The sequence below is a fragment of the Micromonospora sp. WMMD1155 genome (genome assembly GCF_029581275.1).
GTDB lineage: Bacteria > Actinomycetota > Actinomycetes > Mycobacteriales > Micromonosporaceae > Micromonospora.
In genome coordinates this window covers 5,761,895-5,992,580 of the sequence record NZ_CP120742.1, presented here as the reverse complement: position 1 = coordinate 5,992,580, position 230,686 = coordinate 5,761,895, and the positions used below count along the sequence as shown (strand labels likewise).

187 protein-coding genes and 2 pseudogenes (2 of these 189 cut by a window edge) are annotated in these 230,686 nt (G+C 71.1%); 72 read left to right on the top strand and 117 right to left on the bottom strand.

Annotation, left to right across the window (positions count from 1 at the left end):
- On the top strand, positions 1 to 1,093 hold the 3' portion of the coding sequence (locus O7617_RS27315) for a penicillin acylase family protein (RefSeq protein WP_282259067.1). The gene continues 962 nt to the left of window position 1, outside the view; 1,093 of the gene's 2,055 nt are visible here — the last part of the coding sequence; its start codon lies beyond the left edge, outside the window; the stop codon is at positions 1,091 to 1,093.
- A 79-nt stretch (positions 1,094 to 1,172) separates the two neighbouring features.
- On the opposite strand, the gene O7617_RS27310 is transcribed toward O7617_RS27315, so the two are convergent.
- The 4 genes from O7617_RS27310 to O7617_RS27295 form a co-directional block, all read right to left on the bottom strand.
- A complete protein-coding gene (locus tag O7617_RS27310) occupies positions 1,173 to 4,886 on the bottom strand; it encodes a S8 family serine peptidase (RefSeq protein WP_282259066.1) in 3,714 nt (1,237 codons plus the stop codon).
- 228 nt (positions 4,887 to 5,114) lie between these two features.
- The gene (locus O7617_RS27305) at positions 5,115 to 5,729 is read right to left on the bottom strand and encodes a bifunctional 4-hydroxy-2-oxoglutarate aldolase/2-dehydro-3-deoxy-phosphogluconate aldolase (RefSeq protein WP_282259065.1); all 615 of its coding nucleotides are present in this window, start codon (positions 5,727 to 5,729) and stop codon (positions 5,115 to 5,117) included.
- 61 nt (positions 5,730 to 5,790) lie between these two features.
- Positions 5,791 to 6,816 carry a sugar kinase gene (locus O7617_RS27300; RefSeq protein WP_282259064.1) on the bottom strand — a complete coding sequence of 342 codons (1,026 nt, stop codon included), beginning with the start codon at positions 6,814 to 6,816 and terminating at the stop codon, positions 5,791 to 5,793.
- Positions 6,817 to 6,900: 84 nt separating this feature from the next.
- On the bottom strand, positions 6,901 to 7,755 hold the full coding sequence (locus O7617_RS27295) for a S1 family peptidase (protein ID WP_282259063.1): 855 nt from the start codon (positions 7,753 to 7,755) through the stop codon (positions 6,901 to 6,903).
- A gap of 171 nt (positions 7,756 to 7,926) precedes the next feature.
- Here O7617_RS27295 and O7617_RS27290 point away from each other — a divergent pair, with 171 nt between their 5' ends.
- Positions 7,927 to 9,105: a low temperature requirement protein A gene (locus O7617_RS27290; RefSeq protein WP_282259062.1), complete on the top strand. Its 1,179-nt coding sequence runs from the start codon at positions 7,927 to 7,929 to the stop codon at positions 9,103 to 9,105.
- 3 nt (positions 9,106 to 9,108) lie between these two features.
- Here the strand turns inward: O7617_RS27290 and O7617_RS27285 are convergent, their stop codons facing one another.
- Together O7617_RS27285 and O7617_RS27280 are read right to left on the bottom strand one after the other, a co-directional pair.
- On the bottom strand, positions 9,109 to 9,681 hold the full coding sequence (locus O7617_RS27285; protein WP_282259061.1) for a nucleosidase: 573 nt from the start codon (positions 9,679 to 9,681) through the stop codon (positions 9,109 to 9,111).
- 54 nt (positions 9,682 to 9,735) lie between these two features.
- A complete protein-coding gene (locus tag O7617_RS27280) occupies positions 9,736 to 10,200 on the bottom strand; it encodes a GNAT family N-acetyltransferase (RefSeq protein ID WP_282259060.1) in 465 nt (154 codons plus the stop codon).
- Between the two features lie 252 nt (positions 10,201 to 10,452).
- Between O7617_RS27280 and O7617_RS27275 the strand changes: the two genes are divergently transcribed.
- The gene (locus O7617_RS27275; RefSeq protein WP_282259059.1) at positions 10,453 to 10,647 is read left to right on the top strand and encodes a BBE domain-containing protein; all 195 of its coding nucleotides are present in this window, start codon (positions 10,453 to 10,455) and stop codon (positions 10,645 to 10,647) included.
- Between the two features lie 596 nt (positions 10,648 to 11,243).
- On the opposite strand, the gene O7617_RS27270 is transcribed toward O7617_RS27275, so the two are convergent.
- The 7 genes from O7617_RS27270 to O7617_RS27240 form a co-directional block, all read right to left on the bottom strand.
- Positions 11,244 to 11,960 (bottom strand): dihydrofolate reductase family protein, encoded by a 717-nt coding sequence (locus O7617_RS27270; protein ID WP_282259058.1) that lies wholly within the window; start codon positions 11,958 to 11,960, stop codon positions 11,244 to 11,246.
- Positions 11,957 to 12,640, bottom strand: a complete 684-nt coding sequence (gene ribA / locus O7617_RS27265; protein WP_282259057.1) for a GTP cyclohydrolase II — start codon at positions 12,638 to 12,640, stop codon at positions 11,957 to 11,959. Before ribA ends, O7617_RS27270 begins: the two co-directional genes overlap by 4 nt.
- A gap of 57 nt (positions 12,641 to 12,697) precedes the next feature.
- Positions 12,698 to 13,636, bottom strand: coding sequence for a lysylphosphatidylglycerol synthase transmembrane domain-containing protein (locus tag O7617_RS27260; protein WP_282259056.1), 939 nt, complete (start codon positions 13,634 to 13,636; stop codon positions 12,698 to 12,700).
- Between the two features lie 66 nt (positions 13,637 to 13,702).
- Positions 13,703 to 14,521, bottom strand: a complete 819-nt coding sequence (locus O7617_RS27255) for a class I SAM-dependent methyltransferase (protein WP_282259055.1) — start codon at positions 14,519 to 14,521, stop codon at positions 13,703 to 13,705.
- Positions 14,518 to 15,600 carry a glycosyltransferase family 4 protein gene (locus O7617_RS27250; RefSeq protein ID WP_282259054.1) on the bottom strand — a complete coding sequence of 361 codons (1,083 nt, stop codon included), beginning with the start codon at positions 15,598 to 15,600 and terminating at the stop codon, positions 14,518 to 14,520. The genes O7617_RS27255 and O7617_RS27250 overlap by 4 nt, the downstream gene beginning before the upstream one ends.
- Positions 15,597 to 15,995 carry a 6-carboxytetrahydropterin synthase gene (locus O7617_RS27245; RefSeq protein WP_282259053.1) on the bottom strand — a complete coding sequence of 133 codons (399 nt, stop codon included), beginning with the start codon at positions 15,993 to 15,995 and terminating at the stop codon, positions 15,597 to 15,599. The genes O7617_RS27250 and O7617_RS27245 overlap by 4 nt, the downstream gene beginning before the upstream one ends.
- A gap of 2 nt (positions 15,996 to 15,997) precedes the next feature.
- Positions 15,998 to 16,981: a dehydrogenase gene (locus O7617_RS27240; RefSeq protein WP_282264880.1), complete on the bottom strand. Its 984-nt coding sequence runs from the start codon at positions 16,979 to 16,981 to the stop codon at positions 15,998 to 16,000.
- 339 nt (positions 16,982 to 17,320) lie between these two features.
- Here O7617_RS27240 and O7617_RS27235 point away from each other — a divergent pair.
- Positions 17,321 to 18,289, top strand: a pseudogene (locus O7617_RS27235) (choice-of-anchor A family protein); the annotation flags it as partial.
- Positions 18,290 to 19,015: 726 nt separating this feature from the next.
- Complete coding sequence (locus tag O7617_RS27230; protein WP_282264879.1) at positions 19,016 to 22,003, top strand: hypothetical protein; 2,988 nt, start codon at positions 19,016 to 19,018, stop codon at positions 22,001 to 22,003.
- A gap of 98 nt (positions 22,004 to 22,101) precedes the next feature.
- Here O7617_RS27230 and O7617_RS27225 read toward each other — a convergent pair whose 3' ends face one another.
- From O7617_RS27225 to O7617_RS27210, 4 genes are all read right to left on the bottom strand, one after another.
- Positions 22,102 to 22,380, bottom strand: a complete 279-nt coding sequence (locus tag O7617_RS27225) for a hypothetical protein (RefSeq protein WP_282259052.1) — start codon at positions 22,378 to 22,380, stop codon at positions 22,102 to 22,104.
- Positions 22,381 to 23,152: 772 nt separating this feature from the next.
- On the bottom strand, positions 23,153 to 24,349 hold the full coding sequence (locus O7617_RS27220) for a helix-turn-helix transcriptional regulator (RefSeq protein WP_282259051.1): 1,197 nt from the start codon (positions 24,347 to 24,349) through the stop codon (positions 23,153 to 23,155).
- 297 nt (positions 24,350 to 24,646) lie between these two features.
- Positions 24,647 to 25,486, bottom strand: a complete 840-nt coding sequence (locus O7617_RS27215; protein ID WP_282259050.1) for an alpha/beta hydrolase — start codon at positions 25,484 to 25,486, stop codon at positions 24,647 to 24,649.
- A 104-nt stretch (positions 25,487 to 25,590) separates the two neighbouring features.
- Positions 25,591 to 26,187, bottom strand: a complete 597-nt coding sequence (locus O7617_RS27210) for an XRE family transcriptional regulator (RefSeq protein WP_282259049.1) — start codon at positions 26,185 to 26,187, stop codon at positions 25,591 to 25,593.
- Between the two features lie 74 nt (positions 26,188 to 26,261).
- Between O7617_RS27210 and O7617_RS27205 the strand changes: the two genes are divergently transcribed.
- From O7617_RS27205 to O7617_RS27195, 3 genes are all read left to right on the top strand, one after another.
- Positions 26,262 to 27,836, top strand: a complete 1,575-nt coding sequence (locus O7617_RS27205; RefSeq protein WP_282259048.1) for a bifunctional NAD(P)/FAD-dependent oxidoreductase/class I SAM-dependent methyltransferase — start codon at positions 26,262 to 26,264, stop codon at positions 27,834 to 27,836.
- A gap of 241 nt (positions 27,837 to 28,077) precedes the next feature.
- A complete protein-coding gene (locus O7617_RS27200; protein ID WP_282259046.1) occupies positions 28,078 to 29,742 on the top strand; it encodes a DivIVA domain-containing protein in 1,665 nt (554 codons plus the stop codon).
- Between the two features lie 245 nt (positions 29,743 to 29,987).
- Positions 29,988 to 31,382 (top strand): FAD-dependent oxidoreductase, encoded by a 1,395-nt coding sequence (locus O7617_RS27195; RefSeq protein WP_282259045.1) that lies wholly within the window; start codon positions 29,988 to 29,990, stop codon positions 31,380 to 31,382.
- Here the strand turns inward: O7617_RS27195 and O7617_RS27190 are convergent.
- Positions 31,339 to 32,169 (bottom strand): nucleotidyltransferase domain-containing protein, encoded by an 831-nt coding sequence (locus tag O7617_RS27190; protein WP_282259044.1) that lies wholly within the window; start codon positions 32,167 to 32,169, stop codon positions 31,339 to 31,341. The two genes, O7617_RS27195 and O7617_RS27190, sit on opposite strands and share 44 nt — an antisense overlap.
- 302 nt (positions 32,170 to 32,471) lie before the next feature.
- On the opposite strand from O7617_RS27190, the gene O7617_RS27185 reads away from it, so the two are divergent.
- Positions 32,472 to 35,303, top strand: coding sequence for a ricin-type beta-trefoil lectin domain protein (locus O7617_RS27185; RefSeq protein ID WP_282259042.1), 2,832 nt, complete (start codon positions 32,472 to 32,474; stop codon positions 35,301 to 35,303).
- A 46-nt stretch (positions 35,304 to 35,349) separates the two neighbouring features.
- On the opposite strand, the gene O7617_RS27180 is transcribed toward O7617_RS27185, so the two are convergent.
- A complete protein-coding gene (locus tag O7617_RS27180) occupies positions 35,350 to 35,736 on the bottom strand; it encodes a DUF2267 domain-containing protein (protein WP_282259041.1) in 387 nt (128 codons plus the stop codon).
- Between the two features lie 161 nt (positions 35,737 to 35,897).
- Here O7617_RS27180 and O7617_RS27175 point away from each other — a divergent pair, with 161 nt between their 5' ends.
- Genes O7617_RS27175 through O7617_RS27165 form a run of 3 tightly spaced genes read left to right on the top strand, consistent with a single transcriptional unit; the run spans position 35,898 to position 37,667 of the window.
- Positions 35,898 to 36,248, top strand: a complete 351-nt coding sequence (locus O7617_RS27175; protein ID WP_282259040.1) for a nuclear transport factor 2 family protein — start codon at positions 35,898 to 35,900, stop codon at positions 36,246 to 36,248.
- A gap of 31 nt (positions 36,249 to 36,279) precedes the next feature.
- Entirely contained in the window at positions 36,280 to 37,116 is an 837-nt protein-coding gene (locus tag O7617_RS27170; RefSeq protein WP_282259039.1) for an oxidoreductase, read from the top strand.
- Positions 37,117 to 37,133: 17 nt separating this feature from the next.
- Positions 37,134 to 37,667 (top strand): nuclear transport factor 2 family protein, encoded by a 534-nt coding sequence (locus O7617_RS27165; protein ID WP_282259038.1) that lies wholly within the window; start codon positions 37,134 to 37,136, stop codon positions 37,665 to 37,667.
- Between the two features lie 42 nt (positions 37,668 to 37,709).
- Here O7617_RS27165 and O7617_RS27160 read toward each other — a convergent pair whose 3' ends face one another.
- The 7 genes from O7617_RS27160 to O7617_RS27130 all read right to left on the bottom strand — a co-directional run bounded on the left by O7617_RS27160 (position 37,710) and on the right by O7617_RS27130 (position 44,831).
- Positions 37,710 to 38,192 (bottom strand): molybdenum cofactor biosysynthesis protein, encoded by a 483-nt coding sequence (locus O7617_RS27160; RefSeq protein ID WP_282259037.1) that lies wholly within the window; start codon positions 38,190 to 38,192, stop codon positions 37,710 to 37,712.
- 283 nt (positions 38,193 to 38,475) lie between these two features.
- The gene (gene urtE / locus O7617_RS27155; RefSeq protein ID WP_282259036.1) at positions 38,476 to 39,168 is read right to left on the bottom strand and encodes an urea ABC transporter ATP-binding subunit UrtE; all 693 of its coding nucleotides are present in this window, start codon (positions 39,166 to 39,168) and stop codon (positions 38,476 to 38,478) included.
- The gene (urtD, locus tag O7617_RS27150) at positions 39,168 to 39,944 is read right to left on the bottom strand and encodes an urea ABC transporter ATP-binding protein UrtD (protein WP_282259034.1); all 777 of its coding nucleotides are present in this window, start codon (positions 39,942 to 39,944) and stop codon (positions 39,168 to 39,170) included. Before urtD ends, urtE begins: the two co-directional genes overlap by 1 nt.
- Positions 39,941 to 41,125 carry an urea ABC transporter permease subunit UrtC gene (urtC, locus tag O7617_RS27145; protein WP_282259033.1) on the bottom strand — a complete coding sequence of 395 codons (1,185 nt, stop codon included), beginning with the start codon at positions 41,123 to 41,125 and terminating at the stop codon, positions 39,941 to 39,943. The genes urtD and urtC overlap by 4 nt, the downstream gene beginning before the upstream one ends.
- Positions 41,122 to 42,009: an urea ABC transporter permease subunit UrtB gene (gene urtB, locus O7617_RS27140; RefSeq protein WP_282259032.1), complete on the bottom strand. Its 888-nt coding sequence runs from the start codon at positions 42,007 to 42,009 to the stop codon at positions 41,122 to 41,124. The genes urtC and urtB overlap by 4 nt, the downstream gene beginning before the upstream one ends.
- A 75-nt stretch (positions 42,010 to 42,084) precedes the next feature.
- Complete coding sequence (gene urtA / locus O7617_RS27135; protein ID WP_282259031.1) at positions 42,085 to 43,329, bottom strand: urea ABC transporter substrate-binding protein; 1,245 nt, start codon at positions 43,327 to 43,329, stop codon at positions 42,085 to 42,087.
- Positions 43,330 to 43,748: 419 nt separating this feature from the next.
- The gene (locus O7617_RS27130; RefSeq protein WP_282259030.1) at positions 43,749 to 44,831 is read right to left on the bottom strand and encodes a substrate-binding domain-containing protein; all 1,083 of its coding nucleotides are present in this window, start codon (positions 44,829 to 44,831) and stop codon (positions 43,749 to 43,751) included.
- Between the two features lie 96 nt (positions 44,832 to 44,927).
- On the opposite strand from O7617_RS27130, the gene O7617_RS27125 reads away from it, so the two are divergent.
- Positions 44,928 to 45,392, top strand: coding sequence for a MarR family transcriptional regulator (locus O7617_RS27125; protein ID WP_282259029.1), 465 nt, complete (start codon positions 44,928 to 44,930; stop codon positions 45,390 to 45,392).
- Positions 45,393 to 45,403: 11 nt separating this feature from the next.
- On the opposite strand, the gene O7617_RS27120 is transcribed toward O7617_RS27125, so the two are convergent.
- The 8 genes from O7617_RS27120 to O7617_RS27085 all read right to left on the bottom strand — a co-directional run bounded on the left by O7617_RS27120 (position 45,404) and on the right by O7617_RS27085 (position 50,664).
- Positions 45,404 to 45,778 carry a cupin domain-containing protein gene (locus O7617_RS27120; RefSeq protein WP_282259027.1) on the bottom strand — a complete coding sequence of 125 codons (375 nt, stop codon included), beginning with the start codon at positions 45,776 to 45,778 and terminating at the stop codon, positions 45,404 to 45,406.
- A gap of 117 nt (positions 45,779 to 45,895) precedes the next feature.
- The gene (locus O7617_RS27115; protein ID WP_282259026.1) at positions 45,896 to 46,612 is read right to left on the bottom strand and encodes an urease accessory protein UreD; all 717 of its coding nucleotides are present in this window, start codon (positions 46,610 to 46,612) and stop codon (positions 45,896 to 45,898) included.
- A complete protein-coding gene (ureG, locus tag O7617_RS27110; RefSeq protein ID WP_282264878.1) occupies positions 46,612 to 47,283 on the bottom strand; it encodes an urease accessory protein UreG in 672 nt (223 codons plus the stop codon). The genes O7617_RS27115 and ureG overlap by 1 nt, the downstream gene beginning before the upstream one ends.
- 91 nt (positions 47,284 to 47,374) lie before the next feature.
- Positions 47,375 to 48,070 carry an urease accessory UreF family protein gene (locus O7617_RS27105; RefSeq protein ID WP_282259025.1) on the bottom strand — a complete coding sequence of 232 codons (696 nt, stop codon included), beginning with the start codon at positions 48,068 to 48,070 and terminating at the stop codon, positions 47,375 to 47,377.
- On the bottom strand, positions 48,070 to 49,773 hold the full coding sequence (locus O7617_RS27100) for an urease subunit alpha (protein WP_282259023.1): 1,704 nt from the start codon (positions 49,771 to 49,773) through the stop codon (positions 48,070 to 48,072). Before O7617_RS27100 ends, O7617_RS27105 begins: the two co-directional genes overlap by 1 nt.
- A complete protein-coding gene (locus O7617_RS27095; protein WP_282259021.1) occupies positions 49,770 to 50,105 on the bottom strand; it encodes an urease subunit beta in 336 nt (111 codons plus the stop codon). The genes O7617_RS27100 and O7617_RS27095 overlap by 4 nt, the downstream gene beginning before the upstream one ends.
- Complete coding sequence (locus O7617_RS27090; RefSeq protein WP_278139873.1) at positions 50,102 to 50,404, bottom strand: urease subunit gamma; 303 nt, start codon at positions 50,402 to 50,404, stop codon at positions 50,102 to 50,104. Before O7617_RS27090 ends, O7617_RS27095 begins: the two co-directional genes overlap by 4 nt.
- A 92-nt stretch (positions 50,405 to 50,496) precedes the next feature.
- Complete coding sequence (locus O7617_RS27085) at positions 50,497 to 50,664, bottom strand: hypothetical protein (protein WP_282259018.1); 168 nt, start codon at positions 50,662 to 50,664, stop codon at positions 50,497 to 50,499.
- A gap of 60 nt (positions 50,665 to 50,724) precedes the next feature.
- Here O7617_RS27085 and O7617_RS27080 point away from each other — a divergent pair, with 60 nt between their 5' ends.
- A complete protein-coding gene (locus tag O7617_RS27080) occupies positions 50,725 to 51,126 on the top strand; it encodes a hypothetical protein (RefSeq protein WP_282259016.1) in 402 nt (133 codons plus the stop codon).
- A 79-nt stretch (positions 51,127 to 51,205) separates the two neighbouring features.
- Positions 51,206 to 52,222 (top strand): methyltransferase, encoded by a 1,017-nt coding sequence (locus O7617_RS27075; protein ID WP_282259013.1) that lies wholly within the window; start codon positions 51,206 to 51,208, stop codon positions 52,220 to 52,222.
- A gap of 89 nt (positions 52,223 to 52,311) precedes the next feature.
- Here O7617_RS27075 and O7617_RS27070 read toward each other — a convergent pair whose 3' ends face one another.
- The 4 genes from O7617_RS27070 to O7617_RS27055 form a co-directional block, all read right to left on the bottom strand.
- On the bottom strand, positions 52,312 to 53,163 hold the full coding sequence (locus O7617_RS27070; protein ID WP_282259011.1) for an alpha/beta hydrolase: 852 nt from the start codon (positions 53,161 to 53,163) through the stop codon (positions 52,312 to 52,314).
- Between the two features lie 97 nt (positions 53,164 to 53,260).
- Complete coding sequence (locus O7617_RS27065; RefSeq protein WP_282259010.1) at positions 53,261 to 54,457, bottom strand: epoxide hydrolase family protein; 1,197 nt, start codon at positions 54,455 to 54,457, stop codon at positions 53,261 to 53,263.
- Between the two features lie 174 nt (positions 54,458 to 54,631).
- Positions 54,632 to 54,793, bottom strand: a complete 162-nt coding sequence (locus tag O7617_RS27060; protein WP_282259009.1) for a hypothetical protein — start codon at positions 54,791 to 54,793, stop codon at positions 54,632 to 54,634.
- A gap of 679 nt (positions 54,794 to 55,472) precedes the next feature.
- Complete coding sequence (locus O7617_RS27055) at positions 55,473 to 57,860, bottom strand: discoidin domain-containing protein (protein WP_282259007.1); 2,388 nt, start codon at positions 57,858 to 57,860, stop codon at positions 55,473 to 55,475.
- A gap of 181 nt (positions 57,861 to 58,041) precedes the next feature.
- Between O7617_RS27055 and rfbD the strand changes: the two genes are divergently transcribed.
- Positions 58,042 to 58,974, top strand: a complete 933-nt coding sequence (gene rfbD, locus O7617_RS27050; protein ID WP_282259006.1) for a dTDP-4-dehydrorhamnose reductase — start codon at positions 58,042 to 58,044, stop codon at positions 58,972 to 58,974.
- Between the two features lie 27 nt (positions 58,975 to 59,001).
- Here rfbD and O7617_RS27045 read toward each other — a convergent pair whose 3' ends face one another.
- Complete coding sequence (locus O7617_RS27045; protein WP_282259004.1) at positions 59,002 to 60,054, bottom strand: NAD-dependent epimerase/dehydratase family protein; 1,053 nt, start codon at positions 60,052 to 60,054, stop codon at positions 59,002 to 59,004.
- Positions 60,055 to 60,478: 424 nt separating this feature from the next.
- On the opposite strand from O7617_RS27045, the gene O7617_RS27040 reads away from it, so the two are divergent.
- The 12 genes from O7617_RS27040 to O7617_RS26985 all read left to right on the top strand — a co-directional run bounded on the left by O7617_RS27040 (position 60,479) and on the right by O7617_RS26985 (position 75,200).
- Positions 60,479 to 61,360 carry a sugar transferase gene (locus O7617_RS27040; RefSeq protein ID WP_282259003.1) on the top strand — a complete coding sequence of 294 codons (882 nt, stop codon included), beginning with the start codon at positions 60,479 to 60,481 and terminating at the stop codon, positions 61,358 to 61,360.
- Positions 61,353 to 62,918, top strand: a complete 1,566-nt coding sequence (locus O7617_RS27035) for an oligosaccharide flippase family protein (RefSeq protein ID WP_282259001.1) — start codon at positions 61,353 to 61,355, stop codon at positions 62,916 to 62,918. The genes O7617_RS27040 and O7617_RS27035 overlap by 8 nt, the downstream gene beginning before the upstream one ends.
- A complete protein-coding gene (locus O7617_RS27030; RefSeq protein WP_282259000.1) occupies positions 62,915 to 63,766 on the top strand; it encodes a class I SAM-dependent methyltransferase in 852 nt (283 codons plus the stop codon). Before O7617_RS27035 ends, O7617_RS27030 begins: the two co-directional genes overlap by 4 nt.
- Complete coding sequence (locus O7617_RS27025) at positions 63,763 to 64,614, top strand: class I SAM-dependent methyltransferase (protein ID WP_282258999.1); 852 nt, start codon at positions 63,763 to 63,765, stop codon at positions 64,612 to 64,614. The genes O7617_RS27030 and O7617_RS27025 overlap by 4 nt, the downstream gene beginning before the upstream one ends.
- A complete protein-coding gene (locus tag O7617_RS27020; RefSeq protein WP_282258996.1) occupies positions 64,614 to 65,921 on the top strand; it encodes a glycosyltransferase family 2 protein in 1,308 nt (435 codons plus the stop codon). Before O7617_RS27025 ends, O7617_RS27020 begins: the two co-directional genes overlap by 1 nt.
- Positions 65,914 to 67,074: a glycosyltransferase gene (locus O7617_RS27015; protein ID WP_282258994.1), complete on the top strand. Its 1,161-nt coding sequence runs from the start codon at positions 65,914 to 65,916 to the stop codon at positions 67,072 to 67,074. The genes O7617_RS27020 and O7617_RS27015 overlap by 8 nt, the downstream gene beginning before the upstream one ends.
- On the top strand, positions 67,071 to 68,387 hold the full coding sequence (locus O7617_RS27010) for an O-antigen ligase family protein (protein WP_282258992.1): 1,317 nt from the start codon (positions 67,071 to 67,073) through the stop codon (positions 68,385 to 68,387). Before O7617_RS27015 ends, O7617_RS27010 begins: the two co-directional genes overlap by 4 nt.
- Entirely contained in the window at positions 68,384 to 69,331 is a 948-nt protein-coding gene (locus O7617_RS27005) for a glycosyltransferase family 2 protein (RefSeq protein WP_282258991.1), read from the top strand. Before O7617_RS27010 ends, O7617_RS27005 begins: the two co-directional genes overlap by 4 nt.
- The gene (locus O7617_RS27000) at positions 69,331 to 70,530 is read left to right on the top strand and encodes a glycosyltransferase (RefSeq protein WP_282258990.1); all 1,200 of its coding nucleotides are present in this window, start codon (positions 69,331 to 69,333) and stop codon (positions 70,528 to 70,530) included. Before O7617_RS27005 ends, O7617_RS27000 begins: the two co-directional genes overlap by 1 nt.
- Entirely contained in the window at positions 70,530 to 72,554 is a 2,025-nt protein-coding gene (locus O7617_RS26995) for a hypothetical protein (RefSeq protein WP_282258989.1), read from the top strand. Before O7617_RS27000 ends, O7617_RS26995 begins: the two co-directional genes overlap by 1 nt.
- 79 nt (positions 72,555 to 72,633) lie before the next feature.
- A complete protein-coding gene (locus O7617_RS26990; RefSeq protein WP_282258988.1) occupies positions 72,634 to 73,497 on the top strand; it encodes a TylF/MycF family methyltransferase in 864 nt (287 codons plus the stop codon).
- Between the two features lie 461 nt (positions 73,498 to 73,958).
- Positions 73,959 to 75,200 (top strand): IS701 family transposase, encoded by a 1,242-nt coding sequence (locus tag O7617_RS26985; RefSeq protein WP_282258987.1) that lies wholly within the window; start codon positions 73,959 to 73,961, stop codon positions 75,198 to 75,200.
- A 126-nt stretch (positions 75,201 to 75,326) separates the two neighbouring features.
- On the opposite strand, the gene O7617_RS26980 is transcribed toward O7617_RS26985, so the two are convergent.
- Positions 75,327 to 76,379, bottom strand: a complete 1,053-nt coding sequence (locus O7617_RS26980) for an LCP family protein (RefSeq protein WP_282258986.1) — start codon at positions 76,377 to 76,379, stop codon at positions 75,327 to 75,329.
- 194 nt (positions 76,380 to 76,573) lie between these two features.
- Here O7617_RS26980 and O7617_RS26975 point away from each other — a divergent pair, with 194 nt between their 5' ends.
- The 6 genes from O7617_RS26975 (at position 76,574) to O7617_RS26950 (ending at position 82,414) form a co-directional block, all read left to right on the top strand.
- Positions 76,574 to 76,723 (top strand): hypothetical protein, encoded by a 150-nt coding sequence (locus O7617_RS26975; protein ID WP_282258985.1) that lies wholly within the window; start codon positions 76,574 to 76,576, stop codon positions 76,721 to 76,723.
- Positions 76,720 to 77,265, top strand: coding sequence for a hypothetical protein (locus O7617_RS26970; protein WP_282258984.1), 546 nt, complete (start codon positions 76,720 to 76,722; stop codon positions 77,263 to 77,265). Before O7617_RS26975 ends, O7617_RS26970 begins: the two co-directional genes overlap by 4 nt.
- Positions 77,255 to 78,775 carry a glycosyltransferase family 2 protein gene (locus O7617_RS26965; RefSeq protein ID WP_282258983.1) on the top strand — a complete coding sequence of 507 codons (1,521 nt, stop codon included), beginning with the start codon at positions 77,255 to 77,257 and terminating at the stop codon, positions 78,773 to 78,775. Before O7617_RS26970 ends, O7617_RS26965 begins: the two co-directional genes overlap by 11 nt.
- A gap of 6 nt (positions 78,776 to 78,781) precedes the next feature.
- Positions 78,782 to 79,645 (top strand): choice-of-anchor P family protein, encoded by an 864-nt coding sequence (locus O7617_RS26960; protein WP_282258982.1) that lies wholly within the window; start codon positions 78,782 to 78,784, stop codon positions 79,643 to 79,645.
- A gap of 6 nt (positions 79,646 to 79,651) precedes the next feature.
- Positions 79,652 to 80,812 (top strand): UDP-N-acetylglucosamine 2-epimerase (non-hydrolyzing), encoded by a 1,161-nt coding sequence (gene wecB, locus O7617_RS26955; protein ID WP_282258981.1) that lies wholly within the window; start codon positions 79,652 to 79,654, stop codon positions 80,810 to 80,812.
- Between the two features lie 129 nt (positions 80,813 to 80,941).
- The gene (locus tag O7617_RS26950; RefSeq protein ID WP_282258980.1) at positions 80,942 to 82,414 is read left to right on the top strand and encodes an acyltransferase; all 1,473 of its coding nucleotides are present in this window, start codon (positions 80,942 to 80,944) and stop codon (positions 82,412 to 82,414) included.
- A 96-nt stretch (positions 82,415 to 82,510) separates the two neighbouring features.
- On the opposite strand, the gene O7617_RS26945 is transcribed toward O7617_RS26950, so the two are convergent.
- On the bottom strand, positions 82,511 to 84,364 hold the full coding sequence (locus tag O7617_RS26945) for an adenylyl cyclase (protein WP_282258979.1): 1,854 nt from the start codon (positions 84,362 to 84,364) through the stop codon (positions 82,511 to 82,513).
- A 165-nt stretch (positions 84,365 to 84,529) separates the two neighbouring features.
- Here O7617_RS26945 and O7617_RS26940 point away from each other — a divergent pair, with 165 nt between their 5' ends.
- Complete coding sequence (locus O7617_RS26940; RefSeq protein WP_282258978.1) at positions 84,530 to 84,988, top strand: hypothetical protein; 459 nt, start codon at positions 84,530 to 84,532, stop codon at positions 84,986 to 84,988.
- A 24-nt stretch (positions 84,989 to 85,012) separates the two neighbouring features.
- Here O7617_RS26940 and O7617_RS26935 read toward each other — a convergent pair whose 3' ends face one another.
- Positions 85,013 to 85,606 (bottom strand): DJ-1/PfpI family protein, encoded by a 594-nt coding sequence (locus O7617_RS26935; protein ID WP_282258977.1) that lies wholly within the window; start codon positions 85,604 to 85,606, stop codon positions 85,013 to 85,015.
- Between the two features lie 53 nt (positions 85,607 to 85,659).
- On the opposite strand from O7617_RS26935, the gene O7617_RS26930 reads away from it, so the two are divergent.
- Together O7617_RS26930 and O7617_RS26925 are read left to right on the top strand one after the other, a co-directional pair.
- Positions 85,660 to 86,604, top strand: a complete 945-nt coding sequence (locus O7617_RS26930; protein WP_282258976.1) for a helix-turn-helix domain-containing protein — start codon at positions 85,660 to 85,662, stop codon at positions 86,602 to 86,604.
- Between the two features lie 70 nt (positions 86,605 to 86,674).
- The gene (locus O7617_RS26925) at positions 86,675 to 89,710 is read left to right on the top strand and encodes a BTAD domain-containing putative transcriptional regulator (protein ID WP_282258975.1); all 3,036 of its coding nucleotides are present in this window, start codon (positions 86,675 to 86,677) and stop codon (positions 89,708 to 89,710) included.
- 7 nt (positions 89,711 to 89,717) lie between these two features.
- On the opposite strand, the gene O7617_RS26920 is transcribed toward O7617_RS26925, so the two are convergent.
- The 7 genes from O7617_RS26920 to O7617_RS26890 all read right to left on the bottom strand — a co-directional run bounded on the left by O7617_RS26920 (position 89,718) and on the right by O7617_RS26890 (position 98,714).
- Entirely contained in the window at positions 89,718 to 90,272 is a 555-nt protein-coding gene (locus tag O7617_RS26920) for a dihydrofolate reductase family protein (protein WP_282258973.1), read from the bottom strand.
- Between the two features lie 73 nt (positions 90,273 to 90,345).
- Positions 90,346 to 90,900, bottom strand: coding sequence for a hypothetical protein (locus O7617_RS26915; RefSeq protein ID WP_282258971.1), 555 nt, complete (start codon positions 90,898 to 90,900; stop codon positions 90,346 to 90,348).
- A gap of 17 nt (positions 90,901 to 90,917) precedes the next feature.
- Complete coding sequence (locus O7617_RS26910; protein ID WP_282258970.1) at positions 90,918 to 92,759, bottom strand: prolyl oligopeptidase family serine peptidase; 1,842 nt, start codon at positions 92,757 to 92,759, stop codon at positions 90,918 to 90,920.
- Positions 92,760 to 94,538: an N-acetylglutaminylglutamine amidotransferase gene (locus O7617_RS26905; RefSeq protein ID WP_282258969.1), complete on the bottom strand. Its 1,779-nt coding sequence runs from the start codon at positions 94,536 to 94,538 to the stop codon at positions 92,760 to 92,762.
- Positions 94,539 to 94,627: 89 nt separating this feature from the next.
- A complete protein-coding gene (locus O7617_RS26900) occupies positions 94,628 to 97,297 on the bottom strand; it encodes a carboxylate--amine ligase/circularly permuted type 2 ATP-grasp protein (RefSeq protein WP_282258967.1) in 2,670 nt (889 codons plus the stop codon).
- 303 nt (positions 97,298 to 97,600) lie between these two features.
- Positions 97,601 to 98,179: a glycoside hydrolase family 5 protein gene (locus tag O7617_RS26895; RefSeq protein WP_282258965.1), complete on the bottom strand. Its 579-nt coding sequence runs from the start codon at positions 98,177 to 98,179 to the stop codon at positions 97,601 to 97,603.
- An 88-nt stretch (positions 98,180 to 98,267) separates the two neighbouring features.
- On the bottom strand, positions 98,268 to 98,714 hold the full coding sequence (locus O7617_RS26890; protein ID WP_282258963.1) for a GNAT family N-acetyltransferase: 447 nt from the start codon (positions 98,712 to 98,714) through the stop codon (positions 98,268 to 98,270).
- A gap of 93 nt (positions 98,715 to 98,807) precedes the next feature.
- Between O7617_RS26890 and O7617_RS26885 the strand changes: the two genes are divergently transcribed.
- The 4 genes from O7617_RS26885 (at position 98,808) to O7617_RS26870 (ending at position 102,620) form a co-directional block, all read left to right on the top strand.
- The gene (locus O7617_RS26885) at positions 98,808 to 99,779 is read left to right on the top strand and encodes an aldo/keto reductase (protein ID WP_282258961.1); all 972 of its coding nucleotides are present in this window, start codon (positions 98,808 to 98,810) and stop codon (positions 99,777 to 99,779) included.
- A 331-nt stretch (positions 99,780 to 100,110) separates the two neighbouring features.
- Positions 100,111 to 101,055 carry a sigma-70 family RNA polymerase sigma factor gene (locus tag O7617_RS26880; protein WP_282258959.1) on the top strand — a complete coding sequence of 315 codons (945 nt, stop codon included), beginning with the start codon at positions 100,111 to 100,113 and terminating at the stop codon, positions 101,053 to 101,055.
- Positions 101,056 to 101,168: 113 nt separating this feature from the next.
- On the top strand, positions 101,169 to 102,053 hold the full coding sequence (locus O7617_RS26875) for an alpha/beta hydrolase (RefSeq protein ID WP_282258957.1): 885 nt from the start codon (positions 101,169 to 101,171) through the stop codon (positions 102,051 to 102,053).
- Between the two features lie 114 nt (positions 102,054 to 102,167).
- Entirely contained in the window at positions 102,168 to 102,620 is a 453-nt protein-coding gene (locus O7617_RS26870) for a DUF5709 domain-containing protein (protein ID WP_145780891.1), read from the top strand.
- Positions 102,621 to 102,680: 60 nt separating this feature from the next.
- Here O7617_RS26870 and O7617_RS26865 read toward each other — a convergent pair whose 3' ends face one another.
- Positions 102,681 to 104,264 (bottom strand): DHA2 family efflux MFS transporter permease subunit, encoded by a 1,584-nt coding sequence (locus O7617_RS26865; RefSeq protein WP_282258955.1) that lies wholly within the window; start codon positions 104,262 to 104,264, stop codon positions 102,681 to 102,683.
- Between the two features lie 272 nt (positions 104,265 to 104,536).
- Here O7617_RS26865 and O7617_RS26860 point away from each other — a divergent pair, with 272 nt between their 5' ends.
- Positions 104,537 to 105,961 (top strand): aldehyde dehydrogenase family protein, encoded by a 1,425-nt coding sequence (locus O7617_RS26860; RefSeq protein WP_282258953.1) that lies wholly within the window; start codon positions 104,537 to 104,539, stop codon positions 105,959 to 105,961.
- Positions 105,962 to 106,061: 100 nt separating this feature from the next.
- Entirely contained in the window at positions 106,062 to 106,895 is an 834-nt protein-coding gene (locus O7617_RS26855; RefSeq protein ID WP_282258951.1) for a helix-turn-helix transcriptional regulator, read from the top strand.
- Between the two features lie 6 nt (positions 106,896 to 106,901).
- Here O7617_RS26855 and O7617_RS26850 read toward each other — a convergent pair whose 3' ends face one another.
- Positions 106,902 to 107,735, bottom strand: a complete 834-nt coding sequence (locus O7617_RS26850) for an AraC family transcriptional regulator (protein ID WP_282258949.1) — start codon at positions 107,733 to 107,735, stop codon at positions 106,902 to 106,904.
- A gap of 49 nt (positions 107,736 to 107,784) precedes the next feature.
- Here O7617_RS26850 and O7617_RS26845 point away from each other — a divergent pair, with 49 nt between their 5' ends.
- The 5 genes from O7617_RS26845 (at position 107,785) to sthA (ending at position 114,908) form a co-directional block, all read left to right on the top strand.
- Positions 107,785 to 108,207, top strand: coding sequence for a DUF2000 domain-containing protein (locus O7617_RS26845; protein ID WP_282258947.1), 423 nt, complete (start codon positions 107,785 to 107,787; stop codon positions 108,205 to 108,207).
- Positions 108,208 to 108,334: 127 nt separating this feature from the next.
- Positions 108,335 to 110,593, top strand: a complete 2,259-nt coding sequence (locus O7617_RS26840) for an esterase-like activity of phytase family protein (protein WP_282258946.1) — start codon at positions 108,335 to 108,337, stop codon at positions 110,591 to 110,593.
- Positions 110,594 to 110,717: 124 nt separating this feature from the next.
- Complete coding sequence (locus O7617_RS26835) at positions 110,718 to 112,346, top strand: ricin-type beta-trefoil lectin domain protein (RefSeq protein WP_282258945.1); 1,629 nt, start codon at positions 110,718 to 110,720, stop codon at positions 112,344 to 112,346.
- 88 nt (positions 112,347 to 112,434) lie between these two features.
- On the top strand, positions 112,435 to 113,451 hold the full coding sequence (locus tag O7617_RS26830; protein WP_282258944.1) for a cellulose binding domain-containing protein: 1,017 nt from the start codon (positions 112,435 to 112,437) through the stop codon (positions 113,449 to 113,451).
- Positions 113,452 to 113,504: 53 nt separating this feature from the next.
- On the top strand, positions 113,505 to 114,908 hold the full coding sequence (sthA, locus tag O7617_RS26825; RefSeq protein WP_282258942.1) for a Si-specific NAD(P)(+) transhydrogenase: 1,404 nt from the start codon (positions 113,505 to 113,507) through the stop codon (positions 114,906 to 114,908).
- A 153-nt stretch (positions 114,909 to 115,061) separates the two neighbouring features.
- Here the strand turns inward: sthA and O7617_RS26820 are convergent, their stop codons facing one another.
- The 9 genes from O7617_RS26820 to O7617_RS26780 form a co-directional block, all read right to left on the bottom strand.
- Positions 115,062 to 116,444 carry an endo-1,4-beta-xylanase gene (locus tag O7617_RS26820; RefSeq protein WP_282258940.1) on the bottom strand — a complete coding sequence of 461 codons (1,383 nt, stop codon included), beginning with the start codon at positions 116,442 to 116,444 and terminating at the stop codon, positions 115,062 to 115,064.
- Positions 116,445 to 116,483: 39 nt separating this feature from the next.
- Positions 116,484 to 117,809, bottom strand: coding sequence for a PHB depolymerase family esterase (locus O7617_RS26815; RefSeq protein WP_282258939.1), 1,326 nt, complete (start codon positions 117,807 to 117,809; stop codon positions 116,484 to 116,486).
- Positions 117,810 to 118,071: 262 nt separating this feature from the next.
- Entirely contained in the window at positions 118,072 to 120,210 is a 2,139-nt protein-coding gene (locus tag O7617_RS26810) for an alpha-glucuronidase (protein WP_282258938.1), read from the bottom strand.
- A complete protein-coding gene (locus O7617_RS26805) occupies positions 120,207 to 122,240 on the bottom strand; it encodes a beta-galactosidase (RefSeq protein WP_282258937.1) in 2,034 nt (677 codons plus the stop codon). Before O7617_RS26805 ends, O7617_RS26810 begins: the two co-directional genes overlap by 4 nt.
- Positions 122,237 to 122,926, bottom strand: a complete 690-nt coding sequence (locus O7617_RS26800) for a DUF624 domain-containing protein (RefSeq protein WP_282258935.1) — start codon at positions 122,924 to 122,926, stop codon at positions 122,237 to 122,239. Before O7617_RS26800 ends, O7617_RS26805 begins: the two co-directional genes overlap by 4 nt.
- Before the next feature lie 118 nt (positions 122,927 to 123,044).
- Positions 123,045 to 124,682 carry an extracellular solute-binding protein gene (locus O7617_RS26795; RefSeq protein WP_282258934.1) on the bottom strand — a complete coding sequence of 546 codons (1,638 nt, stop codon included), beginning with the start codon at positions 124,680 to 124,682 and terminating at the stop codon, positions 123,045 to 123,047.
- Between the two features lie 52 nt (positions 124,683 to 124,734).
- Positions 124,735 to 125,643 (bottom strand): carbohydrate ABC transporter permease, encoded by a 909-nt coding sequence (locus tag O7617_RS26790; RefSeq protein WP_282258933.1) that lies wholly within the window; start codon positions 125,641 to 125,643, stop codon positions 124,735 to 124,737.
- Entirely contained in the window at positions 125,640 to 126,632 is a 993-nt protein-coding gene (locus tag O7617_RS26785) for an ABC transporter permease subunit (protein WP_282258932.1), read from the bottom strand. Before O7617_RS26785 ends, O7617_RS26790 begins: the two co-directional genes overlap by 4 nt.
- A 10-nt stretch (positions 126,633 to 126,642) precedes the next feature.
- Positions 126,643 to 129,006, bottom strand: coding sequence for a glycoside hydrolase family 3 N-terminal domain-containing protein (locus O7617_RS26780; RefSeq protein ID WP_282258930.1), 2,364 nt, complete (start codon positions 129,004 to 129,006; stop codon positions 126,643 to 126,645).
- Between the two features lie 313 nt (positions 129,007 to 129,319).
- Here O7617_RS26780 and O7617_RS26775 point away from each other — a divergent pair, with 313 nt between their 5' ends.
- From O7617_RS26775 to O7617_RS26760, 4 genes are all read left to right on the top strand, one after another.
- Positions 129,320 to 130,357: a LacI family DNA-binding transcriptional regulator gene (locus O7617_RS26775; protein WP_282258928.1), complete on the top strand. Its 1,038-nt coding sequence runs from the start codon at positions 129,320 to 129,322 to the stop codon at positions 130,355 to 130,357.
- A 21-nt stretch (positions 130,358 to 130,378) separates the two neighbouring features.
- Positions 130,379 to 131,386 (top strand): acetylxylan esterase, encoded by a 1,008-nt coding sequence (locus O7617_RS26770; RefSeq protein WP_282258927.1) that lies wholly within the window; start codon positions 130,379 to 130,381, stop codon positions 131,384 to 131,386.
- A gap of 109 nt (positions 131,387 to 131,495) precedes the next feature.
- A complete protein-coding gene (locus O7617_RS26765) occupies positions 131,496 to 132,791 on the top strand; it encodes a vanadium-dependent haloperoxidase (RefSeq protein ID WP_282258926.1) in 1,296 nt (431 codons plus the stop codon).
- Positions 132,792 to 133,072: 281 nt separating this feature from the next.
- Entirely contained in the window at positions 133,073 to 134,200 is a 1,128-nt protein-coding gene (locus tag O7617_RS26760) for a cellulose binding domain-containing protein (RefSeq protein ID WP_282258924.1), read from the top strand.
- Between the two features lie 103 nt (positions 134,201 to 134,303).
- Here the strand turns inward: O7617_RS26760 and O7617_RS26755 are convergent, their stop codons facing one another.
- The 12 genes from O7617_RS26755 to O7617_RS26700 form a co-directional block, all read right to left on the bottom strand.
- On the bottom strand, positions 134,304 to 137,948 hold the full coding sequence (locus O7617_RS26755; protein ID WP_282258923.1) for a hypothetical protein: 3,645 nt from the start codon (positions 137,946 to 137,948) through the stop codon (positions 134,304 to 134,306).
- 564 nt (positions 137,949 to 138,512) lie between these two features.
- Positions 138,513 to 138,977 (bottom strand): MaoC family dehydratase, encoded by a 465-nt coding sequence (locus tag O7617_RS26750; RefSeq protein WP_282258922.1) that lies wholly within the window; start codon positions 138,975 to 138,977, stop codon positions 138,513 to 138,515.
- Positions 138,978 to 138,994: 17 nt separating this feature from the next.
- Positions 138,995 to 140,143, bottom strand: coding sequence for an acyl-CoA dehydrogenase family protein (locus O7617_RS26745; RefSeq protein WP_282258921.1), 1,149 nt, complete (start codon positions 140,141 to 140,143; stop codon positions 138,995 to 138,997).
- A 47-nt stretch (positions 140,144 to 140,190) separates the two neighbouring features.
- Complete coding sequence (locus O7617_RS26740) at positions 140,191 to 142,983, bottom strand: LuxR family transcriptional regulator (RefSeq protein ID WP_282258920.1); 2,793 nt, start codon at positions 142,981 to 142,983, stop codon at positions 140,191 to 140,193.
- An 82-nt stretch (positions 142,984 to 143,065) separates the two neighbouring features.
- Entirely contained in the window at positions 143,066 to 143,677 is a 612-nt protein-coding gene (locus O7617_RS26735; RefSeq protein ID WP_282258919.1) for a TetR/AcrR family transcriptional regulator, read from the bottom strand.
- Between the two features lie 94 nt (positions 143,678 to 143,771).
- On the bottom strand, positions 143,772 to 143,903 hold the full coding sequence (locus tag O7617_RS26730; protein WP_282258918.1) for a hypothetical protein: 132 nt from the start codon (positions 143,901 to 143,903) through the stop codon (positions 143,772 to 143,774).
- A gap of 133 nt (positions 143,904 to 144,036) precedes the next feature.
- Positions 144,037 to 145,323 (bottom strand): ABC transporter substrate-binding protein, encoded by a 1,287-nt coding sequence (locus tag O7617_RS26725; protein WP_282258917.1) that lies wholly within the window; start codon positions 145,321 to 145,323, stop codon positions 144,037 to 144,039.
- Positions 145,324 to 145,435: 112 nt separating this feature from the next.
- Positions 145,436 to 146,536 carry a branched-chain amino acid ABC transporter permease gene (locus O7617_RS26720; RefSeq protein WP_282258915.1) on the bottom strand — a complete coding sequence of 367 codons (1,101 nt, stop codon included), beginning with the start codon at positions 146,534 to 146,536 and terminating at the stop codon, positions 145,436 to 145,438.
- A complete protein-coding gene (locus tag O7617_RS26715; protein WP_282258913.1) occupies positions 146,533 to 147,411 on the bottom strand; it encodes a branched-chain amino acid ABC transporter permease in 879 nt (292 codons plus the stop codon). Before O7617_RS26715 ends, O7617_RS26720 begins: the two co-directional genes overlap by 4 nt.
- Before the next feature lie 30 nt (positions 147,412 to 147,441).
- Positions 147,442 to 148,164, bottom strand: a complete 723-nt coding sequence (locus O7617_RS26710; protein WP_282258912.1) for an ABC transporter ATP-binding protein — start codon at positions 148,162 to 148,164, stop codon at positions 147,442 to 147,444.
- Positions 148,165 to 148,222: 58 nt separating this feature from the next.
- Positions 148,223 to 149,008 (bottom strand): ATP-binding cassette domain-containing protein, encoded by a 786-nt coding sequence (locus O7617_RS26705; RefSeq protein WP_282258911.1) that lies wholly within the window; start codon positions 149,006 to 149,008, stop codon positions 148,223 to 148,225.
- Positions 149,009 to 149,141: 133 nt separating this feature from the next.
- Positions 149,142 to 150,032 carry an alpha/beta hydrolase gene (locus O7617_RS26700; protein ID WP_282258910.1) on the bottom strand — a complete coding sequence of 297 codons (891 nt, stop codon included), beginning with the start codon at positions 150,030 to 150,032 and terminating at the stop codon, positions 149,142 to 149,144.
- A 184-nt stretch (positions 150,033 to 150,216) separates the two neighbouring features.
- On the opposite strand from O7617_RS26700, the gene O7617_RS26695 reads away from it, so the two are divergent.
- From O7617_RS26695 to O7617_RS26680, 4 genes are all read left to right on the top strand, one after another.
- On the top strand, positions 150,217 to 152,478 hold the full coding sequence (locus O7617_RS26695) for a catalase (protein WP_282258909.1): 2,262 nt from the start codon (positions 150,217 to 150,219) through the stop codon (positions 152,476 to 152,478).
- 233 nt (positions 152,479 to 152,711) lie between these two features.
- A complete protein-coding gene (locus O7617_RS26690; RefSeq protein ID WP_282258908.1) occupies positions 152,712 to 153,854 on the top strand; it encodes an acyltransferase in 1,143 nt (380 codons plus the stop codon).
- Entirely contained in the window at positions 153,851 to 154,993 is a 1,143-nt protein-coding gene (gene alr / locus O7617_RS26685; RefSeq protein WP_282258906.1) for an alanine racemase, read from the top strand. The genes O7617_RS26690 and alr overlap by 4 nt, the downstream gene beginning before the upstream one ends.
- Entirely contained in the window at positions 154,990 to 156,012 is a 1,023-nt protein-coding gene (locus O7617_RS26680; protein WP_282258904.1) for a D-alanine--D-alanine ligase family protein, read from the top strand. Before alr ends, O7617_RS26680 begins: the two co-directional genes overlap by 4 nt.
- Before the next feature lie 18 nt (positions 156,013 to 156,030).
- On the opposite strand, the gene O7617_RS26675 is transcribed toward O7617_RS26680, so the two are convergent.
- The 4 genes from O7617_RS26675 to O7617_RS26660 are packed head-to-tail and all read right to left on the bottom strand — an operon-like array spanning position 156,031 to position 159,731.
- Entirely contained in the window at positions 156,031 to 156,588 is a 558-nt protein-coding gene (locus tag O7617_RS26675; RefSeq protein WP_282258903.1) for a hypothetical protein, read from the bottom strand.
- Positions 156,585 to 158,042, bottom strand: a complete 1,458-nt coding sequence (locus O7617_RS26670) for a HAMP domain-containing sensor histidine kinase (protein WP_282258902.1) — start codon at positions 158,040 to 158,042, stop codon at positions 156,585 to 156,587. The genes O7617_RS26675 and O7617_RS26670 overlap by 4 nt, the downstream gene beginning before the upstream one ends.
- Complete coding sequence (locus O7617_RS26665; RefSeq protein ID WP_282258901.1) at positions 158,039 to 158,734, bottom strand: response regulator transcription factor; 696 nt, start codon at positions 158,732 to 158,734, stop codon at positions 158,039 to 158,041. Before O7617_RS26665 ends, O7617_RS26670 begins: the two co-directional genes overlap by 4 nt.
- Positions 158,735 to 158,750: 16 nt before the next feature.
- Entirely contained in the window at positions 158,751 to 159,731 is a 981-nt protein-coding gene (locus O7617_RS26660) for a phosphatase PAP2 family protein (protein WP_282258899.1), read from the bottom strand.
- Between the two features lie 269 nt (positions 159,732 to 160,000).
- On the opposite strand from O7617_RS26660, the gene O7617_RS26655 reads away from it, so the two are divergent.
- A complete protein-coding gene (locus O7617_RS26655) occupies positions 160,001 to 160,627 on the top strand; it encodes a winged helix-turn-helix domain-containing protein (protein ID WP_282258898.1) in 627 nt (208 codons plus the stop codon).
- A 131-nt stretch (positions 160,628 to 160,758) separates the two neighbouring features.
- Here O7617_RS26655 and O7617_RS26650 read toward each other — a convergent pair whose 3' ends face one another.
- Positions 160,759 to 165,141 carry a S8 family serine peptidase gene (locus O7617_RS26650; RefSeq protein ID WP_282258897.1) on the bottom strand — a complete coding sequence of 1,461 codons (4,383 nt, stop codon included), beginning with the start codon at positions 165,139 to 165,141 and terminating at the stop codon, positions 160,759 to 160,761.
- A gap of 238 nt (positions 165,142 to 165,379) precedes the next feature.
- Here O7617_RS26650 and O7617_RS26645 point away from each other — a divergent pair, with 238 nt between their 5' ends.
- Entirely contained in the window at positions 165,380 to 165,949 is a 570-nt protein-coding gene (locus O7617_RS26645; protein ID WP_282258896.1) for a winged helix-turn-helix domain-containing protein, read from the top strand.
- Between the two features lie 267 nt (positions 165,950 to 166,216).
- Entirely contained in the window at positions 166,217 to 167,776 is a 1,560-nt protein-coding gene (locus O7617_RS26640; protein ID WP_282264877.1) for an OFA family MFS transporter, read from the top strand.
- A gap of 58 nt (positions 167,777 to 167,834) precedes the next feature.
- Here O7617_RS26640 and nrfD read toward each other — a convergent pair whose 3' ends face one another.
- The 5 genes from nrfD to O7617_RS26615 form a co-directional block, all read right to left on the bottom strand.
- Entirely contained in the window at positions 167,835 to 168,800 is a 966-nt protein-coding gene (nrfD, locus tag O7617_RS26635) for an NrfD/PsrC family molybdoenzyme membrane anchor subunit (RefSeq protein ID WP_282258895.1), read from the bottom strand.
- On the bottom strand, positions 168,797 to 169,840 hold the full coding sequence (locus O7617_RS26630) for a 4Fe-4S dicluster domain-containing protein (protein ID WP_282258894.1): 1,044 nt from the start codon (positions 169,838 to 169,840) through the stop codon (positions 168,797 to 168,799). Before O7617_RS26630 ends, nrfD begins: the two co-directional genes overlap by 4 nt.
- A gap of 3 nt (positions 169,841 to 169,843) precedes the next feature.
- Complete coding sequence (gene fdh, locus O7617_RS26625; protein ID WP_282258893.1) at positions 169,844 to 173,119, bottom strand: formate dehydrogenase; 3,276 nt, start codon at positions 173,117 to 173,119, stop codon at positions 169,844 to 169,846.
- A 143-nt stretch (positions 173,120 to 173,262) separates the two neighbouring features.
- Positions 173,263 to 174,060: a PrsW family intramembrane metalloprotease gene (locus O7617_RS26620; protein WP_282258892.1), complete on the bottom strand. Its 798-nt coding sequence runs from the start codon at positions 174,058 to 174,060 to the stop codon at positions 173,263 to 173,265.
- Between the two features lie 93 nt (positions 174,061 to 174,153).
- Positions 174,154 to 174,339, bottom strand: coding sequence for a hypothetical protein (locus O7617_RS26615; RefSeq protein ID WP_282258891.1), 186 nt, complete (start codon positions 174,337 to 174,339; stop codon positions 174,154 to 174,156).
- 244 nt (positions 174,340 to 174,583) lie between these two features.
- Here O7617_RS26615 and O7617_RS26610 point away from each other — a divergent pair, with 244 nt between their 5' ends.
- Positions 174,584 to 174,817 (top strand): winged helix-turn-helix domain-containing protein, encoded by a 234-nt coding sequence (locus tag O7617_RS26610; protein ID WP_282258890.1) that lies wholly within the window; start codon positions 174,584 to 174,586, stop codon positions 174,815 to 174,817.
- 129 nt (positions 174,818 to 174,946) lie between these two features.
- Here O7617_RS26610 and O7617_RS26605 read toward each other — a convergent pair whose 3' ends face one another.
- From O7617_RS26605 to map, 5 genes and pseudogenes are all read right to left on the bottom strand, one after another.
- Positions 174,947 to 175,366 carry an ASCH domain-containing protein gene (locus tag O7617_RS26605; RefSeq protein WP_282258889.1) on the bottom strand — a complete coding sequence of 140 codons (420 nt, stop codon included), beginning with the start codon at positions 175,364 to 175,366 and terminating at the stop codon, positions 174,947 to 174,949.
- 26 nt (positions 175,367 to 175,392) lie between these two features.
- On the bottom strand, positions 175,393 to 176,193 hold the full coding sequence (locus O7617_RS26600) for an FkbM family methyltransferase (RefSeq protein WP_282258884.1): 801 nt from the start codon (positions 176,191 to 176,193) through the stop codon (positions 175,393 to 175,395).
- Positions 176,194 to 176,224: 31 nt separating this feature from the next.
- A complete protein-coding gene (locus O7617_RS26595; protein WP_282258882.1) occupies positions 176,225 to 177,883 on the bottom strand; it encodes a sulfatase-like hydrolase/transferase in 1,659 nt (552 codons plus the stop codon).
- Positions 177,884 to 178,125: 242 nt separating this feature from the next.
- Positions 178,126 to 178,800 (bottom strand): annotated as a pseudogene (locus O7617_RS26590) (CDP-alcohol phosphatidyltransferase family protein); the annotation flags it as partial.
- A 160-nt stretch (positions 178,801 to 178,960) separates the two neighbouring features.
- Positions 178,961 to 179,734 (bottom strand): type I methionyl aminopeptidase, encoded by a 774-nt coding sequence (gene map / locus O7617_RS26585; protein WP_282258880.1) that lies wholly within the window; start codon positions 179,732 to 179,734, stop codon positions 178,961 to 178,963.
- Positions 179,735 to 179,796: 62 nt separating this feature from the next.
- Between map and O7617_RS26580 the strand changes: the two genes are divergently transcribed.
- On the top strand, positions 179,797 to 180,099 hold the full coding sequence (locus tag O7617_RS26580; protein ID WP_282258876.1) for a helix-turn-helix transcriptional regulator: 303 nt from the start codon (positions 179,797 to 179,799) through the stop codon (positions 180,097 to 180,099).
- 75 nt (positions 180,100 to 180,174) lie between these two features.
- Here the strand turns inward: O7617_RS26580 and O7617_RS26575 are convergent, their stop codons facing one another.
- Both O7617_RS26575 and O7617_RS26570 read right to left on the bottom strand, forming a co-directional pair.
- Positions 180,175 to 181,347 carry a beta-propeller fold lactonase family protein gene (locus tag O7617_RS26575; protein WP_282258875.1) on the bottom strand — a complete coding sequence of 391 codons (1,173 nt, stop codon included), beginning with the start codon at positions 181,345 to 181,347 and terminating at the stop codon, positions 180,175 to 180,177.
- A 185-nt stretch (positions 181,348 to 181,532) separates the two neighbouring features.
- On the bottom strand, positions 181,533 to 182,285 hold the full coding sequence (locus O7617_RS26570; protein WP_282258873.1) for a glyoxalase: 753 nt from the start codon (positions 182,283 to 182,285) through the stop codon (positions 181,533 to 181,535).
- Between the two features lie 163 nt (positions 182,286 to 182,448).
- On the opposite strand from O7617_RS26570, the gene O7617_RS26565 reads away from it, so the two are divergent.
- The 4 genes from O7617_RS26565 to O7617_RS26550 are packed head-to-tail and all read left to right on the top strand — an operon-like array spanning position 182,449 to position 185,801.
- Positions 182,449 to 183,375: a hypothetical protein gene (locus O7617_RS26565; RefSeq protein ID WP_282258871.1), complete on the top strand. Its 927-nt coding sequence runs from the start codon at positions 182,449 to 182,451 to the stop codon at positions 183,373 to 183,375.
- Positions 183,372 to 183,818 carry an ABA4-like family protein gene (locus tag O7617_RS26560; RefSeq protein ID WP_282258869.1) on the top strand — a complete coding sequence of 149 codons (447 nt, stop codon included), beginning with the start codon at positions 183,372 to 183,374 and terminating at the stop codon, positions 183,816 to 183,818. Before O7617_RS26565 ends, O7617_RS26560 begins: the two co-directional genes overlap by 4 nt.
- 10 nt (positions 183,819 to 183,828) lie before the next feature.
- Positions 183,829 to 185,178 carry a histidine kinase gene (locus tag O7617_RS26555; protein WP_282258868.1) on the top strand — a complete coding sequence of 450 codons (1,350 nt, stop codon included), beginning with the start codon at positions 183,829 to 183,831 and terminating at the stop codon, positions 185,176 to 185,178.
- A complete protein-coding gene (locus tag O7617_RS26550) occupies positions 185,175 to 185,801 on the top strand; it encodes a response regulator transcription factor (protein ID WP_282258867.1) in 627 nt (208 codons plus the stop codon). Before O7617_RS26555 ends, O7617_RS26550 begins: the two co-directional genes overlap by 4 nt.
- Positions 185,802 to 185,834: 33 nt before the next feature.
- On the opposite strand, the gene O7617_RS26545 is transcribed toward O7617_RS26550, so the two are convergent.
- Positions 185,835 to 186,530, bottom strand: coding sequence for a YoaK family protein (locus O7617_RS26545; protein ID WP_282258866.1), 696 nt, complete (start codon positions 186,528 to 186,530; stop codon positions 185,835 to 185,837).
- A 91-nt stretch (positions 186,531 to 186,621) separates the two neighbouring features.
- Here O7617_RS26545 and O7617_RS26540 point away from each other — a divergent pair, with 91 nt between their 5' ends.
- Complete coding sequence (locus O7617_RS26540) at positions 186,622 to 187,302, top strand: GntR family transcriptional regulator (RefSeq protein ID WP_282258865.1); 681 nt, start codon at positions 186,622 to 186,624, stop codon at positions 187,300 to 187,302.
- On the opposite strand, the gene O7617_RS26535 is transcribed toward O7617_RS26540, so the two are convergent.
- The 12 genes from O7617_RS26535 to O7617_RS26480 all read right to left on the bottom strand — a co-directional run bounded on the left by O7617_RS26535 (position 187,299) and on the right by O7617_RS26480 (position 205,570).
- The gene (locus O7617_RS26535) at positions 187,299 to 189,089 is read right to left on the bottom strand and encodes a gamma-glutamyltransferase family protein (RefSeq protein ID WP_282258863.1); all 1,791 of its coding nucleotides are present in this window, start codon (positions 189,087 to 189,089) and stop codon (positions 187,299 to 187,301) included. The two genes, O7617_RS26540 and O7617_RS26535, sit on opposite strands and share 4 nt — an antisense overlap.
- The gene (locus O7617_RS26530; protein WP_282258861.1) at positions 189,086 to 190,087 is read right to left on the bottom strand and encodes an oligopeptide/dipeptide ABC transporter ATP-binding protein; all 1,002 of its coding nucleotides are present in this window, start codon (positions 190,085 to 190,087) and stop codon (positions 189,086 to 189,088) included. Before O7617_RS26530 ends, O7617_RS26535 begins: the two co-directional genes overlap by 4 nt.
- A complete protein-coding gene (locus O7617_RS26525) occupies positions 190,084 to 191,085 on the bottom strand; it encodes an ABC transporter ATP-binding protein (protein WP_282258859.1) in 1,002 nt (333 codons plus the stop codon). The genes O7617_RS26530 and O7617_RS26525 overlap by 4 nt, the downstream gene beginning before the upstream one ends.
- Entirely contained in the window at positions 191,082 to 191,966 is an 885-nt protein-coding gene (locus O7617_RS26520; RefSeq protein ID WP_282258857.1) for an ABC transporter permease, read from the bottom strand. Before O7617_RS26520 ends, O7617_RS26525 begins: the two co-directional genes overlap by 4 nt.
- The gene (locus O7617_RS26515; RefSeq protein ID WP_145780691.1) at positions 191,963 to 192,919 is read right to left on the bottom strand and encodes an ABC transporter permease; all 957 of its coding nucleotides are present in this window, start codon (positions 192,917 to 192,919) and stop codon (positions 191,963 to 191,965) included. The genes O7617_RS26520 and O7617_RS26515 overlap by 4 nt, the downstream gene beginning before the upstream one ends.
- Positions 192,920 to 192,925: 6 nt before the next feature.
- Positions 192,926 to 194,590 (bottom strand): ABC transporter substrate-binding protein, encoded by a 1,665-nt coding sequence (locus O7617_RS26510; protein ID WP_282258855.1) that lies wholly within the window; start codon positions 194,588 to 194,590, stop codon positions 192,926 to 192,928.
- 116 nt (positions 194,591 to 194,706) lie between these two features.
- Positions 194,707 to 195,894, bottom strand: coding sequence for an MFS transporter (locus tag O7617_RS26505; protein ID WP_282258854.1), 1,188 nt, complete (start codon positions 195,892 to 195,894; stop codon positions 194,707 to 194,709).
- A gap of 125 nt (positions 195,895 to 196,019) precedes the next feature.
- Positions 196,020 to 200,057, bottom strand: coding sequence for a discoidin domain-containing protein (locus O7617_RS26500; protein WP_282258852.1), 4,038 nt, complete (start codon positions 200,055 to 200,057; stop codon positions 196,020 to 196,022).
- Positions 200,058 to 200,542: 485 nt separating this feature from the next.
- Entirely contained in the window at positions 200,543 to 202,453 is a 1,911-nt protein-coding gene (nhaA, locus tag O7617_RS26495) for a Na+/H+ antiporter NhaA (RefSeq protein ID WP_282264876.1), read from the bottom strand.
- A 105-nt stretch (positions 202,454 to 202,558) separates the two neighbouring features.
- Positions 202,559 to 204,064, bottom strand: coding sequence for a tripartite tricarboxylate transporter permease (locus O7617_RS26490; RefSeq protein ID WP_282258851.1), 1,506 nt, complete (start codon positions 204,062 to 204,064; stop codon positions 202,559 to 202,561).
- A gap of 20 nt (positions 204,065 to 204,084) precedes the next feature.
- The gene (locus O7617_RS26485) at positions 204,085 to 204,546 is read right to left on the bottom strand and encodes a tripartite tricarboxylate transporter TctB family protein (protein ID WP_282258850.1); all 462 of its coding nucleotides are present in this window, start codon (positions 204,544 to 204,546) and stop codon (positions 204,085 to 204,087) included.
- Between the two features lies 1 nt (position 204,547).
- On the bottom strand, positions 204,548 to 205,570 hold the full coding sequence (locus tag O7617_RS26480) for a tripartite tricarboxylate transporter substrate-binding protein (RefSeq protein ID WP_282258848.1): 1,023 nt from the start codon (positions 205,568 to 205,570) through the stop codon (positions 204,548 to 204,550).
- Positions 205,571 to 205,716: 146 nt separating this feature from the next.
- Here O7617_RS26480 and O7617_RS26475 point away from each other — a divergent pair, with 146 nt between their 5' ends.
- Together O7617_RS26475 and O7617_RS26470 are read left to right on the top strand one after the other, a co-directional pair.
- A complete protein-coding gene (locus tag O7617_RS26475; protein ID WP_282258846.1) occupies positions 205,717 to 206,400 on the top strand; it encodes a response regulator transcription factor in 684 nt (227 codons plus the stop codon).
- Between the two features lie 6 nt (positions 206,401 to 206,406).
- Entirely contained in the window at positions 206,407 to 207,870 is a 1,464-nt protein-coding gene (locus tag O7617_RS26470; RefSeq protein WP_282258845.1) for a HAMP domain-containing sensor histidine kinase, read from the top strand.
- Positions 207,871 to 207,878: 8 nt separating this feature from the next.
- Here O7617_RS26470 and O7617_RS26465 read toward each other — a convergent pair whose 3' ends face one another.
- Positions 207,879 to 208,838, bottom strand: coding sequence for a TAXI family TRAP transporter solute-binding subunit (locus O7617_RS26465; protein WP_282258843.1), 960 nt, complete (start codon positions 208,836 to 208,838; stop codon positions 207,879 to 207,881).
- Positions 208,839 to 208,932: 94 nt separating this feature from the next.
- On the opposite strand from O7617_RS26465, the gene O7617_RS26460 reads away from it, so the two are divergent.
- Complete coding sequence (locus tag O7617_RS26460; RefSeq protein ID WP_282258842.1) at positions 208,933 to 209,541, top strand: TetR/AcrR family transcriptional regulator; 609 nt, start codon at positions 208,933 to 208,935, stop codon at positions 209,539 to 209,541.
- A gap of 230 nt (positions 209,542 to 209,771) precedes the next feature.
- Here the strand turns inward: O7617_RS26460 and O7617_RS26455 are convergent, their stop codons facing one another.
- Positions 209,772 to 211,007, bottom strand: a complete 1,236-nt coding sequence (locus O7617_RS26455; protein ID WP_282258840.1) for a low temperature requirement protein A — start codon at positions 211,005 to 211,007, stop codon at positions 209,772 to 209,774.
- A 266-nt stretch (positions 211,008 to 211,273) separates the two neighbouring features.
- Between O7617_RS26455 and O7617_RS26450 the strand changes: the two genes are divergently transcribed.
- Positions 211,274 to 212,470: a hypothetical protein gene (locus tag O7617_RS26450; RefSeq protein ID WP_282258838.1), complete on the top strand. Its 1,197-nt coding sequence runs from the start codon at positions 211,274 to 211,276 to the stop codon at positions 212,468 to 212,470.
- 61 nt (positions 212,471 to 212,531) lie between these two features.
- On the opposite strand, the gene O7617_RS26445 is transcribed toward O7617_RS26450, so the two are convergent.
- The 8 genes from O7617_RS26445 to O7617_RS26410 all read right to left on the bottom strand — a co-directional run bounded on the left by O7617_RS26445 (position 212,532) and on the right by O7617_RS26410 (position 215,871).
- Complete coding sequence (locus O7617_RS26445; RefSeq protein WP_282258836.1) at positions 212,532 to 213,293, bottom strand: hypothetical protein; 762 nt, start codon at positions 213,291 to 213,293, stop codon at positions 212,532 to 212,534.
- A complete protein-coding gene (locus tag O7617_RS26440) occupies positions 213,280 to 213,792 on the bottom strand; it encodes a sigma-70 family RNA polymerase sigma factor (protein WP_282258834.1) in 513 nt (170 codons plus the stop codon). The genes O7617_RS26445 and O7617_RS26440 overlap by 14 nt, the downstream gene beginning before the upstream one ends.
- Positions 213,793 to 213,912: 120 nt before the next feature.
- Positions 213,913 to 214,044 (bottom strand): hypothetical protein, encoded by a 132-nt coding sequence (locus tag O7617_RS26435; protein WP_282258833.1) that lies wholly within the window; start codon positions 214,042 to 214,044, stop codon positions 213,913 to 213,915.
- Between the two features lie 17 nt (positions 214,045 to 214,061).
- Positions 214,062 to 214,478 (bottom strand): DUF2267 domain-containing protein, encoded by a 417-nt coding sequence (locus O7617_RS26430; protein ID WP_282258832.1) that lies wholly within the window; start codon positions 214,476 to 214,478, stop codon positions 214,062 to 214,064.
- Positions 214,479 to 214,700: 222 nt separating this feature from the next.
- The gene (locus O7617_RS26425) at positions 214,701 to 215,171 is read right to left on the bottom strand and encodes a hypothetical protein (RefSeq protein ID WP_282258831.1); all 471 of its coding nucleotides are present in this window, start codon (positions 215,169 to 215,171) and stop codon (positions 214,701 to 214,703) included.
- Positions 215,172 to 215,324, bottom strand: coding sequence for a hypothetical protein (locus O7617_RS26420; protein WP_282258830.1), 153 nt, complete (start codon positions 215,322 to 215,324; stop codon positions 215,172 to 215,174).
- Positions 215,321 to 215,572 carry a hypothetical protein gene (locus tag O7617_RS26415; RefSeq protein WP_282258829.1) on the bottom strand — a complete coding sequence of 84 codons (252 nt, stop codon included), beginning with the start codon at positions 215,570 to 215,572 and terminating at the stop codon, positions 215,321 to 215,323. Before O7617_RS26415 ends, O7617_RS26420 begins: the two co-directional genes overlap by 4 nt.
- Complete coding sequence (locus tag O7617_RS26410) at positions 215,569 to 215,871, bottom strand: DivIVA domain-containing protein (protein ID WP_282258828.1); 303 nt, start codon at positions 215,869 to 215,871, stop codon at positions 215,569 to 215,571. Before O7617_RS26410 ends, O7617_RS26415 begins: the two co-directional genes overlap by 4 nt.
- 225 nt (positions 215,872 to 216,096) lie before the next feature.
- Here O7617_RS26410 and O7617_RS26405 point away from each other — a divergent pair, with 225 nt between their 5' ends.
- Both O7617_RS26405 and O7617_RS26400 read left to right on the top strand, forming a co-directional pair.
- Positions 216,097 to 216,984 carry a helix-turn-helix transcriptional regulator gene (locus O7617_RS26405; RefSeq protein WP_282258827.1) on the top strand — a complete coding sequence of 296 codons (888 nt, stop codon included), beginning with the start codon at positions 216,097 to 216,099 and terminating at the stop codon, positions 216,982 to 216,984.
- Positions 216,977 to 217,168, top strand: a complete 192-nt coding sequence (locus tag O7617_RS26400; protein WP_282258826.1) for a DUF397 domain-containing protein — start codon at positions 216,977 to 216,979, stop codon at positions 217,166 to 217,168. Before O7617_RS26405 ends, O7617_RS26400 begins: the two co-directional genes overlap by 8 nt.
- Before the next feature lie 91 nt (positions 217,169 to 217,259).
- Here the strand turns inward: O7617_RS26400 and O7617_RS26395 are convergent, their stop codons facing one another.
- The 5 genes from O7617_RS26395 to O7617_RS26375 form a co-directional block, all read right to left on the bottom strand.
- Positions 217,260 to 222,755 carry a DUF3320 domain-containing protein gene (locus tag O7617_RS26395; RefSeq protein ID WP_282258825.1) on the bottom strand — a complete coding sequence of 1,832 codons (5,496 nt, stop codon included), beginning with the start codon at positions 222,753 to 222,755 and terminating at the stop codon, positions 217,260 to 217,262.
- Positions 222,756 to 223,025: 270 nt separating this feature from the next.
- Positions 223,026 to 223,220, bottom strand: coding sequence for a hypothetical protein (locus tag O7617_RS26390; protein WP_282258824.1), 195 nt, complete (start codon positions 223,218 to 223,220; stop codon positions 223,026 to 223,028).
- A 381-nt stretch (positions 223,221 to 223,601) separates the two neighbouring features.
- On the bottom strand, positions 223,602 to 224,876 hold the full coding sequence (locus O7617_RS26385) for a serine/threonine-protein kinase (RefSeq protein ID WP_282258823.1): 1,275 nt from the start codon (positions 224,874 to 224,876) through the stop codon (positions 223,602 to 223,604).
- A gap of 51 nt (positions 224,877 to 224,927) precedes the next feature.
- The gene (locus O7617_RS26380) at positions 224,928 to 227,111 is read right to left on the bottom strand and encodes a UvrD-helicase domain-containing protein (protein ID WP_282258822.1); all 2,184 of its coding nucleotides are present in this window, start codon (positions 227,109 to 227,111) and stop codon (positions 224,928 to 224,930) included.
- Positions 227,108 to 230,686: the 3' portion of a DEAD/DEAH box helicase gene (locus O7617_RS26375; RefSeq protein WP_282258821.1), read on the bottom strand. 2,850 nt of this gene lie beyond the right edge of the window; 3,579 of the gene's 6,429 nt are visible here — the last part of the coding sequence; its start codon lies beyond the right edge, outside the window; the stop codon is at positions 227,108 to 227,110. The genes O7617_RS26380 and O7617_RS26375 overlap by 4 nt, the downstream gene beginning before the upstream one ends.

Here is a 230,686-nt window from a genome sequence, read left to right as displayed (position 1 = left end):
GTTCGCGGCGCTGCCGGAGCTGCTGCGCGCCCGCACCGTGACCGATGTGGACCACGCGCTGCGGCACTGGGTGGAGCCGGTCAACGTGGTGCAGGCGGCGGACACCGCCGGTGGGCTGCTGCACCGGGTCGCCGGGGTGGTGCCGGTACGGCATCCGGACAACGGGCGTCGGGTCGTGCCCGGCTGGGACGACACGTACACCTGGCAGGGGTGGTACGCGCCGATGCCCCGCGCCGAGGTGGTCGGTCGGGCGGTGATGGCCAACGAGCGCGGCCTGGCGACGCCGCTCGGGGTGGAGTTCGCCGCGCCGCACCGGGCGCACCGCATCGCCGAGTTGCTCGACGCCGGTCGGGGCTGGACGGCCGACGACATGGCCACCGTGCACACCGACACGTACCTCGGCTCGGCCGGGCCGCTGCTGGCGGTGCTGGCCGAGGCGAGCGGGCTCAGCCCGAAGGCCGCCGCCCTGCGCGACCGGCTGCTGCGCTGGGACCGACTGATGACAACCGACAGCGTCGACGCGGCTGCCTTCGCCACCGTGCGGGCGGCCGTCGTACGGCGGATCGCCGCCCATCCGGCGCTGGCCGCGCTAGCCGAGCCGCCGGCGTACCCCGAGGTGTTCGCGCCCTGGTTGGCGGTGACGCCGCGCGTCGGCTACGCGCTGGAGCACCTGCTCGGCGGCAGCCCGCTGCCCGGTGTGGATCCGGCGGCGGTGGTGCGGGCGGCGGTCGAGGAGGTCGCCGACGCGGCGGCCGGGCCGGCGCGCTGGGGGGACCTGCACCGGCTGGCGGCCTGGCGGGCGCTGCCCGACCCGGACGCCGGCCCCGGCCCCCGACTCGACGGCGACCACGACTGTGTGCTGTCCACCTCCAGCGTCCCCGGGGTCACCCACCGGTGCTTCCGCGGGCCGGCGGCGCGTTTCGTCTGGGACCTGGCGCGGCGCACGGACAGCCGTTGGGTGGTGCCGCTGGGCGCGTGTGGAGTGCCCGGCGACAGGCACCACGACGACCAGGGCCCGGCCTGGTCGGCGGGCGAGCTGCTACCGATCGTCACCGACTGGGACCGACTCGTCGAGGAGCCGGACGAGCACTGATCGACACCGCAGCCTGGTGCGGAACAGCCGCCGGTCGGGCTGCGCGAGGCAGTCCGACCGGCGGCCGGTGACCGCGGCGTCAGCGCAGGCCGAACGCCCGCGTGATGCGCTGGCTCACGGTGTTGCCGGCGGCGTCGCGCGCGGTGGTCCGCAGGCTGACGAAGTCGGCCTTCGCCGGTGCGGCCAGGTTGACCCGCCATCCGTCGCCGTGCCGGGTCAGGCGCGGCTTCTGCCAGGTCGCACCGTCGTCGTAGGACACCTCGACGGTGACCGGGCCGACCGTGCCCGCGACGCCGGGCAGGTGCGAGGCGAGCACGGTCAGCGGCGCCCGCCGGGACGCCTTCCCGTCCCGGTCGATGTCCACCTGGTAGTCGAGCTGGATCATCGGCAGCACCTCCGCCGACTCCGCCCCGGTGACCGCCGAGCTGAAGCCCCACTCGGTGCGGGTCTGCCGGGAGTACGGGTTGGTCCAGGCCGCCCGGTCGTTCTCCACCACCAGCCGGTACGGCAGTCGTTGCTCAGCCAGGCCGCCGACCTGCAGGTACTCGGCGTTGCCCCAGTCCAGCTCCTTGTCCCCCTGGTAGAGGGTGGTCCGGTTGACCATGTCGAAGTTGGCGTACGCCTCACCGATGTGGCCGCCCCCGTCACCCCAGCCGGGCGCGGGCAGGTAGACGGTGTCCAGGTACCGCACGGGCGTGTAGCTTCCGCCCATCCGGGGGCGTTGGATCGGCCCGAACCAGGTGACGCTGTTCGGCTTGCCGGCCGAGTACGTCGTCACCGCCGGGAGGTGCTGTCCGGTCTCACCGGCGATGTACGCGTCGTCGACCCACCGCTGGTCGGTGCTCACCCAGTCGGTGCGCCGACCCTGCGCCGGCGCTTCCTCCTGGTTGCTCGACGCCCAGCCCCGCCAGATGTCGGTGCGGAACTCCAGCGCCTTGCCCGGCCGGTAGTTGCGGAACTCCACGTCCACCCGGGCCAGCTCCCGCTTCGTCGGCCGGTAGGTGACGTCGCCCGGCACCGCGCCGGTCCAGTGGTGCGCCACGTCGTACAGGTAGCTGGTCTCCGGGTGCGACTCGACGGTCAGCCGCACCGGGCCGCGCTCCAGTGCGGCGACGAGCTGGTCGCCCTCGTCGGCGCCGAGCGTCGCGACGGTCACCGGGGCCGGGCTCTCCGGGCTCCACGCGAACTCGTCCCACGGCTGGAGCCGCCCGACGCCGTCGTTGACCACCAGCAGCAGCTTGGCCCCGGCCGCCGCGGCGGCCTGCGCCTGGGCGGCGATGTCCACGGTGTCGCTGCGGCGGACCACCACCGCCCGGTCGCGGACCGGCCGCTTGGCCAGCCCGGCCGCCGACGCGTCGGCGACGTAGACCGCGTCCAGCTGGCGACGACCGGCCGGCAACGCCGGGGTCGCCCGCTTCACCAGCAGATCGTCGTACGCGCGACTACCGGCCGAGACGGTCAGCGCCGGCTCCTCCAGCCGCCACCGGGCACCGAACTCGAACTCGCCGTCGGTGACCGCACGGCTCGTCGGCAACGCCCACATGCTGTCGTACGAGTCGTCGGGCAGCACCTGGCTCTCGGTGAGGCTGGTCGTGGTGGACCGGTGGATGTCCATCCGCAGCGAGGTGGCGGTGGCGTCCTGCGGCACGACGGCCCGCACCTGCCGGGCGGCCCGCGCGTCGAGGGTGACGGTGCGGTCCCGGTCCAGGTTGACGTCGGTGAAGCTGAGCATCGCCATGCCCTTGGAACGCGGCCCGTTGACACCGCGTACGTCGGCGGAGATCCAGCCGGTCCAGCTCGCCACCGGCAGCCGCAGCGTCGCGGTGCCACTCTCGGGTAGGTCCACGGCGGTGAAGAGACCCTCGGTGGTGAGGATGACCTTGCCGGCGAGAGGCTTGCCGTCCCGGTCCTTCGCGATCAGCGTCAGGTTCTGCCGCTGGCCCTCCTTGCCCGCGCCGATCAGGGTGCGGCCACGGACGGTTCCGGCGTCGTCGGTGGCGACGATCATGCCACTGACCTGCTTCTCCACCGGGAGCTTGTCGTACGCCGCGGTCACCGTCAGGGAGGCGGTGCCACCGGCGGGCACGGTGACCGTGTCGGCGGAGAGGGCGAAGAGGCCGGCGGGTGCGGTGGCCGCGTCGACGGTCAGCTTCAGGGCGACCGGTGCGCCGCCGACGTTGGTGTAGGTGACCGTCCGGTCGACGGTCGATCCCGGCTGCTGCGGCCAGCCCTGGAAGCCGGAGTAGGCGCTCGGGGTGGCGAAGACGGTGGCGTGCGCGGCGGCGACCGCGTCCACCCGACCGGCACCCGCCTGGTACGGGGTGTACTCGGGGGTGGCCTTGACCGTGCTGACCAGCGCCTCCTTGATGCGCTGACCGGTCCAGTCGGGATGCGCGGCGGCGACCAGCGCGGCCGTGCCCGCCACGTGCGGGGTGGCCATCGACGTGCCGCTCATCAGCGTGTAGTCCCCGGAACCGCCCCGCACCAGGTGGGAGCGGGCCGCCAGGATGTCCACACCGGGTGCGGTGATCTCGGGCTTGAGCCCGCCGTCACCGGCACGCGGACCCTGGCTGGAGAAGTCGGCCAGCTGGTCGTTGGCGTCGACGGCGCCCACGGTGAGCGCGGCGTCGGCGGCACCCGGGCTGCCGATGGTGGCCGGGCCGCTGTTGCCGGCGGCGATCACGAAGAGGGCGCCGGTCTCGGCGCTGAGCCGGTCGACCGCCTGGCTCATCGGGTCGCTGCCGTCGGTGGACCCACCGCCCAGGCTCATGCTGACGATGCGGGCCTTCTGCTCGCGGGCCGCCCACTCCATGCCGGCGATGATCCACGAGTCCTGCCCGCTGCCCTCGCTGTTGAGCACCTTGCCGATGTGCAGCCGGGCACCGGGGGCCACGCCCTTCTCGGCACCACCGGACGCGGCGCCGGTGCCGGCGATCGTCGAGGCGACGTGGGTGCCGTGGCCCTTGTAGTCGAGGATGTCGGGCTCCGACGGCACGAAGCTGCTGGACTCGGCGATCTGACCGGCGAGATCCGGATGCTCGGCGTCCGCACCCGAATCGAGCACCGCCACGTCGACACCGGCCGCGGTGTTGCCCTCCGCCCACAGCTTCGGCGCGCCGATCTGCGCGGTGGACTCGGCCAGGTCGGCGTGCACCCGGCCGTCCAACCACACCTTGGCGATGCCGTTGGCCAGGGCGGGGGCGTCGCCCGTACGGCGGGCGGAGCCGGCGGTCAGCGCGGCCCAGAACCGGCCGGCGGTGGAACGCTCGCGGGTCAGCGCCGCACCCTGCACGCTGTCCAACTGCCGGACCAGTTTGGCACCGTCCACACCGGGTCGGGTGCGGGCCTTCACCGCCGCGTCGGTCATGGTGACGATCAGCGGCAACTGGTCGGTGTGCGCGTCGTCGTACCCGTCGGCGATGAGTTCGGTGACGTTGAACAACTGCCGGTCCAGCACGCCGCTCGTGACGTACGACAGCGCGCTGTCGGGGTAGACGTAGGTGTCGCCGTCGAGCACGGTGCGGTGGAAGCTCGGCGTGCTGCCGTCCGGCCGGCGCACGGTCGAGACGGTGCTGCCGTCCGCCGCCGTGGTGACGGTGACCGTGTCACCGGTGATCAGGGTGACAGTCGACGTGCGTCCGGCGGCGGCGGGAGGAATCCCGGCCGGGCGCTCGGGGCTGGTGGGCGGGGCGGCGGACGCCCCCGCGGCGGGTGGGGTGAGCCCGGCCGCCAGGGTGAGGGCGGCGCCGAGGGCGATCAGCCCGGATCGGCGACGCCGGTGAGACAGAGCCAAGATGACCTCTTTGTGTCGAGAAGTGGTACGCAGCACAGCATCGACGCCACGCCCACCTCTCGTCCCCCACCCGACCGCGGCGCGTTTGAGCCATGGCACAAACGTGCCACCCCACCCCCAACCCCGTCGATCATGGAATGGTGGTGCCCGACGTCAGGTGGAATTCACCCACCACAAGTCCATGATCGACACTGGGCGGCTGACCGCGCGGAGGGGTGGGGGTGTGGGTTAGGGGGTGGGGGGTTTCAGGGCCAGCTCGGCGAGGCGGTCGAGCTGGCTCGGGTCGGACAGGGCCGAGCCGACCGCCACCACCCGTACGCCCGCCTGCAGGAACGGGGCGGCGTTGCCCGCGTCGAGGCCGCCGGTCGCGACGAAGCGCAACTGGGGCAGCGGGCCGGCGAGGGCCTTGAACCAGGCCGGGCCCAGGGTGATCGCGGGGAACGCCTTGAGCCAGGTGAGGCCGTGCCGCAACGCCTGCTGGGCCTCGGTGGGGGTGGCCACACCGGGCAGGTGCGGCAGGCCCCGCGCGGCGGCGGCGTCGGCGATCGTCAGGTCCAGCCCGGGCGCGACGGTGAACGCGGCTCCCGCGTCGGCCGAGGCGGCGACCTGCTCGACGTCGAGCACGGTGCCCGCGCCGACGATGCGGCCCCGCTCGACGCCCGCCTCGACGGCGGCGCGCAGCGCCGGTACCGCGTCGGCGGTGGCGACCGGGACCTCCACCACGTCGATGCCGAGGTCCCAGGCGCGCTCGGCGAGCCGGACGGTCTCGGCGACCGGCAGGCCGCGCAGGATGGCCATCACCCGGGCGCCGCCGAAGATGTGGTCGAAATCCGGTGTGGTCATGATGCACTCCATCCGATCGCGGTGAAACGGTTGCCTGGTGGTCCGGCCGGAACCCGACGACTCAGACCGGCGTCGGCGCGCCGGTCAGGTCGAGCGGCGACCACGCCTCGACGGGGGCGGCGAGCAGATCCTCGAACCAGGCCCACGGCGGGACCGGGGCGTTGTCGCCGCTGCTGGTCAACGCCTGCGCCGCCATCAGGTGGCCGAGGCGCAACCGCCGCACGGGGTCGAGGTCGCGCAGCAACCCGGCCAGGTAGCCGGCGGCGAACGCGTCTCCCGCACCGACCGGCTCGACCACGGTCACCCGGGGCGCGGGTACGAAGACCGGCTCGGCGTCGCGGCGCAACGCGGTGGCGCCCACCGCGCCGTCCTTGACCACCACCGTCTCCGGGGTGGGCAACAACCGGCGTACGGCCGTCGGGTCCGCGGTGCCCCACAGCGTCTGCGCCTCGTCCTGACCGACGAAGACCAGGTCGCACTGGTCGGCGAGGTCACGCAGCACCGGTGCGGCCTGCTCGGCGGACCACAGCCGGGCCCGGTGGTTCACGTCGAAGCTGACCAGTGCGCCCGTCAGCGGGCGGGCGGTCACCGCGTGCTCGACGAGCGCCAGGCAGGAGGCGGAGAGCGCCGGGGTGATCCCGGACAGGTGCAGCACCCGGGCACCGGCCAGCCCCGGATCGGCCAGCGTGCCCGGGTCCATCCGGGAGGCCGCCGACCCGGCCCGGTAGTAGTGCACCGCGGTCCCCTCCGGGCCCGGGTCCTTCAGGTACATGCCGGTGGGGGCGGCGGGGTCCACGACCACCTGGTCCACCCGGACGCCGGCGGCGGCGACGTGCCGGACCACCGCCCGGCCGAAGGGGTCGTCGCCGACGCGGCTCACCCAGGCCACCCGGTGCCCCAGCCGGGCCAGGTAACCGGCCACGTTGGACTCCGCGCCGCCCACCGAGACGGCGACCCGTTCGGCGTGCTCCAACGGCTCACCGGGCGCGGGGCAGAGCACCACCATCGTCTCCCCCACCGCGGCGACCTCGACCGGCGTACGGCCGGCCGGGGTGGTCGAGCGAACCTGTCGGGGGTCGGTCGGCATCGGGCACACGTCCTCGCGGCGGGGTCCTGGGCGTCGCCGAGCCTAGGTGTCGCGCCCGAGACGGGCAACCCGTCGCGTCACCGGTCAGGGCAACGTCAGCCCGTACGCGGCCAGCACCTCGGCGATCGGCTGGTAGTAGGTGGTGCCGCCGGCGGTGCAGTTGCCGGTGCCGCCGGAGAGGATGCCGAGGATGGTGCCGGTGGACGCCACGTAGAGCGGTCCGCCGCTGTCCCCCGGTTCGGCGCAGATGTTGGTGCGGATGAGGCCGTAGATCACGCCGGTGGAGTAGTTGACCGTCTGGTTGAGCCCGGTGACGGTGCCGCAGCGCACCCCGGTGGTGACACCGCTGCGACACACCGCCTGCCCGATGTACGCGTTGCCGGAACCGTAGACGGTCAGCAGCCCGGGATAGGTGTAGACGGCGCTCGGGTGGGCGATCCGACCGGTGTAGCGGATCAGGCCGTAGTCGTTGGTCGGGTAGCTGGTGGCGGTGCGCGCGCCGAGCACCGTGGTCTGGGCGCTGTCGGCGTACCAGGTGGCGGCGGCAGCGGTGCAGTGCCCGGCGGTCACCACGTAGTAGGTGCTGCCGCTGCGCACGTTCGCGCCGAGCGAGCAGCGCGCCCCGCCGCCGTAGATGCCCTGCCCGGCCGCGATCAGGGGGCGCAGCGTTCCCGGCTCGCGGCGCAGCACCGCGCCGGCCCGGTCGGCCGCGGCCCGGAGCGCCGTCAGCTCGGCGGGGGCCACTGTGTCGTCGACGGTGACGGTCATCCGGCCGCTGGCCGGGTCGAACCCCCAGGAGGTGCCCACGGTGCGCACCTGGGCCAGCACGGCCGCCGGGTCGGCGGGGGTGGCCCGGTCGGGCACGGCGGCCTGCGCCGCGCCGGGCGCGACGAGCAGGAGAACGCTCAGGACGAGGGCGGCGAGCGGGGAGCGGCGCATCCGAACCTCCGAATAGATCGGGATTGATGGATGCGGTCAAGCATCGTCCGGCGTCCGACGCCGTGGCAACCTCCGGTTGCCGTCTTCCCCGACCCGCGGGAATCGCCGATCCGGGGACGGCCCGCGTCGCCGCCGCCGATAATCCTCGGAGGCGGCGGCGGGAGGCCGGGCATGACCACCGCAGGAACCGCGGCGCTGGTACGCCGGCCGGACGGGTCGACCCGGGCCACGCTGCTGGAGTTGCTCTTCGACGTGGTCTTCGTGGCCGCCCTCGCACTGACCTCGACGCTGCTCACCGAGAACCTGTCCTGGTCCGGCGGCGCGAAGGTGCTGCTGATGCTGACGGCCATCTGGTGGACCTGGTCGGTCACCTCCACCACCACCGAGTTCTACGATCCGCAGCAACGACCGATCCAGGTCATCCTGATGATCGCCATGGTCGGGTCGGTGGGGATGGCGGCGTCACTGCCCATGGTCACCGAGGGGCACGCGTTGATCTTCGCGGTCTCGTACGTCGGCACGCACGTGCTCCGCGGCATCATCCTGATCACGTCGCTGTACCGGCAGCGCCACCGGGCGGCCACCATCCGGGCCAGCCGGTTCCTGTTCTGGTTCGTCACGTCCGGCGTCTTCTGGATCACCGGCGCGGCGGACGGCTACGTGAACTGGACGCTCTGGACCATCGCCATCCTGATCGACCTGCTGTCCGCGGCGGCCCGCTATCCGACGCCTTGGCTGGGTCGGGTGCCCATCGACCAGTACGAACACACGACCGGGCACCTGGGCGAGCGGTACCAGCAGTTCGTCATCCTGGCCCTCGGCGACATCATCCTGGTGCCCACCATGCGGGTCAGCCGTACCGATCTCGACGGCGTCCGGGTCGTCTCGCTGTTCTGCGCGTTCGCCGTCATGCTGCTGCTCTGGCAGGTGTACGTCTTCCGGGCCGGCGAGTTGCTGGAGGCCGGGGCCCGGGGCGGGCGACCGGCACGGGTGGCCCCGTACACCCATCTGGTGATGTTGGCCGGTGTGGTCGCCACGGCGGCCTCGTTCGACCTGGTCGTCTCCCGGCCGACCGGGACGACGCCGGTCCGGTGGCTCGTGCTGCTCGTGGGCGGCCCGGCGCTGTTCGTGGTCGGCCGCGCGTTGTTCACCCTGCTGGTGTCCACGAGCGTGCCCTGGTGGCGGGTGGCCTGTCTGATCGTGCCGCTGCTGCTGCTGCCCTGGGCCGGTGGCTGGCCGCCGGTGCTGGTCGTCGTGGCCGTCGCGCTGGGGCTGGCGGGGCACGTGCTGATCCCCGGGGCGGTCCGGGAGACCACCCCGGGCGTACGGGTGCGGCGGCCCGGGGATTGAGCCTCAGCCGAGGTGTCGACCGGCCCACTCGGCGAGGTCGCGGGCGCACGCGTCCACCGACTCCCGCCAGGTCCGGGCCGCGCCCTCCCCCGCCTCGTCGCTGACCTGCTTGACCAGTCGGCACGGCACACCGGCCTGCGCGGCGGCCCACGCCACCGCGTACCCCTCCATGTCGACCAGGTCGGCGCGCTGCGCCAACCGGTCCCGCGCCGCGTCGTCGGCCACGAACGTGTCACCGGTGGCCAGCACCGCACCCTCGGTGGCCAGCGACAGCGGCGCCCCGTAGGTCTCGCCGGTGAGCGACCGCAGCAGCTCGGTGTCCAGGTCGTGCTGGAGCACGGTGGCCACCTCGTGGATGCCGGCCCACCCGGGCCGCAACGCCCCGGCCGTACCCAGGTTGAGCAGCAGGGAGGGGCGCGGCCCGGCGGCCAGCACCGCGGCCACGGCACTGGCGGCGTTCACCTTGCCCATGCCGGTGAGCAGGACCGGCAGGTCGGGCGGCAGGTAGCGGGCCTCCTCACCGACAGCGAGCACCACCAACGGACGATCGGCGCGGACCGTACCCCGAAGATTCACCGGAGCATCGTACGGGCCGGCTCCTCGGCCGCCGACGTCAGCGGTGACCGCCGCTCAGTGGACGGACCGGGCGGCAACGACCTGACCTCCGCTGGTCTCCCCGGTCGGGCGGAACCCGAGCTTGAGGTAGAACCCCTCCGGGCCGTCCTCCCCCGACTCCCAGGTCGTGTAGACCCGGTCGTGCCCTCGTCGGCGGGCCTCCGCACGGACGGCGTCCACCGCGTAGCGGCCGTAGCCCCGGCCCTGCTGCCCGGCGGCGATGTTGAGCCGCCAGAGGCCCGAGCGTTTGTCGTCCGGTCGGTCCCATTCGATGTCGAAGAAGCCCATCAGGAAGCCGACGATCTCGTCACCCTCGACGATCAGACGTGGCCAGGCGATCTCCGGCTGCGCGTACGCCTCGGCGAGCGACCAGGCGACCGGCGACACGTACCTCTCCTGGTCGGGTCGCACGTTCAGCCGGCACGCGGCTTCCACGTTGTGTTCAGTGATCCTCACCAGTTCGGGCACGCCCGCCACCATATCGAGCGGGATTCGTCAGCGGGCCGTCGAGCAGCGCGCGCAGACCGCCGCCACGACGCGGTCGACCATGGCGAGGACGGCCGGGCCGGTCGGTGGGCGGGCGGGTCTCCGGCGGCTCGTCGGCAACTTCGGCCGCTGGTGCGCCCGCCACAGCGCACCCGACTCCCGGGGAGGTCCCTCTACGCCGAGCTGGTCCTCTCCCGCCCGCAGGCGGGCGGCCACACTCGGCGACGCGGCCGACGACGGCAAGGGATGGCGGCTGAAGGCCAAGCCCGCCTACCATCGCGCGCCGCTGACCGAGCGCCAGTCGCACGTCGCACCGCCGCCCGCCCCTGGCCGGACCTCTACCACGGCGCCAACTACCCACAGTTGCAACAGGTCAAGGCCCGCTGGGACCCCCGCGACTTCTTCCACCACGACCTGTCGGTACGACCACCCGGCCGATGAACGGCGCGGCACCGCCGTGACGGCCGCTGCGGCAATCCGTATCCAGCGTGCGTTCGGCCGCCGGCTAGGTCGACCTACCGAGCAGCGATATACCTCAGAGTCATAAATGTACCTCTGAGGTATATCGGTCATGACCACACCCGCCCCGGGAGCGAACGACCCGAACACCACCACGCGACGAAAAGCCACCCGCGCCCATCAGAGCCCCCGGGGCATCTGGTGATCAGATGGGCTGCGTTCTGCCATGGGAACGTGGCGACGCTGTCGAGGTCTGCCTCGGTGAGACTGTCGAGAACACCCAACACTCGGTACGCGTCCCCCGCAGCCACACGACGGTCCCGTGGCGGTCGGCCCCGAAGATGATCGATGGTGACCGTCCACCACCAGCCCATGTGCCAGGTCAGCCAGCCGATCGTCGGCACCGGAATCGGGTCGGGCTCGGTGTCGGCCCAGTCCGGGGTCCAGCTGCCGTCAGCGCCACGCCGCAGGGACCAACAGGTCGAACTGCCAGCGCAGGAGGGCAAGGGACGGTACGGACATCCGGGAGACCGGCATGCCTGTCGACACGATAATCGCGCCGAGCCAGGCGCGAACGATCAGGTGGCGTCGTCGGCGGGGCAGCGGTCGGAGAGGGCGTAGCGGAGCAGGACCACGTCGCCGATCTGACGGGCTTCGGCGAGCCGGGCACGACGGCCGGGGTGCCAGGGGAAACGACCGTCGCCGACGAACCGGGGCGCCCGCCCGTCGCCGACGAAGAACGGGGCGACCACCAGGTGCAGTTCGTCGGCGAGACCGGCGGCGAGGAACTGGGCGTGCACCGTCCCGCCGCCCTCCACCATCAGCCGCCGTACGCCCCGTGCGGCCAGGTCGGTCAGCATCCACCCGGGGTCGACCGGGTCTCCCGCGTCGATCACGGTGGCCAGGCGGCCGAGGCGCTCCCGGGCCTTCTCCAACGCGCCCGTGGCGCAGTAGACGAGTCGGGCCGACTCACCGGCGGTGAAGAAGCGGGCGGTCGGGTCCAGGTCACCCTGGGCGGTCACCGTGACCTTGGCGGGCGACGCGGGTCGGCCGTCCGCCACCCGTTCGGCGCGCCGGTCCGTCGAGCGCACCAGCAGCCGAGGGTCGTCGCGGCGGACCGTGCCGGCGCCGACCAGGATCGCGTCGCAGCTGGCCCGGACCGCGTCGACCCGGTCCAGGTCGTCCTCGTTGGAGAGCAACAGCCGTTGGTCGGAGGCGTCGTCGATGTACCCGTCGATCGACGCGGCGCAACTGAGCAGCACGTACGGCCGCGTGGACTCCGACCGGCCGTTCATCGGGAGACGGGCCGGTCGGCGGTGCGAGTCGTCCGCGCTTCCGCCGCCTCGGTCTCCGCCGCCTTGGCCGCCTTCGCGGCCAGGTAGCCGGCATTGGCCGGGGAGAGGAACACGCTGGTGGGCACCCGTTCGGCGACGTCCACGCCCAATCGCGTCAACTGCTCGGCCTTGTCGGGATTGCTGCTGAGCAGTCGGATCCGCGGCACGCCCAGCGTGGCCAGCATCTGCGCGGCGGCCGTGTAGTCCCGCTCGTCCTCACCGCGCCCCAGCGCGACGTTGGCCTGGTAGGTGTCGAGACCGGCGTCCTGCAACGCGTACGCGTCGAGTTTGGCGTACAGGCCGATGCCCCGACCCTCCTGCCGCAGGTAGAGCAGGAAACCGCCGGTCTCCGCGATGCGCTGCACCGCCTCGTGCAACTGCGGCCCACAGTCGCAGCGTTGGCTGCCGAACACGTCGCCGGTCAGGCACTCACTGTGCGGGCGGACCAGCGGGGGGTCTCCCCCGGCGGCGAGCCGGTCCAGTGCGCCCGCCCAGTCGCCCAGGCCGAAGGCCAGGTGCTCCCGACCGTCCACCAGGCCCTTGAACGTGAACACCCGGACGGTCGTGGCGTAGCCGTCGGGGAACGTCAACGGCACCGTGACCTGCGTACGGATCGTGGCGACCGGCAATGCTTCGGGCATGGGACTCCTCTGTCCGGCGTCACCGACACACGGCGACGCGTACGTCTCACCACCCACTCAACACCCGCCGACGGAGGCGGCTTCCCGGGCGGGGGCCGGGGTCCGGGTCTTCCAGGCGAGCAGCACGGCGGCTCCGGGCAGGCTGGCGACCAACACGAGTGCTCCGTAGACAGTGGCGGTCGCGACACCCTCGGCCGCGCTGAGCCCGGCCGCGCCGAACACCCACGCCGCCACCCCCTCGCGTGGCCCGAAGCCGGCGACGTTCAGCGGCAGGCCCATGGCGAGCAGGGCCAGCAGCGTCAACGGCAGCAACCGCGACAGTGGGGCGTCCGACCCGGCGGTCCGTGCCGCCACCAGGAAGGTGGCCAGGTGACCGGCGACCATCACCGCGGAGGCGATCAGCACGCCGAGCCAGGTGCGCCGGGCCAGCAGGCCGGAGCGTACGTCCGCGACGGCGGTGCGCAGCGCCCGCGCCCAGCGGGAGGGGCCGGCGTTCGGCACGGCCCGGGCCACCAGCACGGCGACCAGCCCGCCTCCGAGAAGCAACGCGGCGGCGAGCGGCAGGTACGGGCGCACCGGCGACGGGAAGGCCGCGAGCACCACCAGCGCGACGCCGACCAGGACCACCTGCCCGGCGGTACGTTCCCAGACCACCGCGCGGATGCCCCGGCTCACGTCACCGGCGTCACGGCCGTGGCGGACCGCCCGGTGCACGTCGCCGAGCATCCCGCCCGGCAGGGTGGCGTTGAGGAACACCGCCCGGTAGCAGTGCGCCACCGCGGTCGCCAGCGGCAGCCGTACGCCGAGGCCGCCGGCGACCAGGCTCCACCGCCAGGCCGCGCAGACCGTGGTGAGCACCCCGATGGCCAGCGCCGCGCCCAACGCGGGCGCGTCGATCAGCCGCACCCCGGCGAGGAACGGGCCGCTGCCCACCTGCCACAACAGGACGGCGAGCAGACCCACCCCACCGACCACTCGTGCCCAGGCCCAGAACATCGGCGTCGGCCCTCCCCTTGAAGATCGTCCACTTGCCCTAGTCCACGTACCCCGGGCGTGAACGGTTCATCCACCGGCGAGGAGGTCACTGTGCTCGACCAGCACGGTGAGCTGTCCGGCCGCCGCCTCGTCCAGCCGACGACGGGCGTACGCCCGGGCGGGACCGGCCAGGTCGGGGCGCTGCTCGCACGCCGCGCCCAGCCAACCCCGCAGCCACTCGGCGGCGAGGTCGGCCTGCTCCGGGCCGAGCCGCCACGGGCTGGGCCGCTCCCGTACGTCGACACCGTGCCGGGCGAACGCGGCGGCGGTGGCGGCGACCGCGTCCGGCCCGAGCAGTCGGCGACCGTCGACGGTGCGCCGCTGGTGCTCGTTGAACGCGGCCTCGACCACCTCGTCCAGCGGGTCGGCCGGGGTGAGCCGGACCCGCCCGGTCACCGAGACGGCGAAGATGGTGGGGCGGCCGACACAGGCGGCCACCACCCGGTCGACCTCCTCGGCGGTGAGCATGTCCAGCAGCGCCGACGCGGTGACCAGGGAGGCATCGGCCAGGTCGGCGGCGTCGAGCCGGGTGAGGTCACCGCAGCGGGTGCTGACGGTCACCGGGGCGCCGTCGGCCGCCACCACCCCGGTCATGCCCTCGGCGACCCGGGCCAGCAGATCCCCGTCCCGGTCGTGCAGCACCCAGTGCTGCGGGCCGGGTAGGCGCGCGGCCACCCACCGGCTCATCGAGCCGGTGCCGCTTCCCAGGTCGTGGATGACGGTCGGGGTCGCGCCGGCCAGCCGGGGGCGGACGGCGTCCAGCAGGTCCTCGGCACGCGCCGCCGCGTCGGCCGGCTCGCGCAGCCGCAGCCAGTCGGCGAACGACAGGGTCTCCTCGACGGTCATCCCGCCACCTCCTTCAGCGCGGCGGCCAGCAGCGCGGTCGTCACCGGCCAGTCGGTCAGGGTGTCGCGGCGGGCCAGGGCGGCATGCCGCAACCGGGCCCGCAACGCGTCGTCGGTCAGCCAACGGACCAGCGCCCCGGCCAGCGCGGCCGGGTCGTGCGGCGCGACCAGCAGGCCCGGCCGGTCCCCGTCGGGCGCGTACCCGAGGGCCTCCGGGAGCCCACCGACCTCGGTGGTCAGCACCGGCAGGCCACGGGCCAGCGCCTCGGTGACGACCATGCCGAACGTCTCGCCCCGGGACGGCAGCACCAGCAGGTCGGCCTCGGCGTACGCGGCGTCCAGCGCCGCACCGGTCAGCGGACCCGCGAATCGCACCCGCTCGGTGAGACCCGCGCCGGTGAGCCGCTCGCGCAGCCGTCGCACGAGATCCGGCTCCCGGTCCAGGGTGCCCGCGCACACCATCGTCCAGGGCAGCCCGACCACCGTGGACAACGCGTCGACGAGTACGTCGTACCCCTTGTGGTGGGTGACCGCCGCGACGCAGAGCAGCCGTCCGCCGGCGGCCGAGCCGGGTGCCGGCGGCGCCGGTCGCACCCCGGGCGGCGCGGCCCGGACCCGGTCGGCGAGGGTCCGGTGGCGGGCCACCAGGTGGCGGCGGGTCCACTCGCTGGTGGTCACGACGGCCCGCGCGGTCGCCAGCGCGCGGGCCTCGGCCTCGTCGTCGAACGGCAGGTGGACGAGGACGACCAGACGCAGCCGCCGGGCGTGCGGGGCGAGGAGGTCGGGCACGGTCGAGGCGATCAGGCCGTCGAGCAGCACCACGGCGTCGTCGGGCAGGGCGGCGAGGACCTCGGCCAGCCTCGCCCGGTCGACCGGGTCGGGGTCCGGCCACGCACCGGGCACCGGGTGCTCACGCACCGACCAGCCGTGCTCGCCGAGCCCGGAACAGATCCGCCGGTCGTACGTGTTGCCACCGCTCGGGGTGGCCGGGTCGTCGATGTCGCCGGGCAGGACGACGTGCACCGGGCGGCCGGTCGTGGCCGACCCGTCGGCGGGCGCCGCCCGCCCGGCATCGATCACAGCGACCGCTCGTAGCCGGCCCAGGCGATGTGCGACTCGTGCAGGGTGACCGCGATGCCGGTCAGGTCCCGCGCCCCGGCGCCCAGGTCGCCCGCGTGCACCCGCTCGGCCAGCCGGTCCGCGATCGTGCGGGCCAGCACCTCGGTGGTGGTGTTCACCCCGGCGAAGGCCGGCTCGTCGTCCAGGTTGCGGTAGGTCAGGTCGGCCAGCACCGCCCGCAACTGCTCGGTGGCCAGGCCGATGTCGACCACGATCCCGTCGGCGTCCAGGTCGGGCCGGCGGAACGTCGCGTCCACGACGAACGTCGCCCCGTGCAGACGTTGCGCCGGACCGAACACCTCGCCCCGGAAACTGTGGGCGATCATGATGTGATCCCGAACGGTCACGCTGAACACTGTCACTCCCCGTCGTCGTAGGTGATGAGGTGGCAGAGCGCGGGCAGGTCGCCGCTGCTCAGTCGGGCAAGCACGTCGGGCAGCTCCGTGAACCGGGACGCGCCGGTGATCAGGGCGTCGAAGGCCGGGTCGTCGAGCAGGTCCAGGGCGAGCGCCAGCCGGTCGGTGTAGCTGCGCCGCCCCCGGCGGGCGGGCGCGACCATGCCGACCTGACTGCTGCGCACGGTCAGCCGCCCGGAGTGGAACGCTCCACCCAGCGACACCTGCACCGGGCGGTCGCCGTACCAGCTCAGCTCGACGACGGTGCCCTCCGACGCGAGCAGGTCCAGCGACAGTTGCAGTCCGTCGCCGGTGGCGCTGGCGTGCACGACGAGGTCCCGGTCGCCGGTCGCGTCGGCCGGTTGGGCGAACTCGACGCCGAGCGCGCCGGCCACCCCGGCCCTCCGGGCGTCGGTGTCGACCAACTCGACCTGCACGCCGGGGAACCGGGCGAGCAGCGCGGCGACACAGCAGCCCACCATGCCCGCGCCCACGACGGTGACCCGGTCGCCGAGCAGCGGCGCGGCGTCCCACAGCGCGTTGACGGCGGTCTCCACGGTGCCGGCGAGCACCGCCCGGGCCGGAGGCACCCCGTCCGGTACGGGCACCACGGCGGTGGCCGGCACGACGTACGCGCTCTGGTGCGGGTGCAGGCAGAACACCGTCCGCCCGAGCAGGTCCGCGGGGCCCTGCTCGACCACGCCGACGCTGAGGTAGCCGTACTTCACCGGGCCGGGGAAGTCACCGTCCTGAAAGGGGGCGCGCATCGCGGCGTACTGGTCGGGGGGCACCCGGCCGGCGAAGACGAGCGTCTCGGTGCCCCGGCTGACGCCGGAGTAGCGGGCTCGGACCAGCACCTCGTCGGGCCCGGGTGCGGGCAGCGTCACCGGACGGATCTCGGCCGCACCGGGCTCGCGCACCCAGCAGGCGTACGCCTCGCTGCTCACGTCGCGCACCTCGTCTCCTGCTCCGGCCAGACCCGACGGTCCGGCTTCCGTGCCCCGGTCGGGGTCGTCGATCATAAACACGGCGCTACGGTGTGCACGGTTCGAAGCCGACTCCGGTGATCTCCAATCCGGACAAAATGGTCATAGCCCTGCTTATTCCCCTATACGCTCCCCTGGCACATCAGAACCAACGGGGGCGTGATGAGAATTTCCTGGTGGAGTGGCCGCAGGTCACGGGTGGCAGCGATGATCGCCGCCGGTGGCGTCCTGGCGCTCAACGGTCTGCTGGTGCCGGGACCCGCCCGGCTCAACCCCGTGCTGGCGGCGGTCGACGAGGCCGTCGGGCCGGTCGACCCGGTCGGCGCGGCCCTGAGCTTCGGCGTGATGACCGAGGGCGACGCCCGGGTGATCAACGACGAGAACGAGGGCACCCTCGCCGTCGGCGGCGACCTCACCTTCGGCAACTACCAGCTGGCCGGGGCGACCGCCGGATCGTTCGTGGTGCCCGGCGACGCCAACCCGAGCGCCCTGGTGGTGGGTGGACGGGTGAACTTCGCCGGCAGCGTCGGCGGCAGCCGCCTCCAGGTGCTCTCCAACGGCTACGCCAAGGTCAACAACCTGACCGGTACCTTCGTCCGCGACACCGACAACAACGGCGCCCAGGTCAACACCCGGATCCTGCCCGCGAACGACTACGACGCCTCGCCCCGGGTCGAACTGGTCACCCGGCAGCCGGTCGCCAGCGTCGGGCCGACCTCACCGATCAACTTCGGCGCCGCCTTCGCCACCTTCCGCGACACCACCGCCAGCCTGGCCACCTGTGACAACACGGTGGTGCTCCGGACGCCGAACGGTGACGTGCTGCCCCGACCGATCCCGCCGGGCAGCAACGCCGTGATCACGCTGACCCCGGGCGTGACGAACGTGCTCAACCTGAGCGCCACGGACCTGGCCAACATCCAGATCCTGACCTTCGCCAACCAGCCCACCGCCGACACCCCGCTGCTGGTCAACGTGGACACCAGCGGCGTCGGCAACACCTTCGCCTGGACCGCCCCGAACTTCGCCGGGATCGGCGGGCCGCAGGCGCGCTACGTCCTGTTCAACTTCCCCACCGCCACCGCGCTCACCCTCACCGAGAACGCCGCAACCGTCGAAGGCACCATCTACGCTCCCAACGCCAGCCTCACCGACCTCTCGGCGAGCAACACCGAGGGCAGCGTCATCACCCGTACGCTGGACCACCGCGGCGGCGAGATCCACTACTTCCCGTTCAGCACCACACTCGCCTGTGAAGGAGCCACACCCGCCGACATCTCGGTGGTCAAGTCGTCGACCACCGCGTTGATCAGCAGCGTCGGCCAGCAGGTGCCGTACTCGTTCCACGTGGTCAACACCGGCGGCGTGCCCCTGACCGACATCTCCGTCACCGACGTGCAGACGCCGCCGTCGTCCAACGCCAACCTCGGCCCGATCACCTGCGCCGCCACCACCCTCGCGCCCGGCGCGAGCACCGCGTGCACGGCCACCTACACCGTCACCCAGGCCGACCTCGTCAACGACGGCGTCACCAACGTCGCCACCGCCCGGGGCACCCCACCCACCGGCCCGCCGGTCGTCTCCGACCCGGATACCCTGACCATCCCGGCGGAAGAGCTCACCGCCGCCGTCACGGTGGTGAAATCCTCCACCACCACGTCCATCACCTCGGTCGGGCAGCAGGTTCCCTACCGGTTCCTGGTTGCCAACACCGGCGGACTGACCCTGACCAACGTGACCGTCACCGACGTGCAGACACCGCCGTCGTCGAACGCCAACCTCGGCCCGATCACCTGCCCGGTCACCACCCTCGCTCCCGGCGCCAGCACCACCTGCACCGCCACCTACACCGTCACCCAGGCCGACCTCGACAACAACGGGGTCACCAACGTCGCCACCGCCCAGGGCACCCCACCCGGCGGCGGCACTCCGGTCACCTCCTCACCCTCGACGCTGACGATCCCCGAGGCCGGTCTGATCGCCGCGATCGCCATCATGAAGACCTCGACCACCACCTCGATCACCACGGTCGGGCAACAGGTGCCGTACCAGTTCCACGTGTTGAACACCGGCGGGTTCACCCTGACCAACGTGAACGTGACCGACGTGCAGACACCGCCATCGTCGAATGCCAACCTCGGCCCGATCACCTGCGCCGCGACCATCCTCGCGCCCGGCGCGCAGACGCTCTGCACGGCCGCGTACACCGTCACCCAGGCCGACCTCGACAACGACGGCGTCACCAACGTCGCCACCGCACACGGCACACCACCCGGCGGCACACCTGTCGACTCGACGCCCGCGACGCTGACCATCCCGGAGAGCGGCCTGGTCGCCTCCATCGCGATCCTGAAGACGTCCACCACCACGTCGATCACCACGGTCGGGCAGCAGGTCCCGTACGAGTTCCACGTCGTCAACACCGGCGGGTTCACCCTCACCGGCGTGACCGTCACCGACGTGCAGACACCACCGTCGTCCAACGCCGACCTCGGCCCGATCACCTGCCCGGTCACCACCCTCGCGCCGGGCGCGACCACCACCTGCACCGCCACGTACACCGTCACCCAGGCCGACCTGGACTTCGGCTCGGTCCGGGACAGCGCGACCGCGCAGGGCACGCCACCCGGCGGTGGCACGCCCGTGCAGTCACCACCGGCGACCCTGACCATCCCGGCCGACGTCGTCACCCCCGGCATCTCGCTGGTGAAGTCCTCGACCACCACGGCGATCACCACGGTCGGGCAGCAGGTGCCGTACCGGTTCCTGGTGGCCAACACCGGTGGCGTGACGCTCAACGGGGTGAACGTCACCGACGTGCAGACACCCCCGTCATCGAACGCCAACCTCGGCCCGATCACCTGCCCGGTCACCACCCTCGCCCCTGGCGCGAACACCACCTGCACCGCCACCTACACCGTCACCCAGGCCGACCTCGACAACGACCAGGTCGCCGACGTCGCCACCGCCCACGGCACACCGGCTGGCGGTGACAACCCGATCGACTCGACGCCCTCGACGCTCGTCATTCCGGCGGCCGACCTGATGCCGTCGATCTCACTGGTCAAGTCCTCCACCACCGTCTCGATCAGCACCGTCGGGCAACAGGTGCCCTACCGGTTCCTGGTGGCGAACACCGGCAACGTGACGTTGTCCTCGGTGAACGTCACCGACGTGCAGACACCACCGTCGTCCAACACCAACCTCGGCCCGATCACCTGCGCCGACGCGACGCTCACCCCCGGCGCGAACACCACCTGCACCGCCACCTACACCGTCACCCAGGCCGACCTCGACAACGACGGGGTCACCGACGTCGCCACCGCCCACGGCACACCACCGGGCAGTGAGACACCCATCGACTCGGCCCCGGCGACGCTGACCATCCCGGACGCAGGGATCGTCGCCGGCATCCAGGTCGTGAAGACCTCCACGACCGTGGCGATCGACATGGTCGGGCAACAGGTCCCGTACCGCTTCCTGGTGGTGAACACCGGCGGGTACACGCTCACCGACGTGAACGTGACCGACGTGCAGACGCCCCCCTCGTCCAACGCCGACCTCGGCCCGATCACCTGCCCGGTCACCACCCTCGCCCCTGGGGCGAGCACCACCTGCACCGCCACCTACACCGTCACCCAGGCCGACCTCGACAACGACGGGGTCACCGACGTGGCGACCGCACACGGCACACCGCCGGGCGGAGGTACGCCGGTCGACTCGCCGCCGTCGACGCTGACGATCCCGGAGTCGGGGGTCGTGGCGGCCATCGAGGTGGTCAAGTCGTCCACCACCGTGGCGATCACCGCACCGGGTCAGCAGGTGCCCTACACGTTCCTGGTCGTCAACAGCGGTGGCTTCACGCTCACCGGGGTGACAATCAACGACACGGTGCTGCCGCCGTCCGAACGCGGCGTGCTCGGGCCGATCACCTGCGGTCCGCAGAACATCCCGAACGGGGAGGTGACCCTGTCGCCGGGTGCCTCCATCGAGTGCCGGACGACGTACACGGTGACGGCTGAGGACTTCACCGGCTCGGCGTTGCGCAACGTCGCCACGGCCACCGGCACACCGCCGCTCGGACCGCCGCCGGTGTCGCCACCGTCTCCGTTCGACATTCCGATCCCGCACCCCGCGATCGCCATCACCAAGTCGGTGACGCCCAGCGTGGTGTCGGCGGCCGGTGACGTGGTCACGTACCAGTTCGTGGTGCGCAACACCGGCAACACCCCGCTCAGCGCGGTGACCGTCGACGAGACGGAGTTCTCCGGCACCGGCACGCCCGGCGCGGTCACCTGCGGCACTGTCACTCTGGCCGCCGGCGAGAGCACCACCTGCACGTCGACCTACGCGGTCACCGCGGCGGACATCGAGGCCGGTCGGATCACCAACACGGCAGTCGCCGTCGGTACGCCGCCGACCATTCCCGGACAGGAGCCACCCGCACCGGTACGCTCCACACCCGCCACCGCCGAGGTCACCGCCACCCGCGGTGCGGCCATCACCGTCGTGAAGTCGAGCAGCACCGACCGGATCCACCGGCCGGGCCAGCACGTGCCCTTCCAGTTCGTGGTCACCAACACCGGGCAGGTGACGCTGACCGGCGTGACGATCACCGACACCCTGACCGCGCCGGCCTCGGCGACCGACCTCGGCCCGATCACCTGTGGTCCGGAACGGACACCGAACGGCTCCGTCACCCTCGCCGCCGGTGCCGCCGTCACCTGCACGGCGACGTACACGGTCAGCAAGGCCGACTACCACCACGGTTCGGTACGCAACACCGCGACGGCGACCGGCACCCCGCCGGAGGGCCCGGCACCGGTCTCACCCGAGTCCACGATCACCATTCCGGTGAAGGGCAAGCTCCCGGTGACCGGTGATTCGTTCCCGATCGGCGGATGGATGGGCGCGGGCGTGCTGGCGGTGCTCCTCGGCGCCACTCTGCTGCTGATCGTCCGGCAGCGCAGGACCCGCGCCTAGCGCGGAGCGTTCGCGAGGGTCGGACCGGAGGGGAACCGGTCCGGCCCTCGCGGCACGTCATCTGACGACCACGACACAGCAGGCAATCCGCTTCAGCGTCAGAGCAACGAGTTGGACTGGGACCTGCGCGTGACACTTCGCTGTTGTACTTCCGGCGGCTGCCTGGTCCAGCCGACGAAGCGGCGGTGCAGGGTGCCGACGGGTACCCAGGCCATGTCCTCGGAGGCTTGGATGAGGTAGGCACCGAGGTAGAGAGCCAGCGACACCGGCGCGTCTGCGTACTCCGCGCGCAGTTCACGCCGCCGCGTCGGACACGGCCACGGCAGGTCGCAGCCGCCGCAGCTCCAGATCGGCATGACCGGGCCGTGGCTGGTCATCGCACACCGCCTACAAACCGAACGACGAGCGCGCTAACCTGCCGTCTGGTCGCCCACTCCACCTGCCAACACGGGTACGGAGCCAACCGCGCCCACCACACACGGCAATCGACACACCCTCCGTCCAGCCCCGACCGTGCACCGCGAGGATCGCCCCTTCGAATGCACCGCTCACTGCTCACCTGCCTGCGGCCAGTGCCCGCGATTGATCGGTATCCGGTGCCGGGCACGGCAAGGCAGGTCGACCCCGCATCGACAGGTTCGCCGCTGGAGCTGTGAGGACCACACCGGCCGATGCCGCCGCGCCAAGGTCAACGCGGTGGCCGAGATGTACTCGTCATACGACACGCGCCGGTTGCTCACCGTTGACCGGCCGGACGAACTGGCCACGCGTCGAGTCACCGGAGGCCCTCCGGTCGGCGTGCTCTGAGCTGGTCCACCGATTCATGATGGCCGTCCTGGCACCGCCGCAGTCGCCTCGCGTGGTCGAGTAGGCGCTGCTGCGCCGCCGACTGCTCAACATCCTGGTACCGCTGCCCGGTCCCGGGCGGTGGCGGCGGCTGAGGCCGCCGAAGCAGCCACCGTATCAACGCGCACAGCTCAGACCAGATCGACACAGACCCGCCCCCTTCGATCGAGCAACAGGGGACGGCGACGAGCATCTGTCCGGCTCTTTCGAGTGTCAAGCAGGCACACGCTCGCCGCCGCCAGTGACCGGGACGCTACGAGTGGTCACCGGCTGCGGCAGGGAGACTTTGTACCTCAGGGAGGGTTACCCGATCATGCCGATGGCGAGAGCCAACTCTCGGGCGTCCTCACCGACCGTTCCTGGCCGGTTCGACAGTTCCAGCGCAACAGTACGGGCGTACGGGTTATATCGCACCGTGTCAACGCTCTCCCGCAGTGCCCGACCGAGCAGGTGCACCGCCGCGACCTCCCCACGGTCCAGCATGTGCGCCCGGGCAGCATCGATCAGCGCGGCAGCCCGGCGGGTCTGCGAGGGCAACCCCCGATAGTCGGTGGTGTCGGCCCGCCGCACCGCCTCACCCGTGCGGCACAGGTCCGTCTCGATGGAAACCGCGTACGCCGCACAGGCCGCCGATCCGAACATCAGCCACGGATGGACGTACCCGTCACCGAGCCGGCTCGCGGCCGAGTCAGCGGCATCCCACGCCCGCCACGCCCGACCGGCCCGGCCAGCCTTGCTGTGGCCCAAGGCGATCCCGAGCTGCACCTGACCCCATCGCGCCAACTGCTCACCACCCGCGGCCGGGTCAACCAGACCCCCGGCCTCGACCAGTACCTGCTCGGCGGCATCCGCCTGATTCGCGCCCCGAAAGACGTGCGCGTAGTACCAGGCCGCCACCGCCATCGCCGCCGGGTCGTCGGCGTCCTGGGCCGCCGACAGCGCCCGGTCGGCAGCAAGCCACACCAACTCCGGCAACGGCTGGTGCGCAAGGTACAACTGCACCAGGTGGTACACCCGCGCCAACTCCACCAACGCTGGCCGACGGTCCCCGCCGTCAAGCATCCGGGCACTCCGCTGCGCATCCGTCAGCAACCCGGGAAGCACCACCGCCACCGCCGTACGCTCGGTCGTCGACCGATGCCACAAGGCCCATGCCTGATCCACCAGATGACGCAACACGACGACCGGCGTCACCGCGCCAACCGGCACCGAGGCCCGCTGCATCACCGCAGCGACCTTGCCGATCTCAGAATGCCCCGCCCTGGTCACCGAAGCCACCGGCAACGACTGATCACCGGTCAGATCCGCTAGATCCGGAATGTCGAGCACCTCGGCCAGCCGCAACAGCATGGGCAGGCGTGGCGGCAGTAGACGGCCGTTCTCCAACGCCTTGACCCACTCCGCGCTACGCCCGACCAGCCCGCCGAGAACGGGCCGGGTCTTCCCCGCACGCTCGCGATACGTCCGCAGACGCGCACCAAAGGCCGCAGGATCGCTCATCATCGTCTCCCAGGTAGCGGTCCGGGCAGCGGACTCCCAGCCACTACACGGCAGACCACTACAGTCGACGGTACTCCCGACACCGCACCGACGCGCCCCACCACGACGGCTAATACCGTAGCCGCCGGGCGAGCGTCTCCGATCCTCGGCAAACCCAGGCCCGGGGCAGGCACGTCGATCCTCGCTGGTGAGATCTGGGCGCTCCGACGCGTGACGTACTCCCGGCGGTCTTGGAGTCGTTGCGGCCCCGCCGGAGGCACGGAAACCGCACCCCACCGGCAAATGCCAGCTCACGCCTTAAGCGGTCAGGACCCGGATGAAGAACGCCAGGGTGTCGCGGACCAGCGGCTCCAGCGGCGCTCCGCCGAAGCAGTGATCGGCCCCTTGCACCACCGACAACTCGACCTCGGCGCCGGCCGCCGTCAGTGCCGCGGCTAGCTCCTCGCTCTGCCCCACCGGTACGACCACGTCCTGGTCGCCGTGGACCAGCAGCATGGGTGGGGCCTGGTCGGTCACGTAGGTGATCGGACTGGCCGCCCGGCCCACCTCCGGGTTGTCGGCCAACGGGGCGCCGATCAGAAGAGACTCGGGCGAGTCGGCCGCGTCATGGTCGATCGTGCCGGACGGGTGCGCCTGCGACTGCATGGTCAGCAGGTTCGACGGCGCGTACCAGCAGACTGCCGCCCGGACGCCGCTGTCGTCCTGTTCGTCCCCGGTCAGCGCGACCATCGCGGCCAGGTGCCCACCGGCCGACTCGCCCCACACCCCGATCCGCTCGCGGTCCACGCGCACCGTGTCGCCGTGTCGGCGCAGCCAGCGCACCGCCGCCTTGACGTCGTCGAGTTGGGCGGGAAAGGGCGCCTCGCCGCTCAGTCGGTACTGAGCGGAGGCGACGGCGAACCCGGCCCGGATGGCGGCGGTGAACGGATCCGCCTCCATGAGCCAGTCCGGCGGGCGCTTCGGCGAGCCGAACAGCCATGCTCCGCCGTGGATCCACACCAGGACCGGGACCGGTCGGGGTGCCGCCACCGGCACGACAAGGTCCAACGTCAGCGGGCGGAAGCCCGGTACCTCGTTGACGACGATGTCACGGTGCTCGATCCGGTCGGGCCAACGCCGGGATGCCGCATCGGTCATCGGCCCATCCTCGCACCAGTCCGGTGCGGTTGATCGACACGAGATCGTGGAAGTCGGGGTGTCGACGTGGCCCGGATACCCCGACATCGGTGAACCTGAGTTGATCAAAGATTCTCGTCGGGCGCGGACGGGCGGGCGCGGACGTGCAGCCGCTCCCCCTGTGGCCCGAAGAGGATCAGGGCCTCCGCGGTGCCGGGGCCGGGGTTGAGGACGCGGTGCGGGACCCGGGTGTCGAACTCGGCCACCTCGCCCGACGTCAGGATCAGATCGTTCTCGCCGAGCAGGAGACGCAGCCGGCCGGAGAGCACGTAGAGCCACTCGTACCCCTCGTGGGTCTGCTGGCTCCGGTCGCCGCTGGGTGCCTCCGGCGGGAAGATCAGCTTGAACGCCTGCAGACCCCCGGGTCGGCGGGTCAGCGGCAGGTACGTGATGCCGTGCCTGACGATCGGTTTGGGGCGTACCCGAGGGTCGCCGGTGTCCGGTGCGTCGACCAGCTCGTCGAGCGCCACCTGGTACGCGCGGGCCAGCGGGAGCAGCAGCTCCAGGGTGGGCCGGCGGCTGCCGGATTCCAGCCGGGACAGGGTGCTCACCGAGATGCCGGTGAGGTCGCCGAGCTGGGTCAGCGTGATCCCGCGTTTGGTGCGCAGGGCGCGCAGCCGGGGGCCGACCCCGGCCAGCGCGACGGCGTCGTCTTTTGCCATAACGGCAAGGATAGTTGCCACCCGGCTGGTGGCGACGGATGGTGGTCCCAGACGACAAGCAAGAGGAGAGGCCAGTGGACGAGACATACGACGTGGTGGTGGTGGGCGGCGGCGCCGCGGGGCTCAGCGGTGCCCTGGCGCTGAGCCGGGCCCGACGGTCGGTGCTGGTGGTCGACTCCGGTGAGCCGCGCAACGCGCCCGCCGACCGGATTCACAACTACCTGGGCCGGGAGGGGACGCCGCCGGGCGAGTTGCTCGCGACCGGGCGGGCCGAGGTGGCCGGGTACGGCGGGCAGTTCCGCACCGGTCGGGTGGAGGCCGCGACCCGGGACGACGACGGGTTCCGGCTGACCCTCGACGGCGGGGATTCGGTGCGGGCCCGGCGGTTGCTGGTGACCACCGGCCTGACCGACGAACTGCCCGACGTGCCCGGCCTGGCGCAGCGGTGGGGGCGCGACGTGCTGCACTGCCCGTACTGCCACGGTTGGGAGGTCCGGGACCGGCGCATCGGCGTCCTGGCGACCGGGCCGCTGGCCGTGCACCAGGCGGAGATGTGGCGACAGTGGAGCCCCGACGTGCTGCTCCTGCTGCACGACTCCCCCGCACCGGACGCGGAGGTCGCCGAGCGGCTCGCCGCCCGGGGCATCGCGGTGGTGCCGGGTCCGGTCGCCGAGGTGGAGGTGACCGACGACGCGTTGACCGGCGTACGGCTCGCCGACGGCCGGGTGGTGGCGCTCGACGCCGTTGTGGTGGCGACGCGGCTGACCCCTCGCGCCGGGCTGCTGGTGGGGCTGGGTCTGGCCCCGGAGGAGGTGACGATGGGTGAGCACGTGATCGGTGCCCAGATCCCGGCCGACGCCACCGGCGCGACGAGCGTCCCGGGCGTCTGGGTGGCGGGCAACGTGGCCGACCTGCGCGCTCAGGTGATCACGTCCGCCGCGGCCGGTCTCAACGCCGGAGCCGCGATCAACGCGGATCTGATCGCCGAGGACACCCGTGTCGCGGTCGCCGCGTACCGGGAGTTGGTGGCCACCGCGTTCGAGGAGCCGGCGTGGGAGGAGCGCTACCAGTCCCGACCGGCGGTGTGGAGTGGTCGACCGAACCCACAGTTGGTCGCCGAGGTCGCGGACCTGCCGCCGGGGCGTGCGCTGGACGTGGGCAGCGGGGAGGGCGCCGACGCGGTGTGGCTGGCGGAGCGCGGCTGGCAGGTCACTGCGGTGGACATCTCCGCCACCGCGCTGACCCGGGCCGCCGCCAACGCCGACACCGTGGGCGTCGGCGACCGGATCGAGTTCACGCACGCCGACCTGCGCGACAAGCCGCCGGCCGAGGAGGCGTACGACCTGGTGTCCGCGCAGTTCATGCACCTGCCGCCGGTGCAGCGGCAGGAGCTGTTCGCCCGGTTGGCGGCGGCGGTGGCTCCCGGCGGTGTTCTGCTGATCGTCGGGCACCACCCGTCGGATCTGTGGACGACGGTCCGGCGGATGCACATGCCGGACATGATGTACACGGCGGAGGGCGTGGCCGCCGACCTGGACCCGTCGCACTGGGAGGTGCTGACGGCCGAGGCACGCCCCCGCCCGGCCACCGACCCGGACGGCAACGAGGTCATCCTCCACGACGCGGTCCTCCTCGCACGCCGCCGCTAACGGGCGACCTGCGTCGATCATGGAGCCGTGTCGGGTGGCAAAGGTGGTGAATCCCCAGCTTTCCGGCACCACCAGTCCATGATCGACGCAGGAGAGAGCGGGCTGCGGGGCGACAACGTGAGAGGTGGTGGGGCGGGACTTCGCATCAGCTCGGCTCGGCGGTAGCGTTGCGCCACACTGACGGCCCACGGGGCAGGCGACCACCGACCCTGACGCCCCCGAATCGTACGGAGGATGGTGCATGTCCATCGGCGCTGAGCCGCGCGCAGGACGCGACGATGCGGCCTCGCGGCCGACCTTCGAGCTCGCCCTGCGCGGCTACGACAAACGCCAGGTGGACCGACACCTGGAGCAGCTCGACGGCCAGATCGCGATGCTCAGTGGGGAGCACGGGCGCTCCGCCGTCCGGGTCCGTGAGTTGACCGCCGAGGTGCAGCGCCTGCGAACCGAACTAGCCGACCTTCAGGAGAAACCGGTGCAGGTGGACCGCGCGACGATCCACGACCTGGGCCCGATGGTCGCCGAGATCATGGCTCTCGCCGACAAGCAGGCCACCATGATCACCGAGTCGGCCACCGACCGCGCGAACGAGCTGCGCAGCGAGGCGGAGCAGATCCTCGCCGACACCCGGGAACGCGCGGCGCAGGCACGCCAGGATCTGGCCGAGGAGTTGACGACCCGGCGGGCCGAGCAGGAGCAGGCGCACGAGGAGCGGCGCACGCTGGCCGAGGCCGAGTTGACGGCGATCCGTGAGCACGCGGAGCAGTTGCGCGCCGACGGTGAGGCGGCGCACGAGCGCGCCCAGCACGAGGCGAAGCGGATCACCGAGCAGAGCGCCCAGCAGCTCAACCAGACCCGGGTGGCCGCCGACGCGCTGATGAAGTCGGCGCGTACGCAGATCCAGCAGGAACTCCAGTCGGCCCGCGCGAAGAACCAGCAGGAGATGGCCCAGTGGCAGGCCAGCGTGGAGCGGGAGGTCAACGAACGGCGGGCCGCCGCCGAGCGGGACATCGCCGAGCAGCAGGCCGCCGCCGAGCGCGAGCTCGCCGAGCAGAGCAGCGCGACGGAGCAGCAGATCGCCGCCCTGCTGGCCGAGGCGCAGCAGCACGTGACCGAGCTGCGTAACCGCGCCGACGAGCAGGCGGCCATCCACCAGGAGAAGCTCACCGCGCTTCAACAGGAGATCGAGGAGCGCCAGCAGGAAGCCACCGAGCTGAACGCCGAGCTGGACACCGCCCGTCAGCAGCTCGCCGAGATCCGCCAGGAGGGCGAGACGCTGGAGGACGAGCTGTCGAGGATGCAGCAGCGGCTCGGCGAGGTCCGCCGGGACCTCACCGCCGAGAGCGCCCGGCTGGAGGAGGCCCGACGGGCCGGGGACTCCGCCGAGCGACACGCCAAAGAGGTCCGTGCCCGGGTGCAACGGGAGGCGAAGCGGGTGGCCGACCTCGCCGCCGCCGCGGTCATGGCCGCGGCCGCCGGCGGGACGGAGACCGCCGAGTACCCGATGGTCGGCCCCCGTTCCGACACGGACCGGCCCACTGCCGAGCGGGCGGGGGTCGAGCGGCTCACCGTCGACCGCACCGGAGTGCCACCGGTCCTCGCGGAGCGGCCCGCCGACGAGGACGCGGGCACTGACCCGGCTCCGGCCGACCAGGCACCGGCGTACTCGGTCCACCAGGTGGCGGACCACTCACCCGACGAGGTCGCGGCCGAGCCCGCCGAGCGGACCGGCGACCCTGTCGATACGCCGGAGTCGACCGACGAACCGGCCGCCGAGCGTCCGGCGACGCAGGAGGTACGCCCCGAGCCGACCTTCCCTCGGCACATCGGCACTGACGCGCCGACGCCCGTACCGTTCCTCGCCTTCGGGCAGCCGGTCAGCGAGAACGGCTCCGCCCGCCACTGACCTTCGCGGCGGTGGGACCGGGCCCCGGACACCCCGGTCACCAGCGGTGATCAAGTGATGAGAAGTAGCTCGGAAAGGGCCGGAAGACCTCCTTTTCATCACTTGATCAAGGGACGGGTGGCGGCTAGGGCGGATTCTGCGGAGAACCCGGTCGCCACGCACGTCGGAGCTGTCAGGCTGGGCTGGCCGTCGCGTACCAGCCAGCGGCGTGCGCCAGCCTGCCCGCCCGCCGAGAGGAGCAGCCGGTGACCGACCGACCGGAGGAGTTCGACCTGCTCGTCGTGGGCGGCGGCAAGGCCGGCAAGACGTTGAGCATGGACGTCGCCCGGTCCGGGCAGCGGGTCGCCATGGTCGAACGCGGCATGATCGGCGGCAGCTGCATCAACGTGGCGTGCATCCCGACGAAGGCACTGGTGACCAGCGCAAGGGCGGCCCGCCAGCTGCGCGACGCGGGCGCGCTCGGCCTGGTGGTGCAGGGCGGCCAGGTCGACGTCGATCTGCTGCGGGCGCACAAGCAGGATGTGGTCGAGGGGATGGTGGCCGCCAACCGGCAGCAGTTCCTCGACTCCGGCCTGCACCTGGTGATCGGCGAGGCCCGGTTCGTCGGTCCACGGACGGTGCGGGTGTCGCTCGCCGACGGCGGCGAGCGGGTGCTGCGCGGCGCGGACGTGGTGATCAACACGGGTACGCGTCCGCACCTGCCCTCGGTGCCCGGGATGGCCGAGGCCGGGGTGTTGACCAGCGACACGCTGCTGCGCCTGGACCGGGTTCCGGCCCGGTTGGTGGTGCTCGGCGGCGGCACCGTCGGGGTGGAGTTCGCGCAGATGTTCGCGTCGTTCGGCAGCGCGGTGACGCTGGTCGAGGGCGGGCCGCGGCTGCTCACCCGCGAGGATCCCGACATCAGTGACGCGGTGATGCGGGTCTTCGTCGACGACGGCATCGACGTACGGGTGGGTGTCGCGGTGGCGCGGGTCGACCGGGACGCCGACGGCACGCTGCGGGTGACGCTCGACGACGGCAGCGCGGTGATCGGGGACGACGTGCTGGTGGCCGCCGGCCGGGAACCGGTCACCGACTCCCTCGACCTGGACGCGGCCGGCGTACGCCTCAGCGAGCGGGGCTTCGTGGAGGTCGACGAGCACCTGCGCACCAGCGCCGAGCGCACCTGGGCGGCCGGAGACGTCGCCGGCAGCCCGCAGTTCACCCACGTCTCGCTGGACGACTACCGGATCATCCGGGCGAACCTCGCGGGTGGACAGCGCAGCACCGCCGACCGGCTCGTCCCGTACACCGTCTTCACCACCCCGGAGCTGGCCCGGGTCGGGCTCACCGAGACCGAGGCGCGTCGCGCCGGGTACGACGTCCAGGTGGCCCGCCTACCGGTCGCCGCGATCCCCCGGGCACGCACCCTGCGGCAGACCCAGGGCATGTGGAAGGCGGTCGTCGACGCGGGCACCGACCGGATCCTCGGTGCGGCGCTGCTCGGCCCCGAGGCCGGCGAGGTGATCACGTCGGTGCAGTTGGCCATGCTCGCCGGGATGCCGTGGACCGCTCTGCGCGACGCGGTCATCACCCACCCGACCATGACCGAGGGTCTCAACCTGCTCTTCGCCTCGTTACAGTCCCGCCCGGTCCGCTGACCTCGGGCTCGACGGGCTCCTGGCCGGCGATGTCGTCGCGTACCCGCTGTTGGAAGGCGCGGGCCTGCGCGCCGGTCGGTGGCGGGCCGCCGTGGCGGGCGGCGACCGCGCGGTGGATCACCTCGGTCCGGTCACCGGTGTCGACCAACCGCTGACCGGCCGCGACCTTGGCGAGCCAGACGCCGTCTCGGTGCCGCACCAGTGACCGGCAGGCGCCGAGCACCGCGTCCTCCGTACCGGGCGCGGGCTGGTCGTCCGGTGGTGTCGGCAGGGCGAGCCACCAGGTCAGCGCCTCGACGAGCAGCCGACGCAGGTCGGCCGCCGTGAGGTCGGCGAAGACCTCCCCGGCCGGCGGTCCGAGCAGCGGCAGACCGCTCTGGTGCAGGATGCTGCGGTCCAGCCCGTACCAGAAGCGCCCGTCGGCGGCCGGCCGGTCGGCCGGGTCGAGTGTGCGCCGGAACGGCATGGCCGCGCCCGTGTTGAGTTCGACCTCGAAGCCGGGCTCGGGTGTGCCGGAGGCGGCCACCGCCCGGTCGTAGACCACCAGCTCCAGTCCTCGTGCCGGGCAGGGCAGCGCCTCGTGCCGCAGCCGCGCCACCAGCTCCCTTTTGGCCGCCGCAGGGAGCGGCCCGGCGCTGACCAGCGCCACGTCCACGTCACTGCGGCCGGGTTGGTAGGCGCCCAGCCCCACCGAGCCGGCGGCGTACGCGCCGACCAGGTCGGCCCCGAGCACGTCCCGGGCGGCGGCGACCAGGTTGTCGAGGTAGTGCGCGAGTACGGAGTCCACGCGCTCATGGTGGCGTGCGGACGACGACGGCCCGACGTCGGGGCCGTGGGAGGTAGGGACCGCCGCACCGGGCATTCCGTGTCAACTACCGCGAACTTTCGCACGAGCATCGGCAACTTTTGATGAATCGGGGTGAAGACATGGACACCCAGATCGAAACCCCTTAATGTCTCGACCCATCCACCCGGTGTTTCCGCAATGTCACTCGTCGGCGTCGAGGGCGTTACGGCACCGGGCCGACGGCCTCCCTCACCGCTGCTCCTCGCCCGGCCGTCGGACACTCCACCGCCTCTGGAGGAACGATGGGCACACGCCTGCTACGCCGACTCCGCAAACCCGCCCTCGGTACGCTCGCACTCATCCTCACCGCCGGCCTCTGGGCCGCTCCGGCCACCGCCGCCCCCGCCCAGGAACCGGGTGTCACGCTGCGCGTCTTCGACGTGCAGGTGCCGCTGTCCGAGATCTGCACCCTCAAGCCGGCGCAGACCCCCAACGTGGACAAGCTGATGCCCACGATCAACTGGACCTCGGCGGCCGACTTCGGCTTCGAGGACGACTTCGTCTCGCAGGTGCTCGGCAACATCACCACCACCCAGGCCGGCAGCTACACGTTCCGGCTCAGCAGCGACGACGGGTCCAAACTGGCCATCGACAACACCGTGGTGATCAACCACGACGGGTTGCACGGCGCGACCCCACCCAAGGAGGGCACCGTCACCCTCACCGCCGGGCTGCACCCGCTACGCATCGACCACTTCGAGCGAGGAGGTGGGCAGCAGATCACCCTGGAGTGGAAGACGCCCGGCTCGTCGTCCTTCGTGGTCGTACCGAACTCGGCGCTCAGCACCGACGCCGGCGTGGTGCGGGTGACCGCGCCGGGCCGCAAGGAGTGCGAGGGCATCGCCGACACTCCCGGCGACGGTCTGCCGCTGACCGGGGTGCACCCCGGGTACACGCTGACCAACCTGCGGCCCAGCGGGTTCCAGCCGAAGGTCACCGGCATGGACTGGCTGGCCGACGGCCGACTGGTCGTGTCCACCTGGGGCGGCAGCGACCAGTCCGGCACCTCCCAGGACGGTGAGGTCTGGATCCTCGGCAACACCGGCGGCGCGACCACTCCGGGCGCGGTGACCACCAAGAAGATCGCCGGTGGACTGAAGGAGCCGATGGGGCTGAAGGTCGTCGACGGAGTGGTCTACGTCTCGGAGAAGCAGCGGCTCACCCGGCTGGTGAACACCGGCGGCGACGAGGTGGCCGAGCGGCTGGAGACGGTCGCCACCTGGCCGTACGGGGGCAACTTCCACGAGTTCGCCTTCGGCCTGCTCTACGCCGACGGGTTCTTCTACCTGAACCTCTCGGTGTCGATCAACTCCGGCGGCGCCACCACCAACCCGCAGCCCGCCACCAACCGGGGCACCACCCTCAAGGTCAACAAGGACACCGGCGCGGTCAGCTACGTCGCCGGGGGCCTGCGCACCCCGCACGGCATCGGGTGGGGCCCGGAGGGCGGCATCTTCGTCACCGACAACCAGGGCGGTTGGCTGCCCTCGTCGAAGCTCCTGCACGTCAAGCAGGGCCGCTTCTTCAACCACTTCACGAACCCGGCCGGCCCGTTCGACACCAACCCGGTCACCCCTCCGGTGCTGTGGATGCCGCAGAACGAGATCGCCAACTCGCCCAGCACCCCGCTGTACCTGACCAGCGGCCGATACGCGGGCCAGTTCGTCATCGGCGACGTGACGTACGGCGGTCTCCAGCGCGCGAACGTGGAGAAGGTCAACGGCGAGTACCAGGGCGCCCTGTTCCGGCTCACCCAGGGCCTGGAGGCGGGTGTCTCCGAGGTCAACGTCGGTCCGGACGGCGCGATCTACGTCGGCGGGCTCGGCGCGGGCGGCAACTGGGGCCAGACCGGCAAACTGGCGTACGGCCTGCAGAAGCTCACCCCGAACAGCACCACGACCTTCGAGATGCTCGCCATACGCGCCACCACCGCCGGCTTCGAGGTGGAGTACACCCAGCCCGTGTCGGCGGAGACCGCCGCCGACCTGGCCGCGCGTTACAAGATCAAGCAATGGAGGTACGTGGCGACGTCGAACTACGGCGGTCCGAAGATCGACGAGGAGACGCTCACCGTCACCTCGGCCACCCTCTCGTCGGACGGCAGGAAGGTCAACCTGGCGGTGGCCGGTCGCAAGGCGGGCCACGTGGTCCACCTGCGCTCGCCACGACCGTTCAGCTCCACCAGCGGTCAGTCACTGTGGAGCACCGAGGCGTGGTACACGCTCAACGCCATCCCGGGCGTCACCCCACCGCCCGGTGACGGGACCAACCTGGCGCTCAACAAGCCGGCCGTCGCGGACAGCTCCTGCTCGACGAGCGAGGGCCCGGCCAAGGCCGTCAACGGCAGTGTGACCGGCGGCAACAGTGACAAGTGGTGCTCGAAGGGCACCACCAGGTACCTCCAGGTCGACCTGGGCGCGAGCCACACGGTGAACCGGGTGGTGGTCAAGCACGCCGGGGCCGGCGGTGAGGACCCGGCCTGGAACACCCGGGACTTCACGATCGCGTCCAGCGCTGACGGCACGACCTGGACCACCCGCGCCACGGTCACCGGCAACACCGCGAGCACCACCACCCACAACCTGGTCGCGCCGGGCACCCGCCACGTTCGGTTGGCGATCACCGCACCGACCAGCACGACCGACACGGCCGCGCGGATCTACGAGCTGGAGGTGTACGCGAGCGCGGGCGCGCCGGGCAGTATCACCGGCGTCGGCGGCAAGTGCCTGGACGTGGACAACGCGGGCACCGCCGACGGCACGAAGGTGCAGCTGTGGACCTGCAACAACACCGCAGCGCAGTTGTGGAGCCGCGTCGGTGACACGTACCGTGCGCTGGGCAAGTGCCTGGACGTGGACAACGCCGGCACCGCCGACGGCACGAAGGTGCAGCTGTGGACCTGCAACGGCACGGGTTCGCAGGTGTGGCAGCCGCAGTCCGACGGGTCGCTGCGCAACCCGCAGTCGGGCAAGGTCCTCCAGGCCGCCGGCGGTGGCACCGCCGACGGGACGCAGATCCAGATCGGCACCAACACCGGTGCCGCCCACCAGAAGTGGGTGGTCAACGCCACCTGACGACGGAGGGGCCGGACCGAATCACCGGTCCGGCCCCGCGCCCGCGTCAGGGGCCGTGCGGCAGCGGCTGCGCCAGCGCCCGCAGATCCGCCGGGAGCTGGGCCAGCGCGTCCTCGAACTCGCGGTGCCCGACCACCCGGTGCATCGTCTGGAGAACCGCCCGGGTGCCCCGCTCGGCGGCCGCGCGGTCGATACCGGCCCGGTCGGCGACCCGGCGCAGGAACTCGTCGAAGCCGAACGCCTCCGGCGGTTCGGCGGCCTTGACCAGCAGTGGGCTCAGCTCGTCGGCCAGGTGCGGGGCCAACGCGCCCGCCTCACCGCCGCTGAGCCGCTCGGTGAGGGTCCGCAGAACGGCCTCGGTCAGTGGGCGTGCCTGCTCCGGCGGGACCCCCGCCCGTGCCGCGACCTTGTCGACGAACCCCAGCTCGGCCATGCCCCCGCCCTTCGTCCCGGAGACGCGTGGCTACCCGGGGCCCCCGACGGCAAACCCCGGCAGCCGCGGCGGGATCGTTCTGGTGGTTGCTCCGCGCGGCACCGTCCCCGTCTCGTACCGTGAGGTCGGACCGGGAATCCGACGGCTGCCGACGGTGGCCCGTGCCGCAGGAGGAGCAGATGGCCGTCGACCTACCCGACGTGATCGACAGGTACTTCCGGGCCGTCAACGACCGGGACCTGGACGCCTTCGTCGCCTGCTTCGCGGACAACGCGACCGTCGCCGACGAGGAGCGGCTGTACGACGGGCGGGCCTCGATCCGCGCGTGGCGGCAGAAGACGATGGACGCCTACGCGTACACCGCCGAGCCGGTCCGGGTGACCTCGCAGGCGGGCGACTCGTACTTGGCCCTCACCCGGGTCACCGGCGACTTCCCCGGCAGCCCCGTCGAGCTGCGATACCGGTTCACCCTGCGCGACGGCCTGATCGGCGCCCTGGACATCCGCCCGTAGCCGCTGGAGACCGCCTGACGGGAGAAGCGACGTGCCGCGAGTATGGCTCATCACCGGTTGTACCCGAGGTCTCGGCCGAGCCCTCGCCGAAGCCGTGCTGGCCGACGGCGACCAACTGGTCGCCACCGCACGGAACCCGGCACAGCTCGAAGCCCTCCGCGACCGGTACGGCGACCAGGTCCAGCCGATAGCCCTCGACGTCACCGACCCGGCCGCCGCCCGCGACGCGGTCCGCACCGCCGTGGACGGGTTCGGTCGCCTGGACGTCCTGGTGAACAACGCCGGGTACGCCGACGTCGCCGCGATCGAGGACATCACGGAGGACGACTTCCGCGCGCAGATCGACGCGAACTTCTACGGGGTGGTCAACCTGTCCCGCGCCGCGTTGCCGACGATGCGAGAGCAGGGGCGGGGGCACATCGTGCAGATCTCCAGCGTCGGCAGCCGGGTCGCCAGCATCGGCCTGGGGGCGTACCAGGCCGCCAAGTGGGCGGTCAGCGGCTTCTCCGGTGTGCTCGCCAGGGAGGTCGCGGCGTTCGGGATCCGGATCACCAGCATCGAGCCGGGCGGGCTGCGCACCGACTGGGCCGGCTCGTCGATGAGTGAGTTGCCGATCAGCGAACCGTACCGCCCGGTCATCGACCCGGCCGTGCAGCGGCTGCGTCAGGGCAGCGGTAACCAGCCCGGGGATCCGGTCCGCGCCGCACAGGCGATCATCCGGATCACCCAGGTCGACGACCCGCCGCTGCGGTTGCTGCTCGGCGCCGACGCGGTGGCGGCCGCCTCGGCGGCCGCCGAGGCGCTCGCGGCGTCCGACGCGCGGTGGCGGGAGCTGAGCGAGTCCATCGCCTTCGACGCGGCACCCTGATCTGCGACGAGGTCACCGTGCTCACCAGCGCCGGGGAGACCGTCGTACGGATTCGCCTGGCCCTGTGCGTGGCCACGGCGATCCACTCCCTTCCCGGCCAGGTGAGCTGCCACAATGCGGACAGACCGGCCCGACTGTGGAACCGGGTCGACCCTGACCGGGAGGACCGCACGATGCCGGACAGCGCACGCGAGGCAGAGCTGCTCGACGCCGAACGCACCCTCCAGGCCGCCCAGCGGGCCGGTGACGTCGACGCCCTCGACCAACTGCTCGTCGACCAACTGATCTGCGTCGGCCCGGACGGTCGCACGTACACCAAGCAGGACGACCTGTCGGAACACCGGGAGCGCCGCTCGGTGGTCCGGGAGCTGGTCGAGGAGGAGCTGGACCTGCTCGTCGTCGGGTCGACCGGGGTGACGTTCTTCCTGGGCCGGGTCGCCGGGACCTTCGACGGGTCGCCGTTCTCGGCTCGCCTGCGCTACACCCGCACCTGGATCCACGACGACCCGCACGGCTGGCGGGTCCTCGCCGCGCACATCAGCCCGGTCTGACCCGGGTCGGGGTCGTCTCCTCGGTCGCGTCGACGGCCGACCTCACGTGGACGCCCGCTCGATGCTGACCTCGATCGGCCCGACGCGCAGGGTGCCGTCGGTGAGTGGGGTGCAGCGGATGCCACCGGTGGTGCGCAAGGCCTTCCAGGCACCCGGTCCGACGGTGACGTCCATCCAGGCGCACGGCCGGGCCGCCCGATTGACCCGGAGGCTGACCGGGCCGTCTCCGGAGTCCAGCACCAGCACTCTGCCGATCAACTCGTCCACGGCGATGCCGGTGGTGAGGATGTTGCGCCGGACCTCGGCCAGACCGATGTCGACCGGCAGCGACTCCTGGGCGATGACGGTGACGCTGGCGTCGCGGTGTGCCTGCTGGCCGAAGTACCGGTCGCCGACGATGCCGAGGCCGGCCCGGATCCGGACCGCGTCGACCAACTCACCGGGGGGCGCCGGTGCCGGGCCGTCGGCGGGCCGGCCCAGGAAACGGTGCACGGGCGAGGCCAGCAACTCGACGATTTCCGGCATGGCAGGAATTGTACGAAGCGGACATGGCCTCGCGGAGCAGGTCGACGGACGACCGGGCCGTCGCCGGGCTGTCGCTTCACTAGGGGAGCGGTCTGGACGTGCAAGCCCTCGGGCTGTGGGTGCTGCGGGCAGTGACCGTCGGTCACCTCAGCGGGGGCAGATGCGGGAGGGAGCGGTATACCTCAGAGTCATAACTATGACTCTGAGGTATACCGCTCGACACCATGCCAACCTCGCGGGCTGGCCGAAGTGGATCGCGAGCGCGTCGTGAACGGTCGGCGACTCACACGGCCAGGGCCGCGCGAACCTCCCGTTCCGCCGTGACACCCCCGTCGCCGTGCGAGGTGACCCGGCCGGATTCCAGCACCTGGTAACGGTCCGCCACCCGCAGCGCGAACCCGAGGTGCTGCTCCACGAGGAGCACGCTGAACCCGGACTGCCGGGTCAGCTCGACGATCCGCTCCTGGATCTCCGCGACCACCGACGGCTGGATGCCCTCGGTCGGCTCGTCCAGCATCAGCAGCCTCGGCCGGGTGATCAGAGCGCGGGCGATGGCCAACTGCTGACGCTGACCTCCGGAGAGCAGCCCGGCGCGACGCCGCAGCAGCGACCGCAACGCGGGGAACAGGTCCAGCACCTCGGCGGTGGCCACCGCGCCGTCGCGCCGACCGTCGGCGACCAGTCGCAGGTTCTCCGCGGCGGTCAGGTGCGGAAAGCACTGTTGACCCTGCGGGACGTACGCCATCCCCCGCGCCACCCGCTCGTGCGGGCCGAGGCGGGTGACGTCCTCGCCGTCCAACTCGATCGTGCCGGCGCTCGGGCGCAGCAGCCCGGCGGCGACCCGCAGCAGGGTGCTCTTACCGGCACCGTTGTGCCCGAGCACCGCGGCGACTCCGTCGGGCGGGACGGCCAGGTCGACACCGTGCAGCACCCGGCTGCGGCCGTACCCCGCGTGCACCCCTCGCAACGTCAGCATCACGCCTCCTGGCCGGTACGGGCCGACCCGGCATCGACCGGGTGGCCGAGGTAGACCTCCTGCACGCGCGGGTCCGCCTGCACCTGCGCCACGGTGCCCTCGCTGAGCACCCGACCGGCGTGCAGCACGGTGACGCTGCGCGCGAACCGGCGGAGGAAGTCCATGTCGTGCTCGATCACGACGACGGTGCGGTCCCGGCTCACCGTCTCCAGCAGCGTCCCGGTCGCGTCGCGTTCCTCGTGGCTCATGCCGGCGACCGGCTCGTCGAGCAGCAGCAGCCGCGCGTCCTGCACCAGCAACATGCCGATCTCCAACCACTGTTTCTGGCCGTGCGCGAGCGTCCCGGCGAGGTGGTCGGCCCGGTCGGCCAGGCCGATGGTGTCCAACGCGGCGGCCACCTCGTCGGGAACGCCCCGACGGCGGCGCGCCAGGGTCACCCAGCCGCGCCGGGCGCCCGCCGCGATGTCGAGGTTCTGCAACACCGACAGCTCCTCGAAGACCGTCGAGGTCTGGAAGGTGCGGCCGATGCCCATCCGGCTGATCCGGTGCACCGGGCGGCCCAACAGCTCGTCGTCGCCGAACCGGACCGAGCCGGTGGCTCGGACCAGGCCCGTGATCGCATCGACCAGGGTGGTCTTGCCGGCCCCGTTCGGCCCGATCAGGAAACGGATGTCACCGGCGGGCACCTCCAGGGACACGCCGTCGACGGCGGTGAAGCCGTCGAAGCTGACCCGCACGTCGCGGACGGAGAGCCCGTCCAACCGGTCGTCGCTCATGCCGCCGGCACCTCCCGCTCGGCGCGTCGCAGGCGCGGTGGGGACCACCACCGCCGCCCTGGTGTGTCGCTGCCGTCACGGCGGCGGGCCAGCGCCCACAGCGACGCCAGGCCGCCGGGTAGGAACGCCACCACGACCACGAAGAGCAACCCTTGGAGGTACGTCCAGGTGCCCGGGAACCGCTCCGAGAGGGCGGTACGCGCCCAGGCCACCGCCACCGCGCCGAGCACCGGGCCGAGCAGGGTGGCCCGGCCGCCGACCGCGACGCCGATGACGAACTCGATCGACGGGACGATACCGATCAGCGCGGGCGAGATGATGCCGACCGCGGGAACGAACAGCGCTCCGGCCAGGCCGGCCATCCCGGCCGCGACCACGTACGCGACCAACTTCACCGACGCCGGGTCGTAGCCGAGGAAGCGCACCCGTTCCTCGCCGTCGCGGACCGCCACCAGCAGCTCCCCGTAGCGGCTCTGGATGAGCTGACGGGCCAGCGCGAGCAGTGCCAACAGGGTGCCGGCGATGATGAAGTAGACCATCCGTTGGTTGACCGGGTCGTCCAGGTCGTAGCCGAAGAACCCCTTGATGTCGGTGAGCCCGTTGGTGCCGCCGGTGGTGCCCTGCTGGCCGATCAGCAGGATCACCATCGCGGCGGCGAGCGCCTGGCTGAGGATGGCGAAGTACGCGCCCCGGACGCGGCGGCGGAACACCAGCGAGCCCAGACCGAAGGCCACCGCCATCGGCAGCAGGACCGTCGCCGGCAGCGCGAACCAGGGGCTGGCGAACGGCCGCCACCACAGGGGCAGTTCGTCGAGTTGCCCGTACAGCTGCATGAAGTCGGGCATCCCACCGGGACCCGCGTCGGCGAGCTTGAGGTGCATGGCCATCGCGTAGCCGCCGAGGCCGAAGAAGACGCCCTGGCCGAGGGTGAGCATGCCGCCCCGGCCCCAGGCGATCCCGATGCCGACCGCGACCATGGCGACGCAGAGGTATTTGGCGAGCAGGGACAGCCGGAAGTCCGACAACACCAGGGGCGCGACGGCGAACAGCAGCGCCGCGCCGAACGCGAAGCCGGCCGCCGTGCGCAGCCGGGATCGGCGCGCGGGCGGGCCCGGTGGCGTGGCCCCGGCGGGTGCGGGGCGGACGGCGGTGCTGGGCGGCGCGGGGGTGACGGCGGTCATGCGAGGCTCCTGGTCCGCAGGGTGAACAGGCCCTGTGGCCGCCACTGGAGGAACGCGACGATCGCCACGAAGACGATCACCTTGGCGACGCTGAGGGTGGTGAGGTACTCCCCGGTGGCCTGGAGGACGCCGAGGGCGAAGGCGACGATCACGCTGCCCTTGAGCTGGCCGATCCCGCCGACCACGACGACCAGGAAGGCATCGATGATCAGGTTGGTGCCCATGGTCGGGCCGATCGGGCCGAGCAGGGTGAGCGCCACACCGGCGAGCCCGGCCAACCCGGACCCGACGAAGAAGGTCGTCCGGTCGACCCGGGAGGTGGCGATGCCGGACACCGCGGCGAGGTCGCGGTTCTGCACCACCGCGCGGATGCGACGCCCGAGGGGGGTGAGCCGCAGCGCCAGGGTGAGCGCCGCGACGGCGGCCAGGGCGAGGGCCAGGATGAACAGCCGGTTGTTGGCTACGGTCAGCCCGCCGGGAAGCGCCACGTTGCCGGTCAGCAGCTCCGGCGCGCGGGTCTGCACGTTCGGGCTGCCGAAGACGTCCCGGGCCAGCTGTTGCAGCATCAGGGACACGCCCCAGGTGACCAGCAGGGTGTCCAACGGTCGGGCGTACAGCCGGCGGATGAGCAGCAGCTCCAGCAGTGCGCCCATGGTGCCGGCGACGACGAACGCCACGGGTAGCGCGATCACCAGTGACCAGCCGGCCCCGGTGATGCTCTGCTGGAGGACATAGGTGGTGTACGCGCCGGCCATGATGAACTCACCGTGCGCCATGTTGATCACGTTCATCTGGCCGAAGGTCAACGCGAGGCCGAGCGCGATGAGCAGCAGCACCGCGCCGATGCTGATGCCGGTGAAGAGTTGACCGAAGAGGACTGTCACGGTGGGGTCTCCGAACTGCTGGTCGGGTGGCCCGGGTGGGGTGTGCGGCGACACGCCCCGCCCGGGCCGGCGTCGTCAGCTCAGGCCGCTCGCCCACGGGTAGGTCTTGAGGTACGGATCCGGTGCGACCGGCTTCCCGGAGTTCCAGACCTCGGTGATCAGACCGTCCGCGCCGATCTTGCCGATCCGCGCGGTCTTGGCGATGTGCTGGGTCTTCCCGTCCACCGTGACCATGCCCTCCGGCGCGTCGAAGGTGATCCCGTCCGACGCGGAGCGGACCTTCTCGACGTCGAAGACGCCGGCCTTCTCGACCATCGCCTTCCACAGGTACACGGCGACGTACGCGGCTTCCATCGGGTCGCTGGTCGGCTTGTCCGCCCCGTACTTCGCCTTGTACGCGGCCACGAACTTCGTGTTCGCCGCCCCCGGGGTGGTCTGGTAGTAGTTCCAGGCGGTCAGCTGCCCCTCCAGGTACTGGGTGCCGATGCCCTTGACCTCCTCCTCGGCGATCGACACCGACACCACCGGCATGGCGGCGGCGGTCAGACCGGCGGACTTGTACTCCTTGAAGAAGGCCACGTTGCTGTCGCCGTTGAGCGTGTTGAAGACGGCCGCGGCCCCGGACGACTTGACCTTGTTGACGATGGTGCCGAACTCGGTGGATCCGAGCGGCGCGTAGTCCTCACCGGAGACCGTCATGCCGTTCGCGGCCGCGTACGCCTTGATGATTTTGTTGGCGGTGCGGGGGAAGACGTAGTCGCTGCCGACCAGATAGACCGACTTGACGCCCTGCGACTTGAGGTAGTCGAGCCCGGGAACGATCTGCTGGTTGGTGGTCGCGCCGGTGTAGAAGATGTAGGGCGACTGTTCGAGCCCCTCGTACTGCACCGGGTAGAACAGCAGCGCCTTGTTCTTCTCGAACACCGGTTTGACGGCCTTGCGGCTGGCCGAGGTCCAGCAGCCGAAGACGGCGGCGACGCGGTCCTCGGAGATGAGTTTCTCCGCCTTCTCGGCGAACGTGGGCCAGTCGGAGGCGCCGTCCTCACCGACCGGCTGGATCTTCTTTCCGAGGACGCCGCCGGCCGCGTTGATCTCCTCGATGGCGAGCATGATGGAGTCGCGGACGGTGACCTCGCTGATGGCCATCGTGCCGGAGAGCGAGTTGAGCAGGCCCACCTTGACGGTGTCGCCGGAGACGTCGGCGGTGACGCCGGACGAGTTGCCCGCGTCGTTGGTCTTGCTGCCGCACGCGGTCATCGCGGCCGCGGCGACCAGGGTCATGGCACCCGCCAGGATGCGGCGGCCGGGGAACAGTGACATCTACTCTCCCTGCGGTGCACTCAGGTGGCAAAAGGACGGTCGGTGCGGTCCGGTGGAGCTGACGTGGGCGACGCCGGGGCCGACGGGTGGACGTCGAACCGGGTATCGACTCGGATATGGGCACCGAAAGCGTCGACCGGCATCATTGCGCGAGTGTTTCCCGGTCCTTAATTGACTGTTTCCGCGCAGCCGACCACGCGCCCACGAAAAAACGGCCGGCACCGTCGGAGAAACGGTTACGGCCGCTCAGAGAGGCTGAGAAAAGGCGCCACCACAATGGTCGGAGACGATTTCACCGACCGGGGACGCGAATTGGCGGAATCCGACCCCGAGGGCAGATCCTTCACACAGGAAGCATCTTAGGTCCGGATCGGGTACGACTGTCAAGGGTCCGGTCGACCCGTTCCGGCGGACCGGACTCAGAGTTGGGCGAGCACCGTGAAGTCGAGCCCGTCGGCCTCGGCCAGATAGATGCGCTGACGTACGTGCCGACGGCGCAACCGCAACCGCCCGCGTGGCCCGTGGTACGCCACCGTGTCCGCCGCCGTCTCGATGGCCCGGACGTCCAGCGTGCGGGCCTGACCGATCAGCGCGGCGAGGAGCATCACGCCCTCGTAGCAGGACTCCCCCAGGCTGCCCAGCGGCGGCGCCTCCACCCCGAAGCGACTGGCGAACTCGCCGTGGAAGTCGAGGTTCTCCTGGGTCACCAGCCCGGCGAAGAAACCCGCCGTGCTGTACAACCGCCGCGTCGCGCCGGCGCCGCTGGCCAGCAGCATGTTCTCGTCCATCAACGTGCTCAGACGCAGGCAGCGCTGGTCCAGCCCGGAACGGGCGAACGCCCTGTTGAACCGCACCGCGTCCGCCCCGACCAGCAGCATCAGCACCGCGTCCGCGTCGCTGTGCTCGATGCGCCGCAGCACCTCGCCGAAGTCGTGCGCGTCCAACGGCAGGAAGTGCCGACCCACCACCTGCCCGCCTTCGCGCACCGCGTACCGCATCGCCGCCCGGGCCGTCCGGCGGGGCCAGACGTAGTCGTTGCCGACCACGAACCAGCGACGCACCCGGTTCTCCCTGGACAGCAGTCGCATCGCGGGCCACAGTTGGGCGTCCGGCGTCTCGCTGGTCAGGAAGACCCCCTCGGTCCGTTCACCGCCCTCGTAGAGTGCGGTGTAGACGTACGGCACCCGGTGCGCGACGCGGGGTGCCAGCGCCTGGCGCACCGACGAGATGTGCCACCCGGTCACCCCCTGCACGGCCCCCACCGACACCAACGCCTCGACCTCGGCGGCCACCTCGGCCGGAGGCGCGCCGCCGTCGACCGGCACCAGCCGCAGCTCGCGACCCAGCACACCGCCAGACCTGTTGACCTCCTCCACCGCGAGCTGCGCGCACAGCTCGCAGGTGGGGCCGAACATCCCGCCCGGCCCGCGCATCGGGTAGACCAGCGCGATGCTGACCACGGCACGGTCGACGGTCAGCCACGGCGGTGCCGGAGCGGACATGAGCACATGATTGCCCGACGCACGACCGAAGGCCAGAGCTCACCACGGACCGGGACGGCTCGGTACCATGGCGGGGCCACCGGACCAGGGAGTCGCATGTCAGACGTGCCCGGGGCGCCAGCCGACCTGCTGCGCTCGCTCACCCGCGCCGAACGGCTGCTCTCCCGCCGGTTGGGCGCCGTGCTGGCCGACGACGCGCTCACCATCGAGGCGTGGCGGGTGCTCTGCCTCCTCGCCGACGGCCAGGGTCACCCGATGAGCGAGGTGTCCGCCGAGGCGTCGTTGCCTCCGGGCACCCTCACCAAACTGGTCGACCACCTCGTCGACCGTAATCTCGTCTTCCGGCGGATCGACCCGATGGACCGTCGGCGCATCCGCGCCTACCTGACGGCCCGTGGCCGACGCGAGCACGAACGCCTCGAGCAGCGGGTCCGGGCCAGCCTCGCCGAGTTGGGCGTTGCGACCGACACCGGCCTGGTCGAGCGGCTCGACGACCTGGTCGACCGCCTCGACCCGACGCGCCGTGGCGACCGCGCCGACGCGACCGGCGTACGCCGCTGACCCGCGCCGATTCACTCGACCTTGGTGAGCAGCGGTTTGCCCTTCTCCACGACGTACGTGGCCAGTTCGACGGCGACCCCGCCGCCGACGTTCCTCGCCTGGTGGTGAACGCCGTACGGCACGGTGAGGGCGTCACCGACGTTGCACACCACCGGTGACTGACCCTCGAGCGTGTATTCCAGGGACCCCTGGAGCACGCAGATGATCTCCTCGCCGGGGTGGAAGTGCTTGAACGGCGGCGAGTCCGGCGTGAACTCCACCCGACTCTGGACGACCTCGCGTCCGGGAATGCTGAGGTCGTGCCTCTGCAGGTCGACGCGCCACAGGCCCGGCGCCCCCTCCACCGCCGTCGGGCTGATGCCCTCGGGTCGATCGTCTCCACTCATCACGGCCTCCTGCGCACCGTCGGACGCGACCGGCAGTCGCGGGTGCTTTCGACCATATGGGCGGCGGACCCGTCCCGGGCGAGGACGCCGAACACGAGGGCCCGGAACCACACCTCCTCACGGAGTGAGCTGGGCACGCAGGGTGTGCGCGTCCGGGGCGGTGGCGGTCCACAGTGTCGCCGGGCCGCCGGCCAGGGGCAGTCGGGCGACCGTCCCGTCGACAGTCGCGGGCTCGACGGGCCGCGAGTCGTCGACCAGCAGCAAGGAACCGGTGGCCGAGGCGCCACCGAGCACCGCGGGTCCGGCCCAGCCGGGCGCGTGCGGTCCCACCGCCAGGGACTGGCGCAGCAGCGGCCGATCCGCGTAGTCGACGTGCGTGTGCACGACCGCCCCGCCGGGCGCCTCACCGTACCGGCCGCAGATCAGCTCGTCGCGCCAGGCCAGGACCGCCCCGGGGGCCAGTTCGATCCGGGATTCGGCGAGGTGCGCGCAGCCGGCCGCCGCCACCAACTGCTCGGGAAGCCAGTGCAGGGTGGCTCCGCCGTGCACCACCGCCCGTACCGTCATCCGGGACACCGCGCCCGATCGGCCCGGCAGGGCGATCGAGGCGGCGACGGTGTGCACCCGCACCGCCGCGCCCGGGCCCACCTCGATCTCCAGCCGCAGGTCGTCACCGGCGAGCGGGCCGGCCGCCCCGCCGACGAGGTGCACCGTGGCGACACCACCGTCGGCGGGGGTCTGGCGCAGCAGCAGCGGCGTCTCGCCGCGCAGCTCGACCAGTGTCGTGCCGCCCCGGCCGTCGGCTCGGGCGACCAGCCGGGCGCGCGCACGCATCAGACCGGCTCCACCGGCACGGCGAGGGGGTGCAGGGCGGCGTGGTGGGCCAGCTCGTGCCGGATCCAGTCGGCGACACGGCTCGCCGTCGGGTCACCGACGATGGACAGGAAGACGGTCGGCAGGTCGCCTCGTCGAGCCCGCGCGTCCCGGTCCATCACGGCCAGGTCGGCGCCCACCAGCGGCGCCAGATCGGTCTTGTTGATGACGAGGAGGTCGGCGGCGGTGACCCCTGGCCCGCCCTTGCGGGGCACCTTGTCGCCCCCCGCCACGTCCACCACGAAGATCTGCCGGTCCACGAGCCCCCGACTGAAGGTCGCGGTCAGGTTGTCGCCACCGCTCTCCACCAGGACCAGGTCCAACGGGCCGACCGCCTCGGCCAGCTCGTCGACGGCGTCCAGGTTCGCGCCGATGTCGTCCCGGATCGCCGTGTGCGGGCAGCAGCCGGTCTCCACCGCACGGATCCGGGCCGGGTCCAGCACTCCGGCCCGCCGCAGGAAGTCGGCGTCCTCGGTGGTGTAGATGTCGTTGGTCACCACCCCCAACCGCAGCTCGTCGGCGAAGGCCCGGCAGAGCGCGGCCACCAGGGCCGTCTTGCCGGACCCGACCGGGCCGCCGATGCCGACCCGCAGGGCACGGCCCGGACGTGGCAGCGGCGGGTGCGGATCCACCCCCGGCTCGGGATGGGTGTGTGGAACGGTCTCGTCGTGCGGCACGGCGGTCGACAGCAGCGTGGACGACTCGGCAGTGGGCGCAGCGGTGTCAGGACGCAAAGAGACGCACCTCCCAGGTGGCATGGATCTCGGCATGGATGTCGGCGAGCGGAGCGGCGGCGGCCGGCAGCCGCTCCGGTGGACCGTCGGCGGCCCGCGCCGCGTCGGCAGCGGTGCCGTCGCAGGCGTCGGCGAGACCGATCAGCAGGGCCTGGACCCGGTACGGGTCGAGGCCGAGCAGACGTACGCCGGCGCTGGCCGCCCCGGTGACCGTCCCGTACGCGGCGACGGTGGCGGTGTCGAGGCGGGACAGCCCGGCAGCGGCGCAGAGCAGCCCGAGCACCAACGGTTGGTGCACGCCGCACGGCGTCGCGGGCAGGTCCCCGAACGGGGTATCCGGCCAGATGGCCCGGCCGGCACGCAGCAGCGCCCGGCCCTGCCGGCGGGAGACCTCCCGCAGTGTCGGTGCGGCGGTACGCGCGTCCAGCTCCGCGTCGAGCCGGGCCAGCGTGCTCGACCGGGCCGCCTCGTCAGCCCCGGAGGTGGCGGCCCGGTGTGCGGCAGCCGCGAACGCCGCACCGACCAGACCGGCGGTGGCCAACCGTCCGGCCACGAACTGCTCCAACGTCGCCAGGTCGGTGACCCGACCGGCGGCCACGGCCGCCTCCAGACCGCCGGAGTGCGCGTGCGCCCCGGCCGGAAAGCGCCCGTCGGCCACCAGCAACAGCAGGCTCGGCGTCGCCATCAGAACAGGAAGTACCGCTGGGCCATCGGCAGCCGGGTCACCGGGTCCGGCTCCACCACCACCCCGTCGATCCGCACGGTGAAGGTGTCCGGCTCCACCTCGATGCGCGGCATGGCGTTGTTCTCCGGCAGGTCGGCCTTGCCCCGCGAGCGCACGTCGCTGACCGGCACGACCCGCCGTCGTACGTCCAGGCGCAGCCCGGCGTCGAGCGCCGCCGGCGCCACGAACGCCAGGCTGGTGGCCGCCGCCGCGGCACCGTACGCCCCGAACATCGGCCGGGGCAGCATCGGCTGCGGCGTGGGGATCGAGGCGTTCGCGTCACCCATCTGGGCGTACGCGATCATGCCGCCCTTGAGCACCAGGTGCGGTCGTACGCCGAAGAACGCCGGATCCCAGAGCACCAGGTCGGCGAGTTTGCCGGGCTCGACCGAGCCGATCTCCCGTTCCAGCCCGTTCGCCATGGCCGCGCAGATGGTGTACTTCGCCACGTACCTGCGGGCCCGGTGGTTGTCGGCGGCCCCGTCGCCGGGCAGCGCGCCCACCCGGTCCTTCATCACGTGCGCGCTCTGCCAGGTCCGCAGGATCACCTCGCCGACCCGCCCCATCGCCTGCGCGTCCGAGCCGATGATGGAGATCGCGCCGAGGTCGTGCAGCAGGTCCTCGGCGGCCATCGTGGACGGTCGGATCCGGCTCTCCGCGAAGGCCAGGTCCTCCGGCACGGACGGGTTGAGGTGGTGGCAGACCATCAACATGTCCAGGTGCTCGGCGAGGGTGTTGGCGGTGTACGGCCGGGTCGGGTTGGTCGACGACGGCAGCACGTTCGGTTCGCCGGCCACCGTGATGATGTCCGGTGCGTGCCCGCCTCCGGCGCCCTCGGTGTGGTACGAGTGGATCGCCCGCCCGCCGATCGCGCGCAGGGTGTCGGCGACGAAACCGGCCTCGTTGAGGGTGTCGGTGTGGATCGACACCTGGACCCCGGACGCGTCCGCGACCCGCAGGCAGGCGTCGATCGCCGCCGGGGTGGTGCCCCAGTCCTCGTGCAGCTTGAAACCGCCCGCACCGGCCCGCAACTGCTCCCAGAGCGCCTCCTCCGAGACGGTGTTGCCCTTGCCGAGCAACAGCACGTTGACCGGCATCGTGTCCAGCGCCTCGTGCATCCGGGCCAGGTGCCAGCCGTTCGGGGTGACGGTCGTGGCCCGGGTCCCCTCGGCGGGCCCGGTGCCGCCGCCGACGAGCGTGGTGATGCCACTGGCCAGGGCCTCGGTGACGATCTGCGGGCAGATGAAGTGCACGTGGGTGTCGACCGCGCCGGCGGTGAGGATCCGCCCGTTACCGGCGATCACCTCGGTCGACGGGCCGATCACCAGGTCGGGGTGGACACCGGGCATGGTGTCCGGGTTGCCGGCGCGGCCCAGCGCCACGATCCGTCCGTCGCGCAGGCCCACGTCGGCCTTGACCACACCCCAGTGGTCGAGCACCACCGCACCGGTGACGACGGTGTCCAGGGCACCCTCGGCGCGGGTCGCCCGGGACTGGCCCATCGACTCGCGGATCACCTTCCCGCCACCGAAGACCGCCTCGTCGCCACCCACGCAGTGATCGGTCTCCACCTCGATCAGCAGGTTGGTGTCGGCCAGCCGGATCCGGTCCCCGGTCGTCGGCCCGTACAGGTCGATGTAGCGGTCCCGCCGCACGGCGCTCATCGCGGCGACCCGTCGGACGGCGACCGGTCCAGCGGTCCGGCGCATTCGCCGCGCAGCCCCGGCACGACGCGCGCACCGCCGAGCGGGACGAGGTCGACGCTGCGGCTGATGCCCGGTTCGAACCGGACCGAGGTGCCCGCCGGTACGGCGAGCCGCTGCCCCCAGGCGGCGTCCCGGTCGAACGCCAGCGCCGGGTTGGCCTCGGCGAAGTGGTAGTGCGAGCCGACCTGCACCGGCCGGTCGGCGGTGTTGACGACGAGCACCGTGGTCACCGGGCGACCCGCGTTGATCTCGACCGGGTCGGCCGCCGGCAGGATCTCACCCGGGATCACGGGATCGGGTGGTGCACCGTCACCAGCTTGGTGCCGTCCGGGAACGTCGCCTCCACCTGCACCTCCCTCAGCAGCTCGGGGATGCCGTCCTGGACGTCGTCGCGGCCGAGCACGGTCCGACCGGCGGACATCAGGTCGACCACGGACCGGCCGTCACGGGCCCCTTCGAGCAGGAACGCGGTGATGATCGCGACGGCTTCGGGGTAGTTGAGGCGCAGGCCGCGCTCGCGGCGGGCGCGGGCGACATCGGCCGCCACGTGGACGAGCAGGCGGTCCTGCTCGTGCGGGCTGAGGAACACGGGGCTTCTCCCGGTGGGATCGGCGTGCCCGGCTCGCCGACGGCTCCGCGGGGAGCCGCGCCGGGCGGCAACACCCGGGGTACGAGCTGGAGTCACACGACCGCCGAGTCTCCCGCCGCCGGGGCGACCCGGGACTCCACCATCCCGGCCCGCGCGACGGGCAACCGGCGGTGTCCGGTCGGATGCGGACCGCACCGCCCACCGCTGAGCCGACCGTAGAGGATCACCACCGGCCGGGGCAACAGTCCGACCGGAATCACGGCCGCGGCTGGGTACCGGTGCTCATTCCACTTCCCCGCCGGGCCGGGCATGATCGTCCGATGACGGCGACGAGGGGTACGCACGCACTGCTCGGTGTTCTGTTCCTGGCGGCGGCGACGGTCGGGACCTGGCTGCTCTGGCTGGGCTGGGACGACGAGTACACGGTCGACGCGGAGACCGGCGCGACAAGCGGTCCGTACGCGCCGTGGCAGGTGATCGGTTGTGTGCTGACGCTCGTCCTGCTGGCCGCTCTCGCCGCCAGGCGATTGAGCCCATGGCTGGTGGTGCCGGTGATGACCGTCGCCTTCACGGCGGCGTGGACGTGGCGGGCGGCGTCGGCCGACGACAGCGGCCTGTGGGCCGTCGGGGCGGTGCTGGTGCTGGTCGGGACGGCGGCCGGCAGCACGGCGGTGAGTCTCGCCGCGCGACGGCTCGGCCGACGGTCCGCCGGCCGGCCCTAGCCCCGACCGTCGGGCTGGTCACCCTGCCCCGGCGTGATCGACCATCGTGGACGGAGGCGGATCGTGATCTGATGACCGCATGATCTCTCCGACTCCTCTCATGCGCCTGGTGGCCGGTGTGTGGGGCTTCAAGACACTCGCGGTCGGCGTCGAGCTGGGCCTGTTCACGCGGTTGGCGGGCGGGCGGACGATGACCGTCGAGGAAGCCACCGCCGAGTTCGGGCTGCCCGACCGGCCCGCCGACCTGTTGCTGGCCGCCAGCGCGTCGCTGGGCCTATTGGAGAAGGTCGGCGACGGCTACCGCAACTCCGAGTTGGCCGAGCAGTTCCTGGTCGAGGGCCGCCCGTACTACTTCGGGGCGCAGGTCCGCTACTCGGATCTGCGCACCTACCTGCCCTGGCACCGCATCGGCGAGGCGCTGCGCACGGATCGGCCGTTGACCTGGGACCCGGAGGCCCAGCAGTCGATGTTCGACACCGCCGACCCGGAGATGCTGGCGCAGTTCTGGGACGCGATGTTCTCCACGTCGAGCTTCACCGCCGCCGCGTTGGCCGACGCGTACGACTTCTCCGCCCACCGCCGCCTGCTCGACGTCGGCGGTGGGGCTGGGGCGTTCCCGATCGAGTTCTGCCGCCGGCTGCCCCAGCTGCGGGCGACGGTGCTGGACCTGCCGCACGTGTGCGTACGGGCGCGGGAGCGGATCGCGGAGGCCGGTCTGACCGGGCGGATCGACGCGGTGGCGGGTGACTTCCTCGCCGACCCGGCGCTGCCGAAGGGGCACGACGTCATCCTGCTCAGCATGATCCTGCACGACTGGGACGAGCCGACGAACCGGGCTCTGCTGGCGCGGTGTCACGCGGCGTTGCCGCCCGGCGGGGCGATCGTCGTCTGCGAGCTGCTGCTCAACGACGAGCGCACCGGGCCACCGGAGGCGGCCCTGATGGGGATGAACATGCTGGTCGAGACCGAGGGTGGTCGGAACTACTCCGGCGCCGAGTACGCCGCCTGGCTCACCGACGCCGGCTTCGTCGACGTGCGGACGGTGCCCTTCGACGCCCCGGGCGCCAACGGTGCGGTGGTCGCCCGGCGGGCCTGACCGGCGACGACACCCGGCCCCGGTGCGAACCGTGGGCCGGGTGTCGTAGCGCCTCACGGCGCTGGTGTCCGATCGGCTACCGGGACGGGTCAGGCGCGAGCCTTGGCCGGCTGCTTCATGAAGTCCATGATGGCCTTGTTGATGTCGTCGGCGTTGGTCCACGGCAGACCGTGCGGCGCGCCCTTGAGCGTGACGAGCTGGGCGGTCGGCATCATCGGCCCGAGTCGCTGGCCGGTCACCGGGTAGGGCAGCACGTTGTCCTTGTCGCCCTGCACGATCAGCACCGGAATGTTGATCTTCGGCAGGTCGGGGCGGAAGTCCTCCTGCCAGGCGTCCACGCTGTCGTAGGTGCCCTTCGCCGACGCCATCGCACCGATCTGCCAGTGCGCCCGGTACGCCTCCTCGCTGACCAGCTTGCCCTTGTTCTCGCTGTAGTTGAAGAACGCGTCGCAGAACTGGGTCAGGTAGGCGAACCGGTCCTTCATGATGGCCTGCTGGAAGCCCTTGAACAGGCTCGTGTCGACGCCCTCCGGGTTGTCCTTCGCCTTGGCCAGCATCGGTTGCAGCGGGCTGAGCACCACGGCACGGCTCACTCGCTGCGAGCCGTAGTTGCCCAGGTAGCGGATGACCTCGCCGGTGCCCATCGAGTGGCCGACGAGGGTCGCGTCGTTGAGGTCCAGCTCGGTCATCAGCACGTCCAGGTCCGCGGCGAACGTGTTGTAGTCGTACCCGAACGTCGGCTGGGCGGAGTTACCGAAACCGCGCCGATCGTAGGTGATCGTCCGGTATCCGGCGTTGAGCAACGCGGTGGTCGTCTTCTCCCAGGTCGCCCCGTTGAACGGGAAGCCGTGGATCAGCACGACCGGCTTACCGGAACCGTGATCCTCGTAGTACAGGTCGATGGGCGCGGAGTTCTCCGTCCCCACGGTGATGAAAGGCATGTTCGTCTCCTGCTCCGGTCTCGGGCTGTCGGACGCCCCGCGCTTTCCCGTCGGATCGGCGGATATGCGGGCCACCGGAGGCCCTCGGGTGAGGGGGTCAGGATTTCCGCAGCGGCCGGAACGCGGCCCGTACCTCGGCGGAGAAGAGTTCCGGCTCCTCCCAGGCCGCGAAGTGCCCGCCGCGGTCAGCCTCGTTGAAGTACGCGATGCCGGGGTAGACCGTCTCGGCCCAGCTACGCGGAGCGGCCCAGATCTCTTCGGGGAACGTGGTGAAGCCGACCGGAACCGTGACCGGTGGCGGAGTCTGGCCGGCCGCCTGAGCCGCGGCGAGGAACCGCCCGAACTCCCAGTACCACCGGGCGGACGACGCGCCGGTACCGGTCAACCAGTACAGCGTGATGTTGTCCAGGATGCTGTCCCGGGTGAGACCGCCGGCCGGCGCACCGTCGAGGAACGCGCGGGAGATCTTGTAGTAGCTGTCCGTGTCGTGGTCGAGCATCCAGGCCGCCAACCCGACAGGTGAGTCCAGCAGCGAGTAGCCGATCGTCTGCGGCCGGGTCGACTGCTCCAGGAAGTAGCCGAAGCCGTCCATCGTGAACAGGTCGAGCGCGGCGCGCGCCGCGCGTTCCTGCTCGGATTCTGCCGGCAGCTGGTCCTTGATGCCGATCGCCCCGGCGAGCAGGTTCACGTGGATGCCGAGCAGCCCAGCAGGGGCCTGACGCCCCATGGCGTCCGTGACGGCGGCGCCGACGTCGCCACCCTGCGCGACGTAGCGCGCGTACCCGAGGCGGTCCATGAGTTTCGCCCACGCCTGTGCCATTCGCGCCGAGTCCCAGCCAAGCTCGGTCGGCTCGCCGGAGAAGCCGTAGCCGGGCAACGACGGCAGCACCAGGTGGAACGCGTCCTCGGGCGTGCCGCCGTGCGCTGTCGGGTCGGTCAGCGGGCCGACGATCCCGAGCAGCTCGACGACGGAGCCCGGCCAGCCGTGCGTCATGATCAGCGGCAGGGCGTTCTCGTGCCGCGACCGTACGTGGACGAAGTGGATCTCGACGCCGTCGATGGTCGTCGTGAACTGCGGCAGCGAGTTCAGCCTCGTCTCGCACGCACGCCAGTCGTAATCGGTCAGCCAGTAGCGGGCCAGCTCCTGGATCGTCGCCAGCTGCACCCCCTGCGAGCGATCGGTGACCAACTCGCGGGTGGGCCAGCGAGTGGCCGCGATCCGGCGACGCAGGTCGGCGATCGAGTCCTCCGACGTGTCGAGCCGGAAGGGACGGATTTCGTTGTCGTTGGACACCTTCCCCACCTCGCCAGGTCGAGTCGGACAGCGCCGATGCACCGGCAGTGCCGGCACTCGCCCATTCTCACAGCGGGCCGACGCGACCGGGGCCCAAACGCGAATCGCCGACGCACCTCCGCGCCCGGCCCGTGGAATGATCACCGGCCATCAGTACGCCCTTGCGCTCGTCCGTCAGCGGGTGAGGCCGACCAGCGTCGCCAGTCGCGCCACACCGGCCGGCGCCGGCTGCGCGCGGGCGACATCGGCGATGACGGTACGCGCCAACGGCCGCCACCGGACCTCAGCGGGCGCGACACTGTCCGCGTCCACCAGGGCGCGTGCCGCCCCGCGCACCTCACCCACCTGGAGGTAGGCCCGCGCGACGTCGACCAGGTACGCACCCCGAAACTCGGCCGGTAACCGCCGCCACCCCTCCCGCCGTACGACGCTTGAGTGCCTTCGTAACGCTTCAGCGGCGTCACCCCGTGCGCTGTGGTGAGAACCCGGACCAGCTCCACGGCGACGGCTGCGGCCGCAAACGCACCCCCGCTCCAGCCCCCGCCGCGTTGATCATGAGGTTGACGGGCGATTTGATCTTCACCAGACCCGCCAACCTCATGATCAACGGGCAGGGACCGCTCAGTCGGCGATACGACCTGCCCGACGAGGCGGTCAGCCGGAACGGCCGGCAACAGGTCAGCCCCACCTCAGGGGGCTCGCCCTGCCGGGACAGGAGTTGGAGGACGCCGCCTTCTTCTCGCCCCACGAAGCCGAGCAACGTCTTCCCGACAACGCCGCTAGGCGAGTTCCTGCGGCGACGAGCGCTCGTGACTTACACGCTCCGCTGTACCTCGCTGGCGGCTCGATCGCCCCACGGTCCTCCATTGTCGAAGAAGAACGTGGAGCAGGGCCCCGGTCGTGGACAGCGTGATCACAACCCGATGTGCTGATCGGTTCGTCCGGTAGCGCCCACCCGCCTGCACTCGCAGGAGACGGGCGGCCGCCGCTCCCCCGGCGGCCGCCCGAGCATCGGTCAACTCGCGTAGACCTCCAGGGTCGACAGTTGACCGGCGGGCCAGCCGGTGTTGCCGGTGACGGTGATCCGCACGTAACGGGTCTGCGCGGCGGTGAAGGTGAGACTCACCTGGTTACCGCTGGCCGGGTTGAACACCCGCCCCGCCGACCCGACGAGCGTGCCGAAGCTCGACCCGTCGGTGCTGCCCTGCACGGAGAGGGTCTGCGTCCGGGCACCCCAGGCCGACGACGGTGGCAGCTTCAGCACCACCCGGCCGACCGTGCGCGCCGCACCGAGGTCGACCTGCACCCATTGCGGGAACGCGTTGTTGGCGCTCTCCCAGTAGCTGTTCGCGTCACCGTCCACCACGTTGCCCGACCCGTAGCTCTGGACGTGGCTGCTCTCCGACGTGGGTCGGCCCCGGGCGAGGTCCGCGTTGGCCGCCGCGTCCGTGGTCACGGTGACCGCCGAGGACGCGCCGGAGGTGTTCCCGGCGGCGTCGCGCGCCACCACCGTGAACGTGTACGCGGTGGACGGGTTGAGCCCGCTCACCGTCGCCGTGGTGCCGGTGACGGTGGCGACCACGGTGCCACCCTGGCGCACCTGGTAGCCGGTCACCCCGGTGTCGTCGGTGGAGGCCGTCCACGACAGCGACACGCTCGTCGACGTCCTGCCGGTCACCGTGAGGCCGCTCGGCGCGGTCGGAGGGTTGTCCGGGGTGGTCGTTGCGGCGTACACCTCGACCTGGGCGAGTTGGGCGGCCGCCCAGCCGGTGTTGCCGCTGATGCTGAGGCGGACGTGCCGGGCCGTGGTGGTCGGCAGCGTGCGGGTGACGGTGTTGCCGGTGGCCGGGTCGAAGGTGAACGCGGAGGCCCCGGCGATGGTGCTGAAGGAGCCGCCGTCGACGCTGCCCTGCACGGTGATGGTCTGGGTACGCGCGCCCCAGCCGGTGGGCAGGCGCAGCACGAGTTTGTCGACCTGGTGGCTGGCGCCGAGGTCGACCTGCCACCACTGCGGGAACGCGCCGTTGGCGCTCTCCCAGTAGCTGCCGACGGTGGAGTCCACCGCGTTGGACGCCGGGAACCCGCCACCCTGGCTGCTCGCCGACGTCGACTTGCCGGCGGCCAGGTTCCCGCCGGTCGGGGGTGGGGTGCCGACCGTCGGTGGGGTGGGGCGGGTCGCGGTTAGCACGAGCTGACCCTTGAGCATCCGACCACCGTCGGCCGTGATGCGCAGGTAGTAGTCGGAGGAGCAGGCGACGCCGTCCTCGTCGAGGGCCCGGATGTTCGCGCCGGCCGGGGTGGTGGCCTGGGTCTCGGACGTCTTGGCGATCTGGTTGCCCTCGTTGTACTCGTCGAACATGGACACGTACAGGCCCTGGGAGCCGAGCCGGACCATGTTGTAGATGTGCCGCCAGTAGAAGTCGCCGTGGCGGCGGTGGCCTCCGGCCAGGTCACCGGGCATGACGCAGGGCAGGTAGTCGATGCCCCGTGCCGCGCAGTCGGCCATGTCGCCGATGTTGACGTTCTGGTAGTACGAGTCGAGCCCCTCCAGGGTGTTGGTCCGGTAGACCATCCACGGCGAGATCGCGTGGAACGCGTGGTAGACGTCGAGGAAGCCGGGGCGGGAGTCCTCGATGCCCTGCCGCCACCAGGTGGGCACCCCACCGATGACGTAGCAGCCCTGCGCCTTGAACCAGTTGACGACCTCCAGGCACGGGCCCGGGGTGAAGGGGCGGCTGGGCTCGCTGAAGCCGAAGCCCCAGATGCAGACGACCGGCTTGCCGTTCTGCCTGGCGTACGCGCTGGACGCGGTGTGCGCGGACATCTTCGTCGTCCAGTCGGTCTTGATGTCCGCCTGGAACGTCAACCAGTCGGTGACGTCGTACATGATGTAGAACTTGCGGTTGTAGCGTTCGGCGGCGGAACGCACCTTCTGCGTCATCGCGTCGCGGGTCGGGCCCTCGTCGCCCATCGGGTTGAACCGTTGCAGGGCCGCGGTGTCACAGCCGTACTCCTGCATCCACCGGAAGTGGGTGTCCACCGTCTGCTGGTCGTAGGAGGAGAAGAGGGTGGCCGGCTGGCCGTTGCCGAGGTTGGGGTACGCGGTGGGGTAGGTCCGGGTGTACTCCCGCATGTCCGGCCAGGACACGATCGTGGTGTTGGCGGGCGATGGCGGCTGGAACCGGTCGCGGCTCCAGTGCCACCAGCCGCCGATCGGCGCGGAGTCGCCGGGGGCGCTGAACCAGCCCTGGTAGCCGACGGTCACCTTGCCGACCACGTCCCCGGGAGGACTGGCGGCGTGTGCGGGGCTGGCCAGGCTGGTGAGCAGCTCGGTGCTGGAGGCGGCGGCGAGGGCGGACCCCGCCATCACGGACGTGACGAACCTGCGGCGGGAGACCGCCATGACGACCACTCCTTCGGGACGGAAGGCATTGACGGCCATCGTGGCAGCAGTGAATGCCACCCCGCAAGAGTGCGACTGATCAATGGAAGAAATCGTCAGGTCTTGGGAAGCCGCACGCACCTGCCATGTTTCATGCACTGAAGGTCCTACTTAGGTGTTATGTACTGCTTATCCTGATTCGATGGAGACAGCAGCTCGTTGGTTGGTGACCGGAGCGCACGGCATGCTGGGTCGCGACATGGTCGACACGCTCGCCCGCCACCCCGGCGCGTCCGTGACCAGCGCTGACCATGCCATGCTCGACGTCACCGATCCGGCGGCGGTCGCGCGCCTCGTACCCGGCCACGACATCGTGGTCAACGCCGCCGGCTTGACCAATGTGGACGCCGCGGAGGACGCCGAGGACGACGCGACCGCCGTCAACGGCACGGCCGTGGCACACCTGGCCCGAGCCTGCGCGGACTCCGGCGCCTGCCTGCTGCACATCTCGACCGACTACGTCTTCGGCGGGACCGCCCGCAGCCCTTACCGGGAGCACGACCGCCCCGGCCCGGTGAACGCGTACGGCCGGAGCAAACTCGCCGGCGAACACGCGCTGCTGCGGCTCCTGCCCGAGCAGGGCTACATCGTCCGTACCGCGTGGCTGTACGGGGAGCACGGGCGCAACTTCGTCGCCACCATGCTCGCCCAGGCCGCGAAATCCCGCGTGGTGTGGGCGGTCGCGGACCACACCGGTCAGCCGACCTGGAGCCGGGCGCTGGCCCGGCAGTTGGTGCAGCTGGGCCAGGCAGCCCATGCCGGGGTGGCGCCGCCGGGGATCTATCACGGCACCAGCGCGGGTCACGCGACCTGGTACGACCTGACCCGGGCGCTGTTCGACCTGGCCGGACTGGACCCGGAGCGGGTACGGCCGGCGCCGCACACGATGTTCCCCCGCCCCGCGCAGCGTCCCGCCTACGGGGTGCTGGGGCACGGGCGGTGGCGGGTGGCGGGGGTGAGCCCGCAGGCGCCGTGGCGGGAGCAGCTCGGGGAGGCGTTGCGCACACCGGCGTTCGCCGCTCTCGCCGAGACCGCCCGCGCCCGCTCACCGCACCTCGAGACATCGGGGCGGTGACCGCAGGACGCGGGCGTCCCGACGCCGTTACCGGGTCATCGCCACCGGGTCGAGGTCGCGCGCCTGGCTGAGGACCTGGCCACCATGGCGGCGGCGGGCGTCACGCACCGTCATCCGCACGCCCTCGGTGAGGCCGACCTTCGGGTACCACCCGAGCAGCTCACGTGCCTTGCGGATGTCGAGCGCCATGGTGCGCACCTCCCCCGGCCAGGGGAGCGGCTCGTAGCGGGCCGCGGCCTCGACCCCGCACGCGTCCCGGACGGCGGCGTACACCTCGTTGATGCTCGTCTGCCGGCCCGAGGCGATGTTGACCATCCCCGCCCCCGGCTGGTGGGAGGCGACCGCCACCGCCTCGGCCACGTCACTGACGTGGATGAAGTCCCGGGTCTGCGCGCCGTCGTCGTAGATCACCACCTGCCGACCACGGACGAGGGCATCGGCCATGAGGGACACCACGCCGCAGTCGGCGCCCGCCTGCCGGGGGCCGTAGACATTGCCGAAGACCATCGAGGTGTACGCCAGGCCGTGCTGCCGCCCGTACCAGTCGAGGTAGTGCACACCGGCAGCCTTGCTGATTCCGTACGGGCTGACCGGCGCGATCGCGTGGTCTTCTCGGATCGGCAACTCGCTGGCGGGAACCCGGCCGAAGATGGCGCTACTGGCCGCGTTGATCACCAGCCGTACGCCGTTGCGGACGCAGGCGTCGAGCACGTTGACCGTGCCGAACACGTTCACGTCGGCGTCGTACAGGGGTGAGCGGCGGGCCGCCGGAACGCTGGGCTGCGCGGCCAGGTGCACCACCACCTCAGGCTGCCACTGGTGCACGATCTCCAGCCCTTCCGGAGTGCGGATGTCGCCGGTCACCACGTCGGCCTCGGTCAGCCCGCCGTACGCGGCGTCGGCGAGGTTCTCCAGCCGCCCGGTGGAGAAGTTGTCGAGGACGCGAACCTCGCTACCCATCAGCATCAACCGGGCGACCACGTGGCTGCCGATGAAGCCGGCGCCGCCGATCACCAGTACGCGCCGGGGCACCGGGATTGCCGCCGGCTCGGGACTGACGGCGATGTCGGGCAGGACCATCTGGACCTCCTCGGTACGACGGGTCGTCGGTCGGTGCCGACAACCTGGGCTTGGGTCACCGACCCTGGAACACCCATAGGGAACTCTTCCCCCCCCCAGGTTGCCGCCATATAGCCTCACTCGTCCTAAGAATCCTTTTTTTACCGTTTTGACCCTGCTGGGTCTTTTGTCCTTGAAACTGGCTCCCGGGGTGCTGGCCGGCATGCCCTGTCAGTCCCTGACCGAGGAGGTCGACGCGTTGAGGAAGACCCGGGGTCCCATCACTGCGGGCCACTCTCCGGCGTCACTCGACCACGCCGACGCCCCGGTCAGTATCGGTGCGGGGCCGAGGTCACCGGCGGGCGTCCATCAGGTGTCCGTGAATCGCGCCGAGCGGCGCGAGCGCACCCCGGGGCCGGATCAGGGCAACCGACGGGTACCCGTAATGGTCATCGAGCCGGACGACGTCCCCCCGGTTCCCGACCGGCTCGACGAGGAGTTCGACGTCGCCGCCCGGCTGCCGATGCCGTCGCGCGCCGAGGACGTCACGGCGGTCCTCACCCGTGTCCGGCCCCGACTCCTGCTGCTCAAGCACTCGCTGGAGAGCGTCGACGAGCGACTCATGACCAGTTGCCTGAGCGCCGGAGTCGAGATCCTGGTGCTGGCCCGACCGGTCTACGGGTTGCTGCGGGCGCCGGCGATGGCCCGCTTCGGCGGGCTGCCGTGGATCCGCCTCGGCTTCGGCGCGCGCCGGCCCCGACACGAACGACTCAAGCGGGCCTTCGACCTGGCCGTGATCCTGCTCAGCGCCGTCGTCGTGATCCCGCTGATCGCGCTGATCGCCGCCGTGATCTCGTTCACCGGTCCACCGTTCTACCTGCAGGAGCGCGTCGGCGCGGGCGGCCGGCCGTTCCGGCTGGTCAAGTTCCGGACCATGCGCGTCGGCGCGGAACAGGCCACCGGCCCCGTCCTCGCCCAACCCGACGACGCCCGGGTCACCCGGGTCGGACGCTGGCTCCGGCGCGCCCGCCTCGACGAACTCCCTCAACTGTGGAACGTCGTACGCGGCGAGATGAGCCTCGTCGGCCCACGCCCCGAGCGCCCCGAGTTCATCGCCGGCTTCGACCGCCTGCCGCACTACGACCTGCGGCACCTGATCCGCCCGGGCCTGACCGGCATCGCGCAACTCACCGGCGGCTACGCGGCGACCGTGGAGGACAAGCTCCGCTGCGACCTGCTCTACCTCAACTGCCGGTCGATGCGGGTCGACCTGGCCCTGCTGCTGCTGACCGTCGTCGAACTGTTCCGGGGGTTCCCCCGTGGGTAGTGCCACCGACGCGGTCGACACCCGGGTCACCCGCAACACGGCCAGCATGCTTGGCGCGCGGGTGGTCATGGCGGTGTCCGGCCTGGTCTCGGTGCCGGTCGTCTACCAGCACCTCGGGCCCCGGGAGTTCGGCGTCTGGATCGTGCTGGCCGGCCTGCTGACCATGGCCGCACTGATCGATCTCGGACTCGGCTCGGCGCTGGTGCGCGAGGTGGCCAGGGCCGGCGGCGCGGTCGACCGCGACCTGGTGCGCCGGCTGCTCGGGCTGGCGCTGGGCTGGGCCGTGCTGCTCGGTCTGCTCACCGTGGGAGCGCTCGGCGTCTGCTGGCCGTGGCTCACCGGGCTGTTGCGGTTGGGCGACCTCGCCGACGAGGCGTGGCACGCGACGCTCTGGCTGGTCCTCGGCCTGGTGGCCGGTGCCGTCGAGCTGCCCTGGCGTGCCGTGCTCGAAGGCGGCCAGCGGTATGGGGCACTCGCGGCGATCAGCGCCGGCACCGCCGTGCTCAGCGCGGCACTGGCCATTCTCGTGGTACGGCTCGGCGGGGGGCTGGCGGCTTTGGCCGCCTCCGCCGCCGCCACCGGTGTGATCCGCACTCTCCTGCTCGCCGGGGCCGCCCGCCGACAGCGCCCGGACTTGTCACCGCGCTGGGGACGGCTGCGCCTGCGCGACGTACGCCGGATCGGCGGGTACGGCATGCAGGTGCAGGTGTCCGCCGGCGCCGGCATGGTCAACGTGGAACTCGACCGCCTCGTCCTCGGCGGCGTCTTCGGTCCCGCCGTCGCCGGTGACTTCGACCTGGGCACCCGCCTGCTCAATCTGTTGCGCCTGCCGCCGGGCCTCGCCCTGGTCGTGCTGTTCCCCGCGGCGGTCGCCCGCTCGGTCACCCGCGGCGCCGACTGGCTGGACCGGATCCACCTGGCGGCCACCCGCTACCTGGCCCTGTTTCTCGCGCCGGCCGCCGCGGCCCTGATGGTCAGCGCCGACCCGCTGGTCCGGCTGTGGCTGGGACACCAGGTCCCCTGGGCCACGGTGAACATCCTCGTGCTCACTCCCGCCTACGCCCTCAACCTGATCAGCGGGGCGACGACGGTGGTGGCCCGCGCCGAGGGCCGCCCCGGGCTGGAGACGCGGTACGTGCTGCTCTCCGTCGTGCTCAACCTGGCGCTCACAGTGCCGCTGATCTGGCTCTGCGGGCCGCTGGGCGTACCCCTGTCCACCGCCCTGGCCGTGGTGCTCAGCACCGCGTACTTCCTGTTCTACTTCCACGCCGCGACGGCCCGGCGGCTGATGCCGCTGGCACGGGCGATCTGGCCGCCGATCGCCGTGTCGGTCGCGGCCGGACTGGTCGCCAACGCGGCGAGCCGGTACCTGCCGGACGGCCCGGGACGCCTCGACGCCGCCCTCGCGGTCTCCAGCCGCGCGGGTCTGACCCTGCTCGTGGCCGCCGTGTTGCTGGTGGTCGGCGGGCACGTCAGCGCGAGCGACCGGATGCGGCTGCACCGGCTGCTGCGCGCTCCCGCAGCCATCCTGTCGCCGGGCACGGGCGGTCCACGATGAGCGTGGAGAGCCGTACCGCCCGGTGCCTCGTGTGCGGACCGCGGCAGGACCACCGGCCGGAACTGGGTGGGCTGCTGCGCCGCTGCGGGGCCTGCGGGTTCGCCTGGACCGCGCAGGAGCAGGCCGAGGCGGACGGCCGCTACGACGAGGACTACTTCGCCGACGGCGGCTACGACGACTACTTCCGGGCCGGGCCGCGCCGGTTCGAGGCGGGCCGGCGGCTGCGCTGGCTGCTCTCTGCCACCCGCCCCACCGCGCTGCTCGAAGCCGGCTGCGCCGGCGGCTACTTCCTCGAAGCCGCCCACCACGCCGGCATCAACGCCACCGGCATCGAAGTCAGCCACGCCGCCGCCACCTACGCCCGCGACCACCTCCACATGCCCGTACGCCAGGGCTACTTCGAAACCATCGCACCCACCCTCACCGCCGACACCATCTGCGCCTTCCACGTCCTCGAACACGTCCAAGACCCCCGAACCTTCCTGCACGCCGCACACACCGCCCTCACCCCCGGCGGCTGGCTCGCCCTCGAAGTCCCCAACATCGCCTCCGCCGCCGCCCGACGACTCGGCACCCACTGGCCGGGTCTGCAACCGCGCTATCACCGCTGGCACTTCACCCCCGCGACGCTGGTCCGGCTCGTGACCGACGCCGGCTTCGAGGTGGTCCAGCAAGACACCACGGTCTTCCGCTACTACATGCCGCTGCGGTACCGGTTGCGGCACGCACGGCACCTCCTGCCCGCCGACCTGATCGGGCTCCGCTCACCGCGGCTGACCCATCCGCACCTCGGCGACCTGCTCCGGGTGATCGCCCGGACGCCACAAAACCGACGGAGTACCCGATGAAACTGGATGGGATCGAGCTGGTCCGCTGCCGGCTCTGCGGCCGTGCCGGCGGGCACTCGCCGACGCTCGGCGACCTGCTCTGGAGCTGCGCCGACTGCGGGTTCGTCTGGACGGCCGGCGACGCGCCGGACCCGGAGGAGCTGTACGACGAGGCGTACTACACCACCGACGGATACCAGGAGTACTTCGCCTCGGCCGGCCAGCGCCGGTTCGAGGCGGCCCGCCGGCTGCGCTGGCTGCTCTCTGCCACCCGCCCCACCGCGCTGCTCGAAGCCGGCTGCGCCGGCGGCTACTTCCTCGAAGCCGCCCACCACGCCGGCATCAACGCCACCGGCATCGAAGTCAGCCACGCCGCCGCCACCTACGCCCGCGACCACCTCCACATGCCCGTACGCCAGGGCTACTTCGAAACCATCGCACCCACCCTCACCGCCGACACCATCTGCGCCTTCCACGTCCTCGAACACGTCCAAGACCCCCGAACCTTCCTGCACGCCGCACACACCGCCCTCACCCCCGGCGGCTGGCTCGCCCTCGAAGTCCCCAACATCGCCTCCGCCGCCGCCCGACGACTCGGCACCCACTGGCCCGCCATCGCTCCGGCGTACCACCGGTGGCACTTCGCCCCGGACACGCTCAGCAGGATGCTGGTGGAGACCGGCTTCCGGGTCATCTCCCACGACACCGTCTTCTCGCGGTTCTACTGGCGACCGGCGGCCCGGTGGCGCAACGCGCGGAACCTCCTGGTCGCCGACGTCGCCGCCAGCGGTTCGCCCCGGGTGACACACCCGCGGCAGGGTGACCTGCTGCGGATCTTCGCCCGCCGGGACGACCGGAGGATGTCGTGATGGCCGCCCCGCTGCTGTCGGTCCTGCTGATCAGTTGGAACACGCGCGAGCAGACCCGGCAGTGCCTGGAGTCGCTGGCCGCGACCGCCCCCGCCGACCTGAACTACGAGGTCGTGGCCGTCGACAACGCCTCCTCCGACGGCTCCGCCGACATGCTCGCCGACCAACCCCGGGTCCGCCTGATCCGCAACAGCCACAACACCGGCTTCGCCGCCGCCGTGAACCAGGCGTATCGCCGCTCGACCGGGCAGTTGGTGCTGCTACTCAACAGCGACGTCCGGTTCCACCCGGGCGCGCTGTCCCGGATGATCGACCATCTGCGGGAGCGGCCGGACGTGGCCGGAGTCAGCCCGCTCTACCTCAACCCGGACGGCACGTTCCAGCAGCACTACGTCCAGCAGCCCAGCTTCGCGGCCACCATCGCGCTCGTCACCGCGCTGCGTCGACTACCCGGGTTCCGCCAGGCGCTACACCGGTTCCAGATGCGCGGCGAGGACTTCAGCCGCCCCCGGCAACTCGCCTCCGGCAGCTGCATGCTGCTGCGCCGTACGGTGCTCGGACGGCAGACCATCTTCGACGAGGCGTTCCCGATCTACTGGAACGACGCCATCCTCGCCCGGCAACTCGAGCAGGCCGGACACCAGCTGTGGATGATCCCGGACGCGGTGGTGACGCACACCCGGGGCGCGTCCTGCCGGCTGCTCGGACCGTCCATCCGCTTCCGACACCTGCTGGGCAGCATGGTCACCTACCTGCGAACCACCCAGCCCCGGCACCGGATGGCGGTGTTCCAGGTCGCCCTGGTCCTCGACCACCTCGTCAAGCGGCTCCTCGGCCGCCCCGTACAGCTCGGAATGGTCGACCTGCTCGCCGCGCTGCGCGGCGACGTCGGCCCGCTACCCGACGGCGACACCCGCGACTGGGTGGTGTTGTTCAGCCGCCACCGGTGGTCGGTCGAACGGCACCAGGCGGTGGCGGGCCAGTTGGCGCCCGGGCAACGGTTGCTCTTCGTCGACCCGCCGGGCCGTCGTCCCCGCTGGCGCTCCGAGACGATCCCGATCGGCTCGGCAGCCTGGCGCGCGATCGCGCCGACCGCGCTGCCGCTGGGTGACGCGCTGCCGCCGATCAACTGGATCAACCGGCGGATCGCGGCCGGTGTGCTGCGTGGCTGGCTGGACCGGCAGGCCGGCGCCCGCCTGCTGCGGCTCGACGACGAGCGGGCCCGCCCGGTGCTGGGCCGACTCGGTGAGGACGAGGTGCTGTCGCCGGCAGCACCCCGGCCGATGGAACGGTCGGGTCATGGCTGAGCGGACCGCCCGCCGATCGGCGGCACCGATCGGCGACCCGGTCACCGACGACCGGGACTGGGTGGTCGTCTTCAGCGGCACACCGTGGGCGAACGGCGCGCACCGGCAGCACGCCTTGGCGCGCGAGCTGACCGTCGACCACCGGGTGCTCTTCGTCGATCCCGGCGGGCACCTGCCGCAGTGGCGGCTGCGCGTACGCCAGGTGGCCGACGGCCTGTGGCAGTGCGTCGGGCCGGCGCTGCTGCCGCTCGGCCGGCACCTACCTGCGGTCAACCGGGTCAACCGGTGGTTCGCCGCACTCCTGCTCCGCCGGTGGTTCCGCCGGCACGCCGACTCGGTACGTCTGCTGTGGCTGGACGAGGACCTGGCCGCGCCGGTCGCCGCCCGGCTGGCCGCGTCCGCCGTGGTGTACGACGCCACCGACCTGGACTGGACGTTCACGCGGCCATGGAACCGCGGACACCTCCGCCGGGCGCTGAAGTCCGCCGTCGGCGCGGCCGACCTCGTGCTCGCCTCGTCCAGCGCGTTGCCGGAACGGATGCCCGCCGTCGATCCCGCGCCCGTGGTGCTGGCCAACGGATGCGATCCGGAGCACTTCTCGCCGCACGGCCCGGTCGCGCCGTGGTCGGCCGGGCTGCGTCGACCACTGATCGGTTACAGCGGGGCGATCGACACCCGTGCCTTCGACGCGGACCTGGTCGCCGAGGTCGCCCGGGCCCACCCGGAGTGGACCTTCCTGCTGATCGGCCCGTCGACCCGTGCCGGTCGGGCACCGTTACTGCGGCTGTCCAACGTGCGGATGGTGGAGGCCGTCGGTTTCGCCGAGGTGCCGAACGTCCTGCGGGCCTGCGACGTCACCGTCATCCCGTACCGGGTCGGCAGCCTCGTCGACTACGTGCACCCGAAGAAGTGCTACGAGTACCTCGCCCTCGGCAAGCCCGTCGTCGCCACGCCGCTGCCCGCGCTGCGGGCGTTCGCCGACGTCATCGCCCTCGCCGACGACGCGGCGGGCTTCGCCGCCGCCATCGCCGCGGCGCTGGACGGCGCTGACGCACCGGAGCAGGTGGCCCGCCGCCGGGCGGTCGCCGCCCGCAACAGTTGGTCGGCGCGGGGTGTGCGGCTGCGCGCACTGCTGGCGGGACTGCCGCGATGAGAGTGCCGATCGTCGCACCAACCGTGCTGCTCGGCGGGGCCGGGCTCGGGGCCCTGGTCACAGTGGCCACCCTGCTGCCCGGCCCGGTCGGCCTGGCCGCCGCCGCCGGGGTGCTCAGTTGGGGCGTCTTCCTGCTCTGGCCCTGGGCGGTGCTGCCGGTCGGCATCATCGGCGGTGCCGTGATCGGAGCCGTGCTCAGCGGCGGTGACGTCCGTGGGTTCATCGCGGTGAAGGTGCTGCTGCTGGCCGCCGGCGGTGCCGCGCTGGCCGTACGCCACTGGCTGCGGGTGGAGAGACCGGCCCGGCGTACCCCGGCGGACATCGGCATGGTGAGCCTGATCGGGTTGACCGTCGTGGCCGCCACCTACGGTCTGGCGGTCGGCAACGGTCCCGAGGAGGTGCTGGTCGCCGCGTACCAGATGGCCACCATCCCGGTCTACTTCTTCGTCGCGACCCACACCCTCACCACCGCCCGCCGGATCCTGGCGGCCGGGATCCTGTACGTGGTGCTGGCGGCCACCTTCACCGCCCTGTCGGTCACCACCCCGGGCCGGCACGGCGGGCTCATCACCCTCCTGGCGATCCCGCCGCTGATCTGGGCCGCCGGTCGACTGCGGGGCGGGCGTCGCAACGGCGTCCTCCTGCTCGCCGGGTTCTTCGCCGTCGACGTGCTCCTGGCGTCGTACCGGGGAATCTGGCTCGCCGCCGCGCTCACCCTGCTGATCATGCTGGTCCGCGGTGGCCGGGCCGTTCGTACCGGGCTGGCCGCGACCGCCGCCGCCGCGGTCGCGGTGGCGGCGGTCCTCGCCCTGCAACCGGGGGTACGGGACCGGGCCGGCGAGATCGCCAAGGGGCTTGCGCAATCGGCCGGTTACCGGGGTGCGGAGTCGTCGGTGGGCCTCGGCGTCTTCGCCGACCAGCCGCTGGTCGGGGCCGGCCTGGGACAGAGCACGCCCGACGTCTACCTGTCCGGCTTCACCCTCACCGACGTCGGGCCGGTCTACCACGCCTTCTACGTGACGGTGCTGGCGAACCTCGGGCTGGTCGGCCTCCTGTTCGTCCTCTGGCCGATCCTGCGCAGCATCCGCGTCGGCCTGCACGCACGGGAGGGGATCACCCTGCCGTTCGCGGCCCTGTCCTGCGGCTTCCTGGCCGCCGCCGTCTTCGCGGCGCCGACCGACGGGCACTGGGAACTGGGCCTGTTGCCGGCGCTGACCCTGCTCACCGCAGAACAACAAGGTGCGCCGCTCCGACGATTCGCAGGGGTCCCGCTCCTGCGCCGTCCGGTGCACCGGACCGGAGTCACGGCATGAGAAAAGCCGACGCCACGGCCGTCGTGGTGACCCACAACTCGGAGCGGCAGATCGTCGCCGCCCTGACCGCGCTGCGGCAGGAGGGACTGCCGATGCGGTTGGTGGACAACGCCTCCACCGACAGCACTGTCGCGCTCGTCCGGCGCCGTTTCCCGGAGGTGAAGGTCCTCGCCAGCACGACCAACACCGGCTTCGCCAGCGCGGTGAACCGGGGCGCGGCCGGGATCGACACCGACGTCGTCCTGCTGGTCAACCCGGATTGCGTGGTCACCCCCGGCATGGTCGCGGAGCTGGTCCGGGTCATCAGGAGTCGACCGTCGGTGGGCGTCGCGGGACCGCGGCTCGTCGACGCGCACGGCCGGATCGCGATCAGCGCGCACCGGTTCGAGTCCCTGGGCACGGTGCTGGCCAGCCGCTTCGGTGGGTCGCTGGCACCGGTCGCGCTGCGCCGGCTGCTCAGCGGCCGACAGCGTAGGGCCGCCTACGACGCCTGCGTACGGGGATCGCAGCCGGTGGCGGTGGACTGGGTGTCCGGAGCCTGCCTGGCGGTACGCACGGACCTGTTCGAGGCGGTCGGCGGGCTCGACGAGGGCTACTTCCTGTACTACGAGGACGAGGAACTGTGCCTCCAGGCCGCCCGGCGCGGCGCCGAGGTGCTCTACGTGCCGTCGGTGACCGCCCGGCACACCGGCGGCGCGAGCAGCTCCGACCCCGCCTGGATCTGGCCCCACCTGTACCGCAGCATGCTGCGGTACTTCGCCCGGCACCGAACCGGCACCCTGCGCGCCGTACGCGGTGCCGTGCTGCTGCGCGCCCTGATCGGTATCGGTCTGGCCGGTGTGCGGATGCCCCTGCAACCCCGAGCCGGGACGGCTCGGCTGCGGGCCTGGACCCGTATCGGCCGCATCGCGATCACCCGAGGAGAGACGAGAGGAGGAGCGTGATGCACGTCCTGATCACGGTCGTCGGCAAGCGCACCGAACACTGGACGGACCTGTTCGACGTGCTGTGTGAACAGCCCGACGTCACGCTGACCGTACTCGCCGCGGACGTGTCCCCGGTGACACGGCGCGAGCTGGCCCGGCTCACCGGGCGACACCGCCGCCTGCGGTATCACGTCGTGCCGCACCTGCTCGGCGAGTCGCTGACCGGGCACATGGCCTCGGTGCTGTTCCGACTCCCCGGCCACCACGACGTGACCAACGCCCGCCCCGACATCCTGCACGTCATCGGCGAGGCGGCCTACCTCACCACCTGGCAGGCCCTGCGGCTGCGTCAACGCTGCTGGGCCGGGGTGCCCACCACCCTGTATGCCGCGCAGAACGTGGTGACCCGATTCCCGGTGCCCTTTCCCCGGATCGAGCGGCAGTCCTACCTGTCCGTCGACCACGCCTTCCCGATCACGCCTGAGGCGCTCAAGGTGTTGCGGGTCAAGGGGTACCGAGGTCCGGCGACGATCGTGCCGCTCGGCGTGGACACCCGGGTCTTCCGCCCGCTGACCACCGATGCGGCGATGCGCCCGTTCACTGTCGGATTCGTCGGGCGGTTCGAACCGCACAAGGGCGTGGCCGACCTGCTGCGCGCCGCCGAACTGATCGACTGCGACGTGTCACTGGTCGGGGACGGCAGCCTGAACGGCGAGATCGAACGGGCGGCCGCGCGACGGCCGGGCCGGGTGCACCGGCACGGCTGGGCCGGGCACGCCGAGCTGCCCTTGCTGCTGAACCGGATGGACGTGTTGGCGATGCCGTCGGTCGAGGTGGTGCAGCGCAACACCCTGCCGTGGATCGGCATCCCCCTGCGTGAGCAGTTCGGCCGGGTGCTGGTCGAGGCCATGGCGTGCGGCGTACCGGTGGTCGGCAGCGACGTCGGCGAGATCCCCCACGTGGTGGGCGACGCGGGCCTGGTCTTTCCCGCCGGTGACGTACCCGCACTGGCGGCCCGCCTCGCCCGACTGCGCGACGATCCCTCACTCGCCGGCCGCCTGGCAAACCAGGGGCTGCGCCGAGCGGACGCCGAGTTCGACTGGCGCCGCATCGCCGGCACGCTCTGCGCCACCTGGCGCGGGCTGCAGTCCCCCACTCGCCCCTTTCGCACACCGCCCGCCGAGGCCGGGCATTCAACAAGAGAGGCGATCTCCTGATGAGCGCGTCGATAGATGTCAAGGGTCTGCTCGGTGCCTCCTGGCGCCGCGTGGGCGTACCGCTGATCGGCCTGTGCGCGGGCCTGGCCGCCGCCCAGGGGGTCACCGCACTCCTACCGGCCCGCTACGAGGCCGAGGCGTCCGTCCTGGTCAGCGCCGAACAGGCCGACGGGAGCCAGCCCACGGATCTGACTCTCGCGCAGAACCTCACACCCACCATCGCCCGGCTCGTCGGCTCTCGGGAGGTCGCGATCGAGACGGCGCGCACGCTGCGGCTGCCCGAGCACGCGGTGCTCGGCCACGTCAGCGGTGAGTACGAACTCGGTCTACAGATCATCACCGTGCACGCGAGCGCCGGCTCGGGGGCCCAGGCCGCCGCGATCGCGAACGTGGCCTCCCGTGCCGCCAGCGAACGCCTGAGCCGACTGGAGATGGGTGGCTCGACCAGCATCAGCGCCCGGGTGCTCGACACCGCGAGCGCGCCTACCACCCCCGCCTTCCCGAAACCGCTGTTGAACGGCGTGCTCGGGGCTCTGGCCGGACTGCTGGCCGGCTGGGGCGCAACGCTCCTGCGCGACCGGTTCGACAGCCGACTGCGCGATGTCGGGCAGGTCGAGACGCGCCTGGGGCTGCCGGTCCTCGGCGTGCTGCCGAAGCTGCCACGCCGGTTCTCCCGTCACCACGCGAACGCGCTCTACGCGCGCGCCGACGTCACCGACGCCGTACGCGCCACGATCTCGACGCTCAGTGTGCTCACCGCCCCGTTGCCGCGCCGGAGGCTGCTGGTCACCAGCGCCCACGACGACGACGGCAAGGCGCTGGTGACCGCGCTGCTCGGGCTCGGTCTGTCCGACGAGCACTGCCGGGCCACCCTGGTGGACGGGGCGGTACGGGATCCGGTGTTGTCCGGCCACTTCCCGGAGGCGCCACACACCTGGCAACAGGTCCTCACCCAGAAGTGCTCTCCGGTGCGCCTGGTCGACTTCCCCACCCTGACCGTGCTGCCGGCCGAACCCCGCGAGGGCGCCGACACGCAGGCCCTGCACGAACTCGGCGGACTTCTCAACGCGTTGGGCGAGGACGAGGACTGCGTGCTCGTACACGCGCCGCCGATCCTGGCCGGACGGGAGATCTCCGCCTTCGCCCAGCACGCCGACGGTGTGCTGCTGGTCATCCGGGCCGGACGGACGAACGTCGACGACGGTACGCGGGCAGCCCGGCTCGTGCAGCGGCTCGGGCTCCCCCTGGCCGGTGTCGTGGTGATCGGCGCGGAGGCGCGTACGGACAACCGGTCGGCCGGTCAGCAACCGACTCCGACGCCGGACGTGGTGCACGACACCGTGTCGGTGCCGTCGGCGAGGTCGGGCGCGGTCATCCGGGAGCTGGTCAGCGCGCTCGTCGAGGACTCCCCGGGCAGCACTGGCGGGCGGCATCGCCGGCAGCCCGGAGACTCGGGCGGATCGGTCCGCCCGTCCGCAAGGACGGTCGCAGGCACCGCCGCCGATCGGCCGACGCCGGTCGAGCGGGCAAAGCCGGTCGAGCGGACGAAGCCGGTCGAGCGGACGAAGCCGGTCGAGCGGACGAAGCCGGTCGAGCGGCCGGCCCCGGTGGAGCTGCCGGCCCCGGTGGAGCAGAGTGCGGGTGACGCGAATGACCGCCTCCCTCAGATGCCGGTCAGGCCGACCCGCATCGAGGACGCCATCACCGAGCCCAACCCGGTGGTGACCGACGTGCCAGGCGCTACCGAGCACGTGAAAGGCTCGCCGGCCCGGGGCGGCGCTGCCGGGGTGAGCGTGCTCGGACGGCCACTGGCCCTGCCCGAGGCGACCTGGCGGTCGGCGACGGCCGAGCCCGTGACGCCACCGTCGTCCCCGCAGACGCCCATCCCGGACCCGGCGGGCCGGTGGTCGACCTACGGGCGGGAGCTCCTGCCCGCTGGACGACCGGCTACGGAACGACTCCCTTCCACGTCCATCGTGCTGCGCCGCGCGGTCGCCGTCGGCGAAGCCGAACGTTGGGGCTGACGAACGAGGGACGGCTGGCCGCACGCCCCGAGGCGGGCCGCCAGTCGCCGAGCAGAGACACCGAACAAGGAGATTGCCGATGAGTGAGATGTTGGCGCCGACCCAGTCGTCCGAGCCGATGCTGGACGATCCCCGCGCGCTCTACTGCGACCTGCTCAAGAAGGCGTTGACCAGGTACGTCTTCCGCGAGACGTGGATGCCCTACCAGCCGCGAAGGGGTTCCCTGCACGGCAGGCTCTACCAACGCGGCCGGTACCTGCTGCAGCGCAGGGGGCTGGAGCTGGTGCTCCAGTTCCCGTTCGACGCGGAGGCCCGGGCCAACGGCCGGGACTGGCCGCCGGAGGCCGACACGATGATCGGTCTGCGCCGGCTGGACAACCTGGAGCAGTGCATCGCGGACGTGCTGGACCGGGGCGTGCCCGGCGACCTGATCGAGACCGGGGTGTGGCGGGGCGGCGCGACCATCTTCATGCGTGGGATGCTGCGCGCCTACGGTGACCGGGACCGCACGGTGTGGGTCGCGGACTCGTTCCGCGGTCTACCCAAGCCGGACCCCAGACGGGTCGAGGACGTCGAGGACGCGCTGTGGCAGGTGCCCTTCCTGGCCGTGTCACAGGAGCAGGTGCAGAAGAACTTCGAACGGTACGGGCTCCTCGACGACCAGGTCCGCTTCCTCAAGGGTTGGTTCTCGGACACCCTGCCCACCGCGCCGGTGGAACGCCTGGCGGTGATGCGTCTCGACGGGGACCTCTACGACTCGACGATGGTGGCGCTGCGCTCGCTCTACCCGAAGCTGTCGGTCGGTGGGTACGTGATCATCGACGACTACCACGCCGTACGCGGGTGCAAGCAGGCCGTCGACGACTTCCGTGCCGAACAAGGCATCGAGGACGAGCTGCACCAGGTCGACTGGACGTGCCGCTACTGGCAGCGGACGCGCTGAACGAGGGCGCCGGCCATCCGCTCTGGCTGCCCGCCGTGTCGATGTGCCGGTGAGCGGTATACCTCAGAGTCATATCTATGCCTCTGCGGTATGCCGCTCACGACCGCGTCCGCCGCACGCACCGGGAACTGTCCGCCCTGCTGCGACGCGCCGCCCGGACGTGATCGGGGCGGCGCGTCTCGTCGTACCCCGTTGGTTTTGTCGTGCCGCGCGGCGGGCGGCGCGGCTTAGGGCGTGTGTCAAAGTCCTCGGTCGAGCCGAGGCGGAGTCCAGGCGGCGATCCGGCGAGGCGGAGATGGGCTCGGATACCGGTGTTGTATCCGGGCCCATCTCCAACGCAGCCGGGCGTCGTCTGGGCCCGCCGCAGGCCGGCCAGGGGCTTTGACACACGCCCTAGTAGTGCTTTGTTAGGTCGGCGTGTCGTGGGGTCATCGGGGCGGTCTGAGTAGTTCGATGTTGCGGTGACTCCTGACGAGCTTTTGGTTGTGCGGCAACGGCTTGAGGCGTTCGCCGTGGATGTGTTCACCCCTTTGGTGCGCTCGGATCAGCGGGCCAAGGGTGAGACGTATCTGCGAGGGCTGTTGCTGGACGGGCGGCGTAAGTCGATGCAGCCGATGGCGGATCGGCTTGGGGTGGATCATCAGGGGCTGCAACAGTTCGTGACGACCTCGACGTGGGACACCGAGGCGGTGCGGATGCGGTTGGCCCGTCGGGCGGTCGAGGTGGTCGCTCCGGTGGTGTGGGTGGTCGACGACACCGGTTTCCCGAAAGACGGCAAGGGCTCGCCGGGCGTGGCCAGGCAGTACTCCGGCACGTTGGGCAAGGTCGCGAACTGCCAGATCGGGGTGAGTGTCCACGCCGTCACTGACGCCGCGTCGTGTCCGCTGGATTGGCGGTTGTTCTTGCCGACGTCGTGGGACGACCAGGCTGTTGACGAGGCTGACCGCCCTGAGGTGATCGCTCGCCGGTCCCGGTGCGGGATACCTGCCGATGAGCATCACCGGCCGAAGTGGTCGATGGTCGTGGAGATGCTCGATGAGCTGGCCGAGCAAAATTTACGCCCGCCGTTGCTGGCAGCCGACGCCGGCTACGGCGATAACAGCCAGTTCCGCGGCGCTTTGGACGAGCGGTCCGTCGACTACATCATGCAGGTCAAAGGCGATGCCCTCGCCCACACATCAGACGTGCAGCCGGTGACGCGGGTGTGGTCCGGGCGGGGTCGCCCACCGACGCGCACCGACCCGCGCTACCCGAAGACTGCGGTCAGCCTGGTCGAGCACATTCGCGCCGCTGGACGAGCGGCCACGGAAACGATCACCTGGCGGGAAGGCTCGAAAGGCACGATGAGCTCCCAGTTCATCTTCCTACGAGTCCGCCCGGCCGGACACCGCGTCGCCCGTGACCCCAACGGGCTCCTGCCGCAGCGGTGGCTGATCGCCCAGTGGCCCGACGACCAGGCCGAACCGGTGAAGTACTGGCTGTCCAGCCTCCCTGCCACCACCAGCCACACCGACCTGATCCGCTACGGCAAGATCCGCTGGCGCATCGAACATGACTACCGCGAACTCAAGACCGGCCTCGGCCTGGACCACTTCGAAGGCCGCTCCTGGATCGGCTGGCACCGCCACGTCACCCTGGCCACCGCCGCGCACCTGTTCATCACCGAACTGCGCCTCGACCCAAAAGCGGATGCGCCGGCCTGACCCTTTATGCGGTCATCCGCGAGCTGCAACGACTCCTCGCGACCTGGACCGGCGCCTGCCTCACCTGCCACCAACCCGTGAAACCCTTACACCGCAACAAACGCCACAGAACCTAACAAAGCACTACTAGTTGGCCGGCGCCGTCTGCGGGTTGGCCGCGAGCCACTGCGCGACGCGGTCCTCGCGTACGGCCGCGAAGAGCGCCGGGGCCTTCACCTCGTCCAGCCGTACCGCGGACCCAGCCGGGGTCTGGAGGTTGGCGTCGCTGACGGGGGCGGTGACGAACTGAACGGTCTCGGGCTTGACGCGGCGTACCGCGAGGGCGAGGTCGGCCAGGTCGAGGTCACGGTCGACGACCAGCGACTCGGCCGCCGTGGTGAGCACCCGGTCGAGTCGCGTCGGGTTGGTGAGCAGACTCGTCGCGCTGATACGTTCGGCGAGGGCACGGACCACCAAATGCTGGTCGTAGATGCGCCCGAAGTCGCCGCCGGGCACCCCGTGCCGCTGCCGCATCAGGTCGTCGGCCGCCCTGCCGTCCAGGTCGTGACAGCCGGCGGTCCAGGTGACCTTCGTGTCCGAGGAGGTGACCGGGTACGGCAGGCAGACGTTGATGGTGCCCACCGCGTCCACGAGCTTGCGGACGGCGGCGAAGTTGGCCACCAGTACCCCGTCCAGGGGGACGCCGGTGAGCTTGGCGACCGTCTCGGCGGCCAGTGCGGCGCCGCCGAAGGCGAACGCCGCATTGATCTTGTTGAGTCCGCCGGACCACTCCTCCCCGGCCGCCGGAATGTCGACGTAACTGTCCCGGGGAATCGAGACGACGGTGGCCGCGTCCCGGGCGGCGTTGACGTGCACCAGCATGATGGTGTCCGAGCGCTGCCCCGGGTAGAGCGCCTGGTCCGGCTCACCGTCGCGGGAATCAGACCCGAGCAGCAGCAGGTTGAGGGGCCCCGACTTCCAGCGGCGCTCGTCGTGGGGACCGGTGCCCCGACCGAGGATGTCCTCGCGCTGCACCCGGCTCTCGTACCGGTGCTTCAGACCGAAGCCGACCGTGACGACGCCAGCGCAGAGCACCGCGAAGACCAGGGCAAGCGCGGCCATGGCCTTCTGCCAGCCCGCCATGGCCCGCCATCGGGACGGTGCCGGCGGGCTCGTCCTGCGGGGGTAACCGGTCACCATCTTGACCACCTCTGCACCACCTGTCGGGACATCGGATCTGTTGCGGGGCAAGGGATGCCGGCGAGCCCAACGGCGTCGCCCTTACCCACCCAAGGGGATATTTAATCACCCTTTAGGGTTTCTATAGCTTTTTATCCTGTTTGCCCGATTCAGGCGATGCCATCCTGACCTCCGAGTTCACGAGGGGGTTGGCCATGTACGGAGTACCTACCAAGGGTCCACACATCGGCGGAGGGCTGGCGGCCACCGGGGTCGCCATCCAGTCGTGGCTGCTGGTCGGCATCGGGCTGGTCGTGCTCGGCCTGGCGTTGTGGTTCGTCGCCCTGCTGGGGCGCGAGCGATGACACGCTCCTCCACCTGGGGAGCATGGCTGCGCGCAGCGACCGGCATCCTGTTCGGTGTCGCCGTCGCCGCCGCGACCCTGTGGCGCTGGCACGACATCGCCAGCGGCGAGGCGTGGCTCAACGCCCGCCTGGTCGACGCCGTCGGCCTGGCGGACAGCAAGTCGATCGGCGCGGCCGTCATCTTCCCGCTCGACGAGCGCTGGGTCGGCTTCATGGTCTCCAGTGGATGTTCGGTCGCCATGTTGCTGATCCCGCCGATCGTGCTGGCGTCCACACTCGTCGGATTCCGGCGCATCTCGATGACCCGTGGACTCAACGCCCTGACAATCGCCACTTTGCTGCTGGTCACGGTGAACCAGTTGCGGCTTGCCGCGGTGGTGGTCGCGATGCAGACCTGGGGCTTCCGGCTCGGCTACGAACGCAGCCACGTGCTGATCGGCTCAGTGATCACCACGGCCGGCCTGATCGCCGTGGCAATCCTGTTCGTCGTCCTGGTCAGCCGGACCAAGCGCATGCGGGGGGCGGTCGCCGGTGTCCGCTGAGACCCAGACGCTCGCGTTGCTCAACACGGCGGCGTTCCTGCTGTGCGTCAGCTTCTGCGCGTACGTGCTGAGCATCCTGGTCTTCCACCTGAAGACCCGACGTAGCCGGGGCGGCAGCCCGGACGGCTTCGACTGGCACATCATCGTGCCGTGCCGCAACGAGGCGTCCGTCATCGGCGACACGCTGCGACAGCTGCTCGGCGACTTCCCCCAGGTGACCGTCTGGTGCGTCGACGACGCCTCCGACGACGGAACGCTCGCCGAACTGGCCGCGTTCACCGACGAGCCCCGGGTGCACGTCGTCCGGCGTCAGCTACCGCACGCGCGGCAGGGCAAGGGCGCCGCGCTGAACGCCGCCTGGCGGTGTATCGAGCAGTCGCTGCCGGCCGATGTCGACCGGAGCCGAGTGATCGTCGGCGTCCTGGACGCCGACAGCCGGCTCGACCCGCAGGGACCCGTCGCCCTGTCCGGCCGGCAGTACTTCGGCGCGACGGAGGTCGGCGCGGTACAGGTGGAGGTGCGCATGCTCCAGTGTGCACGGCGTCGGTACGCCCCGGCGAGCGAGGTCAGCCGTTGGGGGCGGCTGCTGATCCGGCTGCAGGACATGGAGTTCCGCGCTCCGATCGCCGCCATGCAGTCCCTGCGTCGGCAGACCGGCAGCGTGGCGATGGGCGGCAACGGCCAGTTCACCCGGCTGTCGTTGCTCAACGACATCGCCGCCGAGCACGGCACCCCATGGCACGGCGCCCTGCTGGAGGACTTCGAGCTGGGCCTGCACATCCTGCTGGCCGGTGGCCGCACGGAGTACTGCGCGGAGAGCTGGGTGGCCCAGGAGGCGCTGACCCGGATCAGACCGTTGGTGCGGCAGCGGACCCGCTGGGCTCAGGGCTCGATGCAGTGTGGGCGCTATCTCGGCAGAGTGCTGCGCTCCCCCCGGATCAGGAACTCCGCGACCCTGGAGATCACCCACTTCCTGGCTGCGCCATGGACTCAGCTCCTCGGCACGCCGATCTATGTCGCCTGCCTGGCGGTGATGGTCTACTACGTCGACCAGACCGTCGGCGGATTACGCGGCTGGTGGGACGGCGGCGGGTGGGGCGTACCACCGCTGGTGCTCGTCTTCGGCATCGGGCCGTTCGCACTGTGGGGGATCGTCTACCGGGCTCGCTGCGAGCCGCAGCTGTCGGTGGGTAAGGCCCTGCTGCTCGGCGTCTGCCACTGGCTCTACAGCTACGCCCAGTCGCTCGCGGTGTGGCTGGCCTTCGCCCGCATGGTCACCGCACGCACCGACTGGCAGAAGACCGCCCGCGCCGCCGACCCGAAAGCACAACCGCCTCCGGTCCGAGCCGTCGGTCGGGTGGCCGTCCCGACCCAGCCCCGGCGGGCGCATCCGGCGCGCGGTTCGAGCCGGGTCGCCGGACCTCGCTCGATCAGGCCGCCACGGCACCTGGTTCACCTCACCACCACCCCCACCACAGACCGCCCCACAATCGCCCACGTCAGAAAGTAGACATCTATGCCACGAGTCAGATCCGGCCTCGCCCGTACCGCCGCGGTGTTGGCCGGCGGCCTCGCCATGGCGGTCCTGGCGGCCTCTCCGGCCATGGCCGACACCTCACAGTCCTCGGCCGCCGCGCTGCAGATCAGCCTGCTCGGTGGAGGTATCGCGAGTTCCGGCACCGCGTCGGCGACGAACGACGGCACCACCGAGTCGATCTCCGGCAACCAGAGCCCGCCGTTGGCCGTGCTCGGCGGACAGACCGTCATCACCGCGGGGGTGCTGGCGCAGAACGTCCGCGCCTTCAACGACGGCACCTCGGCGGCCTGCGCCGGTGTGCTCGGCGTGGGCGGCACCGTGACCATCGGTCCCGGCGGGTCGTGCCTCGTCACGCCCGGTGCCGCCGTGACGTTGAACCTCGGCACCAACGGGCTCGCCACGATCGCGCTGGTGGCCGACGCCATCTACTCGTCGTGCACCGCCACCAGCAGCCCGTCGGCGACCGGCACGGCGACCCTGGTGAACGCCCGCATCACCTCCACCGTGCTGGGCGTCGAGACGACGCTGCTCAACCTGCCCGCCAACCCGGCACCGAACACCGGGTTGAGCGTGCCGGGTCTGATCGACCTCACGCTCAACGGCCAAACCAGCTCGGGGGTCGGTCAGCTCAGCGTCACCGCGCTGAACCTCACGGCGCTCGGTGGGGCGCTGGCGGGCGTCACCATCGGCACGTCGAGTTGCGGGGCCAACGCGGTGGCGCCGCCCATTCCGGTGATCCCGCTCGCCGGGGCACCGCTCGCACTCGGTATCGGCGCACTCGTGGCCGGCACCACCGGCGGGTTCTCGCTCTATCGGCGTCGCCGCGCGGCCGCCAGGAGCTGACCCGTCATGTGTGCGAGCAGGTCGACGACACGAGAGGTCCTGATTCTCGCCGGCACCAGGCCGGAGGGTGTGAAGACCGCGCCTCTGATCCGCCGTCTCCTCGACGATCCGAGGTTCACGGTGCGGGTGGTGGACACCGGCCAACAGCCGGGGCGCGTCACCGAGGCACTCGCCCCGTTCGGCCTCCGCCCCGAGGTGAGCCTGCGGCCACAACGGCGCAGCGGCTCGCTTGCGGAGTTGGCGACGGCCCTCATCACCGGGGTCGACGAGTTGCTCGCACACCACCGTCCAGCGGCGGTCGTGGTGCAGGGGGACACCACGACCGCCCTGGCCGGCGGGACGGCCGCATTCTGGCAACGCGTCCCGGTCGTCCACCTGGAAGCCGGTCTACGGACCAACGACCTGGACCGGCCGTTCCCGGAGGAGGCGAACCGGGCGATGCTCGCCCGGATCGCCGCGCTGCACCTCGCGCCCACTGAGGCCGCCAGGACGAACCTCCTGGACGAGGGCATCGCCGCCGGGGCGATCACGGTGACCGGCAACACCGTGGTGGACGCGCTTGAGGACCTGGTCGAGCGCGGCGTGGCCCGGCCACCGGCGTGGGTCGAGCCGACCCGAAAGCTGGTCGTGGCGACCGCGCACCGCCGGGAGAACTGGGGCCAGGGAGTGGCGGCCACACTGGACGGGCTGCGCCGCCTGGCGCGGCAACGCTCCGACGTCCAGGTCGTCATGGTCGCCCACCCGAACCCGCGCCTCAGCGCCGAGGTCAGCGCGGGCCTGGCGGGCATCGCCAACGCACGGGTCACCCCGCCGCTTCCCTACCCGCAGATGGTCGGGCTGCTGCGGATGGCCGACCTGGTCGTCACGGACTCCGGCGGCCTGCAGGAGGAGGCGGCCACCCTGGGGGTGCCGCTGCTGGTCACCAGGGACACCACCGAACGTCCGGAGGCCCTGGCAGCGGGTCGGGGCGAGTTGGTCGGCACCGATCCGGAGTTGCTGCTGTCGGCCGGCCTCCGGCACCTCGCCACGGAGCGCGCGTCGATAGCCGGCTCACCGTTCGGCGACGGACGGGCCGCCGGACGGTGCGTCGCCGCGATGGCGCGGCTCCTGGACGTGTCGGCTCGGCGCGTCATCCAGGTCCGCCGGACGGTCGGCGTAGCGACCTGAGACTCCAACAATTCGGACAATCGTCAGAATATTGGGACAAACCTCTTGGGCCATCTGATAATTGACCCATCGATCGGCAGCGTTCCGGGCCGACGTTCTCACGTGGTCAGTGATCGAAGGAGTCGTCAGGTGCAGACGTTGGTCAACGGGCAGCAGTCCCCGACTCTGCAAAGTAGGTTCTCCGCCCAGCACAACGCATTCGGCGTGCTTCGCCTGGCGATGGCCTGTGGTGTGATCATCGCGCACGCCGGGCCGTTGGGCTTCAGCGGGGCGAACATCGGCGCGGCGGCGTTCGGCTGGCAGAGCGATCTCGGCACCATGTGCCTGTACGGGTTCTTCCTGATCTCCGGCTTCCTCATCACCGACAGCGCCCTGCGCTCCACCCTGCGCCAGTACGTCCGCGCGCGGGCGCTGCGGATCTTTCCCGGCTTGTGGGTCTGCCTGCTGGTCACAGCGTTCGTGTTCGCCCCGCTGGCGGCGCTCTACGAGAACGGCAACCTCGACGGGTTCTGGGGGCACCCGGACGGCCCGTTCGACTACGTCATGACCAACATCCTCGCCTCGATGGAGCAGTTTCCCATCTCCGGGCTGCTGGCCGACACTCCGTACGGGCAGCTCGTCGGCGGACCGAGCGCGTTCAATGGTGCACTGTGGACACTTCGGTACGACTTGGCGCTCTACGCCGTCATCGGTGTCCTCATGGTGACCTCGGTGCTGCAACGCGCCCCTCGCGCGGTGCTCCTACTGACCGGCGGTTGCTACGCCCTGATCCTGGCGGACTTCTTCGCCGCGCCGAATTGGAGTTCCCGGCCGCCCCAGCACGGCGCGGTCGGACCGTTCCCACTGATCGGGGCGTTCGCCGCCGACTGGACGCTGATGCTCGGCTTCCTGTTCCTGCTGGGCGCCGCCGCACGCCTGTACGCTCACCGGGTCCCCATGAACGCCCCGCTGGCCGTGCTGGCCGCCGTCACGCTGGTCGGCTCGCTGTGGCTGGGCGGATTCTTCGCGGTCGGTCTTCCGGCGTTCGCCTACCTGATGCTGTTCGCGGCGGTCGCGTTGCCCAGGAGGTGGTCCCGCGTCAGCCGCCGGAACGACTACACGTACGGCATCTACATCTACGGCTTCCCGGTCCAGCAGATGATCGCTCTGTTCGGCGGCACCCGGTTCGGGATCGTGGGCTACATCGTGCTGAGCCTGCTCGGCAGCGTCCTGTGCGCCGCCCTCTCCTGGCACCTGGTGGAGCGTCCCGCGCTCGGGTTCAAGACCGGCAGCGGACGCGCCCGGCACCGGGTCGCCAAGCAGGCCGCCCGTCGACGTCCGCAGCGCGCCGCCGGCCCGGTGGGCGCCCAGCGGGCCGAGGCACGCCCGTCAACCGGCCGGCACCAGGCCGGCGCGCGGCACAGCCGGTCGACGCAGCCGATCCCGAAGGCGGGGGCCGCGCCGCGCCGCGCCAACCGGTCCCGTAGGCCGGACCTGACGTTCCTGGTCTCACCGGGCCGGGCCACGACGGCAACCGCGCCGGAGAGCGTGATACCGGGCATCCCGGCCGTGACCACGCCTCCTGAGCGCGCGCAGACCACCGCCACCACGTCGTCCGAGTGACACCGTCGGGGCCGGAGCCAGTGGCGCCGGCCCCGGCCCGCCACGGGGGCCGGAGCCGTACGCCGACTCCGACCCCCGTTGGTCCGCTCGTAAGTGCTACGGGGCCGGGTACTGCGCAAGGTAGACCGGCGCGCCGACCTTGGTCATGTCGGCCGCGTCGCCGACGCCGTTGACGACGTGGTCGATCGTCCCGGCGCTGAGGTTCACGGTCATGATGTGGTGCAGCTTCACGCCCGGCCGGTTCGGCACCTCGAAACCGTTCTCGGTGTGGATCGACGGGTTGTTCTGGTTGAAGACGTACACCCCGCCGCCGTGCAGCGTGTGGTGCCGCACCCGGTCACCGACCTTGTAGCCGGCCCAGCCCTCGACCGGGCCGTTCATCCAGTCGGCCTGCGTCGGCGGGTCGTACGGCAGCTCGTTCTGGTAAAGGATCGTGGTGCCGTGCTCGCCGTTCCAGACCGTGTTGTAGCGCTGGAAGTGCTCGACGAACAGGCCGGTGGCGGTCACGTGATCGCCGTTGATGACCGCGCCGTAGCGACCGGTGTTGGTCCGCCAGCGGTCGGTGTCGCCGTTGACGCCCTCGGTGAAGCCCTCGACGCCGTGGTCACCACGCCAGACCCAGGTGTGGTCGATGAGCACGTTGTCGCTGTGGACCTCCAGCGCCGTGTCCGTCCGGCCGATGTGCGGGCCACCGACGCGGAAGTACACGTCGGACAGCGTGGTCGGGTTGTGCCGGCTGCTGGCGTTGTGACCGTGCTCTCGACCCACCCGCAGCAGGACCGGCGACTCCACGGTGCCGGCGTCGATGGTGACACCGGCGACGATCACGCCGGGTACACCGGCGACGTCCAGCGGCACGGCGCCCCTGACGGCGGTGAGGGTGGCGTGCCCGATGCCGAGCACGACGGTGTCGGCGCGCCGGATCTCGATGCTGCGCGCGACGTCGTACACCCCGGGGGTGAGCAGCAGGTGCTTTCCGCGGGCGAGTTGCGCGTTGATGACGCGTACCGGGTCGGTGGGCTTCGCGACGAAGAAGTCGCCGATCGGGATGGTCCGGCCCGGCGTCACGCCGTCCGCCCAGGAGACACCTCGGCTGTCCCGCTGCGCGGCGGGCACCCGCACCTGGTAGCGGCCCTTCCCGTCGACGAAGAGGTACGGCTTCTCCCGGCTGAGCGGGGTGGTGTCCAGGGTGGTGTACGGCGGGTCGGGGAACGTGGCGTCGTCGGGCGCGCCCTCGACGCCCGCGAAGACCTGGTTCCACACCGCGTTGGACCAGCCGCCGACCTCGCTGTTGCGGGTCAGCCACTGCTGCTGTGAGCCGTTGGTGGTGGCCGGCAGCCGGGAGTCGGCGATGAAGCCGCCACTGGCGTACTGCGGACCGGCCGTGCAGTAGTCCATCAGCGACAGACCGCCGCCGCCGATGTTCAGCCGACGCATCGACACCGCCTGCGAGACCGCCCAGAAGTTCGCCGACGACCGGCAGCCGTCCTGACCGGCGGCGTTGATGGTGAGCGACAGGTTGGACAGGGTGCGCCAGAAGTTCACCAGGGCCAGGCAGTTGCCGGTGCCGCCGTCGGCCAGGCAGCGGTTGTAGACCTCCAGCTTGCCGTTGACCGTGACGTCGGTGGGCGAGGCGCCCAGGCCGGACACCTCGGTGTAGTAGCCGACCTTGGCCTGCAACGGCTGCTCGGCGGTGCCGTAGGTGCCCGGTTTGAACAGGTAGGCGTGCCGCTCGGTGCCCATCTCGTTGTCGACCTGCCGGGTGTGGGCCGCGTCGAGGGTCTGCTGGATCTCACCGACCGGCATGGACGGGTCGAAGATCGTCACGTTCGGGCCGAAGTCGGGTGCGCCGTGCGTGGGGCGGCCGGCGGAGGCCGCCGTGCCGCTCACGGTGACGGCGGTGGCCACCATCAGGGCGAGGATGAGGGTACGACGGGACGGGGTTGACATGCGGTTCGTCCTCTCCGCTGCCCGGAGCGGGGTCCGGCGCAGTCTAGGGCGGTGAGAGCGCTCTCTCGCCCCTGTTTCTACCTGGCGAACCGGCCCCACGCCATTGCCGGGATCGGCGAACTTCGGTCGGTCGGTGAGAATGGACCGCAGAACGGGGAGGCGCCCATGCGAACCGACGCACTGCCGCACGTGGACGAACACGTCACCGTCATCACAGCCGAGCCCGACGAAGCCTGGCCGCACCTCGTGCACGTCGTCGAAACCACGTTCGACGGCCCCGGCATGCGCGCGTACGCCCGCCTGGTCGGCACCGCCGACCCCGTCGCGTCCGGGCCCCGACCGCTCGCCGAGGGCTCGACGATCCCCGGGTTCCGGGTGGCCACCGCGATCCCCGGGAGGGAGCTGACGTTACGGGGCAGCCACCGGTTCTCGACGTACGCGCTGGTCTTCCGGCTCGAACGGGCCGGGCCGGGCCGATCCCGCCTCCGGGCCGAAACCCGGGCGGTCTTCCCCGGTCTGACCGGTGGCCTCTACCGGCAACTGCTCCTCAGGTCGGGCGGTCACATGCTCGGCGTACGGCGGATGCTCGCGGCGGTCCGCCGCAGCGCGGAACGACGACCCTGACCGTCCCCACCGCTCAGCCGACTGTCACCCTCCACCCTCAGCGCGCCGGTCGGATCCGGCGGCGCACCGGTACTCGATCGTCGCGGCGACTGTTTCGGCGGCCGCCGCGCCGACTTCGCGTTCCGTGATCCACAGGCCCAGGTCCAGCCCGGCGGAGAGCGCACCCGCGGTGATGAGGTCACCGTCGTCGACCACCCGCTCGTCGAGGACGGTGACCCCGTACGCCCGCAGCTCCTCGTACGCGTTGCGGTTGGTCGTCGCACGACGGCCGGTCAACAGCCCGGCGGCGGCGAGCAGGAGACTGCCGGTGCACACCGAGGCCAGCCACCGCGTCGACGGTGCCAGCTCGGCCAGTCGGGCAGGCAGCACCCCGTGCTGCGCCTGCGCCCACGTCCCCGCCGCGGCCCGGTTCAGCCAGCCCCCGCCCGGTACGACGACACCGTCGGCCTGTCCGAGTACCGCCGGCACGTGCAGCTGGACGCCGCGCATGCTGCGTACCGGCCCCGGCCGCTCGACCGCGACCAGCTCGACGGCGAAGCCCGCCATCGCCAACACCTCGAAGGGTCCGAACACGTCCAACTCGTCGAAGCCGTCGAAAACCACGATCTCTATTCGCACCCGGTCAGGATCTCGCCCGGTCAACGGGCATCACGAGTGGCATTCTTGCCACTGTGCACAAGCAATCCGCCACGCACCAGGTCGCCGTCCTCGCCCTGCCACCTGTCGTAGCCTTCGACCTGACCATCGCGACGCACGTCTTCGGTCACGAGGGCCAGGGCCGGTACGCAACGACCGTCTGCTCCCCCGACGGCGGCCCCGCTCCGACCACCACCCCCGGACTCGGCATGACCGTCGACGCCACCCTCGACGCCGTGAGCCGCGCCGACACCGTGATCGTGCCCGGCTTCGCCCGTGGACCCGCGCCGGTCCGAGCGCTCGACGCCCTGGTCGACGCGTACCGCCGGGGCGCGCGTGTCGCGTCGATCTGCACCGGCGCGTTCGCGCTCGCCCAGGCCGGGCTGCTCGACGGCCGACGGGCCACCACCCATTGGATCCACGCCGAGGCGCTGGCCCGCGAACACCCCCAGGTCACCGTCGACGCGAACGCGCTGTACATCGATGAGGGACGGGTGCTGACCAGCGCCGGACTGGCCGCGGGCCTCGACCTGTGCCTCTACCTGATCGGCCGGGACCACGGTCAGACCGCAGCCATCGAACGCGCGCGCGTCATGGTCACCCCACTGCACCGCGCCGGGGGCCAGGCCCAGTTCATCCCCGTCCAGGGGGTCACCGACGACGCCGACCTGGCCGCTGTCACCGGGTGGGCGGTCGCTCGCCTGCACCTGCCGATCACGGTCGCGGACCTCGCCCGGCAGGGCCTGCAATCCACCCGTACGCTGCACCGCAACTTCCGGCACCAGTTCGGGATGAGCCCGCAGGCATGGCTGACCCAGCAACGACTCCGTGCCGCGTGCACCCTGCTCGAGGACGACGCCGTCACCATCGACGAGATCGCCCGGCGAACCGGACTGGGCACCGCCACCAATCTGCGAGCCCACTTCCGCCGCGCCTTCGCCACCACCCCGACCGCCTACCGCAGGGCGTTCAACCCCTGACCGCGTCGCTCGCGCGGCGCCACGTTCACGGTCGGCGTCCGGTCGCCTGACCGGCGATAGGATGTCCGCCGTGCAGTTCGGGGTGCTCGGGCCGCTCGCCGTGACCACCGACGCCGGCGAGCCGGTGGTGGTGCCCGGCACCAAGGTCCGTGTGTTGCTGGCGGACCTGCTGACCAACCGCAACCAGGTGGTCTCGGCGGACCGCCTCATCGACGACCTGTGGGGTGACGATTCCCCCGCCAATCCCGCCGGCGCCCTGCAGGTACGTGTGTCCCAGTTGCGCAAGGCGCTCAACGACGCCGAGCCGGGCGCACGGGACCTGGTGGAGTCGAGGCCGCCCGGTTACCTGCTGCGGGCCGATGCCGTCGACGCGGACCGGTTCGCCGAGCTGGCCTGCGGCACCGACGTCGACCGGCTCAACGAAGCCCTGGCGTTGTGGCGCGGCGAGGCGTACGCCGACGTGGCCGACGCCGAGTTCGTCCGGGCCGAGGCGACCCGCCTGACCGAGCAGCGCCTCGCGGTGCACGAGCGGTTGGCCGAGGCCCGGCTGGCCCGGGGTGAACACGACCTGGTCGCCGCCGACCTGGCCGAATTGGTCGCCCGGCACCCGCTGCGGGAAGGGCTGCGGGCCGTGCAGTTGCGCGCGCTGTACGCGGCGGGCCGCCAGTCCGAGGCGTTGGACAGCTACGCGGATCTGCGCGACCGGCTCGCCGACGAGTTGGGTCTCGACCCCGGCCCGGAGTTGGTCGCGCTGCACCGCCGGATCCTCGAACAGGACGCGAGCCTGAGCCCGCCGCCGAGGGCCACGATCCTCCGCAGCAGCGGCCTACCGGCACAGCTGGACGAGTTGGTCGGGCGGAACGAGGCGTTGGCCGAGTTGGGTGCGCTGCTGCCCCGGCAGCGACTGGTCACGCTCGTCGGCCCGGGTGGCGTCGGGAAGACCCGACTGGCCGTCGAGACGGCCCGCGAGCTGTCCGTTCCCGACGGCGTCCAACTGGTCGAGCTGGCCCCGCTGCCGGCTGGCGACACCCTCGTCGCCGAGCAGGTGCTCGCCGCCCTGGGCGCCCACGAGACCGTCGGCGCGAGCCTGTCCCCCACCGACCGGGTGGTCGCGGCCCTGCGGCACCGCCGACTCCTGCTCGTGCTGGACAACTGCGAGCATGTCGTCGAGCCGGTGGCCGCGCTGGTCGCCCGACTGCTGCGCGACGTACCCGGGCTGCGGGTGCTGGCCACCAGCCGCGAGCCACTCGGTCTGACCGGGGAACTGCTCTGGGAGGTACCCCCGCTGCCGGTGCCCGAGGACGGTGACCTGGACGCGGTCCGGCACTCGGCGGCGGCCCGGTTGTTCGCGGCCCGCGCGAGCGCCCAGCAGCGCGGTTTCCGCCTCGACGAGCGGACGGCGTCGGCGGTCGCGCAGCTCTGCCGTCGCCTCGACGGCCTTCCGCTGGCGTTGGAGTTGGCCGCGACCCGGGTGCGCGCGCTGGGCGTGCAGGGTGTGGTGGACCGGCTCGACGACCGGTTCCGGCTGCTCAGCACCGCACAGCGGGACGTACCGCTGCGGCAGCGGACGCTCACCGCGGTGATCGGCTGGAGCTGGGACCTCCTCGACGAGAGCGACCGGGCGGTGCTGGCCCGGCTGGCGGTGTTCCGGGACGGCTGCAGCCCGGAGGCCGCCGAACGCGTCTGCGATACCGATCTGGACACCCTGGCCCGACTGGTGGACCGGTCGCTGGTGGTGCTCGACGACTCCGGCGCGGACCCCCGCTACCGGCTGCTCGAATCGGTCGCCGCGTTCTGCCTGGACCGCCTGACCGACCCCGACGAGGTACGCGCACGGCACGCGGCCTACTACACCGAGCTGGCCGAGCGCGCCGACCCGGAACTGCGCGGGGCAGACCAACAACGGTGGCTGGCGCTGCTGGACGCCGAGACGGCGAACCTGCGGTCGGCCCTCGGTCACGGTGGTGGGTTGCGCCTGACGGTCGCGCTGAGCTGGTACTGGCACCTGCGCGGCCGGCTCACCGAGGCGCGGCGGGCGCTGACCGTGCCCGGCGACCCGGAACAGGAGGCCCGCGCGGCCCCGTGGCGCGTCGGTTTCGCCCTGTCGCTGGGCGAGGCGGTCGCGCCCGACGACGTACGCGCAGCGGTGGCCGTCGACCCGGACGGCCACGCCGCCTGGTTCGCGGCCAACGCGGTGATCGAGCACGGTGACCTGGCACTGGCGGCGGAGCTGCTGCCCACCGCCGCGGTCGACAGGTGGACCGAGGCCGCGGTGCTCACCTCCCTGGCCCACCTCGCGCACGCGAACGGTGACCAGGCCACCCTGGAACGCACCGCGACGCGCAGCGCAGCGCTGTTCGCCGACCTCGGCGACCGGTGGGGCCGTCTCCGGGCGACCGAGTGGGTGGGCGGGCTGGCCGACATGCGCGGCGAGCACGAGCGCGCCGCCGCGCTGCACCGGGAAGGGCTGCGCTGGGCCGAGGAACTGGCGCTCTGGCCGCAGGTCTGCGCCGAGCTGTCCTGGTTGGCCTGGCTCGCGGTGCAGACCCGCGACTACACCCAGGGCCGGGAGCTGGCCGAACGGGCGTACGGCCTGGCGGTGGAGCAGGGCTCGCCCGGTGCGCTGGTCTTCGCGGAGATGAGCCTCGGGCTGGCCGCCCGCCGCGACGGGAAACTCGACCTGGCCGTCACCCACCTCAGCCACCTCGTCGAGCTGGGCCGCGGCGAGAGCCAGCCGGCGCTGTACCTGCCGATGGTCCTGGTCGAGCTGGGCTACGCGATCGAGCAGGGCGGTGACCCGGACGCCGCGCTGGCCCTGCACATCGAGGCGTTCGACGCCGCCGAGGCGATGGCGACGATGCGCGACGCGGTCGGGCCGCTGGAGGGGATGGCCGCGGCGGTGCGCTCCCCCGAGGTCGCCGCCCGGCTGCTGGGCGCCGCAGCCGCCGCCCGGCTCGCCACGCGGTCCCCCGCCGCGCCCGCCGAACGCGACGACGTCGACCGGGTGACCGAGCGCCTGCGGGCCGAACTCGGGCCGGAGCGGTTGGACGCGTTGCTCGCCGAGGGCGCGAAGCTGAGCCCGGGCGAGGCCCGAGCCCAGCTCTGAGTGTCGGTCAGGCCGTCGTCTTCGGCCGGTACGAGGCGACGATCACGCCGCTCTTGTGCACCCGGGTGTCGACCAGGTCGAACGACGCCTTGAAGTCGGTCAGCGGCACCGTCAGGCTGGCGCCGCCCTCCAGCACGGGGTGGATCCAGAACCGGACCTCGTCCACCAGACCCGCGCGGATCAGCTGCGCGGTGACCGAGCCGAACCCGTACTGGATGATGTTCCGCCCCTCCTGGGCCTTGAGCGCGCGGACCGCCTCGACCAGGTCTCCCTGGAGCACCTCGGTGTTCTTCCAGGTGGGGTTGGTCAGGGTGGTCGAGGCGACGTACTTCTTGACGTTGTTGAAGTACGCGGCGCCGGTGTTCGGGTCGCTCTCGTCCATGTTCGGCCAGGCGACGGACATGCCGTCGTAGGTGGCCCGGCCCATGAGCATCGCGTCCGCCTCGTCGGTCTGCTCGCCGGCGAGGCTCATCGCCTCTTCGTCGAAGTACGGCGAGGTCCACATCGGGTTCTCGATGACGCCGTCGAGGGTGACGTAGGTCGAGTTGATGAGCTTGCGCATCGGATTCTCCTGGCTGTCGGTCGTGTTCTCCGGTGACACCCAGAACTCTGCCGGTCCCCGCTTACGATTCGCTTCAGGTGCCCGAGCCCGGGTCCGAAAGTGGGTCGGCCAGCGGGATCGGCAACACCTGCGCGGCAGCCGTGCCCCCTCCGGTCGAGTGCGCCGGAGCGGGGCGGTCGCCGGTGCGGCTGTGCAGCCGCCCCTGCCCGGCCGACCCGGCACGCCGCATCACCTCGACGGTCACCATCCGCACCGGCGGTGGCGGCGCGGTGAAACGCCCGACCCCCCAGCGCACCCAGATCGGGATCCGCCCGGCGTCCGCCTCCGCGAGCAGCTTCTGCACCGTCCGGGAGCGGTCGGTGTGGTCGACCTCCACGACCACGGGCGGACCGTCCGGGCGGGCGCACGCCACGTCGAGGACCGAGTATCGCTGCTGAAGCGGCGGTGGCAACGGCAGGACGCTCGGCGCGCGCCGGTAGACCCGCCAACCCTGGGCGTCGGCCCACCGCACCACCGAGTCGATCACCAGTGCGGTGACGTCGTCGGTGTCCAGGTCGACGAAGATCAGGTCGGTCAACCAGCGGCCCAGGTCGGCGGCCAACCGCTCGCCCTGCGCCGTGACGTCCACCGGCGCAGGATAGCGCCTCAGCCGACCGTGGTCGCCGTCACGGCGAGGTGCCGGGTGAGCCAGGCGGTGGTCGCCGTACGCGCCGCCTCGGCGTTGTCGCGGGCCAGGAAGTCGTGCCCCTCACCGGTCAGGACGAGATGGGCGTACGGCGCGTCGCGGGCGGCGAGCGCCTGCGCTACCTGCGCCGACTCGCCCGCCGGCACGTTCGTGTCGTTGGCGCCGTGGATGAGCAGGAGCGGCACGTCGAGCCGGTCGAGGTGGGTCATCGGCGACAGGTCCCGTAGCAGGTCGGCGTCGCGCACCGGGTGGCCGTACTTGCTGACGGCGGCGGCGGCGATCCACGGCTCGGTGCCGGCGAAGAAGGTGTGGAAGTCGGAGATCCCGCACTCGGCGACCCCGGTGGCGAACAGTCCGGGGAAGTTCACCAGCACGGCGAGGACCAGGTAACCACCGTAGGAGCGGCCGAGGCAGCCGAGCTGCCCCGGGCGGGCCACCCCGATGTCGACGAGGTGGTCGGCGCACGCCGCGACGTCGGCGATGGCACCGTAGCGGCCGGCGAGGTTGTCGGCGGCCACGAAGGTCCGGCCGAAACCCGACGAACCGCGCACGTTCGGCGCGAACACCGCGACTCCCTGCGCCACGAGAGCCTGGAACAGCGGGTTGTAGCGGGGACGCTCCTGCGCCTCCGGGCCACCGTGCAGGCTGATGGCGGTGGGCCACGGCCCCGGCCCGGCCGGACGGTAGAGCCAACCGGACAGCGGCAGCCCGTCGCGGGCACGCAGGTCGACCAGTTGTGGCGCGACACCGGCGGCATCGGTACGCGCGACGTCGGCGTCCGGCCGGAGCGGACGTGGCACCCCGGTCGTCGGGTCTACCAGCCAGACCTCCCGGGGCCGCACCGACCCCTGCGCGGTGAGGCAGAGCAGACCACCCTCGGCGGCGAAGACGGCGTCGTCGAGCACCTCACCAGGGGCGGCGACGGCCCGCTGCACCCCAGTGGCGAGGTCGAGCAGGCTCAGCTCGCTGCGGCCACCGTAGGTGTTCCACAGCAGGGCCGCCCGGCGTCCGTCGGCGGTCAGGGCCACCTGCTCCAGTTCGGCGTCCGGCCGCCAGGCGAGCCGGGTCGGCGTCGACTCCGGGCGGCTCGGGTCGATCCGCACCAGCCCGGCCAGCTCCGAGTACGCGTCGGTGCGGGCCAACACACCCGTCCCGTCCGGGGCGAACCAGCCCTGGTCGGTGCTGCCCCGGCCGGTGTCCGGCGACAGCCGCCGTCGTTCGCCGGTCACCACGTCGAGCAGTTCCAACCAACGGGCGTTGCGGGGACCACGGCGCAGCAGGGCGCTGCGGGCGTCCGGGCTGACGTCCAGCAGGGTGAGCAGGTCACCTTCGGCGAGCACCCGCCGGTGCCCGGTGCCCGCGTCGACCAGGACGGCGGCACCCCGCTCGGCGGTCTCGGTGACCATCAGGACCGCGCCGGCCGCCAGCCAACCGGCCGGCGTCGCGCTGCGCTGTCCGAAACCGGCGACCTGGTGGCGCCCGCTGCCGTCCGGCCGGAGCAGCCACACCTCGGTACGGGGCGCGCCGCCGGGAGCGACGACGCAGGCCAGCCACTGCCCGTCCGGGGACCAGCTCACCGCCAGCACCGGATCGTCACCGGTCGGCAGCGCGACGGCGTCATCCGCGCCGACCGCACGGACCCAGACGGCGGGCGTACCGGCCCGGTCGGAGAGGTACGCGACCCGGCCGCCGTCCGGGGACGGCGCGGGCGCGAAGTCCTCGACGACGGGCGTCGGCGTCGGCCGACGACCGGCGAGCCGGGTCCGCCGGGTGGTCCGCGGCGCCTCGATCCGTACGCTCATCTAAACCCCGATCCGCTGCAACCAGAGCTCCAGCAGCCCGAGCTGCCAGAGCGCGTTGGAGCCCAGCGTGGTCCGCCGGGCGTTCGGCGCGTCCAGCAACTCCTCCAGGTAATCCTTGCGGAACAGGCCCCGGTCGCGGGCCGACTGGGCGGTCAACGCGTCGCGGACGTCGTCGAGCAGCGGCCCGGAGAGGTGCCGGATGGCGGGCACCGGGAAGTAGCCCTTCGGCCTGTCGATCACCTCGTCGGGCACGATGCCGCGGCTCGCGGCCTTCAGCACGCCCTTGCCGCCGTGCGCCAGCTTCAACGCGGGTGGGCACGCGGCGGCCAGCTCGACGACCTCGTGGTCGAGGAACGGCACCCGGGCCTCCAACCCCCACGCCATGGTCATGTTGTCGACCCGCTTGACCGGGTCGTCGACGAGCATCACCTGACTGTCCTGGCGTAGGGCCGCGTCCAGGGCGGTGTCCGCGCCGGGCGCGCCGAAGTGCGCCGCCACGAACTCCAGGCTGGCGTCGTGGTCGAGCATCCACTCGGGTGCCAGGTGCCCGGCGAGCGCGTCGTGCCGACGGTCGAAGAACACCCGGGCGTACGCCTCGACGGCGTCGGCGCGGGCGACGTTCGCCATCGGCGGGTACCAGTCGTAGCCGGCGAAGATCTCGTCGGCGCCCTGCCCGGACTGGACGACCGTGATCCGCTTCGAGACCTCCTCGGAGAGCAGGTGGAAGGCGACGCAGTCGTGGCTGACCATCGGCTCGCTCATCGCCGCGACGGCCTCGTGCACGGCGGGCACGAAGCGGGTCGCGCCGATCCGGATCTGCTGGTGGTCGGTGTCGAACTCACGGGCCACCAGGTCGGAGTAGTGGAACTCGTCACCGGTCTCCCCGGCCGCCGCCTCGAAGCCGATGCTGAACGTCGCCAGGCCGGTCTGGCCCTGCTCGGCGAGCAGGGCGACGATCAGGCTGGAGTCGAGGCCGCCGGAGAGCAGCACGCCGACCGGCACGTCGGAGACCATGCGGCGGCGTACGGCGGTGCGTAACGCCGTCATGATGCGTTCCTGCCACTCCTCGGCGGACATCGGCGCGGCGGCGGCGCGGGTGAACTCCGGGCGCCAGTACACGGTTTCGGTGCTCCGCCCGTCCCCGGTGATCACCCGGATGGTGGCGGGTGGGAGCTTGCGGATGCCGGCGAGGATGGTGCGCGGCGGCGGCACCACCGAGTGGAACGTCATGTAGTGGTGCAGCGCCACCGGGTCGAGGTCGGTGTCGACGTCACCGGCGGCCAGCAGCGCCGGTAGCGTCGAGGCGAAACGGACCCGGCCGGGCCCCTCGGCGAGGTAGAGCGGTTTGATGCCGAGCCGGTCGCGGGCCAGCACCAGGGTGCGCGTGGCCAGTTCGACGAGCGCGAACGCGAACATGCCGTAGAACCGTTCGACGCAGGCCGTCCCCCACCTGTGGTACGCCTTGAGGATCACCTCGGTGTCCGAGGTGGACCGGAAGGAGTAGCCGAGGGCGGTCAGCTCGTCGCGCAACTCCCGGTAGTTGTAGATGCACCCGTTGAAGACCAGCGCCAACCCCAGCTCGGGGTCGACCATCGGCTGGGCGCCCGCGTCGGACAGGTCGATGATGCGCAGTCGCCGGTGCACCAGCGCCACCGAGCCGTGCTGCCACCGACCCTCGCCGTCCGGGCCTCGGGACGCCAGGGCGGGCAGCATCCGCCCGACGGCCGTCATGTCGGCCGGCGCCCCGTCGATGCGAAACTCACCTCCGATACCGCACATGGCATCCACCTCTCATCGACTCCGGTCGCTGACCGGTCCAGGCTTGGCGGACCGGGTTGCGCCCCGATGACGCCGGGGTCAAGCGTGGGTTACGCCGACGGCTCATCGGCTCCACCGAGCAGCCAGGTGTCCTTCGACCCGCCGCCCCGGGACGAGTTGACGATCATGCTGCCGGCCGGCGCGACGCGGGTCAGGGCCACCGGCGCCACCTCGGCGGTCTCCCCCAGGAACACGAAGGCCCGCAGGTCGACGTGGCGGGGCGCGAGTGCCGTCCCGTCGAAGACCGGGTGGGTGGTGAGCGCGATCGTCTCCTGGGCGATCCACCGGTGCGGGGCGGCGAGGATCTGCTCGCGGACGGCGTCCAACTCCTCCGCCTCCGCCCGTGGGCCGATCACCACCCGGTCGCCGCCGTACCCGTCGACCGGCTTGAGCACCAACTGATCGAGCCGGCCCAGCACGTCGGCGCGCTGCTCGGGCAGTCCGCACAAATACGTCGGCACGTCCGGAAGCAGCGCCTTCTCCCCCAGGTAGTACTCGATGAGCCGGGGCACGTACGCGTACAGCGCCTTGTCGTCACCGACGCCGTTGCCCAGCGCGTTGGCGAGGGTCAGCCGCCCGGCGTGCACCGCCGCGAGCAGCGGCCAGCCCAACGGCACGCCGTCGGCCCCGGGTGCGTGCAGCAACGCGTCCTCGTCCATCCGCAGGTAGATCACGTCCACCTGGCTGCGGCGACCCTCCCGGATGAGCTGGACGCGGCCCTCCTCCACGAGCAGGTCGCCGCTGCCGGCCAGCGGTACGCCCATCTCGTCGGCGAGCAGCCGGTGCTCGAACCAGGCGGGGTCACCCGGACCGCTGCTGAGCACCACCACGGCGGGCTCGGCGGCGGCGGCGGGCCCGGCGGCCACCAGCGCCCGGTGCAGCATCGCCGGTGTCTCGTCGGCGGGCAGCAGATCGTCGGGGAACGGCAGCTCGGGCAGCACCGCCCGGGTCAGCCGACGGTTCTGCACGGCGTAGCCGATGCCCGAGGGCACCCGCAGGTTGTCCTCCAGCACGTACCAGCCGCCGCCGGGGTCGCGGACGAGGTCGGTGCCGGACACCTGGGCGCGGGTGCCCCGCCGGCCCATCAACGCCCCGGTCGGGCGCAGTCCGGGTGAGGACTCCACCACCCACGCCGGGACCACTCCGTCGGCGACCACGGCCCGGTCCCCGTAGACGTCGCACAGGAAGGCGTCGAGCGCGCGGGCGCGCTGCACCAGGCCCACGCGCAGGCTCCGCCAGTCGTCGGCGGGCACCACGCGGGGCACCAGGTCGACCGGGAAGAGTCGGGTGCTCGCCTCGCCGGCCACGCTGAAGGTCACGCCCCGGGCGCGCTGCTCCTCGTCCCGGTCGTGCTCACGGTGGCGCAGCCCGTCGGCGCCGAGACCCCGCAGGGCGGCCAGCAACGGCCGGTACGCGGGCTGCGGTCCCGCCGGACCGAAGACCTCGTCATCGGTGTGGGAGTAGACGGGCAGGGCCGGTGCGGTCGGCGCGCCGGGCAGTGGCCCCCGTACGCGTCCCCGGGTCTCGTCGAGCAGCAGGTCGACCACATCCGCCAACCGACCGCGCCGCTCGTACGCCCGCCGCTGCCGCGCGGCGGAGCTGCCGCGGTCCAGCGCGTACCGGGTCAGCTCGCTGACCTGTTCCCAGTCCCCGGTCGCCGTCAACTGCGGTCGCAGGTCGGTCACCAGTCGGCGGACCGCCTCGGCGGCGGGCACCGGTCGGGCCGAGCGGGGCAGGTCGAGCAGGTCGCCTTCGAGGCCGGAGCGGGCGGCCCGCCAGACGGCGGCGCGGAGCACCGGTGGGCGCACGGCGGTGCGCTCCACCCCGGCGCGCAGGGCGGCGACCTCCCGCCGGACGAGCGCCCGGAAGAGGCCGGTGAGCAGGACGATGGTCTCCACGTCGGCGTTGGCGTCGGTGATCCGCAGTTCCACGGTGGGCACGTGCGCCGAGGGTCGGACATCGAAGTAGATCATGGCGGGATCGGTGATGGTCTCCGACGAGATCAACTCGGCGACCAGCGCCTCGTGGTCCGCCGCGCTGCTCACCTCGCCCGGGTCACCGGCGGTGGGCCAGCGCTGCCAGACCAGCGAGCGGACGCTGGCGTAGCCGCTGTCCTGCCCCATCCAGTACGGCGAACTGGTGGAGAGGGCCAGGAGCACCGGCAGCCACGGTTGGACGCGGCGGGTGACCGCGACGGCCAGATCCCGGTCGGACACCCCGACGTGCACCTGTGCACCGCAGATCAGCTGCTCCCGGGCGAGCATCTGGTATTCGTCGAGCATCCGCCGGTAACGGGAGGTGGGGGTGACGCTGGGGTCGCCGTCGGCGCGCAGGGGCACCGTCCCCGCCGCCACGATGCCCAGTCCGGCCCGGTCGGCGACCTGCACGGCCGCCTGGCGCAGCCGGGTCAGCTCGACGCGGATCTCGTCCAGGGTGCGGCAGACCGCCGTGTTGGTCTCCACCACGCTGCGGTGCAGCTCGGCGGTGAACGAGGTGGCGGGCAACCGGTCGAGCAACTCACCGGCCCGGGGGACCAACTCCCGGGTGTGCAGGTCGACGACGTGGAACTCTTCCTCCACCCCGATGGTGGCCAGGTCCGCCGGGTCACCGTCGTCCGGCGGCAGGAGCGGTTCGGGTCGGGGCCTGGGCGGGGTCCGGCCGTTGCCGGATCGCCCCAGGGGCTCGTCGAACGTGGGCGCGTTCGTGGTGTTGTCGGCCATGGTCACCCCGGTTCGCGTGTCGGCGGTCTCGACTGTCCGACGAGCGTTCCCAGGGTTGGTACCGGCTGCGTTTCCGGCGCGTTAAGGTGACGCGCTGTTCTGCCCAACCGGGCATCGGACGGACCGAACGGCCGCACCAAACGCTGATCGACACGGTATCGCCGATGTCGGGGTATCCCGGTGGTGCGGATACCCCGACATCGGCGAACTGGAGATGATCAAGACCAGGGAACGGTCAGGGTCACCTCATGTTGGCGACCACGAACGGCGCGTGGCCGTGCAGGTAGTTGTTCCATCCGCCGGTCACCGGCGCGCCGGGGCTGAGCAGGTTGGTGGTGTCGGTAGGCAGGCCCGGCCGTCGAGGCCGCCGCCGGCGTTGCTGGCACCCCACTCGGTGACGAAGAGAGCCAGCCCGGCGCGGATCGCCGCGTCGCCCTCGGCACGCAGCGACGAGCCGTGCGTGCAGGAGTAGAAGTGCAGCGTGTACATCAGGTTGGTGCCGGCGACCGGGCTGGCCGCCGCCACGTCCACGTCCTGCGACCAGGTCGGGGTGCCGAGCACCACGATGTTGTCCGGGTCCGCGGCGCGGATCGCGGAGACCACCGCCTGGTGGTACGGCTTGATGACGGTGGTCCAGCTCACCTGCAGCGGCTCGTTGTAGGGCTCCCAGATGACGTTGGGCAGGTGACCGTAGCGGCGGGCCAGGTCGCCGAAGAACGCCACCGCCTGCGACTGGTTGTTCTGCGCCTCGTGGGCGTGCCAGTCGACAATCACGTACACCCCGGCGGTGACCGCGTTGTTGATGATGGTCTCCACCTGCGTACGCGCCTTGTTCGGGTCACTGAGGTACGCGCCCGCCGGCGACGGCCAGAGTCGTGACAAGTCTCAGTGCGCGCATGCTGAACCCGCTTCGGATCGACGGTGGTGGTCTGAGGCGGGGCGGCGCCTCCGCCACCATATCGATCAACAACTATGGGAGCATGGTGTCGGACGCGGCGGCCGACGGCCGTGTGACGCCCAGCGGCTTGGTGCAGAGCACGTCCGGCTGCGGCAGGTAACCCAGCGCCCGCCAGAACCGCAGCGCGCCCGTGTCCTGCGGTAGCACCAGCAGGTTCACCCGGGGGCAGCCCAGCGCCGCCAACCGCTCCTCCAACGCGGCGACCAGCAGGCGGGCGAGACCTCGCCGCCGGTACGCCGGATCGACGGCCAGCCGCAGGATCATCCCGCGCCGGCCGTCGTACGTGCCGAGCACGACACCGACGAGCGTCCGGTCGACCTCGGCGACCAGGAACAACTGCGGATCCCGCGTCAGCTTGGCGGTCAACTCGGCCCGGGTCAGCACGTCCCGTCCGGCAGCGGTCCACAGTGCCGCGACGCGGTCGTAGTCCGGCCAGACGAACTCGCGGATGTGTGGCACGGCGGCTCCCCCGTCAGTCGGCGGCATCGGTCTGCCGGTGGTGACGCTACGTGCCCTCCGATGACGCGTTCCGTCCGGCGTAGCGTGGGGCGCATGCGAACCACCACGCTGGGCAGCGCAGGTCCCGAGGTCGGCGTCATCGGCCTCGGGTGCATGGGCATGAGCCACGCCTACGACATCACCGGTCCCCGCGACGACGACACCTCGATCTCGGTCATCCGCCAGGCCCTCGATCTGGGTACGACGCTGATCGACACGTCGGACGTGTACGGGCCGTACACCAACGAGGAGCTGGTCGGGCGGGCGCTGGCCGGCGGCCACCGGGAGCGGGCCGTGCTGGCGACGAAGGTCGGCCTGGTCGCGACCTCCCCCACCGACGGCAACCTGCCGAAGATCGGCAAGAACGGCCGCCCGGAGCACATCCGCGCGGCGATCGACGAGAGCCTGCGCCGGCTCGGCACCGACCACGTCGACCTCTACCAGTTGCACCGGGTCGACCCGGAGGTGCCGGTCGAGGAGTCCTGGGGCGCGATGGCGGAGGTCGTGGCCGCGGGTAAGGCACGGCAGATCGGGATGTCCGAGGTGACGGTGGCCCAGATCAAGCGGGCCCAGGCGGTGCACCCGGTGGCGTCGGTGCAGTCCGAGCTGTCGCTGTGGACCCGAGACCCGCTGGCCGAGGTCCTGCCGTACTGCGTCGAGCAGGGCATCGCCTTCCTGCCGTTCTCCCCGCTCGGTCGCGGTTTCCTCGCCGGACGGTTCACCTCGTTCGACGACCTGCCCGCCGACGATTTCCGACGCGGCCTACCCCGCTTTCAGCAGGACGCGCTGCGGGCCAACCTCGCCATCGTCGCCCGGGTCCGGGAGATCGCCGACCGGGTCGGCGTCACCCCCGCGCAGGTGGCGCTCGCATGGGTGGTCGCCCTGGGTGACCAGGTCATTCCGATCCCCGGCACCAAGACCCCGAAGTACCTGGCGGACAACTGCGCCGCCGGCGACGTACAGCTCGGCGCCGAGGACCTGGCCGACCTGGACGCGCTGCCCGCACCCGAGGGTGGCCGCTACTGAGGCTCCGGCGGTCCGGTGCCACGCGCGCCGGGCCGCCACCGGCGGACCGAACCGGACCCCGACCCCGGGCAGGGCGGCGCGCCGTCGGGGTGCGGAGCCGGTGTCGGCCGAACCGCCGAGGCCATCGCTGAGCCGAATTGCCGACTGTGTCGATGTCTCCGGTGTCAGGGCCGTGTCCTGACCCCGAGGTGCGGCATGCCTCGCCCGCCCGCCTGCCGCCCGGGCGGGCCGCGCCCGTCACCCGCCGTAGGCTTGTCGTGGGAGGCGGCGTCGATTTTTGCCCCGAAACGCCTCAAAAAGGATGCTCTAGGGGTTACGGGAGGACGGTCGCGTGACGGACGGTGACGCAGAGCTGGTGGCGCTGGCGCAGGCGGGAGACGCGGCGGCGCTCGGCGCGCTGCTGGCCCGCCACGAGGCCGGGATGCGGGCCGTCGCGGTGAGCATCCTCGGTTACGGACCGGACGCCGAGGACGCGGTGCAGGACGCCATGCTGATGGCGTTGCGGCGCATCGGTGAGCTGCGCGACCCGTCCGCCGTCGGCCCGTGGTTGCGTGCCATCGTCCGCAACAACAGCCGGATGACGTTACGTCGCCCCAGAGCCGTCCCGGTGGCCGAGCCGGAGTGGTTCGCCCGCCCCGCCGACACCCCCACCCCCGAGGAGGCGCTGGACCGGGGCGCGATGCGCGACTGGGTGTGGCACGCCATCGGGCAGTTGTCCGAACCCGACCGGTTGGTCACCCTGCTGCGGTACTTCAGCGACGCCTCGTCGTACGAGCAGATCGCGGCCGTCTGCGGCATCCCGGTCGGCACCGTCCGCAGCCGGCTCAGCCACGCCCGTCGCGCTCTCTCCGACGGCCTGCGCACGGCGGCGAGCGCGGCACACACCGACGTCAGCGCGTCGAACGAGTCACGGTTGCGGGAGGGTCGCGACGTCATCGCCACCGCCATGCGCGGCGACTTCGACCGGGTGGTCCGCGACAGCTGGTGGCCGGACGCCGAGATGATCGTGCCGGGCGGCCTGCGCGGCGGTCGTGACCTGGCCGTCGAGGGCATGAACCGCGACCTGACAGCCGGGGTACGCCAGCGGCTGCGCAACGTCGTGGCCAGCGGCGACGTGCTGATCTGGGAGACCGACCTGATCAGCCCACCGGACGACCCGGAGCACTGCCCGCCCTCCGCGCTGTGGTTGCAGGTGCTGCGCGAGGGGCGGGTGCGCCGGTTCACCCTCTTCCACCCCGTCCCGGCGCGGGAGATCCGCCAGCCGGTGCCGGTCTGAGAAAACTTTCCCGATCGAGCGAACTTTCCCGTCGAACCACGCATCTGGTGGTGCGTCCTACCTCAGGACCGTGCCGGCAGACGCCGCACGAATCTCGAATCGGGAGACAGCTCATGGGTTCCACCAGCCACGACGTCGGCGCCCTCGTTCCGGGTGCCCACTCGTTCACCGTCGACGGTGTCCGGCAGGTCTACCACGTCGCCGGCACCGGCCCGGTCTGCGTGGCGCACTCCGGCGGCCCCGGCATCGAATGGTCCTACCTGCGGGCGCCGGGCCTCGAGGAACACTTCACGATGGTGTACGTCGAGCCGGTCGGCACCGGCGCGTCGGGACGACTCGACAGTGCCGACGACTACCGGATGGCGACTTATGTCCGTTTCCTGGACGCCGTCGTCACCCACCTCGGCGAGCCCCGGGTGTACCTGCTCGGGCACTCGTACGGCGGTTTCGTCATCCAGCAGTACGCCCTGGAGCACCCGGACCGGGTCGCCGGGCTCGCCCTGTACGACACCTCACCGCTCACCGGCGCCGACTTCTGGGCCGAGGCGATGACCAACCTCGCCGCCTACCCGCAGCGGCACCCGGACCGGCCGGAGGCGGCGGAGGTCCCCGCCGCTCTCCAACGGGCCCTCACCGCCGGCGACGACGAGACGCTGAGCGCCGGCCTGAGCGCCGCGCTACCGGTGTACTTCGCGGACTTCTGGGCCCGACAGGCCGAGTTCGCCCCGTTGCAGGCGGGTCTGCGGGCCTGGGTGGCGCCGGCCGGCGCACCGGACCCGGTGCCCTTCGACGTACGCGACCGGCTCGGTGAGATCACCGTGCCGGCCGTGGTGATCGTCGGGGCACACGACTTCATCTGCGGCCCCCGCTTCGCCGAGGAAATGCACGCGGGACTGAAGGACTCGCGGCTGGTGCTGCTGGAGCAGAGCGGGCACTTCGGGCACATCGAGCAGCCGGTGGAGTTCACCGAGGCCGTGGTGGAGCTGCTGAAGCGGTGACGTCCGCGCCGCCCCCGACGCCGGTTCGTCACAGCGGGCAGACCTCGAGGGCTGCCGGTGTTGCACGGTCATAGGCTTGGCACTTCGCTGCGCCGTGACGAAGGAGAGACCGCCGTGAGCCAGACGGATTCCGTGGACGAGTGGAACGTTGCCGAGGACGACGGTGTCCTGGACGCCTCCGACACGCTTGACGACGACCGGGTCGGCGACCCTCTCGACACCGGCATCGTCGCCGAGGACCACTGGACGGCGGCGAACCGGTTCGGCACCACGCCGGCCGAGGAGCGGGCGGGCGAGTCCCTGGAGCAGCACCTCGCCCAGGAGGTGCCGGACGTCGACCCGTACGCCGAGGACGGCGACGACGAGGACGAGCTGACCCGCCGGGGGTACGAGGCCGAGGCGCGCGCCGGCCGTCTCGTCGCGTACGACGAGGGCGTCCGGGAGGACGACGAGGCCGAGTCGGTGGCGTGGGACGCCGGGATCGACGCGGGTGCCGCCAGCGCCGAGGAAGCCGCGATCCACGTGATCGAGGACCCGGACGGGCCCGGCGACGGCCCGCTGCGCTGACGCGCGTACGACACCGCCGCGCTCACCATCGGTGGATGGTGAGCGCGGCGGGCGTGCCGATCAGTGGATGACGACCGGCGTCTTGACGAGGTCGCCCTGCGGGTCGTCGAGCTGCGCCGGCTGGCGTCGGCGCGGCAGCAGCGCGGCCGGCACGAACGTGAGCAGGACCAGCGCGAACGCGACCCAGAAGGTGGCCGCGAACGACTTGGCGGCGAAGTCGAGCCCACTCTGGATGATCGACGGGTCCACCGGCATCTGCTCGAGCAGCTCCGGCCGTTGCTGGGAGGCGATGGCCAGCCCGGCCTCGGTGACCGGCTTGCCCGTGCTCGGGTCCACCAGGCCGGGGATCGGCCGGGAGCCGTTCAGCTCGTTGGTGAGGATCACCGACATGACGGCGGCGCCGACCGACCCGCCGATCTGTTGGAGGATGTTGACCAGCGTGGAGCCGCGGGCGACCTCCTGCGCCTGCAACGTCCGCAACGCCGACGTCATGATCGGCATCATGGTGCCGCCCATGCCCAGGCCCATCACGAACAGCGAGCCGCCGAGCAGCCAGTACGAGGTCTGCGGGTCGACCTGGGTGAAGCTGAAGAACCCGGCGACGATGAGCGCCAGCGCGAACGGCACGGTGCGCCCGATCGGCACCCGGTCGGCCAGTGTGCCGGCGATCGGCATGGTGATCATCGCGCCGATGCCCTGCGGGGCCATCAGCAGACCGGCGGCCAGCGTCGACTCGCCGCGCACCTGCAGGAAGTAGCTCGGGAACAGCAGGCCGGCGCCCATGAACGCGATGATGAACACGAACAGCGTCACCGAGGCGACGGTCAGGCTGCGGTTGCGGAACAGCCGCAGGTCGAGCAGCGGATGCCGGGGCTTGAACGAGTAGAGCACGAACGCCACCACCAGCGCGCCGCCGACCAGCATCGGGGCCCACACCTTGGCCTCGGCGAACGTGCCCACCTCCGGCAGGGACGAGACGCCGTAGAGGAAGAGGGCCAGACCCGGCGACAGCATGATCATGCCGACGAAGTCGAACGACTCGGACGGCTCGGGGGCGTCCTTCGGCAGCGCCATCTGCGCGTACACCAGCGCGATGACGCCGATCGGGATGTTGATCAGGAAGATCCAGTGCCAGCTCGCGGTGTCGATCAGCCAGCCGCCGAGGATCGGGCCGCCGATCGGGCCGAGCAGCATCGGGATGCCGAGGACGGCCATCAGCCGGCCGATCCGGTGCGGGCCCGCGGCGCGGGTCATGATGGTCATGCCCAGCGGCATGAGCATGCCGCCACCGAGGCCCTGCAGCACGCGGTAGCCGATCAGCTCGCCGATCGTGTCGGCCGTGGCACAGAGCCCCGACCCGATCGTGAACAGAGCCAGCGCCACCATGTAGAGACGCTTGGTGCCGAACCGGTCCGCCGCCCACCCGCTGAGCGGGATCACGGTGGCCAAGGCGAGGGTGTACGCGGTCATGGTCCACGCCACCCGGGCGTAGGACGCGTCGAACTCGGTCTGGAATGTGGGCAGCGCCACGCTGACCACCGTCACGTCGAGGATCGACATGATCGCGCCAAGGACGACGACGCCCGCCACCTTGAGCACCGCGGCGTCGAGTTTGTCCGATGTCGCGACGGATTGCTGTGTCACAAACTCTCCTGAAGTCGAATGAGCCGGCCAGTGGTGGGCGGTGGCGGCGATGCCGCGCCGACCAGGCGCGGGGCGCGTCGTACCAGGACGACGACGCGCGCAGGAAGAGTATCGGTCGGATGCGACAGTCCGCCGCCGGTTTACCGCCCCACGGGGTGTCGCAGCCGAACGGCCGTCCGATTGGAGCCGGACGGCCGGGCCCAGCCAGGGATCACGAATCCCTGGACAAAGCGCACCTGGTTGGGGTTCCGCGCCGGTGCGACGGTCGGTTCATGACACCTTCCACGTACACCGTCACCGGCCACTGGATCGGTGGCGAGACCGTCGCCGGCACGGCCGGCACCATTCCCGTCGTGAACCCGGCGACCGGCGAGGTCGTCGCCGAGACCCCGGCCGGCACCGCCGCCGACGTCGACCGGGCCGTCGCCGCGGCCCGGGCGGCCTTTCCCGCCTGGGCGGCGACCGCGCCGCAGCACCGGGCGGGCGTGCTGCGGCGCCTCGGCGCCGGCCTCGCCGCCCGGCAGGAGGAGATCGCCCAGGCGATCACCGCCGAGATGGGCTCGCCGATCGGCATGTCCCGCACCGCCCAGGTCGCCTTCCCAGCCGCCGTGGTCGAGTCCGTCGCCGGTCTGGCCGACGACTTCGCCTGGACCGAGGAGGTCGGCAACTCGCTGATCGTCCGTGAACCGATCGGCGTCGTCGGCGCGATCACCCCGTGGAACTTCCCGTTGCAGCAGATCGTCTCGAAGCTGGCGCCGGCACTGCTCGCGGGCAACACGATGGTCTTCAAGCCCTCCGAGAACGCCCCGCTGACCGCGCGGATCCTCGCCGAGGTCGCCGCCGACGCGGGCGTGCCGGCGGGCGTGCTCAACGTGGTGTACGGCACCGGGGCGGTCGTCGGCGAGGCCATCTCCGCGCACCCGGACATCGACATGATCTCCTTCACCGGCTCCACCCGGGCCGGCAGGCGCATCGGCGCGGTGGCCGCCGAGACCGTCAAGCGGGTCGCGCTGGAGCTGGGCGGCAAGGGCGCGAACATCATCCTGGACGACGCCGACCTGCCCGAGGCGGTCAACCGGGGGCTGATGATGGCGTTCTCGAACGGCGGTCAGGTGTGCGGCGCGTGGCCGCGGATGCTGGTGCCCGCCACCCGCCAGGACGAGGTCGTCGCGCTGGCCGTCGAGGCGGCCAAGCAGTACACCGTGGGCGACCCGACCGACGAGGCAACCCGGATCGGCCCGATGGCGTCCGAGGCCCACCGGGAGAAGGTCGTCGGGTACATCGAGCGGGGTGTCACCGACGGCGCCCGGCTCGTGTTCGGCGGCCCGGACCGGCCCGAGGGCCTGCCGACCGGGGCCTACGTGCAGCCGACGATCTTCGCCGACGTCGACCCGACCGCACCCATCGCCCAGGAGGAGATCTTCGGCCCGGTGCTGACGATCATCCCGTACGCCGACGAGGAGGACGCCGTGGCGATCGCCAACGGCACCCCGTACGGCCTGACCAGCGGTGTCTTCGGCGAGCCGGAGCACGCTCTGGCGATCGCCCGGCGGCTGCGGGTGGGGCAGGTCGACGTGAACGCCGGCCACTGGAACCCCCTCGCCCCCTTCGGCGGCTACAAGCAGTCCGGCAACGGTCGCGAGTTCGGCCGCTTCGGCCTGGAGGAGTTCCTGGAGACGAAGTCCATCCAACGCTGACGGGCGGGTGGCGGTGTTCCCGGGGCGGAACACCGCCACCTGGTTTGACTGTTGCACTCTTGGTGCCGGCCGTCGTCGGCGCCCACCGATCGGAGACACCGTGGACCGCGCCCGACTCGCCAGCTTCCTGCGTACGCGCCGCGAGGCGCTGCAACCCGAGGACGTGGGACTGCCCCGGGGGCGGCGCCGACGCACCGGTGGGCTGCGCCGCGAGGAAGTCGCCGCGTTGAGTGGTATGTCCACCGACTACTACAGCCGGTTGGAGCAGCAGCGCGGGCCGCACCCGTCGGAGCAGATGCTCGCCGCGCTGGCCCGTGGCCTGCGGCTCTCGCTGGCCGAACGGGACCACCTGTTCCTGCTGGCCGGGCACGCCGCACCGCACCGCACCGTGCGGGCCGACCACGTCAACCCGGGGATGATGCGCATCCTCGACCGGATGCACGACACCCCGGCCCAGGTGGTGAACCACCTCGGCGAGACCCTGGCGCAGACCGCACCGGCCGTCGCCCTGCTGGGTGACGAGACCCGCTACACCGGGCTGGCGCGCAGCGCCCACCACCGCTGGTTCACCGACCCGTCGGTCCGGCGGCTGCACCCGGTGGAGGACCACCAGACGCAGAGCCGCCTGCTGGTGGGGCACCTGCACGCGTCGTACACCCGGGATGGGCGCGGTTCGCGGGCCGCGACGCTCGTCGACGACCTGCTGGCCAGGAGCCCGGAGTTCGCGCAGCTGTGGCGCGAGCATCCGGTGCCGGCCGGCTACTGCCCGGCGAAGCACTTCCTCCACCCGGAGGTGGGGGCGTTGGAGCTGCACTGCCAGACGCTCGTGGACCCGGACGAGTCGCAGACACTGCTGGTCTTCACCGCCGTGCCCGGCTCGCCGAGCGACGAGAAGCTGCGGCTGCTCTCCGTCATCGGCGGACAGCTCGTCTGACCGCGATCAGCGCCGCGCGGCGGCGGCATCGCCGGAACGCGGCGTCCGCGGGAAACGGGCGGGGCTGACGCCCAGGTACCGACGGAAGTGGCGGGTCAGGTGGGCCTGGTCGAAGAAGCCGGCCGCGACCGCGACCTCGGCGGGCCGCTGCCCGGCGAGGAGCAGACGGCGGGCCACCTCGACGCGGCGACCGGTCAGGTACGAGTGCGGTGGCACCCCGTGCGCGGCGGTGAACGTCCGAACCAGGTGGGTCGGGTGGGCGTGCAGCAGCGCGGCGGCCTCCCCGAGCGTGACGCCCTCGACGGTCCGGGCGTCCAGCAGCTCCCGTAGGCGGACCGCGAGACCGGGGGCGGCCGGTGCCCTGGTGACCGGGGCGCGTCGGCGCAGCCGCGTGTGCAGCCGGTCCAGGATGAACGCGAGCCGACCCTCGGCCTCGAACTCGTCGCCGGGTGCGTCGAGCGCCCGGTGCAGGAGGTGGATGCGGTCGCGCAACTGCGGGTCGACGATGCCCGGCTGGTCGACCGCCCGGCCGACCAGCTCCGCGTCGAGTACGGAGGTGTCGAGGTAGAGGACCCGTTTGCGGAAGCCGTCGACGGTGGCGGCGCGACCGTCGTGCGGCACGTACGGCGGCAGCAGGGTGACCGAGGTGCGCAGCGCGCCGTGCCGGTGCCGGTCCAGGTCGTAGCGGACCGCGCCGTCGTCGACGATCAACAGCGTCCAGACCTCGTGGACGTGCCGGGGGTAGGCGTGGTCCAGGAAATGGGCGTGGAAGACCTCGGCGACCCCGGCTACGGCGGGTCGCCAGGCGCTGACGTGCGAGCCCGCCGGGCGGGTGGCCACGCTAAGAACGTACAAGACCGGTCGGCGGTACGCGGGCAGGCTCGACGCCATGACCGAACCCATCCGATTCCCCACCAAGATCGCTGTGCTGCTCCGTGACGACCTGGTGAGCTGGCAGCGCCTGAACGTCACCGCGTTCCTGGTCAGCGGCATCGCCAACGCCGTACCGGATCTGCTGGGCGAGGAGTACCGGGACGCGGACGGCACCCGGTACCTGCCGATGTTCGGCCAGCCGGTGCTGGTCTTCGCCGGTGACCGGGCCGCGCTGGCCGCTGCGCACTCACGCGCGCTCGCCCGTGGGCTGCGTCTGTCCATCTTCACGGCCGACCTGTTCGCCACCGGCAACGACCGGGACAACCGAGCGGCCGTGCAGGCGGTCGGGCGGGAGAAACTCGACCTGGTGGGCCTGGCGCTGCACGCCCCCCGCAACGTGGTCGACAAGGTGGTCAAGGGTACGACCATGCACCCCTGAGGCGACGGCCGACGGGATCGTGCACGGGTTGTTCAGCCGACGTTCCGGTGGGGGTTCCACTGTGGTGAGCGGCGGGCGCTTGCATCGGCGCGGCGGCAACGGCCGCCGACTCGATGCGGGAGGCGATGTGCGTACCACTTCCAGAAAGGCTCGGGCCGTCGCGTCCGCCGCGGCGGCGATCTCGCTGCTCGCGGCGACGCCGGCACTCGGCGCGCCGGGTCACCCGACCCCGGGGCACCCGGGTACGGGCGCGAGCTGCGCGCCGGACGCCTCGCTGCTCGGCTTCTCCGACGCTCTCGACAAGACGACCTTCCGGGGCACTCCGGTGGCCGGCCTGTCCGCGCTGTCGTTCGCCCGCCCCGGGCGTGCCCTCGCGCTGGTGGACAACATCGGCACCACTCCCGCCCGGGTCTACGAGCTGGGCCTGGACACCGGCCGGCGCGGCGTGGACGTCGGTGTCCGCGACGTCACGGTGCTCACCCGGCCCGACGGCACGCCGTACACCGGTGCCGACTTCGACGGGGAGGGGCTCGTCGCCGAGCGCGGCGGGGACACCGTCCTGGCCGGCTCCGAGCGGGAGCCCTCGATCCGCCGGTTCCGGCTCTCCGACGGCCGGGAGATCGGCTCGCTGCCGGTGCCGGCCCGCTTCCAGGTCACCCCGGCCGGTGAGGCCGCGGTCAACCAGACCTTCGAGGCGCTGACCGCCACCGGGGACCACCGGGTGCTCTACGCCGGGATGGAGGGCCCGCTCGCGGCGGACGGCCGCGACGCCGAGGGCCGCGGCCGACAGCGGATCATCCGGTACGACGGCCGCGAGGGCGGCGCGTACGCCCCGACCGCCCAGTACGCGTACCGCACCGACCCGAACCTCGGTCTGGTCGAGCTGATCGCGCTCGGCGACGACCAACTGCTCTCGGTGGAGCGGGGCTTCACGACCGGGGTGGGGAACACCGTGCGGGTGTACCGGGTCTCGGCGACCGGCGCGCCCGACGTGTCCGCCGTCGAGTCCCTGTCGACCACGACCGACCCGCGCTCGTGGTTGGGCAAGGAGCTGCTGGTCGACATCGCCGACTGCCCGCCGTCCGGCGCGACCACGAAGCAGCCGCAGCCCAACCCGTTGCTGGACAACATCGAGGGCGCCGCGCTCGGCCGTGACCTGCCGGGCGGTCGCCGCGAGCTGTACCTGATCAGCGACGACAACGGCAGCGCCACCCAGACCACCCGGGTGTACGCGCTGTCGGTGAAGCTGCGCCCCGAGGTGACGTTGCGGGACCGGGCGCTGCTGTCGGCGACCGCGTACCAGCCGGGGCCGGTCTCCGGTACCCAGCTCGCCACCACCCCGGTCAACGGGATCACCGCGCCCTTCCCCGGCCAGCCCATTCCGGGCTTCTCCGCGGTGATCCCGGCCCAGCCTGGTGACCGTTCCGGCCGGCGGCTGCTCGCCATGCCGGACAACGGGTTCGGCGCGAAGACCAACTCGGCCGACTTCCTGCTGCGGGCGTACGAGATCGAACCGGACTACCAGCGTCACGGTGTGACCGTCCGGGGGCACATCGGTTTCCGTGACCCCGACCGCAGGGTGCCGTTCCCGATCGTGAACGGCGACACCCGGGACCGTCTGCTGACCGGCGCGGACTTCGACATCGAGTCGCTGGCCCGCGACGCGCGGGGCGACCTGTGGATCGGCGACGAGTTCGGCCCGTACCTGGTGCGCACCGATCGGACCGGAAAGGTGCTGCAGGCGCCGATCCCGCTGCCGGACGGCACCAAGTCCCCGCAGTCGCCGGATCTCGCCCCGGGTGAGACGCCGACCCTGCGGGCCAGCAACGGTTTCGAGGCGATGGCGACCAGCGCGGACGGCTGGACGCTCTACCCGATCCTGGAGGGCGCCCAGGTCAACGACCCGGACCAGCGCCGCCGGGTGGTCTACGAGTTCGACGTGCGGCACAACCGGTACACCGACCGCACCTGGTCGTTCCGGGTGGACGACCCGTCCCTGCTGGTCGGGGACGCGGCGGTGCTCGACGGTCACCGGCTGCTGCTGATCGAGCGGGACAACGGCATGGGCCCGCAGTCAATAGTCAAGCGCCTGGTGGTGACCGATCTGGACGAGGTGGGCGCGGACGGCTACCTGCCCCGGCGCACCGTTGTCGACCTGATGCGTGTGGCCGACCCGAAGGGTGTCTCCACCCCGGCCCGTCCGGGCGAGTACGGCGTCGGCCCGCTCTTCTCGTTCCCGTTGCAGTCGGTCGAGTCGGTGCTGCCGCTCGGCGGCGACCGGGTGCTGGTGGCCAACGACAACAACTTCCCGGGCAACGACGGTCGTATCCCGGGGCGTCCGGACGACACGGAGCTGATCGTGATCGACGTGCCCGGCCTGCGCTGACACCTTCGTTCCGAACGACCCCCGGCGCGTAGCGCCGGGGGTCGACGCGTTCACCGGGAGGCGGCGGGCGTTCGCAGACATTGATATCAATGAACGGCGCTGTAATAATTAACACACTTTACAAATGCTGTGGCACCTGGAGGACGACGAGATGACACGACGACTGGCCGGAGCCCTCCCTCGCATCCGCCTGACCTCCACGCTCGCCGTGGTCGTGCTCGCCGTACCGGCGGCGCTGGCCGTCGGCGCATCGCCCGCGACAGCCGCCGCGACCGGCGCCATCACGGGGTACGGCGGCAAGTGCGTCGACGTGGCCGCCGCCAACCCGGCCAACACCACGGCGGTCCAGCTCTACACCTGCAACGGCTCGACGGCGCAACAGTGGACGGTGGGCGACGACGGCACGGTCAGGGCGCTGGGCAAGTGTCTCGACATCGCCGCCGGCAGCACCGCGAACGGCGCACGCGTCCAGATCTACGACTGCAACGGCACCGGGGCACAGCAGTGGTCGGCGAGTGCCGGGCAACTGGTCAACCCCACCTCCGGCAAGTGCCTCGACGCGACCGGTCCCAGCTCCGCCGACGGCACTCCGCTGCAGATCTGGAGCTGCACCGGCACCGCCAACCAGACCTGGACGCTGCCCACCGGCGGCACCACACCACCCCCGTCGAGTGGGTTCACCCACCCCGGCGTGCTGGTCAGCCGGGGGCAACTCGACTTCGTACGCGGTCGGGTGCAGGCCGGCGCGCAGCCGTGGGCGTCGGCCTACAACCAGATGATGGGCAGCCGGTACGCCTCCCTGTCGCGTACGCCGGCACCCCGGTCGGTGGTCGAGTGCGGGTCGTACTCCAACCCCAACAACGGCTGCACCGACGAGCGGGAGGACGCGATCGCCGCGTACACCCACGCCCTCGCCTGGTATCTCACCGGGGACTCCCGGTACGCGCAGAAGTCCATCCAGATCATGGACGCGTGGTCGGCCACGATCACCGCGCACACCGGCAGCAACGCACCGTTGCAGACCGGCTGGGCCGCCTCGGTCTGGCCCCGCGCCGCCGAGATCATCAAGTACACGTACTCGAGTTGGCCCAACGCCGACCGGTTCGCCACCATGCTGCGCACCGTCTACCTGCCGGTGGTCCGCAACGGCTCGAACAGCAACGGCAACTGGGAACTGACCATGATGGAGGCGGCCGTCGGCATCGCCGTCTTCCTGGAGGACCGCAGCGCCTACGACGCGGCGGTCACCCGCTTCCTCAACCGCACCCGGGCCTTCGTCTACCTGCCCAGCGACGGTGCGTTGCCGTACACGATGCCCGGCAGCGGCCTGGACACCAGCGCCGAGATCATCGGCTACTGGCAGGGCCAGTCCACCTTCGTCGCGGGCCTCGCCCAGGAGACCTGCCGCGACTTCGTCCACACCGGGTACGGGATCTCCGCCATCTCGCACGTCGCGGAGACCTCGCGGATCCAGGGGCGGGACCTGTACCCGCAGGTCGGTGAGCGGCTGCGGCAGGCACTGGGCTTCCACTCCCGCTACCAGCTCGGCGAGGCGCCGCCCTCCTGGCTCTGCGGCGGCAGCCTCACCCGGGGCCTCGGCCCGATCACCGAGGTCGGCTTCAACGCGATGAGCACCCGGCTGGGCAACGTCATGACCAACACCCAGACGCTCACGCTGCAACAACGCCCGGCGGGCAGCAACAACCTGTTCGTCGCCTGGGAGACGCTGACCCACGCCAGCAACCCGAACTGACCGGACCACGGTGGGTCGGCCACTGACGTAACATCGTCACAAGTCGATGACTGGTCCGCTGCGGTCACCCGGAGGCGAGGCAAGCATCATGCGCGATCATCAGGTGCGCGGCGTCCGATCCAGGGCAGCCGCCCTGGCCGTCTGCGCGCTCGCGGCGGCGGTGGTGGCGGGCGCGACCCCGGCGTACGCCGCGACGGACACCGAGCGCCCCACCGCGCCCGGCGCCATCACCGTCGTCGCCGTCGACACCACCTGGATCGAGTTGACCTGGGCGGCCGCGACGGACAACGTCGGTGTGGTCGGCTACCCGGTCGGCGCGCGATTCGAGGACACCGGCGCCCACTATTCGACCGACACCACCGGCATCCGGATCACCGGCCTGCGGCCCTCGCGCACGTACGTCTTCTCCGTCGCGGCCGTGGACGCGGCCGGCAACAGGTCGCTGAACGATCCGACACTGCGGGTGACCATGCCGCCGGGTGACGACCGGCCACCCGGCGCACCCGGCCAACCGGTCGCCTACGACGTCGCCGCGACGGCGGTGTGGCTGCGCTGGACCCACTCGGTCGAGAACGTCGCCCTCGACCGGTACGAGGTGTTCCGGGTCGACGCCGGCGGCGCCCTCACCCGGGTCAGTGAGGTGTACCAGTACCCGCCGCGCACCAGCACCCAGGTCAGCGGGTTGACGCCGAACACCACGTACACCTTCGTGGTGCAGGCCCGCGACGAGGCCGGCCACCTGTCCCCGCTGTCCGCGCCGGTCACCGTGACCACGCTTCCCCCACCGCCCAACTGCTCGGTCCGGTCGACCGTGGCCCGGTGGCCGGACGGTTTCGTGGCACGCCTCGCGGTCACCAACACCGGCCCGACCCCGATCGACGGGTGGACGATGAGCTGGCGGTTCTACGCCGGTCAGCAGCTGCGCGGCCTGTGGGGCGCGGAGGTCGTCGACCGGGACGGCAGCTATCTGCGGGTGCGCAACGTCCGCCACAACGGGCTGATCCCGCCCGGCGGCACGGTGTCGCTGGGGGTCGTCGCCAGCGGCTCGCAGACGCCGCAGGAGGTCACTGTGAACGGTGGTGTCTGCCAGATGGCGGACGAGTAACGCTCGCGTTCGAGGTCTGGCGCGCGCCGCGACATCTTGCGACGCTAGCGAATATGTATGACTACGACCTGGTGGTGCTGGGCTCCGGGCCCAGCGGTCAGAAGGCCGCGATCGCCGCGGCCAAGCTCGGCAGGCGGGTCGGCATCGTGGACCGCCGCGACATGATCGGTGGGGTGTGCATCAACACCGGCACCGTGCCGTCCAAGACGCTACGCGAGGCCGTGCTCTACCTGACCGGCCTGAGCCAACGTGACCTGTACGGCAGCAGCTACCGGGTCAAGGACGAGATCACGGTCAGCGACCTGGCGGCCCGGACCCAGCACGTCATCACCAGGCAGACCGACGTCATCCGCAACCAGCTCGCGCGCAACCGGGTCGCCATGATCACCGGCACCGGCCGGTTCGCCGACGCGCACTCGATCTGGGTCGACGGCGGGTCCGGCCGGGAGTCCAAGGTGACCTTCGACAAGATCGTCATCGCGGCGGGCACCCGTCCGGCCCGCCCGGACAGCGTCGACTTCGACGACCGCACGATCGTGGACTCCGACGGCGTCATCAACCTCCAGGCCGTACCCCGCAGCATGGTCGTGGTCGGCGCCGGGGTGATCGGCATGGAGTACGCCTCGATGTTCGCCGCCCTGGGCACGAAGGTCACGGTCGTCGAACGGCGCGAGCGGATGCTCGACTTCTGCGACGACGAGATCGTCGAGTCGCTGAAATACCACCTGCGCGACCTGTCCGTGGCGTTCCGCTTCGGCGAGGAGGTCGCCGCCGTGGAGAAGCACCAGACCGCCGCACTGTGCATCCTCAAGAGCGGCAAGAAGATCGTCGCGGACACGGTGATGTACTCCGCCGGCCGGCAGGGCCAGACCGACGACCTGGCGCTGGAGGCGGCCGGGCTGGAGGCGGACCGACGCGGCCGGATCACCGTGGACGCCAACTACCGCACAAGCGTGGACCACATCTACGCGGTCGGTGACGTGATCGGCTTCCCCGCCCTCGCGTCCACCTCGATGGAGCAGGGCCGGCTGGCCGCGCAGCACGCCTGCGGCGAACCGATCCGGGAGATGCACGGCCTGCAACCGATCGGCATCTACACCATCCCGGAGATCAGCTTCGTCGGGCAGACCGAGGCGCAGCTCACCGAATCCTCGACACCGTTCGAGGTGGGCATCGCGCGGTACCGGGAGCTGGCCCGCGGGCAGATCGTCGGCGACTCGTACGGGATGCTGAAGCTGCTCGTCTCCCCCGACGACGGTCGGCTGCTCGGCGTGCACGTGTTCGGCACCGCCGCCACCGAGATCGTCCACATCGGGCAGGCGGTGATGGGCTGCGGCGGCACGATCGACTACCTGATCGACGCGGTGTTCAACTACCCCACGCTGGCCGAGGCGTACAAGGTGGCCGCCCTCGACGCATCCAACAAGATCCGCAACATCACCCGCATCGACGGCTGACCCCGCACCCGACTCCTCTTCCCCTCCCTCCCCCTCCCGGTGATCAAGAGGTTTGCGTCATCCGGCCCGGCGTGTCGTGACGCAAACCTCTTGATCACCCACTCGGGCGGGGCCGGTGCGGGGGCGGGTCGCCTCCGCACCGGCCGGGGTTTCTCAGCCTGCGGAGCAGGTGGGGCTCAGGGTGCCGGCGGTGCCGTTGGCCTGGAACCCGAACTCGGTGGACTGCCCGGCGCCGACCTGACCGTTGTAGGACACGTTGCGCCAGTTCGTGGTGCCGGTGTTACCGCTGCGGTCGGCGCTCCACGCGTTGGTGACCGTCGCTCCCGATGGCAGCGCGATCGTCACCGTCCAGCCGTTGAGGGCCGACGAGCCGGCGGTCACCCGCACGCTCGCCACGAAACCACCTGTCCACTGGTTCACCGACACCGTCGCGGTGCAGCCACCCGGGCCCGGGGGCGGGGTCGTGGGCGGCGGGTCGGTCGGCGGCGGCGTGGTGGTGGGCGGCGGGTCCGTCGGCGTGGTGCCGTTGTTCAGCGCGGCGAGCACCGCGTCGTACGCCGGCTTCTTCGAGCCGTTGCTGTTGAACAGCAGCGGGGTCTGGCTGGCGCGCCACGAGTCGCTGTCCCGGATGCCCCACACCGTGATCCCGGTGCAACGCGAGACGGCGAGGCAGTCCTCCACCACGCTGCGGTAGGTGTTCGGCGACGCGCCCTGGATGTCCAACTCGGTGATCTGCACGTCCACACCGAGCGCCGCGAAGCTGGACAGCGTGGTGCGGTAGTTGCTGACGTACGGGGAGTCGTTGTTGAAGTGCGACTGGAACCCGACGCAGTCGATCGGCACACCACGCGCCTTGAAGTCGCGCACCATGTTGTACACGGCCTGCGTCTTCGCGTGCGTCCAGTTGTCGGTGTTGTAGTCGTTGTAGCACAGCTTCGCGTTCGGGTCGGCCGCGTCGGCCGCCCGGAACGCCGCCTCGATCCAGTCGTTACCGGTGCGCTGCAGGTTGGAGTCGCGACGGGCGCCGGAGCTGCCGTCGGCGAACGCCTCGTTCACCACGTCCCACGAGTGGATCTTGCCCCGGTAGTAGGTGGCCACCTGGGTGACGTGGTTGAGCATCGCCGAGCGCAGCGCGCTGCCGCTCATGCTCTCCATCCACCCCGGCTGCTGCGAGTGCCAGGCGAGGGTGTGACCCCGCACGCTCATGCCCCGGCTGATGGCGTGGTTGACGATCCGGTCGGCGTCGGTGAAGCTGAACCGCCCCTGCTGCGGCTCGGTCGCGTTCATCTTCATCTCGTTCTCGGGCGTCACCGAGTTGAACTCACGGTTCAAAATCGTCGTGTACGCCGAGTCGGACAGCTTGTACGCCGCCACCGCCGCGCCGAAGTACCGACCCTTCTCGGCGGCGGACGCGCCCAGGGTCGTGCCGGCGGCGGCCGGTGCCGTCATGAACAGCGCCATGCCGGCGGCGAGGGCGCCCACGCCGGTCAGCGCCATGGCGGCTCTCGATGCCGCCTTCCATCTGGTCCTTCTCATCTCGGGCGACTCCTTCTGTGTGGTGGGTGGGAAGGAAAATCAGGACACCGAACAGGCGGCACCGTTGAGGGCGAACGACGAGGGTTTGCCGGTGCCGCCCTCGTGCGTGGCCTGGAAGCCGATCTCGACCGACGCGTTCGGGGCGATGGTGGGGTTGTAGGAGACGTTGCGGGCGGTGACCGCGCCGCTCGTCGGGGCGTACTGGGCGTTCCAGCCGCTGGTGATGCGCTGTCCGCTGGGCAGCGTGAAGGTCAACGCCCATCCGTTCACGGCGGCGGAACCGGTGTTGGTGATGGTCACGCTCGCGGTGAGCCCGCTGTTCCAGGCGTTGACCGTGTAGCCGACCCGGCAGGCACCACCGCTCGGAGGCGGAGTGGTCGGCGGTGGGGTCGTCGGCGGTGTTGTCGTCGGCGGCGGGGTCGTCGGCGGCGGGGTCGTCGGCGGCGCGGTGCCGTCGAGGCCGAAGAAGCGGATCACCTGCGCGGCGTCGACCGGGATGTTGTGGGTTACGCCCTGCATGCTGATCGCCTCGACCGGGGCCGTCGGGCCGCTGCTGCCGTACCGGGTGCGGGTGTAGCCGGACTGCGGGGAGTCGGTGTACGTCGGGGTCTGGCTCAGCCCGTGCACGTTGGTCCACTGCTTGACCTGCTCACCGAAGTTCGGGTAGCGCAGCGTGTCGTCGTTGGTGCCGTGCCAGATCTGCATCCGGGGCCGCTGGCCGGTGTAGCCCGGGTACGCCTCGCGGACCAGGTCACCCCACTGCTGTGCGGTCCTGATGAGTTGCCCGTTCGCGCACTGGCTGTTCCACTCGGAGGTGCCGCCGGTGGCGAAGCAGGCGAACGGCACCCCGGCGAAGGATGCGCCGGCCGCGAACACGTCCGGGTAGACGCCCAGCATGACGTTCGTCATCATCGCCCCGGACGAGGTGCCGGTCGCGAAGATCCGTGCGGGGTCGGCGGAATACCGCTGTCGCACGTAGTCGACCATCGACATGAGCCCGACCGGGTCGCTGCCGCCGCCACGGCGTAGCGCCTGGGGCGAGTACACGTCCCAGCATCTGCTGCTGCGGGTCGCCGACGGATAGATCACGATGAACCCGTACCGGTCCGCGAGGGACGCGTACTGCGTGCCGGAGTGGAACGCGGGGCCCGTGCCGGTGCAGTAGTGCATGGCCAGGAGGATCGCCGGCCGGGACGCCACCCGGTCCGGGACGTAGAGGTGCATCTGCAGGTTGGTGGGGTTGGTGCCGAAGTTGGTCACCTGCGTCAGCGTCGCCGCCGACGCCGGCGCGGCGAACGTCAACGCGGCGGCGGCCAGTGTCACGGCCGCCATGGCGACGCCGAGCATCCGGGTCTTCAGTGTCATGGTCGCGATCCCTTGCGAAAAAGGCGCGTGGAAGGGGACTCAAGTCGAGGACTGCCCTTCGCCCGACCTTGACCGCGGCTCGCGTGACCAAGTCAGCTTCAATCGAGCAGACTCGATTGTCAAGACTTCCGGAAACCTTTCGCCGCAACGGTTTCCGGGATCACCTGCGGGCTCGACAGCCTCGACGGAGGTCATCACCGACGATAATCGGCGACCAGTTACCGGGATGTTCTCGGAACATGCCGGACGACCGACGGGAGGGTCAGTAGATGTCCCGCCCTCGCTCGTCGGGCACGCCGGACTTGCGGTAGAAGTACGTGTTGATCTGGTCGCGCCACTCGGTGGCGCACCGCACCTGCTCGTCGAGGCGTTCGGCGACCCGCTCGTACACCGCCGGATCGATCATCCCGTTCAGCGCCCGCCACCGCCGCCGCATCGCGGCCACCTCCTCGACGCCGGCGAAGTGGGTGTCGTAGATGTGCTGAATGACCGTCGACCCGCTGTGCAGCACGTGCCCGTACGGCACGTGGTGGAAGAAGAGCAACAGCTCGTCCGGGCAGGTTTCCAGCGACTCGTACACCTGCGCCCAGTGCGGCGGGTACTGGCCGGTGAACCCGGTGCCCGACGCGCGGGTGCGGTCCACGCCGACACCGTCGCGGTCGGCGAAGTGGTAGGTGCCCCACCGGGTGTACTCGTACCCGTCGACCCCGGGGCCGTAGTGGTCGCCGGGGTTGACCATGAAGCCGACGCCCAGCGGGGCGGTGTACCGCTCGTAGGTGCGCCACGAGTCGTCCATGATCTCGTGCAGCGTCCGCCGCACGAGGTCCGGGTCGGCGGTCGCCGACGGCGGGAAGGTCAGCGTGATCCATTCGTCGAGGACCGCCGTGGGGTCCCGCCGGGGGTCCCAGGCCAACCGGCCGAACGTGTACAGGTTGGCCTGCGCCAACGGGTGCCCGGTCCAGAAGAGGTCGTCGCCCACGTTGGCGACCGCCACCAGGCCGCCGCCCGCGCCGGACTCCCCCGCCACCACGTCGGCCACCGCCCGCCCGTCCGGACCCCAGGGCGTGAACCGCAGCACCTCGCTCCACCACGGGCCGAGGTGGCAGACGTGCCGCTGCTGGCCGGTGTACTCCTGGGTGACCTGCAACTCCACCGCCACCCGGGTGGCCGGCATCGCGGCGATAACCGGGGAGACCGGTTCCCGGGTCTGGAAGTCCACCGGACCGTACTTCACCTGCACGACCACGTTGGTGCGGAAGCGGCCGTCGAGCGGGGCGAAATGGTCGTACGCGGCGCGCGCCCGGTCGGTGGACCGGTCCCGCCAGTCCTGGTGGTGGTTGTAGACGAACGCCCGCCAGTGCACCACTCCCCCGAACGGGGCCAGCGCCTCGGCCAGCATGTTCGCCCCGTCGGCGTGGTCGCGCCCGTAGGTGAACGGGCCGGGTTGCCCCTCCGAGTCGGCCTTCACCACGTAGCCGCCGAAGTCCGGGATGCGGTCGTACACCGCGCGGGTGGTCGCGGCCCACCAGGCCCGCACCCCCTCGTCCAGGGGATCGGCCGTCGCCAGGCCGCCGAGGACCACCGGCGCGGCGAAGGTCACCGACAGGTGCACCCGGATGTGGTACGGACGCAGCACGTCGGCGATCTCGGCGACGTCGCCGAGCCGGTCGGTGAGCAGCAGCGCCTCGGTCCGGGCGACGTTGACGTTGTTCACCGAGATCGCGTTGACACCGCTCGCGGCCAACAGTCGCCCGTACTCCCGGATGCGGGCCAGGTCACCACGCGGACGGCCGTCCTGCCAGAAGATCGAGCCGCCCGCGTACCCCCGTTCGACCTGGCCCATCACCGGGTGCACGGCCACGTTGTCCCAGTGGTCCAGCATCCGCCGACGCAGCGCCGGTCGGTGCCGCTCGGCAGGACGCTCGGCGTCGAAGGCCGCCGCGCAGAGCCGGACCACGTGGAACAGTCCGTACAGCAGGCCGGCGGGCGCGTCGGCCAGCACCACCGTCACGTCACCGTGGCGGGTGAGCAGGAAACCCTCGTCGCCGAGTGGCCCGGCATCGCCGAGCTCAATCAGCGCCGCCTCTCCGGCCGCCCGCGCCGACCGCACCACCGAGTCGGGTAACTCGTCCGCGCCGCGCACGGCGAACACGAGGTCGACGTCGACGTCCCAGGAGGGCGAATGCCACACCCGCCCGCCGTAGCGGGCGCAGGCCCGCGACACCTCGTGCAGCACGGTGTCGACGATCAACCCGTCACCGTGGACGAGGACGCGGCGCGCGCCGAGCGACCGGAACGCCTCCGGGGGCAGCCAGGCCGGGTGCACGCGTGGCTGCTCGGTCTCCATCGGATCGTCGACGAACATCAGTTGCTCCAGGTGGACCGACTCGTCGGCGTTCACCAGTCCTCCTTCAACACCACGACTCCGTACGCCGGCAGGCGCATCGTCGAGCCGGTCCAGATCCGGTCACCGGTGAGCAGGTCGACCCCGCTGCGACGGGCGGGCACCTCGACCGCGTCGGCGCGGTGGTTGAGCAGGAACAGCAGCCGCGAGCCGTCCGGCGCGACCCGGGCGGCGGATTCCAGGTCCGCGACGTCCGGGTAGGGCCCGAGCACGTCGTGCCGCGCGAGCACCTGCCGGACCACCCAGGAGACCCCGGTCTGGTCCAGGTCGGTCGCCACGTACCAGCCGTCGCCGTCGCCGAAGGAGTTGCGGGTCACCGCCGGTGTGCCCGCGTAGAAGTCGGCCTGGTAGGTGCCGACCACCTGCGCGCCCTGCGGGATCACCAGCTCGAACAGCAGCCGCGCCTCGACCTCGACAGCCTCGGCACCGTCACCGAGGCGGACCGGGTTGACCACCTCCGGGCCACGGGCGTCCCACTCGTCGACCCGGACACCCGTCAGCTGCCCGAGCGGGCCCGGCACGTCCATCAGGAAGGCCTGGTCGTTCTCGTCCACCCGACCGGACAGGTAGGTGGTTAGCACCGACCCGCCGCGCGCCGCCACGTCCTCCAGGCGCTGCGCCAGGTCGCCCTTGAGCATGTGCAGGGCCGGCGCGACGACCACGTCGTAGCCGGACAGGTCGGCGGTCACCGCGACGACGTCCAGGTCCACCCCGGCGTCCCACAGCGCCCGGTGGTACGCGAGCACGACCTGTTGGTAGCGGACCAGTCGGGACGGGCCGTCGGAGATCTCCAGAGCCCACCAGCTGTCCCAGTCGAAGAGCAGCGCCACCCGGGCGGGCGTCCGCGCGCCCAACGACGCCGAGCCGAGCCGGTCCAACTCGGCACCCAGCTCGGCGACCTCCCGGAACACGCGGGTGTCGGAGCGGCCGGAGTGGCCGATGACCGCGCCGTGGTACTTCTCGCTGGCGCCCCGGGAGGCGCGCAGCTGGAAGAACAGCACCGCGTCGGCCCCGTGCGCCACCGCCTGCCAACTCCACAGCCGCATGAGACCGGGCCGCTTCAGCGGATTGACGTCGCGGCACGCGGTCACGCCCGGGGACTGTTCCATCAACCAGAACGGCTGGCCGTCCTTGAGCCCTCGCATCAGGTCGTGGGTCAGCGCCATCCGGGCCGCCGACTCGTCGTCGGGCGGGTAGTTGTCCCAGGAGGCGAAGTCCAGGTGCGCCGCCCAGCGGTGGTAGTCGATCGGCCGGTACATGCCCATGAAGTTGGTCGTCACCGGCAGGGTGGGGCTGGACTCCCGGATGGCGGCCTTCTCGTCGTGGAAGTTGGCCAGCATCGCGTCGGAGGAGAACCGCAGGTAGTCGAGGGTGATGCCCTGGAACGCGGTGTGGTCCGGGCCGCGCCAGTGCTCGGTCAACGCCGACGGTGGCTCGATCTGCTCCCAGTCGGTGAAGGTGTGCGACCAGAAGGTCGTGTACCAGGCCGCGTTCAGGTCGTCGAGGGTGCCGTAGCGGTTGCGCAGCCAGCCCCGGAAGCCGTCCGCGCACAGCTCGCAGTAGCAGGCGCCGCCGTACTCGTTGCCCACGTGCCACGCCACGACCGCCGGGGTGTCGGCGTAGCGTCGGGCGACCCGGCGGGCCAGCTCGACGGAGAGCCGGCGGTAGACCGGCGAGCTGGGGCAGGAGTTGTGTCGCCGGCCGAACCGGTGCTTGCGACCGTCGAAGTCGGTGCGGGTCACCTCCGGGTACGCCTTCGCCAACCACGCCGGGTGGGCCGCGGTGCCGGTCGCCAGGCAGATCCCGCGCCCCTCGGCGGCGGCCCGCTCCACGATCCGGTCCAGCAGCGAGAAGTCGTACACGTCCTCGGCGGGCTGGGTGAGCGCCCAGTCGAACACGCCGAGCGTGACCAGGTCGATCCGGGCGCTGTCGAAGAGACGGTGGTCCTGCTTCCACACGTCCTCGGGCCACTGCTCCGGGTTGTAGTCGCCCCCGAAGGGCACCTTCGCGGTGACGGGCAGGCTCATGAGGTGAACTCCTTCCGGATCAGCTCGACCATCGGGTCACCGACGCGCAGCAGCGCGAGGGCCGCGACCGAGGCGAGCAGCACCAGCACCGCCTCCGAGAAGACCGCGGTGACGCCGGTCGCCGCCGCCAGCAGCAACGCGGTGCCGACGGTGACTCCGGGGGTACGCACGAGGAAGTGCACGGCCAGCCGGAGAACGTCCCGGGTGCGGAAGTCGAACAGCGAGGTGATCACCAGGGCGTTGGCCGCGGCGAGTGTCACCGCCACGGCGAGCAGGACCAGCGGCACCGTCCACCAGCCGGGCAGGCCGACCGCGTCCCGGTAGGCGAGGTTCATGGCGAGCACGGTCAGCCACAGCAGCGTCGGCGTCCAGACGCGCAGCGCGCCGGACAGGTTGGTCCGGTACCCGCGCCAGAACGTGGCGGCCGGGCGCAGGTCGGTCAGGTCGGGGCGCTGGTGGCGCAGGGCGTACAGGGCGGCGGAGATCGCCGGGCCGACCGGCACCAGGAGCAGGGCGACCAACGGCAGGTTGCTGGGGTCGCGGTCCAGCAGCAGTAACGGAAGCAGGCCGGGCACTGCGGTGAGCAGGAGCAGCAGCTCGACCACGAGCAGGATGTAGACCCGCGCGCTGATCCGCGACAGTGGTCCGTCGCCGAACTGTCGCCAGGTCTGGGCCGCCCCACTCACTGTCGCTCCTTCTGGTCGCTTCGCCGGAGGGCGGGCGGGTCGCGCGCGTCGCACCGGCCGGTGGTCGACGGGGTGTCCGGTCGAGCGGGTGACCCCGCCCGACCGGACACCGCGCCGATCAGCCGTTGTTCTTCTGGAACCGCTCGTACGCCTTGTTGACCAGGTCGATGTACTGCTCGGAGTTCTTGGCCTTCAGCTCGGCCACGTACGCGTCCCACTCGCTGAGGGGCCGCTGGCCGAGGGCGAACTTCAGCGTGTTCTGGGTGACGAAGTCCTTCAGCGGCGTCTCCCAGAGCGACACCTGCTCGCGCTCCTCGTCGGTGAACGGGCGCGGCGGGGGGACCGCCCTCGGCTTGCGGGCGTCCATCACCTTCTGGAACTCCAGCTCCTCCGGGGAGAAGAACCCACGGACCAGGTCCGGCGTGCCGCCGTAGGCGAAGACGCCGTTGTGGAAGCCGAAGTCCTTCTGCAGGTGCTTGGGCGCCTTCGGGTGGAGGCCGAGGAAGTCGATGCCGGGGTCGAGCGTGCGCTTGCCGGAGGCGTCCTTGGTGAAGGTGGTGCCCTCGACGCCCCAGCGGGCGAACTCCAGGCCGGCGTCCGAATACCACAACCAGTCGATGAACTGCATCATGGCGACGAAGTTCTTGCTCTCCCGGGCCTTCGAGGAGATCATGATGCCGTTCTCCAGCCGGGGGAACGGGTTCACCTCGCCGGCCGGGCCGATCGGCAGCGGGATCTTGGCCATCTTCGCGTTCGGCAGGGTCTTGGCCAGGTCGGGGCGGTGGTTGTTGACCAGGGTCTGCGCGTTGCCGGTGACCACGAAGGACTTGCCGTTGGCGAGCTTCTGGCGTGCCTGGTCGTCGGTCTGGGTGAAGCTCTCCGGGTCGAGCAGCCCTTCGGAGACGAGCTTGTGCAGGTACGTGACGACCTGCTTGTACTGCTCCGACGAGCCGGTGTAGGTGAACTTCTCCGCCGTCGCGTCCCAGGTGGCGTGCTGGAAGTCCCAGCCCGCGTAGGTGCCGTGCGACGAGCCGAGGATGCCCAGCAGGGCGCCGGTCGGGTTGGGCTTGCTGAAGAGGTCGGAGTACGGGTAGACGTTCGGGTACTTCGCCTTCATCGCCTTGAGCACCGCGTACAGGTCGTCCCAGGTCTTCGGGGTCGGCAGGTTCAGCTCCTGCATGATGTCGGTGCGCACCAGCACCGTGTAGTCCTGGGTGGGCTTCTCGTGCAGGCCGGGCAGCAGGTAGAACTTACCGTCGGCCTGCCGCAGGTTGTCGATCTCCGGCTGGAGGCTCCACTTGGTGATCTTGTCCTTGAGGTTGGGCATCAGATCCAGGTAGTCGCTGACCGGGAGGATCGCCCCGGAGGACACGAACGCGTCCTCCTGCGGGTGGTACGTCTTCGGAATGATCAGCGGGGCGTCCCCGGCGCCGATCAACAGGCTGCGCTTCTGCTCGTAGTCGCTCAGCGGGACGGCGACCGGGTCGATCGTGACGTTGGTCCGCTTCGTCAACTCGGACCAGAACAGCCAGTCGTCCTTGAGCGGGTAGAACGTGTGGTTGTTGTAGAGAGTGGAGAAGGAGAGCGCCTCGGTGGCCTTGAACTGGTCGCCGACACCGTACTTCTCCATCGCGCCGACCCGGTTCTCGGAGAGGTCCTTCGACTCGCCGGGGTCCTCGGAACACGCGGAGATGAGGGAGAGCGCGAGGAGACCCGCGGTGGCTACCGCCACGCGGCGCCACGTCTTGTGGAGCATGGCTCGTCCTTTCGGTGGTGGGGTTTCGGTGGAAGCGGTGTGCCGGCCGACGTCATCCCTTCACCGCGCCGAGCATCACGCCGCGGACGAAGTACCGCTGGACGAAGGGGTAGACCGCCAGGATGGGCAGGGTGGTGAGCACGATCGTCACGGCCTGGAGGGTGGCCGCGGCCTGGACCTTGTCGGCGTCGGCGGCGGCCGACTCGGCGCTCGTGGCGCCCGCGATGAGATTGCGGAGGTAGACCGTCACCGGGAGCAGGTCCTGCTCGTCCATGTAGAGGAAGGCGGTGAACCACGAGTTCCAGAAGGAGACCGCATAGAAGAGCACCATCGTCGCGATGATCGCCTTCGACAGCGGCAGCACGATGCGCAGCAGGATTCCGTACGTGTTCAGCCCGTCGACCGCGGCTGCCTCCTCCAACTCGGTCGGCAGGCTCTCGAAGAACGCCTTCATGACCAGCAGGTTGAACACACTGATGGCGTTGGGGATCACCACGGCCCAGATGGTGTTCTTCATTCCCAGGCTGGTGACCAGCACGTAGTTGGGGATCAGACCGCCGGAGAAGAACATGGTGAACAGCGCGACGCCGACCAGCAGGCCGCGCCCCTTGAGCTGGGGCTTCGACAACACGTACGCGTAGCAGGTGGTCAACACGATCGAGATGAGCGTGGCGACGACCGTGTAGACCACGGTGTTGCGGTAGTTCGTCCAGAACAGCCCGTCGGACATCAGTAGCTCGTACGCGGTCAGGTCGAACCCGCGCGGAACGATGGTCACCTTCCCGGCGAGGATGTACGCCTCTTCGCTGAGCGAGCGGGCCACGATGTTGAGGAACGGGTACAGCGTCACGAACACGACGCCGAGCAGGACGATCGTGTTGACGATTCGGAAGATCCGGTAACCCCGGCTGTCGTCCGGGCCGCGCGTCTTCGGGGCGTCGCGATTCGCGCCGAGAATCACCACAGGCTCGTCCCCAGTGTGCGACGGGAGATGATGTTCGCCGACAGGACCAGGACCAGCCCGATCACCGCCTCGAAGAGACCGATGGCGGCGGCGTAGCTGAAGTTGCTGGACTGGAAGCCCATCCGGAACAGGTAGGTGGAGACCACGTCCGCGGTGGGGTACGTCAGCGGGTTGTAGAGCAGCAGGATCTTCTCGAACCCGACCGCCAGGAAACTGCCGATGTTGAGGATCAGCAGCGTCATCATGGTGGGCCGGATGCCGGGCAGGGTGACGTGCCAGGTCTGCCGCAGCCGATTGGCGCCGTCGATCCGCGCGGCCTCGTACAGGTCCTCGTCGATCGTGGTGAGGGCGGCGAGGTAGAGGATCGTGCCCCAACCGACGGTCTGCCAGACCTCCGACGAGACGTAGATGGTGCGGAACCACTCCGGTTTCTGCAGGAACGCCACCGGGTCACCACCGAACAGCCCGACGATCTGGTTGGCCGTACCGCCGACCGAGGTGAACTGCGCGATCATCGCCGCCACGATCACGATCGACAGGAAGTGCGGCAGGTACGACACGGACTGCACGAACCGCTTGAACCGGCGGGCACGAACCTCGTTGAGCAGCAGCGCCAGCACGATCGGCAGCGGGAAGCAGACCAGCAGAGTCAGCGCTCCGAGCACCAGCGTGTTGGTGAACACGTCCCAGAACGTCGGGTCGGTGAAGAACATCCGGAAGTACCGCAGCCCGACCCAGTACTCACCGAAGATGCTGCCGCCCGGCTTGAAACGGCGGAAGGCGATGATGTTCCCGAGCATCGGCAGGTACCGGAAGATCAGGAAGAACAGCAGCGGCAGGACCGCGAGCGAGTAGAGCTGCCAGTCCCGGCGCAGCGCCTGCCGCCAGGTCCGGCGCCGCCGCGGCGGGTGGGCGGGGCTGGCAACCGCCGGCGAGCGCGGCGGCGCCGGCGGGGGTGGCGGGGGTGGCCGCAACGTGGATGTCACAGCGGGCCTCCTACGCGGACTGCGGAACGGCCACGAGAGGCTCGATCCGCACCGACGTGAGCAGTTCCCGTTGGTGGCCGACCTGGCGCTCGGTGCCGGTCAACCGCAGCGGCAGACTCGCCACCACGTCGTCGCTGGACCGGCCGAACCGCAGCTCGACGTCACCGGGCTCGACGATGCGTCGGCCGGAGAGCCCGGTGAACGAGGCGATGTCGGCCGGTACCCCGAACGTCACGTGCGCCGATTCGCCGGGCGCCAACGGCAGCCGGGTGTAGCCGACCAGCCGGACCACCGGGCGGGTGGTCTGCGCGACGGGGTCGTGCAGGTAGAGCTGCACGACCTCGGTGCCGGCCCGGTCACCGGTGTTGGCGACGGTGATCCGCACCCGTACCTCGCCGTCGACCGGCCAGAGCGTCGGCTCGTCCGCCGCCTCGACGATGGTGGCGTCGGACCACTCGAAGGTGGTGTAGCTCAACCCGTGGCCGAACGGGTAGCTCGGCGTCGGGTCGATCGAGGAGACCTTGCTGCGCCGGCCGAGCGGCGGTGACAGGTAGGTGCTCGGCATCCCGCCCGCATCGCGGGGCACACTGACCGGCAACCGCCCGGAGGGGTTGACCTCGCCGGTGAGCACCTCGGCGAGCGCCTGCCCGCCGAGTTGGCCGAGGAAGAACGCCTGCACCACGGCCGCCGCGGCGTCGAACTCCGGCCCGAGCGCGTAGGGGCGGCCCGCCATCAGCACCAGGACGACCGGGGTGCCGGTGGCGAGCACGGCCCGGACCAGGTCGGCCTGCACCCCGGGCAGCCGCAGGTCGACGGCATCGCAGCCCTCGCCTGAGGTGCCCCGGCCGAACATCCCCGCCCGGTCGCCGACGGCGAGCACGCACACGTCGGCGTCGGCCGCGGCGGCGACCGCGGCCGGGATGCCCGAGGTGTCCTCGCCGGTGATGCCGCAGCCGGGTTCGTGGGTGAGCAGCGGGACACGTCGGGCCAACTCGTCACGCAACGTGGGGATGTCCAGGCCGAGCCCGAACCCGCTGTGGTTCACGCCCACGTGGTTGGGGAACGTGTAGCAGCCGAGCATGGCCATCGGATCGTCGGCGAGCGGGCCGACCACTGCCACCCGGCTGCCGACGGCCAACGGGAGGACGCCGGTGTTGCGCAGCAGGACGACCGCCTCCCGCGCCAGGCGCACGGCGACGTCCTGGCTGACCTCGTCGTCGAACCGCAGGGAGGCCACGTCGTCGGGCACCTCCTGCCAGCCCTCGTCGAGCAGACCCAGCTCGATCTTCTGGATCAGCACCCGCCGCAGCGCACGGTCGATCAGCGCCTCGTCGACCTCGCCGCGACGTACCGCCTCCACCAGCGGCGCGCCGAAGGCGTCCACTGTGGGCAGCTCGACGTCGATGCCGGCCCGCAGGGCGAGCCGGGCGGCGTCGGCGGCGTCGGCGGCGACCCCGTGCAGGGTCTCCAGGAAACGAACGGCGAAGTAGTCGGCGACGACGGTGCCGGTGAAGCCCCACTCGTCGCGCAGCAGCCCGGTCAACAGGCCGGGGTCGGCGGCAACGGGCAGACCGTCGATCTCCGCGTAGGAGTTCATCACCGAGCGCGCACCGCCGTGGCGCAACGCCATCTCGAACGGCGGCAGGATGACGTCGGCCAACTCCCGGGGGCCCATCGGCACGGGTGCGTGGTTGCGGCCGCCCCGCGAGGCCGAGTAGCCGGCGAAGTGTTTCAGTGTGGCCACCACGCCCGCCCGCTCCAGGCCCCGCACGTACGCGGCACCCGTCGTCCCCACCAGGTAGGGATCCTCGCCGATCGTCTCCTCGGTGCGGCCCCAGCGGTAGTCGCGGGTGACGTCCAGCACCGGGGCGAGGCCCTGGTGCACACCGGCGGCGCGCATGGAGCGCCCGATCCGGTCGGCCATCGCCTCGACCAGGTCGGGGTCGAAGGACGCGCCCCAGCCGAGCGGGGTCGGGTAGACGGTGGCCCGGAACGCCGCGAACCCGGTGAGGCATTCCTCGTGCACCTGCGCCGGAATGCCGAACCGGCTGGCGGCGACGATCTGCGCCTGCGAGGCGGCCAGCGACCGGGCGCCGAGCACCGGGTCGACCGGTGCGGTGCCGAACGGTCGGGTGAGCTGGCCCAACCCGTACCGGATGACGCTGTCCCACTGCGGCGTCTCGCTGATCATGTCGGACTGGTGCGGTGCGACGCCCTCACCGGTGGCGTCGGCGCCGACCCAGACCCCGACGAGTTGGGCGACCTTCTCCTCCAGCGACATCATGGGCACGAGCGCCTCGGCCCGCTCGGGCGGCGACAGCCGCGAATCGCGCCACGGCTCGGCGCCGCCGTCCCCGGGCAACTGACTTCTCATGCCAAGACCCCTCAGCTCCGGCCACCTCCGCGCCCCCACGGAGCTCGGTTCACAGCCGACGATTCCCACGATCCGAAACTTTCCGGAACCCCGCGTAACCTTTTCGGCAACCTAAGTGCCCCATCGATGAGTGTCAAGGGCTGCCATGGACCTTCGCCGATCGGTTGCGGAACACCCTGACTCGTTCCAGCGCATCGACTGCTCACGAACCACGGGGTGGGCGGGACGGTCGAGGCGGCGACAGCATCGACTGGCGGGAATGGACGATCGTGTTAGGGTCTGCCGAAACTTTCGGATGTTGCGTGAGGCTGCGATGACGGAACACCGCCCACTCGACCCACCCACCTCCACCACCATCGCGACGATCGCCAACGACGTCGGCGTCTCGGTCGCGACGGTGTCCAAGGTCCTCAACGGACGTGGCGACGTCGCTCCCGGCACCAGAGCCCGGGTGGAGGCGAGCCTGGACCGCCACCAGTACCAGCGCCGCGCCCGCCGGCCGTCGACCGGCAGCGGACGCGTCGAACTCGTGTTCCACGAGTTCGACACCGGATGGGCGATGGAGATCCTGCGCGGCGTGGAGGCGGTGACGACCGCGGCCGGCGTCGGGTTGTCGGTGGCCCAACTCGACGGCGCGCACCGCCCGCCGACCCGATGGCTGGAGGCACTGCTCGTCGACCGCCCCCTGGGTGTGGTGTTCGTCCTCTCCCATCTGGCCGAGGCCCAGCAACAACACCTGCGACGCCAGGGCATTCCGTTCGTCGTCGTCGACACCGACAGCGCGACCTCGGCCTCCGTGCCGACCGTCGGCTCGAACAACTGGAACGGCGGTCTGCTCGCCGCCCGGCACCTCCTGGACCTCGGCCACCGGCGGATCGCGGTGATCTCCGGACCACCCGACGTGCTGTGCAGCCGTGCCCGGGCCGCCGGCTTCCAGTCGGCCCACGAGGAGGCCGGCATGGTGGTCGACCGCGAGCTGGTCCGCTACGGCGGCTTCTCCGCCGGCGCCGGGCACACCCACGGGCTCCAGCTGCTCCGCCGACCGGACCGACCCACGGCGATCTTCGCCGGATCGGACATCCAGGCGATGGGGGTGCTCCGGGCCGCCCGTCAGTGCGGCCTGCGAGTGCCCGAGGACCTCTCGGTGATCGGGTACGACAATCTGCCCGTCTCCGCCTGGACCGACCCGGCCCTCACCACGATCAACCAACCGTTGCGCGACATGGCCGGCATCGCCACCCAGATGTTGCTGGACCTGACCAGAGGCAACGAGCCGGCGACCAGCCGGATCGACCTGGTGACCGAACTGGTCGTCCGGGAGAGCACCGCACCACCCGCCGACCCGCACTGACCCCGGCCCCTGCGAGGACCCGTGCCCTACACCGCCTTCACCCTCGACGAGCTCCGGCGGTACGCCCCGGACGTCGCCGAGCCCGACGACTTCGCCACGTTCTGGCGGGACACGCTCGCCGAGGCGGCGACCCGACCGGTGCTCGTCGACGTCCGTCCGGAGCCCACCGACCTGCGGCTGCTCGACTCCTGGGATGTCACGTTCAGCGGCTTCGGTGGCGACCCCGTGCGGGCCTGGTACACCCGCCCGGCCGGTGTCGGGGAGTCACTGCCGACCGTGGTCGAGTACGCGGGCTACGGACGGGGCCGCGGCCTGCCGCACGAGCGGCTGACCTGGCCGGTGGCCGGGTACGCGCACCTGTTGATGGACAACCGGGGCCAGGCGGGGCAGTACGGCGCCGGGGACACCCCCGACCGGCACGGTGCGCCGGGCGGACCCTGGCCGGTCACCTGGGGGATCCTCGATCCGCGCGACTACCACTACCGCCGTCTGATCACCGACGCGGTCCGGGCGGTGCAGGCGGTCCGCGCCCTGCCCGGGGTCGACGCCGACCGGGTCAGCGTGGTCGGCAACAGCCAGGGCGGCGGCCTCGCCCTGGCGGTGGCCGGTCTCGTCGACGACCTCGCCGCGGTGCTGACCAGCGCGCCGTTCCTCTGCGACATGCGAAGCGCCGTCCAGCTCACCGACCTCGCGCCGTACGGCGAGATCGCCCGTTACCTGGCCGTGCATCGGGAGGCCGAGGAAGCCGTGTGGCGCACGCTGTCCTACGTGGACGCCGTCGCCTTCGCCCGGCGGGCGACGGCACCGGCGCAGTTCGGGGTCGGCCGACGCGACACCGTCTGCCCGCCGCGAACCGCCTTCGCCGCCTACAACCACTACGGCGTCGCCAACGGTCGACCGGCCCCGCCGGAGTGCGAGATCCACGTGTACCCGTTCAACGGCCATGAGGGCGGCGAAGCGGTCCACGTCCGACGTCAACTGCGCTGGCTCGCCACGGTGCTCCATCCCACCCACGCATCCGCGGTGTGACCACCGCCGATCAAGAGCCATCGATGTTATTTTCGGTCGTCATCGATTGCGCCTCGCACGCCGCCTGCGTTCGACAGCCGGCATCGACAACCGACCGACGGGGGAGATCATGAGGAGCCGCCCGCAATCACGTCACCTGATCCGATCACGCGCCATTCCCGCGACCATCGCGCTCGGCGCGGTGGTCGTCGCCACCATGACGGGGCCGGTGCCCGCAGCCGCGGTCCCCGACACCGCACGCGCCAATCCGGTGATCACCTGGGACCTGAACGCCCAGACGGCGATCTGGGATGTCGCGGCTCAGCAACCGAACGAGCAGGTGCGCAGTTTCGCAATGGTGAACGGGGCCGTCTACGACGCGCTGAACGCGATCGCCGGCGCCCCGTACCAGCCGTACCTCACCGCACCGCCGTCGAGCGGGACCGAGTCGGTGGACGCCGCCGTCGCCAGCGCCGCCCATGACGTGCTCGCCGCGCTCTTTCCCGATCAGCGGGAACGGCTTCGGGCACAGTACGATGCGGCGCTCGCCACGATCCGCGACGGACGGTCGAAGCAGGGCGGCATCAGGATCGGGGCGCGAGCCGCGGCCGCGATGGTCACCGCACGGCAGGACGACGGCGCGTTCGGGGACCAGCAGTGGCGCCACGGGACGACGCCCGGCCAGTGGCGACCCACGCCGCCGCTGTTCCTGTCCCAGGGCGCCTGGACCGGCCACATGCGGCCGTTCCTCATCCCCCGCGCGTCGACGTTCCGCGCCCCCGAGCCGCCGCGACTGACCAGCAGCGCCTACGCCCGCGACCTCAACGAGGTGAAGGAGTTCGGCTCCGCGACGAGCACGGCGCGCACGCAGGACCAGACGGAGGCCGCGATCTGGTGGCACGACCGGCGATCAGCCTCCTGGGAGATCAAGCGACAGCTCGCCACCACCCGACAGCTGGACGCCCTGCAGACCGCGCGCTTCTTCGCGATGACCGACCTCATCGTGGCCGACTCCGGCGTGGCGTGCTTCAGCCAGAAGGACGTCTGGAGCTACTGGCGTCCGGTCACCGCGATTCAATTGGCCGGCACGGACGGTAACCCGAGGACGACCGCCGACCCCGGCTGGCAGTCGCTGCTCGTCACGCCGCCCTTCCCCGAGTACCCCTCCGGCCACGCCTGCGGCACCGGTGCGCGGATGTCGCTGTACCGACACTTCTTCGGCCGCGACGACGTCACGTTCAGCGGGTCCAGCGCCGACTCCGGCACGACCCGGCAGTTCACCAGCTTCGCGCAAGCGCTCGACGAACTCATCGGCGCACGCGTCTGGGGCGGCGTCCACTTCCGCACCGCTGACGTCGAGGGGGCGAAAATCGGCGAGGAGGTCTCCCGCTATGCGATCCGGCACCACTTCCGCCCGCTGAAGTAGCCGGCCACGACGTCGTCCGCACTGCCGGCCAGTCGCGGGCCCGGCGCATTGCCGGTGTCAGCGATAACCCGCTATGGTGCGTCGGCGAGGTGCAGGGCACACCTCCGCCACGGTCCATCGGCCCGCCACGCCCGACCGATGCGAGCCACCGCGCCACGACCACCAGTGCAGACGTCCGGGCTTCTGGTCGTGACGCGACGCCCACCTCCGCGTACCGCGTCAGGGTGGCAGCCGTCCCGTCGGCGGCCGCCGTTGCCGCGCACCCCACCAGAGGAATCTCCATGAGCAGTTCGATGCTCGGCCGTCCCGTCCCTCCCGCACCCACCGCCGCCGCTGCCAAGATGTCGCGGCCCCGCCGGGCTCGCCTGTGGTGGTCCGCCCTGGCCACCGTCGCCGCCATGATCGCCGCCGTACCGATCGCGACCAGTCCGGCGAACGCGGAGTCCAACGGCGGCGTCCGCGTGATGCCGCTCGGTGACTCGATCACCGACGGGTTCAACGTCCCCGGCGGCTACCGGATCGAACTGTGGCAGCGGTTCACGGCCGGCGGTTACCGGGTCGACTTCGTCGGCTCGCAGTTCAACGGCCCGGCCAGTCTCGGCGACCACGACCACCAGGGGCACTCCGGGTGGACGATCGCCCAGATCGACGCCAACGTCGTCAACTGGTTGCGGGCCACGAACCCCCGGACCGTGCTGCTGCACATCGGCACCAACGACATGTACGGTGACACCTCCGGCGCCCCAGGTCGGCTGGCCACCCTCGTCGACCGGATCACCGACACCGCCCCGAACGCCGACGTGTTCGTCGCCACGATCATTCCGAAGTCCGGCGCGGACAACCAGGTCCGGGGGTACAACAACGCGATCCCCGGGATCGTGCAGAGCAGGGCCGCCGCCGGGAAGCGCGTACACCTCGTCGACATGTACCGCGCCCTGACGCTCAGCGACCTGGCCGACGGCGTGCACCCCAACGCCACCGGCTACCGCAAGATGGCCGCCGCCTGGTACGACGCCCTCCGGGCGGTGCCTGGAAGCATCGGCGGCGACACCCCGCCGACCACTCCCCCGCCGACGACGCCCGCCCCGTCGGGTGACTGCCGTGTCGCGTACACGGTGAACGCCTGGAACAGCGGTCTCACCGCGTCCATCTCGGTGACCAACACGAGCGGCACGCCGGTCAACGGTTGGGCCCTGGCGTTCACACTGCCCAGTGGGCAGAGCATCACCAGCGGCTGGAACGCCGGCTACTCCCCGTCCAGTGGCGCGGTCACCGCCCGCAACGTCTCCTACAACGCGACGATCGCGCCGAACACGTCCGTCGACATCGGCTTCCAGGCGACCCACACCGGCAACAGTGGCCGCCCGTCCGCGTTCACCCTCAACGGCACCGCCTGCACGGTCGCCTGACACCGCCGGTGGCGGTGCCGGGTCCCGGTGGCCCGGCACCGCCTCCCGCACCCGATCGTCGACCAGGCACCCGGTTGCGCATCGACGCCGTGCACATCCCTCGTCACGACTCCAGCAGATCCTGGACCGGGGCACACGCGCGGCAGGGCCAGACGCGTACGGTGCCGTCGTCATGCGTCGAGACGAGCCGCCCGCCGTCCGGGCTGAAGTCGACGGTCTCCACGGATGCGCCGAAACCCCCGAACGTCACCGACTGCGCGGCCTCCGAGGCGTGCCACAGCCGTGCGGTGCCGTCCTTTCCAGAACTGAGCACCCACTGCCCATCCGGGCTGAACGACACGTGCCAGACGGGCCCCTCGTGTCCTCGCAGAACCATCGGCGCGATGCCACGAGTGACGGAGTGGATCTGCACCGTGCCGTCGAAGCCGGCACTGACCACCCGCTGCCCGTCCGGGCTGAAGGCCACTGCCCACACCAACCCCTCGTGACCGGGAAGTAGCAGTGGTTCGGCCGTGCCGAGGGCGTCCCAGATCCGTAGGGTGCCCTCCGCACCAGCGGTGGCGACCTTCTCGCCGTCCGGACTGAAGGCGGCGTACCGGATCTCTTCGGCGGCCCGATGGACCACCGGGGCACTCCGGCCGGTGAGGTCCCAGATTCGCAGGCTTCGGTCGTTACTGACACTGGCCAGACGCCGGCCGTCAGGGCTGAAGTCGGCGATCCACGCCTGCTTCTCGTGGCCGCGAAGCACCACGGGGTCGTGTCTGCCGGCGAGGTCCCAGACTCGTACGCTGCCGTCGCGGCCGCCGGTGGCCACACTCGCCCCGTCCGCACTCACCGTGAGACCGTAGACGTCGCCGTCGTGGCGGCCGAGCACCCGAGGCTCGGCCGGCGTGGCCAGGTTCCAGACCTGCACCGTGCCGTCCTCGCCGCCGCTGACCACCCGCTGCCCGTCCGGCGTGAACGCGGCCGACCAGGTGGCCTTCTGGTGGCCCCGCAGAATCAGACGGTCACTGCCCGGATCCCAGATCCGCAGCGTGCCGTCATCGGCCGCGCTCACCACCCGGGATCCATCCGGACTGAACGCCACCGCCCAGACCCGGTTGGTGTGGCCGCGCAGCACCAACGGGTCACCAGCGCCGTTGGCGCTCCAGATCCGTACGGTCAGATCGTCGCTGGTGGTCGCGATCCACTGCTCGTCGGGGCTCAGCGCCAGCCCTTCCACAGTGCCCTCATGCCCACGCAGCACCACCGGGGCTGCCGACCCGGTCAGCGGCCACACCCACGCCGTACCGTCGGCGCTGGAGCAGGCCAGGCGGGTGCCGTCCTGGTTGAACGCCAACGTCCTGGTGGCCTCTCTCGGCCCGGTGAGAATCGTCCTGGTGGATCGCGCGGCCAGATCCCAGAGCCGAACCGTCGCGTCGTGGCTGCTGCTGGCCAACCGGCGCCCGTCGGGGCTGAAGGCCACGCCGACCGCCACCTTGCCGTGCCCACGCAGCACCACCGGTCGGCCGCCGCCGCGGGCATCCCAGACCCGAATGGTGGTGTCCTCGCCGGCACTGGCGACCGACCGACCGTCGGGGCTGAAGGCCACTCCCCAGACCGGGCCCTCGTGCCCGCGTAGGACGATGGGCCCGGCGGTTCCGTCGACCTGCCAGATCCGGACCGCGCCGTCCGAGCCGGCGGTGACCAGTCGCCTCCCGTCCGGGCTGAACATCGGGCTCCAGACCTGTCCGTCGGGACCGCCGGTGAGGACCAGGCCCGGTCCGGAGACGCCGTGCCCGGCCCAGGTCCACACCCGCACCTCGCCGTCCGCCCCGGTGGCCGCCACTCGCCGCCCGTCCGGACTGAACGCCACACCCAACGCCTTCTTGCTGCTCATCGGCGCAATCGCCTGCAGCCGGTCGTCGACGGCAGCCTGGCGGAGCACCATCTCCGCACCGACGGTCGGACGTGTGGTCAGAGCGCGTCTGGCGAGGCGCTGCGCCTGCTGCGGATCGATCTGCAGTTGGTTGTTGGCCTCAACCGTCAGCTGCCGGGAAACGGCGAGGTCTCTCTCGGCGGCCGCCCGGTCCGCCTGCACCAGTGCCACCGCCGCGAGGACGCTCACCACGACGACGGTTGTCGCGAGCCCGGTCAACGCCACGCTGGTGCGCCGCCGTCGGGCTGCCCGGCGCCGATCCTCTCGGGCCCGACTGGTCTCCAGGAAGTCCCGTTCCAGGTCGCTGAGGTCCATCACCTGGCGCGTTCCCCAGAGCGCCAACTGGACCCCCCGATACAGGAATCCGTCCACCCGGTCGTGGCGATCCCACTCGGCGGCGGCCTCCGTCAGCCGGCGGTGGGAGCGCAGCAGTTCCCGATCCTCGGTCAGCCAGCGGCGCAGCCGGAGCCACTCCTGGATCAGGGCCTCGTGGGCCACCATGACGCCCTTCTCGTCCGCCGTGACCAGCCGTGCGGCCGTCAACCTGCCGAGCACCTCGGCCGCGGCCAATGGGTCCACCCCGCCGATCAACTCGGCCAGGGGTGCCCGGCGTCGGGTGTCCTCGGTGCCGTCACCGAGGGCGGTCAGACGCAGGAAGATGTCTCGTGCCAGCCCTCGCTGCCCCTCATCGAACTGCGCGTACACCCCTTCGGCGGTACGGGTGATGGCGCCGTTCACGCCGCCCGATTCGCGGTAGTGGGCCAGTGTGATCCGCTTGCCCTGCCGCAGGCGCGACGTCTCCAGAAGTGCGTGGGACAGCAGCGGTAGCGCGCTCGTCTGACCGCCGACGTCCGCCACGGCCATCTCCACCAACGCCGGATCCACCAGCAACCCGGCGCGCTCGGCGGGTCCGGTGATCGTCCGGCGCAGATCCTCGTCGTCCATCGGGCCGATCAGCAGCTGGTGCTCGTGGAGAGCGGCCACCAGGGCCGGGTAGGCGGCACACCGACCATAGAAGTCGGCCCGTACTCCCAGCACCACGCGCGCCCTGGGGACCTCCGCCGCGGCGAGCAGCGCGGCGACGAACGCCGACCGTTCCTCCTCCTCGCGACAGAGCGTGAACAGCTCCTCGAACTGGTCCACCACGATGAGCATGGTCCCGACCGATGGACGGGTACCGAGAATCCGCTCTATCGTTGCGCCGATGCTCGACGGGTCATCGGCCAGGTCGCGCTGGACCGTGTCGCGAGCCAGATCTCGTCCGTCGGCGAGCTGGATCGCGAGTTCTTCGATCGGATGTTCGCCGGGCGTCATCAGCACCGTGACCCAGGCCGGCCGGCCCTTGGCGGGGTTTTCGGCCACGGTCGCTATCAGGCCCGCTCGTAGCAGGGATGACTTGCCCGCTCCGGACGGGGCGAAAACCGCGACGAACCGGAGGCGGGTGAGCATTTCACCGAGCTGAGCCACCATGCGCTCGCGTCCGAAGAACCATTCTGAGTCCTCCGGCTGAAACGCCGCCATTCCCCAGTACGGCCCTCGGCTGCCCCCCACCGTCTCGGCGGACGTCAGACTTGCGACCAGGCGGTGCCACCGCTCGGTCCATTCGGTCGGATCACCGCCACAGGCGGCCACGTACGCCAGTGTCACCTGAAGGCTTGGCACGGTCTCGCCGCTGGCCGCCTTCGCCAGGGTGGTCACCGAGAAATGCGCACGTCTGGCCAGTTGACGGTAGGTCGGCGAACCCGCCTCTGCCCGCAGCCGGCGTAGGCCGAGCGCGAACCGCCCCAGCTCGCCCGCCTCCGGGTCGAGCGGCCGCTCAGGTCTGCCCACGTTGCCCCCCGGTCACAGAGTTGTTTGTCAGCCTGACGACGTGATTGGCAGACAATCCACCATGGACTATATCTAGTCCCGTGAACGCCGATCGGCCCGTGTCGGCTTGCGGCCACAGCGCAACCGGGGGTGCGGCCAGGTTCGACAGCCCAGCACGATCGACGGCACGAAGGATGGGTGGAGGGACGTGTGACACGCACCAGGAATCGGCATCGACGCATTTACTCGCGCACTGGTGACCGTCCTGGAATCGGGGGGTGTCAAGCGATCCCGAATAGACGAGGGGGTGTTCGATAACGAGTTCGCTATCGAGGCGACGTCGATCCACCGGCCAGCACAAGGAACGCTCCACGGAGAAGAATAGGAAACAACCTCCCGTCGACCTCTACAACCCCGCCACCGAGGAAGACACCTCTGACCCAACAGGATTCACGGCGGCGCGGTGAGCCTCCGCAGGCCCTGACCGAAGGGCGCGCTGCCAGTACGGGGCGGCGACGGGTCCCGTCGCCGTCCCCTCAGCCTGCGGACGTGGTCAAGAGGAGGTGCCGGAACACACCACCGGCCTCACTGCTCCGCGGCGCGGTAGAGGCGGCTCACCGTCTCGGCGACGCAGACGGGTTTGCCACCGCTGTCGCTCTCCACGGTGACCGTCGCGACCACCTGGACACCGCCGCTCACCGGAGACACCTCGGCGATGGTGACGGTGGCCCGCACGGCGGCCCCGACCCGGACCGGAGCGGGGAACCGCACCCGGTTCAGCCCGTAATTGACCCCCATCGTCACGCCCTCGACCCGGTAGAGCTGACCGGCCAGCGTCGGCAGCAGCGACAGGGTCAGGTAGCCGTGGGCGATGGTGCCGCCGAACGGCCCGGCCGCGGCCCGGACCGGGTCGAGATGGATCCACTGGTGGTCGTCGGTGGCGTCGGCGAAGAGGTCGACGCGACTCTGTTCGACGCGTCGCCACGGCCCGGGTCCGAAGGTCTCGCCGACGGCCGCGGTCAACTCCTCGAACGAGTCGAAGACTCTCATGGCTGGTCTCCTCGCAGTCAGAAGGCGTTGACGCCGGTGAGCGCGCGTCCGATGAGCAGTTGCTGGATCTGGCTGGTGCCCTCGTAGAGGGTGGCGACCCGCGCGTCCCGCAGGTACTTGCCGACCGGGTACTCGTCGATGTAGCCGTACCCACCGAACACCTGGACCGCGTTGTTGGCCGCGCGGACCGCGGCCTCGCTGGCGAAGAGCTTGGCCATGGACGCCTCGGTGGCGAACGGCTGGTCGCGGTCGATCAGGTCGGCCACCTGCCACACCAGCAGCCGGGCGGCGGCGGTGTCCACGGCGATGGCCGCGAGCAGTTGTTGGACGAGTTGGTGCCCGGCGATCGGCTTGCCGAACTGGGTCCGCTCCCCCGCGTAGCCGACCGCCGCGTCGAGGCAGCCCTGCGCGATGCCGACGCAACCGGCGGCCACCGACATCCGCCCCTTGGCGAGGGTGGACAGCGCCAGGCGGAACCCGCTGCCCTCGACGCCGAGGCGGGCCGCGTCGGGCACGCGTACCTCGTCGAAGCGCAACTCGCCGGTGGCCTGGCCACGCAGGCCCAGCTTGCCGTGGATCTCCCGTCGCGTCAGCCCGGGGCTGTCGGTGGGCACCAGGAAGGCGGTGATGCCCCGGTGCCCGGGGCCGCCGGTGCGGGCGAAGACCAGCGCGACGTCGGCGGTGGTGCCGTTGGTGATGAACGTCTTCGTGCCGGTGAGCAACCAGTCGGCGCCGTCGCGGACGGCCCGGGTGCGCAGTGCCGCCGCGTCCGAGCCGCTGTCCGGTTCGGTCAGCGCGAAGCAGCCGAGTGCGGTGCCGGCGCAGAGTCGGGGCAGCCACTCGGCCCGCTGCGCCGTCGAGCCGTGGGCGGCGATGGACTTCGCGACCAGGCCGAGCGAGACCGAGACGATGCCGCGCACCGCCGAGTCGCCCCGGCCGAGCTCCTCCAGGACCAGGCAGTACGCGAGGTGGTCGCCACCGGAGCCGCCGTCGGCCTCGGCGATGGTCAAGCCGAGGAAGCCCAGGTCACCCAGCATGCCGACGATGGCGGGGTCGACCGACTCGCGCCGGTCCCAGGTGGCCGCGTGCGGCAACAGCTCCCGGTCGGCGAACTCGGCGGCCAGTTGGCGGACCGCCGCCTGCTCGGTGGAGAGGGTGAGCTCCATGGCCAATAAACTAGCGGTGATAGTTAATGGCGTCCAGACCGGACGGGTCAGCGGTCGGAGGCCAGCCCGACATGGCGCCCGGTCGCGAACGCGCGGGCCAACTCGGTACGCGAGCGGATGCCCAGCCGGTGGAACACATTGCGCAGGTGGTGGTCGACCGTACGGGTGGAGAGGAACATCCGGGCGGCGACCTCCCGGTTGGTCGCGCCCTCCGCGACCATCTCGGCGATCCGCAGTTGTTGCCCGGTCAGCAGCCGCGCCGCCGGGAAATCCGGTGCGCCGACCGACTCACCGGCCGCCCGCAGCTCCGTGGTGGCCTGCTCGGCCCAGCAGCCGACCCCGAGCAGCGTGAACATCTCGCGCGCCTGGTGCAGGTGCGTACGCGCGTCGCGCGGGCGTCGGATGCGGCGCAGTTCCTGACCGAAGAGCAGCTCGGTGCGTGCCCGCTCGAACGTGCCGGCCTCGCTCGGGTGCAGTCGCAGCGCCCGCTGGAACTCCTGCTCGGCCTCGGGGCCGCCGCGAGGCGCGAGCAGCGCGTGGCATCTGGCGGACAGGGCCCGACGCAACGGGCTCGCGGTGCTGCTGGCCCACCTGTCGAACACGGCGAGCGCCGCCGTCGCCGCCGGTCGGCAGGGCAGGTGCGCCGCCGCCTCCACCAGGTACGGGGTGGCCATCACCTGCACGAGCACCTGACCGCGCCCGGTTCCGAGCCGGGCCAACGACGCCAACCGGTCCGCGGCTTCGGCGTGCCGACCGTCGACCAGGTCGAGCACCGCCAGGGCCCAACCGGCGAGCGCGTGCGGGCGGCTGCCCGGCGTCGGCGCCTCGCCCATCTCGCGGATCCGTCGCAGGCTGGTGTCCCGGTCGGCCCGTACGGCGGCGAGCACGGCGAGCATGCCGAGGTGGACGTCGGCGCAGTTGACCTGCCCGGTGGCGCGGGCGACCCGCAGCCCGTCGCGGGAGGTCTCCGCCGCCGCCTCGTGCCGTCCCAACCAGTACTCGGCGACCGCCCGCAGCTCCAGCGCGCGGGACAGCATGGACAGTTCGCCCTGCTCCCGGGCCACCGCGACGGCCCGGTCGGCGAGTCGGTGGGCCGCGCCGTCCACCGCGACCACCAGCCCGGCTGCCGCCGCACAGCAGAGCGCGGTGGGGGTCATCGCCGGGCCGGTCAGCCGACCGCCCAGCACGACCGCGCGACGCAGGGCCGGCCCGGCTCGTTCGTGGTCACCCCGCAGGGTCGCGGCCACTCCGGCGACCAGACTGCTCATCAGCTCCATGGCGGGCGGGTCGTCCGGCCGCCGCAACGCCGACGCCCGGCGGCCGACCTCGGCGTACCGGTACTGGTCACCGGCGAAGCAGACCGCCTCGCCGGCTCGGGCCAGCCCGGACAGCGCCAGCGCGCGGTCGGTGTCGGTCACCGCCTCGGCGGCGGCGAGCAGCCGGGCCGACGCACGTGTCGCGGTGCCGCACCGTAGCTCCAGCTCACCGCGGAGCAGGTCGGCGCGACCTCGGACGTCCGGATCGGTGCACACCGGGCGGAGGCGATCGAGGAGAAGTCGCGCCACGTCGGGCCGGCCCCCGGCCCAGGCGTAGCGGGCTGCGGTCAGCAGCCGGGTAGCCGTCCGGGTGGGTTCGTCGCTGAGTTCGGCGGCCCGGCACAGCGCCGCCGACGCGGTGGCCCAGCCGCCGACGCCGCCGAGCGCGGCCTCCTCCAGTTCATCGGCGAGCACCGGGTCCGCACCCGCCGCGGCGGCGGCGAGGTGCATCGCCCGACGCAACCGCTGTCCGTGGGCGACCATCACCCCGGCGAGCAGTCGGTGCGCCGCGCGCCGTTCCGCGAGCGGCGCGGTGGCCCCGATCATCGTGCGTACCAGCGGCTGGGGAAAGGTGACGCCGCGGGCCTCGACCCGGACCAGGCCGGCCACCTCCGCCGGGGCGAGCGCCTCGATCTCGGCGCCGGCGGCTGCGGTGGCCCGGATCAGCGTGCCCGGCTCGCCGCCCTCGTCGAGCGCGGCGAGCAGCAGCACCCGTCGGGTCTCCGGTGGCAGCCGATCCAGCCGGGCCCGGTACGCGCGGCCCAGAGCGCCGTCCGGCGGCGGTGCCGCGGGCAGCGGCTCCTCACCTCGCCACTGACCCGGGGTGAGGACTCCGGCCAGGTCCGCCAGTGCCTGCGGGTTGCCGCCGCCGATACCGGCCAGGGCGGTCAGAACCGACGCGGCGGGGCACTCGGCTCTCCCCGGCCCGGTCGACGACCGCAGCCGGTCGGTGAGGAGCGCGGCGCTCTCCTGCTCGGTCAGCGCGCGCAGTCGGTACGCGGGTATCCCGTCGACGGTGGCGGCGACGCCTGCGGTGAGCAGGACGGCGACGGGCAGGTGCCGCAGTCGGCGGGCGACGAAGGCCAGCACCTCGGCGGTCTGCGGGTCGCCCCGGTCGACGTCGTCCATGGTGACGAGCAGCGGTCGGTCCCCGGCGGCCGCGGTGACCAACCCGAGCACCGCCATCGACAGCGTGAGTCGACGGTCGGCCGGGCATCCATCGCCGGACAGCGCGCGTCGCAGCAACCGGCGCTGCTCGTGCGGCAGGGCGGCGGCCCGGTCGAGCACCGGGTCGACCAGACGTTGCAGACCGGCATACGGGAGGCCGGCCTCCTCGGCGAGCCCGCTCCCGGCGAGCACGGTGCAGCGCGGGGCGTACCGGTGGGCGTACCCGACCAGCGCCGTACGACCCGATCCGGGTTCGCCGTGCAGCAGCAGGGCACCGCCGGCGTTCGTCACGTCGTCGAGCAGGCTCCGGACCGACCGGCACTCGTCGTCCCGGCCACGCAGCACGGTTAGTTGCACTCTTGATGCAGTAACCATGCCTGCCAGTGTCACCCATCGGTAACCGGATGGAAAGAGCCGGCGATGTCGGACCGGGCCGGTGTCAGTCGGCCGCGACCTCCGCCAAGAGGGCGCCCACCGTCCGGGTCATCACCGCGCGGGCCTGGTCCACGCCGAGGCCGAGGCCGTAGCGCAGCATCGACCAGGCCGGCCACATGCTCGCCGCCACCAGGGCGTTGAGCAGCTGCTGCCGCCCGCGACCGGCTTGGGCCAGCTCGGGGGCGAAGAGCTCCTCGACCTCGTCGCGCACCCGGTCGATGTGCTTGAGGCGGTTGCGGTGCAACTGGTCGGAGACCGGCTCCCGCATCTGGGCGGCCCGCGCCGACGGCGTGATGAGCTGGAGCAGCCGGGCCCGCTGCCGGCAGTACGCGTCGACCCGCTTCGCCAGCGGCAGCCCGGTCGGAATCGGCCGGTAGGCGGCGTCCTGCTGGCGGAGCACCTCCGCGCCGCTCGCCTCGAAGAGGGTCTCCATGTCCTTGAAGTTGGTCCACAGCGTCCGCAGCGAGATCCCGGCCCGCTCGGCGATGCGTTCTCCCGTCGGGCGCAGGTCACCCTCACCGATGAGCGCGAGGTGCGCCTCGACGATGGCCGCACGGGTGCGCTCGGCCCGGGCGGTGCGCCCGTCGACCCGACTCGCCACCTCGACCCCGTCCATCCGCCCCCGCCTCCTCACCACCACGGCGCCTCCTGACGCACCGCCGAGTCTAGACAGGCGGTGATCAGCGGTTCCGGGCCGACCGGCGGCACGGTCATCCGACCCGAGCGGCAGGCGGGACGCCGTCGCCGCGGGCGACGGCCACCCCGGTGACCCGGGTGGCGTCGACGGAGGCCGGGAGAACGATCACGCCACGGCGTACGAGCCGTCCCGAATATGCATCCACAGTGCAGATAGTAGGAGGGCGGATCGGTGACGGTCAACGTCCCGGACGATCAGCCGGAAGGCGCGGGCACAGCCGTCCGACCGGGCACGGTCAACTGGAAACCACGCCCGGTCGAACGGCTGCTCACCGGTCCTCAGGAGACGGTCGGCACCCCGTTCGCCGGCGGCGCGGCCGGCGTGACGGTGTACTCGTTGACCGGCCCGTCCGCCTCGTCGGTCTCGTACGCCGGCCCGAAGTAGCTCTGCACTCCCCCGCTCACCCGGCTCAGGCGCTGCCCGCCGTACCCGGAGTGGTCCTTGTCGGAGAAGCGCAGCGGCACCAGACCGGGGCCCTGGAAACCGCCCTTCTGCACGGCGTCGATGATCTTCTCCCGGGTGAGGTCCTTGCCGGCGGCGAGCAACGCCTGCACGAAGAGGTAGCCGACCGACATGCCGTAGACGGTGTTGCCGTCGAACGGGGCGTCCCCGTTGTGCTCCTTGTTGACCTTCGTGAAGAGCTGGATCCACGGGTTGGCCGTGTCGTTCTGCATCGGCAGGTAGTTGGTGCCGACCATGCCCTCCAGCATCGGAGCGGCGGCGCCGAGCTGCTTGGCCAGGGTCTGGTGATCGGCGCCGACGTTGGAGACCAGCCACTGCGCCTTGTAGCCCAGCCGCGCCGCCGTGCCGATCGACAGCGCGGTGAAGCCGGGCACGGTGGCGAGCACGACGACCTTGCATTCGGCCGCCTTGAACGCGCCGATCTGCGGCGCGACGTTGGTGTTGCTGGTGACGTACGTCTGCTTCACCGCCACCGCACCCGCGCCGAGCACCTTCTCCACACCGGCCAGGCTGTCCCGGCCGAAGTCGTCGTCCTGGCCGAGGAAGCACACCTTCTGCCCGGCCAGCTCCCGCTTCGCGTAGTCGGCGAGGATCTTGCCCTCGACCGTGTAGTCCGGGTTGAACCCGAAGGTGCCGGGATACTTGTCCGGCTGGTCCCAGCTGCGGCTGCCGGAGGCGACGAACAGGTCGGGCACCCGGTTGCTCTTGAGGAAGTCGAGCACGCCGGTGTGCGTCGGCGTGCCGAGGCCGTTGAGGATGGCGAAGACCTTGTCCTGCAGGACGAGCTGACGGACCACCTGCTGGGTGTTCGCCGGGTTGTAGCCGTCGTCCATGATCTTGTAGGTGATCTTCCGGCCGTGCACACCACCGTTGGCGTTGACGTAGTCGAAGTACGCCTTCGTCGCCGGGGCGATCTTCGAGTAGCCGGCCGAGGCCGGCCCGGTGAGCGGCATGTGGGTGCCGACGACGACCTCGGTGTCGGTGACGCCCGGCACCGATGCCCCGCCGGGGCCGGAACCGTCGTCACCACTGCAACCAGCGGCGGCGGCCAACAGGGCGATGGTGCTGGCGAGCGCGAGACCACGTTGTGCCAAACGGTGCATGGAGAACACCGACCTTTCTCGGTCCGGTTTGCGGGAACGGTGTGGGTGGTGGGGACGCCTGGCCGGGGCCGGGCTGGGGAACGCTGCCGACCGGGGCCGGCTGGAGAACAGCTCAGGAACGCCGGGCCCGCAGGCGCCGACCGAGACGGGACAGCAGTCCCTGCACGCCGCCGGGCGCGGCGATCATGACGACGATCAGGGTGAGGCCGAAGATCGCCAGCGGGAGGTTGCCCTCCAGCCGTTGCGCCACAGCGGGCGAGAGCGCGAACGACTCCGTCACCGAGTGGGTGATATCGGGCAGCGCGACCAGCAGGACGGCCCCCCACAACGCGCCGGTGAGACGGCCGAGACCGCCGATCACCACGGCCATCAACAGGAAGAGCGACAGGGTCAGCGAGAACGCCCCCGGGGAGACGCTCTGCGCGAGGACCGCCAGCAACGCCCCGCCGAGCCCGGCGGTGGCGGCACTGACCACGAACGCGAGGACCTGGGTGCGGGCCACGTGGATGCCGGCGAGACGGGCCGCCACCTCGTCGTCCCGGACCGCCCGGAAGGTCCGCCCGTACCGGCTGCGGATGAGGTTCGCCAGCAGCAACAGGGCGAGCAGTGCCGCCGCGGCGGTGAGCCAGAGCTGCCACCGCTCGTAGGGGAAATACGGCCCGAGCGCCAACGGTGGCGGCTCGACCGGCACCGACAGCCCCTGCTCGCCGTTGAACACACCGTCGAAGGTCACCGCCAGCGCCGGCACGACGACGGCCACCGCGAGGGTCACCCCGGCCAGGTAGGGGCCCCGCAGCCGGGCCGCGGCCACACCCACCACCGCGCCGACCGCGACGGTGCTGACGATCGCCGCGACCAACGACAGCGGCAACAGCCAGCCGCCGGTCATCCCCCGGTCGGCGAACGCGTTCTGACACAGAGCCACGGTGTACGCGCCGGTCGCCATCAACGCCCCGTGCCCCAGCGACAGTTGACCGTTGAGGCCGGTGAGGACGGTCAGCCCGGCGGTCGCGCAGAGGTAGGCCGCCACCGTGGCGAGTTGGAAGTTGCGGAACGGCTCGACGGCGTAGCTGACCCCCACCAGCACCACGCCGACGGCGAGCACCACCGCGAGGTGACGCAGCAGGGTCGAGCCACGTCGCCGGTCCACGGGACGTTCGGCGGCGTCGTCCGGCCGGTGCTTCGGCGGCACCGCCGCCTTCGTGGCGCTCACACCCGCCTCGCCGCGACCGGGGCGAACAACCCGCCGGGCCGGACCAGCAGCACCGCCAGCAGCAGGACCAGCACCGCGAGCGGCGTGAGGTCACTGCCGGCGTAACCGCTCACGTAGGAGAGCAGCAGACCCACCACCAGGCCGCCGACCACAGCGCCCGGTGGGCTGTCCAGCCCGCCCACCACCGCCGCGGTGAACGCCGAGACGAACACCAGGTCCATCGCGTGCGGGTGCAGGCCCAGCTCGGTCGGGATGACCAGCATCGCGGCCAGCGCGCCCACCCCGGAGGCCAACGCCCACCCGAGGGTCAACATGCCACCGACGTTCACCCCGAGCAGCCGGGACACCTCGGGTGCGAAGGCCGCCGCGCGCATCCGCAACCCCACCGGGGTACGCGCGAACATCCACGCGAGGCCGCTGACCACCACCCCGATCGCGGCGAAGACGAACAGGTCGTACGGCGACAGCACGGCGACGCCACCCACGCTGAGAGCGGACCTGCTGAACGGCGCCTCGGCGGGACGGAACTCGTTGCCGTACACCATGCCCAGCACGGCCTGGATCAACAGGACCAGCCCGAGCGCGACGATCACCGGGTTGAGCGGTGAGGCGTGGTCGACGTGTCGCATCACGACGCGGTCCACCAGCGCACCGAGCAGCAGGCCGGCGACGATCGCGACCCCGAAACCCAGCCAGTAGGAGCCGGTCGCGGCGGCGACGCTGTACGCGACGTAGGCGGCGGCGACGGCCATCGCCCCCTGGGCGAAGTTGACGACCCGCGCCGCCCGCCAGATGAGCACCAGGGCCAACGCGAACGCGGCGTACACCGCGCCGCGGGACAGGCCGTCGACGGTGAGGAAGACGAAGCGGTCCAACAGTCCTCCCTCCGGGGGACGAGGTGGTGGTCAGAAACCGAGGTACGCGTGGCGCAGGTCGACGTCGTCGCGGAGCTTCGCCGCCGGGGCGGCGATCACCACCCGGCCGAGGGACATCACGACACCCTGGTCGGCGACGGCGAGGGCGCTGCGGACGTTCTGCTCGACCAGCAGCACGGTCAGGCCGGTGCGGTCGCGGAGCTGACGGAGCAGGGCCATCGTCCGGGCGACCACCCGGGGCGCCAGGCCCAGCGACGGCTCGTCCAGCAGCAGCAGGCGGGGCCGGCCCACCAGGGCCCGGCCGAGCGCGAGCATCTGCCGTTCACCGCCGGAGAGCTGGTGGCCGAGGTGCCGGCGGCGTCGGGCCAGCGGCTCGAAGAGCTGGTAGACCTCGTCGAGCGCCCGCCCGGCGTCGGCCCGGTCGCGCCGCCACAGCCCGCCGAGCCGCAGGTTCTCGTCGACGGTCAGCTCGCTGATCACACCCCGCCCCTCCGGCACGTGCGCCATGCCCCGTCGGACGAGCTGCTCCACCGGCGTACCCCGCAGGTCCTCCCCGGCCAGGAGCACCTGACCGGCGGCCGGACGGATCATGCCGGAGAGCGCCCGGAGCAGGGTCGTCTTGCCGGCACCGTTGGCGCCCACGACCGCGGCGATCGTGCCCGCCGGCACGGTGAGGTCGACGGCCTGCAACACGGGCGCGGCGCCGTACCCGGCCACCAGCCCTCGCACGACGAGCAGATCGGTGCCGGTCACGCTGAGCCACCTTTCGTTCGCGACTGCGGGGCTCGCAAACCCGGCTCACTCCTCGCGCTCACGGTGTGACCTCCTCGACGGTGGCGCCGAGGTAGGCGTCGGTGACCGCCGGATCGTCGCGGACCTCGTCCGGGGTGCCGGAAGCGATCACCCGGCCGAAGTCGAGCACCACCAGCTCGTCACAGACCGCCATCACCAGGTCCATGTGGTGCTCGACGAGCAGCACCGCGCAGGGCTCGTCGTCCCGGCGGGGAAGCTCCCGGATCAGCTCGGCGAGGTCGGCGATGTCGTCGGCGCCGAGGCCACCGGCGGGCTCGTCGAGCAGCAGCAGCCGGGGCCGGGCGGCGAGCGCACGGGCCAGGGCGACCCGCTGGCGTACCGCGAAGGGCAGTGTGCTCGGTGCTGCCTCGGCGTGGGCGGCGATGCCCAGGCCGTCGAGGATGTCCAGGGCGTGTCGGCGCAGCCGGCGCTCGTCACGGTCGCTGGCCGGCAGCCCGAACAGCGCCGGGACGAACCCCGCACGGGCGGTGTGCGAGGCGCCGGTCATCACGTTCTCCAGCACGCTCAGACCGGCGAAGAGCCCGGTGCCCTGGAGGGTGCGGGCGATGCCGAGCCGGGTCAACCGGTGCGGGCGCGGACGGAGCGGCCGACCGTCGAGGGTGAGCGAACCGGTCTCCGGCGCGACGAAACCGCAGATCACGTTGAACAGGGTGGTCTTGCCCGCGCCGTTGGGCCCGATCACGCCGACCACCCGGTTGGATGGCACCCGCAGCGAGACGTCGTCGAGGGCGGTGAGGCCGCCGAAACGGACGCCGATGTGGTGCAGTTCGAGGCCGCGCTCCATCACCCATCCCTCTGTCGTGGCGGGTGTTTATTTACACTCGCAGTGTACGTTTCTCGGGTATCGCGTCAAGACCTTCGATGCTCCGACCACGCGGACGGGGCGGTCGCCGTCGGCGACCGCCCCGGGACCGCGATCAGGCGCTGGGACAGGTGTTGCGGTACTCCTCGATGGCCGAGCCGCTCGGGCCGGGGCACAGGAACTGCTCGTAGCGGGTGTCGTCGTCGACGAACCGCTTCAGCCAGGCCACCATCTGCCGGGCGGTGGGGGTGTTCGTCGTCTGCGGGAAGAAGTGGCTCGCCCCGTTCAACTCCAGATACGCCTTCTCGGCAGAGGCCGGGATGCTGTTGTAGAACGGCACCGAGTGCGTCGAGACGGGCGCGACGCTGTCGCTCTCGCCGCCGATGATCAGCGTGGGCACCCGCAGCTCGGACCAGCTCTTGTCCAGGTTCCACGGCGCCAGGGGCACCGCGGCCTGCAATGACGGCCGCGACGAGGCCGCCTCCAGACTGCCCCCGCCGCCCATCGAGTGACCGGCCACCGCGAGCCGACTGCTGTCGATCCGGCTGCGCACCGAGCTGCGCTGGGTGAGGTAGTCCAGCGCGGCGAGCAACTGCCGGCCCCGGCTGTCCGGCTGGTCCAGGCGCGTGTTGGTCTCGATGCCGATCACCACGAAACCGTGCGAGGCGATCCGCGGCCCGAGCCAGCTGATGCTGGACCACGAGGCGGTGTAGCCGGGCGAGATGGCGATGGCGCCGAAGGTGCCCTCGCTGGTGCTGGTCGGGTAGTAGATGACGCCGCCGCCGAAGCCGGTGACGCTCAGCGAGGACACGCTCTGCGACGCCGTGGCGAAGGGACCGCGACTGGCCTCCAGGATCGCGGTGGTCGGAGCGGGGCCCCGCTCGTACGGGCCGGCGGCCTGGGCGGCACCGGACGGTCCGGCCAGGACGACGCCGGCGACCAGGGCGGCGGCCAGACCGAGCCGGGCGGCGACGGTGCGGGGACGGGTGGTGGTTGGTGAGGACACGTCGGGCACTCCCTAGGGTCGAGGGATATCGACGTGTGTCAGTTTTGGCCGCTCAGCCGGTCGCCGCATCGGCAAAATCACCAGTCGTGGCGGCATTTGCCGTGATCAGTCGTGTTTCGGCCCCCTGACCAGGGGTAGCAGGGCAGACGCCCGCCCGCACCCGCGCCATGGAGAGGTTCGCCACGTGGATTCCAGCAAGCCCGCCGAGGCGGTCAAGAACGCCGTGAAGACCGCCTCGGGCAAGATCGCCGACGCCCTGACCCCGGATGTCCCGGGCGCGCCCGGAAGCGCGCCGCCGACCGTCGAGGAACCGACGACGCCGCACGACCCGCTGCCGCCGAAGCCGGAACAGGGTGCGCCGCAGACGCGTACGCCGACCGGCGCGGAGACCGGCGCGCCGCCCACTGCGAAGGGTCAGCAGGGCGCGTACCTGACGACCGCCAACGGGGCGCGGCTGCGCGACACCGACCACTCGCTCAAGGCCGGACCGCGTGGCCCGGTGCTGCTCCAGGACCACCACCTACGCGAGAAGATCACGCACTTCGACCACGAACGCATCCCCGAGCGGGTCGTGCACGCGCGGGGTGCCGGTGCGCACGGCGTGTTCACCGCGTACGGCACCGGCGAGGCGGTCACCCGGGCCGGGTTCCTGAAGAAGGGCCGGGAGACCGACGTCTTCGTCCGCTTCTCCACAGTGCTCGGTTCGCGTGGCTCGGCCGACACCGTCCGCGACACCCGCGGCTTCGCGACGAAGTTCTACACCGACGAGGGCACCTTCGACCTGGTCGGCAACAACATGCCGGTGTTCTTCATCCAGGACGCCATCAAGTTCCCCGACATCATCCACGCCGGCAAGCCGCACCCGGACCGGGAGATCCCGCAGGCGCAGAGCGCCCACGACACCTTCTGGGACTTCGTCTCGCTGCACACCGAGGCGCAGCACCACGCGCTGTGGAACATGTCCGACCGGGGCATCCCCCGTTCGTACCGGACGATGGAGGGCTTCGGCGTGCACACCTTCCGCCTCGTCAACGAGGCCGGAGAGACGGTGCTGGCCAAGTTCCACTGGAAGCCGAAGTTGGGCGTGCACTCCCTCACCTGGGAGGAGGCCCAGATGTTGAGCGGGATGGACCCGGACTTCCACCGTCGGGACCTCTACGACGCCATCGAGGCCGGCGCGTACCCGGAGTGGGAGCTCGGCATCCAGGTCTTCCCCGACACTCCCGAGGAGACCTTCGCCGGCATCGACCTGCTCGACCCGACGAAGATCGTGCCCGAGGAGTTGGCCGAGGTACAGCCCATCGGCAAGCTGGTCCTCAACCGGACGCCGACGAACTTCTTCGCCGAGACCGAGCAGGTGGCCTTCCACCTGGGTCACCTCCCGCCGGGCATCGACGTCACGAACGACCCGCTGTTGCAGGGCCGGCTCTTCTCGTACGTCGACACGCAGCTCACCCGACTGGGCGGGCCGAACTTCTCGCAGATCCCGATCAACCGCCCGCACGCGGCGGTGAACGACATGCTGCGTGACGGGTTCCACCAGCACGCCGTGCACGCGGGCGTCGCGCCGTACCGACCGAACTCGCTCGACGGCGGCAACCCGTTCCCCGCCGGGGACGCCGAGCAGGCGTTCGTCGACGTGCCGGTCACCGTGGCGCAGGCGCCGAAGGTGCGGGCGAACCCGGCCTCGTTCGACGACCACTACAGCCAGGCACGCCTGTTCTGGTCGAGCATGTCGCCGGTCGAGAAGGAGCACATCATCCGGGCGTACACCTTCGAGCTGGGCAAGTGCTACCACCAGGCGATCAAGGAACGCCAACTGCGGAGCCTGGCCAACATCGACCCGGTGCTGTGCGAGCAGGTCGCCGCCGGTCTGGGTCTGCCAGCGCCGCAGCCCAGCGTGCCGCTCGCCGACGTCACGCCCAGCCCGGCGCTGTCGCAGGTCGGCCGGGAGTGGCCGAGCGACGGTCGTACCGTCGGGATCGTCGTCGACCCGGACGGTGACCTGGACGGTGTCGACGAGGTCCGCCGGGCCGTGTTCGAGGCCGGCATGGTGCCGTTGCTCATCGCCCCGCGCGGTGGCATGGTGGCGGACCTGCCGGTGCAGCGGACCTTCGCCACCGGCCGGTCGGTCGAGTTCGACGCGGTCCTGCTGGCCGGAGCGCCGGTGCCCGCACCGGACGCCCTCCCCGCCCGCGACGACAAGGCCGGCCGTCCCGGCCCGGCCGCGGTGGACCCCCGCGTGCTGCTGCTCGTCGAGGAGTCCTGGCGGCACGCCAAGGCCATCGGCGCCTGGGGTGCGGGAGTCACCGTGCTGGAGCAGACCGGGGTGGCCGGCACCCCCGGCGTCGTCGCGGCGGGCTCCGGCGCCGAGGCCCTGACGGCGGTGCAGCAGTTGATGGCCGCACACCGGGTGTGGGAACGGTTCCCGGCCTTGGTGGCCTGATCCAGCGCCGAGCACCAGCGAGGGCTGCCTTCCACCGGGAGGCAGCCCTCGCCCGTTTGCGGGTTGATCCACTCCGTTTCGCCGATGTGGGGGTATCCCCGGCACTCCGATACCGCGTTTTCGCCGCACCCGTGTGGATCAAGAGTCCACTCCGGAACGTCAGGCAGTCTCTATTACCGGTTCATGACAATCCGTGGATCACGTGCGGATATCCGGCTGGCACCTTGCGATGAATGATCCAACAGCTGACCGGGTCCCGGGTCGCCGAGCTGCCGCCCGACGAGACGCGCGTCCGGTTCCGCCACCGGTACCGGGCCGGGAGCGCCCCCGCCGCAGCACCGTCGGGCCGGGCGGAGTGGGCCGACGCCGCGAAGGGCGCCTGCATCGTTCTCGTCGTCCTGTGGCACGTCATCGTGAAGGACTACCTACAGATCGACTGGCACGTCGGCGTACCGGTGCCGGGTCTGTGGGGGACGCTGGGTGAGCAGTTCCTCCCGCTGCGGATGCCGCTGTTCTTCACCATCTCCGGCGTCTTCGCGGCGAACGCCGCCCGACGACCCTGGCGGGTCGTGGCCCGCAGCCGGGTCGCCGGGTTCCTCTACCTGTACGCCCTCTGGCTGCTGATCCACACCGCGATCCTCGCCGTCGCCCCCGACCTGCCGACCGACCGCGCCACCTCCGTCCTCGGCGTGCTGGAGCAGCTCACCATCACGCCGTCCAACCTCTGGTACCTGTACGCCCTGGCGGTGTACTTCACCATCGCCAAGGCGACCCGTCGGGCCCCCCGGGCGCTGGTGCTCGTACCCGCCGCGGTGCTGTCCGCGGTCGCCGCCGCCGGCCTGCTCGACACACCGGGCAACCGGGGCGGCCTCTACCAGAACCTGGTGTTCTTCCTCGCCGGCCTGTACCTGCGACCGCAGATCCAGCGGTGGGCCGACACCGCCAGCCGACGCCGTCTGCTGCTGACCTCGGGGGCCTACGTCCTCGCGCTCGCCGCGATGGCGGCGGCCGGCGCGCAGCAGTGGTTCGGTGTGTGGCCGGCGGCCTCCGTCGTGGCAGTGATCTTCGGCATAACCGCCGCTGCCAGGCTGGCTCGCTGGTCGGCACTCAGCAGACCGCTGGCTAGTCTCGGCCGCATCACCCTGCCGATCTACGTCGTCCACATGCCGGTCCTGGCGCTGCTGCACCGGCTGACGCTCGTACCGGTTTCCGAGCTGGGCGCGTCCGCTCAGGCCCTGATCGTGCTCGGATACCCGATTCTGCTGACCGGCCTGGTGATCGGCCTGAGCCTGGCCGTGCACCGTGGCCTGCTGGCGGTCCGGGCGGGCTGGCTGTTCGCGCTGCCCGGCCCCCGGCGCGCGGAGGCGGCCCGATGAGCGCGCTGGCCGAGGCGCTCGTCGACCTCGACGCGATCGCCGCCAACGTGCGGACGATCGCGTCGGTCACCGGCACCGACCTGATGGCGGTGGTGAAGGCCGACGGGTTTGGCCACGGCGCGGTGCAGGTGGCCCGGGCGGCGCTTCGGGCGGGCGCGAGCTGGTTGGGGGTGACGTCGGCGAGCGAGGCGCTGGCCCTGCGCGAGGCGGGTGTGACCGCGCCCACGTTGAGCTGGCTGCACAGCCCGACCGACGACTTCGGTAAGTTGATCAACGCTGGTGTCGACGTCGGCGTGTCGACGACGACGCACCTGCACGCCGTCGCCGACGCGGTCCACCTGCTCGGCGTACCGGCGATGGTGCAGCTCAAGGCCGACACCGGTCTGTCCCGCAACGGGGCCGCCGGGGACGACTGGCCCGAGTTGGTCGGTTGGGCTCGCAAGTACGAACGGGAGGGCGGGATCCGGGTGCGTGGGGTGTGGTCCCACCTCATGGACGCGGACGTGCCGGGCGCTCCCGAGCTGAACCGCCAGGTGACGGCCTTCGAGGACGCGCTGCGGGTCGCGCGGTCGGCCGGCCTCGACCCCGAGCTGGTCCACCTGGCCAACTCGGCGGCCGCGTTGTCGGCGCCCCGGACCCGCTTCGACATCTGCCGGATCGGGATCGCGCTGTACGGCGTGGACCCGTTCGGCGCGACCGGTCCGGGCGAGTTCGGGCTGCACGCCGCGATGACGGTGCGGACGAGCGTGGTCAACGTCAAACGGGTGCCGGCCGGCACCGGCGTCTCCTACGGGCCCGAGCACGTGACCGGCGCGCCGACCACCCTGGCGTTGCTGCCGCTCGGGTACGCCGACGGCCTCCCCCGCGCCGCGGGTGGCCGCGCCTGGGTGTGGCTCGCCGGTCGGCGGTGCCCGATCGTCGGGCGCATCGCCATGGACCAGTGCGTGGTCGACGTCGGGGACCTCCCCGTGGCGATCGGTGACCCGGTCGTGGTGTTCGGTCCGACCGAGGCAGACCGGAACCCACCGACCGTCGTCGAATGGGCCCGCTGGGCCGACACCAATCCACACGAGATCTTGACCGGCATCGGGGCCCGGGTGGCCCGCGACCACCACCACGGAAGGGCACGGATTTCATGACAACCCGACTGGCAGTGCTGTACGGCGGGCAGAGCGGCGAGCACGACGTGTCCTGCCGCTCGGCGGCGAGCATCCTCACCCACGTGGACCGTGAGCGGTACCAGGTCACCGAGGTGCTCATCGACCGTGCCGGCGGCTGGCACGTCGACGGACGCCCGACGCCACTGCCTGCGGCGTTGCGCGTGCTGCGCGCCCAGGACGTGGTGTTCCCGGCCCTGCACGGCCCGTACGGCGAGGACGGCACGGTGGCGTCGTTGCTGGAGTGGCTCGGGGTGCCGTACGTCGGCAACGGGGTCTTCGCCAGCGCCGCCGGTATGGACAAGGGCGTCACCAAACGACTCCTCGCCGCCGAGGGGCTGCGGGTCAGCCCGGGGGTGACCCTGCGGCCGGGCGAGGACCTGTCGCCTGACGACCGGCGACGTCTGGACCTGCCGGTCTTCGTCAAGCCGGCGCGGGCCGGGTCCAGCCTGGGCGTCGTCAAGGTGGACGACTGGTCGGGGGTTCCCGCCGCGCTGGAGCGGGCCCGACAGGTCGACCCGAAGGTGCTCGTCGAGCAGGGGGCCCGGGGTCGGGAGATCGACGTGGCGGTCCTCCAGCACCCGGACGGCCGGGTGGAGGCCGGTCCGCCGCTGGAGATCCGGGTGACCGGTGCCGGCTTCTTCGACTACGACGCGAAGTACGACGGCGGCGCGATCTTCCAGATCCCCGCCGCGTTGGACGCGGCGACCACCGAGGTACTCCAGGACCGGGCGATCCGCGCCTTCCACGCCCTCGACTGCCGTGGGCTGCTGCGGGTGGACTTCTTCCTACCCGCCGAGGGATCGCCCGAGCCCATCGTGAACGAGGTGAACACGTTCCCCGGTTTCACCGCCGCGTCGCAGTTCCCGCAGATCTGGCAGAAGGCCGGTCTCGGGTTCGTCGACCTGATCGACATCCTGATCGACGGCGCGCTGGCCGACGAGGACCGGGGCCGTCACGGCGGTCTTCCCCGGCCGGCCCGGGTGGCCGACCTGGTGTGAGCGGTGGCGGGTGCCCGGTCACCTGACCGGGCACCGCCGAGGCGGCCGGGTGCCGTCGGGTCCGACGATCGTCACCGGGACGAGAGAGCTCATCAGGCCGACCTGGGCGGCGGCGTCGGTGGCCGTACAGATGATCTGGTCGACCGCGTCGGCCGACAACGGCCGTACCGCTGCTGTCGTCGTCACGGTGAGGCCGAATCCCCGTCCGTCCGGCGTCACCGTGACCGGGACGAGCCCGGCGGGCACCTCGCTGGTCAGGCCGCTGGCCCGCTCCTCCTCGCTCGGACCCGCCGCGAGCAGGGCGACGGCCTGGGCCGGCTGGCAGGACGAGCCGTCCGAGGATGCCGGTGAACAGGTCACCACGGGCGCGGCACCGGCCTGGGTCGCCTTCGGCTGGCGGAGGACCAGCGCCAGTTCGCCCTGTGCGAGCAGGTAGACCCCGATGCCCTCGGTGGGCCCGCTGACCGCGGCGCGACCGGTGATGACGGCGGTGGGCCGGACCCCGCACCCCGCCGTGAGCACCGCGACGAGCAGCCCGGCGACGACCAGTGCGCGGCCCGTCCGCCGGCCGGTCACCGGGCACCACCGTCGGCCGCCGTGTCCCGGGGCAGGCGGAGGGTGAACACCGCGCCGCCTCCGGGGTCGTTTCCGGCGACGAGACTTCCCCGCCGCTCACCGTGGCGGTGCAGGCGCGCGTTCTCCCAGGAGATGGCGAGGCCGAGGCCACTGCCGTCGGAGCGGGTTCGGGCGGTGTCGGCCTTGTAGAGACGGTCGAAGACGTGCGGCAACACCTCAGGGTCCAGTCCGGGACCGTGGTCGGCCACCTCGACGGTGACCCAGTCCTCGTCGGCGCTCAGCCGCACCGACACCGGCTCGGCACCGTGCCGCAGGGCGTTGCCGACCAGGTTGGCGACGATGACGTCCAGCCGGCGGGGGTCGAGCCGGGCCACGACACCGGGCGGCAGCTCCGCGCGGACCCGGTCGGTCCAGCCGCGGATGCGCAGGGTCGCGCTCACCGCGGCGGCCACGTCCACGTCGTCCAGGGCGAGCCGGGCCGTTCCGGAGTCGAACCTGCTGACCTCGATGAGGTCGTTGACCAGCTGGGTGAGGTTCTGCGTCTCCCGGCTGACCAGCCGGGCTGCACGGCCCGCGTCCCCGGGCAGGTGTTCCGCCTCCTCGTCGAGCACGTCGGTGACCGCGGTCATCGCCGCCAACGGCGTACGGAGTTCGTGCGAGACGTCCGCCACGAACCGGCGCGCGTCGGACTCCATCCGTCGCAGCTCCCCCACCTGCCGTTCCAGCGTCCCGGCGGTGTCGTTGAAGGTCCGTGCCACATCGGCCAGCTCGTCCACGCCCCGGACGGTCAGCCGGGTGGTCAGGTCGCCCTCGCCGAGGCGGCGTGCGGCCCGGCCCAACTCGCGTACGGGTCGCAACACGCTGCCGGCGGCCAACAGGGCCAGCAGGACCGCGAGGACCAGCGACAGCCCTCCGGTCAGCCAGGCGCGGGTGGCGAGCTGGTCGATGCTCTGCTGCTCGGGCAGGAGGCTGCGCATCGAGTACACCTCCAGCCCGGACGGTCGGGAGGTGCCGTCGGGTCGTTCGAGCGCCAACTGGGTGCCGATGAGCAGCTTGGGTTCCCCGTTGAGCGCGACCCGCTGCCAGGCGATCCGGCCGTCGCCGACCTCCTGCCGCAGCTCCGGGGTGAGCGCGTCGGCCACCTCGAAATTCGGCGACCGCAGGTCGCGGTAGACGACCACCGTGGTGGTGTCCCGGTCGGAGAGACGCTGGGCCAGGATGTCGAGGTCGTCCTGGGTCGGCGGCAACTGGGCTATCGGGTAGTACTTGCTGAGCTGGTCGGTCAGCGACCTCACCGCGGCGTCCTGCGCCTGTTGCAGGATGACCGTCCGGGCCTGGACGTAGCTGCCGCTGGCCACGACGGCCGCGGTGGTCACGCCGAGCAACACGAACGCCAGGAGCAGTCGGACCCGCAGGCCCGAGACCCGGGTGCCGGCGCGGCGCCACAGTGTCACAGCGGCCCGAACCGGTATCCGAAACCACGCACGGTCTGGATGAAGACCGGCGCCGACGAGTCGACCTCGATCTTGGCGCGCAGCCGCTGGACACAGGCGTCCACGAGCCGCGAGTCGCCGAGGTACCCGTGTTCCCAGACGGCCTCCAGCAGTTGCTGGCGGCTGAGCACCTGGCCCGGCGTGTGCGAGAGTTCGAGCAGCAGACGCAGCTCGGTGGGGGCGAGGCCGACCGGCACGCCGTCCTTGCTGACCACCAGCGCGGCCCGGTCGATCGTCAGCGCACCGTGTTGTTCCAGGCCGGGCCGCTCGCCACCGGCGCGACGCGACTCGCCGCCGGTCCGTCGGAGCACCGCGCGGATCCGCGCCTCGAGCACCCGGGCCTGCACGGGCTTGACCACGTAGTCGTCGGCGCCGGCCTCCAGCCCCGCCACCACGTCCATGTCGTCGTTGCGCGCGGTCAGCATGATGATCGGCAGGTCACCGAGTTGCCGAATCCGGCGGCAGACTTCGAACCCGTCCATCCCGGGCAGCATCAGGTCGAGGACCACGACGTCGGACGCGGTGGTGCGCAGCCGCTCCAACCCCTGCTCCCCGGTCTCCACCGCGTGCACCGTGTGGCCCTGTCGGGTGAGCGCCAACTGAAGCCCATCGCGCACCGTCTGGTGGTCTTCGATCAGCAGGACCTGGGACATGTCGTCAAGTATCCCATCATGAGATCTTCTGCGAATCGGTCGGCGACGGCCGCCCGGCACGGTCGGCTCGCAGCGGTACCACGAAGTCCGCCGACCGCACCAGGAACACCACGGAACCCACCAGGAACATCGTCGTCGCACCCGCCGCCACGATGGCGACGAGCGCGCCGCGCTGCACCGAGGCCGCCAGCGAGGGCACCACGACCACGAGTGCCCAGACCAGCGCGGCCAGGCTCACCGCCATCTCGGCCAACCGGCGCCACAGGCTCCCGCCGTCCGGCCCGGCATCCACGTCCCGGTCCCCCCGCAGGCCCGTCAACGCGGCGGCGGCCAGGCAGAACAACACCACCCCCAGCAGTACGCCGCCGAGCACGTCACTGAACCGGTGCCAGCCCGCGATCATCGTGGCCGAGGCGATCACCGAGACACCGGCGGCACCGGGCACCGCCAGAAAGCGTCGAGCCCAACCGGGCAGCACCAGCATGAACGCCAGCAGCAGCGCCGTCGCCGCCGCCACGTGGCCGCTGGGAAAACTGTTGTGGGTCGTCGAACTCTCGATCTGGAGATCCGGGCGGGGCAGCGCCGACTTCAGCGCGCCGGCCGCCACCACCGCGCCGACCACCATTCCCACACCGACGACCCCCGCCACCAGCCGGCGGCGGAGCACACCCACCAGCAGCACCGCGCCGAGCAGGGCGACGAGGAGGCTCGGGCTGCCGAAGCCGGCCAGCACGGCCTTGGCCGGCCCCACCAGGACGGTCTCCTGCTCGTATCCCCCACCCCGCTCGGCGCGCGGCAGGAGCAGACCGTCCAGCCACTGACCGGGGTACGTCCGGACGAAGACGGCAGCGGTGAGCGCCAACGCGAGCAGACCACCCAGCGCCGCCGCGAGCAGCCGAAGACCCGACGTCACCGCCGCGCTGGCGGGTGGCCGGGGTCGCGCCGGCGGCGGGCCGGGCGTCGACCGCCCCACGGGGTACGACGATCCGATGGTCATGTCGGCCATGCTCGTCCCGGCACGTCCGGATGCCGTACTGGGATTGTCTTGGTTCTGTCACAACTGCCCGCGCCGACTGCGGGAGGCGGATCGTCGTCGGAAGGGCCGGTGGGCCTCGACGGAGCAGAAGCATTCAGATGCTTACATGCAACTATGTTTTACCCCGCCGAGATCAGCCACCACTAGGGTCAGGACACCGATCGATGCCTCGGTGGTCGGTGCGAGAAATCCATCCGGAGTGAGCTGGGGAACCGGAAGGGGTTGGGGGAATGCAGGGAATTCCAGTCGACAGCCTGGTCATCGGCATCGCGTCCTCACCGGCTGAGCGCCGACAACTGGCGCGGCTACTCGGCGGCAGTGACGCCTTTCTGATCGTCTCGACCGTCCGGCAGGCCCGAGAGTTTCTCGGCGTGGTCGAGACGACTCCGGCGGTGATCCCGCAGGACGGGCCCGTGCTCGCCGATGCCGCACAGTCCGCAGCCGCGCTCGGCCCGGCCCCGCGATCCGCAGCCGCGCTCGGCCCGGCCCCGCGATCCGCAGCCGCGCTCGGCCCGGCCCCACAGCCCGCAGCCGTGCTCACCGAGGTGGCGCCGAGCCCGCAGCAGCCGCCACCGGACCTGGCCGTCGACTCCGACCGCAGGGTGCTGCGGTGGCGTGACCAGGAGATCGACCTGACCCGGTTGGAGCACGACGTCCTGCTCTGTCTGGTGGACGCGCCCGGGCAGATCTGGACCTACGAGCGTCTGCACCTGGAGGTGTGGGGCAACCGGCACCTCGGCCGGGGCTCCGACATGCACTCGGTGGTCCGCCGGGTGCGCGGAAAGCTCGCGAGACTCAACGCCGCGACGACCATCCACTCGGTACGCGGGGTCGGCTTCCGGCTCGCCCCGGTCTGATCTTCTCAACGCGGACCGGCCCGGTCCGGTCTGATCCTCTCAAGTCCGGCCCGATCCGCCTGATCCCCGAACAGGGTCCGGCCCGCCCGGTCGAAACCAGGCGGGCCGGACTGTGCGCTACCGCTCGGGCGTCAGCACTTGATCGGCACCAACCCGAAGTTCTCCACGGTGGGAGTGGTGGTGTTGATCCTCGTCTGGCGGGTCTGCGGCTTCCACCCGTCCTTGGCGACGATCATCGTGAGCGGGTTGTTGCGGCGGTCCACCCAGTAGGCGTACTTGCCCTCGGCGTCGGTGGCGAAGGTGTACGACGCCGCCCACGAGTCGACCTGGACGACCGCCCCGGCGAGTGGCGAGGTCGCACCCTGGCAGCTGCTGCCGATGACCGTTCCCATGAGCTTGCCCCAGGTCTTCGGGGGGTTCGCGGTCATGGTCACCGCGACCGGCGCCACCGAGTACGGCGTGTTCTCCGTGATCCCGATCGAGCCCGAGTAGGTGCCCGGCTGGTCCACGTCCGCCGTCAGGCCGACGGTGACCGTGACCTTCGCACCCGGCGCGAGGGTCGCCGACGACTTGTCGATGGTCATCCAGCTGACGTCGGCCGCCGACTCGGCGCAACCCTCGAAGCCCGGGAGCACCTCGCTGTTGGCCGCCGCGTTGAAGTTGCCGGACGAGCCGCCGATCTTGTAGAAGCCGCAAGCCGCGCCACCCCGGTATCGGGCGGTGTTGGCGTTCGGCAGGTTGGACCACGAGCCGGCGGCCGGGTCGAAGGCGAAGCCGGCGTTGCTGATGGCCCCACCCTGCGAACCACCGACGACGAGCAGCTTGCCGTTGGCCACGGCGTACGAGCTGGCCCAGTTGTCGGCCGGCGCGTCGGCGATCGCGGTCCAGGTGTTGGCCCCCGGGTCGAAGGCGTAGCTGGACTTCTGCGCGGCGGAACCGTCGTTGCCACCGGTGCAGTAGAGGATGCCGTCGATCCCGCCGCAGGAGGCGAAGGCCACCGACTTCGGGTAGTTGGCCATCGTCGCCCAGGTGTCGGTGGCCGGGTCGTACCGGACGACGCTGTTCGACATCGGCGTGCAGTTGGCCGTGGTGCAGCCACCGACCGCGTACAGCTTGCCGTCGACGACGCCCTGACCGGCCGCTGCCCGGGGTGCCGGGTTGTCGGCCAGCTCGGTCCAGGTGTCGGCCCCCGGGTCGTACGACCAGGTGGCGGCGTCCGGACCCTCGTCGCCCCAGCCGCCGCTGGCGATGATCTTGCCTTGCACGACGCCCACCGTCAGGGCGTTGCGTGCGCCCGGCAGGTCGGCGATCGCCGTCCAGGTCTGGGCGGCCGGGTCGTAGGCGTAGTTCTTGGTGGTGGAGGCGCTACCGTCGCCACCCCCGATCGAGTACACCTTGCCGTCCAGGTTCACCACCCGGTTGTCCATCACGTTCGCCGGGTAGTTGGCGATGTCCGTCCACGGCGCGGCCTGCGGGCCGGTCGCGGCGGCGGTGGCCTTGGCCTCCTTGCCGGACGCCTTGGCGGCGAACGACGTCGGTACGGTGAGCCGCTGCTCCGGAGCGCCGCTGCCGCCGAGCACCTGTTGCCGGGTGACGGTGGATCCGTCCGCGCGGAGGAGTTCGAATCCGTTGTCCCGCTCGCTGAACTTGACCTCGACCGGCGCGCCGCCGGTGTTGGTCACCGTGAACGTCCTGCTCGCCTTGCCGTTGGGCATCTGGAGCGTGGCGCTCAGCTCGGTCGGCGTCACCGACAGCCGGCCGGCCGCGAGCTGGAAGTTCGCGGTGGTCGCCCAGTCGGCCTCGACGTCCACCGACTTGGTCTGGCTGACGTAGTTACCGGCGGTCGCCGTGAAATCGTGCGCGCCGGTCAGCGACGAGTAGATCCAGTAGAAGCCGTCGGCCAGCCCCGGATCGTCCGGGGTCGCCACGGTGACGGCCTTCTCGGCGGGCCGGTCCTTGCTGGTGACCGTCGCACCGTTGACGTAGCTGCCGTCGTTCTTGTCGCGGACGTTGCCGACGACCAGACCGCCGTCGAGCGGCACACAGGTGATCTGGCTGCCGATGAGGACGTTGTCGACCTCCCACCACCACTCGTACGAGGCGTCGTAGTAGTGGAACCGGACCTGCACCTGCGCCTGGCCGGCCGCCTGCGGGATCGGGATCTCGGTCACCCTCGGACCCCGGACGTCGGTCTCCTGCCGGAGCACGTTGGTCCAGGTGGCACCACCGTCGATGCTCAGGTCGACGTCGGCGGTGTCGTCGTTGAGCTGGTTGAAGTCCTGGTTGAACCGGATCACCGGGGCGGTGACGGCGGTCAGGTCGACCACCGGGCTGACCAGGGAGGTGTCCTGGCTGGTGCCCGCACCGTAGTCGTCGCTGTCGATCATCGCGAAGCCGCCGCTGCCGCCGGTCAGGTTGCCCCGGTCACCGTCGTCGGTGAACTTCCAGACCTGGCCGCTGCCCGCGTTGTCCACGACGGTCCAGCCGGCCGGGGTGGTCGGGGCGTCGAACGTCTCGTACTCGCCGTCGGAGCCGAACGTGTAGCCGGGGGCGGTGGTGCAGGTGTCGGTGTCCACCGGCACGGCGACGTTCGCGGTGGCGTTACCCGTGCCGACCACCACCTGCTTGGTGACGGTCTGGTAGCCCGGGTACTGCGACTCGTACGTCAGGGTGTAGGTCTGCCCGGCCGGCAGCTTGATGCTGTAGCGGCCGTTCGACGGGGTGGTGTAGTCGTAGACGCCGGACACGCCGGTCACCGTCACCTTCGCGTACAACGGCCAGCCGTGGCCCGAGCCGTCGGTGACCGACCCGGTGACGTTGACGCTGGGCACCGGCGTCAACGCGACGTCGAGCGTGGTGATCGCGCCCTTGGCGACGGTCGCCGTCTTCGTGGTGCCGCCGTAGCCGAAGGCCGCCACGGCGACCTGGTAGTCACCGGTGGGCAGTTGGGTCGAGTACTTGCCGTCGGCGCCGGTGGTCAGCTCCCGTGCGGCCGGTCCGGTGAGCGTCACCGTCGCGCCGGCGATCGGGGCGCCGGTGGCCGCGTCGGTGACCGTTCCGGCCAGGGTGCCGATGTCGCCGGTCGGGGCCGCGTCGAGCAGCGCGAGGGCGTCCAGGCGGCCCTCGCCGTAGACGTTGTTGTCGGCGGCGGTGCCGCCGCACTGGTCGTCGGCCTTGTCGATCGCCGTGCCGTTGAGCAGCGCACGGGTGGCGTCGACGTCACCGATCAGCGAGGGCGCCGCCGAGTAGAGCAGCGCGATCGTGCCCGCGAGGTGCGGCGCGGCCATCGAGGTGCCGCTGATGCTGCCGTACGCGCTACCCGGGATGCTCGACCGGACGTTCACGCCCGGGGCCGAGATGTTGGGCTTGATCTCACCGTTCTGCCCGACGCCGCGAGCGGAGAAGCCGGCGACGTTGTTGTTGACGTCGTACGCGCCGGTCGAGTAGTTGCTGGCGAGGCTGCCCGGCGAACCACTCGTCTGGCACGCCGGCCCACTGTTGCCGTTGGACCAGGTGCCGAAGATCCCGGACGCGGCCCAGGCGTCCGTCACGTCCTCCATGAACGGCTCGTTGGACGGGTCCCGCGTGCCCCACGAGTTGTTGATGATGTTCGGGCGCTTGCTCGCGTCCGCGTTCTGGCCGTTGAGGTCCAGCGGTTCGAGCATCCACTGGCCGGATTCGATCAGAGCGGCGTCACTGGGGCAGCAACCGTTCGCCGCGATCCACGTGACCCCGGGCGCGACGCCGATCTGGTTCGCGCCGTCGGAGCCGGCCATGGTGCCCATCGTGTGCGTGCCGTGGCCGTCGCCGTCACAGGGGGCGGTCGCACAGGCGCCGGTGGCACCGGCCGCGTTGAACCAGTTGTAGTTGTGGTCGAACGTGCCGTCGCCGTTGTTGCCACGGTAGGAGTTGACGAGCGCCGGGTGGTTGAACTGCACGCCGGTGTCGATGTTGGCGACGGTGATGCCCTCGCCCTTGACGCCGTACTGGGCCCACACGTCGTCGGCGTTGATGTTGGCGATGCCCCACTCGAGGGCGTTCACTGTCTTCTCGTCCGTGCCCTTGGTGGTCTCCGGCACCTTGTAGGCGACCGGCGCGTAGAGGCCCTCGACCTCGGAGTGACCGGCGAACTTCTGGGCCATCGCCAGGGAGCCGCTGCTCACCTTGATCGCGTTGGTGGCCCAGAAGGTCTGGTACCGGGTGCCCGAGCTGTCGAGGTCGGCGCGGATCCTGCCCTGGCTCGCGGCGGCGGTCTTGCGCAGGGCGTCCGCGACCGCGGTGCCGCGCTTCGACCAGTCCTTGATGGCGCTGGCCTTGCTGAGGTCCGCCCGGTCCTTGAACCGGATCCAGAAGTCCCCTTCACTCTTGGCCTGTAGCTGCTTGGCGAGCTCGGGTCGGATCTTGTCGCCGGTCGGGGCGCCCGCCTGCATCCCGCCGCCCGGTGCCGCCTGCGCTGCCGACCCGACGGTGGCCAAGCAAGTCGCGGCGAGGATCGCCGCCGCACCGGCGCTCACCAGTGATCTGGCTGTGCGCCGCCATTGTGGACGTCTGAACATCGGTGCTGCCTCCCTCAGAACGACCCAGGGTGAAGATGGGCCATGGGTGGACCTCCCCATGCACCGCGCGGGTCACGCCGGTTGCCCGAGTGGACACTATGATCGAGAAGAAAGGACGATCAAGAACTTGCCGTGAGCAACTTGTCGCTAAGAGTTGCTGCTCCGGTGACGCGTTTTGCCAATCATTGTCAGGACCATGACGAGAGCCGGGCAGGGATGCCCATCGATCCCGGGCGGTGCGGTGGCCGAGGACGACGATGCGACGTCGAACAGGGAGGGCCCGGCCGACGAGCCGTTCCCGCTACTGATCGCGGTGACGTCGTCGCCGGCCGAGCGCATCCGGCTCGCGGAGCGCCTCGACGGCATCGCTCCGTTGCTGCTCGTGGCCGACCTCGACGAGCTACGCCGGCTGATCGCCACCCCGCGCCAGATGGCCGCGGCCGCAGCCGAGTCGGCCACCGCGCTGGTGATCGACTCCACCCGGTCGAGCGCCCGCTGCGGGGAGCGCGAGGTCGACCTCACCCGGTTGGAACACGACCTGCTGACCTGCCTGATCACCGAGCCGGTCCGGGTCTGGAGCTACGCGGAGCTGCACCGGTCGGTCTGGGGCGACGAGGGGCGCGAGCGCAAGGCGGACGTGCAGTCGCTGGTGAAGCGGCTGCGCCGCAAGCTGCACGACCTCGGCACCCTGGCCACCATCGACGTCGTTCGAGGTGTCGGGCTGCGGCTGACCGATCACCAGCAGGCCCGGGTCGAACGCGCCTGACGCGCCGCGGCGTGAACTGATCAAGGGTCTCGGTACGACCTGGAGATCAACAGCGACACGGGGCGGGCTGATGTCTCCGTACCTGCGTTTTGCGGTAATGACAGGCTGCGAACTCGCTGACACGTAACGTGAGGATGCAGCCGGACTGCGGCTGCCGCAGGCGTGCACCGGGCCGCCACCGTGGCGGTGCCGCTCGGTCGACGACCGGGACGGACAGCCCTGCACCGCCGCCGGCCTACTCAGCCGCAGGAGGTGCGGACCATGCCCATGCTGTCGGTCTTCGATCCCCGGCACACTGTCGCTCCCCCGGGATACAGCCGCTGGCTCATCCCGACCGCGGCCCTGGCCGTGCACGTCTGCATCGGTCAGGTCTATGCCACGAGTGTCTACAAGAACTCCCTCATCGCGCACTTCGACGTCAGTCAGACGGCGATCGGGGCGATCTTCAGTATCGCCATCGTGATGCTGGGTTCGTCCGCGGCGGTGGGTGGCCGTTGGGTGGAGCGGAACGGACCGCGTCGGGCGATGTTCGTCTCGGCGTGCTTCTGGGCCACGGGGTTCCTGGTCGGCGCGCTCGGCATCGCGACCCAACAGCTCTGGCTGCTCTACCTCGGTTACGGCGTCATCGGTGGCATCGGGCTCGGCATCGGCTACATCTCGCCCGTCTCCACACTGATCAAGTGGTTCCCGGACCGGCCCGGCCTCGCCACCGGGTTGGCCATCATGGGGTTCGGCGGCGGCGCCCTCGTCGCCGGCCCGCTCGCGCGCCAACTGCTCTCCCTCTACGACTCCGGCTACAACCCCGACAACCCCGCGGCGGTGGCCTCGGGACACGCCCTCGTGGCGCTCTTCGTCACGTTCGGCATCGGATACTTCGTGATCATGATGTTCGGCCCCTTCAACGTCCGGGTACCGGCGCCGGACTGGCGGCCCGCCGGGTTCGACCCCGCGAGCGTCGCCACCCGGCCCCTCGTGACGACGGCGAGCGTGTCGGCGTCGAATGCCGTGCGTACCCGATCCTTCTGGTTGCTGTGGATCGTGCTGTTCTGCAACGTCACCGCAGGCATCGGCATCCTGGAGCAGGCAAGCCCGATGATCCAGGACTTCTTCCGGGACAACGGGACCGCCACCACGGTCTCGGTGACGGCGGCGGCCGGTTTCGTGGGGGTGCTGTCGCTGTTCAACATGGCGGGGCGCTTCGTCTGGTCGACGACGTCCGACCTCATCGGCCGCAAACCCATCTACATGGTCTACCTCGGCGTCGGCATGGTGCTGTACCTGCTGCTCGCCGTCGCGGGCCACTCCGCGACCGCGGTCTTCGTGCTGATCGCCGCCGCGATCATCTCCTTCTACGGCGGTGGCTTCGCCACCATGCCCGCCTACCTGCGTGACCTGTTCGGCACCTTCCAGGTCGGGGCCATCCACGGCCGGATCCTGACCGCGTGGTCGGCCGCGGGTGTCGCCGGCCCGCTGATCGTCAACGGGATCCTCGACACGCAGGGCAAGCCCGGCACCCTCACCGCGGCGGCGTACCGGCCCGCCCTGTTCACCATGGTCGGCATCCTCGCCATCGGGTTCATCGCGAACCTGCTGGTCCGTTCCGTGCCCGAGCGGTTCCACGAACCGGACCGAGGGCCGACCTCGCCCGTGGCGAAGGCGACTGTCACCGAGCCGGTCGCTCTCGGGCGGGACAGCCAGCCGCCCGCGCCGCCGCGCGTCGGTAGCCAGACCGGGCGGCTCTGGTTGTCCTGGCTGCTGATCGCGGTGCTCCTCGGGTACGGCATCGTCCAGACCCTGATCACCGCCGCGAAGCTCTTCACCGGCTGACGCGGCGAAGACGGGCTCGGAAGGACGGCGCCCACGCAGGGGGCGCCGTCCTCTCGGTTCAGAGCCGGGTCGCCGACCCCTTCTCGTCGCGCCGCTCCCGTTGCGGCACGACCGTGTACTTCGGGTCACGCGCCGACGCCATGCCGGCCTCGAAGACGCCGAACCGGGTGGCGACGGACGAGGCCACCAGAGCGGCGCCGGAGAGCGCGGCCAGGACCCGGCTGCGCCGGCTGAACAGCGCGGCGACGGTGCCCACGCCGAGCAGCACGTCTCCCGCCCGGACCAGCCGACCGCTGCGCCCCTGCCGGTAGGGCTCACCGGTCAGGCCCAACCGCTCCATCCGGCGACCGCCGGCGTACTTGACGGTCGCGGCGACGACCGCGAGTCGCCGCAGCGGGGCGGTCTGGGCGGCCGGCGTCGCGATCAGACCGACCCCGGTGGCGGCGGCGAGCGCGCTGCCACCGAAGACGAACGGCAGGAAGGGGTATGCGTCGTGCCACGCCGGTACGGCGGTGTCGGCGAGCAGCACCCCGGTGTACGTGGCGAGTGCCGGGGCGGTGGCAGCGGCGGCCAGGCCGGCGATGTCGCCGACCGGTGGGGCCAGGCGGCGGGCGAGACCGAGCACACCGTGATCGGGGAGTCGGGTTGCCAGCTCGGCGACCGCGGCCACGCCGGCTGCCGGGCCGAACGCGGTGAGGATCCAGGTGCCGACCGACATCGGCGAGGTCAGCTTGGCGATCCGGAGCATGTGGTGGAACCGGGCCGGTCGTCCGAGGTCGTGCACCAGCAGGTACGCGCTGACGCCGACGCCGCCCAGCGCCGTCCACCGCCCCACCTGCCGCAGAGCGGGCCGGCCGGTCAGTTGGGCGCCCGCGCCGATCAGTGCTCCCCCGGCGGCGAGCCCACCGGTGAAGAGGTAACCGGCGATGTCGCGCTTCCACACCGGCGGTTTGAGGATCGGGCGGCCGTAGTAGGAGGTGAAGTCGGCCGCCGGCACCGTCAGGTGCTCGCCGCCGCGGGTCATGACCGCCTGCCCAGGAACGCGACCACCGTGGCGGCGGTCATCGCCAGGGCGGCCAGCCCGGCGTGTTTCCACATGGCCGGTAGGTCGCGGGTGGTCACGACCGGGTCCGGGGGCAGCCCGTACACCTCGGGCTCGTCCAACAGCAGGAAGAACGCCCCGTCGCCGCCGACGCCGTCGTCCGGGTCGTGCCCGTACAACCGCGCCTCGGACACCCCCCGCCCCCGCAACGTCGCCACCCGCGCGGCGGCCCGCTCCCGCAGCTCGTCAAGCGGCCCGTACTGGATCGACTCCGTCGGACACGCCTGCGCGCACGCCGGAGTCATCCCCGCACCGAGCCGGTCGTAGCACAACGTGCACTTCCACGCCCGACCATCACCCTTACGCTGATCGATCACCCCGTACGGACACGCCGAGATGCAGTACCCACACCCGTTGCAGATGTCCTCCTGCACCACCACCGTCCCGAACTCCGTCCGGAACAACGACCCCGTCGGACACACGTCCAGACACGCCGCATGAGTGCAGTGCTTGCACACGTCGGACATCATCAACCACCGGAAATCCGTCCGACCCTCGACACCGGTGCCCCGACCCGGCGGCTGCGCACCCGGCATCCCCAGGAACTCCGGGCCGGCCGACATCCGGGCCGCCGCCTCGGGTGAACCGGTGGGCAGACCCGGGTCGGTACCGGTGTCGGCGCTGGTCAGCGCACCGGCCGCCGCGGTGACCGGGCTGACCGGCGGCCCGTCCGGGGTGTCGGCGAACGCCGGGGACGCCAGACCGGCACGGCGGGGCTGCTCGACGAACGCCACGTGCCGCCACGAGTTCGCCGTCAACGCACCCGTGTTGTCGTACGACATGCCGAGCAGGTCCAACCCGCTCTCCGGCACCCCGTTCCACTCCTTGCACGCCACCTCACACGCCTTGCACCCGATGCAGACACTCGTGTCGGTGAAGAACCCCATCCGCGGCGGCGCGTTCACATAGCCCGCGTCCGGCGCCGGGTCCAGCGGGCCGTACAGGGCGTTGGCGTGGGGCATGGGTCAGACCTCCTGGTCCGGGCCGCTGTCCGCGGAGTCGGTCGTGACCATCGGCGGATAGTGCGGGTTGAGGTCACCGGATCGCCGCCGGTAGTCGACGAGGAGCGCCAGCAGCTCCGCGCCTCTCGGGCGACGCCCGGACCGGATGTCGCAGGTGCCGACCTTGCTCTCCTGGATCAGGACGTTCGGATCGAGGCTGATGCCGAACAGGTCGTTGGCCGAGTCGCCGGTCACCAGACCCTCGAAACCGAAGTGGTACGGCAACCACACCTGGTGGATGATCCGCCCGTCCACCCGCAACGGGGTGAGCCGGTCGGTCACCAGCACCTTCGCCTCGATGGCCGCCCGGGCGGTGATCAGGTGCGCCCAGCCCAGATGGGTGAGGCCGCGTTCGACCGCCAACTCCGGGGACACCTCGACGAACATCTCCGGCTGCAACTCGGCCAGCGGCGAGACCGTCCGGCTCATCCCGCCGGCGGTGTGGTGCTCGGTGAGCCGGCTGACCGTGAACACGTACGGGAACACCTGGCTGTACGGTTCCGGCGGGCTCGGGTTGAGCGTGTTGATCGGGTGGGTGTAGACCTTGCGGGTCGGGTTGGCCTGCTGCCGGTAGAGCGGGTTCCGCACCGGCGACTCGACCGGCTCGTAGTGCGTGGGCAGCGGGCCGTCGAGGACGCCGGTGGGCGCGTACAGCCAGCCCTTGCCGTCGCCCTGGAGGATGAACGGGTCGTCGCCGGCGATGCCCGCCACGCCCGAGGATTCGTGCTCCGGTCGGTAGGACGGCGGTTTGGTCTTCTCGAAGTCCGGCACGTCGTAGCCGGTCCACTCGCCCTTGTCGGCGTCCCACCACACGTAGCGTTTGCGCTCACTCCATGGGTTGCCGTCCGGGTCGGCCGACGCACGGTTGTAGAGGATGCGCCGGTTCGCCGGCCACGCCCAACCCCATTCCGGAGCCACCAGGGACTGCTCGGCACCCGGTTTGCGACGGGCGGCCTGGTTGACGCCGTCCGCGTACACCCCGGTGTAGATCCAGCAGCCGCCGACGGTGGAGCCGTCGTCGGTCATCTCGGTGAACGACGACAGCGGGCGGCCGGTCGCCACGTCGTACCCGTTGATCTCGCGCAGCACCGCCTCGGCGCTCGGCTCCGCGTGCGGACCGTGCGTCGGGTAGTCCCAGGCCAGGTCGAGCAGCGCCCGGTCGCGGGCCTTCGTCGACGTCGCCAACCGCTCCTGGATCACCCGGCCCAGGTGGTAGAAGAACCACAGCTCGGAGCGGGCGTCGCCCGGCGGCTCGACGGCCTTCTCCCGCCACTGCAACAACCGCTGCGTCTGCGTGAACGTGCCCTCCTTCTCCACGTGCGACGCGGCCGGCAGGAAGAACACCTCGGTACGGCACTCGTCCGGCACGATCTCGCCGGTCTCGATCTCCGGCGCGTTCTTCCAGAACGTCGCGCTCTCGACCTCGAACAGGTCGCGGACCACGAGCCAGTCGAGGTTGGCCATGCCGAGACGCTGCGCCCGGCCGTGCGCCGAACCGACCGCCGGGTTCTGACCCAACAGGAAGTAACCCTTGACCTTCCCGTCGATCATGTTGAGCACCTGCTGGTAGGTGCCGTGGTCCCCGGTCATCCGCGGCATGTAGCCGTAGCAGTAGTCGTTCTCGGCGGTGGCGGCGTCACCCCAGTACGCCTTGAGCAGGTTGACGGCGTAGGTGCGGGCGTTACCCCAGAAACCCTTCTGCCCCGGGTGCCGGATGCTGTCCACCCACGCGTCCAGCGTCGGGTGGTCGGCGTGGTGCGGCATCGGCAGATAACCCGGCAGCAGGTTGAACAACGTCGGGATGTCGGTGGAACCCTGGATGCTGGCGTGCCCGCGCAGCGCCATCACCCCGCCACCCGGGCGGCCCATGTTGCCCAGCAGGAGTTGGATGATCGCGCCGGTACGGATGTACTGCACCCCGACGCTGTGCTGGGTCCAGCCCACCGAATAGACGAGCATGCCGGTGCGGTCCCGGCCGGAGTTCTCCGTCCAGGCCTGCGCCAGTTCGAGGAACTTCTCCTGCGGGATCCCGCAGACCCGTTCCACCATCTCCGGCGTGTAGCGGGCGTAGTGCCGCTTCAGGATCTGGTAGACGCAGCGCGGGTGCCGCAACGTCTCGTCGCGTTCGGTCTCGCCGCCCACGGGAGCGCCGTGTGACTCGTGTTCCAGCCCGGCGCCGGTCTCCCGCTGGATCTCGGTGTCCCGGGTCGTCTGGGTCTGCCCGTGGCCCTCGTAGCGCCAACTGGTCTGGTCGTACGAGGCGTTCTCCTCCTGGAATCCGGAGAAGAGCCCGTGCAGGTCCTCGGTGTCGGCGAACTCCTCGGTCACGATCGTCGCCGCGTTGGTGTAGGCGACCACGTACTCCCGGAAGTCCAGCTCGTTCTCCAGGATGTAGCGGATCACCCCGCCGAGCAGCGCGATGTCGGTGCCCGCCCGGATCGGCAGGTACGCGTCGGCCAGCGCGCTGGTGCGGGTGAACCGTGGGTCGACGTGGAACACCTTCGCGCCGCGGCGCTTGGCCTCCATCACCCACTGGAAGCCCACCGGGTGCGCCTCAGCCATGTTCGAACCCTGGATGACGATGACGTCGGAGTTCGACAGATCCTGCTGGTACTGGGTGGCGCCGCCACGGCCGAAGCTGGTCCCCAGACCGGGGACTGTCGAGGAGTGTCAAATACGGGCCTGGTTCTCGATCTGGAGCGCCCCCATCGCGGTGAACAGCTTCTTGATGAGGTAGTTCTCCTCGTTGTCCAGCGTCGCCCCACCCAGACTGGAGATGCCCAGGGTCCGGTTGAGCGGCCGACCCTCGGGGTCGACGTCCTCCCAGGTCTCGGAGCGGGCGGCCAGCACCCGATCGGCGATCATGTTCATCGCCGTGTCGAGGTCGAGGTCCTCCCACTCGGTGCCGTACGGGCGGCGGTAGCGGACCTTGGTCTGCCGCAGTGGGCTGGTCACCAGGCTCTTACTGGCCGCGCCCTTCGGGCAGAGCCGACCCCGCGAGATCGGGCTGTCCGGGTCGCCCTCGATCTGGCTGACCTGCCCGTCCTTCACGTACACCCGCTGCCCACAACCCACCGCGCAGTACGGGCAGACGGACCGGGCCACCGAGTCGGCGGTGTCGGTGCGGGCGGTGAGCGCGCGGGATCCGGCGGACTCGGCCGCCGCGCCCCGGCCGAGCGGGTCGGTGCCGGTGAGCTGCCGATAGACCGGCCAGCCCTCGATCCAGCGAGGCACCCCCATCGCGCACCTTCCCGACTAATCACACCAAATGTGAACAACCTGACATTAGTCGAGGTACCGTCCCGTCGCAGCGGGATCACGAACAGTCATGCCTCCTCCAGCCCTCGGTACGGGCCGGAAGAGGCATGCGGTGCGGTGACGGGTCAGTGCGGTGGCAACCGGTCGACGGGGTGGTCGTTGAACGCCCGGTAGCGGTGCAGCTCCCAGAACAGCCAGCCGATGCTGACGAGCGCCACCACGACGAAGACCAGCGAGCCGGTGAACGTGTCCCAGAGGGTGTGCAGGACGACGACGCCGACGAACGTGCCGATGAACCCGAGCAGCCGACGGGCGCTCGGGGTGGCCAGCAACGCCCACAGGGCGCCGGCGGTGAGCCCGGTCCAGGCCGTGTGACCGGCGGGCGCGGTCAGACCACGGATGAACAGGGTCTGCTCCACCGCCCCGATGTTGCCCTGCGAACTCAGCAGCGCGCTGAACGCGTAACCCATCGTCTCCAACGCGGCGAACCCCATGCCGGCGGCGACGCCGATGACCAGCCCGTCCGAGGGCACCCGGCGTCGGTGCTGGGCCACCACCGTGAACAGCAGCACCACCGGCACGATCAGCTTCGCCGACTCCTCGATCAGCGCCACGAACAGCATGGGCAGCGCGCCCAGGCCGCGCAGGGTGTCGTACTCAAGGGTGCCGGCGACCACCGTGCCGATCACACCGCCGAAGAACGCCGACGTCACCAACACCGACGCCGGCACCTGCCACCGCCCGGTGCGGGCCTGCGCGAACGTCAGGAACGTCAACGGCACCAGCGTCGCCCCGAGCAGGATCAACGCCGGCACGAAGTTCGGATTCTGCGTGCTGACCAGGGTCCGCAGCACCGCCAAGTAAAGGATCAGCCCGATGACCAGGACTGCAACCCACGCCCACCGGCGCGAACGATCACCCATACCGCGCAGTGTGGCCGACCCAGGTTACGAAGACCAGCCCCGGGCGCCGAGATCCGTACGACTCGGCACAGACGGATCAGCGTTTCTGGAACATCACCGCTGCCACGTCGGCACCAGCTCGATCGCCCAGTCGAGCTGCGGACAGTCGTCGCGACTGCGGCACTCCAGGCACCCGCCTGCCCGCCACGGCCGGTCGAGCGCCCGGGTCCAATAGACGTCCAGAACCCTCCTGGCAGTGAACAACGCGGTTGCCGTGGAGATCGGCTCGTCGATCGGCACAGTCGGCACCCTCCCTGCGATCACGATTAGTCCCCACCTGGGAGGCAGAGTCCATACGTCGTGCTCCCCCAGGTGGGTTGCCGTCGGGAACCCAGGAGTTTGCCGAAACCAGGGAACCCGACTGAGCCACCAACGTATTCCAACTTGTAGGAGCAGGCCAAGCAACAGCTTGGAACTTGTTGGAACAGCTCTGCTCGTGATCGAATCAGGGTGCCGAAACCAGGGAACCCACGGAGATCGACTCATGCCGACCGAGAGAGTGGACTACCGGCGCATCGCCAACGAGATCGTCGAGAAGATCAAGTCCGGAGAACTCGCCCCGGGAGAGAAGCTGCCGTCCACACGCGAGCTGGCCGAACAACACAACGTGCACATCTCCACCATCAACCGGGTCATGACCATCCTCAAAGACCGGGAACTGGTCGAGGGATTCCCCGGAAAAGGCGTCTATGTGGCTGAGGCAGGACCGTCGAAGTAGAGCGGTCAGCCGACCCTCGATGCCGCCGCACCGCTATCCGCTTGATCGTTGTCAGCTGAGCAGTTCGACACGCCGGGCGCCGGGCTGCTGAGCTGCCAACGATCGCCGCGCCCCGACGAATGGCGGGCGTCAGACCACGTGCACCAGGCGGAAGCGCTCGGTCACCACCAGCGTGTCGTCGTCCACAGTGAAGTCTGGGTCGCCCAACTCCTCGCGGACCTCCGCGCTGTGCCAGAACGTCTCGTGCCCCGCCCGCCACTGCGCCACCGACTCGTCGCCCTCCCCCTCGTCCAGCGCGTGTCGCAGGTCGACGTCCGCGAGACGGATCACCCGCACCTCGGTCAGTTCGATGACCGCGACCCGCCGGCCGGCGGAGTCCACCACGGCGGAGAGTTGACCGACCTCGGGCAGCGGCTCCTCCGCGCACTCGTACCCGGCCAGCAGGCCCGTGGTCGTGGTCTTCGCGCCGGACAGGATCGCGCCCACGAGCTTGTCCCGCAACGGCCCTGGGAACGCGAACTCGGCCAGCGGGAGATCATCGAGGTCCATCCGCGGAGGGTACGCGACAGGGCGCGCTACGAGCGGCGGTGGGCCGACCCGCCGCCGGTCACGCAGTACACGTCGCCGGAGTTGGCGTGGTGCGGCAGTGCGGCGAGGTGCGTCGCCATGTCGGTCGCGGAGACCCAGCGTCGGAACGTCATCGACTTGTCGTCGCCCAGCGCCACGTCGAAACCGTCGAAGCCGAGCGCGGTGAGGCGGTCGAGACACCGGGACGCGACCGGGCGCGCGATCGTGGTGAACTCGAACGAGAGCGCGGGCAGCGGGCGGGTCAGACCGGCCAGCACCTCGTCCTCGAAACCCTCCACGTCGATCTTCGCGAAGGTCGGCACGCCGTACTCGGTGACGAGGGTGTCGACGGTGACCACCGGGACCTCGATGTCGGCGTCCCACACCTGGCCCTCCCACCCGCCGGCGCCCTCCGCGGCCCGCATGAAGTCGGGCGAGGCGGTGGACACGGTGGGGTTGGCGGAGTTGACGTGGAAGCGGGTGCTCCCGGGTGCCGCGCCGCAGACCGCTTCGACGAGCGTCACCTGGTCGTCGTCGGCGTAGATCGCCCGCAGGGCGCGCAGGCACAGCGGCTGCGGCTCCACGGCCACCACCCGCGCCCCGAGGCGACGGAAGCTGGCGATGTGGTCGCCCACGTGCGAGCCGACGTCGAAGACGAGATCCCCCTCGGCGACGAACCGGGAGTAGAAGGCGTCCATCCGCGCGCCCCGCTCGGCGTCGCCGTAGTAGACGTCCAGCGATCGGTGCAGCGGGGACATCGCCGGGTCGGTCCGGAGCGCGGCGATCCTGGTGTCGGTGCCAGCGGTCATCTGTCTGATCCAGTCCGTGAGGGTGGTCGGGTTACGGCCCGAAGGCGGTCAGGAACCGGTCCCGGAAGGTGTCCATCCGCCAGACCGGTGCCTGCGGTCCCGGCTTGAGCCCGTCCTGCCAACCCCACCCGGAGATCCGGTCCAGGACGGCCCGGTCCCGGGTGATGATGGAGATCGGGACGTCTCGGCTGGCGTTGTCGCCGGTGACCACGGCGGCGGGCTGGTGGTCGCCGAGGAAGATGAACACGAGGTCGTCGTCGCCGTAGGTCTGCACGTAGGAGATGAGCGCGCTCAACGTGTACTCGATGGAGTGCCGGTAGTCCGCGCGGATCTGCTCGGTGTTGCGTCGCTTGTCGTCGGACTCCTCGGCGGTCCCCTTGAAGATCGCCCCGTTGCCGAGGGCGGCCCAGTCGACCAGGTCCGGGACGGGCGTCCACGGCGCGTGGCTCGACACCAGCGCGAGTTCCGTCATCGTCGGGACGCCGGTGGGCTTCGCCTGCTCCAGACGACGCCAGCTGGCGAGGGTGTACTGGTCGGGCATGGTGCCGAAGCTGAACTTCGGCCCCCGGTAGGCGAGCTTCCGGGCGTCGTAGAACCGGTCGTAGCCGAAGAACGAACCCTCCGGCCACGGCTTGCTCACCGCGGGCATCACGCCGACGGTCTGCCAGCTCGCCCGTTGGAACGCCTTGTTGAGGGTCAGCCGGTCACTCGCCAACAGGGTGCGGTGCCGCTGGTCGTTGTCGACCCAGAGGCCGGAGAGCAGCGTGTCATGGGCGAGCCAACTGCCGCCGCCGAACGTCGGCGAGGTGAGGAAACCGCTCTGCGCGGCGAACCCGGCCGCGTCGAGTCGGCTGGTTCCGCCGTCGAGGACGGCGCCGACCTGTGCGGCGAACTCCGGGTCCTCGACGGCGTCCCGGCCGTAGCTCTCCACGAAGGAGATGACCACGTTCTTACCGCGCAGCGCGGTGAGGAGTTGGTCGCCGGGAGTGCCGGCGAACCGGTCCTCGCCGAGGAGCGCGGCGAACCTCTCCCGGTCGTCGAGACGCAGGCGCACCTGGAAGCCGTGGCCATTGGTCAGGGTGGTCGCGGACGTGTCGGCGACCGTCACGCCCTCGACCACCCGCACGTTGAACGCGGCGCAGACCACCCAGACGACCACCAGTGCCGCCACGACCCGGGTGGTCCCGGTGCGGTGCCGGATCACCAGCCGGCGCAGTCGCCGCATCGACAGCGTGACCAGGGTGGGTAGGCCGACGGCCACCACCGCCAGGGTGATCGCCACGCCGATGGCGACGGGCCGGCCGTAGGACTCGCTGACGAAGGCGAACCCCTCGTCGAGCAACGCCCAGTCCAGCACCGGGTCGAAGGCCCGGCTGAGCGCGGCGGTGAACCCCAGGTCGAACAGCTTCAGCAGGCCGAGCAGGCCGAGAGCCACCCCGGCGATGGTCGCCACCAACCGACTCCAGCGGGTCGGCAGGGCGAGCAGGAGGGCGACGGCCAGCAGCGCCTCCAGCGGGACCCGCACGAACGCCCCCGGGCTGAGGCGGCCGAAGTCGTACGGGAGGGTGAGCACGAGCAGCACGAGCAGCACAGCCAGGAGGGTGACCAGGCGGGCCACGACGGTGCGCTTCGGCCGCCCCTCGGCCTCGGTCCCGTCGGTGGCGGTGACGTCCGAAGGCTCGTCCCTCATCGTCTTCCGTCCCTGGCTCGGCATCTGACGTACGCGCGTCAAGAGCGACAACCCGGGCATCCTTCCATGATCTTCGTCGAGCGTGACATCGGGGCGGCTCAGACGCGGGCGATCCCGCGTCGGGCCACGGCGACCGTCCGGTGTTCCGGCCAGGGCAGCCCGTCGGTCGTGCCGTGGATGACCGGCGTGCGCCGGTCCTCCGAAGCGTCGTGGACCGGGGCGCGGCGGAGGTGACGGGTCGTCCACAGCCACGTGACGTCCCGCCCGAACGACTCGACCAGCAGCGCCAGCGACGCCACCACCACGACGACCGTCAGCGGCCCGGGCAGCGCGTCGCCCATCGCCACCGTCAGCACCACGCCCTGGATCGCGGCGACGACCTTGCGCCAGTAGCGCGGCGGCAACGATCCGCGCATCCAGCCCAGCACCCAGCTCGCGGCGACGAAGACGTACCGCATCGCGCCGATGGCGAGCACCCAGCCGCCCACCGAGGGGGCCACGTGCAGGCAGAGCACCAGGACCAGGAAGGAGTCGATCTCCATGTCGAACCGTGCGCCGAGGTCACTGGACGTGCCGGTACGGCGGGCCGTGTATCCGTCCACGGCGTCGAGGGCCAGCGCCACACTGGTGAGGACGACCATCAGCGCCACCGGCGCCGGTCGGGTGAGCGACTCCGCCGCGAGGGCCGTCACGCCACCGACGAGGATCGCCCGGCTCAGGGTCACCCGGTCGGCCGGGCTCAGGTCACGCGCGCCTGCGCGGGACATCCCCCGACTGAGCAGGACGCACAGCGCCACCCCGTACGCCAGCCCGGCCGTCCACCCGGCCGGGCCGAGGCCGACCGTCTGCGCGAGCACCCCCAGCACGCCGATCTGCGCGAGCAGTCCGATGACCGGACCCGTTCGAACCGTTGACATCGCGCCTCCGTGACTCTGGTGGGTGACCCTGACCGTCATCACGGAAAACATGACCGATCGGTTCATTCTGAACCCGACTCGGCAGGGCGTCACGGTGGGACGTGCCCCGTGGGTGGCCGGCTAATCGTCCACCGTAGGGGCGTCCGGCCGACGGGCGGGGTCAGGGCCTCGGCAGCGTGAGCACCTCGACGCCGTCTTCGGTGACGGCGATGGTGTGCTCGCTGTGCGCCGTCCGGCAGCCGGTCACGCTGCGCAGGGTCCACCCGTCGGGGTCGGTGACCAGCGTGGCGGTGTCCGCCATGACCCACGGCTCCAGGGCCAGCAGCAGGCCGGGGCGCAACCGGTAGCCGCGGCCCGGCCGTCCGGTGTTGGAGACGTGCGGGTCCTGGTGCATCGTCGAGCCGACGCCGTGGCCGCCGAACTCGGTGTTGATCGAGTATCCGGCCGCGCCGAGAACCGAGCCGATGGCGTGGGAGATGTCACCGATGGGGACTCCGGGGCCGGCGGCGGCGATACCGGCGGTCAACGCGCGCTGGGTGGCGTCGATGAGCGCGACGCTCTCCGGAGGCTGCGCCTCGCCCACGATGAAGCTGATCGCGGAGTCGGCGACGACTCCACCCAGCGAGACGGCGAGGTCGAGCGACAGCAGGTCGCCGTCGGCGAGCCGGTAGTCGTGTGGCAGCCCGTGCAGCACCGCGTCGTTGACGGACGTGCAGATGTAGTGGCCGAACGGCCCGCGCCCGAAGGACGGCTCGTAGTCGACGTAGCAGGACTGCGCCCCGGCCTCGACGATCATGCGCTGTGCCCAGGCGTCGATGTCCAGCAGGTTCGTGCCGACCACGCTGCGGCTCTTCAGCGTCTGGAGGATGCCGGCGACCAGCGCGCCGGTGTCCCGGGCGCGCGGCAGGTCGGTGGGGCTCAGGATCTCGATCATGCCGGGCCTTCCTCGAACCAATAAGTATCCCGGCCATATTATCCCGGTACTAGAATCGGGGCATGGTCAGGTTGCCGCTCACCCCCGCAGAGGTCGAACGCGGACAGCGCCTCGGTGCCCTCCTGCGCCGCGCCCGGGGGGAGCGCTCGATGCTCCTCACCGCGCTGGACGCGGGTGTCTCACCGGAGACGCTCCGAAAGATCGAGTCCGGCCGCATCGCCACCCCCGCCTTCCCGACCATCGCGGTGATCGCCGACGTCCTCGGCCTCTCCCTCGACGCGGTGTGGTCGGAGATCAACAAGTCGGACGACGAGGCCGAGTTCACCCCGGCAGAGCACGGCGTGGCCGAACGGTTGGCGTCCTAGCCTCACCCGCGCCTGCCGGTGACACGCGGACGCCGGCCCCGGTCGGTGAGCGACCAGGGCCGGCGGGTGATGCGTTCAGGAGGCGGCGATGCCCTCCATGCCGATGCCGTCGGCGAACTTCGGCAGGCCCTCCACGGTGGTGACGAGCTTCAGCGAGCCGTCCTCGTGCACCTCGTAGCCCTGCACGTTGCCGGCGGTGGCGTTCTGCACGTACAGGAAGCCGTCGCTGGTGGTCATGTCGATCGACCCGCCGCCGGTGTCGGCCGCGACGTCCTTGACGAGTACGAGCTTGCCGTCGTCGTCGACCCGGTAGGAGCTGATGGTGGAAGTGCCGGCGTTGGCGACGAAGAAGTAGTCGCCGACGCGCTGGATCCAGCACGGCGCCTGCTGGCCGTTGGGCACCGACGGCCCGACCTGGTCGAGCGCGCCGTCGTCCTCCAGCTCGAACCGGCTGACCGCGTTCGCGCCCGACTCGGTGACCAGCAGCGAGTCCTCGCTGTCGAAGGTGAAGCCGAACGGGGTGTTCCCCGCGTCGCTGATCACCGGGTTGCGGGCCAACTCGCCGTGGCGGCCGATCTCGTAGCTGAACATGACGTTGGCGTTCTTCGCCGCCACCAGGACGAACTCGCTGTCCGGGTCGATCTTGACCTGCGCCGGGGCGGAGGCGAACGCGGGCGGGTTGCCGTTGTGCAGCCCGAGCGACCGGTTGGCGTCCTCGATCCGCGACAGGTGCCCCTTGTTCAGCTTGAAGCCCTGCACCGACCCCTCGCCACCGGCGTTGAGGACGTAGACGAGGTCACCACGGGCCGCGACGCTCACCGGCAACAGACCGCCGGACCAGATGACCTGGAGCTTGTGCAGCTTGGTCCCCTCGACACCGAAGACCGTCACGGTGTTGCTGCCCGCGTTCACCGCGAAGAGGAGACCGCGGTGGTAGATCAGGGACCCTTGTGAGGCCAGCGCGTCGAGCGGAGCGCCGATGGTGAACCCGCCCAGCCCTCCGGTCTCGTACTCACCCGCCTTGGTGAGGCGGCCGTCCTCGTCCCGGTCGTACACCTTGATGGTGTTGCCTTCGGCCTTGTTGGTCTGCACGAAGACCGCGCCCTCGCCGCCGTGATGGTGTTCACCTCCCCTACGGTCGTCGTGGTGCCCAGGGCCGCCGCCGTCGGCGAAGGCGGTCCCGGGGATCGATCCGACGCTGGTCAGACCCGCCAGGAGGGCTGCCGCGAGCGCGATACTGCGCTTCATCACTGACTCCTTTGCACCCGAAGGGAGGAATACGAGTTTTCCTCTCTTTCGAACGCTATCGGAGCAGGTAAGCGGCCTGGCCTTACTTACCCTAAAGCGGTAATTCCGCGCCTTTCCCTCGAACGAGATGACGTCTGTGCGGTTATGACCTATGACGTCGGCCCGGATCGCGGGATGGTCCAGGCTCAGCGCGGGTCGGGCCACCACGGTTCGAGGACGGTCGGGTCGGCGACGTACCCCTCCACCTGCGTCCGCTGCTCCAGGCTCAGGGACAGCGACCGGAGTCGGGCGCCCCACTCGGGCACCTGGTCGGCCTTCTCCAGCGCGGTCGCCAGTTCGATCAGGGCGGCCAACGCCATCGCCTGCTCAACCACCGGCGCGTCCTCGGCACGGCGGCGCATCCCCGAGTCGAGCGCCCGGTAGGCCGCCCGGTCGTCCATCTTGAACTCGCGCAGGATCCGGGCGTTGTCGAGGACCCGGGCCAGCCCCTCGAGCTCCTTCGACCCGCCGTACTCCACATCCTTCGGCTCGTCGCGCTGGATGAAGGTGATGGTGTTGCCCGACGGGTCGACGATGCTGAACCGCGACGTCCCGGCCCGGTAGCGGGACATTCGAGGCACACCCTTGACCAGGACCCTGCCGTACGTGCGGCACATCGCGTCGGCGAACACCGCGTGGTACGGCGCGACCGCGTCGACCATCACCAGGCAGCCGCCGGACGCCTCCTTCGCCGGGTCGAGGTCCTTCGGCGCGGGGCCGTAGTGCAGCTGGAACCCGCTCCACGTGAAGGCCAGGTACACGTAGGGCTTGAGCTGCTCGTAGGCCACCTCGAACCCGAGCGCACGCCAGAACGCCAGGGTCTCCTCCGGCGCCGGGCAGGGCAGCAACGGCACGGTGGTCTCGTTCGGCTGGACACGGTCCTCATCGGTCGCCATCATCGTTCCCCGTCCGATCGGCAGGCCGGCCATTGTGCCACTACCGGCGACGGGCATCGCCCGGTTTCGTCTCCTACCCCGGTAGGAGACGCGTTCCGACCGGTGGCCGCAACCGGGGCTTCCGGTCGGACGTGATCGACGGGCCCGACCACGACCATCTACAGACATGACAATCGATGTGCGCCGGGCGGCACACTGGCACCGCCCACTGATGCTCTTCGTAGCCGCGATGGCGGTGCTCGCCGTCGTCTGCCTGGTCGGCGTCCTGGTCGACTCGCGCGTCCTCACCGGGGCACCGATCTGGCTCAAGCCGTTCAAGTTCGCGGTGTCCTTCGTGCTGTACGGCGCGACGCTCGCCTGGATGCTCTCCCTGTTGCCACGGCGCAGCCGAGCCGCCGAGTGGGCGGCGACGGTCGTCGTCGCGATGGCGGTGATCGAGATATTGGTGATCGTCGGCCAGGTGGTCCGCGGGCAGACCAGTCACTACAACGGCACCTCCGCGTTGAACAGCGCCTTGTTCTCGGTGATGGGCTTGGCGATCATGGTGCTGTTCATCGCGCACCTCCTGATCGGTGTCGTGCTGCTGATCCGGCGGATCCCCGACCGGGCCGCCGCGACCGCGGTCGGGTGGGGGCTCGGCCTGTCGCTGCTGGGCATGCTCGCGGCGATACCGATGGTGCTGCCCATGCAGGAGCCGGGGATCGACGGGATCTCCGGGGCGCACAGCGTGGGGGTCCTCGACGGCGGGCCGGGGCTGCCCGTGGTCGGCTGGAGCACCACCGGCGGCGACCTGCGGATCGGGCACTTCGTCGGGCTGCACGCCCTCCAGGCGCTGCCCCTCCTGGCGATCCTGCTGAGCCGGTTCGCCACCCGACTCGATGAGCGCACCCGCGTCCGGCTCCTGGTCGTCGCGGGCGGGGCGTACGGCGTACTCACCGTGATGTTGACCTGGCAGGCGCTGCGCGGACAGCCGCTGCTACGGCCGGACGCCGTGACCCTCGCGGCGGTCGCGGCCCTGGTGGTCACGACCGCGACCGCCGCCGGGCTCGTGCTGGCGCGCCGCCGCCGACCGGACCTGGCGCTGGCGGCATGACCGAAACGCTGTTCTCCCTGACCTTCGCGGTGGCCGCGCCGTTCTGGGCGCTGATGATCCTGCTGCCGCGCTGGTCGTGGACCGCCCGGATCATCGCCTCGCCGCTGATCGTCCTGCCGGTCGTGGTGATCTACGCGCTGCTGGTGCTGCCGGCGTTCGGTGAGGTGCTGCCGGCCGTGGCCTCGCCGACGCTGGCCGGGGTGCGGGACCTGCTCGGCACTTCCGACGGCGCGGCGGCGGGTTGGGCCCACATGATCGCGTTCGACCTGTTCGTCGGGCGGTGGGCGTGGTTGGACAGCCGGGAACGGGGGGTGCCGGCGCTGGTGATGGCTCCGGTGCTGCTGCTGACCATCCTGCTCGGACCGCTCGGTCTGGCCGCGTACCTCGCGGTCCGGACCCGGTGGCGGCGGCCGACGCCGCCGCCACCGGCCGGCAACGCCTAGGCTGACCGTCGTGAGCTGGCTGGCGCGACTGTTCGACCTACGGGACACGCTCGTGCGGATGGTGCTTCTCGACCTGACCGGGCTGTGCTACCTGCTCGTCGTCCCGCACTCCACCAGCACGCCCACGACGACACAGTGGATGCTCGCGGTGCCGGCGTTCGCGGTGGCGCTGGCGGCGCACCGTCGACCGGTCGTGAACATGGTGGCGCAGGCCGCCCTGCTGGCGGTCGCCATCAGCCTGATCGACGACCTCACCATCAACCAGGTCGGCGCCAGTTGGGCCTTGTTCGAGATGACCATGCGGGCGCGTGGCCCGCGGGCCATCTGGCTGGCCGCCGCGCTGCTGGTGGTGGTCGACCTGACCGACTCGATCGGCGACCCGCCACGCCGGTTCGCCTCCGGGGTCGTCGGGCTCGCCGTGGAGGTCGGCGTGCCGGTGCTGCTCGGCCTCGTCATCCGCGCCAACCGGGAGCTGGGTCGGCAGGCGCTGGAGCGGGCCCTCGCCGAGCAACGCCAGCACGAGTCGGAGAGCCGCGCCGCCCGCGCCGACGAGCGCAGCGCCATAGCCCGCGAGCTGCACGACGTCGTCGCGCACCACGTGGCGTCGATGGTCCTGCGGGTCGGCGTGGCCCGGCACGTGCTCACCGACCCGGACCCCCGGGTGGGCGAGGTCTTCGACGACGTGCACGGCACCGGCACCGCGGCCCTCGCGGAGCTGCGCCGGCTGGTCGCGGTGTTGCGAAACCCCGACGGGGTACGCGGCGACGCGGCGCTGACCGCGATCGAGCCCGCCGCGCTGCCGGCGGCGATCGGCGCGTCCATCGACCGGGCCCGACAGGCGGGTGTCACCGTGGAGGCCGATCTCGACGCGGCGATCGGTTCACTCGACGCGGTACGCGGCATGGCCGTGCTGCGGCTCACCCAGGAGGCGCTGACCAACGTGGCCAAACACGCCGGGACGTCAGCGGTGGCGCGGCTCGTCGTCGCCGTGCGCGACGGCACCGTGCACTGGGAGGTCACCGACACCGGCCGCGCCGGGGTGCCGGTTGCTCTCCCGGCCGGTGGCGGGCACGGCATCACCGGCATGCGCGAGCGCGTCGAGGTCCTCGGCGGCCGGTTGGAGGCGGGGCCGACCGGCACCGGCTGGCGGGTGCGCACCGCCCTCCCGGCCGTGGTCGGCGCCTCGGGCCGGAGCCCGGCCGGGTCGGTGCCCGGCGACCGTGCGGCTTCGGCCGGGTCGGCGCCCGGTGGCCCTGCGGCCTCGGCCGGGTCGGCGCCCGGTGGCCATGCGGCCTCGGCCGGGTCGACTCCCGGTGACCCTGCGGCCCCGGCGGCCTCCCGCACGCCGGAGCCGGCGTGATCCGGGTGTTGCTGGTCGACGACCAGCACCTCATCCGGGCCGGGCTGCGGATGCTCTGCGACGCCCAACCCGACGTCGAGGTCGTCGGGGAGGCCGACAACGGCCGCGAGGCGATCACGCTCGCCGCGCGGCTGCTGCCCGACGTCGTCGTCATGGACCTGCGCATGCCGGGCGTCGACGGGATCACCGCGACCAGCCGGATCCTCGCCGAACGCCCCGCCACCCGCATCCTGGTGCTGACCACGTTCGGCGACGACGACCACCTTTACCCCGCCCTGACCGCCGGCGCCTGCGGATTCCTGCTCAAGGACGCGCCCCCGACCGAGTTGCTGGACGGCATCCGCCGGGCCGCCGCCGGTGACAGCCCGTTCAGCGCGGAGGTGCTCCGACGTCTCGTGCGACGCGCGGTACACGCCCGCCCCGAGACACCCCGACCGGTGCCGGGGCTGACCGCCCGCGAACAGGACGTGCTGAACCTGGTCGCCGAGGGCCTGTCCAACACCGAGATCGGCGAGCGACTCCACATCGGCGTCACCACGGTGAAGACCCACATCACCAGTCTGATGACCAAGACCGACAGCCCCAACCGGGTACGCCTGGCCCTGTTCGCGCGTGGTGTCTGATCCGCTCCCGCCACGCGTCGCGGGGCGAGATGGTCAGGCCCGCATCCGCGCGGAGACGGCGATGACGAGCAGCAGCGGCACGATCAGCAACGCCGGGGCGACGACCGGCAGGTGCAGGGCGACGAGCGCGCCGACCGCCGCGCCGACCATGAGGGCCAGCAGGACCTGTGCCTTGGGGCGCAGGCTGCCCCAGGGGCTGCGGGCGGCGACGCCGGCGATCAGGCTGGTGAGCGTGCCGGTCAGGTACGTGGAGGACAGGCCGGGCACGCCGAACCGTTGGATCGCGCTGCTCTGCACGCCCAGCGCGACGGCGGACAGCATGAGCAGCGCGAGGTGCACCCGCGCGTCGGGGGTGTGCAGCGTGACCTCCCAGACGACGAGGAAGACGACGAACACCACCAGTTCCAGGACCAGCGCCCAGGTGACCCGTCGCGGCCAGACCGGGTCGTCCGGTTGCGCCGAGCCGACGACGCGGGCCCCCGCGAGGACACCGACGATGAAGCTGACGATCGCGCAGCCCGACGTCAGCGCCAGCTCGGCGTCGCCACGGCCCGCCGAGAGTCCGAGCAGGACCATGTTGCCGGTCATGACGCTGGCGAAGGCCCCGCCGAGGGAGAGGAACCCGAGCGCGTCGGCGCTGCCGGTCAGGAAGGTGAGCACGACGACGAGCGCGTGCCGTCGGCGCAGGAGGCGCGGGTCGTGCTGAGCTGCGAGGTCGGGCTGGATCACGCGGGGGACTGTGCTCGACACCGTCGGCCACCCTCCAGAGATTGTTCTTCGTATACACTTTGTCCGGACATGTTCACGGAGAGGCGACCAGGTGGCTGACGATCTGCGGGACAAGCTCGGCGCCCAACACCTGCCGTTACGCGATCAGGTCCTCACCGCACTGCGCACCGCGATCATCGACGGCGACTACCTGCCCGGTGAACGGCTCACCGAGGACCGGCTCGCCGAGGACTTCGGCGTCTCCCGCAACCCGGTCCGGGAGGCTCTCCGCGTCGCCGAGGCCGAAGGTTTCGTCCTGATCCTCCCCCGCCGGGGAGCGGTGGTCGCCTCACCGAGCAGCGGGACCATCGCCGACATGTTCGCCGTCCGCGAGCGCCTGGAGACGCTGGCCGCCCGGCTGGCCGCCGAACGGGCCACCCCCGCCGACGTGGCCGCCCTGCGGGCCCTGCTCGACCAGGGCCGCGAGGCGACCCAGCGACAGGACCTGGCCCGGGTCGCCGAGCTGAACAGCAGACTGCACCTGCGCATCCTGCAGATCAGCGGGAACCCCTGGCTGTCGTCGATCGCCAAGTCGCTCTACCTCCATGTCCAGTGGGTCTTCCGGCTCGGGGCGGCGGAACGCGCACCACACTCGTGGGCCGAGCACATCCAGCTCGTCGACGCCATCGAGTCAGGTGACGGCGACCGCGCCGAGCGGGCCGCGCTCGCGCACCTCGACGCGGCGTCCGCCGCTGCCCACGAGAACGCCGAGGGCGGCTACGGCCGGCCCTAACGGCCGCAGGCGTAACCCTGCATCCCGCGCGGGTTCGCACCGGCGGCCAGCACACCCGTCGCCGGGTCACGGGTCACGGCACAGAGCCGACCGAGGCTCCACCCGTCGACGACACGCACCTCGTGCCCGTACGCGCGCAGGGCCGCCGGCACGCTGTCGTCGTAGCGGTCCTCCACCACCAGGACGCCGGGCTCCGAGTCCCGTGGATAGAACGACCCCGGCAGGCCCAGCGTGTGCCAGGCCGGCGCGTCGATCGCCTCCTGCAGGGACCGACCGCCGACGAGGTGCCGCAGCAGGAAGGGCAACTGCCACTGGTCCTGCTGGTCGCCACCGGGTGTCCCACACGCCAGCACCGGCTCCCCGTCGCGGTGCACCATCGTCGGGCTCAACGTCGTACGCGGGCGCCGCCCCGGCGCCAACGACGACGCGAGCCCCTCCTCCAGCCAGAACATCTGCAACCTGCTGCCCAGCGGGAAGCCGAGTTCCGGGATGGTCGGCGAACTCTGCAACCACCCACCACTCGGGGTAGCGGAGATCATGTTGCCCCACCTGTCGACCACGTCGACGTGGCAGGTGTCGCCACGGGTCACCCCGTCCGACTGCACCGTCGGCTCTCCCGTCGTCGCGTCCGTCGGGTCGGCCCGCCGCCCGACACCGGGTCGGACGTGAGCCGGTAGGCGGGGCTGTGCCCCGTCGGGGCGCCCCGGCCGCAACTGAACCGACGCCCGGTCACCGACGAGGGCCGCCCGCTCCCGCGCGTACTCCCGGGAGAGCAGCGCCTTGGCGGGCACGTCCACGTCGTCGCCGTACCAGGCCTCCCGGTCGGCGAAGGCGAGCTTGAGCGCCTCGACCTGGGCGTGCACACCGGTAACGGTGTCCGGGTCGTACGCGGCGGGGTGGTCGAGCGCGTCGAGGGTGGCCAGCGCTTGCAACAGCACCGGGCCCTGACCCCAGAACCCGGTCTTCGCCACCGAGTAGCCGTGCCAGTCGATGGTGGCGGGCTCCTCCCAGGTCGCCGAGTACGCGGCCAGGTCGTCCCCGGTGACCAGACCGGCGTTCGGTCGGCCGCTGGAGTCCTGGAAGGGCCGTCGGCTGAACGCGTCGATCGCCTCGGCGACGAAACCCGTGCTCCAGGCGCGTCGCGCTGCCTCGATCTGCGCCTCCCGGTCCGCGCCGGCCGCCTGCCCCGCCTCCACCAGTCGGCGCAGGGTGTCCGCGTACGCCGGGTTGGTGACCAGCTCCCCCGCGCGCGGCGGTCGGCCGCCGCGCAGCCAGAGCGCGGCGGAGGTCGGCCAGTGGTCCTCGAACAACGACCGCACGGCGGCCACTGTGTCACCGACCCGGCCCACCAGCGGGTGACCGGCGGCGGCGTAGCCGATCGCCGGGTCCAGCACCTCGGCGAGGGTGAGTGTGCCGTGCTCGCGCAGCAGCAGGAGCCAGGCGTCCACGGCGCCGGGTACGGCCGCCGCGAGCGGCCCGGCCCCCGGGACGAGGTCCATCCCGAGGGACCGGAAGTGCGCGATGGTGGCGCCGGCCGGTGCCGGACCCTGCCCGCACAGCACCTTCGGTCCGGGGTCCCGCACGGTGGCCACGATGGCCGGGACCTCGCCGCCCGGCCCGTTCAGGTGCGGCTCGACCACGTGCAGGACGAACCCGGCGGTGACCGCCGCGTCGAAGGCGTTGCCGCCGCGTTCGAGGATGCCCATCGCCGCCTGGCTGGCGAGCCAGTGCGTCGAGGACACCATGCCGAAGGTGCCCTGCAACGTGGGTCGGGTGGTGAACGTCATGACAACACCTCACTGGGATCTGCGGTGCGAACGTCGGGGCCGGTGCCGTCCGGCCGGACCAGGTGGCAGGCGGCCATCCCGTCGCCGATCGCCGTCTGCGCCGGCACCTCAGTCGCGCACCTGTCGAACGCGAGCGGGCACCGGGTCCGGAACCGGCAGCCGGACGGCGGGTCGAGCGCGGAGGGCAGGTCGTCGCCGAGCAGCACCGGCTGACGCTGCCGTTGACGCACCGGGTCGGCCACCGGCGCGGCGGACAGCAGAGCCTGGGTGTACGGGTGGGCGGGCCGGGCGAAGATCCGCTCGCGGGTGCCCTGCTCGACGAGTCGGCCCAGGTACATGACGGCGATCTCGTCGGCCAGGTACTCGACGGCGGACAGGTCGTGGGTGATGAAGAGGCAGGCGAACCCGATGTCGCGTTGCAGGTCGGCGAGGAGGTTGAGCACCGACGCCTGCACCGACACGTCGAGCGCGCTGGTGGGTTCGTCGGCGATGAGCAGCATCGGTTCGGAGATCAGCGCCCGGGCGATGCTGACCCGTTGGCGTTGCCCACCGGACAGCTCGTGGGGGTAGCGACGTGCCACCTCGGCGCGCAGGCCCACCCGTTCGAGTTGCGGGGCGACGCGGGCGTCCCGTTCGCGCCGGGAGAGCCGCCTGCCCGACAGCCGCAGCGGCTCGGCCACGATCTCGCCGACCAGCATGCGCGGGTCCAGTGACGCGGCCGGGTCCTGGAAGACGATCGACACCGCGCCACGGTGCGGGCGCAGCCGCCGTCGGGACAGGTGGGTGACGTCGGTGCCGGCGATCCGGATCGTCCCGGCGGTGGGTTCGACCAGCCGCACCACGCAGCGGCCCACCGTCGACTTGCCGGAGCCGCTCTCCCCCACCAGCGCCGTGACCCGCCCCCTCGGGATGCTGAGGGACACCCCGTCCACGGCGCGGACCGGGCCGAAGTGCATCACCAGGTCCTCGATCTGCAGGGCGTTCGGCTGCGGCGTCATCGGGTCGCCTCCTGGGTGGGGCAGGGGTGCCAGCAGGCCGCGAGGTGGTCCCCGCCGCCGATGCCCGCAAGCGGCGGGGCGGCGTCGCGGCACGTGGTGTCGGCGGCCGGGCAGCGGTCCGCGAAGGTGCACGCGTCGGGTTGCGTCGACAGCACCGGCACCAAGCCGGGGATCTCGGTCAACCGGTGCGTGCCGGCGTGCCGCCCCGGCCGCGGTGACGCCGACAGCAGCCCGGCGGTGTACCGGTGCCGGGGGTGTGCGAACAGGTCGTCCACGGGTGCCCGCTCCACGACGCGCCCCGCGTACATGACGACGACGCGGTCCGCGATGTCGGCGATCACGCCCAGGTCGTGCGTGATGATGAGGACACTGGTGCCGAGCCGGTCCCGCAGGTCGCGAAGCACCTGCAGGATGCCGGCCTGGACGGTGACGTCCAGCGCGGTGGTCGGCTCGTCGGCCACCAGCACCTTCGGGCCGCAGGCCACCGCCATCGCGATCATCACGCGTTGCCGCATGCCACCGGAGAGCTGGTGCGGATAGGTGTCGACCCGAAGGGCCGCGGACGGGATGCCGACGAGCGTCAGCAGCTCGACGGCGCGGGCCCGGGCGGCCCGTCGGGACATCCGCTCGTGGACCTGGAGCACCTCCCCGATCTGCCGCCCCACGGTGAGCACCGGGTTCAACGACGTCATCGGCTCCTGGAAGATGTAGGCGATCTCCTGCCCGCGTACCCGGCGCAACGCCGACTCGCGGGCGCCGACCAGCTCGGTGCCGTCGAGGCGTACGGAGCCGGTGATCCGGGCGCTGCCGGGCAGCAGACCGGCGATGCTCATCGCGGTGACGCTCTTTCCGCACCCCGACTCACCGACCATCCCGACGATCTCCCCGGGGGCGAGGTCCAGGCTGACGCCGTCCACCGCCGAGACGGTGCCGGTCTCGGTCGGGAAGGACACCGAGAGGTCGCGGATCTCCAGCACGGGCGCGGTGACCGTGGTCATCGGCGCTCTCCCTTCGGGTCGAGGGCGTCCCGCAGGGCGTCACCGAAGACGTTGAACGCCAGCGCCAAGCCCATGATCGCCACACCGGGGAAGACCGCCGCCCACGGTGCCCGGGCGGCGAACTGCTGAGCGGTCGCCAGCATGGTGCCCAGGCTGGGCGCCGGTGGCTGGATGCCGAGGCCGAGGAAGGACAACACCGCCTCGCCGAGGATCGCGGCCGGGATGGCGACGGTGGCCTGCACCAGGATCACCGACGTCGCGTTCGGCAGGATGTGCCGGGCCAGCACCCACAGGTCACTCGCCCCGTCCACCACGGCCGCCGCGACGAAGTCCAACGACTTGAGGCGCAGCGTGTCCGAGCGGACCACCCGGATCACCCCGGGGATCTGGGCGATGCCGATGGCCACCGCGGCGTTGCCGAGGCTGGCTCCCCGGATGGCCGCCAACCCCACCGCCATGATCAGGAACGGGAAGGCGAGCAGCAGGTCGGTGAAGCGCGAGATGACCGCGTCCCAGGCGCGGAAGTAACCCGCCGCCAGCCCGAGTGGCACCCCGATGACCAGGGAGGTGACCACCGCCAGGAGCCCCACCTGCAACGACGCCCGGGCGCCGAGCATGATGCGGGACAGCACGTCGCGGCCGAGGTCGTCGGTGCCGAGCACGTGCCCGGCGGTGCCAGGAGGTGCGAGGGTACGGGCGAAGTCGGTCTGGTCGACGGAGTACGGCGCGATCCACGGCGAGAGCAGCGCGATGACCGCCGCGAGCGCGAGGACGACGAAACTGACCACCGCGAGGGGGTTGCGGCGCAGCCGACGCAGCACCCGCGTACGCCTGGTGACGCCGACCGTGGTCTCCGCCACCGGTACGGTGAGGACGGTCATGCCGGATCTCCCGTCACCCGGATGCGGGGGTCGATGACCGAGTAGAGCAGGTCCACCAGGAAGTTGATCACGATGTAGGCGGTCGCGGTGAGCAGGACGACGGCCTGGATCACCGGGTAGTCCCGTTGGAACACCGCGTCGATGGTCATCTTGCCGAAGCCCGGGAGCCCGAAGATCTGTTCGGTGACCACCGCGCCCGAGATCAGTCCTCCGAGTTGGAGACCCACCACGGTCACCACCACGATGAGGCTGTTGCGCAGCGCGTGCCGGGTGATGACGGCACGTGGTCGCAGGCCCTTCGCCTTCGCGGTGCGGACGTAGTCCGACGAGAGCGAGTCCAGCATCGCCGAGCGGGTCTGGCGCATGATGATGGCGGCGAGGCCGGTCCCGAGGATCACCGCCGGCAGCACGATGTGGTGCAGGTTGTCCACGGGGTCCTCCAGGATCGGCACGAAGCCGGAGGCGGGGAACAGCCCGGTCGCCACGGACAGGTAGAGGATCGCGAGCAGCCCCAGCCAGAAGTGCGGCACCGACAGGCCGATCAGCGCCAGACCGTTGGCCAGCCACTCCGCCGGCCGTCCGCGACGCACCGCCGCGAGCACGCCCGCGCCGACCCCGAGCGCCGAGGCGATGAGGATCGCCAGGACGGACAGCTCGACCGTCACCGGCAGGGCGGTCGTGAGCATCGACGAGACCGGCGTGCCGGTGCGGATGGACACCCCGAAGTCGCCCTGCGCCATGCGCTCCACGTACTGCGCGAACTGGACCGGCAGCGGTTGGTCCAGCCCGTAGTGCCGGCGGATCGCCTCCAACGCCTCCGGTGACCGGTCCTCGCCGGCGAGGGCGAGGGCCGGGTCACCGGGCAGCGCCCGTACGCCGACGAAGACCACGACCGTCGACAACAGCAGGGTCAGGGCCGACTGCCAGGCACGGGTGAGCAGGTATCGGGCCACCGTGACCTACTTGGCGAAGCCGGCGAAGCCCGCCCGGAGCACACCGTCCGGGAAGACCTGCAGGCCCTGGATCTGCTTGCTGACGGCGGTCAGGTTCCGCTGCCGGTAGAGGTAGATGAGCGCGTCGTCCTGCTGCAGCAGGGTGACCGCCTGCCCGTACAGCTTCTTGCGCTCCTCGACGTCGCCGGCCTGGCGGGCCTGGGTCAGCAGTGTGTCGAGCTGCGGGTTGCTGTAACCGGCGACGTTCTGGCTGGCCCCGGTGCCGACGAAGTTCGTGATGTTGGCGTCCGGGTCGATGCGCCCGCTCCAGCCGAGCTGCAACAGCTCGAAGTTGCCGCGGTCCTGCTCGTCGAGGAGCGACGAGTACTCGACCGGGTTGATCTTCAGGTCGAACCCGCCGTCCTTGACCATGGACTGCAGCGCCTGGGCGAGCCGCAGCGTGTCGGGGGTGTTGGACGCGAGCATCGTCACCGGGTACGGCGTCTGCACACCCGCCTCGGTGAGCAACTGCTTGGCCTTGGCGGGGTCGTGCGCCGGGCAGGTCTGTGCCTCCGGCGAGGAGAACGGGCTCGCGGGTGAGATCGGCGAGCAGGCGGCGGTGTGCACGCCGTTGAAGACCGCGTCGACGAGCGCCTTGCGGTCGATGGCGTGCTCGAACGCCTGTCGTACCTTGGCGTTCTGCGCGAGGGGCCGGTTGATGGGCTTCGGCGCGGTGCCGACGCCGTCGACGTTGCCGACGTTGATGGTCAGCCCCTGGTACCCGAGGGACTGCGACTGCAGGACGGAGACCGCGGCGTCCTGCCGCAGGGAGGCGACGTCCTGGGTGGACACGCTGTCGGCGACCTGCACGTCGCCGGAGCGCAGGTTGGCGGCGCGGATGCTCGCGTCGGTGAGGATGCGCCACGAGATGGCGTCGAGGTGCACCGTGCTCGCGTCGTAGTAGTTCGGGTCTCTCACGACGTCGATCGAGTTCTGGGGCACCCGCTTGGCGAACTTGAAGGGACCGACGCAGACCGGTGCGGAGGCGAAGTCGTCGCCGAGGCTCTGCAGCGCCGTGGCGCTCATGATCATGCCGGCCCGGTCGGCGAGAGCGCCCAGCAGCGGCGCGAACGGTTGCTTCAACCGCAGGACGACGGTCTGCGCGTCCGGGGTGTCGACGCCGTCGATGGGACCGAGTTCGCTCTTGCGCGCCGATCGGGAGTTGGTGAGGTGGCGTTGCAGGGTGGCCTTCACCGCGGCGGAGTCGAACGGCGTCCCGTCCGCGAAGCGGACGCCCGGGCGCAGCGGGATGGTCACCGTCCGGCCGTCGCCGCTCGTGGTGGGCAGCGCGGTCGCGAGTTGGGGTACGACCTGCGCCTTCTCGTCGACGTCGTAGAGCTTCTGGCACATCGCCTGGAAGACGTAGCGGGAGTAGAGGCTTCTCGACAGCGTCGGGTCCAACGCGTCGGGCTCGGCGGACAGGGCGATGACGAGCTTGCCGCCCTGCTTCACGGCGGCCGGGTCGGCCGGCGTACCGAAGGAGTCCTGGCCGGCCGACTGGTCGCCGCCGGACTGGTCGCCGCCGCCGCTGTCGGACACCGGTGAGCAGGCGACGACCGCGCAGACGACGGTGGCCGCCGCGACCGCGGCCCGCAGAGAACGGCTCGTGTCGCTGACAAAGAGGTTCGTCATGGAGAGCTCCTCGAATGGGCGATTCGGGGAGCGTATGTTGTATACGATGACCGCCGCAAGACCTCCCTGAATGGCTTTCCGAAGCCCGGCCGACCCCCTTCGCGCTCCGGCGGCGATCAGCTCGCGGTCCGGGTCCGGCCGCCCCGCACGAGGCTGAGCAGGACGACCAGCGCGAGCACCGCCACCACCGCGCTGAAGATCTCGCCGGCGGGCCGCAACCCGATCGTCTGGATCAGCAGGCCGACCCCGACCGCGGGCACGCCGAGCATCGCGAACAGGATGGCGAAGAAGGTCGACACCGCCTCGGCCCGGTGCTGCGGCGCGGTCTTCATCGTGATCGTCGCGACGCCGTCGCCGACCGCCACACCGGACGCGACCCCGACGACCGCCGCGCTGACGAAGAGCGTCGCCAGCAGGGCCATCCACATGCTGAACGCGAGCAGGCCGGCCCCCACGACCAGACCGACGCAGGCGTAGGCCAGAGCGGCGCGCGAGGACAGGACGCGGGTCAGCAACTGACCGAACGCGGCACCGGTGAAGGCCACGAAGACCACGAGCGCGGCCAGGGTGTGCGACCCCTCGTGCAGGACCATGCCGAGGAACAGGCCGGTCACCGACGTCAGCACTCCGAGAGCCGCGAAACCCGCCCCGGCGGTGATCGCCGAACGGACGAAGTCGCCCCGGATGGCCGGCGGCACCGACAACCGTTGCACCCGCAGGGTCACCGGTGAACGCTCCCGCACCGTCTCCGGCACACCGCGCATCACGATGATCGCGATGACCGCCAGGACCAGCACGATCGCCCAGGGCAGCCGGAGCGGGTCCGGGGCCACGTCGGACACGATCCCGGACAGCAGCGTGCCGGTGGCGAGACCACCCAGGTTCGCGAAGATCGACACGGTGGCGGCCCGTTTCGGATGCCGACGGCTGATCAACTCCGCCAGCGCCGCCGTCGCCGCGCCGATGATCAGCGCCGCGGAGAGACCGGCGATGATCCGACCCACGATGATCATCGCCAGGTCCACGGCGAACAGGAAGACCGCGTCGGCGGCGACCGACAGGACCAGCGCGATGAGGATGACCGGACGACGGCCGATCTGGTCGGAGAGCCGACCGAAGACCAGCAGCCCGATGACCACGCCCAACGCGTACAACGCGTAGACGACGGTCACGGTCAACGACGAGAACCCGAACTCCATCTCGTAGAGCGGGTAGAGCGGGGTCGGCACGGTGGTGCCCACGAGCGTGATCCAGAACGCGAACGAGACCCGTGCCGCGCCGGACGGGGAACCGGACCGTGTCACAGGTACAGCATGGTCTCGGTCCCGGACCGAGGTGCGCCAACCGACCTAAACGCCCTCATCAGGTGGTGGGACAGGCGCGACGCGGTGGGAGGCGGCCGGGACCGCGCGCCTCCCACCGCGTACTCCTAGGAGTTGTACGCCTGCGCCGTCACCCGGGCCCGACGAGCCAGGCCGGGCCGCGCGGGCCACGACACCCGCACCTCGCGGGTCTCCCCCGGCAGGAGCCAGAAGTAGTTGTCGTCGTAGCGGGCCGGCAGAACCCTCGCACCCTGCTCGTCACGCACGGCGAGCCGCACCAACGCGGCGACCGTACGACCCTGGTTGCGAACCGTCGTGGTGACCGTGTTGCGGCCGTCCACCACACGGACGGTGCCCGACGAGGTGGACAGGCGGGTGCTCGGCAGGTCGTTGAGCGCCCGCATCTGCTCGGCCTTGTCGTAGCGCCAGTAGGTGTTCTCGGTGAGCAGCCGGTCACGGCCGTCGCGCAACTCCAGGCGGACCAGGTGCAGCCCGCCTCCGTCCGGCGCGGCGAGCGGGAAGACCGCCGCCGTCGCCGAACGAGCCACGTCCACCCGCTGCCGCTGCGGCGTCCCCACCTGCCGACCGAACAGGTCGTACCGCCGGGCGGTGACCGTCACGCCGGTGAGCGCCGCCGCGGTGTGGTTGACCACCCGGACCTGCCAGGTGCCCGGGTCGGCCTGCACGTGCAGCGGCTCGCAACCCTTGCGGGCGCCGTAGTAGGCGCCGTTCACGTCGAGGTCGTAGTCGTAGGTCTGCCAGACCGTGCTGTGCCACGCCGGGTGCGACATCCACAGCAGCAGGCCGGTGGCGTCCTGCCACAGGTTGGCGTTCCACGCCTCGAACATGGCGCGGTGGCTCTCGTAGTTGACGAACTGCGCCCGGGTGGCGAACTCGTCGAGCGAGCCGGACTCCCCGAGCCGCGCGTCGATGGCCGCCTGGTACGTCCCGACGCGCTGGTTACCGATCGTCGACCAGTCGTGGTAGTTCCACACCTCGCTGATCGGCCACTCCTTCGCGTCGCCGACGAGGTTGCGCATGCTCTCCGTCACCGACACGACCGGCATGCCGATCTCGGTGTGGAAGCCGAAGGAGTCGGCCTCGTACATCGCCACGTCGGTGTAGGTGCTCGGGTCGACCCAGTGGTACGGCCCGCGCCCGCTGACGATGCCGCTGGCGGAGTTGGGGATGTAGAGGATCTCCGGGTGCTCGGTGCTGACCGCCTGCTTGAGACCGGCGTCGACGATCGGCGGCGGGTCACCCTCGTTGGCGCCGCACCACACCACGATGCTGGGGTGGTGCCGGAACCGCCGGATCGTGTCGGCGGCGATGTCCACGTAGCCGGGCGGGTTGGGCAGGAACCCGCCGGCCTGCCAGAAGTCGTTCCAGACCAGGATGCCCTGCTCGTCGCAGGCCCGGTACAGCTCCTCGCGGTTGCTGCTGCCGAGCCAGTTGCGGATCATCGTGAAGTTCATGTCGCGGTGCATCTCGACGGTGTCGGCCAGCCGGTCGGGCAGCACCCGGCGCAGCAGCTCGTCCCAGCCCCAGTTGCCGCCCCGGGCGAACACCGGCACACCGTTGACGGTGATCTTCAGCTCGGTGATCTTGTTGCTGACCGACTTCACGTCGGTCCACGACCGCCCGTCGTCCGACACCTGGATGACGAAGTCGCGGGCGTACGCCTGCTCCCAGACGATGGAGACTTGGTCGAAGGTGACCGGTGCGCCCAGGTCGACCTGGATCCACTGGTCGTCCTCGAACGTCGACGACCACCGGGTGCGGGGGTTGCCGTCGACGGCCCGGTCCGGTCCGTTGGAGTCGCCGTCCGACGACGACGCGCTGGCGACCTTGCCCAGGGCCAGGTCCACATCCGGCTCGGCCTGCCGCCGCACCGAGAGCGTCCACATGGACACCCCCCACGAGGTCACCCGCGCACCGGTCTGGATGCGCAGGTGCCGGGCGGTCCGGCTGGCGAACGTCTCGACCTGCTCGGCGCGGCTGCCCAGCGGGGTGTCGTTGCTGACCGACGTCACGTCGGTCCAGGCGTCCCCGTCGGCGGAGACCTGCACGCGGTAGTCCAGCGCGTACGCCTGCTCCCAGACGATGGTGACCCGGTCGAAGTCGACAGCCGCGCCGAGGTCGACCTGGATCCACTGGTCGTCCTCGGCCTTTGAGGCCCAGCGGGTTGCCGCGTCGCCGTCGACGGCCTTGGCGGCCACGTTGGTGTCGTTCTCCGCCGACGAGGCGGTCGCGTCGCGGCGCAGGGCGAGGTCCGGGCCGGTGCCGTCGGCCACCGACAGCGCGTACATCGAGATGCCCCAGCCGGTCGCGCGCTGACCGGCCTGGATGCGGACGTGCCGGGCGTGCTGCCGGTCGAACGTGACGGTCTGCGTCGCCGCCCCGTCGACGAAGTCCAGGGCGGGCTTGCCGGGCGGCGAGATCACGATCGGCTGGTGCCAGTCGTACGCGAACTGCCGGACGCCGAAGCGCAGCTCACGCCGGTCGCTGACCGCGCGCTTGACGGTGGCGGTGAGCGTGAGGTCGTACAGGTGGGGGTCGCCGTAGCCGTTGGGCCACCAGAGCCGGGGTTTGCGCAGGCGCAACGCGGGGAAGCGCTCCGGCGCGAAGGTGACGGTGGTGCTCCCGCCGGCGGGGACGGTGGCGGTGGACTCGACGCGTACCTTGTCGAACTCGGCGCGGACGGTGACCGTGGTGGCGGTGGCCGTCGCGTTGCGGACCGGCACCCGGATGGTGACCTCGGCGGTGTCGGTTCGGGGCAGGTCCGGCAGCGTGGTCTGCACGTGCGGGTCGCCGACGACCACGGGGCCGGTGCTGCGCAGCCGGACGTGGTCCCAGAGGCCGGTGACCCGGTCGCGGACGGCGGGCATCCAGTCCCAGCCGGACACCGCCAGGTAGGTCGGCGCGTCGAGGTAGTGGTGCGCCGACTGGAGGAAGGTACGCCCGTCGGGGCCCTTGTCGCCGGGGGTGCCCTGGTGCGGCATCGGGGTTACCCGCACGGCGAGTACGTGCTCGCCCCGGTGACCGGCGAGGGCGTCGGTGATGTCGAAGGCAGCCCGCGCGAAGGGGTGCTTGACGCTGCCGACCTGCACACCGTTGACCCAGGCGGTCGCCTCGTGGTTGATGCCGTCGAACTCCAGCCAGATCCGCCGACCGGCCGAGGTGTCCAGCTCGCGCGGCAACCGCAGGGAGCGCCGGTACCACCAGGTGTGCCGGGACAACGCCTCGGGGATGCGCATGTTGTTGAAGCCGGACACCGGGTCGGGCAGGTGGCCCTGCTCGACCAGCGTGCCCAGCACGGTGCCGGGCACCGTCGCCGGCAGCCAGGACCGGACGTCGACACCGGCCCGGGAGAGTTCGGCGCCGTCGGCGGTGCCCGCGAAGTCGTCCATCGTCAACGACCAGCCCGACTCCAGCGGCACCGTGCCGTCGGCGGCGACGGTGAGCGCGGGGGCCGGACCGGTGTTGCCGCCCTCCCAGCTCGTCCAGCCCTCGGCCGTCGGCCGAGGCGCCAGGGGCACGCCGTACACCTGGAAGCCGTTGAGGCCCACCGGGTTGCTGTTCGAACGCTTCGTGGCGGTCATGCGGATCCAGCGGGCGTCGACCGGCTCGGGCAGCTTGATGGCCTGCACGCCGCCCTGGCCCTCGGTCGTCTCGTAGATCGACCGCCAGGTGCGGCCGTCGGTGGAGACCTCGATCCGGTACGCCGTGGCGGCGCTGGAGAGGATCTCGTCGCCGTCGGTCTCGGTGTAGTTGCCGTCGAACGGCCCGTCGGCGAGCGTCGCCTCGAAGACCAGGGTGACGGCCTCGACCCGGCAGAGCGCCTGCAGGTCCACCGAGATCCACTGTGGATCGGCGTTGCCCGCCGCCCGCCAGCCACTCCCCCGGACGCCGACCTGCGGCAGACCGTCCACGGCGAAGGTCGCGGGCGTCGGCGCGTAGTCGGTCGAGGAGACCGCGACCGGCCGGTAGCGGGCGAGGTCGGTCGGCTGCGGGGTGGCAGGCGGCGCCGCCGGGGCGGCGGCTACGGCCGCGTCCGGGAGGACCGCGGCCGCTCCGACCGACGCGAGCAGCGTGGCTCCGGCGGAGAGGAAGGTACGCCGCGACAGGGACGATGGCTCGGACATTCTGCCTCCAGACGTGACAACGTTGTCAGACGAGGGTCCGTGACAACGTTGTCAGATCGTGGCCGCATGTTTCGCCGGAGTCAAGAGGCCGAGTCGATCGTGATCACAAGAACACGGATACGCGCGGTGATCCATGTCGGACCGCACCAACCGGCGTGGCCCGGCCCGTCCGGACGTCCTGCCACCGCTGCCGGTGATCGGATTCGGCCAGGCACCCCGATCCTGCCCGACGGGCTGGCGGCGGCGAGGTTGGCGGGGGCGGTTGGCACGCTGCCTGTGGAGCTGATGTCGCAAACGAATCAGCGCGGGTGGTCGCAGCCCTCGCGGGTGGATCCCCGAACCATGACCGTCAGCCGTCGGTGGGGCGAACATCGAGGTTGATGTCGCAAACGATTCAGCTCCACAGGCACCGACCAACACCCTCGGCCCACGCGGCGCGGAGCGAGCGCGGGATGCTGCGGCCACCGGGTGCGGATGACGGGCGGTCAGCTCGACGCCGGGCCCTCGCCGCGCCGACGGTCGCGACGGTGGTACTCGGGGCGGAGCTTCGCGGCGGCGAACGCCCCCTTCACCGCCGCCGAGAGCGCGACGATGTCGTACGCGCCGTGGTGGCGCCGGCCGTTGATGAAGAAGGTCGGGGTGCCGGTGACGCCGCTCAGGTCGGCCGACTCGACGTCCTCGGCCACCCGGTCCACACCCATCCGTCCGGCCATGTGCTCCCGGAACATGTCGAGATCCAGGTCGAGCTGCTCGGCGTAGCCCAGGATGTCGGTGGGGTTGAGCGCGTCCTGGTGGGTGAGGAGCAGGTCGTGCATCTCCCAGAACGCGCCCTGCTCCCCCGCCGCCTCGGCGGCCTCGGCGGCGAGCTGGGCGTGCGGATGGACATCGGTGAGCGGCAGGTGCCGCCAGACGTACCGGACGTTGGCGAAGTCGGCGAGCATCTCCCGCACCACCGGCTCGGCCTGCCCGCAGTAGGGGCACTCGAAGTCGCCGTACTCGACGACCGTCACCGGCGCGTCGAGCGCCCCGCGCATGTGGTCGCGCCCCGACTCGACCGGAAGCCTCAGGTCGACGATGGCCTCGGTGACGCCGAGCAGGGCGCGCGCACGTCGCGTCGGCGAGAGTCGGGCGACGGCACGGAACACCAGCCAGGTCACGACCGACGAACCGACCGTCGCGACCAGGATGCCGAACTTCGCCTCGTCGAGCGCCGGGCCGTGCAGGGCGTGGGTGGCGATCAGCAGGGCGACGGTGAACCCGATACCGGAGACCGTGCCCACTCCCGCCACGGCCACCCAACCGACGGGCGGCCGGAACCGGTTGCCGCTCAGCCGGGCCACCAGCCACGAGGTGGCCACGATCCCCGCCGGCTTGCCGACGACGTACGCCGCCACGACGCCGAGCGTCACCGGGGAGGTCAGGGCCCGGGACAGCAGCTCGCCGTCGAGCACGATCCCGACGTTCGCCAGGGCGAAGAGCGGCACGATCACGTAGCTCGCCCACGGGTGGTAGAGGGTCTGCAGCCGCTCGTTCGGCGACAGCGCCGAGGTGAGACCGGCCTGGGCCATCCGGGCGAGCTGCGGGGTGGGCTGTTCCCGGAAGAGGCGGAACTGGTCGCTCGCCCGTTGAAGCTCGTCCCGCCCGGGGGCGTACGCGTAGGTCAGCAACCCCATGATCAGGCCCACCACGACCGGGTCGACACCGGACTCCGAGACCGCGACCCAGGCCGCCAGCCCCAACAGCGCGTAGACCGGCCCGAACCGCACGCCCCACGCCCGGACGAGCAGCACGACACCGAAGATCGCCGCCGCGACGAGCAACGCCATGGGCGAGGGGTGATCCGGGTACGCGATGGCCAGCACCGCGATCGCGACCAGGTCGTCGACGACGGCGACGGTCAGCAGGAAGCCGCGCAGCCGGTCGGAGAAGCGCGGCCCGAAGACGGCGAGGGCGCCGAGTGCGAGCGCCGTGTCGGTCGCCATCACGGCACCCCACCCGGCGGCGGTGGTCTGCCCCGCGTTGAACGCGAGGTAGATCCCGATCGGCACGAGCATGCCGCCGAACCCGGCCAGCATCGGCAACGCCAGTCGCCGCCGTTCCCGCAGCTCGCCGATGTCGAACTCGCGACGCAACTCCAGCCCCGCGACCAGGAAGAAGAATGTCATCAACCCGCTGTTGACCCAGGTCCGCAGGTCGTGCGACACCGGCCAGTCACCGAGCCGGACCGAGAAGGTGGTGCTCCAGACCGACTCGTACGACGACGAGTGCAGGTTCGCCCACACGAGGGCCACCACCGCGGCGACCACTACCACCCGCGCACCGCCGGTCTCGGTGCGCAGGAACGCGCGCAGCGGAGCGTTGAACCGCCCCTCCCAGACGGTCCGGTTGGTCATCATCCGGCGCGGGCTGTTGCTCGTCACGGGACAATCTTCGTTGACCCGACCGACACGCGGTCGCGATTGAGGCACATGGCCGACCGACCGTCGTGGGGCGGGAACCCCCTACTCCTCCTCGGTGAACACGGCGGCGCGGCGCTGCCGGATCGCCGGGAGGACGGCGACCACGAGCGCGGCGACGGCCAGGACCAGGAACACCGCGGAGAGCGGTCGGGTCACGAAGACCGACGGGTCGCCACGGGAGATGATGAGCGCACGTCGCAGGTGCTCCTCCAGCAACGGGCCGAGGACGAAGCCGAGCAGCAGCGGCGCCGGCTCGCACCCGCACTTGATCAGCAGGTAGCCCAGGATCCCGAAGAACGCGATCGCGTAGACGTCGTACGCGTTGAAGTTCAGCGAGTAGGTGCCGATCGCGGCGAACAGGATGATCATCGGGAACAGCACCTGGTACGGGATGCGCAGCATGCGCACCCAGAGGCCGATCAACGGCAGGTTCAGCAGCAGGAGAATCACGTTACCGATCCACATCGACGCGATCAGACCCCAGAACAGCGCCGGCTCGTCGTTGATGACGTTCGGGCCGGGGGTGATGCCGTGGACGATGAACGCGCCGATCATCAGAGCCATCACCGGGTGCGCGGGCAGACCCAGGGTGAGCAGCGGGATGAACGACGTCTGCGCGGCGGCGTTGTTCGCCGACTCGGGACCGGCGACACCCTCGATGGCGCCGTGCCCGAACTCCTGCGGCCGCTTCGAGACCCGCTTCTCGACGGCGTACGAGGTGAACGAGGCGAGCACGTGGCCGCCCCCGGGCAGCACACCGAGCGCGGCGCCGAGACCGGTGCCCCGCGCGATCGGGGCAACGATCCGACGCCGGTCCTCCCGGGTCGGCCAGAGGTTGGTCACCCGGTCGACGATCGCCGTACGGGTCTGCTCGTTCTCCAGGTTGCGCAGGATCTCGGCCACCCCGAACAGGCCCACGGCGACCGACACGAAGTCGATGCCCCCGTACAACTCCCGCTGCTCGAACACGAACCGGGGCGTCCCGGTGTAGATGTCCTGGCCGACAGTGCCGAGCAGCACGCCGAGCGCGATCATCGCCAGCGCCTTGAGGGCCGTGCCGCGCGCCAGCGCGATCGACACGATCAGGCCGAACAGCACGAGCGAGAAGTAGTCGGCCGGGCCGAACTTCAAGGCGACGCCGGCCAGCGGTGGAGCCGCGGCGGCCAGCGCCACGGTGGCGACCGTACCCGCGACGAAGGACCCGATCGCCGCGGCCGCGAGGGCCGGTCCGGCCCGGCCCTGGCGGGCCATCTCGTGCCCGTCCAGCGCGGTGACCGCCGCGGACGACTCACCGGGCAGGTTGATCAGGATGGCGGTCGTCGAACCACCGTACTGCGCGCCGTAGTAGATGCCGGCCAGCATGATCAGCGCCGTCACCGGTTCGAAGCTGAACGTGATCGGCAGCAGCATCGCCACCGTCGCGGTCGGCCCGATACCGGGCAGGACGCCCACCGCGGTGCCGAGCAGCACACCCACGAAGCAGTAGAGGACGTTCTGGACCAGGAGGGCCGTCGAGAAGCCCAGCGCGAGGTTGTCGAGGAGTTCCATGCCTCAATCCGGATGCCGCGTCAGAACACCAGCCACGGGCCCCACAGGGGGATCCGCAGCTGGAGTCCGACGACGAAGATGAGCGTGCTGGCCACTGTCAACCCGGCGGTCACGGCCACCGCCGTGAGCGGCCGCACGCGTTTGCTGGCCAGCGTCGTGAGCAGGGCGGTCACCGCCGTCGTCGGGACGAAACCGAGACCCCGGACGGTGAAGCCGAAGAACAGGACCGCGAGCACGATGACGGCGACCGCCCGCCACGGGACGGGCCCGAACGAGATCACCTCACCGGCGACGAGGCCCTTCCCGACGATCGCCAGGCCCAGGGCGACCACGGCCGCGCCCACCAGCAGTGGGAAGGCACCCGGGCCCATCCGGGTGGGGGTGCCCAGCTCGTAGCCGAGCGCCCCCACCACGAACGCGCCACCGATCAGGACGAACACGCCCCCGGCGAGGACGTCCGGGAACGAGCGATGGCGGTCCACCTCAGGACACCTTGACCCCGGCGTCGGCAATGATCTTCGCCCAGGTGCCGAGCTGCTCGTCGAGCTTGGCCCGGTGCGCCTCCGGTGTCGCGTCCTGGGCCGGGACCGGGGCGGTGCCGAGCTTCGCCATCTGCTCGATGACCCCCTGGTCGGCCAGCGCCACCTTCAGCGCCTCGGACAGCTTCTGGACGATCTCCGGCGGCGTGTCGGCCTGTACGTAGAGCCCGTGCCACACGCTGACCTTCAGCTGCGGCAACCCGGCCTCGGTGGTGGTGGGCAGGTCGGGAAGGCTCTTCACCCGCTCGGGCGTGGTGACCGCGTACGCCTTCACCTTCCCCGCGGCGATCTGGCCGCTGGTGTTCGTCGTCTGGTCGCACATGAAGTCCACCTGCCCGCCGACCAGGTCGGTCAACGCGGGGCCGGTGCCCTGGTACGGGACCTCCTGGAGCTTCACACCGGTGGCGGTCTGGAACAGCAGGCCGCACAGGTGGGAGGCGGCTCCGATGCCCGCGTTGGCCAGCGTGACAGTGCCGGCGTTCGCCTTCACGTGGGTGACGAGGTCCGGGAGCGTCGCGGGCGCGAAGTCCTTCCGGGCGACGATCGTCATCGGCACCTCGGTGACCAGACCGACGGTCTCGAAGTCGTCGAGTGGCTTGTAGCCCAGGCTCTTGTACAGGGCGGGCGCCGTCGACATGCCGATGTGGTGCATGAGCACCGTGTAGCCGTCCGACTTGGCCCGTGCGACCTGGCCGGCACCGACGGTGCCGCCGGCACCCTCGACGTTCTGGACGACGATCTTGCCGCCGAGCTTCGCGGCCATCGGCTCGGCGATCATGCGGGTGACCGTGTCCGTCGGTCCGCCGGCGCTGAACGGCACGACGATCGTGATGTTCTGGTCCGGGTAACCCGCGGCGTCGCCTCCGCCGGTGGCGCCCCCGTTTCCGGAGCAGGCCGTGACGAGCCCGATCACGCCGAGCGCGGCGATCATCCGTCCGGTGGCGCGGTAACTGCTGGTCGTTCCCATACGGCGGCCCTCCGCATCAGCGCATGGACATTCTTCGGTGGCTTCGAGAACCCAGTCTCTGCTGGTCGGGGCACGCGTGGTGTCAGAGAAATCCCAAGAACTTCCGGACCGCGCGAGCGCCGGTCCGGGCCGTACAATCCGCTGGTATGCGGATAACCGTCATCGAGGATGACGACCGCGTGGCGCGGGGTCTGGTGACCGTCCTGACCCAGGCGGGCTTCGAGGTCCACCGGGTCGCCACGGCTGCGGAGGCGGTGCGCGCCGCGCCGTCCGACGTGGTCCTCGTCGACCTGGGTCTCCCCGACGGCGACGGGCTCGACGTGATCCGCAGATTGCGTGACCATCCGCAGACCGCCGTCATCGCGGTGACCGCGCGGTCCGAGGAGCACGAACGGGTCCGTGGCCTACGCGCGGGCGCGGACGACTACATCGTCAAGCCGTTCGGCATTCCGGAACTGCTCGCCCGGATCGACGCCGTGCTGCGGCGCACCCGCGCCGCCCGCGCCTCCGGCCGGTCGGACGCACCGTTGGTCCTCGGCCCGGTGCGGATCTGCGTCGGCACCCGTGAGGTCGCCGTCGACGACACCCCCGTGCCGTTGACCCGCAAGGAGTTCGACCTACTCCTGCTCCTGGCCCGGCGGGCGCCCAACGTGGTCAGTCGCGACGTCATCCTCGACCAGATCTGGGGTGCGACCTGGGAGTCGTCGAGCCGTACCCTGGACACCCACATCGCGGCGCTGCGGCACAAACTCGGGCCGGGAGTGGTCATCCGCACCGTCCACGGCGTCGGCTATCGGCTCCTGGCCGACCAGCCGGAGTTGATCGGCTGACCCGCTGTGCACCGCCGCCTGCTCGTCGTCCTGGTCCCCCTCGCGGTGCTTCTCGTCACGGCGCTCGGGGTGCCGCTCGGCGTCACCGTGGCCGAACGGGAGATGCAGGAGACGTACGTCAACCGGCTCGACGACGTCGGCCGGTTCGCCTCGCTGGCCGAGACCGCGCTGTCCACCGGACGGACCGAGGCGTTGCAGCAGGAGCTGACGCGCTACCACGACCTCTACGGCATCCCGGTCGCGCTGATCGACACGTCGGGCACTGTGCTCCTCGGGCCGGCCGACGCGTACGAGGAGGCGGCGCGTACCGAGCCGGCCCTGCCCCGGATCGTGACCGCGGCACTGGCCGGTGCCCGGTCCGAACCGTCCTGGGAATGGGCGCCGTGGGACGACTCCGCCCTCGTCGTGGCGGAGCCGGTGGGCCGGGACAGCGAGGTCGTCGGCGCCGTCGTGACGATCTCCGACCTGTCCAGGACGCGTGAGCTGATCCTCGTCCGCTGGGCCCGGCTGGCCGGGCTCGGGCTGCTGCCGTTGGTCGCGCTGGCGGCGGTCGCCTGGCCGGTGTCGGCGTGGGTGCTGCGGCCGGTACGGCAACTGGACGCGGCGACCTCGCGCATCTCCGCGGGCGACCTGACGATCCGCGCCGACGCCGAGGCCGGGCCGATCGAGTTGCGGCGGCTGGCGCAGTCGTTCAACACCATGATGGACGCCGTCGAGAACGCCGCGCATCGACAACGCGCGTTCGTGTCCGACGCCTCGCACCAGCTGCGCAACCCGTTGACCAGCCTCCGGCTCGCGGTGGAGAGCCTCGCGCCACACCTGCGACCGGAGGGCGACGGTCGGCAGGTGTACGACGTCGCCGTCGACGAGCTGAAGGCGATGCAGCGGATGCTGAACTCGTTGCAGGCCAGCGCGCGGATGGAGAGTCTGCGGACCGCGTCGCCGGTGGACCTCGACGAGGTGCTGGCGACCCGGGTCGACAGGTGGCGGGCGCTGACGGCCACGGCCGGGCAGACGCTGACCGTCGACGTACCGCCGGGTTTGCGGTTGCTGGAGCCGCCGGGCGGCCTGGGCAGCATCCTGGACGAGCTGGTCAGCAACGCGCTGCGGCTGTCCGGCGCACGGGTCGTGGAGGTGGCCGCCCAGGTCGTTCCCGGTGGTGCGGGCGTCGTGGACCGTGCCGCGGCCGTGGTGGCGGTCGCCGTCCGCGACGACGGCCAGGGCATCGACGTGTCCGAGCGGGCCCAGGCGTTACGACGGTTCTGGCGGTCGCCACGGCACCAGAACGTGTCCGGGACCGGCCTGGGGCTGGCGATCTGCGCCGACCTGATCGGAGCGGCCGGGGGCGAGCTGCGCCTGGAGGACGGCCTGCCGCGTCCGGACGGCTCCGGGCACGGTCTCGCCGCGGTGGTGGTGTTGCCGGTCGTGGCGCCGGTGGTGTCGCCGTCCGACGCTCCGGCGCCGATCTGACGACCCGGTCACCGTTTCCGGTCGCGGAACCAGGCCGCCGCGCCCGGGTGCAGCGGAACCGACGCCGTCGAAATCCCGGTACGCACGTTGATCTGCCACGCCTCGGGCAGGGTCCCGGCGTCGTCGCGGCCGGCGGAGGTGATCGCGCCGGTGTGCGTGAAGACCGTGTCGGTGATGGCGTAGACGAGGTCGTCGGGCAGGTCGTCGCGGGCGAGCAGCACGTTCGGTACGGCGACCGTGCGGGTCGCCGGGACACCGGCGTAGGCAGTCGCGTGGATCATCGCCGGGGCGTAGGGACCCGGGTACGCCGTGCAGAGTCCGCCCGCCTGCGCGTCCAACGGGATCAGCCGGATGGGGTGCCGCTGCGCCAGCTCGGTGATGGCGGGTGTCGGGACGCCGGTCAGCGAGAACATCGCGTCGATCGTGCCGTCGCGCAGCGCCGCCGCCGATTCGGCCTGGCTGAGCTGCCTGCGGACGACGGTCACCGGGCCGAGCCGCAGAACCCGCGACGAGGTGAACTCCGTGCCCGAGTCGCGTGCACCGACTGACAGGCGCCTGCCCTCGAGGTCCCGGAACCCGCCGATCGCCGAACCGGCCATCACCACCAGATGCAGGTGACTGTCGTAGAGCCGGCAGATCGCCGACAACCCCCGGGGCGCGCTGCCGTCGGCCTCGATCAACGCGTCCAGGCTCGTCAGACCGAGGTGCACGTCGCCGGCCCGCAGCATCCGGATGTTGTCGGTGGACGCCCTGCTCGGCACCGTGGTCACGGTCGCGCCCGGCACCTTCTCGGAGATGTGGTCGGCGAGCGCGCCACCGATGCGCCGGTAGACCGCCCCCGCCGGCCCGGTCGCCAATCGCAGGTGCACCTCGCCCGCCTCGGGTCCCCGCGAGCAGCCGACGAGCAACCCCGCGCCGGCCAGCAGCACCGCCCGTCGACCGAACCGCGTTCCCGGGTCCAGTGCCATGCCGAGATGGTACGTCCGCCTGAACGGCAGCGGCCGTACGCCTCCGGCAGCCGTAGCGGCGCGACCGACCGTTCTATCCGCTAGAATGGTGGGTATGGCGCGCACCGAACCCGACGCCCGGCCCTCTGCCGCGCGACTCCGGCTCCTCACCACGGCGATGCGGCTCTTCTATGCCGAAGGGATCCACTCCGTCGGCGTCGACCGGATCATCGCCGAGGCGCAGGTGACCCGGGCCACCTTCTACCGGCACTTCCCGAGCAAGGACGACCTCATCCTGGCCTACCTGCGGGAGATCCACGTCCTGGAGCGTGGACTGGTCGACGCGGCGATCGCCGCCAACCCCGGGCCGGTCGACTCACTCCTCGGCATCGCCGGCGCCATCGCCCAGAACGTCCAGTCCCCCGCGTTCCGCGGATGCGCCTTCCTGAACGCCGCAGCCGAGTATCCCGACACCGGTCATCCCGTGCACCAGGAGATCATCGCCCACCGGCAGTGGTTCCTGGACACGCTCACCATGCTGATGGCGCAGGTCCACGAGGAGACCGCCGACCCCGCCGCGCGGCATTTCGTCATGCTCCGCGACGGCGCCATGGCCGCCGGATGCCTGTTCAACCCCGCCCTGGTGTCCGAGACCTTCCTCCGCGGGGTGGAAGGTCTCCTCCGGATCAACATCGAGCGCCAGTCGGCCGAGACCGACCGCTAGCGAAGGGCGCCCGCGATCCGCCTCGGCCGGCCCGCCAGGGCGATGTGCCATTGACCGGTATACCTCTGAGTCATATTTATGACTCAGAGGTATATCGGTCGCCACCGCACCCGCCCCCGCAGAGGTGACCGATGGTCACCGCCGGCCGCCCACATCTGAGCCAGGGTCAGGACTTACCCGTCTAGGGCGCGTTTCACGGGGTTCGGCCGGTTTGCGGCCTACCCGCCTGGTCACGCCTCGGAGTCGTCCCGGTCGGACGGCTCCCGCCCGACCGGTGGGGCGGGCACCTGCGGCGCACGACCTCGACTGCGCAGCGCGTCGAGCAGCGCGACCAGGGCCAACACACCGGCCACCACGGACAGCCCGGCCATCGACGTCCAGCGGAACAGCGCCGGCGTGAACAGCAGCAGAGCCGCCAGGCCGATCACCAGGGCTCGGGAGACCCGGCCGAAGATCTCGTACTCCAGCCGCATCCGGGCCACGAGGAAGAGCGCCGGACCACCCACCACGAACAGCAGCCAACTCGGCCGCGGCGACCCGTACGGATGGTCGATCACCAGCTCGTAACCGACAGCCGTGACGAGCACGCTGAGCACGAGCAGCAGATGCGTACGTTCCGACGCCGTGCCCAACCGGCCGGGCATACCCGCGTGACTCAGCGCGTCGGGCAGCAGCAGACCGGCCCGGTAGAAGTAGATCCGCCAGAGCAGGGCGCTGGTGACGAACGCGACGGCGAAGGCCGCCGCCCGCTCGGCGGAGTAGTCAGCGCCGCCGAAGACGATGCCGATGAGCAGGATCGACTCACCGAGGGCGATGAGAATCATCTGCTGGTAGCGGTCGGCGAGATGCACCCCGGCGATCCGCCAGCGGCCCACCGCCGAGGCCCCGAGCTTCGGCAGGGGCCAGCCCAGAATCCAGGCGAGGTAGTCGACGCCGAGAGCGACAGCCCACCACGCCGGGAGAAGTCGGTCCGGGCCCAGGGCCCCGGCCAGCCACATCGGCGTGCTCGCCGTAGCCCAGATGGCGAGCCGGAAGGGCACCAGCCGTCGCGGATGGCCACGCAGCGCGACGGCGATCACCAACGGCCGCACCACCATGACCGACAGGTACGCGACCGCGAACGGCAGCGCCCGCTCCTCCATCGCGCGGGGCAGCGTCACCGCCATCACCAGGCCGGCGAACATGGTCCCGACCACGACGGCCTGGATGATGGACCGCTCCGGCTCGTAGCGGCTGGTGATCCACGCGGTGTGCGACCAGACCAGCCAGAGCGCCAAGAAGAGCAGCAGGGTACGGCCGAAGCCGCTCACGAGCGCCCAGCCGGTTTCGTCGCCCTGCTCGGCGAACCGTCGCGAGACCTGGGTGAGGGCCACCACGAAGGCCAGGTCGAAGAACAACTCCAGGAACGTGGCTCGACCCGAACTCGTCGGCGGGCGCAGCAGCCTGGCACCAGGTCCCGCCGTCATCGTCCTCCTCAGTCCGCCCCTCGTCGCACCAACGAATCGACCTGCGAGGGGTTGCGTCGGGACCACAGGACGCACCCGCTACGACGAGACGGACCGACCGTCGGCAGGCGGTGCTCCCAGGAATTCGTACCGTTCGTCTCTTGTACCCGTCAGCCGGATCGGGACATCGAAGTCCGTCCGGGATCAATAGGCTCTGGGCTCTTCAACTCGATACGAGGAGGGCTCGGATGGCCAGAAAGCGGGGGGCTGCCGTCATCGCGGTGACCGTGATGGTGACGGCGGCAGTGTCGAGCAGTCCAGCGGCGGCCGACCCGCCTCGGTTGACGAACCAGCAGATCGCGGCGATGTCACCCGCGGAGCAGGGCCTTCTGCTCCAGCCGCTACGGGAGATCGCGAATGCGGCCGCTGCGGTGGGCACCGCCTCGCACAGCGACATCTTCTCCGGGCTGGAGCTTGACGGGCCGACGGGCACGGTCAAGATCTATCTGACCGATCTCGGGGCGGCGAAAGGCTTCCTTGCCGCCGTGCGCAGGACCGACCCGACGATCGAAGCCGACCGGATCGAGCTGAGGCAGGGTGGACACACCCTCAGCGAGTTGAAGCTGGCAAGTGAACGGCTCATCAACGAACAGCGGCGATCGGACCTGTCCATCGAGAGCGTGATGGTCCCCGCAGACGGGAGTGGTCTACGAGTTCGGGCCCGTGATCTCGCCCGTGCCGCGGAGGCGTTGACGCCGTCCGCTGTCGCTCGGCGACCGGTCGCCGACCTCGTCGGTGTTCCCACAATCGTCGAGGCGGCTCCCGCGATGGCCGACGCGTCGCGCCGGCGGGACAGCCCGCAATGGATCTCCGGGGCGGCCCTGAGCGGATCGGGGACCACGCAGAGCGCCGGCTTCAACTGCTCATCCGGTCTGCCCGCTCGCCGGAACTCCGACGGGAGATCATTCCTGATCACCGCTGCGCACTGCTACGGCAACAATGCGACGGTCTACACCGGGTGGGAGAACGGCGGACGTAACAGGATAGGCGTCACCACCACACGTTCCGACTACTACGACGCGGTGGCGATCGACACGTCGTCCACCGGAACGACGGCGAGCCGGACGTGGGACGGCAAGTCACCCAATTTCGTGGTCAACGACGTGGTCGGATCCGCTCTTTCCTACACCGGAGACTGGGCCTGCCAGACCGGCTACCGATCGGGTGTGGTCTGCGGCATCCAGGTGACCAGCGGTTGGCTCACCTGGGTGGGGTCCAACGGTGTCACCCACGGCGGAGTCGAGGCGGTGCAGCGCGACGGCCTCGCGGCCTGCCTGCTCGGCGACAGCGGAGGACTCGTGTTCAACATCCGATCCAATGTTCGTCAGGCTCGCGGGATCATCAGCCAGTGTGGCGGCTCGAATGCGAGATGGACCGAAGCGCCGGCCATCTTCAACACACTCGGAATGTCGCTCGCACCCTGACTCCACGGCGCCGCTCACCCCGTGGGGCCCTGCGGTAGGGGCTGCGCGGGGTGAGCGGCGTTCATCTCGGCAGCGACGCTTTCACCACCAGCGAGGCGGCTCCGGGCGGGAGCGGCACCCTGAGGACGACCTCCTCCCCGTGGTCCTCGACCGGGCCGAGCACCAACGCGACCTGGTAGCGATCGGGCGCGGCCCAGACATCGGGCCAGGTCGATGATGGGCACAACATCTCTCGCGGCCCCAGGTCCTGCGTGTGAGGTCTGCCCGGAGCGAGATCGAACCCGTCGCGGATCGCGTCGACCGCCTGGGCCCTGGTGTCGCCTGGCCTGTTGACCATCGGCCCACCGCCGACGATGACGTCGTCCTTCAGGTAGAGGACCTGGAGGTACGCCGGCGGGCTGGAGGCCACCTGAACCGCACGGGTCGCGGCGAACGTCACGGTGAGTGCTGGTCCGGTGTCTTCGTTCACCTTGGCGACCGACGACAGCTCCGCCGAAAGGACGCCTTCCGACCGGGTGACGGGTTGGTCGAAACGGTCGCCACAGACGTACACCGTGGGCTCTGCGGTGCTGGCGGTGGGCCCAGTCGATGGCCCCGGCGTGGCGCCAGGATCGATTGTCGGAGCCCCGCCGCCGACCATCCCGGCGATGGCGGCCGTCACCAGTGAGACAGCCATGATCGAGGCCGCGCCGGTGCCCGCCACCAGGAGACCGCGCCGCCGTCTCACCCGCGCGAGCACGCGGTCGCTGGCGAACGATGGCGGACCCGCCCGGTCTGCCAGGGACTCCAGACCCTCCCGTAAGAGACGATCATCGGACGGCACGATCGTCCTCCCTGGTGTCGTCGTGCAGGAGCCTGGCCAGGCGGCGTCGAGCGTCGTGCAGGTGGCGTTTCACAGTGCCGACCGCGCAGCCGAGTTGTGCGGCGATCTCTGGAATGGGCAGGTCCACGTGGTAGTAGAGGACGACGCAGGCTCGTTGTTGGGGAGCTAGCGCCAGGAGCGCCGTCCGAAGGTCGTAGCGGGCGTCAGCGGCAACCGAGTCATCGTCGACCCAGTCCGGTGCGACCGCGAGCGGCATCACCCGCCGCCACACACCACGCCGACGGACCCGGTCGAGATAGAGATTGAGCACGGTCCTGCGGACGTACTGCTCGGGGTTCTCGATCTCGTCGCGGCGTCGAAAAGTGAACGCCCGCACCAACGCGTCCTGCACCAGGTCTTCGGCATCGCCGTCGTCACCGCACAGCAGGTAGGCGTAGCGTTTCAACGCCACACCCCTGGTGTTGACGAGATCCGTCAACACTCGTTCCCAGCTGGCCACGACAGGTCCCCTCGATGGTGCCTCCAGTATCTTGGACGAACCAGAGGCCACCCCGGTTGAGCGTCGAGTGGCTTTTGCTCAGCCCGGCAGGGAGCGCCGCGACGACCTGAGGGTCGATCGTCAGCCTCGGGTGAGGCGACCCTCCGAGTCGAAGCGGAGGCGACCGCTGGTCACGGCGGCGTGCAGCCCGTACCGAAGCAGCTTGTCGATCTTCTCGGTGCGTCGCCGGTAGCCGAGCCGCTCCTCGTCCATGCGTTGGCCGCGCCGTGCTACGCGAGGCGCTGCCGGCCACCGGCACCCACCGGTTCGACCACCTGCCGGAACTCCTTCGGAAGCTGGGCCATCGCGTCCTCGAACTCGTCACGGGAAACAGCCTCACGCAATGTGGTGAGCACCGCGCGGACTCCGGTACCGGCGACCGCGCGGTCGATGGCCGGATGGTCCGCCACCCGCCGCACGAACTCGTCGAGCCCGAACGGCTGGGCCTGTTCCTGCCTTCGGTGCGGTGGCGGTTTGCGCAGGTGATCGTCGAGCCCGTCGGGAAGCTGATAGGCAAGGTCCTCAGCCTGGCCGGCGCTGATCCGATCCGCCAACGTCTCCAACGTCGCGCGGCTGAGCGTCGCCGCCTGATCGGTCGACACCTTCGCCCGCGTTGCCACTGCGTTGATGAAATCGTCGTATTCCACCTGATGCTCCTCTCCGGCCCGATCGCCGTCGAACCGACAGTTAGGCACTCCCCTGGCCTCGATGCGCCGCGTTTCGGTTCGGTGCGGAACGCACCGTGCCGGTACCTCGACAGCCTGTCGGAACCGGGGGTGACCGTGCCTCATCCCGATCGGGCGAATCGGGAGGGGTGGTTTCACCACCACCGCGCTAGCTGCAGGACTCATCCACACCTTCGCCGTCGGTCACCAGTCACGCGCCCAGTCCGGTGGCGGTACGACGGCGAGGTGCGGCTCACCGCTGATGGGTTCGAGGGCGTGCACCACCCGCAGGTCCCCGTCGGCTGCGGCGTCCTGGTCGATGACGACACGACCACTGCTGCCGTCGGTGCTGACCAGCAACCACCGGTCGGGGTGAATGCTGCCGTCGTCGACCAGCGCCCGCACCCCGAAGGTTCGGGCGAGCGTGGCCGCCAGCTCACGCTCCCCTTGCCCAGTGGCATCGGCGAGTTCGGTGTCCCCGGTCAGGATCCAGCCGAATCCCTCGTCCTCGTCCGAGGGATTGACCATGACGACCGGCCGCAGGTCGTCGACCGCTCGGTCTTCGATCCGACCGATGTAGACGGCATCAGGTGAGATGCCGTAATCCTCATTGAGGAACCGCCGGAGGGCAGCTGCGGGCAGTTCCTTATCGAAGTGGATCTGATAGCGCAACACTTACCCCCGGTAGCTCTTGTGGTGGCGGAAGACATCCCGCGCCCGCTCCTGCGCGGCCTCGGTCAGGAACGGATTGCGGGCCATCGCGGCTCTCGCCTTCTCGATGTCGCCGCCAGCGGCAACGCGCCGTACTCGACTCTTCGCACCTGTCATCGGCGCAAGCGGCGGGAGCAGTCGCCGTCGTGGCTGTCTCGCAGGAGGCAGCGCCGGCCGCTGGGCAGCCGTAGATCGCAGAAGACCCGGTGACGGAGGAACTGCTGGTCCTCCTCGGAGACGGTGGTCTCCCCCGGGTCCACCATCGGCAGCACCAGGATCCACCGGCCGATGACCCGGGCCAGGCGTTGCGCGGCGGGCAGATCGGTGGCGACGACGGGCAGATGGATGACGTACCGCTGGCTCATCGGACCTGGTCCCGCTCGTTACGGGCGCGGGCCTGCTCGGTCTGCCAGCGGCGCAGCCCGTCCTTGATCCGTGCGGTTTCGCGGCGACTCTCGGCGAGAGCGGCGTAGACGGCGGCCATGTCGACGGCGACCCGGTCGAGGAAGGCGTACACATCGTCAGGGTTCAGACCGCGACGTCCGAGCCCGGTCGGCGCGAAGCGGCGCTCACGCACCTGCCACGGCAGCAGACTGGTGTACGCGGCGGAGCGGTAGGTCGCGCCACCGCTCGACTGGTCTGATCGCTGGTTTCTGGCGTTCATGGGTGCCTGCCTTACCGCCGCGCAGGGATCTTCGGGGATGCACGGCGGCCGTTCGGGGGGACCGGACGGCCACCGTGCTGTGATCAGCCTGCGACAGTCCGCAGTGGAAGCGCAACATTCCAGACCGTAATTTCCCCGTTGTGCATTGACTTTCTTTGCTGCAACCCGTAGGAGTTGCAGGAGCAGGTCACGCAGCGTTGCGTGCTGGAACCAGGGAGTGTGCGGATGCCCGACGACATCGGATCGACAGTGCCGCGCCGGCAACTCGGACGGCTGCTGCGGCAGTTCCGCAACGAGGCCGGGGTGACGCTCGACGCCGCCGCCGAAGCCCTCGAATACAGCCGGCAGAAGATCTGGCGTCTCGAATGCGGCCAGGGCTCGGTCCGAGTGCTCGACGTCAAGGCCATGTGCGAGCTGTACGGGGTGTCGCCCGAGATGACCGAGGCGATGCGCGGGCTGGCCGTGGAGACGAAGTCGAAGGGTTGGTGGCACGCGTACGGCGACGCGGTGCCGAGTTGGTTCGAGCTCTACGTCGGTCTGGAATCCGCCGCCGCCCACCTGCGCCGTTATGACGAGTCACTCATCCCCGGCCTCCTGCAGACCAAGGAGTACGCCCGCGCGCTCTACCGCCTCGGCGGGATGCTGAGCGAGGAGGAACGCGAGCGGGCCGTACAGGTCCGACTTCAACGGCAGGCGTTGCTCACGCGGCGGTTGCCGGCAGCTCCCAGGCTTGAGTCCATGCTGTCTGAGGCGGTACTCCGCCGTGGCGTTGGCGGCTCGCCGGTCATGACCGAACAGCTCGCCCACCTCATCAAGCTGTCCGAGCTACCGAACGTCAGCGTCCGGGTGCTGCCACTGGCAGCAGGGCCCCAGCCCGGAGCGGTTGCGGGATCCTTCGTGATCCTCGACTTCCCGGCGACCAAGGGAGGCCGTGCAGCGCCGGAGCCGTCCGTGGTCTACAGCGAGTCGTTGACCGGGGCGCTCTACCTCGACAAGCCTGACGAGTTGGCCGCCTACCAACGCGTCTGGCGAGGGCTGGATGCGCTGGCCCTCGGCGAGGCAGAATCGACTGACATGATCAAGCGGATCGCTGGGGAGATGCGGCATGACTGACCTGACCGGCGCCATCTGGCGCAAGAGCACCCGCAGCGGCGACAACGGCGGCGACTGCGTCGAGGTCGCCACCAATCTCCCCGGCGTCGTGGCCGTCCGCGACTCCAAAGACCACACTGGCCCTGTCCTCACCTTCAGCTTGGACAACTGGTCCGCCTTCGTCACCGCGACCAAGGGGAGCTAACTCCGCCCGCTGATCAGGAGCTACAGCAAGTCGACACTCCTCTCGTGCCGCGCAAGGTCGCCGTAGCGCGTTGCGCGATCCGCTGATGCATTCACGTCGGCGGGAGATGATCGGTCGACAAGCTGTGTCCGTTGGCGATGAGTACGCTGTCAGCGACCAAGCGGTCGATGAGCAGTTCAAGCCGCCGGGAGATGTCCGGTCCACGCCGGTTCCAGCCGTACAGCTTGGCCGCGTGTGCACTCAGCTCGCTCCGGCCCACGCCACCCGTGTCCCGGACGAGATTCGTCAAGGCGAGCGCCAACTCGTCGTCGTGGACCTGCTCCACATTGCGGCTGCAGGCGTCGACAGGGTTGCGGACTTCGCGGACGACGGTGCCGGGCACTCGCACGAAATCCCCGTCGCGGTCGAGACCAGCCTGACGAATCGCAGCATCGATGTTGTCCCGGATCCGCGACCCGATCCGACCAATGCCCCAGCACTCGCGCAACCTCTGGTGCATGACCGTGATATGCACCGGCCCTTCGACGGCGGCGACCTCGGCAACGCCCACCCGCATGGCATGCGCGCTTCCGCGTTCGCCCGGATCTGCCCAGTACGGCAAGCGATCAACGACCGCCGTCTGGTACGGCGTCACCCAGGTCGGTTGCAGGTCGAGGGCCGCTGCCTCGGTGGTGACGGCGGGGCGCTCGATCGTCTCTTCCAAGCTGGACAGAAGCCCGCGCACTGGGGCGGCGAGGGCCTTTTCGATCGCGGCACGTAGGCGTTCTTCCTCGCCGAGCCGGTTGCGATACCACGCGGTGCCCCAGATCCGGTGCAATCGCCACCCGAGGCCACGCAGTACCTGGTCACGCAGCCTGTCCCGGTCCCGGGCCACCCTTGAGGAGTGATACTGGAACCCGTCGCACTCGACGCCCAGCACATAGACGCTGGGCCGATCAGGATGACGCACCCCCATGTCGATCCGGTAGCCGGCCGCCCCCACCTGCGGGGTCACCTCGTAGCCCCACGAGCGGATCACGGAAATGACCGACTCCTCGAACGGTGATTCGGCGTCACCGCCGGTGCTGGTGTCCAGCGCCAGAGCCGCAAGGCCGCGCTCCGCGTAGTCGAGATAGCGGCGCAGATGCCGCAGCCCTTCGCTGCCGGCAGCGGCAACGATGTCGGATGCCCGCACGCTGGCGACGATTTCGTTGCGGAAACGCGCCCGAGTGACGGCCACGTTCAATCGCCGCCATCCGCCGGCCCGGTTCAACGGACCGAAGTTCATCGTCGTCTTGCCGGCCTCGTCGGGGCCGTATCCGATCGAAAAGATCATCACGTCGCGCTCATCGCCCTGCACCGATTCGAGATTTTTGACGAAGAAGCCGTCGAGCCGGTCGTCGGTGAAGAACTTGTCCAGTTCCGGACGGTCCTGGCGGGCCTCTTCAACGGCATGCTCGATGGCGGCGGCCTGCGCCTCGGAGAAGCTCACCACACCGAGCGTGAGGTGCGGGCGGGTGGTGAAGTGGTGGATGACCCGCTCGGCGACCTTGGCTGCCTCGACCGGGTTGTCGCGCGACAAGCCGCGCCGGTAGGTGCCGGCGGCGTATAGCAACTCCACGCCCACGTCGGGCCCGACGTCCTCGGCCCCGGGGAACGTGATGAGGCGGCCCTTGTAGAACGACGAGTTCGAGAAGGCGATGAGCGCCTCGTGCCGGGACCGGTAATGCCAGCGCAGCGTGAGCGCGCGGAATTCCGCGGAACCCTTCATGAGATCGAGAACGGACTCGAAGTCGATACCGTCCTCGGCCTCCTCATCCCACTCGTCGCTGTCGTCGGCGACGCCAGCGGTGAAGAAGCTGGTCGGCGGGAGCTGCTTCTGGTCACCCGCCGTGATAAGCGCGTCACCTCGGTAGATGCAGTTGACAGCGTCGGCCGGTGCGACCTGACTAGCCTCGTCGAAGATGACGACGTCGAACCGCATGTCCGATGGAAGATACTGACTGACCGCCAGCGGCGACATCATGAAGCATGGCTTGATCGCCTGAGTGACGTGACGCGTACGCTCCAAGAGCAGCCGCACCGGCATGTGCTTCTTCTTCTTGCCAGCTTCGCGGCGGATGACACCCGACTCACCCAGGTTGTTGCGAGGACGGCGCGCGTTGCACGCAGTGATGATCCGCGAGGTCGCCGCCCCGATGAGCGCCCGGTCCAGGGCCCGGTATTCGGCCACGAGGGAGTCGCGATCCTCAGCCCGCACGGGACGTAGTGCAGCATCCTGATACAGGTGATGGTCGGCCCACTCCTGCAGCAGGGCTCGCTCCAGAACCAGCGGCACTTGCTCGGCGCTGATGCCCTCGGCGATGCAAAAGTCGATGGCGGTTTCAAGTCCTACGGCGACGAGTTCAGCGCGCGCGCCCTGATAGGCGAACCACTCGTCTTGTCCGGCGCTGTCCTCGCGCAGGGCGGCGATAAGGTCGCCTGCCTCGGCGTAGTCGTCGAGTTCGGTGCCGAGTTCGGCGTGCCGGCCCGGTTCGAAGGCTGCCAGCAGGTCGGCACGCGCCGCGGCCCACCGCCGTTCGATGTCGTCCAGCTGGGGTGTTGGGACAATGCTCTGCAGCGCGTCCGCTTGCCCGGCGGTCAGGGGCTCGTCGAAGCCCTTTCTACAAGCGCGCATCTGTGCGGCCCAGGCCAGTGCCGTGTGCATCGACGGCAGATCAGTCCGCTCACCGGCATACAGCGGGCCGAGGATCGACAAATACGCAGGGCCAGCTGCCGCGAGCGCGGTGTAGGCAGCGTCGACGGACGCGCGGAGCTCAAGCAGGTGACGGGACTCGGCGACGGTCAAGGGCCGGTTCACCGCCTGGCTGACCGACCCTGCCAGCACAGCCGCTGACCGCAGCGGGGTGAGGTGGGTGCGCAGCCATCCGGCCGCCTCCGTGATGGAGAGCAGTGCGAGCTCCGGCCGTGCGGCGGGCAGCGGTTCCGGAGCCAGGCGCGACCGCCAGTCGTGCAACCGCGCGCGCGTCTCGTCGGCGACACTGAGGACGCTGCTGTTGGGGGTCGCGTCAACAGCGATGTGATCGGCTAGCTTCCGCAAGTCGGTGGTGCGCGCTTGGCGGATCGCGGTGTCCGCGGCCGTCAACGCCCGGTCGATCCGCTCGAAGTCGGTCGAGCGGCCGTCATAGTAGGTGCCGAGGGTCCTCGCATACCGACCTTCTTCGTCGGTGAGGGTGCGTGCGGCCTGCTTCCAGGCAATCGCCAACTGCAGTTGGTCGCGCGCCGACTGCCAGTTGACGCCCGCGCAGGTGAACGCCGCTAGAGCACGCTTGTCGGCGCGGTAAGCGCCGCCGAGCTTCTTCACGCCCCGGTGATCGTTCGCGAAACGGTGTGCCAGTCCCTCGACGTCCGCTCCGAGTACCGCGTCGGTGTACTGTGCTGCCGCCGCCTTCTCCGCCTCTACCAGGGCGGCAATGGCCTGCTGGAGCGTCTGCGCGGCGCGGGTGGCTGCGGAATGGCCCTCGGCGGACAGCCACGCTCGTTCTGGACGGTTGTCGCTGCCGCCGAGACGTGCCACCTCCAGAGTCGCCTCGGCGTCGTTGAACGACACGACGGGCGGCAGACCAAGCATGACGGCCAGCCCGGCGAGCGAGCGGCCGGCGGTCTGCAGTGTTTCGGCGTCGCCCGCGAATGTGTCGGCGAGCCCGGTGGCCTGCTCCGAAGTCAGTCCTGCGAGGTGCAGTGGCGCGACGGTGAGGTCTTCCAGCGCGGAGGTGTCGAGGTCCGGTGTGCTCTCCGTGGTCGGGATATCGGACCAGGAAGCGGCTGCGGCACGGCTGGCGGCGTCCTGCCGTTCGGCAAGTTCCCGCAGTTCCGCAGCGAGACGATCCGCGAATCCCCTCGCCGAGTCGAGCGCGGCAGCGGTCAGCCACTGCTGCGGCACGTCGGCCGGCCGGATCACGCAGTGGGCGACGATGCGCGCGAGATCAGACGCCTGACACAACCGGCTGACATCGAAGGCGGCGGCGAGGGGCGTATGAGCGGCGGTGACGCCGGCCAACGCGTCGAGCGCTGAGGCCGCTGCGTAGAGTCGCGCGTCCAGGGAGCCGCGATGCGTGACGCCACGCCAGACGAACGAGCGCCCCTGAGAAGCGGGGCGCCAGGCCCTGGCCAGCGCCGCAGCGGTGACCCGCACGGTGCCGAACATCTCGACAGTCAAGTCGACCGGCGCGATGCCGCTCGCCGGAGCTGCGGGCACGGTGTGCAACTTGGCGATCATGCCGAGAACGTCGTGCAGCGAGTAGTTGAGCGGCGCCCGCAGCATGTTCATGGCTTCGGCGTACGCGTTCAGCTCCTCACGGCGGCGCCTGGCGTTATCCAGATCAAGGTCGCTCATTCCGCTCGGGGCGACCGGAACGGTCTCCAATGCCTGCCCCAGAGCCGACGCGACCTCCTTTCGCGTCGCCTTGTGCGAGTGCAACTCCAGCAGGTAGGCGCTGAGCCCTACGTCATGGAGCCGATTCCGGACCACTTCGAGCGCCGCTGCCTTTTCGGAGACGAACAGCACCCGCTTGCCGGCGTTCAGTAGCGCCCCGATCATGTTCGCGATGGTTTGCGACTTCCCGGTTCCGGGTGGGCCATCCATCACGAACGAGCGGCCCGCCAGCGCGGCGGCGACGCTGGCCCGCTGGGAGGAGTCGGCATCGAGCACCAGCGGGATCTGCTCCGCCGGCATGTCCCGGTCGATTCGATCGTCGGTCAACTCGTCGAAGAGGAAGCCGGCACCTCCCGAGCCTCGCCCACCTGTCGCCAGCGCCTGGATCACCGGATGCCCGGCGACAGACTCTTCGTTGTCGAGCAGGTCGCGGTACATCGCCTCCTTGGCGAACGAGAAGTAGGAGAGCGTGAGCTCGTCGTTGACCCGCCATCCGGCTTGGCCGACAACGGCGGACCGCGCGTCAGCCAGGAAGTCGGCATAGGCGACGTCCTCGAGGTCGTCGACGGACGGCAACGTAACCATGAGCTGGTTGAGCTTCAACATAAGAGCCGGGTTGACGACTGGGTCTTCGTCCGCGCGCTGCAGCAGGGGCAACTGTCGTACACCGGTCGGAACGAGGCGGACCGGGACGAGAAGCAGCGGGCTGGTGTAACGGGCCTTATCACCGTCAGTCCAAGTGAGCGATCCGAAGGCGAGGTAGAGAATCCACAGCCCTCGGTCCAGGAACTCCTGGTTCGATCGGCGCATCAGGTTGCGAAGCGCCGCGCTCAGATCCCCGACCGGCTTGTCTGTGCGGAGAACGTCGCCCCGGAGGCCCTTGCCCGGCGTCTCAAAATCCGCAGCGGGGAGAGCGCGACCCGCTTCGGCCGATGCCCTCTCGGACTCGTCGCCCATCTCCTCAGCGGGACGGAACTGGAAGTAGCGCCCGGCACCCAAACCGGCCAAGACCTCGGCGGCTGCCGGGCCGAGCACCCGGACCGCCCCGGTCTTGCTCAACCGGAAGTTCAGCAGCCGGTTCGTGCCGGAGAGGTTGATGAGACTGTCCCGCCATTGATGGATGGTCGCCCGCAGCAACCGATCCTGCGCCGAGAGGCCCTCGTTGCCGCCCATCCAGATCTCTCCATCCAAACTACGCGAGCCAGGTCTTGTTACCGCGCCGCTGATCAAGCGCTCGTTGAGAAGCTGAACGTTCCATCCGGCGCCCCACTAGACGCCGAACGACTCACGATCGACAGGCCAGGTGCCCTCAGCCGCGATCCCGCGCATCGCTTGGCGTGCCGGAGCAGAGTGACGTCATCGTCCAGGAAAATCCGTTCGACCATAGAGGCGACATCGCTGCCCCACACTCGGCCATCCGGGTGATCTTGAAGCGCTGCTAGTTCACGGCTCACTGACCGACTTACGCCAGGTAGCGGTCAGAAGGGTGTGGTCGTAGGCGATCTCGTGCCCCAGCTCGGGCAGCGCCGCCTCAATGACGACCTGGTCGTCGATCGGCGACCATATTGCCGGCCCGTAATCCATGCCGTACGCGTGGTCTTTCCGGCCGAAGGTAGCGAGCAGGCTGGGCGGCGCCACTTTCGCCCTGCACAATCGCGTACGAAGTACCGCACAGTCAGCCCGCCATTCGATCTCATTTCTTTTGTCGATCCTGGTCTTGCTGCTCCTAATACGGCAGCCGCCGTTTTAGATCTTGCTGCTGAGGTGGGGTGGACGTGAGGCGGCCACCGCGTGATCGTCTGTACGTTGTGAACATAACTTCAGATCTGGCGGTGACCGCAGGCCGTACTAGGCATTGACTTTCTTTGCTGCAATCCGTCTGGGTTGCAGGAGCGGCTGATGCAGTGTTGCGGAGTGGAACGATAAAGAGCGCTGATACCCGAAGACTTGGACCGATCGTGAGCTGTAGCGGCTGGCGGAGGGCTGCCAAAACGGGGGCAGAGACTGTTTCCGGGTGAGTCAGAGAATTGAGAGCGGACCGGTGGCGTCGGCGGATTCGCCCATCTCAAGCTGGCAGGCCATCGCCTGATGTCGGCACTCCTCGACAAGATCCTGCTCCTCGTCCGACTGATCGAGGTCCCGGGCCAGCGCCGCGAACGCGTGATGGGCCTGCCGGTAGTAACCTGCGAGCATCAAGAGGCTCGCGAGATCCACTCGTAGCGCCACAATCTCGGTAGTGATCCGCTCGCCACCTTGCGGCACCTTGCGGAGGGCCCGCTCCAACATTTCGGCTGCCTGCACGAAACGCTCATTTTTGGCGAGCTCCCTCGCCTGCGACCGCAACTCCACCAGGTTCTGCGGGGATCTCTGCGGGGAAACCGTCACGGGGGCGGTATGCGGTGCAGTGCTGGAGAACGTGTTGTCCGTTCGGGCGGCCAACAGCCCCGGACAGTCGCCACCGTCGAGGAAAGGCATAAGGAGCTGACGAACCTCGCCAGCCGACGCTGGCCTTTCCGCCGGGTCCTTTGCCAGCAGGCAGTAGATGAGGTGCGCCAGGTCGTCGGGAACATCCGATCGATACTCAGTGATGATGGGAATCGGCGCATCGATATGACGGCGCATCATGTCCGGGGCGTTCGCCGCCTCATAGGGAGGGTGCCCGCCGAGCATCTCGAAAAGAATGCAGCCCAAGGCGTACAGATCAGCGGCGGGCCCCACTGGGGAACCCTGGGCCTGCTCGGGTGCGATGTAGGCGGGAGTGCCGAGTGTGCGGCCGGTCGCGGTGAGGCGTGACGCCTCGGCCGGCCCGAGCAGCGCGGCCACACCAAAGTCGAGCACCTTGACCACCCCGGCTGGTGTGATCATGAGGTTCTGCGGCTTGAGATCGCGGTGCACGAGGGAGGCGGAGTGTGCGACGCCGAGCACCGAACAGACCTGCGCGGCAATGGAAGCAGCCTCGCCGACAGGCAGTCGTTCCTGCTCGGCGATGTGGTCGGCGAGGACGATCCCCGGCACGAGCTGCATGACGATGAAGAGATCTTCACCGTGCACGCCCAGGTCGTGCACGGTCGGTACGCCGGGATGGTCGAGCCGGGCGGTCGCTCTCGCCTCGCGCCGGAAGCGCTTGCCCGCCGTCTCACGCTCGTCCTCCGGCACCTCCAACTTCCGGAGAAACTTGATCGCCACCGGCCGGTCAAGTCGCTCGTCGAAGCCAGCCCAGACCTGACCCATTCCTCCGCGACCGACCGGATACGTCAACTCGTACCGGTCACCGACACGATCCCCCGCTTGCACCTACAGCCTCCCCCGCATCGCACACCGACCCCGCCTGAGCAGGAGCGGCAATCAGGCTAGCTGTCGCTGTACGAGCCGCCCGGTCAGGAACGGGCTGGGCGTGCCGTGCCAGAACACCGCAAGCTCGTCACGCGCACGGGTGGCGGCGACGAACAGCAACGACCGGTCACGCTGGCGTTCGCGCTGGTAGCGCTTCGGGTCAGTGTCGCGGTACCTGCTGATCATCTGTCGAGGCACCAGGCCGTCACTGACCCCGGCGATGATCATGCGCTGGTACTCGAGGCCCTTGAACCGGTGCATCGTGCCGATGTGCACGCCGTCGGGGCGCTTCGGGCCATCCGGGCCGATCTCCACCACCGCCAGGCCGTCCGCCTCCAGCCGACTGATGACGTCGGCGGCGAGGTCCTTCGTCGGTACGCAGATGGCGATCGAGCCGTCCGTCGCGTTGCCCCAGTCGCGCAACTGCTCGACAATCAGATCCCGTTCCTGCGCCCACGTTGCTGCGCCGCGGAAGACCGGTCGGCCGCCGCGCAGCAACGACCGATAGCCAGCCAGGTTTTCCTCACCGCCATCGAGGTCGTCGTACACCTCCCCACTCATGATCTGCAGAGCGTCGGCGAGGATCTGCCGGGTCGTGCGGTAGCTTAGCGTGAGCCGGGACGACCGACCGCGGATGTTGACGCCGAGGCTGCCCAACGTGACGTGGTTGTCGTAGATGCGCTGGTGGGTGTCGCCGGTAAGGAACATGTCGTCCGACCCTGGCGCGACCATGGCACGCAGCATCTTCCAGTGCGCGGCGCTAAGGTCCTGCGCCTCGTCGACCACGACGTGGCGGTAGCGCGGCCGGTAGAACCCGCCGGACGACTCGCCTGCTGCGCCGGTGTTCTGCGCAGTGCGGTCCATTTCGAGACGGGCGGCCCGTTGCGCCACCTGTCGCCACGTCCAGACGCCACGATTCTCTAGCCAGGTGGCGAAGCGCTCGGTCAGCTGCCAGATTTGGTCCCGCTCCGCCCGAGTGAGACTGCGGCCCCGGTTGGGGCGGCGGGCCTTGAAGTAGTCGGTCCGGGAGTTGAGCACCTGACCGAGGATCACCTGGGTCCACTCGGCGGCCAGGAACTCCGCCTCCCAGCCGGTCGCCCCGGTCTCCAACAGGAATTCGTCCCACAGCTCAAGGACGCGATTGTCGTCCACCACGCGGCGGCTGCCACCCGCCTTGGCTTCGGCCACGACCCGGCTGGCCAACCGGTCGATGTTGACGATGTCGATGCGTGACACCAACTCCTGCCCGCACAGGGCCATCAGGCGGGTCCGCAGGTCGGCGGCGAGGTTCCGGTTGAAGGTGGTGAGCAGGATTGGCTTGTCCACCCCTGGTGGCAACTGCCGCGCCAGGTGCGCCACCCGGTGCAGGGCGACGATCGTCTTTCCGGTTCCGGGACCACCACCGACCCGCGCGGGGCCGCTGTACCGGCGCTCAACCAACTTCCGCTGGGTGGGGTGCAGGAAGATCTGCCACCGTTCGAACGCTTCGCCGAGCATCGCCTGCAGTGCCTCGTCGTCGGAGGTCACCTGGGTGGCGGGGCGCTCGACGGCAGCTTCGAAATCGTCGGGGTCAACCGGCTCGTCGGCGCGGACCGGTTCGGTGACCTGCTGAAGCACCTCGTCGTAGGGGGTGCCGTCGAAGAGCGCGAACAGGACGTCAGTGGTGAGCTGCGGCGCCCGGTCCAGCAGTTCCAGGAGTTGCGCCTCAGTGGTCAGCTCCCGGATCTGCGGCAGCAATGGCTCGGAGACGCCGAGCTCCAGCAGTTGGGGGGCGGTGTAGGTGTCGAAGAGCGGCTTCTGCGCGGGCTCGGGCTCAATCTCGGGCGGTACGACCCGGCCGATGATGCTGTCACCGACGGGTGCCATGTCGACGACCTCGATGCCGCCGGTGATCCGGTTGATGCGATACGCGTACCGGCTGAGGTCGTCGTACACCTCACCGCGGTGCTTGACCGCGACGAGCAGGTAGTCGCGCGCGGCGATGTGCAGCAGCAGCGCGCGGTAGTCCTTGTTGACCCGGGCGGACATCAGCCGGGACTCGCTGTTGAGCGCCTTCAGGTTGAGCCCCGGGTTCTCCGGGTTGTGCCGGAACTTGTGCATGAACTCGTAGACCGCTCCGATGTCGGCGCGGGTGAGCTTCATGACCTCCTTGTCGGCGCGGTCCAGCATCCGCAGTGTGGTTGCTCCGGTGCTCATCGACGTTCTCCCCCGCTCGTCGCCTTGATTTCGGCAGCCAACTCGTCAACCGACCACTCCCGAGCGGTACGTGCATGCCAGCCCGCCTCCGCGTACGCCCGGTCGCGATCTTCCGTCTCCGGGTCGTCGGACGGACCGGTAAGCACGATCGCGATCCGCCGGTCGGGCCAGGCCAACTCGGCCTGCCAGCCCTGGTCGCCCAGCTCGTAGCCGACGACCGGCGCGGGCAGGTCCTGCCGGGCGAGCTGCTGGACGAGCTGGTCGAGAGTTTTCTCGTTCGCGTCGAGGTAGCGCAGGACGTCCCGCCACGGCGACTCGGTGTCGAGCGTCTCCGGCTCGGCGGTCACCGGGTTCGCTACGACGCCGAGCCACGTCGATGTCTCCTCATCGAGCGGCAGTGCGCGTTGCGCCGGCGCCAGCCCGGTGCCCTCGGTGACAGCCAGCGAAGCCGGTTCGAAGGTGTCAAGGGTGGACACAGCGAGCTGACCGGCGTCGCCGCCACCGTTTGCAAGGAACTGGACGACATTGCCCCAGGCGAGCCACGCAGCCCAGCGGTCCTTGTGGCCTGCCGCGGTCACAGCGGCCGGCAGGTCATCGAGGACGGTCAGCGCGGACCAGGTCGGCAAGGGCTTGGCACGTCCGTCGACGACGAGAGTCACCGGGCAGTCGGCATTGTCCCGGGCTCGGGCGACCATGATTTTGCCTGGGGTCGGGCCGGGCAGTGGCTCGCCACGCAGTGCCGCCAGGAGCCGCTCCGCCACACCACCGGAGTCGGTGGCGGTGTTGTCCCGGGCCTGCTTCAGGAGACCGGCCAACGTGGCTTCCGCCCGCTTCTGCCATCGGGTCAGGTCAGGCTCTGCGAGGAAGCGCATCAGCTGCTCGATCGGGTTGACCCAGACGGTCTGCTCCAGCTCGTCCGGGTCGGCACCGGGGAGGAACTGCCGGTATCTCTCCCGGGCGGCCTGCCTGCTGACCCCGCCGTACGGCGTCCACCGCCCCTGCTCGTCGATGTTCCCCCAGGTCTTGACGTCATCCCAGGTGGCCGCGAAGACCAGGTAGCCGTGTGCGCGCAGCCGGGCCCGTTTCTCCGCGTCGTCCGCGAGCCGGTTGTACTGGGACGAGGCATGGTATTTGAAGCCGTCGAGATAGACGGCCACCTCCGGCGACGGGGCGTCGAGGCGTTTGAAGTGGACGTCGGGGCGGGTGCCGCGGACGGTGTTCTGCAGCTTCATCTGCCAGTGGGTGACGCTCTGGCCGTTGTCCCGGACAAACCGCAGGTCGGCGATGCGAGCACCGTCGTGGTCGGTTCGCCGATCGATTCGCAGGCCCGAGTCGGGTGTCGCGCCCAGCGCCAACAGTTTGGTGAGGAAACGCATTTCCAACTCGCTCTCCACTTGGTGGATCAGCGAGATCTCATCCGTCCGGGTGCCCTCCTCGACGTCCCAGGTGTCGAGGAGCTTGTCCAGCATGCCCAACGCCTCGTCGCGGCTCATCAGGGCGAAGTGCTCGTTACGCGCATGACGGAGCAGGCAGCGGTGACACACCGCCCTGCCTTCGTGCCGGCACACGCAGTCGGCAATCCGCTGCCGTGCCAACTCAAGGACCGCGCGGAACTCCTCCGGCTTGGCGAGGCGGTGCAGGTAGCCGGTGCCCTGCGGCTGGGTGTCGTAGACGACCACGAAGTTGCGCGTCCCGTCGCTCTGCCCGTCCGGCATGGTGGCCGAAACGGCCTGGAGGTGGGCGGGGTCGCCGCCGTACTGCGCGGCGATGCCGAGCCGGATGGCGGCGGCAAACGACGCGACGCGTTCCTGGACCACGGCGGTGGCGGCGGGGATCAGGATGCGCAGCGCCTCGGTCTCCAACTCGTGGGCGAGGATCAGATCCACGTGAGCGTCGGGGGCGGCCGGCGACCGCCGGTACGGGCACCAGGGGCGGTGGTGTTCGGCGCCCTTCACGACTGTCGACCCCGAGGTTTCCGCCGCGAGTTGTTGACTCATCGCGGGCGCACCGTCGACCGTGGTCCCGCCGCAGGAGGTGCAGGTGTGGAACCGGTTGATTCGCACCTCTTCACCCGCGAAGAGTTCCGCCGCCCGGTCGTAACGCTGCGCGCCGAGGTTGAAGTGACGGATCATCGCGTGCCGGCTGTAGTCGACACCGAACGTGTCGTGGGCATGCCGCCAGGACGAATCGACCTTCGCCGGGTCGACGTCGACGGCGATGGTGGTGGCGTAGAAGCGGCGGTCCCGGTCGTCGCTGTCGTCGCGGATGCGGGCGTCGTCGCGCTTGTCGCGGCTGAGCGCCCGCGTCGGTTGGAGGACCTGGAACAGCCGTCCGTGATCGGCGATGCCCCGGTCCGCGCAGCGCGGGCAGGCGCTGGTGTCCTCCTTCGCGAGGTGGGTGCGGACGTAGCCGCACTGGGCGCAGATCCGCCACTGCTCGTACGCCGGCCGGTCCGCCGGACCGACGTCGAGCCCAGAGATCTCGTGCTTGTAACCCCTTACGTAGTAACTGTTACCGGGGGCGATCTCGACCAGCGCCTGGCGGGCGGGGCGGGCGTACTCGCGCAGCTCGCTGTGGAAACGGCGATCACCGTCGACCTTGTCCTCCCAGGTCAAGGTCGCTTCGAGGTCGGTACGGCTGTCGATGAGCGCGTAGTTCGGCAGGAGACCGAACTCGACCATCGTGCCGTGCGCCGCAGCCGCGCTGACCTCCCGCAGTCGGCGGCGGACCGCACCCTCCTCCGCTTTCAACATCTTGATCTCGCGGGCGTGGTCCGGGTCGCTGGACACGAGCGTGCCGCGGGCGGCGGCGAGTTTCTGCATCCGGCGCCGCAGGTCGGCCAGTCGGGAGTCCCAGACCTCGTCGGCTTCCTTGACCCGGTGGACGATGCCATCGGCGGCGAACTCCCGCAGTTGATCGGCGGCAGCACGGAGGACCTTGTCCCCGAACAAGCTCAGGAAGCCCTCCACCAGCCGTCCGCTGTCGCGGCGACCAGCCTCGGCGAGGCCGGTCAGCCAGCCGGTCGGCCCGAACAGCACGTGTGCCCGCCGTGGCATCGGCAGCACCCCCGCGAGGCGGCCCCGGGCGGCCAGGTCGATCAGGTGGGCGAGGTACTGGCGGCGCAGGATCTCCACGGCGGACAGGAAGCAGCCGGGTGGCACGATCTGGCCGGCGATCATGTCGCGCGGGTCGGCCAGGTAATAGCGGTCCCGTTCTGTGCGCCCTACCAGGGTCAGCACCAGCGCGTTGCCGCTCTTGCGACCGGCCCGGCCCGCCCGCTGGATGTAGTTCGCCGGGCCGTGCGGGAGTGACGCGAGCACCACTGCGGAGAGGGCGCCGATGTCGATGCCCATCTCCAGGGTGGGCGTGCAGGAGAGCACGTTCGGGTCGGTGTAGCGAACGCCGTCGCGGAACTCCTTCTCCACCGTCTCCCGCTGGGCGCGGGTGAGCATGCCGGTGTGTTCGCCGGTGACGACCCGGAACACCGGGCTGTCCAGGTAGAGACGGCGGTAGTAGTCGTCGGGGGCAGTTTCGTCGTGAACGACCTGGAGCCGGCCCCGGCAGCGGTACTGCCG

Coding starts and splice junctions, on each gene's coding strand:
- O7617_RS26900 (WP_282258967.1), bottom strand. CDS start 97,297: ATGGCCGACAACACCACGAACGCGCCCACGTTCGACGAGCCCCTGGGG.
- O7617_RS27030 (WP_282259000.1), top strand. CDS start 62,915: ATGAGCGTGGAGAGCCGTACCGCCCGGTGCCTCGTGTGCGGACCGCGG.
- O7617_RS26665 (WP_282258901.1), bottom strand. CDS start 158,734: ATGTCCCAGGTCCTGCTGATCGAAGACCACCAGACGGTGCGCGATGGG.
- O7617_RS26395 (WP_282258825.1), bottom strand. CDS start 222,755: ATGGGCGGCAACGAGGGCCTCTCGGCGCAGGATCGGTTGCTGCGGGCG.
- nrfD (WP_282258895.1), bottom strand. CDS start 168,800: ATGACCCGCGGCGGCGAGCACCTGACGGTGCCGGCGGCCGACTTCACC.
- O7617_RS27010 (WP_282258992.1), top strand. CDS start 67,071: ATGAGAGTGCCGATCGTCGCACCAACCGTGCTGCTCGGCGGGGCCGGG.
- O7617_RS27000 (WP_282258990.1), top strand. CDS start 69,331: ATGCACGTCCTGATCACGGTCGTCGGCAAGCGCACCGAACACTGGACG.
- wecB (WP_282258981.1), top strand. CDS start 79,652: ATGTGTGCGAGCAGGTCGACGACACGAGAGGTCCTGATTCTCGCCGGC.
- O7617_RS26835 (WP_282258945.1), top strand. CDS start 110,718: ATGCTGTGGCACCTGGAGGACGACGAGATGACACGACGACTGGCCGGA.
- O7617_RS26960 (WP_282258982.1), top strand. CDS start 78,782: ATGCCACGAGTCAGATCCGGCCTCGCCCGTACCGCCGCGGTGTTGGCC.
- O7617_RS26725 (WP_282258917.1), bottom strand. CDS start 145,323: ATGCACCGTTTGGCACAACGTGGTCTCGCGCTCGCCAGCACCATCGCC.
- O7617_RS26830 (WP_282258944.1), top strand. CDS start 112,435: ATGCGCGATCATCAGGTGCGCGGCGTCCGATCCAGGGCAGCCGCCCTG.
- rfbD (WP_282259006.1), top strand. CDS start 58,042: ATGGAGACAGCAGCTCGTTGGTTGGTGACCGGAGCGCACGGCATGCTG.
- O7617_RS26910 (WP_282258970.1), bottom strand. CDS start 92,759: ATGAGCGTACGGATCGAGGCGCCGCGGACCACCCGGCGGACCCGGCTC.
- O7617_RS26690 (WP_282258908.1), top strand. CDS start 152,712: ATGATCCAACAGCTGACCGGGTCCCGGGTCGCCGAGCTGCCGCCCGAC.
- O7617_RS27200 (WP_282259046.1), top strand. CDS start 28,078: ATGTCCATCGGCGCTGAGCCGCGCGCAGGACGCGACGATGCGGCCTCG.
- O7617_RS27280 (WP_282259060.1), bottom strand. CDS start 10,200: ATGGTGGCGGGCGTGCCCGAACTGGTGAGGATCACTGAACACAACGTG.
- O7617_RS26490 (WP_282258851.1), bottom strand. CDS start 204,064: ATGGAACTCCTCGACAACCTCGCGCTGGGCTTCTCGACGGCCCTCCTG.
- O7617_RS27270 (WP_282259058.1), bottom strand. CDS start 11,960: ATGAACGGCCGGTCGGAGTCCACGCGGCCGTACGTGCTGCTCAGTTGC.
- O7617_RS27295 (WP_282259063.1), bottom strand. CDS start 7,755: ATGCGCCGCTCCCCGCTCGCCGCCCTCGTCCTGAGCGTTCTCCTGCTC.
- urtE (WP_282259036.1), bottom strand. CDS start 39,168: ATGCTGACGTTGCGAGGGGTGCACGCGGGGTACGGCCGCAGCCGGGTG.
- O7617_RS26815 (WP_282258939.1), bottom strand. CDS start 117,809: ATGACACTGAAGACCCGGATGCTCGGCGTCGCCATGGCGGCCGTGACA.
- O7617_RS27100 (WP_282259023.1), bottom strand. CDS start 49,773: ATGAGCGCCGTGCGGCGGGACCGCTACATCGACCTGTACGGGCCGACG.
- urtA (WP_282259031.1), bottom strand. CDS start 43,329: ATGTCACTGTTCCCCGGCCGCCGCATCCTGGCGGGTGCCATGACCCTG.
- O7617_RS26945 (WP_282258979.1), bottom strand. CDS start 84,364: ATGTCAACCCCGTCCCGTCGTACCCTCATCCTCGCCCTGATGGTGGCC.
- O7617_RS27300 (WP_282259064.1), bottom strand. CDS start 6,816: ATGCCGACCGACCCCCGACAGGTTCGCTCGACCACCCCGGCCGGCCGT.
- O7617_RS26885 (WP_282258961.1), top strand. CDS start 98,808: ATGCGAACCACCACGCTGGGCAGCGCAGGTCCCGAGGTCGGCGTCATC.
- O7617_RS26975 (WP_282258985.1), top strand. CDS start 76,574: ATGTACGGAGTACCTACCAAGGGTCCACACATCGGCGGAGGGCTGGCG.
- O7617_RS27180 (WP_282259041.1), bottom strand. CDS start 35,736: ATGGCCGAGCTGGGGTTCGTCGACAAGGTCGCGGCACGGGCGGGGGTC.
- O7617_RS26630 (WP_282258894.1), bottom strand. CDS start 169,840: ATGCCCCACGCCAACGCCCTGTACGGCCCGCTGGACCCGGCGCCGGAC.
- O7617_RS26660 (WP_282258899.1), bottom strand. CDS start 159,731: ATGACCATCGGATCGTCGTACCCCGTGGGGCGGTCGACGCCCGGCCCG.
- O7617_RS26405 (WP_282258827.1), top strand. CDS start 216,097: ATGCCCGACGACATCGGATCGACAGTGCCGCGCCGGCAACTCGGACGG.
- O7617_RS26420 (WP_282258830.1), bottom strand. CDS start 215,324: ATGACAGGTGCGAAGAGTCGAGTACGGCGCGTTGCCGCTGGCGGCGAC.
- O7617_RS27215 (WP_282259050.1), bottom strand. CDS start 25,486: ATGACCGATGCGGCATCCCGGCGTTGGCCCGACCGGATCGAGCACCGT.
- O7617_RS27075 (WP_282259013.1), top strand. CDS start 51,206: ATGATCTCTCCGACTCCTCTCATGCGCCTGGTGGCCGGTGTGTGGGGC.
- O7617_RS26640 (WP_282264877.1), top strand. CDS start 166,217: ATGCTGTCGGTCTTCGATCCCCGGCACACTGTCGCTCCCCCGGGATAC.
- O7617_RS27130 (WP_282259030.1), bottom strand. CDS start 44,831: ATGTCCGCTCCGGCACCGCCGTGGCTGACCGTCGACCGTGCCGTGGTC.
- O7617_RS27120 (WP_282259027.1), bottom strand. CDS start 45,778: ATGAGTGGAGACGATCGACCCGAGGGCATCAGCCCGACGGCGGTGGAG.
- O7617_RS26380 (WP_282258822.1), bottom strand. CDS start 227,111: ATGAGCACCGGAGCAACCACACTGCGGATGCTGGACCGCGCCGACAAG.
- O7617_RS26765 (WP_282258926.1), top strand. CDS start 131,496: ATGAGGAGCCGCCCGCAATCACGTCACCTGATCCGATCACGCGCCATT.
- O7617_RS26655 (WP_282258898.1), top strand. CDS start 160,001: ATGCAGGGAATTCCAGTCGACAGCCTGGTCATCGGCATCGCGTCCTCA.
- nhaA (WP_282264876.1), bottom strand. CDS start 202,453: ATGATGACCAACCGGACCGTCTGGGAGGGGCGGTTCAACGCTCCGCTG.
- O7617_RS26475 (WP_282258846.1), top strand. CDS start 205,717: ATGCGGATAACCGTCATCGAGGATGACGACCGCGTGGCGCGGGGTCTG.
- O7617_RS26780 (WP_282258930.1), bottom strand. CDS start 129,006: ATGAGAAGTCAGTTGCCCGGGGACGGCGGCGCCGAGCCGTGGCGCGAT.
- sthA (WP_282258942.1), top strand. CDS start 113,505: ATGTATGACTACGACCTGGTGGTGCTGGGCTCCGGGCCCAGCGGTCAG.
- O7617_RS26410 (WP_282258828.1), bottom strand. CDS start 215,871: ATGAACGCCAGAAACCAGCGATCAGACCAGTCGAGCGGTGGCGCGACC.
- O7617_RS26970 (WP_282258984.1), top strand. CDS start 76,720: ATGACACGCTCCTCCACCTGGGGAGCATGGCTGCGCGCAGCGACCGGC.
- O7617_RS27275 (WP_282259059.1), top strand. CDS start 10,453: ATGGCGGCTGAAGGCCAAGCCCGCCTACCATCGCGCGCCGCTGACCGA.
- O7617_RS26570 (WP_282258873.1), bottom strand. CDS start 182,285: ATGATGGCGACCGATGAGGACCGTGTCCAGCCGAACGAGACCACCGTG.
- O7617_RS26980 (WP_282258986.1), bottom strand. CDS start 76,379: ATGGTGACCGGTTACCCCCGCAGGACGAGCCCGCCGGCACCGTCCCGA.
- O7617_RS26580 (WP_282258876.1), top strand. CDS start 179,797: ATGGTCAGGTTGCCGCTCACCCCCGCAGAGGTCGAACGCGGACAGCGC.
- O7617_RS27015 (WP_282258994.1), top strand. CDS start 65,914: ATGGCTGAGCGGACCGCCCGCCGATCGGCGGCACCGATCGGCGACCCG.
- O7617_RS27225 (WP_282259052.1), bottom strand. CDS start 22,380: ATGACCAGCCACGGCCCGGTCATGCCGATCTGGAGCTGCGGCGGCTGC.
- O7617_RS26620 (WP_282258892.1), bottom strand. CDS start 174,060: ATGGGTGATCGTTCGCGCCGGTGGGCGTGGGTTGCAGTCCTGGTCATC.
- O7617_RS27260 (WP_282259056.1), bottom strand. CDS start 13,636: ATGTTCTGGGCCTGGGCACGAGTGGTCGGTGGGGTGGGTCTGCTCGCC.
- O7617_RS26520 (WP_282258857.1), bottom strand. CDS start 191,966: ATGACCGTCCTCACCGTACCGGTGGCGGAGACCACGGTCGGCGTCACC.
- O7617_RS27230 (WP_282264879.1), top strand. CDS start 19,016: ATGAAGACCTCGACCACCACCTCGATCACCACGGTCGGGCAACAGGTG.
- O7617_RS26845 (WP_282258947.1), top strand. CDS start 107,785: ATGACCGAACCCATCCGATTCCCCACCAAGATCGCTGTGCTGCTCCGT.
- O7617_RS26920 (WP_282258973.1), bottom strand. CDS start 90,272: ATGCGCAAGCTCATCAACTCGACCTACGTCACCCTCGACGGCGTCATC.
- map (WP_282258880.1), bottom strand. CDS start 179,734: ATGATCGAGATCCTGAGCCCCACCGACCTGCCGCGCGCCCGGGACACC.
- O7617_RS26525 (WP_282258859.1), bottom strand. CDS start 191,085: ATGACCACGGTCACCGCGCCCGTGCTGGAGATCCGCGACCTCTCGGTG.
- O7617_RS27220 (WP_282259051.1), bottom strand. CDS start 24,349: ATGAGCGATCCTGCGGCCTTTGGTGCGCGTCTGCGGACGTATCGCGAG.
- O7617_RS26610 (WP_282258890.1), top strand. CDS start 174,584: ATGCCGACCGAGAGAGTGGACTACCGGCGCATCGCCAACGAGATCGTC.
- O7617_RS26860 (WP_282258953.1), top strand. CDS start 104,537: ATGACACCTTCCACGTACACCGTCACCGGCCACTGGATCGGTGGCGAG.
- alr (WP_282258906.1), top strand. CDS start 153,851: ATGAGCGCGCTGGCCGAGGCGCTCGTCGACCTCGACGCGATCGCCGCC.
- O7617_RS26775 (WP_282258928.1), top strand. CDS start 129,320: ATGACGGAACACCGCCCACTCGACCCACCCACCTCCACCACCATCGCG.
- O7617_RS26560 (WP_282258869.1), top strand. CDS start 183,372: ATGACCGAAACGCTGTTCTCCCTGACCTTCGCGGTGGCCGCGCCGTTC.
- O7617_RS26530 (WP_282258861.1), bottom strand. CDS start 190,087: ATGACGCCGCAGCCGAACGCCCTGCAGATCGAGGACCTGGTGATGCAC.
- O7617_RS26460 (WP_282258842.1), top strand. CDS start 208,933: ATGGCGCGCACCGAACCCGACGCCCGGCCCTCTGCCGCGCGACTCCGG.
- ribA (WP_282259057.1), bottom strand. CDS start 12,640: ATGCCCGAAGCATTGCCGGTCGCCACGATCCGTACGCAGGTCACGGTG.
- urtD (WP_282259034.1), bottom strand. CDS start 39,944: ATGAGCGACGACCGGTTGGACGGGCTCTCCGTCCGCGACGTGCGGGTC.
- O7617_RS26465 (WP_282258843.1), bottom strand. CDS start 208,838: ATGGCACTGGACCCGGGAACGCGGTTCGGTCGACGGGCGGTGCTGCTG.
- O7617_RS27045 (WP_282259004.1), bottom strand. CDS start 60,054: ATGGTCCTGCCCGACATCGCCGTCAGTCCCGAGCCGGCGGCAATCCCG.
- O7617_RS26750 (WP_282258922.1), bottom strand. CDS start 138,977: ATGAGAGTCTTCGACTCGTTCGAGGAGTTGACCGCGGCCGTCGGCGAG.
- O7617_RS27115 (WP_282259026.1), bottom strand. CDS start 46,612: ATGCGTGCGCGCGCCCGGCTGGTCGCCCGAGCCGACGGCCGGGGCGGC.
- O7617_RS26795 (WP_282258934.1), bottom strand. CDS start 124,682: ATGCTCCACAAGACGTGGCGCCGCGTGGCGGTAGCCACCGCGGGTCTC.
- O7617_RS27105 (WP_282259025.1), bottom strand. CDS start 48,070: ATGGCGACGCCGAGCCTGCTGTTGCTGGTGGCCGACGGGCGCTTTCCG.
- O7617_RS26990 (WP_282258988.1), top strand. CDS start 72,634: ATGAGTGAGATGTTGGCGCCGACCCAGTCGTCCGAGCCGATGCTGGAC.
- O7617_RS26820 (WP_282258940.1), bottom strand. CDS start 116,444: ATGAGAAGGACCAGATGGAAGGCGGCATCGAGAGCCGCCATGGCGCTG.
- O7617_RS27125 (WP_282259029.1), top strand. CDS start 44,928: ATGTCAGACGTGCCCGGGGCGCCAGCCGACCTGCTGCGCTCGCTCACC.
- O7617_RS26600 (WP_282258884.1), bottom strand. CDS start 176,193: ATGACCGCTGGCACCGACACCAGGATCGCCGCGCTCCGGACCGACCCG.
- O7617_RS26745 (WP_282258921.1), bottom strand. CDS start 140,143: ATGGAGCTCACCCTCTCCACCGAGCAGGCGGCGGTCCGCCAACTGGCC.
- O7617_RS26510 (WP_282258855.1), bottom strand. CDS start 194,590: ATGACGAACCTCTTTGTCAGCGACACGAGCCGTTCTCTGCGGGCCGCG.
- O7617_RS26535 (WP_282258863.1), bottom strand. CDS start 189,089: ATGACGTTCACCACCCGACCCACGTTGCAGGGCACCTTCGGCATGGTG.
- O7617_RS27040 (WP_282259003.1), top strand. CDS start 60,479: ATGGTCATCGAGCCGGACGACGTCCCCCCGGTTCCCGACCGGCTCGAC.
- O7617_RS27005 (WP_282258991.1), top strand. CDS start 68,384: ATGAGAAAAGCCGACGCCACGGCCGTCGTGGTGACCCACAACTCGGAG.
- O7617_RS26995 (WP_282258989.1), top strand. CDS start 70,530: ATGAGCGCGTCGATAGATGTCAAGGGTCTGCTCGGTGCCTCCTGGCGC.
- O7617_RS26735 (WP_282258919.1), bottom strand. CDS start 143,677: ATGGACGGGGTCGAGGTGGCGAGTCGGGTCGACGGGCGCACCGCCCGG.
- O7617_RS26500 (WP_282258852.1), bottom strand. CDS start 200,057: ATGTCCGAGCCATCGTCCCTGTCGCGGCGTACCTTCCTCTCCGCCGGA.
- O7617_RS26605 (WP_282258889.1), bottom strand. CDS start 175,366: ATGGACCTCGATGATCTCCCGCTGGCCGAGTTCGCGTTCCCAGGGCCG.
- O7617_RS27290 (WP_282259062.1), top strand. CDS start 7,927: ATGACCACCGCAGGAACCGCGGCGCTGGTACGCCGGCCGGACGGGTCG.
- urtC (WP_282259033.1), bottom strand. CDS start 41,125: ATGACCGCCGTCACCCCCGCGCCGCCCAGCACCGCCGTCCGCCCCGCA.
- O7617_RS26480 (WP_282258848.1), bottom strand. CDS start 205,570: ATGGGAACGACCAGCAGTTACCGCGCCACCGGACGGATGATCGCCGCG.
- O7617_RS27305 (WP_282259065.1), bottom strand. CDS start 5,729: ATGACCACACCGGATTTCGACCACATCTTCGGCGGCGCCCGGGTGATG.
- O7617_RS26680 (WP_282258904.1), top strand. CDS start 154,990: ATGACAACCCGACTGGCAGTGCTGTACGGCGGGCAGAGCGGCGAGCAC.
- O7617_RS27020 (WP_282258996.1), top strand. CDS start 64,614: ATGGCCGCCCCGCTGCTGTCGGTCCTGCTGATCAGTTGGAACACGCGC.
- O7617_RS26455 (WP_282258840.1), bottom strand. CDS start 211,007: ATGACGGCGGGACCTGGTGCCAGGCTGCTGCGCCCGCCGACGAGTTCG.
- O7617_RS27080 (WP_282259016.1), top strand. CDS start 50,725: ATGACGGCGACGAGGGGTACGCACGCACTGCTCGGTGTTCTGTTCCTG.
- O7617_RS26645 (WP_282258896.1), top strand. CDS start 165,380: ATGACGAGAGCCGGGCAGGGATGCCCATCGATCCCGGGCGGTGCGGTG.
- O7617_RS27025 (WP_282258999.1), top strand. CDS start 63,763: ATGAAACTGGATGGGATCGAGCTGGTCCGCTGCCGGCTCTGCGGCCGT.
- O7617_RS27070 (WP_282259011.1), bottom strand. CDS start 53,163: ATGCCTTTCATCACCGTGGGGACGGAGAACTCCGCGCCCATCGACCTG.
- O7617_RS26705 (WP_282258911.1), bottom strand. CDS start 149,008: ATGGAGCGCGGCCTCGAACTGCACCACATCGGCGTCCGTTTCGGCGGC.
- O7617_RS26760 (WP_282258924.1), top strand. CDS start 133,073: ATGAGCAGTTCGATGCTCGGCCGTCCCGTCCCTCCCGCACCCACCGCC.
- O7617_RS26875 (WP_282258957.1), top strand. CDS start 101,169: ATGGGTTCCACCAGCCACGACGTCGGCGCCCTCGTTCCGGGTGCCCAC.
- O7617_RS26415 (WP_282258829.1), bottom strand. CDS start 215,572: ATGAGCCAGCGGTACGTCATCCATCTGCCCGTCGTCGCCACCGATCTG.
- O7617_RS26435 (WP_282258833.1), bottom strand. CDS start 214,044: ATGGACGAGGAGCGGCTCGGCTACCGGCGACGCACCGAGAAGATCGAC.
- O7617_RS26575 (WP_282258875.1), bottom strand. CDS start 181,347: ATGAAGCGCAGTATCGCGCTCGCGGCAGCCCTCCTGGCGGGTCTGACC.
- O7617_RS27055 (WP_282259007.1), bottom strand. CDS start 57,860: ATGGCGGTCTCCCGCCGCAGGTTCGTCACGTCCGTGATGGCGGGGTCC.
- O7617_RS26595 (WP_282258882.1), bottom strand. CDS start 177,883: ATGAGGGACGAGCCTTCGGACGTCACCGCCACCGACGGGACCGAGGCC.
- O7617_RS26565 (WP_282258871.1), top strand. CDS start 182,449: ATGACAATCGATGTGCGCCGGGCGGCACACTGGCACCGCCCACTGATG.
- O7617_RS26940 (WP_282258978.1), top strand. CDS start 84,530: ATGCGAACCGACGCACTGCCGCACGTGGACGAACACGTCACCGTCATC.
- O7617_RS26400 (WP_282258826.1), top strand. CDS start 216,977: ATGACTGACCTGACCGGCGCCATCTGGCGCAAGAGCACCCGCAGCGGC.
- O7617_RS27210 (WP_282259049.1), bottom strand. CDS start 26,187: ATGGCAAAAGACGACGCCGTCGCGCTGGCCGGGGTCGGCCCCCGGCTG.
- O7617_RS26905 (WP_282258969.1), bottom strand. CDS start 94,538: ATGTGCGGTATCGGAGGTGAGTTTCGCATCGACGGGGCGCCGGCCGAC.
- O7617_RS27255 (WP_282259055.1), bottom strand. CDS start 14,521: ATGACCGTCGAGGAGACCCTGTCGTTCGCCGACTGGCTGCGGCTGCGC.
- O7617_RS27160 (WP_282259037.1), bottom strand. CDS start 38,192: ATGCCGGAAATCGTCGAGTTGCTGGCCTCGCCCGTGCACCGTTTCCTG.
- O7617_RS26805 (WP_282258937.1), bottom strand. CDS start 122,240: ATGAGCCTGCCCGTCACCGCGAAGGTGCCCTTCGGGGGCGACTACAAC.
- O7617_RS27185 (WP_282259042.1), top strand. CDS start 32,472: ATGGGCACACGCCTGCTACGCCGACTCCGCAAACCCGCCCTCGGTACG.